This is a genomic window from Stenotrophomonas sp. YJH_SMC_138, from assembly GCF_059369855.1.
Genome location: NZ_JCAFTB010000006.1, coordinates 114,018 through 295,231, shown reverse-complemented (window position 1 = coordinate 295,231; position 181,214 = coordinate 114,018). Strand labels below are relative to the sequence as shown.

The following is a 181,214-nucleotide window of genomic DNA, read 5'->3' as shown; positions in this document are numbered from 1 at the left end:
CGGGTCTCTGGGGCTGCCGGCCAGCGGCCGGCACTACCAACTGTGTTTCATCTGATGCGTGGCCCATGCATGGAGGGGGTAGAGCCGGGCGCTGGCCGGCTGCCGGGTCCCTGGGGCTGCCGGCCAGCGGCCGGCACTACCAACTGCGTATCCCCTGATGCATGGCCCATGCATGGAGGGGTAGCGCCGGCCGCTGGCCGCCTGCCGGGTCTCTGGGGCTGCCGGCCAGCGCCCGGCACTACCAAATGCGCGTCACCTGTTGCGTTGCCCATGCATGGAGGGGTAGAGCCGGCCGCTGGCCGGCTGGCGGGTCCCCGGGGCTGCCGGCCAGCGGCCGGCACTACCGGCGGTTGTGCAGCGCGCGCCGGTTGCCGATGTGCGCGCATGCCAGCAGCACGCCACCACCAGCTGTCGCCACGCCATGCCAGAGCAGTGATTCCTTCAGCGGCAGGTATAGCGAGGCCGACAACAGCAGGAGGGCGCCGACGCAGGCCAGCCTTGCAGGTCGCCAGCGCCCATGCCGGTGAACCCCGGCCAAGGTGCTCGCCAAGGCCAGCGACGAGGCCAGCAGCGCAAACACCCATTCCCAGCGCGACATCATCAGCAGAAACGTCATCGCGCCATGGCCGGGGTGCTGGAACGAGCGCAGCGCCATCATCGCTGCCGGCACGAAGGCCAACAGCAGGGGCAGGGCGATGCAATGGGCGGCGCAGGCCAGGGACAGCCAGGCCCCGGCTAGATCGAAGCGGGGGTGCCAGCGTGCCGAAGCTGGCGGCTGGGCCAGGGCCCTTGCAGGCGTCGTGGGGATGTGGTCCATAATGTTACAGAGTAACAATTGGAGCCTCTCCCATGAAGCGTTCTGCTGCTCTTTTCCTGCTGCTGGCTGCCAGCGCTGCACAGGCCCATGATGTCCGCCAGCTCGGTGCGCACGTACACGGCCAGGCCACCGTTGATCTTGCGCTTGACCAGCAGACGCTGGAATTCGCCCTGCAGGCGCCCGGCATCGGCATCCTTGATTTCGAGCGGCCGTCGGCCAATGCAACCGAGCAGGCCGCGCTGGCGCGTGCGATTGCGCTGCTGCAAAGCGGCAGCTGGGTCACCTTGCCCACCGCCGCGGGCTGCCGCCTTATCGCGAACGATGCCAGGGCCGAGGGCTTCGATGCGATGGCTGCCGCGCCGCCGCCCGGTCAGCATCGCCACGCAGGGTTCAGCGCAACGCTGCGGTACCAGTGCACCAAGCCTGCCGGGTTGCGGGCCATCGTCGTGCGCCTGCCCGCAGTATTCCCGGGCCTGCACGAAGTGATCGTCAACAGCACCACCGCCCATGGCCAGAACCGCAGCGTGTTGACTGCGGACAATCTGCGCGTGGTGCTGGCACCGTGAGCATGCGACCGGTGATCGTGCTGGATGGCGTGCAGTTCGGCTATGGCCGGCGGCTGGTGCTGGACGTGCCGCGGCTATGGATCGAGCAGGGCAGCAGCGTGCTGCTGCGCGGAATCAGTGGCGGTGGCAAGAGCACGCTGCTCGGCCTGCTGGCGGGCGTGCTGCTGCCCGGCAACGGCCGCATCGAGGTCGCCGGCCACGCGCTGCAGGCGATGCGTGGTGCCGCGCGGGATCGCTTCCGCGCCGACCACCTGGGCGTGATCTTCCAGCAGTTCAACCTGCTGCCGTTTCTCAGCGTGCGCGACAACATCGCACTGGGCCTGCGCTTCTCGCGCCTGCGCAGTGCGCGCATCAGCGGGCCGTTGAATGCCGAGATCGCGCGACTGCTGCAGGCCCTGCAGCTGGACCCCGGGCTGATGCAGCGCCGCGCCGGCACGCTCAGCGTCGGCCAGCAACAACGCGTGGCGGCGGCACGCGCGCTGATCGGCCGCCCGGCGTTGCTGCTGGCTGATGAGCCGACCTCGGCGCTCGACCGCGACGCGGCGACCGCGTTCCTGAAGCTGATGTCGGCGCAATGCGAGGCGGCCGGCACCACGGTGCTGGTGGTCAGCCATGACGACAGCCTGCAGCCGTTGTTCGACCGCACGATTGCCCTGTCTCAGATCAACCAGGCAGGTGCCGGCCATGCTTGAGCTTGCCTGGGCCAGCCTGCGCAGCCGCGCGTTGAGCGTGGGCCTGACCGTGCTGGTCATCTCCCTCAGCGTGGTGCTGTTGCTGGGTGTCGAGCGTGTGCGCACGCAGGCGCACGAAGGCTTCGCCAGCACGGTGTCGGGCACGGACCTGATTGTCGGTGCGCGTTCGGGGCCGGTGAACCTGCTGCTGTACGCGGTGTTCCATATCGGTGACCCGACCAACAACGTGTCCTGGCAGTCCTACCAGGCGCTGTCCGCAATGCCGCAGGTGAAGTGGGCGGTGCCGCTGTCGCTGGGCGATTCCTGGCGCGGCTACCGGGTAGTGGGTACCACTGGCGGCTACTTTGAACACTATCGTTATGGTTCCGGTCACGCGCTTGCTTTTGCACAGGGGCGGCCCTTTGATGATCTGTATGACGCGGTGATCGGTGCGGAGGTGGCACGCGCGCAGAAGGTCGGCCTCGGCGACGAGATCGTGCTGGCGCACGGCACCGGCGCGGTCACGCTGGCCACGCATGCCGACAAGCCGTTCCGGGTCTCCGGCATCCTGCAGCGCACCGGCACGCCAGTGGATTCGTCGCTGCTGGTCTCGCTGCCGGCGATCGAGGCCATCCACGTCGACTGGCGCTCGGGTGTGCAGCTGCGCAGCCAGAGCGTCAGTGCCGAGCAGGCGCGCCACCTCGATCTGACCCCGACCAGCATCACCGCTTTCATGCTCGGCCTTAACTCGCGCATCGCCACCTTTTCGGTGCAGCGCAGGATCAACGAGTATCCCGAAGAGGCGATGCTGGCGATCCTGCCCGGGGTGACGCTGCAGCAGCTGTGGCAGTCGCTGGGCACGGCCGAGCGCGCCCTGCAGCTGATCAGCGCGTTGGTGGTGTTGCTGGGCATGGTCTCGCTGGTGGCGTTGCTGGTCTCGACGCTGCAGCAGCGGCGGCGCGAGATGGCGATCCTGCGTGCGACCGGCGCGCGGCCGGGTTACATCGCCGGCCTGCTGGTAGTGGAAGCGGTGGCAACCAGTGCCGTGGCCTGCGTGCTGGCGTTGGGGCTGCTGGTGGCCGCCAGCATGGCCGGACGCGGCTGGGCCCTGGCCACGTTCGGCCTGTCCATCACCCATGTCTGGCCGGATGGCCGCGAGCTGGCCTGGGTGGCGGGTGTGTTGGCGATCAGCGCGGTGGCCGGGCTGGTGCCGGCGTTGCTGGCCTACCGGCGCACCTTGGCCGATGGCCTGTCGCCGGGAGGCTGAGCATGCGCTGGATGCTGTCATTGCCGATGGTACTGGCGCTGGCAGCCTGCGAGCGGCCGGTGGATACCGGTGTGCAGGCGTTGCCACCTCCGCCGGTTGTCGACCACGCTGGCGCTGCGGATGCGGCGGAGCAGGAACTGGACTGGTTGCAGATGATGCCCAAGGACGAGCTGGCCGCGCTGGAGCGCGGAGAGGGCCCGGAGGTGGAGCACAACGGCAACCGGCGCATGCCGCAGTTCGGCACGTTCCGTACCGTGGATACGGTGCTGCAGCGTCCGGTGCGCCTGCCCGGCTACGTGGTGCCGCTGGCCACTGCGCAGGACGGGCGCCTGACCGAATTCCTGTTCGTGCCGTACTACGGCGCCTGCATCCACGTACCACCGCCGCCACCGAACCAGATCGTGCACGTGGTGCTGCCGCGCCCGATCGCCATGCCGGACATGTACTCGCCGTTCTTCCTGGCCGGCACCCTGCGTGCCGAGCGGCTGGATGATGATCTGGCCGGTTCCGCCTACACCATGCGCGATGCCCAGCTGAGGCCCTATGAACCGTAGCGCTGTGTTGCTGCTTGGATGCGTCTGGTTGGCAGGCTGCACGTCACCGGGCGGTGATGCCGTGGTGGCCACGCCGCGCGACAAGCCGTTGCCCTCCGCCGCGCCCGAAACGCCTATCGACCGCTGGGACGCGCTGCGGCCGGACGAAGTGACCTATCAGCGCCCGCCCCCGCAGATCGGCTTGTCACGCAATGGCATGGACGGGGTGGGCGGCCTGATCGACGACACCGGCTCGGGCACGCCACCGGGGCAGGAAATCGACCATTCCAGCCCGGATCGCGCCAAGCAGTTCGGCTCTTCGCGCGTGGTCGACGCTGTCGACGGTCGCGCGGTGGATCTGGATGGCTACGTGGTACCGCTGGGCACCAATGATGCCGGGCTGGTCGATGAGCTGCTGTTCGTGCCGTTCTATGGTGCGTGCATCCACGTGCCGCCGCCGCCACCGAACCAGATCATCCATGTGACCCTGGCCACGCCGATCGCGCTGGGCGATCTTTGGGACCCGTACCGGTTGGCCGGCCGCCTGCAGGTGAAGCGCTTCGATGCGGACATTGCCAGCGCGTCCTACGATGCCGCAGCGGCCACGCTGACGGCGATCCACGACTGATGCGCATGCGCTGGATCCTGGCTGCCGGGGTGCTGGTGAGCGCAGTCGTGCTGCTGGTGTGGTGGCAGCGGCAGCGCGCACCCACCGCGCCGCCGTTGGTCGCGTTTCCAGCACCGGCGTCCGACGCCAGCCAGCGCATCGAACAGCGTTTGGGTGACGACCACGCGTTCCGCAACGACGTGCTGTTCCTGCTTGCGGCAACAGTGCGCGACCGCTGCCAGCCAGCGCAGGCGGGGCTGCTGGCGCGCATGGCCAATCGTGCGTCGCTGCCGGTGCTGGCGGCGGTGAGTGCGGTGACCCAGCAGGATCCATCGCTGGACCGGCCGATCTACCAGTACATCCAGCACCGCGCCGACGCGACGCAGTGCGGCCATCCGCTGCAGATGCCGTTGACCGGTGGGCGCAGCATGGTGTTGGACATCGAACAGTACGCGCGCACCTTCCCGGACAGCTACTTCGACCCGCAGCGCAGCAGTGAACCCCGGGACTTTGGTGGACGGTCGTTGCAGCAGCGCGCTGGCAACGCCTGCAACAGCGTGGTGTATTCGGTGCTGCCGCTGGGTGGCACCGACTGGCGGTGCAGCAGCCTGCGCGCGAATGCCCGCGCGCGGGTGCGCGGCCTGTGCGAGGACGAGCTGCGGCGCCAGCACGGGGCAACGGGCGGGGAGCTGGACATGGCCGTGGGGCAGGGCATGCAGGCGGCGGTGGTAGCGGCGATTGCTGCGCTGCCGGAAGACTGCCGGTGATGATCCCGGACACCAGCCAAGACCGGGCATGAGGGGCGCGGCAACATGAACATTGCCCGGACCGCAATCTGAGCCGCTGTCGCCGCCTTCATAACTATACAGGACATCCTGTATAGTTATCGCCGTAATCCACCCCCACCAGGTTCTCCCATGGCTTCGTCCCAGCCCTTGGCCGGTGCTCCGGCCCTGTCGCGTGCCCGTCGCTGGGCACTGTTGTTCACCGTCGCCGCCGGCCTGCTGCTGGTCACGCTCGACAACTCCGTGCTCTACACCGCCCTGCCCACGCTGACCGAAGAACTCTCGGCCAGTGCCGGCCAGGCGCTGTGGATCATCAACGCCTATCCGCTTGTGATGGCCGGCCTGCTGCTGGGTGCGGGCACGCTGGGCGACCGCATCGGCCACCGCCGCATGTTCCTGATCGGCCTGGTGGTGTTCGGCGTGGCATCGTTGGCAGCGGCGTTCGCCGACACCGCAGGGCTGCTGATTGCCGCGCGCGCCTTCCTGGCGGTCGGCGCGGCCGCGATGATGCCGGCCACGCTGGCGCTGATCGGCCTGAGCTTCCACGAAGCGCGCGAACGCAACATCGCCATCGCGATCTGGGGTTCGGTGGCGATCGTCGGTGCGGCGCTTGGCCCGATCATCGGTGGCTGGCTGCTGCAGCATTTCTGGTGGGGCTCGGTGTTCCTGATCAACGTGCCGGTGGTCGTGGTCGCGTTCGTGGCCACGCTGCTGCTGGCACCGGAAGGCCAGCGCGACCCCTCGCGACCGTGGGACCTGGTTTCGTCGCTGCTGGCTCTGGCTGCACTGTCCGGCCTGGTGCTGGCGATCAAGTCGCTGATCGCTACGCCGCCGTCGTATGCGCTGGGTGCAGGCGCGCTGCTGCTGGCCGCCATCAGTGGTGCGGCGTTCGCGCGCCGCCAGCAGCAGCTGCCGTACCCGCTGCTGGACTTTGCAATCTTCCGCAATCCGGCGTTCCTGGCCGGCACGTTGTCGGCGGTGTTCACCCTGTTTGCGATGGCCGGCCTGCAGCTGGTCACCACCCAGCGCTTCCAGCTGGTGGCGGGCTTTTCGCCGCTGCAGGCGGGCCTGCTGGTGTCGGTGGCCGCGCTGGGCAGCCTGCCCAGTGCGCTGCTGGGCGGCAGCATCCTGCACCGGGTGGGCCTGCGCCCGCTGATCTGCGGCGGCCTGGCCACAGGTGCGCTGGGTGTAGGCGTGGTGGCATTCGGCTTCCCGCACGGCCTCGGCTGGGTGGTCGCCGGCATGGCGATCACCGGCTTCGGCATGGGTTCGGCCATCTCGGTGGCGTCCACCGCCATCCTCAACAACGTACCGGCGCACCGTGCGGGCATGGCCTCGTCGGTGGAAGAGGTGTCCTACGAGTTCGGTGGCCTGCTGGCGCTGGCGATGCTGGGCAGCTTGAGCGAGGCGATGTATGGCGCATTCCTGCCGGTCTCGGCCGACATGCCCGCGCTTGCACGGGAAGGCTTCACCCAGGCGCTGCACGTGGCACGTGAAAGCGGGCAGGGCGAGTGGTTCGCACTGGCCACGGCCGCGTATGACCGCGGCTACCAGATCGTGCTGCTGGTGATCACGGTGGTGCTGGCGCTGGGCGCGTCGATCATCGCGCGTCTGCTGCGCGGGCGCGTCGGCAGCCGCGAGGGTGCGGCCGATCGCGTAAAATGACGCGATGAGAACCAGCAAGCGCGACCGCATTCTCGACGCCGCCGTCAACGTGATCAATCGTGATGGCGTGCGCGCAGTGACCTTCGAGTCGGTGGCGGCCGAGGCCCAGCTGACCCGCGGCGGCCTGCTGTACCACTTCCCGTCGCGCGAGGCGCTGCTGCGCGGCATCGACGAGCACCTGGTGAAGGCCTGGGAGACGTCGATGGAAACGCTGCTGGGCAAGCGTGCAGACGAAGCCTCGGCGCTGGAGCGTTACCAGACCTTCGTGCGCGTCTCGGCGCAGAGCGCTACCCGTGCCGAGCTGATGTTCATGCTCGAATCGGCCGATCCGGACGCCGATGAGCGCCCGTGGGGGCCGGCGGTACGGCGTTGGGCGCCGTTGCCGCCGTCGACCGGGCAGAGCGACCCGGCCGCGCTCGACAATTTCGTGGCACGACTGGCCGCCGACGGCCTGTGGATCTACGAGGCGATGTACGAGGGGCAGCTGGATGAAAGCGTGCGCGCCCAGGTGGCCGAACGGATCGCCGGGCTGCTGGCGAAGCCCGATGGAACGACCAGTTGAGCGGGCAGCCGGCGCGCCGACATCGCCCGTGGTAGAGCCGACCGCTGGTCGGCTGCTCTTCGGTCAGGCCACGGAAATGCCGCTTCGATCGCCCGTGGTAGAGCCGACCGTTGGTCGGCTGCTCTTCGGTCAGGCCACGGAAATGCCGCTTCGATCGTCCGTGGTAGAGCCGACCGCTGGTCGGCTGCTCTTCGGTCAGGCCACGGAAATGCCGCTTCGATCGTCCGTGGTAGAGCCGACCGCTGGTCGGCTGCCCTTCGGTCAGATCACGAAAATGCCGCATCGGTAGAGTCGATCGTTAGTCGACTGCCCTTCGGTCGGACAACGAACCTCCCGCGCGTCGCGCGATAGTCGACCAGCGGTCGACTCTGCCCCCTCGCCTTTACCCAGCCTGCGCGGCGCCCGCGGCCAGCCACGCCCTCGGCGAAGCCCCCAACCGCTTGCGGAACGCCTTCGACAACGATGCGGTATCGGCAAACCCCACCTCGATCGCCACCTGCTTGACCGCCACGCCGGCCCGCAGCTGCGCGCAGGCCAGGCTCAGCCGCCAGTCCAGCAGGTAGCTGGCTGGCGTTGCCTGCATCACGTCCTTGAACACGGCCGCGAACGCGCTGCGCGACATGCCGGCGGTCGCGGCCATGCGCGGCAGCGTCCATTCGTCCTGCGGTGCCTGGTGCATCGCCACCAGCGTGCGTGCCATCCGCGCATCGGACAGCCCCCGCATCAACCCGTGGCTGACGCCGGCTGCATCCGGGTGGTCGACCACCCAGCGCAGGATCTGGATCAGCGCCACCTCGAACAGGCGGTTGGTCAGCAGCCGTGACCCGCAGCGCTGGCGATCGGCTTCGGCGAACAGCAGCTGCAGGGTGTCATCCAGTTCGGTGATCGCGGCCAGCGGCACCACCATCACCGGTGGCAGCGACTGCACGATCGGATTGCGCGCGCCACCATCGAAATCCAGCGTGGCACAGGTGAAATCCGGGCCGTCCAGCGGAGCGTTGAAGAACACATGGTGCAGCGGCTGCGGATACAGCAGGAGGCTGGGTGTATCGATCTTCAACCGGGGCAGCGCGCTATCGCCCCCAGGATGACGGACTTCCATCTCACCCTGGCGCAGGATGTGCAGGAACGCACGACCGGGCTGCGGCTCGAAGACATGCTGCCCGCACAGCGGGCCACTGTGGAACAGCGCCGCCTGCACCCGGAAGCGTTCCAGCAGCGAGGAGAGTCGATCTGGCGCAGGGGTGGCGGCGCGCATGCTCATGGACGTATGGACAACATATGTGGCGAATTGAGGATGTTGCGTCCAGGGAGTCTACCTAGGATGAGCGGGTCGTCCAATCCCGGGCGCTTTCCCAAGGAGATCCACCATGTCCCGTGTCCCCCTGATCGATGCCGCCAACACCACCGCCGACCGCCAGGCCCTGCTGGGCCAGGTCCACGCTGCCTTCGGCGCCACCCCGGCCATGTTCCGCGCCGTGGCCAACTCGCCGGCTGCCCTGCAGAGCATGTGGGGTTCGTTCGGCGCGCTGGGCGGCGGTCGCCTGTCGCCGCTGCTGGGCGAGCAGATCGCCGTGGCCATCGCCAACCGCAACGCCTGCGCGTACTGCCTGGCCGCGCACACGGCATTGGGCCGCAAGGCCGGCGCCAGCGGTGAGCAGATGGCTGCCGCGCAGATCGGCCAGTCCAGCGACCCGGCCACTGCGGCGGCGCTCGACTTCGCGTTGAAGGTGGTCGAGCAGCGTGCGCAGATCGCCGACGGCGACGTGCAGGCGCTGCGCGCGGCCGGCTTCGATGATGAGCAGGTCGTCGAGATCCTCGCGCATGTGGCGCTCAACCTGTTCACCAACTACGTCAACGTGGCGTTCGACGTGCCGGTGGACTTCCCGAAGGTCGCGCTGCGCTGAGGCGTACCGGGCCGGGGGACGCAGTGCTCCCGGCCATCCTCAGCGGGCGTGGCCGTCGTGCGCCTGCAGCCGCTCCGGATGCGTATACACATTGAACCCGCTTTCCCGCGCGAACCCGACCAGGCACAGGCCGGCGCTGCGGGCCAGATCGATCGCCAGCGCGGTCGGCGCGGACACTGCCGCCAGCACGCTGGCGCCGGCGCGCACTGCCTTGCTCACCATCTCGTAGCTGGCCCGGCTGGAAATCACCAGCAGGCCGCCTTCGATGGCGTGTTCGTTGTGGTGCAGGGCGCCGATCAGCTTGTCCAGTGCATTGTGGCGGCCGACGTCCTCGCGTACCCAGCCGATGCGCCCACTGGCGTCGGCCCAGGCCGCGGCATGGATCGAGCCGCTTGCCGCATTCATCGGCTGGTGCTGCGCCAAGCTGGCCAACGCCCGCTGCAGGGCGGTGGCGGAATAGCTGCGGCGCTCGCGGATCTGCGGCAGTGGGCGCAGCACTTCTTCCAGCTGGCGCGTGCCGCACAGGCCACAGCCACCACGGCCGGGCAGCAGGCGTCCCTTGTCGGGGTCGAGGTTTGCGCCGGGCGCAGCCTCGTCCACGGTCATCTGCAGCTCGATGCCTTCCAGCTGTGGGTGGATATCGATCGACAGCAGCTGCGAGGGCGCGCTGATCAGGCCTTCGCTGAGCGAAAATCCGAGTGCGAAGTCCTCCAGATCACAGGGTGTGGCCATCATCACGGCAAAGGCGGCATCGTTGTAGCGCAGCGCCATCGGCACTTCCTCGGCCACCACGTCGACCTGCTGCTGTTGCGTGCCGCCGCGCCAGCGCTGCAACGGGCGTTGGGCGGTGCCGGCAGGCGGGGTGTGCGGCGGGATCGAATCAGGCATGCAGCGCGTCCGGACAAGGGAGAAACGCGGGCGGGCCACCGCCTGCGGTTTCGAGGATAGCGCAGTGGTCGCGCGCAGACGCGGCTGTAACCGTTGCCATGGCAGGTTGTGCTGAAATCAGCCTGTGCCCTCTGGCGAAGCGCCGTGGGCCGTGCTTGACTGTGCGGCTGGTCGTGCCACTGAATGCACCGCCGGACCGCGTTGTGCCGTTCGTTGCTGCGTTCCTTCCGCCAGGTTCCCGAACATGTCCGAGCAGAAACCGCCGCGTTACAAGCCCTACAACCAGCCCGCCGGAGGCTGGGGTGCCGCCGGCGCCACGGCCAAGGTGCTGCTGCAGCAGAGTGTGATCGGCAAGGGATCGAAGGCATTGCTGGCGATGAACCAGCCCGGTGGCTTCAAGTGCCCCAGCTGCGCGTTCCCCGATGCCGACGAACGCAAGAAGCTGGAGTTCTGCGAGAACGGCGCGAAGGCACTGGCCTGGGAAGCCACCCAGTTCCGCGCCGGCCGCGAACTGTTCGCCCGGTACACCGTGACTGAACTGATGGCGCAGACCGACTACTGGCTGGAGATGCAGGGCCGGCTGACCGAGCCGATGCGCTACGACGCAGCCACCGACCACTACGTGCCGTGCAGCTGGGACGATGCCTTCGCGCTGATCGGCCGCCACCTGCAGGCGCTGGACAGCCCGCACCAGGCCGAGTTCTACACCTCCGGCCGCACGCCCAATGAAGCCGCGTTCCTGTATTCGATCTTCGTGCGCGAGTTCGGCACCAATAATTTCCCGGACTGCTCGAACATGTGCCACGAGCCGACCAGCCGTGGCCTGCCGCCGGCCATCGGGGTGGGCAAGGGCACCATCGTGCTGCAGGATTTCGAGCATGCCGAGGCGATCTTCGTGATCGGCCAGAACACCGGTACCAATTCACCGCGGATGATGAGCAACCTGGTCGAGGCGCGTAAACGCGGCATCCCGATCGTGGCGGTCAATCCGATGCCCGAGCGTGCGCTGATCCGCTTCGCCGAGCCGCAGGACGTGGTGCAGATGGCCACGTTCGGTTCGACCGAGATCACCAGCGAGTTCGTGCATATCCGCATCGGCGGCGACCTGGCCCTGATCAAGGGCATGATGAAGGTGATGTTCGAGCGTGAGGCACAGGGCGAGCGCGTGCTCGACCATGATTTCCTGTCGGAACACACGGTGGGCCTGGAGGCGCTGCGCGAAGACGTGATGACGCAGGACTGGGACCAGATCGTGCAGGTGTCCGGCATTTCGCAGGCGCAGATCCGCCGCTGTGCGGAGATCTACATCCGTTCCAAGGCCACCGTGATCTGCTACGGCATGGGGCTGACCCAGCACCAGTATGGCTCGCGCCTGCTGCAGCAGGTCGCCAACCTGCTGTTGCTGCGTGGCAACTTCGGCAAGCCCGGCGCCGGCATCGGACCGATCCGTGGGCATTCCAATGTGCAGGGCGACCGCACCGTCGGCATCGACGAGAAGCCCAAGCCGGCCTATCTGGACCGCGTGCAGCAGGTGTTCGGCTTCGACCCGCCGCGCGAGCATGGCCACCATGTGGTCGAATCCATCGAGGCGATGCTGGACGGCAGCGCCAAGGTGTTCATCGGCCTGGGTGGCAACTTCATCCATGCCGTGCCCGATACCCCGCGTGCGTATGAGGCAATGCGTTGCCTGGAGCTCACCGTGGGCATTGCCACCAAGCTCAACCGCGGGCACCTGGTCCATGGCCGCGATGCACTGATCCTGCCGGTGGTGGCGCGCTCGGAGCGCATCGTTACGCCGGCCGGCGAGCAGTTCGTCACCATCGAAGACGCGATGTCGAATGTAACCGCGTCGCGCGGGGTACTGGAGCCGGTCAGTGCCGAGGTGTTGCCCGAGGTCGAGATCGTCTGCCGGATGGCACTGGCCACGCTGCCGGACAGCAGGGTTGACTGGGCCGGCTGCATGCACGACTACGCGCCCATCCGCGAGCTGATTGCCGCGGTGTATCCGGAGATCTACACCGGCTTCAACGAGCGCATCCAGCAGCCACACGGTTTCCATCTGGACATTCCGCCGCGCCGCCGGGTGTGGCCCACGCCCAATGGCAAGGCCAACATCCTGGTGATGCCTGGCCTGGACGTGGACGATCCGGTGCACGATCCGGACATGCTGCGGTTGGCCACGGTACGCTCGCATGATCAGTACAACACCACCATCTACAGCTACAACGACCGCTATCGCGGCGTGTACAACGATCGCATGGTGCTGTTCATGAACATCGAGGACCGGCTGGCGCGCGGGCTGGAGAAGGAGGCGCTGGTCAGCCTGGAGACGATCAGCGGCGATGGCGTGCAGCGCCGCATCGAGGGCCTGACGGTGCTGGATTACCCGATGCCGCGCGGCGCGCTGGCCGGTTACTACCCGGAACTGAACCCGTTGCTGCCGCTGGACTACTACGACAGGATCAGCGGCACACCCGCAGCGAAGTCGATCCCGGTGCGGATGCGGGCGATGGCGGCGGCGATTGCGTGACGCGCATCGGCTATCATCGGTGGGTGAACCTGCCTGGCCTGCTGCTGCGATGGATGCTGCTCGTTGCCCTGGTGCTGAATGCACCGGCGCTGGCGCTTGCCTCGTCTTCGTACGGCGGGTCGGCCAACCAGGATCACTGCGCTGCACCGCACGCGGCCGCGCTGGCCGCAGCCGGCTGCTGCGATGATGCGGCTCCGTCGGCCTGCCAGAGTGGTGAATGCGAATGCCCGCCGGCCTGCCTTGGCATGCTGGCCACGTTGAGTGGAACGCCCGCCTCGCCGTGGCGTGAGGCGCCTGTAGCTGCCCGTTCCCAGCAACGCGCATCGCCGCCGATGCCGGACCCGTTGCGTCCCCCCATCGTGTGATGTCCTGCAGGCGCTCAAGCGCCTGCCATGACTGTTCGGCTCTTTCTCGCCTCTGCCTGCGCCTTCGATGCGCGGGCGGCGGGCCGCGTTGCCCGCCTCAGCAAAGGAATCACTCAATGAACCGTTCTCTCTCCCTCGGCCTGCTGCTGGGCACCGTGCTGGCCACCACCGCCTGTGCACGTGCCGCCGAAGAATCCGCCGCCGCACCGGTCGCCAGCAAGGCTCCGGTGGCACCGATCCAGGCCAGCCCGGCCAAGGTCGATCCGGCCCTGCCGGTGGCCATCGTGCACAAGACCGCCAGCTGTGGCTGTTGCGGTATCTGGGTCGACCATCTGAAGGCCGCGGGCTTCCAGGTGGACGTGCGCGATACCGATGACATGAATCCGATCAAGGTCCGCCTGGGCGTGCCAGTCGGCAAGGCCTCCTGCCATACCGCCGAGATCGGCGGTTATGTGGTCGAAGGCCACATCCCGGCCGAGGACATCAAGCGCCTGCTGGCCGAACGCCCGACCGCACGCGGGCTGGTGCTGCCCGGCATGCCGGCCGGTTCGCCGGGCATGGAAATGCCGGATGGTTACGTGCAGCCGTACACCGTCGAGCTGGTGCGGACCGACGGCAGCACCGAGCCGTTTGCCCAGCACGGGCAGGGTGGCTGATGGAAGGCGGGTGCCGGTCGTCCTGACCGGCACCCTTCGACGCGTCTTGTGTAGGGCTGAGCCTATGCTCGGCTGTGTTTGGCCGGCAAGCCGAGCATGGGCTCGGCTCTACAGGATCAGCGTGCCGTGGCTGTTTCCTTGGCCAGCTGTGCGTCGAACTTCTTCTCGGCCGCATCCGCGTAGGCCTTGCAGGTCAGGGCGTTGGCTCCGGCCTCTGCACCCTCGGCATAGTTCCAGTTGCTGGCGCCCGGATGCGGCGTCAGCAGCAGGTCGCAGGGCAGGCCGCGCACCGTAGCGAAGCTGCGCCGGTAGTCCTCGACCAGGCGGGGATAACGGGCGTTGCCCTGCAGCTGGTAGCCCGGCGCACTCAGGCTGTCGGCGTAGGCGATGCGCACCGGCTGGCCATCGCGGGTATCGGTCCAGGTCCAGGCGGTGCTGCCTGGGGTGTGCCCCGGCATGAAGTGCGCGGTGAACGCGATGCCGCCTACGGTGACCTCTTCGCCATCCATGATGATGCGGTCGGCGCTGGCCGGCGGAAAGGTGATGCTGTCGCCAAAGTGCAGGTCGTTGCTGCCACCGCGCGCCAGCAGCACGGCCGATTCGGCGTTGGCCGCTACGCTGGCGCCGGTACGGCGCTTCAGCTCCGCCACTGGCCCGGCATGGTCGGCGTGTGCGTGGCTGAGCAGGATCAGCCGTAGATCCTGTGCTGCCACCCCGCGTGCCTTCATGTTGTCCAGCAGGTGACCGGCCATCTGCGGCATGCCGCCGTCGAGCAGTACCGCACCGTCGGCGGTCTGCACCAGCAGCGCGGTCAGGTCCTCGGTGCCGATCTGCCAGGTGCGGTCGGCAATCTGCAGCGGTGCCATCGGCTGCAGCCACGAGGCGTCCACGGTGTAGGCCTGCAGCTGCGGCAGCGGTGCGTCGGCGGCAGTCACATCAAAGGCAAGTGTGGCAGTCAGGGCAAGGGTCGTCAGGCAAAGGCGCATGGCGGAGAGGTGTCTGGGCAGGGTCGAATGAAACTAGCACGCGGGCGGGGCGGACCGTTTCGCGAATAATTCATGGCTGCGATAAGGTGCGCCGCAGCCTGCCCAGGGATTGTTCGCTGGCCATGGATTGTGAATCCACCTCCACGGGCTGGAGCGCAGAATCGGCCGGGGCTAGCCTGCTACCAGGCTCAAGGAGGTGGACCATGCACGTGCTCATGGTGATGCTGGGTGGCGTACTGCTGCTGGGGGTATTCGTGCTGTTTGGCCATCTCTGGAGCACGGGCACCTCGCAGCTGCCCACGGCACTGATCGCCTTCATCGCCACCTGGCTGCTGGTGGCCGTGGCCAACATGTGGGTAGGGGTCAGCAAGGCCGGCTACGCGGTACGCGAGGAGCTGCCGATCCTGTTGCTGGTATTCGCCGTGCCGGCGCTGCTGGCCGGTTTCCTGTACTGGCGCCTGGCGCGCTGAAGGAGTTCCATGAGTACCCGACTGCGCCTGCCCGCGCTCCGCCACCGCGATGGCCATCATGCCCGCGTGACCTACGAAGAACTGTTCTTCGACCTGGTCTATGTGTTCGCGGTCACCCAGCTCAGCCACCATCTGCTGCACCATATGGACCTGGCCGGCGTGCTGCAGACCCTGGTGCTGTGGTTCGCGGTCTGGCTCGGCTGGCAGTACGCGTGCTGGGTCAGCAACTGGTTCGACCCGGAGGCGCCGCGCATCCGGGGCCTGATGTTCGCCACCATGCTGCTGGCGTTGTTGATGTCCTCGTCCATTCCCGAGGCGTTCGCCGATCGTGCGTGGATCTTCGCCGGGGCGTACGCCACGATGCAGGTCGGACGCACCGCGTTCGTGCTGCTGGAAGTCGGCCGCAACCATACGTTGGCGCCGAACTTCCGCCGCATGCTGGCCTGGGTCAGCGTGTCGGCCTGCTTCTGGCTGGCCGGCGCGGCGGCCGAGGGCCACCTGCGGCTGGCACTGTGGGCGATGGCGGCGGCCTGCGAATACATCTCGCCGATGTTCGGCTTCGCGTTCCCGGGCATGGGCCGGTCGCACACCCGCGACTGGACCATCGAGGGCGGTCACCTGGCCGAACGCTGCCAGCTGTTCGTCATCGTCGCACTGGGCGAGACGTTGCTGGCCACCGGGGGCGTGCTAAGCGACGTCGAGCACTGGAGCCTGCAGGTGATCTCGGCGGTGCTGGCCACCTTCGCTGGCACGATTGCCATGTGGTGGCTGTACTTCGGCATCTCCAGCCGCGATGCCACAGAGGCCATCACCCACGCCGAAGACCCGGGCCGGATGGGCGCCAATTTCCATTACGTGCATGCCCTGCTGATCGCCGGCATCATCGCCACCGCGGTGGGCAACGATCTGGTCATGGACCATCCGGCGGCGGCCGTCACCACGGTGTACGCCACGGTGATGGTGGCGGGCCCGCTGATCTATCTGCTGGGCAGTGCCCTGTACAAGCACGTGGTCTATGGGCGCGCGCCGCGCTCGCACCTGCTGGGCGCCGCCGCACTACTGATGCTGGGCCTGGTGTTGCCCTGGATGCACCTGCTGGCCGCCGGATGGCTGACCAGCCTGGTGCTGCTGGGCGTGGGGTTGCTGGATGCGCGGCTGAAGCGGCGCACCCGGCCGTTGCCGGGCTAGAACCCGCCGCCGGTCTTGAAGTCACCGCCGCCGCTGATACCACCGCCGCTGTGGAAGCTGCTGCCGCTGGAACTGGAGCTGGAGCTGGAGCTGGAGCTCGAACTGGAGCTCGAACCCGAGCCGGAACTGCTGGAACCGCCCGAAAGCAGGTCGAACAGGCCGCCAGAGGAGCGGGTGGTGCTTCGGCTGCTGGTGGTGCTGAAGAAGGATGCGGCGACGGTGGCCGGCGCGACGGCCCGGTAGCTCGGCGCCTCGTAGGCCTGGCGCTCGATGTCTGCTGCCGCCTGGTAGCTCCTCCGCGCCGCCTGCAGGCTGTCCAGGCGCTTTTTCAGCACGGCCATTTCGCGGGTGTGCTCGCCTACCATCCCATCGATCTCGCCCAGGCGCAGGCGACTGCGATGGATGCGCTCGAGCACGGCATCGTCCTCGCCGGAGGCGGTGGCGGCCACGCGCCGGTACAGGTCGTCCATGCTCTTGGCCGACAGCGTGCGCGCCAGCGCGGTGAGCAGGGCGCTGCCTTCGGCATCGGTCCAACTGCGGAAGCCGTCGATCTGTGCCTGCTTGGCATCCACGGTCTGACGATGCAGCTGCTCGGCCAGCAGCGCCTGCGCTACTGCGCCCTGTGCCGTCTGCAGCTGCTGGCGCAGCGGGTCGCCACCGGCGCGGGCGAGGGCGGCATCGCGGGCCTGCTGTACCGGTTGGCGGGCCGCCTCCACGTCGTCGCGGGCGCGTCGGGCATGTTCCTGCAGATAGGGCGGAAGCTCGACCAGCGTGGCGTACTCGCGACGGGCACGGTCAAAGCCGCACAGTTCGGCCAGCCAGCCGTCGACGGTGCGCACCAGTGGCCAGCCGCGGTAGGCCGTGCTGCCGTAGCTGCGCCGGTGCAGGTACATGAAGATCGGGTCGGCCTGATAGGCGCCGGCCTTGGCGTCATGCTCCGATTGGGCAGAGGAAGCCATGCGCTCGACCGTGTCGGCACGCGCCACGGCCAGCTGCAGGTCGTCCTGCAGCGCCCTGTAGGTAGGTTCCGCTTCCAGCGTGGTGTCCACCTGGTCCTGCAGGGCCTGCCAGCGTCCGCCGGCGGCGTCGCGTGCGGCAACGGCCTCCTGCGACCGCTGCTGCAACGACTGCTCGATGTCCAGCAGCGCCTGCAGTTCGTCGTCCAGCACCGCCGCTTTGCGGTCACGGCGCTGCAGATCGGCGCCGGACTGCTGCAGCAGGTCCCGGGCCAGCATCGGCGGCGCATCGTTTGCGGCCTCGGCCTGCAGGCGCGCCAGGGCGTTGAAGTCGTCGCGGACCCGCCCGTGCAGCGCTTCCTGTTCCTTGATCAGCTCCCGGCACTGGTCGCCACGCGCGGCCAGTTGTGCCTGCACCTGGCCGATATCGGTTTCGACATCGGCAATCGCGTCGTTCAGGTCTCTCATGTCAGTTCCTTACCCATCACCATTGGGTGATGTAGCCACCGGTGGCGGGCATGCGGAACCGCGGCGACAGGCTGCCGCGCGGCTTGCTGCCGATCTGGTCGTCTTCGATGATGCCGTTGTCCTGCTTGTCGGCGGCAACCCGGTTGTAGGTGGCCTCGGGCACGCGTACGGCAAACACCGAGACCCGTTCCTCCTTGCCGGTTTCCTCGTTGCGGATCGGCAGTTCGGCAGCATTGCCGGCCTCGTCCAGCGCTTCGGTCACCAGATAGTAGTTGCGGCCACCATTGGCCTTCTCGTTGTAGCGCCAGACGCCGGTGCGTTCATCGTCACGGTTGACGATGCGGTAGACCAGGGTCTGCGACAGCAGCCCCACCAGCTGGCTGACCTCGTCCAGGGCCGGCCCGGCTTCGGCCAGCGTCTCGACCCGGATCAGGCGGGCGGCCTGCTCCAGCGCACGTTCGAAGCGCTTGCGGTCTTCGCCGGCGACACCGGTGGCGAGGCCGTCGGCCTTGAGCTGGGCCAACCGCTCGTTGAGCGCGGCCAGCGTGGCGGCGCTGCCGATCAGCTCCTTCAGGGTCGCTACCGCCTGGCCGGCCGCGGCGATGTCGCCCGCGCGCAGTGCCACGTCGCCGCCGGTGTAGGCGCGTGCGCGCGCCTGCTCTGCATCCGGCGCGAGGCGTGCCGCCTTTGCAGCGGCGTTGGTGGTATCCAGCAGCTCGCTGGCCTCGATCGCCTGGCCGAGGATGTTCACCCGCTCGGTCAGCGGCGGCAGCGTTTCCCTGGCATTCGCCAGCAGCTGCGCGGCGGCCTGCCGATGCTGCTCAACCTGCGCGGCGGCCTGCTCGCCGGTGGCACTGCCACCACTGCTGAGCCGGGTGAGCTTGTCCTTGCGCACCAGGGTCGGCTGTGCGGCCAGTGCGGCGGGAACCCCGGCGAAGCGCCGCTGTGCTTCGGCCAGCGCGGCCTGTGCGCCTTCGGCCAGTGGCTGCAGGCGCCCACCGCTGGCCGTGGCACGTGGCAGCAGCCCCTGCAGGGCCTGTTCCTGTGCCGCCAGCAGGGCGCGCGCTGCAGCAGCCTCCTGTTGCTGCGCGGCCACCTTGTCGTTCAGCACCTGCACGTTCTTCTGCACGTTGCTCTCGTGCACGAACGCTCCGAAGCTGCGTGCCATGACCAGCAGCATGCCGAGCACCAGCAGCAGGAAGGCCGCCAGCAGCGCCCACTTCAACAGGCGGGCCCGATCGATCCAGCGCCGCGCCAGCCACGCCTTCCAGCCACGCGGCGCGGTGTAGAGGTAGCGCTGCTCGCGCTGGGCCTGGATGCCGGCCTCGAGGATCTCGTCGGAGACCTCGATGCCCTGCGAGCGGTACAGCTCAAGCAGGCGCTGCTTCAGCGTCGCCTTGTCGTGGCCGCTGTCGGCCAGCGCCTTCATTTCGGCGTTGCGGTAGCGCAGCTGGTCGACCACATCCATGGTCAGCAGCGCAGCCTGCAGCTCGGCAGGGGCCATCGTCGCACTCACCTCAGCGCGACTCCGGGCTCGGCGGCGCCTGCAGCAGAGCGGCGAAGCGCTGCTTGCCCTGTTCGACATACTCGGCGATCTCGGCCGAGTCGCGGGTCGCCTGGCCGCGCAGCTGCTCGATCTCCCGCAGCGAGGTCTCCTGGAAGCGCACCACCGCATCGACCAGCTTGCGCACCGAATCGACGCCGATGGTGGCGCCGTAGCCGGCCTTCAGGCCCTCGTGCAGCACGTCATCGCCAATGTTGGCCACCGCTTCCAGGCCCTTGGAGGTGCCCTCGGTCATCGCATTGAGCGCCTGCGTGGACTCATGCAGGCCCATCTGCGTGGTGAAGGCCAGGTTCAAGGCGGTGAAGCTGGTTTCATTGGTGGAGAAGAACACCACCGAGCGCTCGTTGACGCGGCGCTTGATCTCGTGCGACTGGTGCACGCGCAGCATGATCGCCTCGGAGGTGGCGTAGTTCACCTGCAGGTTCTCGGCCAGGTCCTTGGCCAGCTGGTAGCGCGACTCCTCGGCCTGGTTGTTGCGCAGGGCCTCGTCGCGGGCCATGACCAGGCGGCCGGTGTCGGCGGCATCGGCGGCCGGATCGGCCGACTCCACGCGCTGCTGCGCCTGCTTCAGCGCCTCGCGGGCATCGGCCAGCGCCTGCTCCTGCAGCTTCAAGAGCTCATGGGCCTGGATCTCGGCATCCTTGATCGACAGGCGGAAGTCGCCGTACATCTCCAGCACGCGCGACTCGCGCTGCAGCTGCTCGGCCGAATCGCGGCTGACTTCCAGGAATGTGCGGCGGATCTTCTCGAACCGGCTCGGGATGTCGCCGCGGGTGACCTTCATCCACAGGTTCTGCAGGCGCTCGCCCATGTCGATCCTGCCGTCGCGCACCTGCTCGACCATGGTGCTGGCATCGTCACGGATGCTGTCGAAGGCGCGGATGATCTCGGTATAGCGGTCGGACACCTTGGCCGAGCTGATTTCATCACGCATCACGGCATTGAAATGCCCGGACTGCTGCAGCACGCGGGCAATGGCCACCACGCGGCCCTGGTCAAGGGTGGACAGCTGCGAGACCAGCGCGATGGCCGGTGCGTTGTTGTCCTGGGGAGCGGCCAGGCCCAGGCTGCGCAGCGTGGCCATGGCGCGGTCGAGGTACTTGATCGGCGCGGTAGCGGCCGGCGTGGCAAGGAGGGTGTTCTCGGACATTTCGACGGCTCCGGTCAGGGCAGGCAATGAGGAACCTGCCGCGCGGAACGGGCAGGTTGCTGCGAAACGAAGGGGAAGGGGAGCGGCAGCCGTGCGGCGCACGACAGGCGGGCCCGGTCAAGGGCCGACGGCCCGGTATGGGCGAGGGTGGTGTCCTGTTCAAGCATGGCGCATTCCCTGCAGATCGCCCCCCTGGCGATTCCGTCCCATTGTAGCGGCGGTGATGGGCAGGTGAAGCCCCACCGATGGCAGGGTGGAGTAGCGTTGGCGCACGCTCATCGGTTGCGGCAAGCGAGGGCTTCGTGCAGAACGTACCGCAATGGTTGCTCTGGTCGGGACTGTCCGCCGTGTTCGCAGCGCTGACTGCGCTGTTCGCCAAGGTCGGCGTCAAGGGTGTCGACCCGGACCTGGCCATGGCCATCCGTACCCTGGTGGTGGCGGCGGTGATCCTGCCGCTGGTGATGGTCACCGGCAAATGGTCCAATCCATTGCTGCTGCCGGGGCGGACCCAGCTGTTCCTGGTGCTGTCGGCGCTGGCCACCGGTGCGTCGTGGCTGTTCTACTTCCGCGCACTACAGAGCGGTGAGCTGGCCAAGGTGGCCGTGGTGGACAAGTTCAGCGTGGTGCTGGCGATCGTGCTGGCCTATCTTCTGCTGGGCGAGCGGCCCAGCCTGCGGGAGTGGAGCGGCATCGGCCTGGTGCTGGCCGGGGTGATCGTGCTGGCCACGAAGAAGTAGCAGCGTTGAACCGACCAGAGGGGAGAGCAGGATGCAGGGCGAAGCACACGGTACGTTTGAAGTGGATCTGCGGCCGATCGGTGGCAATGACGGCCCAATTGCGGTGATGTCGATCAACAAGACCTTCGCCGGCGACCTGCACGGCAGCAGCGTCGGCCAGATGCTGGCCTTCCGCACGCCGGTGCAGGGCTCGGCCGGCTACGTGGCGATGGAACGGGTAACGGCCACGCTGGCCGGGCGCCAGGGTGGGTTCACCCTGCAGCACAACGGGTTGATGACCCGTGGCACGCCGCAGCTGAGCGTGGTGGTGGTGCCCGATTCGGGCAGTGAAGGACTGTTCGGCCTGAGCGGCACACTGGAGATCACCATCAGTGAAGGCCGCCACGACTACCGGCTGGTCTACAGCCTGCCGGACGAGATCTAGCGGAGTTCCGCTGCCATCGCCGCGAGCCGGGCGACGGTATTGAGATTGCGCGCCGTGCCCTGTGCCGAGCCGGGAATGCGCAGGCGCGAGTCGGCCATGCCGGCGCCGTAGTGGATGAAGATCTCGCGCGTGCCGAGTGCAAGCTGTTCGTCGCGCCGGCCGGTCACGCCATCAAGCGGGTCGGCAGGCAGGCTGCCGTCGAGGAACAGGGCGACCACACGGTTGCCGGCGGCATCCGGAAACGGATTGCGTGCCACCACGCCTGCGATCTCGCTGGCCGAACGCACCAGTACGCCTACCGGCTTGCCGGCATATTCCTGGAGCCGCTGGCCGAGGGCCTGGCGCACGCCCGCCTCGTCGAGCGAGCTGCGCAACACCACGTTGCCGCTGGCGATGTACGTGCGGACATCGGCGAAGCCTGCGTCCTCGCACATCGCCACCAGTTCGCGCATCGGCAGCCTGCCGGTACCGCCGACGTTGACCGCGCGCAGCAAGGCGACGTGGACGTTCATGGCGTCCCCGCCTGCAGGCGGTCGTACATGCGCACCAGGTCGACCAGGGTGCGCGCGCCCATCTTGCGCATCACCTGTGCGCGGCGCACCTTCACCGTGATCTCACTGACGCCGAGGTCGCCGGCGATCTGCTTGTTGAGGCGGCCACGCACCACGCCATCGACCACCTCGCGCTCACCCGCGTTGAGCGTGTTCCAGCGCTGCTGCAGGGCATCGAGCGCCTCGCCCTCGCGGCGGCGCTGGCGGTCGATCTCGATGCCCTTGTGGATCGCATCCAGCAGTTCCTGGTCGCGAAAGGGCTTGGTCAGGAATTCGATGGCACCGTCCTTGATCGCGTTGACACCCATCGCGATGTCGCCGTGGCCGGTGATGAACACCACGGGGAGCTGCAGGCCATGGCTGCCCATCGTGCGATGGAATTCAAGACCGCTCTGGCCGGGCATGCGCACGTCCAGCACCAGGCAGGCCGGCGCGTCTTCCAGGTCGTGTTCGAGGAAGGCCTGGGTGGAGGCGAAGGCCCGCACCTGCAGGCCCATCGAGGCCAGCAGGTCTTCCAGCGCCGCGCGCACCGACGGATCGTCGTCGACCACATAGACAATGGGCGCCGGATCGGCGATGGGTGCAGTGGGCTTACGCATGGTGGACATCCGTGGCGACGGGCAGGTCGAAGACGAAGCAGGCACCGCCGCCTGCCGGTCGTTCGGCGCGGATCTGGCCGTCGTTCGCCTCGATCATCGAGCGGCTCAGGCTGAGGCCCAGCCCCAACCCGTGCGACTTGGTGGTCCAGAACGCGTCGAACACGCGCTCGGGATGCTCGGCGGGCAGGCCGACGCCACGATCGCGTACGCTGAGGCTGACCCGTTGGCCCTCACGCCGGGTCAGCAGCGACAGACGCCGGTCGCCTGCGGGTACGGCTTCCATTGCATCCACCGCATTGAGGATCAGGTTGCCGATCACCTGCTGCACCTGTACGCGATCGGCCTGCACCGGCGGCAGGTCGGCGTCCAGCAGCAGGGCCACGGCCACGCCATGCTGGTCCAGTTCGCTGCGCGACAACGCCAGCATTTCCTCCACCGCCTGGTTCAGGTCGAAGGCGCGCCGTTCCGGTGCCGCGCCCTGGGTCAGGCCGCGGATGCGGGCGATCACATCGCCGGCACGGTGCGCATCGGCCAGGATGCGGGCCACGGTCTGGCGTGCCTTGTCCACGTTCGGCGGGTCCTGCGCCAGCCAGCGTTGGCAGGCTTCGGCGCTGCTGGCGATGGCCGCCAGCGGCTGGTTCACTTCGTGGGCGATGGAGGTGGTCAGCTCGCCTACGGTGGAGGCGCGCGCTACCCGCAGCAGACGGCCCTGTGCTTCCTGCACGGCGGCCTTGGCCGCTTCCATGTTCAGTGCGAGGTAGGTGGTGATGCCGATCACCAGCATGCCGATCACCGAATTGACCAGGCCGATGCGGTAGGTGCCGAAGCGGGTCAGGAAGAAACTCAGCCCGGTCAGCGCGATGCAGGCGATGGCCAGCGTGATCAGGCCGCGGGCGGCCAGCACGCGCGATGCCGCGAGGATGACCGCTGCGTAGAAGCAGGCAGCAGCAACCGCGTAATCGGTGACGGTGTCGATCAGGAAGATCGCGGCCATCACGACGATCAGGGCCAGCAGCACCAGCGGGCGGCGGGGCGACAGCGATGGCATCGGGACGGCTCCCTGGCGTGGGGTGAAAGGATAGCAAAGCCGCCATCGGCAGATGCCGATCTTGGTCGGCAGGCTCTTTTGCTGTGGGTGCCGACCGTTGGTCGGCACAAGCCAGAACGATGCCTGGTAGTGCCGGCCGCTGGCCGGCAACTGCACGGTGTTGCCGGAGCTCATGAGGTTGCCGGCCAGCGGCCGGCACTACCGCAGGGATGGACACGGTCTCTGAAGGTTCTCTGCCGACCAAGGTCGGCACCTACCAAAGCGGTGCACGGTGTTGCCGGCCAGCGGCCGGCACTACTCCTCCAGGCTGGCGTTCCAGAATCCCTGCAGCACACCGGGCGTGGTCGCCAGCGTCGCAAGTACGGCGTCCAGTTCGCCGGCATCCACCGTGGTGGCATACAGCACCGCTTCGATCTCCACATCGCGCTCGCCGAACGGGCGCTGGTCCACCGCGCGCACCGGGTAATGCGCCTGCTCAAGCAGCAGCAACAGCTGGTCCAGCACCTCGGCCTGCTGCTCGCGCTGGCAGACCACGTTGATCGCATAGGTCGCCTCGCTGAACGCTTCCGGCAGCGGCTGCCGCTGGATGCGGTTCACCACCGGCCGCAGCAGGGTATTGGCGGCCAGCACGAACACCGCTGCGAGCACTGCTTCGGGCAGCAGCTTGATACCCGCGCAGGCTCCCACCGCTGCCGATCCCCACAGGGTGGCGGCGGTGTTCAGGCCGGACACCTGGGCGCCGTCCTTCATGATCGCGCCGGCGCCGAGGAAGCCGACGCCGGAGATCACATAGGCCACCACATGCAGCGGCGAGGGTGGTCCGCCGTACAGGTCATGGAAGCGCACCGCCAGATCGACGAACACTGCCGCACCCACCGCCACCAGCGTATTGGTACGCAGGCCGGCGGTGCGTTGCCGCAGCTGCCGCTCCAGGCCGATGACCGTGCCCAGCACGAATGCCACCGACAGGCTGATCAGCGAGCTGAGCGTGGCGCCGGCGTTGAACGCCGGCAGGTTCGGATTGATGTCCATTGCGTTTCTCCCTGGACAAGCGGCGGGTGCTTACTGCCAGCCGTAACGACGGATGTAGAACTTCTTCAGCGCGGTGGTCAGCACCGCATAGCCGAACAGGATCGCCACCAGGAACGGCCAGTAGCCGGCCGGCAGCGCCTGCAGCTTGAAGTAGCCGGCCAGCGGGCTCATCGGCAGGGCCACGCCGATGGCCATGATCAGGCCGGTCATCAGCAGCAGTGGCGGCGCGGCGATGCTCTGCAGGAACGGCACCTTCGGCGTGCGGATCATGTGCACGATCAGGGTCTGGGTCAGCAGGCCGACCACGAACCAGCCGGACTGGAACAGGCCCTGGTCGGCCGGCGTGCGTGCATCGAACACGTACCACATCAGCGCGAAACAGCTCAGGTCGAAGAGCGAGCTGATCGGCCCGAAGAACACCATGAAGCGGCCGATGTCCGCCGGGTTCCACTTCAGCGGCTTGCGTACCAGTTCCTCATCCACGTTGTCGAACGGAATGGCGATCTGCGAGATGTCATACAGCAGGTTCTGCACCAGCAGCTGCAGCGGCAGCATCGGCAGGAACGGCAGGAAGGCCGAGGCCACCAGCACCGAGAACACATTGCCGAAGTTGGAGCTGGCGGTCATGCGGATGTACTTCAGCATGTTGTTGAACGTACGCCGGCCCTGGATGACGCCTTCTTCCAGCACCATCAGGTTCTTTTCCAGCAGGATGATGTCGGCCGCCTCCTTGGCAATGTCCACCGCGCTGTCCACGCTGATGCCGATATCGGCTGCGCGCAGCGCCGGCGCATCGTTGATGCCGTCACCGAGGAAGCCGACCACCTTGCCCTGCGCCCGCAGCTCGCGTACCAGCCGCTCCTTGTGCAGCGGCGTCAGCCGGGCAAACACGCGATGGTGGTGCAGCGCCCGCGACAGCGCGCCGTCGTCCATGCGCTCGATCTGCGGGCCGGTCAGGATGGTGTCCGCGTCCAGCCCCACCTGTGCGCAGACACGGGCGGTCACCAGTTCGTTGTCGCCAGTGAAGACCTTGACCTCGACACCGTGTGCGGCCAGCGCCTGCAGCGCCTGCGCAGCCGACTCCTTCGGCGGGTCCAGGAAGGCCACGTAGCCGACCAGCGTCAAACCGCACTCGTCCGCTTGCGAGTAGGCGCTCTGACTGGCCGCGGTCTCCTTCATCGCCACCGCCACCACGCGCAGGCCCTGTTCGTTCAGTTCCTCGGTGGTCTGCCGCACCCGCGCCAGGCGGCGCTCGTCCAGTGGCATGTCCTGGCCGTTCTCGCGCACGGTGCTGCACACCGCCAGCATCTCTTCCACCGCGCCCTTGCAGATCAGCTCATGGTGGTCCTCGCGCTCGGACACCACCACCGACATGCGGCGGCGCTCGAAGTCGAACGGGATCTCATCCACCTTGTGGTAGTCCTGCGACAGCCGCAGCGAACTCTGCAGCTCCACGTGCTCCAGCACCGCGCGGTCCAGCAGGTTGATCAGCCCGGTCTGGAAGTGGCTGTTGAGGTAAGCGAACTTCAGCACGTCTTCCGAATCGTGACCGAACACATCGGTGTGGCGCTCCAGCGCGATCCTGTCCTGGGTGAGCGTGCCGGTCTTGTCGGTGCACAGAACTTCCATCGCGCCGAAGTTCTGGATCGCATCCAGGCGCTTGACGATCACCTTGCGCCGCGACAGCAGCACCGCACCCTTGGCCAGGGTGGAGGTGACGATCATCGGCAGCATTTCCGGCGTCAAGCCCACCGCTACCGACAGCGCGAACAGGAACGCCTCGGTCCAGTCACCCTTGGTCCAGCCGTTGATCAGCAGCACGAACGGCACCATCACCAGCGCGAAGCGGATCAGCAGCCAGCTGACACTGTTGACGCCGGCCTGGAACGCGGTGGGCGCACGGTCGGTAGCGGTGCTGCGCTGGGCCAGCGTGCCGAAGTAGGTGCGGTTGCCGGTGGCCAGCACCACGGCGGTGGCGGTGCCTGACACCACGTTGGTGCCCATGAACAGCAGGTTGTGCTGCTCCAGCAGGCCGGCCAGGCCGTCGCCCGGGTGCGCGAACTTCTCTACCGGCAGCGATTCGCCGGTCATCGCGGCCTGGGCGACGAACAGGTCCTTGGCGGTCAGTACGCGGCAATCGGCCGGAATCATGTCGCCGGCCGACAGCACGATGTGGTCACCGGGCACCAGCTCACGGATCGGCAGGTCCAGCAGGCGTGCCGGGCGACGGCTGTGCAGGTGCGCACCGAAGTACTGGTCGGCTACATCGGCGGCCTCGGTGCCCGGATTGCGGCGCAGCACGCGCGCGGTGTTGCCGACCAGTGCCTTCAGACGCTCGGCTGCACGGTTGGAGCGGCCTTCCTGCACGAAGCGGATCAGCGTGGACAGCAGTACCATCGCACCAATCACGATCGTGGCCTTGATGTCCTCGGTCAGCCAGGACACCGCCGCCAGTACGGTCAGCAGCAGGTTGAACGGATTGCGGTAGCACTGCCACAGGTGCCGCCACCACGGCAGCGGCTTTTCGTGATCCACCTCGTTGGGGCCGAGCGTGGCCAGCCGCTCCTCGGCTTCATGCGGGCTCAGGCCATCGGCATGCGAATCCAGCGTGGCCAGCAGCTCGGCTTCCTCCTGCTGGGCAAGGGTGACCAGGCCGGTGGTAAGCGCGAACGGCGCGGTCTCGGCGCTGCCCGGGCCAAAGCCGGCTTCGGGCATCGCGCGGCGGCGGAACAGGTTGCCTGCGCGACGGCTGCGCAGGAAGGCATTGAACCAGGCGTTGAGCAGGCTCATGGGACGCTCCTCGAATGTCAGAGCCGGCCGCAGCCGGAACACGAACGGAATGGGTGAGACAGTTCAGGCGTGGCGCATCGCCAGCACCGCCGGCGACCACGGCTGCATGTGCAGGCGCTGGCTGCCACCAATGCACAGCGGCTTCATCGCATCGCGCAGCGGGTAGGGCAGATGGCGCAGCACGGTGATCCGCTCGCTGATCGGCAGCAGCGACAGCGCGTCGGCCACCACGCGCGGCGAACCGAGCGACAGCGAACGGGCAAACATGACCGGGCCGTGCTGCAGCAGCTGGCTGCGCAGGGCGGCAACATCGCGCTCGCCGATCAGGCGGCGCAGGGTGATGTAGAGGATCTTGTAGGACATGGGGGTGATCTCCAGGCAGGCGGCACCTGGCGGTCCCCCGTCACTCAGGCAGGCAGGGACCGGCGGGCAGGCGCCAGGAACAGGCAACAAGCGGGCATCCGGGGCGCGGTGCGCCCGGCAGGGTCGGGGTCCATCTGCGTCTCCATGAGGGGAGGGGGCTAGCCAGGGTTGCCCTGGCCAGTGGCGCTATTGTCCGCCCCTGAATGGGGCAGGCCTAGAGGCCCGTGGGTTAGCCCGGCTATACCTTGGTATAGCCGGGCGTATGCAGTGCCGATCGAGGGTTCAGTGGTGGGTCAATGCGCGCCGCTGGTCTGCTTGCAGACGTCGTACTCGCCACGGGTCAACGTCTTGTCACGGTCGGTATCGCAGGCATGCAGGCGCTCGGCCCAGTCGGGTGCCACGGCATCCACTTCGGCCAGCGTGACGATGCCGTCCTTGTTCTTGTCCAGCGACTCATACGGCGGTATCAGCTTCACTTCGGTGACGTCCTCGGCGGCGGTGGCCTTGCTCGCCTCCTGGGTCTTGGAACAGGCGCCCAGCAGCAGGCCGATGGTGATGACGAGGACAGCAGGAACGTAGCGAATACCGGTCATGACAGGCTCCAGAAGTGGGGGCGCGGGCCATGGGGGTGGATGGCCACGGCCGGATCTTCGGCCCGGGTCCGTAAGCGAGCTGCGAAGAACCTGCGGGGTCGCCATGCAGCGGTGGGCGCCCGTTCACCCGCACGCCCCATGCGTGTGCCAGCCGCCGATGCTGATCCAGAGCGTGCCGTCGCGATGTGCAACGGGCCAGACCGCCGCGGCCGAGTGCGCGGACAGGATTTCCGGGTTGACCTGTGCGGAGCCACTTTGCGAGGTCGGAAATATCTGACCTTTTTGCAAGTTGTTGCATAGCCTGATTGTAAAGCTGCCGTGAAACTAACCGCTCGCCTCTCCCCCGCGAGTTCGTCATGCAACGCGCACTCATTCTGATCCTGCTGGCCCTGTTCGTCAGCAGCGCCCATGCCACGACACCACAGATCAACGTGGGTCTCCTGTTCGATCATCTTGCGCCCGCGCACAGCAACCTGCTCAAGCGCATACGCAATACCGGTGATGTGACCGCATACGTGCGTGTTGAGGTCACCGAGATGCACTTCGATGCAGACGGCAAGGTTGTCGAAACGCCAGTGGACACCGTGGCGCTGGTACGCAATGCACCTGGCGCGCACGGGGTGATCGCCAGCCCCAGCCGCCTGATCATTGCCGCCAATGGCCAACAGGCGACGCGCCTGGTCTATCGCGGTGACCGCGATGAGGAGCGCTACTACCGACTGCGCTTCATTCCGGTGGTGCCGAGCGCCGAGGAGTTTTCGCTCAGTGATGCGCAGGTGCAGGAGATCACCGGGCTGACTTCGGCAGTTCGCGTGTTCACCGGCTATGGCACCATCCTGTTCGTGGCACCGCGGAACACGCGCTATGACACCCGTGTGCAGGACGGTCACGTGCACAACGGTGGCAACGCCACGGTGGTGCTGGACAACCTGCGTTACTGCGAGCGAAGCAGTCCGGATGCCTGCACGCCCGGCATCATCGTCCATGTCCGGCCCGGGCGAACCTATGCGCTGCAGGCCGACGACAGCCGGTTCGCCCGCTACGACCTGAGGGAGGGCGACGACCGCCGCAGCATCGACTCGCGCCGCTGATCGTCCGCCCATCTCCCCTTTCTGCAACGTCCCCACCGGGTTCGCCAGGCGCCCGGCGGGGAGGCTGTGTCTTCGTCCTGGCGTCGTATCCCATCGTATCCATCCACCGATCCCGGAGCATTTCCATGTCCCTGAAGAAGTACGCCCTGGCTGCAGCCGCTGCAGCCCTCATCGCACCGGCTGTCAGCCTGGCAGCCACCGAATCCAAGTCGATCACCGTCAACGTGACCGCCGACGTCCCGAACACCGCTGGCCTGCAGGTGTCCACGCCTGACGGCTGGGAAGGCCTGCCGCAGAACCTGCCGTGGGACACCGCGCGCGAAACGCTGGGCGAACTGACCGGGCGCGTCATCAACATCAAGTCGCCGGCTGCCATCACCGCCTACCTGACGTCGCCGGCACAGATGGCGTCGGCCGCAGACGTCGTGGACCTGGTGGTGAAGCTGGACAACGTGGAGGTTCCGGCAACCGCCGCCGCCAAGATCACCGTCGCCAACGCGGCCCAGGCCGCCGCCGGCAAGTCGCTTGCCTTCGCCATTGCGCCGACCGCGCCGTCGGGTGGCTACAAGCAGGGCAGCTACGGTGGCCAGTTCCACATGATCTTCGAAAGCGACATCACCCCCTGAGTTCCTTCAGGCACCCCGCCGCATCCGATGATGCGGCGGGGACGCCGGAACAGCGTCCATGCTCTCGTCCTCCAATCACCGTCGATTCCGCCTGGCCCAGCTCGCGACCGCGATCGGTGCCGTGGTCCTTGCCACGTCAACGCAGGCGGCCGGCCTCGCGCCGGGCGAGCTGCCCAGCCTGCAGCAGCAGCGCGAACGCATGCCGGCCGAATTCCGCGAGCACCTGTTTGGCAACCCGCTCACCGTGCGCGTGGAGCTGGATGGGCAGTATCTGGGTGACGCCGAGGTTCTGCTGCACGAAGACAACCGGGTGCAGGTGATCGGCTTTGGCGACAGCCACGAAAGCCGGTTGGCACAGACCGAGCGTGCCCGTTGGGGCGAGCAACTCGCTGAACCGATGGCGCTGGGCGTATGCAGGCATCAGTGCCGGGGCATGGCAGCGCTGCACTACAGTCTGTCCAACTCGCTGCTGAGTGTACTGACGCCTGCCGGCGCGCAGAAGGAGCGGCGCCACATCGCCTTGCCGGACGCGGGCAGCCGGGGGTTGATCGTGCGCAACAGTCTTGCCGTGCACGGCGGCCAGGAACAGCAGGCCACCGTACGCTACAGCGCCGAACTGCGCGGCAGTGCCGGCCACTGGAGCACGGTTGGCAGCTACCAGTACTACGCCCAGCCCGGCAGCAGCGAGCACTACCTCAGTGCCCTGTATGCCCAGCGCGAACTGGGCGATCACTTCGTTCGCGCCGGCTACTTCCTGCCCACCTTCGAGGGCATTGTGCGCCAGCCCCGCGCGCCGGGTACGCAGAACGATACGGCGCTGGGCCTGATGTTCGGATCCTCGGACGTGCTGCTGGCCGATACGCGAAGCCCCAGTGTCTATCCCGTCTATGTCACCGCCAGCGGCGAAGGCGTGGTGGAGATCTATCGCGACGGGAACCTGCTGTCCACGCAGGCCGTCAAGCCCGGCATCCAGGAAATCCATACGCGCCGACTACCCGGCGGCATCTACGATGTGGAACTGCGGGTGGTCCAGGACGGTCGAGAAGCGTCCCGCGAAAGCGCCTCCATCCACAAGCCCAGCCGCTGGCAGGATCCCAGCCGCCGCTGGCGCTACAGCGCATTCGCAGGGCAGCAGCGCGGGCTGCTGGCCAGCGCCGGAAGCACCCGCGAGGGCGGTGCCGCGGCGGGTGCCGTGGTCAATTACCTGTTGCATTCCCGTGCGGTGGCCGGGGCCACCGTGCAGCGGATCGGCGCGCGGCATGCGGCGGGTGTGTCGATGGACTGGCAGGCCAGTGACCGCTTCAGCACGTACACCAATGTCTATACCTCCAGCGACGCCGGGCGCGGCGTGGACCTGCAGGGCCTGTACCGCTATCGTGCCGGCTCGGTGGTGGCCAACCATGCGCGCGGTTGGGTGGAGCAGCGCGAGCGCGTCGTGGCAGACGACAGCGGCGCCCCACGCTGGGAGACCCGCGGCGGCTGGCAGGACACAACGGCCGTCTCGATCACGCATCGTTTCGGGCACCGTGATACTGCCAGCCTGCGCGTGGCCCGCAGTTCGGGCTTCACCCGCGGGACCGGCATCGATGTCTCTTACGGGCGTCGGGAGACGGTGTTCGGCAAGCATGATGTCAACTGGCGCGTTTCCGCCTATGACCGCCCCGGTGCCCGCTACACGGGCTACCGGCGGCAACGCGGCATCGACCTGACGGTCAGTGTCTCGCTGGGCAGCGATCGACGCAGCTACAGCGGCAGCCTGGGCAGCCGCACCGGCGAAGCCGGACGCCGCGACACCTATGTGACCGCTACCGCCACACAGCGCGTGGACGGCGCCGTACTGCAGAGCGTGAATGGCACGGTCACCGCCGAACGGGGCGGGCTGGGCGCAGGCGCGGGTGCCTCGCTGCAGGGCGCGTTTGTGGAAGGTGACATGCAGGTCTACCGCGGCGCGGCGTCGGGCCGCGTCAGCGGCACCGCCAACCTCGACAGCACCGTGGTCATTGGCGGTGGGCGCGCCGCCGTGCTGGGGCAGGGGCGCGGCAGAAGCGCCGACACCGGCCTGATTGTCGATGTCCGCAGCGATTATCCCGATCTTGCCCTGCGTGCGGACGACAGCCACGGCGGCGGCGTTGCGCTGCGCCCGGGCCGCAACTTCGTCCCGGTGGCCGCGTATCGCGCAGGCCACGTGCAGTTCGACTTCCAGGGGCGGCATGCGCCGTCGGCAACGCTGCAGCCCTCGGTCGTCAGCTATCACCTCAACAAGGGGGGCGTGATGCATGCCACGCTGGACGTGCTGCGCACCTTCACCGTCATGGGCCAGGTACTGGATGCAGACGGCAACGGTGTGCGCGGCGTGCAGGTGATCAACCACGCTGGCCGCAGCGTCAGCCAGGAGGACGGCTTCTTTACCCTTGAACTGAGCGCCCGTGCGCCGGTGGTGGAGTTGCGCTACCCCAACCTGGTCAGCTGCACGCTGACGATGGAGGAGGGGCGCTACCCCAGGGAAGGAGATGTGTTGATGGTGGGGGCGACGGGATGCCCGCCGTCGATCGCGAGAACCGAGGAGCATACGAAATGAGAATCCGCTCGCTGATGGCGGCGCTGCGAGGCGCAGGGCTGGTCGTGATTGGGCTTGGCGCGGCCGCAAGTGCATGTGCGGCAGAAGTGCTGGTCACGGCAGAGTTTGCCCCGTCAGCCCTGGACCCGGGCCGGATGGTCTTCCGGAATACAACGCCGCGCGGCAGCTACTGCTCGTGGCGGCCGGAGTTCTGTGCGGATGATGGCGCCTACTCCGTCGATGTTCCACTGCAGTGGAGTAAAACCTACGAGCACAATGGTGATGTTCGTAAGCGCTTTTATCTTGGATTGCCCGCTCCCCGGACCGTCATGCTACGTAACACCGTCACGGGTACTGAAGCTGAAGTGCGAATCACGATAGCCACCGTCAGCGGTCATGTGACGCCCGGAGGTGGAGCCAATCCCGTATTCACACGATCAGTACGTGGAGGGTGCAGCTACGTTCATACGGCCGGCACCGGATCATTTGTAAGGTTTGGATGGATCGTCCGCAATCCAGAGACGCCGGTGCCGTGCAACTCGCAGGGGGATACAGCGCTTCCACAGCCGGCCGATTATGCGATGTCTTGGTTCGGCTTGGGTCTTCTCATAACTGCACCTTCGCCCCTGTCCCTTAGCGATGGTATTTATGAAGGCGCGTTGACCTACACCGCAGGAGACGCGGGCAGCGACATCGACTTTGGTGATGACGTCACGACCGAACCGATCACGTTGAAGTTCCGCTTCACGGTGTCCCACCAGTTCCAGGTACGTTTCCCAAGTGATAATCCGCAGGTGCACTTGGCGCCGGAGGCAGGTTGGGCGCAGTGGACCGATCAGGGCCGTGCCCCGACACGCCTCTATCAGGAGCTGCCATTCCATCTGACCAGCTCGATGGACTTCAGCATGAAGCTGCGCTGTGAGCACGACGCAGGCAATCGCTGCGGCATTCGCAACCACGCGCTTGGGGAGGTTGTACCGGTGGATGTGGACGTCACCCTGCCCGGCATGCGCAATCTGCGCGATGGGCGCCCGGCGCAGGACACACCGCTGTTACCCGACGACGCACAGGCGCCGCGCTTCACGCCGGATGGCTATCTGATGCAGCGGCGGTCGACCTTGCGGTTCACCGCAGGACGGGCCGCCGTAACAGAGATGCTGAAGGCGCCAGGCTCGCATTGGGAAGGCAACATGACCGTGGTGTTTGACGCCAACCCGTAGTCGCACGCGGGAGTGTGTTGCGGCGGTGCCGGCCAGCGGCCGGCACTGCCCCAGGCGTTCAGAAGCCGTCGGCAAAGGCATCCGTCGCACGCACCAGCGCATCGACCGTGGCCGGCTCGTTGGCGCTGTGGCCGGAGGTCACCATCTCCAGGCGCGCTTCCGGCCAGGCCTTCGCCAGGTCCCACGCGCTGCGCGGCGGGCAGATGATGTCGTAGCGCCCCTGCACGATCACGCCGGGCAGGTGGCGGATGCGGTCGATATCGCGCAGCAACTGGTCGTGTCCCAGGAAGATGCCGTTGCGGAAATAGTGCGCTTCAATACGGGCCTTGGCCAGCGTATCCAGCGGATCATCGGCGGATTGCGCATCCACGTCGTGCTGCAGGGTGGCGGCGTTGTCTTCCCAGCCCAGCCAGGCCTGCGCGGCTTCGATACGGGTTGCTTGATCCGGGCCATCCATACGCGTCCAGTAGGCGGCGATCATGTCGCCACGCTCGGCTTCCGGGATATAAGCCTCGTAGCGGTCCCAGCGCTCCGGGAAGATCCAGCGCGCACCGCCATCGGCCTCGGCGAACCAGCGGTTCTCGATCTCACGACCGAGGAACACGCCACGCACGATCAGGCCGGTGGCGCGTTCCGGATGCGCCTGCGCGTAGGCCAGCGACAGCGTGGAGCCCCAGGAGCCGCCATAGACCAGCCAGCGCTCGATGCCCAGGTGCTCACGCACCTTTTCGATGTCCGCCACCAGGTCCTGCGTGGTGTTGTCGCGCAGCTCGCCGAACGGCGTGGAACGGCCGCTGCCGCGCTGGTCGATCAGCACGATGCGGTAGCGCGCCGGGTCGAAGAAGCGCCGATGGGTCGGCGAGATACCGGCGCCCGGGCCACCGTGCAGGTACACCACCGGAATGCCCTCCGGCGTGCCGCACTCTTCGATATGCAGCGTGTGCAGATCGCTCACCGGCAGGGCGAATTCGCGGTAGGGCTCGATGGCCGGGTACAGGGTGCGCATGGCGGGTGTCTCACAAGCAGGGGCGGCCAGCATAGCGCCGCCATCTACGGCTTGCAGTGGCGGGCTCCTGCGCGGCGCTGGAAATGCGCTGGCCGATGCGCATAAGCTTCCGCGATGCAAGCGACCACGACCGGGACGTCCACGTTCAACCTCAGCCTCGGCAGCGGCGCGCGCGAGCTGTTGAAGTGGATCGCGCTGCTGGCCATGACCGGCGACCACGTGGCCAAGGTGGTCTTCGGGGGCTACGTGCCGGTGGTCAGCGAACTGGGGCGTATCGCCTTCCCGCTGTTCGCGCTGGTGATGGCCTGCAACCTGGCCCAGCCGGGCGCCGACCTGCGCAAATCGATGCGCCGGCTCGCGCTATGGGGGCTGATCGCGCAGCCGTTGCACGCACTTGCGTTCGGTTCCTGGCTGCCGCTCAACATCCTGCTCGCCTTCACCCTGGCGGTGGTGGCCGTGCATGCGCTTGCGAACAATCGGCCTGTGCTGCTGTTGCTGGCTGCCGGCGTGCTGCCGATGTTCGTGGACTACCAGTGGGCCGGCGTTGGCGCCGTGCTGCTGGCTTGGATCGCGTTCCGGCATCGGGCGTGGTGGCCGCTGCTGGTCGCGCTTGCGGCGGTGTGCTGGGCCAACCACAACGGCTGGGCGGTGCTGGCCGTTCCGGTGGTGCTGCTGGCCGCGCGGGTGCCGTGGCAGCTGCCGCGCTGGCGCTGGCTGTTCTACGGCTACTACGTGGGGCATCTGGCGGTGCTGGCGTTGATTGCCCATCTGCTTGTGTAATGTCGGAACTGGCGTGTCGCGCGTCTTGAAAGCCGGATGCGGTCAAGGAACGCGTGGTGCCGATGCGGGTGGGGAACGCCGCCGTTGGCGTGGCGCAAGTTGTTGAATCTTCGGCTCGATTGTCGATATGCGACAATGCTGCCACTGCGTGAACGTTGCTGTCTTGGCACTTGGGTTGTTGGCGCCTGCCACCCCGTTGTGCACATGATGGGGTGCCACCGAAAAAGGGTGGCCGGGGCCTGGAAACCCCGTTGAGTAAGTGCTGTTTACGCTTGCCAGCCGGCGTCGCCTTGCGCGGCGTCGGCTGGCATTCCGTTCGCGTTCCATGGCGGGCGGTGCGTGGAGGTGGGCGCAAGCCCACCGCCCGGGTATAGCACTGACTCACGGGATTTCCAGCCACGCACCGTCCGCCGCCTTGATTGTTAAGGTTGGTGGTCCCGCATGCCTTGCACGGAGACCTGCCATGAACGCATCGGAGTTCCCCCATCAGCACGCCCCGGCCAATGCCGATGAAGGCCACGACATCCCGCCCGATCCCAACAACCTGACGGCCCTGCTGCATCGCATCGGGTTGGGCGCGGCTGCCGACGGCCAGCCCTGGCCCGAGCGCCATCAGCTGCCGGGCCGGTGCCTGGCGTTGGCCGACGCCGACGGTGCACTGGCCGGGCTGCGTATCGTGCAGGAGATCCTGCTGGCGGCCGAACGCGCCCGCCAGAATGGCGGCCCGGAACAGTACGTGGGCGATCGCGTAATGGAAGGGCTGAAGCTGGCGGCATTGGCGTTGACCAGCCACGCCATCTATCGCCTGCATCCGGAATGACACGTAGATCCACGCCATGCGTGGATGCCGTTCGCGGATTGCCCGACGTCCTGTAGAGCCGAGCCTATGCTCGGCTCAGCGGACGAAACGGAGCCGAGCATGGCTCGGCTCTACAGGGGTTCCACGCCAGCTTAGAAATCCATCGTTGCCGACACCAGCACCGTCCTCGGTGCACCCAGCGCCAGGCTCGACAACAACGGCATGCCCCAATACGACTTGTTGGTCACGTTGTTCACGCTGGCCCGCAGCGCAAGCGATCGACCCGCCACGGTGGTGCTGTAGCGCGCCCCCACGTCGAACAACGTACGCCCCGGCACCGACAGGCTATTGTCGGCACTGATGTACTGCCTCGACATCGCCGTGGCATTGCCGGTCAGGGTCAGGCCCTGCAAGGTCGGCACATCCCATTCCACGCCCAGCTTGGCCTGCCGCTGCGCCACGGCGGTGGCGATGCGTCCTTCATTCACGCCACCGGCCGTGCGGGTCAGCTTCGGCTGCACATAGGCCGCTCCACCGAGCAGGCGCACGCCGTCCATTGGTGCGCCGAAGAAGCCCCATTCCACGCCCCGGTTACGTTGCTCGCCGCCAAACGAGAAGATATTCGTGACCGGGTCGGTGTAGCTGTTCGGTCGCTTGATCTCGTACACGCTGAAGGTGTGCGCGAAGCTGCCCAGGTCCAGCTTCAGGCCCAGCTCCTTCTGCCTGGTGCGGAACGGTGCGAACACATCGCCGGCATTGGCGGCGGTCATCGGCGCGGTGGCGCCCTGGCTGAGGCCTTCGATGTAGTTGGTGTAGAGGGAGATCGCGTCGGTGGCTTTCACCAGCAGGGCCGCTGCCGGCGTGGTGGCGCTCTCGTCGTAGCGCGAGGTGCGTGCACCCGTGGACACGTTGAAGGTCTCGCTGACCACCTGCTGGCGGCGCACGCCCAGCGTCAGCTGCACGCGGTCATCGGCGAAGGCGAGGGTGTCGGCGAAGCCGAGGCTGTCCAGCGTCAGCTCGGTATGCGAGATGTGCGGTGCCACGAACGGCGCCGCCGGGCCCCACACTGGGTTGTACAGATTGGTGGTCCAGTCCCAGCCGGGTACGCTGCGCCGGCCGTAGTCGTTCTGGGTGTGCTGGTAGTGGGTCACGTTGGCGGCCCACTGGTGGCCGACGTTGCCGGTGTGGAAGGAACCGCGCAGGCCGGCATCTGCGGACTGCTTCCTGATGTCGAAGGCGAGCTGGCCGATCACCGTGGTGAAGTTGCCGGCTGGATTGAGGATCTGCGCGCTGATCGAACCGTTGTAGCGGTAGTCGGTCCTGCTGGTGCCGTACGCGAGGTAGGCCATCAGGCTATCGTTGACATCCAGTTCTCCGCGCACCATCGCGCCCTTGTCCTGGCTGTCCACGTAGGCCCAATCCGGGTTGATCAGCGTATCGCCGCGTGGCGGGCGCGGAATGGCCACGCCCGGTGCCAGGCCGACGCCACGCGCCGGGCCGTCAACGCGGTCGTCGGCGCTGTACAGATCGGCCGACAGCCGCATACGTTCGCCGCGCCAGTCCAGTGCCAGCGAACCGAGCTGTACCTTCTTGCGCTGCTTGCCGACGGCGCCGTCACCATCACGGTAGGCACCGTTGAAGCGGATGCCGAACTTCCTGTCGGCGCCGAGGCGACGGCCCATATCCACGTGAGTGCCGAACTGCGCATCGGAGGCGAAGTTGGCACTGACCCGCAGCAGCGGTTGCTCGCTTGCGCGCTTGGGCACCAGGTTGACGCTGCCACCGACCGAGCCGCCCGGCGGCATGCCGTTGAGCAGCGCAGACGGTCCCTTCAGCACCTCGATGCGCTCGAACATTTCCGGCGAGGTGCGGTAGTAGGGCGCCATGCCGCTGAGGCCATTGAAGGTGGTGTCGCTGGTGTTGGAGGCAAAGCCGCGGATCGCGTAGTTCTCGCTCCAGGCACCGGTGACGCCGTTGCTGAACACCGTGGGGTCGGTGGCGGCAATGACGTCGGTCAGGTCCTTGGCCTGGCGATCGCGGATGAAGGACTCGGTGTAGCTGACCGTATTGAACGGCGTGTCCATGAAATCCTTGTCGCCGAGCAGGCCGACGCGGCTGCCGGCAGCCACTTGCCCGCCCGCATAGTCTGCAGTGACCCGGCGTTGTTCCTGCACCTGTACCGACGGAAGGGTGGACGGCGCGGCGTCGGCCAGCGCGGCGAACGAGGCCAGCAGCCCCAGCGCGAGGGCGGACACCCGGTAGCGCCGGACCATGCCCGGCGAATACATCAGGCCGGAGGATGCGGCGGCAGCGCGATGCTGTGCAGAAGTGAAGTTGAAAACGGTCATGCCAGAGTCCTGTGAATCGCAGGCGCGAGCGCGCCTGGCGCGCTGCCGACGGCAAGCACGGGGAAAGGGCGCAGCGCAGGGTTGTTGGCTGGGTGGGGACCTGGCGGGAGGTGAGCCATGGGCTCGGTTACGGGTGCGCGGCGGACGCATTCCGAATTAGTTGAGTAAAGTAAACTAAATCAATCGAAGCGGACAAGAGGGTCCCTTTGCTGGCACCCTCAGCAGGGTATGGACGCGCACCGTAAGAGCAGGCACCGTATGAGCACGCACCCCGATCCAACGGCGCCGACCCGTGGCCGCCCGCCCACCATCACCCCGGAGCGTCTGGCCGACATCGGCATCCGCTTGGGCCTGCCCAACCTGACCATGGCCAACGTGGCCGCCGAACTGGCGGTGACCCAGGCAGCGCTGTACAAGCGCGTGGCCAACCTGGAGGCGTTGAAGCGCCTGGTGGCGGAGGCGGTGTTCCAGCGCTGGCAGATTCCGCGCGCGTCGGTCGACGCACCGGGTGGGCTGGAGGCCTATCTGATGGGGTTCGTGGAGTCGCTGTGCGAAGTGGTGAAGGCGCATCCCGGGCTACCGCCCTACCTGCTGCGGCGCACGGTGGCGACCGCGCCGATGCTGGAAAAGATCGCCTCGCACCAGGCGCACGTGGCCGAGGTGTTCGGCCTGCCGGTGGACAAGGCGCGCTGGCTGCTGGCCACGATCGCGTTCTACTGCATCGCCGGCGCCGACACCATCTACGCGATTGCGGACGACGAGGAGGGGCAGGTGATCACCGAGTTCAAGCAGGGCATGCGGGCCCTGGTGATCGGTTCGCTGGAGGTATCGCGGCTTCGGTAGATGCACGCCGTGCGTGGATGATCGCGGCCGTTCACCATGACGCCAGCCAGGCGTGGCCTGGCTCTACTGGACGGATCGCGTAGTGTCGAGAATACAATGCGGCCATGCCTGCCACGCCCACTCTCGATGACCTTCGCCGCTACGCGGTGGCGCGCACCCTGTTCAAGCCGACCACGCTGCTGACCGCGATCCGGCGCCTGGGCTTCGTGCAGGCCGACCCGATCCGCGCACCCGCTCGCGCGCAGGACCTGACCCTGCGCCACCGGGTGAAGGACTACCGCGCGGGCGATCTTGAGCGCCGCTACACGCGTCTGCCGGTGGAAGAGGATTGCCTGGTGAACTACGGCTTCCTGCCGCGCGAGCATCTGGCGCTGATGCACCCACGGGTTTCCAAGCGCGAGTGGGATGCCGAGACCCATCGCCGTGCGGCCGACGTGCTGGCCTTTGTGCGCGAGCGTGGCAGCGTGCACCCGCGCGAGGTCGACCAGGCCTTTGCGCATGGGCGGGTGACCAACTACTGGGGCGGCACCAGCAACGCCAGCACGCATCTGCTGGATGGCATGCACTACCGCGGGATGCTGCGGGTGCAACGGCGCGACAGCGGCACGCGCATCTACGCGGTGGCCGATCATGCCGAGCCCGATTCCAGCGAACAGGCGCAGATCGAACGTGCCGCCGCCCTGATCGACCTGGTGGTGCGCAAGTACGCGCCGCTGCCCTCGGCCAGCCTGACCTATCTGGTGCGCCTGCTGGGCTATGGCGCGCCGCACCTGGCCGAGCAGAGCCGCAAGGCATTGGCGCTGGCCAAGCAACAACTGGCCAGCTGCACGCTGGAGGGCACCACCTGGTACTGGCCGGCGGACGAGAATCCGCGCTCGCGCCGCCATGCACCGGATGAGCAGGTGCGCCTGCTGGCGCCGTTCGACCCGGTGGTGTGGGACCGCCGCCGCTTCGAGCTGCTGTGGGATTGGGTCTACAAGTTCGAGGCGTACACGCCTGCACCGAAACGCCAGTACGGCTACTACGCACTGCCGGTGTTGTGGCATGAGCAGGTGGTGGGCTGGGCCAACTTGAGCGTGCGCGAGGGTGAGTTGGTGTCGAGCGTGGGCTATGCCGGCAAGTCGCTGGCCCGCGACAAGGTATTTCGTGGCGCGCTGGACGACGAGCTGCAGCGCATGGCGGAGTTCCTGTAGCGCCAAGCGGCGCATGGGTATCTATCGATCCCGGTAGCCGCCAACCTCGGTTGGCGCTGGCTTCCGTCGGTGCCCACCAAGGTGGGCAGCTACCAGAGCAACACCGCTCAGGCCCGGTAGCCGCCCACCTTGGTTGGCGCGGGCTTCCATCGGTGCCCACCAAGGTGGGCATCTACCAGGGCAGCACCGCTCAGGCCCGGTAGCCGCCAACCGTGGTTGGCGCTGGCTTTCGTCGGTGCCCACCAAGGTGGGCAGCTACCAGAGCAACACTGCTCAGGCCCGGTAGCCGCCAACCTTGGTTGGCGCTGGCTCCCGTCGGTGCGCGCCAAGGTGGGCGCTGGCTTCCATCGGTGCCCACCAAGGTGGGCAGCGACCGGTCAAGCGGCGCCCTTGTGGTCCGCATCGTCCATGCCGGGGCTGACGCGGCGGCCGATATCCTTCAGCCGCGCAAGCTGATCCACCATTGACGGCGCATCGTCCAGGCTGCCGACGAAGGTCCACAGGTAGGTCATCACCGCGTAGACGTGGCCCGGTGTAACGCCTTCACTGGTGGCAAGGCGGCCGATGGTCAGCGCGAACAATGCCGCGGCAGCCAGGCCGATCACCACATAGGCGCCGGCCTCGCGGTCGGACAGCAGGATGCGCAGGCGCGACAGCGTGGTGTAGTGGCGGCGCAGCACCGAGGGGCTGACCCGGTCGACCAGCCGGATTTCGTGTTCCAGGCGGTTGTTCAGTCGGCCGTGCAACTGCTCGTTGCGGCGTGCGAACGAGGGCAGCACCAGCAGGGCGCCGAGCAGGGTGGCCAGGCCAGCGGCACCGACCATCGGCTCGATCGCCAGCAGCATGGCCACTGCACCGAACATCGATGCCAGCGCGGTGGCGATGATCGGCACGTGCTTTTCAAAGAAGTCGACGAACTCGCGGGCCAGCACCACGCGTGCCGCCGAAGTGGACGTCGCCTGGCCCAACCGGCGCTGCGCCTGCACCACGCTCACTGCCAGATCGGCATAGATGCGGGTGAAGGTGCGCGTATCCACCGCCCGACGGGCGGCACCCACCAGCCAGAACAGCAGTACCACTCCGGCATAGGAGATGGCATGGCCGATGTTGCCGCTGATGATCGCGTCTACCGCGAAGCCGGCGAACAACGGATAGGCCAGCAGCAGGGTGTTCTCCAGCGCCACCAGCGAGAACGTGCCGGTCAGCTGCCAGGGGTAGGTGCGCAGGATGGCCTTGAGCGTGGCGGCCGCATTCTGCTGGCCGATGCTGCCGGCGGCGGCCGCCGGATCGTGGGGGAGTTCCATGGGATGCCTGGGGGGTTCGGGGACAGGGCAGGGGACGGATGCCTGCCATCTGCCGGGTCGCGCCCAGTATCTGCAGCCCTTTGGAGCGGGCATGGAGGGATGATGGAGATTGCGTGGAGAAATCGGCGGCGTTCAGCCACGCGCGTGGTGCCCACCAAGGTGGGCCGCTACCAGGGCAGCGTCTACCGCCTCAACGGCGCACGTGCACCGGCCAGCGGATCTCGAACGAACTGCCGCCACGCTCGGTAGCTCGGCACTGCGCCGTTCCGTGATGCGCCACGGCAATCGCACGCACGACCGCCAGGCCGAGACCTGAGCCCCCACTCTGCCGTGAGCGCGACACATCGGTGCGCTGGAAGGCTTCGAAAATGCTGTCGCGCAGGTCGTCCGCCACGCCGGGGCCACCATCTTCCACGGTTACCGCGCAGTGCCCCTCAGCGAGGGTGACGCGCACCCGCAGCGGGCAGGGGATGGCATGGCGACGGGCGTTCTCCAGCAATGCCAGCACCGCCTGGCGGATGCGGGCCGGATCGCAGTCCGCCAGCGACGGCCGCGCGTCCAGGCTCACCGAGAAGCCACTTTCGGTCAGCGCCTCGGACATCGCCTCCACCACCGCCGCCACCTGCACGCTGAAGTCGCTGCGTTGCAGGCGCAGATCCAGGTGGCCACTCTCGGCCAGGCTGACCACGCGCAGGTCCTCGATGATGCGGGTCAGTCCCTCCAGCTGGGTGAGCATGCTGTTGAACTGCTCGGGGCCCGGCTCGAATACACCTTCGGCGATGCCTTGCAGGCGGCCACGCAGGATGGTCATCGGCGTGCGCAGTTCGTGTGCGATGGCCGCGTTCCAGAACACGCGGTTCTCGGACATCCGGCTGAGCCGCTCGGCCATGGAATTGAAGTCGTTGACCAGCGTGGCGGCCTCGGCCATCGAGGTGTCGCCGCCGCGTGCGCGCGCCTCCAGGTCACCGCTGGCCACGCGACGCAGGCTTGCGGCCACCGAATTCAACGGGGTGATGATGCGCCGGGTCAGGCGAGACGCGATCAGGGTGGCCAACGCCACCACCACGGTGGCGGTCAGGCCGATCCACAGCCACTCCAGCCCGGAGGGCATCATGGACTTCGGCTCGTCATACCAGCGCGGATAGAACACCTCCAGCAGGTAGTAGAACAGGTAGAAGCCGCTGATCGACAGCACCGTCGAACACAGCGAGGCCACGGTGATCGACAGGCTGATCTGGCGGCCGATGCTCTTGCCTTTCGCAGTCATCATTCAGTCCAGGAAGCGGTAGCCGACGCCACGGATGGTGGCGGGAATGCCGATCACGCCGACATCCTCGAGCTTGCGCCGCAGCTTGCTGACATGGCTGTCGACGGTGCGCTCCTGCGCATCGCCCTCGGGCAGGCAGGCGTGCAGCAGGTCCACCCGCGCATGCACCTGGCGCGGCGCGCGCGCCATGTGCACCAACAGCCGGAATTCGGTGAGGGTGAAGTTCAGTGCGTGCGCCTGCTCGCCGTTGCGGACCGTCACTTCGTGGCTGCGCAGGTCGATCTCGAACGGGCCCTGGCGGATCAGCCCGGTGGGTTCTTCGGCCACGCTGCGGGCACTGCGGCGCAGCACGGCCTGGATGCGTGCAACGATCTCAGCGGGATTGAATGGTTTGGCCACGTAGTCGTCAGCGCCCACACGCAGGCCGGTCAGCTTGTCCACGTCCTGGTCGAGCGCGGTGAGCATGATCACCGGCGTGTTGCCGCGACGCCGCAGTTCGCTCAGCACCTGCCAGCCATCCACCTTGGGCATCTGCACATCCAGCAGTACCAGGTCCGGGCGCAGCTGGCGGTGGCTGGCAAGCGCCGCCTCACCGTCGGCGGCGCGTGCGCTGCGCAGGCCCGAACGGGCCAGGTAGGCACCGAGGATGTCGGCGATCTCGCCCTCATCTTCGGCAATCAGCACCAAGGGCGGCTGTCGGTTACGGAGTTGGTGTTTCATTGCGAGCGGCAGGTTCGAGGCCAAGGGCGGGCAGGGCGGGACAGGGACGGGGTCATCGTCGGCGTTCCCTGGCCTGCGCCTCTTCGTTGGCCGCCCAGGCCAGCGTGGCCAGCACCAGCGTGCGCTGCAGGCTGGGGTCCACCGAACCCGCGCTGCGCAGCTGCTGCAGCGTCAGGGTAGACACCGCGGCAGGCAGCGCGTTCCAGCGCGAGGCCATGGGGGGGGCGTTCACCCGGGCCTGCAGCCGCGAGGCCATGCCCACGATGGCGCGCAGGCGCACTGCCAGCAGGGCGGCGACCACGGCGGTGGCGGGCGCAAGCAGCAGATGCAGGTTGACGTTGGCGGCCGGAGGTGTTGCCGACCAGAACGCCAGGCCGATCAAGGCCAGCGATGCGAGCGACCCGGAGCGGCGGGTGCGTCCGGGCCCGTCACTGCGGAACCCCAGCAGGGCGGCGGCCCCGAAGCCGGCCAGCAACGGCAGTCGCGGATACGGTGCGACCCACATCCATGTGCTGGTCGATGCCAGCACCAGTGCGATCAACCACGGCGAAGGCGCACACCACGCCAGGTAGGCACGGCGCACATCGAGGGGTGGCAGGTCCGGGTAGGAAAGGGGCACGGCAGGCTGGCAGTCGGCGAGGCCGACGAGGCTAGCGACCGTTGATGGAGACTCGGTCGAGATTGTGTCGAGATTGCGTGGAGCCGCGCCATGGATTCAGCCGCCGACGCGGTGCCTGAACGGCGGTCGCGTCTCCATTCAATCTCCACAGCCGCTCCAAGAAACATCCACCTGGGGCTTCCAGACTGCGGCCCTGGCGGTCGCACCGGGCGACTGCACGCACCCCCGGAAGTTTCGATGAACAACCGCAGGACCTGGATCATTGCCGCAACGCTGGCCGTTCTTGCCGGCGGCGGTTGCTGGTGGGCGTTTGCCGATGGCGAGGATGCCGCGTTGATCACCGCACCGGCAAGGGTCGCCCGTCTGGAAAAGACCGTGCAGGCGGTCGGCCGGGTCAATCCGAAAGAACTGGTGGCCGTGGGCGCGCAGGTCTCCGGGCAGGTCACGCGCCTGCATGTGGTGCTGGGCCAGCACGTGCAGGCTGGCGACCTGATTGCCGAAGTGGATTCACAACCGCAGCGCATTGCCCTGCGCAGTGCCGAAGCCGCCGCCAACGCGCTGCGTGCGCAACATGCGGCCAGCCAGGCGCGCTACCGCCAGGCCCTTCGCACGTACGATCGCCAATCGCAGCTGGTGGCGTCGCGGCTGGTCTCGCAGGAAGGCTTCGAAGCGGCACGTGTGGCGCGCGATGCGGCGCGCGCGGATGCCGCTGCGTTGCAGGCGCAGATCGACCAGGCGGTGACCCAGGTGGAAACCGCCCGCATCAACCTGGGCTACACCCGTATCGTGTCGCCGTCCGAGGGCTACATCGTGGCCATCGTCACCAAGGCGGGGCAGACGCTGAACTCGATGCAGACCACGCCGACCATCGTGATGCTGGCACAGATGGACACGATGACGGTGCGCGCCGAGATCGCCGAGGCTGACGTGGAACTGATCGCACCCGGCCAACCGTTGTGGTTCTCGACGCTGGGGCCGAGCGGGCGCCGCTATGAATCGCACCTGCAGCAGCTTGAGCCAGCGCCGTCGTCGATTGCCGACGCGACCAGCGGCAACAGCGGCGGATCGGCGCAGACGCCGAAAGCGGTGTACTACGCGGGGCTGTTCGACGTGGCCAATCCGGGCTTGATGCTGAAGCCCTCGATGACGGTGAAGGTGACGATCCAGCTGGCACGCGTGGCCAATGCACTGCAGGTGCCGCTGACCGCCCTGAGCGAGTCCGACGACAAGAACGGCAACGGCGCAACCGTGCGGGTAGTCGATGCGAAAGGCCGCGCCCACGAGCGCGCTGTGACTACCGGCCTGCGCACCGCCACCGCCGTGCAGATCCTCTCTGGCCTGGAAGCGGGCGAGAACGTGGTGGTCGGCCAGGCGCCCAGCGGTGGCGATGCCGAACCCACCAGCCTGCTGGGGATGTGAGCATGGCCGACGCACTGCTGGAATTGAAGGGCGTATCGCGCGCCTATCGCTCGGCCGCCGGCGAGGTGGTGGTGCTGAAGGAGGTCTCATTGCGCATCGATGCCGGCGAGTTCATCGCCATCATCGGCCCCTCGGGTTCGGGCAAGTCCACGCTGATGAACATCCTGGGCTGCCTGGATCGGCCGAGTGAAGGCAGCTACCGCGTGGAGGGGGCTGCGACCGAGCAGATGTCGCCTGACCAGCTGGCGCACCTGCGCCGCGAGCACTTCGGCTTCATCTTCCAGCGCTACAACCTGATGGAGAACCTCAGTGCCACCGAGAACGTGGCCTTGCCCGCCGTCTATGCCGGGGTGGAGGCCGATGCGCGCACCACGCGTGCCCGCCTGCTGCTGGAAACGCTCGGCCTGGGCGAGCGGACCGCGAACCGGCCCAGCCAGTTGTCCGGCGGCCAGCAGCAGCGCGTCTCCATCGCACGCTCGCTGATGAACGGCGGCGCGATCGTGCTGGCCGATGAGCCGACCGGCGCGCTGGATCATGCCAGTGGCAGGCAGGTGATGGCCGAGCTCAAGCGCCTGCATGCGCAGGGCCATACCGTGATCCTGGTCACCCACGATGCGGCGATTGCTGCCCACGCGTCACGGGTGATCGAGATCGCCGATGGGCGTGTGGTGGCGGATCGCCAGGAGCGCGGCCCTTCGGTGCGGCAGGGTGCGGACGCACCGGCGCGCACATCCACGGCGGCTACCGAGCGGCGCGCCCGCATCGATGCCGTGCGCGAGGCGACGCGCATGGCGGTGCGTTCGATGCTGGCCCATCGCCTGCGCACCCTGCTGACCATGCTCGGCATCATCATCGGCGTGGCCGCGGTGGTGACCGTGGTTGCGCTGGGCAAAGGCGCGCAGGCGCAGGTCGAGGCGCAGATAAACGCGCTGGGCGCCAGCACGCTGGAGATCTTCCCGGGCGCCGATTTCGGTGACCCGCGCTCGGCGGAGATCGAAACGCTGGTGGTAGGCGATGCCGATCACCTGGCCGCCCTGAGTTACGTGGACAGTGTCAGCCCCAACCTCAGCGGTTCGGTAGCAGCACTGCAGGGCGGCCGACGAGCCAATACGCAGGTGCTGGGCGCCGGTGCCGATCTGCCGCGCGTGCGCGGGCTGCGCCTGAAGGCCGGCCGGTTCTTCACCGATGCCGAGGTGGAGGCGCATCGGGCAGTGGGCGTGGTCGACCAGAAGGCAGCGAAGGCACTGTTCACTGGCAACCCCGTCGGCAGCACGGTGCTGCTGGGCGGCATGCCGGTCGAGGTGATCGGCGTGGTGGGTGCCAATGCATTCGCCGGTGGGGCCACGCCAACCGTGTACGTTCCCTATACGTCGGCTGCCTCCCGGCTGCTGGGCAGCCAGCGCCTGGAGAGCATCACCGTGCGCGTACGCGACAACGTACCCACCAATGCCGCCGAGGCCTCGCTGGGCGCCGAGCTGGAGCGCCTGCATGGTCGTCGCGATTTCTTCATCTACAACTCGGACCAGATCCGCAAGGCGGTGATGAAATCCAGCCAGACCATGGCGGCGCTGGTTTCGGCGATCGCGGCGGTGGCGCTGGTGGTTGGCGGCGTGGGCGTGATGAACATCATGCTGGTGTCGGTGAAGGAGCGCGTGCGCGAGATCGGCGTGCGGCTGGCGGTGGGGGCGAGGCAGGGCGACATCCTGCGCCAGTTCCTGATCGAGGCGGTGCTGATCTGCCTGTCCGGTGGCGTGCTGGGCGTACTGCTGGCCTTCGCCGTGGGTGCGCTGTCCAGCCTGCTGTCGCTGGGGGTGCCCTTCCTGTTCACGCCAGGGCCGGTGCTCGCCGCGCTGGCATGTTCGTCGGCGATCGGGCTCAGTTTCGGCTACTTCCCGGCACGCAATGCCGCACAGTTGGACCCGATCCAGGCATTGGCAGCGGAGTAGGGTCGCCCGCTGTGGCACCTGTTGAGCCGAGCCCACGCTCGGCTGCGCTCCGTTCGGCCGCGACGCACCCTGCGCTGCGCGCAGAAAGCCGAGCATGGGCTCGGCTCTACAGCGACTCAGCGCACCTTGCCCTTTATCGGCAGGCTGCCCGGCAGCTGCGAATAGCCGCTGTCACCCCAGTGCCGGGTGATGCGCTGGAAGAACAACGAGTTCGGCACGCGCAGCAGGCAACCGCGCGCGCCTTCGCCACGGTCACTCAGCGTGGTGTAGATCAGGTTGATGTCCACCACCTGGCCGCACAGGCCCGGCTTGTCCACGCTTTCCAGCACTTCGATCGTGTCGTTGATGCGGAACGGGCGCGTAGCCACGATCAGGAACGAACAGAACAGGTTGGACAACACGCTCCACGCGGCAAAGAACGCCACCGCACCGACCGCCATGAACCCGGTCAGCGCGGTCCACAGCACCGAGCGCGAAACGCCCAGCCGCTCCAGTATCAGCAGCGCGGCCGCCAGATACAGCAGCAATGCACCGCCGCGGCGCAGGCCCACATGAAGCTCTGGAGCCAGCTTGCCGCGCTGCCGGGCCTGCACGAGCAGCCACGCCAGTGCACGCACCATCAGCCAGGCCACCCCGAGAATGACCAGCACCTCGGCCACCGGTACCACCACCAGCAGCCAATCCGCGATCCAGGCAGGCAGTCCGGCCATGGGCGGTCACAGCGTTGCCGCGCCGCCGGAGATGGTCAGCAAGGCACCGGAGGTATAACTGGCGCTGTCCGAAGCCAGCATCACGTAGGCCGAGGCCAGTTCCGCGGGCTGCCCGGGGCGGCCGAACGGCGTCTGCGAGCCGAATTGCTCGACCTCTTCGGCGGCCATGCCTGCCGGAATGAACGGTGTCCAGATCGGGCCGGGCAGCACGGCGTTGACGCGTATCTGATGCTCGGCCAGCAGGCCCGCCAGCCCCAGCGTCAGGTTGGCGACGGCGCCCTTGGTCGCAGAGTACGGAAGGATGTTCGGGGTCGGTCGCTTGGAATTGACCGATGCGGTGTTGATGATCGCGCCGCCACCGCGCAGGTGTGGCACGCACAACCGCGTCAGATTGAACACGGCATGGACATTGGTATCGAACGTCCGCTTCCAGTCATCCAGGGTGATGTCGTCGAAGTGCTCGTAGTAGCGCTGGTAGGCCGCGTTGTTGACCAGGATGTCGAGACCGTCCAGCTCGCTGGCCACGCGGTCGACGAGCGAGCGCGCCTGCGCCGGGTCGCTGATGTCGCAGGGCACCAGCACGGCCTTGCGCCCGGCCTGTTCGATCTGCTGCTGCACATGGCGGGCGTCGTCCTGCTCGCCATCAAGAAAGGCGATGGCGACGTCGGCGCCCTCGCGCGCGAAAGCGATGGCCACCGCTGCGCCGATGCCGCTGTCACCGCCGGTGATCAGTGCCTTCTTGCCCTGCAGCAGGCCATGGCCGCGGTAGCTGTCCTCGCCGTGGTCCGGCCGCGGCTGCATCTGCGCGGTCTTGCCGGGGAAGGATTGCTGCTGCGCCGGGAAGGGCGGACGTGGGTAGTCGGGCAGGGCCATCGTCACTCTCCGAAAGGGAACCTGGCGGCAGTCTCGCTCGGCGCGGGTAAACGGCCGGAGGGCGCGGTGTCGTGGCAGCGTGGACGACTGCGCACGGTGCTTCACAACGGATGGGCGATCGTGGTCATGATGCTGTTGGCCGGCTGCCGTGAATCCAGCCGCGTGTGCTGCACGATGATCGGCTGGTCGGATTCGATGAGGGTGGCGAAGCCGGTGCCGCTTGGTACCGGCGCCGGATCCTGCAGGTCGTTGAAGCGCAGGTGGCAGGTGCGTCGTGCTGGCACGGTGATCCGGTAGGGACCGACAGGATCGCGGTCCTCGAAGTAGAGGGTCAGCGTGACATGCGCGTCCTCGTTGCCCGCATTGAGGACGCAGCAGGTTTCGTGACTCTGCATCTCCGGCGACGGGCCGTTGCTCCAGGCTGGAATGTAGCCTTCGGCGATAGCCCAGCGTCGATGCCCGATGCAGGAAGTGTTCGTTTCCATGACGCCGTTTTAGCTGGAGGGGTGTTGCCATCGTGTCCAGTCCCCGCACGGAATCCGTGATGACCATCGGCTACCACGCATCGCATGAGCAGTTCCCGCCCGCCACCTTGCTGGGCCTGGCGCTGCGCGCCGAACAGGCGGGATTCGAGGCTTTGATGTGCTCGGACCATTTCCACCCGTGGACGACCGCGCAAGGGCAGTCCGGCCACAGCTGGGTATGGGCCGGCGCGCTGGCGGTGCAGAGCGCATTGACCCTGGGCATGGTGACCTGCCCGATGCTGCGCCAGCACCCGGCATTGGTGGCACAGGCAGCGGCGACGCTGGAGCAGTTGGCGCCGGGCCGGATCTGGCTGGCGCTGGGTACCGGCGAGGCCCTGAACGAGCGCATCACCGGCCAGCCGTGGCCAGCCAAGCGCGAGCGGCAGAAGGCTTTACGCGATGCGGCCGAGGTGATGCGGCGGCTGTGGGGCGGCGAGCAGGTCGACCACGACGGTGGCTTCCGGGTGCGCCAGGCACGGCTCTACAGTCGCCCGGCGCTTCCCCTGCCGCTGCTGGGGGCGGCCGTCACCGAGGAAACCGCACGCTGGATGGGGGGCTGGGCCGATGGCCTGATCACCATCAGCCAGCCACTGGCGCAGTTGCGGCGTGTGGTGGCGGCGTTCGAGGACGGCGGCGGCAGGGGCAAGCCGATGTACCTGCAGGCCAAGCTCTCCTACGCGCGCGCCGAACAGGCGGCGCTGGAAGGCGCGATGGAGCAGTGGAGCGCCAACGTGCTGCCGCCGGAACTGGCCGAAGGCCTGGACCAGCCCGAACAGTTCGAAGCACAGGCCCGATCGGTCAGCGCCGAGGTGGTGCGCGAGCACGTGCATGTCTCGGCAGACCTGGGCCAGCATCGGGCCTGGCTGCAGGAGCTGCAGTCCCTGGGGTTCGATCGCATCTACCTGCACAACGTGAACCGCGAGCAGGAACGCTTCATCGACGACTTCGCCGAACACGTACTGCCTGCGCTGCGCACTCAGGCACCCTCGGCAGCCAGCCACGTATAGCCATGGCCCTGCAGGTAGCAGCGGCGACCCTGCAGTTTGGCGCCGTGGCCCACCAGCGTGTGCAGCGGGCCGTGCAGGGGTACGTCCACCTCAACCGGGTTGTCGCCGAAGTTGATCAGTGCCAGTGCCTGATGGGGTGCCTCACCGAAGCGGAGCATCAGCAGCGCGGGTGAGGGTGGGTCGAGCGTGTGTGGCCCCTGCTGCAGCACGGGATGGGCATTGCGTTGCTGCAGCAGCTCGCGCACCCGCAGCAGCAGTGAGCCCGGCGTCGCGCGTTGCGCCTCGACATTCACCGTGCGGTAACCGTAGGGGCCGTCCGCCGGTGGCGCGCGCCAGGCATGCCGCGGTTGGTCGGTGAACCCAGCCCCTGGGCCACCGTGCCAGTGCATCGGCATGCGCACAGCATTGCGTTCGGGCAGCTCCAGGCAATCACCGAGGCCGATCTCTTCGCCATAGCGCACCACAGGCACCTGGCCCAGCGACAGCAGCGCCGCCCACGCCATCGCCTGCCATGCGATGGCGCCGTCCAGCATCGGTGCCAGCCGACGGCGGATGCCACGGCCATAGATGCGCATGCCACGCTCAGGAGCGAAGCGTTCCATCACCGCTTCGCGCTCATCCGGCTCCAGCTGCTCCAGGTCCAGTTCATCATTGTTGCGCAGCCAGGCAATGCGTGTGTCCGGCGGCGCGTGCGGGCCGTATTCGGCCATGACCCGGGCCACTTCGCTGGCATCGCCGCGTGCCAGTGCCAGGAAGAAATGATTGTTGAGGTGGAAATCGAGCAGGTGCGAAAGCCGCCGCCCCTGGCACAGGAAGTCACCGTAGCGGGACGCGCGGACATCCGCTTCGCCGATCAACGGCAGCCCTGGCTGCTGTGCGTCTGCCGTGGCGCGCATCGCCTCCAGCAGCCACAGCCCGTCGTCGCGCGGGTCCGCGTGGCGGGCGCGCTCGACCATGTACGGGACCGCGTCGACGCGGAAGCCGGCCACGCCGCGCTGCAGCCAGAACGTCATTACCTGCAGCAGTTCCTCGCGTACCGGCGCATGGGCCAGGTCGAGGTCTGGCTCGTGCCGGTAGAACATGTGCCGGTTGAACGCGCCGGCCTCGGCATCCCATGTCCAGACAGAGGCCTCGATCGGCGGGAACATCGGCTGCAGGCCGTCGTCAGGCATGTGGTCGCTCCACAGGTACCAGCGGCGCCAGGCCGGGTCACCCTGCTGCGCGGCGACGAACCACGGGTGCGCGCTGGCGGTGTGCTGCATCACCAGTTCGACGATGATGCCGATGCCACGTGCGTTGGCGGCATCGACCAGGCGCTGGAACGCGGCCTGGTCGCCCAGGCGTGGATCGATACGGTAGTGATCGGTGACATCGTAGCCACCATCGCGGCCGGCGTTGCAGTAGAACGGCAGCAGCCAGACATGGCTGATGCCAAGCCACTGCAGGTAGTCCAGCTTTTCCGTGATGCCATCCAGCGTGCCCCAGCCGCGGCCGTCGCTGTCGCGGAACAGGTAGGGGTCGATCTGGTAGATGGCGCGCAGCGGACGCACCGCCATGGGCTTCTCCGGCATTGTTCACGGGTGACCAGCCTGCTGTCGCGTGTGGCAGCGGTTCGTGAAACGAATGGCACCGCATCATGACGTGGCATCCACGGCCCGTGCATGCCCGGGCGCGCACAGTGAATGCTCATTCCCGGCACCGAGGAGGCTTCCTGCATGGCGCGACGCAAGACGCTTCGTATTGCCACGTTCAACGTCAACGGCATCGGCACGCGCCTGCCACAGCTGCTGGACTGGCTGCACAGGGAATCGCCGGACGTGGTTGCCCTGCAGGAACTGAAGGCGACCGACGCCGCGTTTCCGGCTGCGTCATTGGAGGAGGCTGGGTACGGTGCGCTCTGGCAAGGTGAGGCGCGCTGGAACGGCGTGGCGTTGCTGGCTCGGGGGACCACGCCGGTCGAGAGCCGCCGCCGATTGCCCGGCGAGCCCAGCGACACGCAGAGCCGCTACCTGGAGGCGGCGGTGCACGGGGTCATCGTGGGTGCCCTCTACCTGCCCAACGGCAACCCGCAGCCAGGGCCCAGGTTCGACTACAAGCTGCGCTGGATGGAGCGCCTGATCCGGCACGCGCGCAGCCTGGTCGAACTGCCGCACCCGGCGTTGCTGCTGGGTGATTTCAACGTGATTCCTACCGAAGCCGACGTCTACGACCCCAAGGCCTGGCGCCGCGATGCGCTGTTCCAGCCCGAGATTCGCGATGCCTTCGAGCGGCTGCTCGCGCAGGGCTGGACCGATGCGCTGCGGAAGGTGCACGGCGACGCCACGATCTACACCTTCTGGGACTATTTCCGCCGACATGCCGAGCGCGACCGTGGGCTGCGCATCGATCATCTGTTGCTGAATCCCGTACTGGCGGAGCGACTGAAGGACGCTGGCGTCGACCGTTGGGTGCGTCTGCAGGAGAAGGCCAGCGACCACGCGCCGACGTGGGTGACGGTGCGGGCGGCGTGATCAACGCGCGGCAGGGCCTTCGCGCCGCTCGCGGCGCACGCGCGCGCGGGTCCGGTAGAGGCGGCTGTCGGCCTTCTGGATGGTGTCGGCCACGGGCTCACCGGCCGTGTTGATGGCTGCACCCATCGAGAAAGCGCTGGGCGACAGCGCAGCGTGGTCCTGGTACCAGTGCTCCAGTTCGCTCAACCGGCCATCCGCGGGCGCGACCAGTACCACCATGAATTCGTCGCCGCCCAGCCGCACCACCGTCTCCTCCTTGCCCAGCGGCGAGCGCAGGAAGGTGGCGAACTCGACCAGGACGGCGTCGCCGCGGCGGTGGCCCTGGGTGTCGTTGATGTGCTTGAAGTGGTCCAGATCGAACATCACGCAGGCCCAGCGCTCATCAATCAGTTCATCCAGCCGGTGCAGGTAACGCCGGTTGTAGCACTGCGTGAGCGGATCCTTGAAGGACATTTCGCGCAGCTGCTGCTCCTGCATCCTCAGCGCGGTGACGTCCTGTGCATGCCCCAGCACGTAGGGCGGGCTGGCCTCGCTGTCGAGCACGTTGTGGTACGCCCAGTAGTGGCGCGTACCGTCGGCGGCAATCAGCTCGATCACGCCAGCGTCGGTGTGGTTTGCCTGGATCCGAGCGAGGTAGGCCTTGAAGCCCTCGCGTTTTTCCGGTGGCATCAGGTCGCACAGGCTGCGCCCGACCATCTGGCTTTCCTCGAAGCCCAGCGACTGCACCGCCGCGGGATTCACCGAGGTCAATGTCCCGTCCAGCGTGTGGGTGCAGATCAGGCCCAGGCTGTAGTGGAACAGCCGCCGGTAGCGGGTCTCGCTCGCTTCCAGCGCGTCGAGCGCGGCTCGCTCGTCCGTGATGTCCTGGATCGCCCCGACCAGGCGCGGATGGCCGTCGACCTGTTGCCGGCTGCCAACCACCCGGGTCCAGATCGCGCGCCCGTCGGCGGTGGTCATTGGCAGCTGCACCTCCCAGGACGTGCCTTCGTCGATGCAACGCTGCACGGCCGCGCGGATGATGTTGCGGCTGTCTTCGCGGTAGAACGACAGCGCGGTGTCGAGCGTCGGTTCAAAGTTGCTGCGCACGCCGTGCAGCTGCTTGGTCTCGCGGGTCCAGCGCACTTCGTTGGTGACCAGGTCCATCTCCCAGCCGCCCACCCGGGCGGCGCGGTTGGTCCGCTCCAGGAAGTCTTCGCTGCGTTTCAGCTCGCGATGCAGCGCTTTCGCCTGGCCAACCTGCGCCATCAGGGTACTGCGCTGTTCCAGCACCTGGGTGGTGACCCGCGCCAGATGCACCATCAGTTCGCGCTGGGAGGGGGACAGCACGCCGGGCATCGGGTCGAGCAGGCACAGCGTGCCAATGCGTGCACCATGGGCCGAGCCCAGCGGGATGCCGGCGTAATGCCGGATGCGCGGCCCGGCAGTCACCAGGGGATTGGTCGAGAAGCGAGGGTCCTGGCGCGCGTCGGGTATCTCGAACAGCTCGTCGTGGCGGATCGCATGCGTGCAGAAGGAGATCTCGCGGGCCGTTTCGGTGACGCCCTCCAGCCCGATATTGGCCTTGAACCACTGCCGGTCTTCGGCCACCACGGTGATCAGCCCCATGGTCATGCCGGTCGCGGCGCGGGCGGCGGCGACGATGGCATCGAACACCGGCTCAGGGGGCGTATCCAGCAGGTGCAGTCGTTCGATTTCGAGCAGACGTTCGGCTTCGTCCATGGCGCTTTTCAGGGCTGGGTGGCGAGGGCGGTTGCGGCGGCTGGCTGGCGCTACGCTAGTGCGCACGGCGTTATGTATCGCCATGGCGGAGTGATGCCGATGTGAGGTGGCCGCGCCCGCTCAGTGTTGCTGGAGCGATGCCTGCAGGGCGGTGGCCAGTGCGGCATCGCCGGATACCAGGTCCTGCCAGCGTAGCGTGATGCCCTTGCGTCGCCCCTTTTCGACCAGCTTGAGGCCTTCGGGGTCCACGGTGAGGGTATGGGGCCGGCCATCGATGTCCAGTTCGCGTCGCAGAGGTTTGTCGAGCGGGGTCATCATCGTTTCCTCGCAGGGGCGGGAGTACGCCGTGGCTGAATCGATACGTGACGATTGTCACGGATGTGCCAGCGCCAAGGGAAATCGACCGCGCGGGTGATGCCGATGCGTGGACCAATTGCCGGGTCGGACGGAGGCGGGGTCCCATCGCTTGCGATCACGATGCCATGGCTGCCAGTCACCAGGTCGGCGCCGTCGAAACTGCGGTCCAGCCCGAATGCCTGCGAGAGCTTGCCGGGGCCGCTGGCCAGATCGTGATCCCGGCGCGCGGCGGGGCGCAGCTCGTGCATGCGCTCAAGGCCCGCCAGCGGCTCGATGGCCCGCAGCAGCACCGCCACGCCTTCACCGACCTCTCCGCAGACCACGTTGCTGCCCCAGTGCATGCCGTAGGTGAAATAGACATACAGGTGGCCTGCCTCACCGAACATGCTGGCCGTGCGCGGCGTCTGCCCGCGATAGGAGTGCGCCGCCGGATCGACGCTGCCCGCGTACGCTTCGACTTCAACGATGCGACCCGTTCGGCCATCGTCACGGACCAGAAGTTTGTTGAGCAGCTCGGGCGCAACCTCGACGGGCGGGCGCCGGTAGAAGCTGCGCGGGAGGATCTGGAGAGAGGCGGGCAACCAATCCGGCACGGTAGAGGCAGGCTCGGGCAGATGTTGGTGGCACTGTGGCATTGGACTGGTGAAACGGGCGCAGACGCAGCGTCATTCCGGCGCGGACGGTGCCGCCAGCGTGGCGCGCCGGGCGGCGTAGACCTCGGGCGTCTGCGGCTTGATGAACAGTGCCACCAGCTCCGGATACTCGCGCTTTACCGCCGTTTCGATGCGGGTGATGCAGGCTTCAATCTGTGGGGTCTGCCGATCGTCCTCGAACTCGGCGCTGAGCATGGCCACGACCTGTTCCGGTCCCATCTGCATGGTGGTCACGCCGTTCGCGCGACGCAGGTCCGGATCGGTTTCGGCCACCGCCATGATCCGCTCGGCCACCGCAGGGTGGGCAGGCTCTCCAACCAGCAGGCCCTTGGTTTCACGGGCCAGGAGGAAGGCGGTTGCGGCCAGCACGCCGGCGATGCACAGCGACGCCACGCCATCAAGCACCGGCATATCCAGCACCTGCGCGGCCACCAGGCCGACCAACGCGAAGCCCAGCCCGAGCAACGCAGCGCTGTCTTCCAGCAGTACGGTGAAGGTGGAAGGATCCTTGCTGCGGCGGAAGGCTTCGAAGTAGCCAAGTTTGCCTTTGGTACGCCGGAACTCGCGCAGCGCCACCCACCAGGAGGCCCCCTCGAACAGGATGGAAATGCCCAGCACGCTGTAGCTCAACGCGTGGTTGGTAGCCGGCTCCGGCCGGCGGATGTGCTGGATGCCCTCGTACGCCGAGACGCCGGCGCCAGCGGCGAACACCAGCAGGGCGACGATGAAGCTCCAGAAGTACAGCTCGCGGCCATAGCCGAATGGATGTACCGGGTCTGGCGCCTTGCCGGCACGGCGCAGCCCGTACAACAGCAGGAGTTCATTCAATGTGTCGACCAGCGAATGCACGCCCTCGCTGAGCATGGCCGAGCTGCCGGAGATGCCGGCAGCGATGAACTTTGCGATGGCAATGGCCAGGTTGCCCGCGAGGGCGGCATAGATGACCAGACGGGAACCGGTGGGAGCGGACATTTCGGCGGCGGGGCGGGGCGGACGCCTGATCTTCCCGATCAGCGCGTGCCCATTGCGTGCACGGCGCGATCAGTGCCCCTTGGGATTGAGGTACAAACGCGCCCCATCCGATTCACGGTAGCCCGTCCAGCGCCCACCGCCTGACGCGCGGAAGCGCCCGAACACGGTGTTGCTGGTGTCGGTGAGCAGCAGCTGGTTGCCCGACAGTACCCAACGGTTGGCCGAGAAGAAGCCATCCGGGCAGCCGGCGGGCACGTAGGCACTGTAGCCGCCGAACCACTCGATGTTCTTCAGCTCGATGGAGCAGGTGTTGCCGTTCTCCTGGCCCAGCGTCCAGCTGCCGAACAGATCGCTGTCGCGCACATCGCGGCCGCCACGGTGGCGGTCGCGGCCCCAGTCGTCGTTGTCGTCGTGGAAACCGAAGCCCACGTCGATCTCTTTGCTTTCGCTGCGTGACCCGGACTGCGAGCTGCCGCTGGTGGTGGTCTGGGTGGTCACCGCGCCACTGCTCTGGGTCCGGGTGCTGCTGGATTGCGTGGTCTGGTCGGTGTGGGTGGTCTGTTCGCCGAAGCCGAACGAGGCGTCCTGGGCCAGGGCGGGCAGGGCCAGGCAGCACAACGCGGACAGGCAGGTACGGGCGAGCACGGCAGCCATTGCAGCATCCTCGGAGGGGCGGACCGCGCGAGTATCGAACCGGTGGGGCGGGAGACGGTGTGAGGGTGTGCGCTGGGGCAGCCCAGCGAAGGGTAGTGCCGGCCGCTGGCCGGCTCCCTCTTGGCGCCCAGGAACCGAAGGAATGCCGGCCAGCGGCCGGCACTACCCGCAGCCAGGCAGGGCCTGGCGCTACGGGTCGGGCTTTACCCGCACCACCCGTTTCCGGTACTCATACACATTGTCACCGCGGATACGCTTTTCCTCGGTACCGGTAACCCGGCCTACCTGCTGGTCCGAGCCGGTGACCGGCTTGGCCTCGATGGCGGTCTCGTGCTCGAAGGAGTGCGATTTGTCGGTGTTGCGGTAATAGCGGTACAGCGCCCAGTACAGCGCGGTTGCGCCGGCCGGACCTGCCGCCAACAGCCAGAGGCCACTGTCGTCGCTCATGTCGATGCCACCAGGAAGGCAATTGCGAGGGCTTCAATGACGGTGCCGGTGGCCAGTGCCGCCAGCAGCATCTTCCATTGCTGCACGGGCACGCTGCCCATGGTTTCGCCGGTACGGCCGTTCACCGCGATGTAGTGCAGCATGCCGCCGTTCTTGCCGGGCTGGTGGTAGGAGTACAACCACACCGGCAGGTACATCGACACCCAGCGGGTGCCATGCACCTCCAGCTGCTCCTGTTCCCAGCGCACGCCACGGTTGTAGCGCTTCACCGAACCTTCCACCTGTGCGCGGGCGATCGACAGCAGCTGGTCTTCCAGCCGCGGCCGCAGCTTTTCCACATCCAGGTTGCGCTTTTCGGAGGTGAAGCCGGCCAGGTACGAGGCGTTCCATTTCACCGCGTTCTTGGTATCGAACGGCAGGATGGTGTTGATGATGTTGTTCGTATTGGCGCGGGTATCGAGATTCCCGCGCTCGGCCGAGGATTCCAGTGGCAGGTCATCGACCGTGAAGTCGACCTGGCGCTCGACCTGGTAGACGTCTGCATCGTACAGGGTGCGCTTGTTCTTCTCGCTGCCCACGGTGTACTGCCGGGTCTGGATCTCACCCTTGCCGGCCACGGCCGCGCTGACATTGCTGTCGACGATCATGTAGGGCAGGAACACGCCCACCACGTTTTCCGGGGTGAACTGGTCCTTGAATGCCTTCAGCGCGAACATGCGGCGCTTGTCGACGAACTGGCGGATGCGCGCGACCGCATCGTCCTTCCTGATATGGAAGGGCAGCACTGCATCGGGCACCGCGCCATTGGCGATCTGCTCGTTGACGCCGAACACATGGCGGCACCAGTGGCAGCGCGCCGTCATCGTACTCTCGGTATTGACCGTGACTTCAGCGCCGCACCCGGTGCATTTGAACGTCATCAGTGCCGAGGTGTCGGCGTCGATGTCACGTGCGCCAGAGGCAATGACCGTACCGCGCAGCTGGTCGATGGCCTCGCCCAGGCCGAACTCTTCCTCGACGCGTGCGCCATGCCATTCGTGACGGCAGTACAGGCAGACCAGGATGTCGGTGCCGGCCTTGGGCCGGATGTCGGTGGCACCGCACTTCGGGCAGCGGTTGAGGCCGTCCTTCAGCTCGCTGGCCGACGTATCGATGGCCACCGGGTCGGGCGCTTCCACTTCATCACGGATGGCCTGCGGCAGTTTCGAGGTGTCCAGCGGGAAGCTGCCGGGCAGGGGAGGGACGTCCTGCGGCGAACCGGGCCCATCCAACGACGCCGCCGGCAAGGGCGGCGGCATCGCGGGCGCGGATCCGGGCAGCGGCGGCGGGCCGTTTCGGGGATCGGACATGTTCGTTGTGCGTCCTGCTGTTACAGGCCCAGTGCCTTGGCCTTCAGGGCGTCATAGTCGCCCTGGGTGATCAGGCCCAGATCCAGCATTTCCTTGGCCTTCTTCAGCTTGGCCACCGGGTCGTCGGCAGCCGGGGCGACCGGCTGCTGCATGCCGCCGACACCGAACATGCCCGAGGCCATGCCGACACCGACCAGGCCAGCCGCTCCGCCGTTCTCGCCGGCCGACTGGATGCCCTGGGCGACGCTGGCCTGCAGGTTGGAATTGCCGCGCGAACCCGACAGGGCATCGGCGCGCTGCACGGTCTTCAGCAGTTCGCGGGTGTTGGCGTCGTACTCGATCGAGACGATGGCGGTCTTGACGATGGCCAGGCCGCGGTCGGACTTCCACTGGTAGCCCTGCTCGACGGCGGCAGACAGGCTCTGTGCAAAGCCCAGCGAATCCTGCTGCAGCTTGGTGATGCGGTTGCCCTTGCCCGGGTCGTTCGTGTACAGGCTGAAGGCCGGGGCCAGCGAACCGACCACTTCATTGAACAGCTGGCTGGCGGCGGCGTTGTCCAGGTCGGTGAAGTCGAACACCTGACCCGGCTGCAGGTAGCTGGCCGGCACGAAGTTCTTCACGAACAGGATCGGGTCGACGATCTTCAGCGTGTACGAGCCACGCGTGACCGCACCCACCTGGGTGTTGAGGAAGCCGTCGTCCCAGTAGATTTCCGACTGGGTACCGAAGCGGTTGTCCGGCAGCTCCTTCAGCGACACGAAATACGCCGCCTGCTGCGAACCCGGCTGGCCGCCGAACTTGAAGCGCTCCCAGCTCTGCTTGATGAACGTGCTGACCAGGCCGTCGCCGGCGAAGATCGACTGCGAGTTCAGATCGTCCGAACGCCACTCGTAGCCACCCGGTTCGGCGACGAACGCGGTGATCGCGCCGTCCTGGAACAGCAGCAGGCCGTAGCCCTCCGGCACGATGATCTTCGAGCCGTTGGTGATGATGTTGGACGAGCCGCTGGTATTGGAGCCGCGGCCGGCATTGGTGCCGCGCGGTACCGCCGCGAACAGGGCCGCCGTCGAGGGCAGGCCCGTGGGCACGGTGTAGAAGTCCTTCCACTGGTCGGCCAGTACACCACCCACCGCACCCTTCACCGCCTGTACCAGACCCATGTCCAACTCCCTGTGATTCGAGGGCAGGCACCATGCCTGCCGAGCTGGACTGACTATAGAGGAGCGGGATGGGCCGCCGCCACCGCCGCGCGCGCCTGCCATTCATCATGGCGCGACGGCGGCGGCAGGCGATCAGGCCATGCCGCGCGCGATCAGGGCATAGCCGATCATCAGTGCCAGGCACAGTGGCAGGGTGAGGAAGGAGGCGATCATCCAGCGCAGCGCCTTGCGCGAAGCCTCGGTGGCCGCGCCGATCTGGCCGCTGGCGACCAGTGACGTGCTGCGGTTGGCGTAGACGGTGGCGACGATGCCGAACGGCCAGAAGCCGGCGATGATGCTCAGGATGGCCCACATCAGGTAGTTCCTGGGGGGCACGGGTGGCGGGGTGCGGTCCATGCGGTCGATCTCCTTGATCGTGCTGCGGTCGGGAGCGCGAGTATGCCGACAGGCCAGGTGCAGCGGAAGGAATGCCACCCGTGCGTGGTGCGCAATCTTCTGCTGGTCGATGGGTCATTGATCGGGGGCGGCGGCGCGGCAGGCAGGCGCGGTGGCCTGCGGGCCTGGGCGAGCAGGCGGTGCAGCCGTCACGGCGGCGCAATACGTGCCCGTCCCTGGTTCGCTCAGATGCGTTGATCATCAGCGTGGATGGAATCCCGGCGCCTTGCCTTCACCTGCTTTGCGGTGCGCGGTGCACGGAAACGCGGGCGACAAATATCCGGCGCGGATATTCACGTCATTATCATGCTTATTTTCTGGAAACTCGTTTCCCATAATCCAGGGACGCGATGGCCGGAACACAGGGAGCGCCGCGTCACAGGCAGTGCCGCCCTGTGGCGCACGACCCCGGCCTGGACGACGTCCGCCTTGCCGACCTCCAGCAGCGATGGCAGTTCCCGGCACTGCGGGAGCGGACAGCGTGCACGGCACCAGCGGTGCGACCAGCGGGCACGGCATGCGGCGTGGACGTCGCAGCATCCCGCGATGATGCCGGAGGGCCTGCATCGCGAGATCGCCCGTTGCAGATGCATCGGGTCGCCATTCCAAAGGGGAGTTTCGATGCACAGGCAAGTCAGTGAGATGCTGCAGCGCGCTTATCGGCCCTATCCGTCATTGCCCGAGCTGCTGGGCGCGTTCGTGAAGGAGCTGTCCCAGCACAAGGTGATGCGGGGTGGCCAAGTGCGGTTGCGTGGTGCGGTGGCAGGGGCGGCTGCGGGGTTGCCAGCTGCGTCCGGGGAAGAGGTTTCCTTGCAGCGGGTTCCCATCCGCTATGGCGGCGAGGTGTTGGGTGAGCTGCACCTGGAAGGCGAGAAGGGCCGGCTGGATGGCAGTGCCCTGGCGCTGGGGGAGCAGTTTGCCCAGCGTTGCGCGCATCTGATCAAGCGCTACGAAGCCAAGGCCTGGGCCGAACAGGCATTGAGCCGGCCGCTGTTGCTGGTCGGCGCCGGCGAGGCGCTGAAGCAGATGGATGAATTCGTGGAGCGCGCGGCGGCCAGCCCGTTGCCGGTCCTGCTGCGCGGCGAGTTTGGTACCGAGAAGATGGAGCTGGCCGCCGCCCTGCACAGTGGCGGCCCTTCCCGGCAGGGCCCGTTTGTCGAAGTGAACTGTGTTCACCCGCTGGGCGAAGCCAGCGACTGGTTCGCGCGCGCACAGGGCGGGACGCTGTACTTCCACGAAGTCGACGAACTGCCGGTGCCGCTGCAGGGGCAGCTGTCACATCGCATGCGTGGGCTGCCTGCCGCTCAAGCTGACGCGCTGGCGGCCGGCCCGATACGGGTGATCGCGTCGACCAGCGCGGACCTGGAACAACGGGTGAGAGAGAAGCAGTTCTCGCGCGCCCTGCTGGCTGGGCTGGAGTTCCTGACCGTGGATATTCCACCGCTGCGCGAACGGGTGGAGGACATCGGCGCGCTGGCGGCGCGTTCGCTGGAGCTGCATGGATTCAATCCCCGCGTGCTGGGCGACGATGTGCTGGAAGCCCTGTGCGCGCACGACTGGCCCGGCAATCTGCTGGAAATGGAGCGGGTGGTGGTCCGGCTGGCGGTGATGACCGGTGGCCGATGCATCCGTCGTGAGGATCTTGCACGCCACGCGCCGGATCTGGCTGCAGGCCACGTTGCCAGCGATGCCGGGCGCGCCCCGCAACGGCTGCCCGCGGTTGAGCAGACCGTCGGTCCTGCGCCCGCGCAGCCGGATACGCCGCGGGCAGCGCATGAAGGCCTGCACGACGGTCTGAAACGCGCCCTGGCCTACCTGAAGGACCATGCCGCAGAGCCGCTCACGTTGGGCGACCTTGCCCGTCAGGCCCATGTGAGCCAGTCACACCTGGGATTCCTGTTCCGCAGCGAGCTGGGCACGACGTTCAAGCTGCTGCTGCAGCAACTGCGCATCGAGCACGCCAAGCAGCTGCTGCGGGATGGGCAGCGCCTGCGCATTACCGATGTCGCACTGCAGGTCGGCTTCGGTGACCTGAGCCACTTCGAAAAGAGCTTCCGGCGCGCGGTAGGGGTCAGCCCGCGCAGCTACCGGCGAAGCCCGCACCAGTAAAAGCAACGCCCCGGTGCAGGCGCGGGCCTGCCCGGGGCGTTGGGATGGCAGACGCAGCGTCAGCGCGCGTTGGCTTCGGCAGCGCGCTGCACGGCCTGTTCGGCCGCTTCGTCCGCGCATCGCGCGGCCTCGGCGGCGGCCTCGACCGCGCGTTGCGAAACCTTCATCGCGGTGCGGATGCCTTCTTCACTGGCAGCCATTGCGGCGTCCGCCAGTTCCTGGGCGATCTCCATCGGGGTTCTGCCCGCCGGATGGGCGGGAGTGGGCTTGCCGGGAAGCGGGGTCGGGAAGGTCATCGTCGGTGCTCCTGCTGGGGATGAGGGGGGAACACCGTCACTGCGCTCCCCCAGGATGTGGCGCAATGCCGCCTGGGCATCGGCCAGGATCTTCTGCGCCTGTTGCCGGGCCGCCAGGCGTCCGGCAGCAACGGCCGCGCCGGCTGCCGAAGCAAAGGCCTCTGTTGCTGCCCGCACGCCATCGCCATCTGGCGCCGGAGCCGGGTTCACACTGCATCCTTCTGATAATCCACCCGCGCTTCATCGCCCAGGTGGCGGCGGGTTCGGCGGTAATCCTGCAGGGTGATCACATTGTCCTCCACCTGTATCAGCGCCTTCGCTCTGGAACCATCGATCGCGAACTGCACGCTGGCACCGTCCTGGCCGAGCCGGCCACGGGAAACCGGATGTTCGTTGAGGAATTCCTGCGCATCGCGCAGCTGCCACCGCGCGGCCTCGCGCAACCGGCTGTCATCCTGCAGCAGTTCGGGTTCGTCGTCGAAGCAGGCCGCCATCTGCTGGGCGGCCAGCGATATGCGGGCATAGCCGATCTGCCGGTGCGCGGCCAGGCTTGCGTCGATCGCCTCGCGCACCTGCTCTGGCGACGGCAACTGTGGCAGCTGCGGCCCGTCCAGGAAGCCGAACAGGATCGGCAGCACCTGCTGCAACGCACGGGTGGCACGCGTCAGCCGATGCTCGCGGCTGCCACCTCCTGCGCTCACCCGCTGGTAGAAGCGGAAGTAGTCGGCAAACTCGATGGGCCTGCGCGCGTGCAGCAGCGCGAAGCCGGCAGAGTCGGCCAGGTCGTCGCGCCCTGCGGCGGACATGCCCACCTCACCGGCCAGCTGGTGGAGCGCCACCGATTCGCGAAAGTCCAGCTGCTGCAGCAGGGGTGCGTCGGCCGCGCCGATCGAAGCCAGGAACGCGCGCGAGGCGCCGAGCTCGGCGTTGGTCAGCAGCCGGTGTTTTTCCAGCACTCGCTGTGCCTCGATGTGCGACAGGCGTGTCTCGTCATCAAACTCCATGTTGCGCAGGGCACCGAGGTCGCTGGCACCAAGGCTGAGCAGCTTGACCGGGCCGATCTGCAACCCGGTGCGCGGCAACCATGTCATGCGCGAACCGTGCAGGCCCTGTTGCACCCCATCGAGCATCGTGCCCTCGTCGGAGAAGGCGTAGCGGTGCTCGTGCGATTCCATTGCCCACTTCAACCAGTGCTCGCCGCCGTCGATGAACTGAAGGACCTGCCTGCAGGATTGACTGATCAGGTTGGCCTGGGGGATGGAACGACCGGCAATGAAAATGCTCATGCGTGGATCTCCTGGCGGCCTCACTGGGCCGGAAATTCCTTGAGGACGGTCGCAGCGGCATTGCCGACGCGGTTGAAGTCGGCGGTGGCCCCCTGCATCATGTTCTGCGCCTGCGTGAGTACCCTCGCGTACTTTTCGTCCCCCGTCGCCAGGTACTGGGCCATGGCCACGCCGGCCGCGGTGGTCGCGATGGTTGAGACATTGCGCAGGGCGTCGGCGGCATCCTGTACGGCGATCGCCGCAGACTGGGCCACCGACTGGTAGGCCTTGCCGGCACCACTGGTCGTCACGACGGTCGCTGACATGGTGGCCGTCTGCACCTGGTTGATCACATCGATGATCTGGGCGTTGACGTTCCTCGGGTCCATACGGGCTCCTTGATGGGCGGGTGGGGCCGCAGGCGGCCTGCAGTCTGTCAGGCCCCGGCGTCAGCGTCGTCTGCCGGGGAAGGGGAAGGGGAGTCTGGCGCGGGATCCTGGGCGGGACCTGCGTCCGGATCCGGACCGGACGCGGGGTCGGGCGCAGGACCGGGCGCGGGCGCTGCCGCATTGCCTGCAAGCGTTTGGAGTGCATGCAGGCTGCTGGTAGCGGCCGCAGCGTCGGCAGTGGCACCGTGGGTCTGTGCCTGCAGGACGCTGATGGCGGTCTTTCCTTCTGCGGTGGCCGCGGCGATCACCGCCGCAGGCGAAGGGGGCGCCGGCACCGGGCCGGGCAGGGGGATGACCTGCGGTGGTGGCGGCGGAGGGGGTTCCGGAGCGGGTGGCGGCACCGGCCAGGGAGCGTTGATCATCTTCGCGCAGGTGGCGGTGACCGCTGCGTTGCTGACCATGCCTGCACCCTGCTGGCGCGCGACGGCGTTGTGCATGGCGGTGCCCAGCGTCTCCAGCATCACCATGTCCAGCATGCTGAAGGACTGCGCCGGACCCTGGGCCACCAGCAACGTCGAGGCAGCGCTGACGCTGTCGACGATCTGGCTGTTGACGGTGTTCTCACTGCTCATGACGGAACGGCTCCCTTCTGGATGATCAGGGCCAGGACCTGGGCCAGGCTTGCGCCGGCGGTCACCTGGCCGCGTTGCTGGTTGGCCACCGCGTTCTGCATTGCCAGGCCGAGGCTGTCGGCCATCGCCAGGTAGGTGGCGGACATCGCGAACGAGGGGGCAAGGGCGATCGCCACACCGGATCCGGCGCTGGTGGTTGCCAGCAGGTAGCCGGTGGCGGGCGATGCGGCCATCGATCAGGGGCCCGACGTGACGCCGCCCTGAGCGGGGGCGCGGTGGTTGGCGTCACGCCGGGCCGACACGTCAGCGCAGGCCCAGGATTTCGCGGGTGGCCACGCCGTTGGAGGCGGTGTCGATCGCATACAGCGTGGACACCCCCTGGGTGGTCGACGCCTGCATGGTCACGTAGGACTGCTGCTGGTTGTTGGTGGCGTTGTGCGCGGCGTTGGACAGCGCCTGGCTGGTGGCCACGAACAGGTTGCCCATTGCGATGGCCGGCGCATCGCCAAGCACCTTGGTGTTGACCTGCGAGACCGAATCGGTGATCTGGCTGTTGACGGCGGTGGGAAATGCCATGGTGGAAGCTCCTAGGGTGGACAGCACTACAGGAACGGAGATTGCCGGCACTCAATGGAATCAGCCGAGAATCTTCCGGGTGGCGGCGCCGGTGGCGCCGGTATCGACGGCGTAGAGCAGCGCGACGCCCATCGTGGTCGCGGCCTGCGCCGTGACATACATCTGCTGCTGGGCGAGCGTCGCGTTGTGGGCGGCATTGGCCAGCGCCTGCGCGGTGGCCTGGTACAGCGTGCCCATTGCCGTGGCAGGCGCCACGCCCAGCACCTGCAGGTTGGCCTGGCTGACCGAGTCGGTGATCTGGTCGTTGACGGCCGTGGGAAATGCCATGGCTCAGCTCCTTGCCTGCCGGCGCATCACGCGCCGAGGATCTGCTTGGTGGCCACGCCGGTGGTGGCGGTGTCGATCGAGTACAGCGTGGCCACGCCCATGGTGGTGGCCGCCTGCGCCGTCACATAGGACTGCTGCTGCGCATTGGTGGCGTTGTGGGCGGCGTTGGCCAGCGCCTGCGCAGTGGCCTGGTACAGATTGCCCATGGCCACGGCGGGCGCGTCGCCCAGCACCTTGGTGTTGGCCTGGGTGACCGAATCGGTGATCTGGTCGTTTACAGCGGTCGGGAATGCCATGTCGATCTCCTTGAGGTTGGCGGGTCAGCGATGGAACGACAGATCAGGAGCCCAGGCCGCGGACGCGGGTGCTGAGGATTTCCTTGCTCGCTACCGCCGTGGTGGCGGTATCGATCGAGTACAGAGTGGCCACTCCCATGGTGGTGGCCGACTGCGCGGTGACGTAGGACTGCTGCTGCGCGTTGGTGGCGTTGTGGGCGGCATTGGCCAGCGCCTGTGCGGTGGCCTGGTACAGATTGCCCACTGCCACGGCGGGCGCGTCGCCCAGCACCTTGGTGTTGGCCTGGGTGACCGAATCGGTGATCTGGTCGTTTACCGCGGTTGGAAATGCCATGTCCTGCTCCTGCGAAAGGGTGGAAGTGCGTGGTATCCAGTGTCACGGTGCGTTGCCTGCAGCGGCCTGGGCTTCACCGTGGGGCCAGAGTAGGAAATGGCGCCGCCGCCGGATTGGCGGAATCGACGGAGAATGCGGTGGGATCACCGTGAAGGTGCGGCGTGAATACGGCGGAACTGATGATCATCGCCGTCGTCGCCAGCGCTGGCGCGTTGCCCTGGAGCACACACAGGGCCTGCGCGTGGGCAGCGCGATCCGGCGGCGAGGGGCTGTCGGCCACAGCGTCGCCGGATCGGGCGGGTCAGAGCATGTAAGGGATCTTGAACGCCAGCGTGAAGTCCGGTGCATCCGGGGTCAGCCCGATGCCCAGCAGGGTCACCAGCGTGGTGTGCTGGTTGAGCGCATACGTCACACCCAGATTCAGTGACGCCGCGTTGGCGTCGCTGCCAATCACTTTCATCCACTTCCCGCCCTGGAAACGGGTGGAAGCGCGGGCGCTGATGCGGTCGCTGAAGGACAGGCTGAGACTGGTGCGCTCGTTGAACGCAAAGGCCACGCCGGCGCCGAAGTAGACCGAGCCGCCGAGCTTCACGTCACCCGGGTTGACCGTGTCGGGGTTGCTGTCGATGTCACTGAAACCACGCGGGAACGAATGCACGTAGCCGAGGTTGGCGAACAGGATCGCCGGATCGGCTGTCTTGACCATCGACAGCCCGACGTTGGCCTGCCACACGCCATTGCCGGTCGGTTGTTCCTTGGGCACGGCGAAGCGGATGTAGTCATCGTCATCGCGCTCGATCACTTTCCAGTCCAGGCCGTAAGGTGCACGCCCGGTGGGCGCGGTCACTCCGGCGGTGAGTACGGCTTCCGGGCGCCAGCCGCGCTCGCCGAACAAGCGGTAATTCGCACTCAGGCCGATATCGCCCAGGCCGTTGCCATTGGTTTCTTCCTGCGCGATCGCGGCCGCCGCACCGCCGGCACCGCCCTTCTGGTAGACGGTGCGCCGCGCCAGGTATGGCACGTCCAGGTTGAGCGTCAGGTTCGGGCTGACGCCCCAGCGCGCGGCCAGATTGTAGGTGAGCGAATCGGACTCGACGTTCTCGATGGCGATGTTGCCGAGGAAGATCGCATCCAGCGCCAGGAAGCCATTGAGGGTGAGCTGCTTGCGGTCGTAGCGGGCGTAGGTGAGGCTGTTCTCGACGGTGAAGCGGCGCGAGAACAGCGCCGACTGCTGCTGTTTCACATCATCCACGCTGCGCCGCGATTCCTGCTTTGCCTGCTGCGCCTCGGCGGCACTGCTGGCATAGCCTTCGCTGCCCGGTGACGTCTGTAGGGTCGAGCCATGCTCGACGGGCGCAGTCGTAGACGGGGCCATCGGGCCAACCTTCCCACTCAGGCGCGCCTGCATCGCCTGCACCTGCATGTCCAGTTCGCGCAGCCGCCGCACTTCCTGCGCGTAGTTGGATTTGAGCTGCTCCAGCTGGTTGGCCAGCGCCTGCACGTCGGCGCCATCATCCGCCGCGGGTGGCGCGGCGAAGGCGGTGCCCGCCAGCGCCGCCAGCGCCAACGGGGTGATCCTCATCAGGGTGTGCATGTTCGTGTCCTGCGTTGTGGAACGCTTCCCCCAACGCCGTGCCGTGGTACTACCGGCCCGGCCCCATGCCGCGGTTCATCGCAATCGCCTGGGCCACGTTCTGGCTCAACGGCAGGTTGCCGCCCGCGGTATCCCGCACCAGCTCCAGCCGCAGCTGGTTGCTGGCGATCTGGCCGTCACCGGCCAGGGCGATGCCCTGGCCGACGCTGCCGTTGCGTATCCATTGCTGGACCAGGCCCTGGCCATCTACCTGCAACAGCAGGCGTGCCTGGTTGCCGTCGAGCACCGCAGAGGCCGAGACGCCTGCGGCGTGTGCACTGATCGAATGGGCACCGTCATCCGGCAGGGCCGGCACCGCGCCATTGCGTACCACCAGCGTGGTCGCATTGCGGGCGACGTTGCCATCGCCGGCCACCTGCACGCTCTGCACCACGCCGCTGGCGTTGGCCAGGCCGCTGCTGTCGATGTGGCGACCCTGCGTGTCCGGCAGCGGCGCATCTGCGGCGGTGACGTGCACGCTGGGCTGGAAGCTCAGTTTCGGGCTGCCCCCGCCGCGGAAGTCCATGCCCAGGGTCAACGCACCCTGCAACACGCTTCCGTTGCTGGCCTGCCACTGTGAGACCATCGTCACCCCGAACCAGGCGACAGTATTGCCGCCCACGGTGTAACGGCCCCGCATCAGGTTCAGTTCGGGATCCGGGATTTCCTTCAGGCCGCGCCCGGGCGCCGCGTCCGCCGCCTGCAGGGGCAGGGCGGGGCAGGCCAGCAGCAGGACCATCAACAGGCGGTGACGGAACATGGCGGAACCTCCTTCAGAACAGGTCTGCGTGGCTGAAGCCGAAGTCGACCAGTTCGGCATCGGTGATCGGCCCCTGTCGCGCGTAGAGCGCGCGGGCACTGGGCCGTTCGCTGGGTTGCAGCAGAACCGTGTTGCGATCGAAATCGCTGCCGATCACCACGAAGACGGCACGCGATGGCCACGCAGCGAGGAATTCAGGCAGCGCCAGGCTGCGGTTGCCGAGGATGGGATCAGCCACCTCGACCACACCGTCGCGCACCTGCTTGAGCACCACGAAGTGGCGGAAGCCGCGCACGTCCATCAGCACAAGACCGGGAACGCGAAGCGTGCGCAGGCGTGTTTCATCGATACGATAGCCGCGCCCGCGCATGCCCAGCGATTCCACGTAGCGCTTGATGTCGAGCAGCGAGAAACCACGCTCGGCCACCAGCGCTGGATCGGACACCCCCATCATTCCTTCGATCACCGTCGCTTCGTCGGTCTGCAGGTGATAGGCATGGCGCAGGATGGTTGCCAGTGCGGCCGCCCCGCAGCTGTAATCGGTGTGCTGCCGCACCACGTTGCGGTAGCGCCGTTCCTGCATGCTTTCCACCTTCTGCTGCAGCAGTGCGCCATTGGGCAGCACGGCGGCGAAGCCGACGTCGCCCGCCCGCGCCGATGCACCGCCCAGCAACAGCAGGCAGGCCAGCAGGCATATCGAGAGACGGTGGCCGATCATCACGTTCTCCAGCAGCAGGAGGGAGCCCCTGCCCCAAGGGGGAGGAGGAACAGGGGCTCCCGGGAACCCGGCCATTGGCGGACGGCCGGGGTGGTGCACTTACTCGCCGTTGCCGCCACCACCGCCGGTGCTGGGCTGGGCTACGGCCAGGGCCAGGCTGTTGGCCTGCAGGTTGCCGGTGCCCGCCGCCACGTTCACGCCGATGTTGCCGGAGGCGCCGGAGAAGGCACTGCCGGACAAGGCCGACGTGTTGGTGGCGTTGACGTTCACCCAGCGCGTGGTGCTGACCGTGCCGCTCAGGCTGGCGTACAGATCGGCCACGCCCAGTTCGACGAACTGGCTGGTGCCGCTTTCACGCGTATCGAAGCCCAGGCCGCCCACCCCCGGCCGGTTGGGGTTCATCGTGGCGTTCTGGATCTCGTTGTCCAGGTCGATGTGGCCGGTACTGTTGCCACCCGGGTGCGGCAGTGCGCCGTTCCACGTATCCAGGTAATAGTTGGCCATCTGGTAGGCATTGCCGGTGCCGCGGTAGGTGCCGGCGCCATAGCCCCACGTCAGGCCGCTGACGCCGCCATGCAGGCCGACCTGCACGGTATCGGTGTAGGACTGCACGAAGCCGGCATTGCTGACCGTGTTGCCGGTGGAGACCTGGTTGGAGCTGATGCTCGACTGCGCCATCGCCGTGGTTGCGACCGAGGCCGCGAGCGCGTTCTTCTGCTCGTTGTTGTTGCCCGAAGCAATGTTGACACCGATGTTGCCTGACGCACCGCCGAAGGCATTGCCACCGAGACCTGCGGCATTGGTGACGCCGGAGTTCATGGTGGCGTTGCCGAAGCCGGCCTGGTTGACGAACACCTCGGCGTCGGCCATGCCGAAGCTGAAGGACGCATCGGCAGCGGACAATGACGCGGCATTGTCCTGGGCGTTGTTGTCCCCCGATACCACGTTGAAGCCGAGGTTGCCGGAGGCGCCGGCACCCACGCTGTCACCGATGGAGGCACTGTTGGTGACCAGGCTGTTGCTGGTGGCGTTGCTGCTGATCGACTGGCGGTTGTCGATCACCGCAATGGCCGCCGAGTCGAGGTCGATGTCGCCGGTTATGGTGGGGTCGCCGGAGAAATTGACGTCGGTGCTGAGGCGCAGGTCCTTCTCCAGGTTCACGTCGACGCCGTGGTTGTTCTTTTCCTTGCGCTCGTCGGCCTGGATGGTGCTGTGCTTCTGCACATTGACGTTGACGGTGCGGTTGCGTACGTCGTTGTCGGCGTGGTTGTGGGTGTCGTTGCGGGTTTCGCTGACGGTGTGGTTGTGGTTGATGTTCGCGTTGGCGTTCTGGTTGTCCCAGCCATTGGCCGCAGCGGCGGTCGAGGCAGTGGCAATCGCCATGGCGAGCATGGTCCGTTTGACGGTCGCTTTCATGGTGCCCTCTCTCTCATCGGGTGGTGCATCGGTTGGGTGGTTGTCACGGGCGGTCCTGCACGACCAGGCCCAGCACATTGGCCGTGTCGTTGCCGCTGCCCGCGATCTGATTGAGTTGCAGGACCCCGTCGAATCCCCGCAGCGCGGTGCTGGTGACACCGGCGCTGCGGGTGCCGGTCGCGACGCCGCGACCGGCGTCGTCCCGCCCCCCTGCCAACGCGGAACCTTCGGCGGCCAAGGCCGTATCGTCGGATTCGCGTATGCCCTGTCTGGCCAGCGTCGCGCTGACGACGTTGAGCGTCGTGTTGGCGATGCCGCTGGCCTGGTTGATGGATGCGATGCCGCTGGCACCGGCCAGCGCGTTGCCGTCGATGACGGCGGTGGCGTGCGCCGGTGCGCTCAGCACGCGGTTGCCGGCCCGCAGTTGCCGGTTGCCGATCGACACGTCGGCGCGTTCGCCGGTGGCGATGCCATGCAGGTTGGCCTGCAGGTTGAGGTCACCGGCCGCCTGGTTCAACGCGATGGCGCCGTTTGCACCCGCCAGGGCGTGACCGTCGATGCGGGCCACGTCGAGGTAGGCGAGCATGCCGCTGTAGTCGTCGGCCTGCGCCATCAACGGCGTGGCAAACAGGACCAGCAGCCAACGTGCCCGCTTCACTTGCCACCTGCCGGGGCCGGGCCCTGCAACGGGAACTGGGCGAGCGCGCCGCGCACGGTATCGCCGATGCCGCGGGTGCTGTTCCCGACCGCGCCCAGTGGGCCACCCAGTGCGCCACCGAGGCTGCTGCCGAGCATGCCGTCACTGCTGCGTCCCAGCGTGCCGCCCAGGGCCTGCTGGGCGACCCGTTCGACGGTGGTGCCCGTGGGGGTCGCGGTCGCAGCCGTGTGCCCCGCCCCCATGCCGGCATAGTCCTCATCGCTCAGCTCATCCATCGCGTTTGCCGGGGTACCCGCACCGAGCGCCAACGCAATCTCGCGCTGCGGTTTCGGATCGGCGATCAGCGCCATGCCCGGGGGCGCCATGCGATAGGCCGGTCGCGCGGCCACATCCCGCAACAGGACGATTTCGCCCGGTTGTGCCTTCACGCCCTGGCGGGCACCGGAGGCAGAGGCGCCCGCGGCTGCCGACAGCAGGGCCACGGCCAGCATTGCCAGCAGGCCGCGAATGGGGGTGATGCCGTCCATACCGATCTCCCGTGATGGGTGCGGCGGAACCACGCATCATCCGTGCCAACCCTGAAAGGCTTGGCAGCCAGGGGGGCGGGCACTGGCGGGCGTGGGGCGTTGCTGCTGCACTGATACAGCCGTGTGGAAAAAATGTTGGGATTGCGCAGCGCCAAGCGCCGCAGGGCAAGGCAGGCGGCCGACTGTCGCACCGGTGTTACAGGTGCCGCCGCGGACTGTAACGATGCCGCTTCAGCCAGTGCTTTCTTGACGCGCCGCTCATTGCGCCGCCGTTTAGCGCAGCGCTAGGATCCGCGCAACAAAGGCCGCCGCGGTGGCCGTAGAGGTCCCGGCGGAGGGGCGGCACGCCGGTGATTGCCTGACAGTCCGCCGACGGTGTCCGGATGCTGGGGGAAGCATGGCAGCGGTCCCGGAGGCTTCTGCGTCACGATGCGTGCTCTGGTTCGGCGAGCCGCTGGCGAACGAGCGCAGCGCGCTGGCGGCCGCAGGCTGGTACGTGCGTCGCATCCATCCCGACCCGGCGATGGCCATCGGCCTGCGCGGGCGCGACCGGCTGCTCGCCGTGCTGGATCTTCGCCATCTGGATGCGCCGGCCCAGCAATTGCTGGCGCCGTGGATCGAACAGCACGCGCATCTGACCTGGCTGGCGGTGCTGCCGCCTGGCGCAGGGCCCACGCCTGCAGCGTGGCGGCCCTTGTTGCAGCGTTGCATCTCGCGGTTCACGCTTCCTTTCGGCCTGCAGGACCTGGTGGCGGCGATGCGCCAGCAGTTCGACGCGGAGGATACGTCTGCCGACGAAGTGTGCGGCGGGCAGGGGCCGCGCGCATTGATCGGCGAGAGTCCTGCGCTGCATGCGGTGCGCACCGTACTGCACAAGTTCGCGCCGGTCGATCTGCCGGTGCTGGTCACCGGCGAGACCGGCACCGGCAAGGAGTTGGCGGCACATGCACTGCACGCGTTGTCCGGCCGTGCAGGCAAGCCGTTCATCGCGGTCAACTGCGGTGCCATCCCTGCGAACCTGGTGCAGTCGGAGCTGTTCGGCCACGAGCGTGGCTCGTTCACCGGTGCTGACAAGCGCCAGATCGGCGTATTCGAGGCCGCATCCGGCGGAACCGTGTTCCTTGACGAGGTGGGCGACCTGCCGGCCGAAGCGCAGACCAGCCTGTTGCGCGTGCTGCAGGAAGGTACGTTCGAGCGGGTCGGCAGCAGCCAGCCGCTGCGGGCGGACGTGCGTGTACTGGCTGCCACCCATGTGGAACTGGAGCACGCGGTGGCGCAGGTGCGGTTCCGCAGCGATCTCTACTATCGCCTCAACGTGCTGCGCCTGCTGATGCCACCGCTGCGCGAGCGCGGCGCTGATGTGCAGCTGCTGGCGGAACATTTCCTGCGCTGCTTCCGCCTGCGCCACAGCGTGCGTGCACGTGGCTTTGCACCCGCTGCGCTGCAGGCGATGCGGCGTTTCGAATGGCCCGGCAACGTGCGCGAACTGCTGAACCGGGTGCAGCGGGCGGCGATCATGGCCGAAGGCGAGCTGATCAGCGAGCGTGACCTCGAACTGGGAGGGCGCGTGCATGCGCCGCCGGGGGCGATGCTGCACGATGCCCGCGGCCAGGCCGAACGTGATGTGCTGTTGCAGACGCTGCGGCAGACCGGCTACAACGTCTCCGAGTGCGCGCGGCAGATGCAGATCTCGCGGGTGACCGTGTATCGGCTGTGCCGCAAGCATCGGCTGGAGCTGCCGGCGCAGCGCTGATCAGCCGGCCGGCACGTGCTTGAACAGGCGCAGTGGCGTGCCTGGAAGACGCTCGATCACGCCCTTGGCCTCCAGGTCCAGCTGCACGGCTTTCAGCCACCAACCGGCCGTGGCGCCTTGCGGAAACAGCGATGCGGGCAGGTGCGGCAACAGCGCCTGCTTCGCCTGCGCCACCGTCATCCCGGGAGGTTGCCTGGGCAAGGCACGCAGCAGGGCCGCGCGCATGGCCATGTACTTGGCGCGATCCACGCGCTGGATGTGCCCGGGCGTGGTGATGCTCTCGATCTCGATCCGCTCGGGCTCAGGCATGGCTGCCTCCCGTGATCTCGATGCGTGGGCTGCGGAAGCCCATGGAGATCCACGCCTTCAACAGCCGGGCATGGAACCGCAGCGAGTGGGTCTTCAGGTTGGGCACATCGCCGGGAAGGACAGACGCGTCGGGAAGATCGTTGACCATCGTCCGCATCTCCACGGCGGGGCGTATCGCGTCCGGCCACAACAGCCCATACAGGCTCAGCCAATGGCCACCGCTGAACTCCAGGAAGAGCGGCGTATTGCAGCAGCCCGCCACGACGCGGCGGCTGCCGGCCGTGCTGGACAACCGCCACGCGTGCAGCCGGGAATGCCCGGCATCGATGCGGACGCGATCCTTGCGCTGCATTACGAAATGCGTCTGGCCCTGAGGCCCCAGCACCTGCGGTGCGCCGGGCATCGCCTGCATCCGGGCGCCGGCCCTGCGGCAGCTGTCGCAGCAGCATTCGACGCTGGCGATGGGGCTGCCGGTGGTGGTCAGGCGGACCTGGCCGCAGGCGCAGGCAAGGGACTGTTGGGAAGGCATCTGCATTTTCTCCTGGGGTACTCAACCTCTCGACGAACGGGCGCGTGGGAAATCGACACCCACTGCCTTCAGGGCGGCATCATCCGGTAGCGGACGCGGTACAGGTCCAGTCCCTCACCACCGGCGCGTCGCGCCGAGTAGGTCAGCGTGTCGCGGCGCGAGCCATCCAGCATCGCGCCGTAGCTGTCGCCGCTGGGCGCGTTCACGGGCGATGGCAAAGCATGGCCTGCGTCATAGCGGCCTCCACGTTCGTAGGCAATGAACTGGCGCACCGGTGCGCTGCCGAAGTCCTGGGCGCGGGCAAATACCACCGTTCGGCCGTCGCCCAGGAAGGTGGCATCGAACTCCTGCGCTGCGGTATTGAGGTCTCCCGCCAGCGGCCGTGCCGGCTGCGCGACGCCGCCGATCATCGCCGCGCTGTAGAGGTCATGGCCGCCAGCACCGCCCGCACGATCGCTGGAGAACAACAGCGTACGACCGTCGGGCGAGAGCATCGGCGCGAACTCATCGGCCGCGCTGTTCACTGCGGGGCCAAGATTGACTGGCTCCCCGAATCGACCGTCGCTCCCCATGCTGACCCGATACAGATCGTCACCGCCCTGGCCGCCTGCGCGGTCCGAGCAGAAATACACGACGCGCCCATCTGCGGAAAATGCGGGATCGAAGTCGCGCCCCGGCGTGTTGAACGGCACTGGCGTGGCCGGCCGCCAGCGGTCACCTTCGCGGTGCGAGATCCAGATGTCGTAGCCCCCAGGCCCCCCCGGCCGGTTGCGGCTGAACCACAGGGCGGTATTGCCGTCCGGACTCAGGGTCAGCCGGATCTCGTCATGCTGTGTGGAGGCAATGCCGGGGGCGAAGCGCTCGGCGGGACCGATGATCCGCAGCACCACGGGCGGGGAGGGCACGGGCAATGCCGATGCCAGCAGCATCACGGCCAGCAGCGCCTTCATGCCTGTCGCTCGAAGTCGCTGACCCAGTTGGTTTCCCAACTGCGTCCACCATCGGCGGAGGCCGCCTGTTCCCAGCGCGCCGAACGCGGGGTGATGCGTGACCAGATCACCCGCGTCTGGATCGCCCGTCCCTCGTGCTGGTCCTCGCCGAAGAAGCGGCCGACACCGGCCTCGAACGCCCCGCGCAGTGGCGCGCCGATCCGGGTCGGCGCGCGGCCATCCAGCCACCAGCTGAGCCAGTGCCGCTCGGCCGCATTCCAGGCGCGGATGCCCATGCCGCGCAGCGGTGCTCCAGGCACGTCCATCAGGTTGTCGCCCACGTTGCCGAATCCGCCCAGTACCGGCCAGTTGTGCAGGGTGCCGTTGAACGCGTCCCACGCATCGCTGCCTGCCAGCCGAGCGCGCAGGCGGCGATGGCGCACGTTCCAATGGCCCACCAGGAAATCAAAATCGCCCGGTGCATCCGGCAGCTTCGGAAGCGGAGTGGGGATCGCAGCAGTGCGGCGGAACCAGTTGCGCCAGTTCACTTCCCAATGGGCACCGGCATCGTCGGAGAACGCCTGCTCCCACCACGGCTCATCGCCGTGGATGTCATGCCAGCGGAACCAGACCTCGATGGGGCGTCCCTTGAAGTCATCGCGACCACGGAAGCTGCCGCCATCGCCTGCGAAGGCACCGCGCACGGGCGCTTCGATATGGGCAGGGGTGCGCCCATCGATCCACCAGATCGACCAGGTGGAAGACACCGGATCGAAGGCACGCACGCCCAGGCCCCTGTAGGGGCCCGAAGGCAGTGCCATGACGTTGTCATCGATGGTGCCGAGCCCGCCCAGGGTGAGCCAGACCGCGCTGGCGCCGGTGAAGGCGTCCCAGCGGGTATCGCCCACCAGGCGCTCCTTCAGGCGTTGGTGCCGGACCTGCCAGTTGCCCTGCAACCATTTCCAGTCTGCGCTGGGGCTGGCCAGGGCCCACCCGGAGGGCAGGGCGGTGGACGCTGCCGTGGCGGCCAGGGTGGCCAGGAACTGCCGTCGATCCATGTGCGTTATCCCGTGCCGGAGGTGCCTCCATCGTTGCGCGTGCGAGGGGGATTGACCACGTGGATATCGGGGCTCAGGCTAAGCCACACTTATGGTGACCCAACGCCAGCTGCCATCGCTTGTCGCCATCCGCGCCTTCGAGGCGGCGGCACGGCTGGGCAGTTTCGCCCGCGCCGCCGAGGAGCTCGACACCAGTGCGGCATCGGTGAGTTACCACGTGCGCCGGCTGGAGGCCCAGACCGGTACCTGCCTGTTCCTGCGTCACGCCCAGCATGTGGAATTGACCGCCGCCGGTGCGAGCGTCGCAGTGGAGGCCACCCGGGCCTTCGACGCGCTGCGCGCCAGTTTCATGCGCGCCGCTGACATGGATGCGGCACGACTGCGCCTGTCCGTTCTACCGACGCTGGGCACCAGCTGGTTGACGCCGCGCCTGGGCAGTTTCCGCGCGCGCCATCCAAGCATCGTGCTGGAACTGGACCTGTCGGCAGAGCCGCAGGACCTGGCCGCCGGGCGTTTCGATGCCGCCATCCGCAACGGGCATGGTGCGTGGCCCGGGCTGCAGGCCACGCCCCTGTTCCCCAGCATTTTCACTCCGCTGTGCGCGCCAGCGCTGCTGCCGGCGGCAGACGGGCTCGGTCGGCGGGCGTTGGAGGTTCCACTGCTCGGCAGGCCTGACTGGTGGGCGCTGTGGTTTTCCGCACATGGTGCTGTTCCGCCACCGGACCCGGAGAGCTTCGTCACCCCCTTTGCGATGGAGCATCTGGATGTCGGTGCTGCCATTGCCGGGCAGGGCATCGCCATCGGCTCGCCGATCCTGTTCCAGGCCGAACTGGACAGTGGGCGCCTGGTGCAGGCACATCCCGGTGTGGCCAGCGACGGGCGTGGTTTCTGGTTCGTGGCACCGACGGCGCGCAGCCGCAGCACCAAGGTCATCGCATTCGGTGACTGGCTGGGCGAGCAGGCCGCGCAGGCCAGGCGTGCGTCGCGACATCATCTGGCACACGCGGTGACGCCATGAACCAGAGCCCGGAACTGTTGCGGCGCCTGCTGCGTGCCAAGGACCGGATGGACCACGCCAGTCACGAGGACTGGCCGGTGGCCCGCCTGGCCGAGGTCAGTGCGGTATCGCCTGCGCATTTCGCGCGTTCGTTCAAGCAGGCATTCGGCCTGCCGCCGCACCGCTACCTGCTCAGCCGCCGCATCGAACGGGCCGTGGCGATGCTGCGTGACACCGAGCTGCCGGTCACCGAGATCGCCGCGCAGACCGGCTGGAGCAGCCTGGGTACCTTCGGGCGCATCTTTCGTGACATCACCGGCGACAGCCCGGGCAATGTGCGCCAGCGCGAGCGCGCCGGCGAGGCGACGCCGGCCAGCGTGCCGGAATGCCACGCACGTGCCGCGCAGCGACCGGACCTGAACATCGCAGTTTTGGAGAAGCGCCGCCGCGAGGCGGTTGCTAACGTGGATCCCACCTGAGGGAGGTCCCATGACAAACACTGTGAACACGGTCGGCCTGTATGTGCGCGACCAGGATGAGGCGCTCGCGTTCTACGTCGGCACGCTCGGCTTCGAAGTGCATACCGACGTGCGCAATGGCAGCTACCGCTGGCTGACGGTGCGCAGCCCCGGCCAGGACGGATTCCAGCTGGGCCTGTTCGTGCCCGGTCCGCCCACCCACGATGCGGCCACCGCGCAGGCGCTGCAGCAGCTGGTGGCCAAGGGCGCAATGCCGCCGCTGGTGCTGGCCGTGGATGACTGCCAGGCGCGCTACACGCAATGGCTGGCGCAGGGCGTGGAGTTCACCCAGGAGCCGGTCGAACGCTACGGCGCCATCGATGCGGGGTTCCGCGACCCGTCCGGCAATGGCTGGAAGATGATCGAAGCGCGCTCCGAAGCGAGGCGCCGTCAATGAGCCGCGGTGGCTGGGCGCGGCCCGTACATCGCTGGACCTCGATCGTCTTCACCCTGGCGGTGATCGCCAACTTCGTCGTCCGCGGGCTGGGGCAGGGCGAGCCTGCAGCGTGGATCACCTATTCGCCGCTGCCGCCACTGTTCCTGCAGCTGTTCACCGGCCTGTACCTGTTCGTGCTGCATTACGCCGGGAAACGCCGCGGCGCCGCACTGGGCGCTGCGGGCTGAGGCCGCCTCAGGCGGCTGCGTCGGCGGCGTAGGCCGCCAGCACTGCCGGCAGCTGCTCCATGCGCTGGAAGATCACCTTCGCGCCCGCAGCGCGCAGGGCCTCCGGCGTGCTGTGGTGCGGGCCGCCCTCGCTGAAACCAAACACGGTCGCACCTGCCGCGACGCCGGCGGTGGCGCCGGTCACGGTGTCTTCGATCACCGCGCAGCGCTTCGGGTCCACGCCCAGCGCTGCGGCGGCGGCCAGATAGACATCCGGGTGAGGCTTGGTGTTCGGCATGTCCTGGCCACTGAACACATGGGCACCGAAGGCATCAAGGATGCCGACCTTGCCCAGCTGCAGTTTCACCTTGAACAGATCGGCACCGGAGGCGCAGGCAATCCGCCCGCCGGTGGCCGCGGCAATCGCACGCACGGCCTCGGGCGCCCCCTGGATCGCCTCTAGGTCCTGCTCCAGCGCACGGTTGCGCTGCTGGCGGAATTCCTCCAGCCATTGCTCGGTGAACGGCTTGCCGGTGCGCTCTGCGATCAGCCCGGCCAGATGAGCCACGGACTGGCCGAGGAAGACCTCGCCCGCCTGCGCCGGGGTCAGCGGCCAGCCGCGTGCGGTCAGCATTTCCGAGAGCACACGGGCCACCAGCGGCTCGGAATCGACCAGTACGCCGTCGCAGTCGAACAGCACGGCATCGAAGGGGAAACGGGACATCTACTACTCCGGGAACAGCCAAAGGGGCGACGTGCCCGCCATTTTCCCATAGCGGGTCGGGCGGGGCACGCGGGCCACGGGAACGCTAGACTGCCAGGTCAGCCCGCCCAGCGCCTGCACGGGAATACGCCTTGAACCGATTGCGATCATTCTTCAGTGCGTACCCCATCAAGTTCGCGATGGCCGCCAAGCTTTACGTGCTCTGCCTGTATCTGCCCGTAGCCCTCCGCCTGGTCGAATTCGGGCGCCGTCTGGGCCCGCCCGAGGCCTCACGTGAAATCGGCTACGCGCTGGCGGAGCTCGGTTTCAGGCTGAGTCTCTTCGCCGGAGCGGCGGTACTGGTGTCGATGCTGCTGTTCGGGCGTCGCGGCGCGCTGCGGATCCGCCACCCGGTGATCGCTTCGATCGCCTTTTTCGGGTTGCTCGTCGTGCTGGATCGCGCCATGCGCATTCCGATGGCGCAGTTGCCGTTTCCAGTCTACAGCGTCGCAGCCATCAGTCTGATGCCGCTTGCGCATGCACTGGTCCTCACGCTGCTGGCCTTGGTGCCGGCGCTGCTGATGCAGCGGCGCATCCCTGCCGAGGGCGGGCACCATCACCTCATCAGTGCCAGCATCGCCGGCGCGGTGACGCTGGTGGCCGGCAGCTGCCTGCTTCCCATCCTGGTGGCGCAGCTGCCGGTGGGATTCTCGCCCGGCGAGTTCATCATGCCCGTTGCCGACGGCGCCGCGCAGCTGCAGATTGCGAGCCTGATCCTGCTGGTGGCCTGCGCGCTGGCCACGTTTGCCGGCCTATGGGCCGGCGCGCCGTCGCCGGAACCCGCATCGACGGCGCGCACGATGGTGGTGTCGCTGATCCTGCTTGCCACGGCGCTGCTGATCATCCTGGCCAGCATGGCTTATCTTCTGCGAGCGCTGTCCGCTGGGGCGCCGACGACAGGTCGCGGGCTTGTCGTTGCCACCGTCGTCGGCGCCGCAGTGCAGTTCCTGCTGGCCAGAGTGCTGGCGTCACGATGGCTGCGCGCACAGGCATCGTGACGTTCCTCTGCCCCCCGATCAGCCCAGGTCACACCCGGCCGGCTGCGGCCAGGTGGTGGCCGGCAGCATGTTTTTCAGCGAGGCCGGCGCGTTGATCGCCACGTAGCTGGCGCCCAGCAGTTCCTCCAGATCCGCAATCGTCACCAGGTAGTTGTCCAGGCTGCCCAGGTTGGCCTCGTTGGGGATGATCCAGCTGATCGCCTTGGCGGTTCCGGTGTTCGGGTCGCGGGTGATGATCGTCTTCCAGAAGAACTCCGGCGTCGGAATGCCATGGCTGGCCAGGAAATAATCGTTGGCGGCATCGCCGTAGACCACGCCACCGTAGACGTCCACCGGCGCGATGTCGCGGTAGCACTCGGCCACGTTCTCGGCCTTCACCCAGATGCCCTGGTTGAAGCTGGACACCTGCGGCACGATGTTGGTCATGTAGTTGGCGCGACGGATGTAGGTCGCGTCGTAATCCATGTGGTTGGACGTGACCAGATGGCCACGGTCATAGCCGGATTTGATGCTGGCGTAGGACGCGGTGCTGGTCTGGCCCAGGCAACCGGCCGGCAGGTCCGGGTCCTTGTAGAAGCTGGACGGCCGTGCGGCCGAACCGGTATCGGCGGTGAGCGTGTACTCGTAGCGGGTGGCACTGTGGATGCTGCAGTCGTAGGTGAGCACGAAGCCGCCCTTGTTGAGGGTGACTACCTGGGCCTGGGCTGCGCCGGCAAAGGCGCTGAGGACGAAGGCAAAGACGAAGCTTGCAAGGCGCATTGCGATTCTCCAGCAAAGAGTTCAGGACGCAGCTGCCCGCCACGACCAGGCCCGGCCTGTGTCATGTGAAGGCGTTGCGGATACGGGTGATGCGGAGTGCAGTAGAGCGAGGCCGCGATGAGGAGGGCCCGGAAGGCCGCGCGGTGTCGCAAGCGTCACAAGCTGTCGTCTTTTGGTCAACGACGAGAACGCGAAGCTGTGACCGGGTGCAAGCACTGGTGATGTGTCAGATCACGCGGTCCGTGGCTGACATGCGTACGTGCTAAGCACCCTGCAGGTGTGAAGTGCATGCTGGACCGCGCATCCTCCGCGGCCCGGTTCCGCACCGATTGGCTCTACAAGGAAGCCTCTTGCCCAGCATCCGGCGCCAGGCAGGCGGCCCTGCTTTGCTCGCTCGAGTCCGCAATGACCGCCTCGCTGAAACCACTTCGGCTCAAGTACAGGCGATTCCACCGATCCAGGGCATCGCCGTCACGCGCCCAACAGGCGTAGCGTGTAATGGTCTCCAGATTGTCGATGGTCGGGTAGCGCTGTGCGATTTCGTCCAGCCCCTGGCGCATCAGCGGCCAATCGGGTGTCGCCGCGCGGAAGTGATCGGCCGAATACGCGGTGGCTGACCAGTACAGCCGTGCGTAGCGCATGGCCCGCTTTTTCTTCGGGATACTGGCCATCGAGCGCCGTGCGAAGGCTTCCATCTTCTGTGCGCTGCCGCCCCAGGCCGGCGTGAAGTGCTGCAGGGCAATGAAGTGCAGCGGCTCGTAGTCGGGGAAGGCCTTCGCTGCACGGTCGACGAGCGTCAGTAGTTCTTCGTCATCCGCGCCCTCGCGCAGCGCGATCAGCACGCTCATCTCGTGCCAGAACGGGTCGCCGCCGGCAACGCCCTCATGCGATTGCAGGTAGGCCTGCGAAGCCGCGTTGTACTCATGGAACTGAGCCCAGTCTTCGGCATTGACGGTGTTGGCGTAACCATTTCCGCGGTAGCTCCAGGCCAGGTTGAGCGGAATCCGTGCAGTCATCAGGTGGGCTGCCGGCGACTTTGGCGCATGCTGAACCCAGCGCGCCGCCCAGGCCGACCAGCGGTTCCAGGCCTCCACCTCCTGCCGCGCCGTGCCGATTGCACGCGACATGCAGAGGTAGAAACGGCCCAGCCGGGATTCGCCGGCGGCGTTGAGCTCGCCCGTGCGGAGGCGCGCGGCCATCGCGTCCAGTGCCGGAAAGTCGTCGTTGGACATCAACTGCGCGATTTCGCTGCAGTCATCCGTGACGTCGGGGTCCCGGGCCGCCACGGCTGAAGGGGCGAACAGACTGGCCACGCTCAAGAGCGTGCCGACGAAGAGCGTCCTGCGCATCGGGGGGCATCCTTGCATTGATGGGAGCCTGCGGAGGACCGCAGTGCCGCGAAGCATACCAAGGTGCGCTTTGCGCCATGCTGCGTCGCAAGGTGCCAGCCACCATTCGCACTGGTACGGTCCGACCCGTTGCACCACCACCGACGGGGAGAGACGACGATGCGCAAGCTTTTGCTGCTGTTGATCCTGCTGACCGGCCTGGCGCCTACCGCCTGGGCCGCCACGGTCAAGACCACCCATCGCACCATTCCCACTTGGGATGGCACGCCTCTCGGGGCCTTCGTCATCGAGCCGCAGGATGCCGGCAGCGGGCGCTATCCGCTGCTGGTCATGCCCAGCAGCTGGGCGGTGCCCAGCGTTGAGTACGTGGGCGTGGCACAGTCGCTGGCGCAGCGCGGCTATGTGGTCATCAGCTACAGCTCGCGCGGCTTCTGGGAGTCGGGTGGCAGCATCGACATCGCCGGGCCCGCCACGGTCGAGGATGTCAGCGCGCTGATCGACTGGGCGCTGGACAACACCCGTGCCGATCCGGCCAGGATCGGGGTCTCGGGCATCTCCTATGGCGCCGGCACCAGCCTGCTGGCGGCGGCGCGCGACCCCCGCATCAAGGCCGTTGCCGCACTCAGTGGCTGGGCCGACCTGCAGGCGTCGCTGTACAGCCATGACACACCCAGCGCCCAGGGCATCGCCCTGCTGGTGGCGGCGGGCCTGGCCACCGGCCGCCCCGGCGCGGAGCTGGCCACCATCAACCGCAATGTGCTGGTCGGCAATTACCAGGGGGCGGTGGACTCGCTGCTGCCGGTGGCCGCACAGCGCAGCCCGGCCAGCAGCCTTGAAGAGATCAACGCCAACCAGCCGGCGGTATTCCTCGCCAATGCCTTCAATGACAGCCTGTTCCCGCCGGGCCAGCTGGTCGATTTCTTCAACCGCCTGAAGGGGCCCAAGCAGCTGCAGTTGCGCCACGGCGACCATGCCCTCAACGAGGCCTTCGGTGCGTTCGGCATTCCCAATGAGGTCTATGTCGCCGTAGGCGACTGGTTCGACCACTACCTGAAGGGCGTGGACAATGGCATCGATCGCCAGGCAGCGGTGCAGCTGAAGTCGCAGAAGGGCAGCTGGAGCCGCTATCCGGACTGGCAGGCCACCAATGCGGGCGCCGTCAGCTACGGCCTGACCGCACCCTCCGGTTTGCTGCTGCCCACCGGCGGCCTGGCGGAGAACGGTGGCGCTACCGGCTGGAGCTACCGCATCGGCAGCGGGCTGCTGACGGCTGCCAATTCCGGCGTGGTGATGGCCTCCGGTGCACTGCAGATGATCAACCTGCCGCCCGGCGCCTATGTACCGTTCGTCGGCCGCAACGCCGCCGGCGTCTGGCAGGGCCCGATCTACTGGAGCGCAGGTCGCCTGGATGGCGCACCGGAAGTGCGGGTGACGGTGACGCCCAGCCGCGCCAATACCACGCTGTATGCCTACCTGTATGCCGAAGACGTGCTGGGCAACGGCCAGCTGGTCAGCCACAAGCCCTACACCCTGCGCGGGGCCACGCCCGGCCAGCCGAAAACAATCGATCTCCGCCTGGAAGCCAGCAGCTGGAACCTCCCGGCCGGCAGCCGCCTGACCCTGGTGGTCGATACCGTGGACCTGCGCTATGCAGGCATCAGCCAGCTGGGCGGTGCGGTGACCTTCAGCTCACCGGCCAACGCGCCTTCGGTGCTGAAGGTGCCCCTGCATTGACGTGGCGCCGCGCCCGTTGCGGCGGGCGCGGTACGACAGACCTGAAAGTTGCCAGACTGGAGCGCAATCCAGTCGAGAGGTGAATCGATGGCGCTCGCATCGTTGCTGGTCGGCACGGTACTGGCAGCAGGCACCCAAGGCTGTGCCACAGATTGGCCGAGCACGCTGTTGATGGATCTGGAGGCTGCTGACGCGGCCCTGCGCGGCAGCCATCCCGGGGTGGTTGACCCGCACAATCCCGGCTTCGTCTCCCAGATGGACGGCGCCCTGTCACTTGCACGGTCGCGCGCGCGCCAGGTCGACAGTTTCGCCGGCTACTGGTGGGCGATGAAGGGCTATGCGGCCACGTTCAACGATGGCCACGTGAGTCTCAATCCATTGGCGGGCGCCCCCATGCTGCCGGCCCGATGGCCCGGGTTCCTGACGGGCTTCGAAGGTGACGCGCAGGTGGTGATGGTCGTGGATGGACGCCCCGGTCGGCCGCCCATGGGCGCGCGATTGCTGTCCTGTGATGGCGTCGATGCACAGGCACTGGCTGAGTGGCGCGTGGGCGACTTCAACGGGCGCTGGAACCTGCAGGCGAGCCGTATCCACGCTGGCGGCGAGGTGCTGCTTGAACAGGGCAACCCGTTCGTGCCGACGTTGCACAGCTGCGTCTTCTGGGTGGATGGGCGCCAGAGCGCCTACACGCTGCAATGGCTTCCGATTGATACGGCAACACGCGAAGCGCGACTGGCCGATACCCGTCGCAGCTTCCGCCCAGCCAATGGCTGGCACACATTGGCCGGTGGCGGCTACTGGATCACCACCAGCAGCTTCAATGCCGATCCAGCCACGCGCAATGCCCAGCAGCTGACCGAGCTTTTGCAGCAACTCACCCCGGTGGCCGACGCACTGCAGCAGGCACCGCGGGTGGTGCTGGACGTGCGCGGCAATACCGGAGGTGCGTCGCACTGGAGCATCGCGCTGGCCCGTTTGATCTGGGGGCCTGCAGCGGTGGATGCATTGCGTGACGAGAGTTGGGCGGAATGGCGGACGTCGGAGGCCAACATCGCGCAGCTGCGCGGCTTCCTGCAGAAGCTGAAGGCAGCACACGACGCGTCGCCCGAACTGCTGCACATGCTGGAAACGGTCACCGCAGGGATGGCCCGTGCCGGTGCGAACGGTGAGGCGCTGTGGCGCGAACCGGCGGACGCGCCGGTTGGGCCGATGCGTCCGCCCGCTGCAGCCGTTCCGGATCGCAGCGGCACGGTGGTGATCGTGGCGGACGCCTCCTGCGGCTCAGCCTGCCTGGATGCACTGGATCTATGGAAGCGGCTGGGCGCTCTGCAGGTGGGGGTCGAGACGTCCGCCGACAGTGTCTACATGGATATCAGGCCTCAGCCATTGCCCAGTGGGCTGAGCCGGATTTCGGTGCCCATGAAGGTCTACCGCGGTCGCGGGCGCGGTTCGAACGAGCCCTACGTGCCGGATCGCCGCTACGCGGGGGACATGCGGGACACGCAGGCGCTGGAGGCATGGATCCTGGAGGGCAGGGACTGATCGGACCTGATCGGAACCCGCCGCCCGCGCTGCGCTGATGGAGGATCATTCCCCCTGTGGCAACAGCACCCGGATCATCTCGTGCTGCCTGGACAGATTCGCCCGTTGCACGAAACCCTGGACGATCGAGGCTGCCACCTTGCGCTGGTTGTCCATGTCCAGCAACGGTGCGATGGCCTGCCCGGAACCGTCGGGGCTGTCCCGGAACGGGCAACCGACCGGGCCAGCCGTGGTGAATGTCAGGATCGCCTTGGCCACGCGCGCCGACGGCGAACGCGGCGCATCGAAGATCACCAGCGTTCGCTCGTAACTGATACCCGTCGCACGTACGGTCGAGTGCAGGGAATCCTCGATGGTCATGTGCGCGCCGAGATCCTGGGCAAGCGCATTCAAGCAGTTGGCCGCCGTCGCCCTGCGCAGCGTTGCAGGGTCGGTGCGGATGATCATCGCGCAGTCGACGTCGGAGATCGGCACCTGGGTGACATCCAGGTAGGGGTTCTGCGCCAGCGTCCCGACCAACGCCAGATCGTCGCTGTAGCCACAGGATGCGGCAGATGTCTGCAGGCGTTGCAGCAGCGTTGCGACCCGCTGCGCGACCCACTGCCGCCCCTGCCGCAGGCGATGCGTGTGGGTGGCCGACAGGGCGCCGTGATCGAATCCCGAAGATGACGCCTGCATGCGCATTTTGACCTCACGCATGCAGGCATCGACCTGCTGCATGCAGTCCCTGTCATCGGCGAACACCGGCGCCGCCGAGATGCCATCGATCACCCTGCCGAACGTCGCCAGGTCGCCCTGCTGGTCGCGGTACCAGTCGTGGATGCGCTGCACATTGCGGCGACGCTTCTCCAGCTTGTCCGCACCCGGCCAGCCGGGATAGGCGGCGATCTCGCACAGCATGGTCAGGCCTTCCCACAGGTGGTACTCCATGCTGGGCAGGGGCAGCCGCCAGCGCTCTTCCGCGCCGGCATCCTCGGCAATCACCAGATGGTTGCGGATGATGTCCGACCACACTGTCACGGCCTCCACGGTATCGCGGCGCGGCGTGGTCACATCGATCAGTTCCATCAGGATCGGCCGCGGCGTCACCGGGTCGTCGCCGACAGGCGCCTTCGGATCCTTCACCCATCGCGCGTGCCAGGTGTAGCCCATGCGGTACAGCACGAACGGCTTGATGCCGTCGTTGAGGATGATGCCGGGTGGCGGCGGAGGGGCAGGTGGCGGCTGCACGGGCAGTGGCGGCGGCGGCGGTGGCAGCACGGACGGGCTGGCCAAGGCCGTGGAGGTGCCGATGCCCTTCAGCGGTTCGCTGGTGAACAGATGCAGGCCCGCGCGGTCACGCTGGTAGACCTTCCGGAACGCCTGCGGAGTGTCACAGGTCACCAGACACTGCTGGCCGGGCGGCACATGGATGTCCACCGGTGCAAGATCCACCACTTGGCCGGCCAGCGGATTCTGGTTGGGTGGGAAGACACTGATCTCCAATGCGATGTTGAGGCCGGCGCCGAGCATCACCTCGATCACGATGTCCTCCACGCCGCCGTGCAGGGCGTCCTGGGCCGGGATCGGAATCCAGGGATTGATCACCACCTGCGTATCCCAGTCGGACCGGCCGAAATCGAACAGCGTCGGTGGCGGCTGGGCCGGGCGTTCAAGCAGTGCGTCCAGTGCGTTGCCGCCCTTGACGTAGAAGAACATCAGCGGCTCGTCGGGCTTCAGGCTGTAGTCGCGCCGTACCTTGCTGGACAGACTGCGCAGCTGGTCCTTGATGTCCGACAGGGCCTTGACCACGACCGAGCGGACGTCGGGATACGCCTGCGCGTTGTTGATCTGCGCGGTGAGCTGCTTGCTGATGTGGCGCCGGGCCTCGCGCTCGGGCGTGCTCTCTTTCATGGAGGGGCCTCGCTGGGGTTGCAGGGGATCACACGGGTTCGCGCTGGAGGCTCAGGCGGGTGACAGCAGAGCGGCGATCTCCCGGTACCAGTCGATCTCCTGGCTACCGGGCCTGGCGCTGGCCAGGGCCTCGTCAACCTCCAGTGTTCCTTCGCCCGGAACCTCCACACGTGCCCCGAGGACATTGCGCAGATTGGCCACCGGCACCCGTCCGATGCTCGCCACCTCCCAGTCGGTCACCAGGCAGGACTGGGGGCGCGCAGGGCTGCTGGCACTGGCCTGGACGTTGTTCTCGGCCTCCTGCGCCATCCGCAGGAGCTCCTCGGCCGTGGTGCGGAAGCGAACCAGGGAGAAGCTGCCTCCCCCATCCGGAAACAGCCGGGCACGCAGATCGCATGCGGCGCGTCCCTGCCCAAGCCAGATGCCAAGCTCCTCCTCGAACTCGCGGCGCGCGGCGCGCTCCTTGCGTTCGTTGTTCAGGCGGCCGCCGCCGGGCAGGGCCCATTGCCCCGCCTGGTTCACCAGCGCCGGGGGCAGGCCATCCGACCACGCCCCGACTTCCGCCACCAGGCGTTGTGCCAGTATCAACGCAGCGGCCCAGTTCGGCGCACCCCGGGTGGGTGGCGGCAACGCGATGGAGAGCTCCCGCAAGGTTGCACGCGCAGCGCTGAACGTGGGAGGGGTTCTTGCGTCCTCGCGGAACAGGCTCTGCAGAGCGGCCAGCGTCTCCATGGCGATGTCATCGGTTTGCGGATGCGTGCGTTCGGCGCTTTCAAGCGCCCGGTCCAGTGCGTCCATGGTGCGGGGCAGCGTGCGTTCGCCGCGGTAGGCGACTGACCCTGCGGCGCGCCAGGCGCCGGAAAGCAGCTTCTTCACCAGATCCCAGTCCTGCTCTGTGCCACCGCCGGACGCGTTGCGGATGGCCAGCACAGCGGCCATCGCCTCGGCAGAAAGTACGACCACGGAATTGCTGCCCCACCAGCTGTTGAGCACCCGTTTGCGGACGACCAGATAGTGGGCTCCATCCCAGACTGCGACGTAGACCTGGTTCATGGTGCACCCCTCCGTTCAACCTGCGTGGAGGGGGCTGGGCGCATTGCCGCTGTGCCAGCGATAGTCCGGGAAAGGCATGCCATGTCTCGCTCCTGTGGGCTCGGAAAGTGGGGGCGGCGGCGTTGCCATCGGGGGTGCAGGCCGTGCGTCGCCGCGAATCCACTGTAGGAGCGAGGGGCGAGGGAGGATCGGCGCCAGCCACGATGTATGCGGCGGAACCGACGGAACAGGAGCGCGGGTGCATTGATTTCCCCGCATTGGCGCAGAGCCCGTGGCCGCTCAGGGATCAGCGACTGCCGGCGCCTGCCTCCGGGGCGTGCAGCACGCGCAGCTTCTTCTTGTTGATCTTGCCGACGCTGATCACTGGCTGTTCCTGAAGCACTACCTGCGTTGAGTGGCAGCCGCTGCAGCGTCAAGCCTGGCGGTCGAGACACCATGCTAGCCTTGCCCTTGGCAGAGGAGTGCCTGACAGGGGGAAGGCATGGACACACGACGCCGCGTTTCCAGCGTATTGACTGCATCCGGCATGCTCGCACTGGCACTGTCCGCCAATGCGCTCGCGCATCCGGGCGGGCTCGACAAGCAGGGGTGCCACACCAACCGGAAAACGGGTGAGTATCACTGTCATCGAGGCGCTCCAGCGGCACCTCGATACGTCGACACTCCGCGCAGCAGTTTCGCCCCCGCGCCCGCGCGCGGTTCCCGGGTGTTTGCCAACTGCGCGGAGGCCCGCGCCGCCGGGGCGGCGCCGGTACGGCGTGGTGATCCGGGCTATGGCCCGCACCTCGATCGCGACAATGATGGCGTGGGCTGCGAACCCTATCGGGGCCGCAGGTAGGGCATGGCCCGCCTGGCTTCAACTCCCGTTTCCCCGCGTTCGTCGGCCATCGCCGGGGATTGGTCGCACGATCTCCCCGTATGGCAGGGCCATGCCCTAGGCTGTTGGGATTGAACTGCTGGGATGCAAGCAACCATGAACCGCTGGATTTTCCTGGTATTGGCCACGCTCCCGTTCGCCGCCGGCGCCGTGGTCATCCGCGATGATGTTGACGATGCCAGGTACCAGATCGACGCATCGGTGTTCCCGGCACTGGCAGACATGCCGGGCGAGGGGCACGGCGTCCTGATCGCGCCGCGCTGGGTGCTGACCGCCGCGCATGCCGCGCCGATGGAAGGGAGGGGCGCCACCATCACCATCAATGGGAACGGCTACGGCGTCGAGCGCGTCTTCCTGCACCCCGGCTACCGGAAGATGCCCGAGGCGCTGGGCAAGGAAGCGATGGCAACCGGGAGCGCGTCGAAAATCCACGCGTTCCTTGCAGCATCGGATGACATCGCATTGATCAGACTTGCCGCACCGGTGAGCGATGTGCCGCCGGTCGCACTCTACCGGGGCGCCGACGAGGTCACGCAGGTCGCCGCCCTGATAGGGAGAGGCGCCACCGGCAATGGTGCGACTGGCCTGGTGCCCGGCGGGCCGCATCGTACAACGCTGCGGCGGGCCTGCAACGCGATCACCGGCGGCAACACGCGCTATCTCTGGTACCGGTTTGATCCGCCTCCGCAGGGCCTTCCCCTTGAAGGCGTGCTCGGCAACGGCGACAGCGGCGGCCCGCTGGTGATCGAGAAAGATGGGGCCTGGCAGCTGGTGGGCCTCGGTTCCTGGATCACCGCCGTACCCGAGCATGCGCTGGAAGCGGGTTTCTATGGGCAGGTGGTCTACAACGTGCGTGTGTCCCGCTACATCGACTGGATCGAAAGCATCATCGAGCGTGACGCGTCACTTTAGTTCTTGTTCCCGTAGCCCGGCGGTGCGGAGCAGGCGTAGCGGAAGCAAGCGCGCCTTAACGATTCATGGTCTCGAACAAGCGCACGGTGCGGATCTCAGCCGGTGCGACGGGCGCTCGTATCCTTCCCGGCATGAGTTCTCCCTTCGATCTTCCAGAGTTCATGACGGTCACCCGGCCCTCCGGCTGGGTACAGAGCGGCGAGCGCTGGGACCTGTGGTGGAACGGGCGCTCGGTGGCCAACATCGTGCCGCATGCCGAACTTGGCTTCCGGGTCTACCTGGATGCACGCAGGATGTCCCAGACCAAGGTGGTGGCCGCCACGAATGTGCGGCAGGCCAGGCGCTACGCCGAGCGCTGGTGTGCTGCGCGGCTCTGCCCACAGCTGCGGCTGCGCGAGGCAGTGGCACGCCTGGTGGACGTAGCGCCGGAAACAGGCGCTGCGCCGTTGCCCGCGCTTTCGCGGGAACAACGGCAGCAGGCCCGCCGCCTGGCCGAGGCCGGGGCGGGGGAGGTGGTACGGATCAAGCAGGCACTGGCGCCGCGACAGCCCGCGATGAAGACCCGACCGGAAGTGCAGGGGCGGGGTGGAGCCTGGTCGATACCCGGCCAGGCTCCGTCAAACCGACATTCGAACGGCAATTCCTCCCCAGCCAGGGTTATGCCGAGAGTTCTTCGCGAACGATCCTCGCCCCCGCGCTGAGTGCGCGCAGCTTGCCCCTGGCCACGTCGCGCGCCAGTGGCGCCATGCCACAGTTGGTGCTCGGGTAGAGCTTGTCGGCGTCCACGAACTGCAGCGCCCTGCGCAGGGTGTTGGCCACGTCCTCCGGGGTTTCCACCGTGGTGGAGGCCACGTCGATGGCACCGACCATCACCTTCTTGCCGCGCACCAGCTCGATCAGGTCGATCGGCACATGGGAGTTGTGGCATTCCAGCGAGATGATGTCGAGGCTGGAGGTCTGCAGCTTCGGGAACGACTCCTCGTACTGGCGCCATTCCGAACCCAGCGTCTGCTTCCAGTCGGTGTTGGCCTTGATGCCGTAGCCGTAGCAGATGTGCACCGCCGTCTCGCACTTCAGCCCTTCGATCGCACGCTCCAGGGCGGCCACGCCCCAGTCGTTCACCTCGTCGAAGAACACATTGAAGGCCGGCTCATCGAACTGGATGATGTCAACGCCGGCGGCCTCCAGTTCCTTCGCTTCCTCATTGAGGATCTTCGCGAACTCCCAGGCCAGCTTTTCGCGGCTCCTGTAGTGCGCGTCGTACAGCGTGTCGATCATCGTCATCGGGCCCGGCAGCGCCCACTTGATCGGCTGCGTGGTCTGGCGGCGCAGGAACTTCGCATCCTCCACGAACACCGGCTTCGGGCGGCTCACCGCGCCAACCACGGTCGGCACGCTGGCGTCGTAGCGGTTGCGGATGCGCACGGTTTCGCGCTTCTCGAAGTCGACGCCGCTGAGATGCTCGATGAAGGTGGTGACGAAATGCTGCCGGGTCTGCTCGCCGTCGCTGACGATATCAATGCCGGCGTGCTGCTGTTCCTGCAGGGACAGGCGAAGGGCGTCCTGCTTGCCTTCAAGCAGGGCTTCGTCCTGCAGCTTCCAGGGTGACCAGAGTGTTTCGGGCTCTGCCAGCCAGGAGGGTTTGGGCAGGCTGCCTGCGGTGGAGGTGGGGAGCAGCGTCTTCGTCGGCATTGTGTCGTGTGTCCTGGGGCGGTTGGTAAATCGATGGATCAGCGGGCGGCCCACTGCTCAAGCACGGCACGGTACGGCTTGATGAAGTGCTCTTCGGTGAACCTGCCCTGCTTGACCGCCAGCTGGCTGCGCTCTTCGCGGTCGTAGACGATGCGGGTGGAGGAGTAGTCCTGGTGCTTCAGGCTGGGCTGGTAGACCTTGCCGGCCACGGAATTGGCGTTGTAGATCTCCGGGCGGTAGATCTTCTGGAAGGCTTCCATGGTGCTGATGGTGCCGATCAGTTCCAGGTTCGAGTAATCGCCCAGCAGGTCGCCCTGGAAGTAGAACGCCAGCGGCGCGACGCTGCCCGGTGGCATGAAATAGCGCACCTGCAGGCCCATCTTGTCGAAGTACTGGTCGGTGGGGGAGAACTCACCCTGGCGGTATTCCACGCCCAGGATCGGGTGATGGTTCTCGGTGCGGTGGTAGGTCCTGCTGCTGGAAACACTGATGCAGATCACCGGCCCCTTGCTGAAGTTGGCGCGGTAGGCGTCCGAGCGCAGGAAGTGCTGGAACAGCTTGCCGTGCAGGTCGCCAAAGCCCTCCGGAATGCCGAAGGTGTCCTTGCCCTCGTTGCTGGCCGGCAGCACGACGCTGAAGTCGTAGTCGCGCACGTAGGACGAGAAGTTGTTGCCAACGATGCCCTCGCTACGCACGCCGGTCTGCGTATCGACGATGGTCGGCCGCAGCACTTCGATCAACGGGAACGGATCGCTGCCGTCGGCGCCGTCGATGTGCATCTCCACGGTGATGATGTCCAGCTCGACCGCATAGCGGTCCGCATTCGGGTTGTCCCAATGTGCCAGGTCGTTGAATCGGTTGTTGATCATGCTGATCGTGTTGCGCAGGTTCTCCCGCCGCGACGCGCCACGGGCCAGGTTGGCGAAGTTGGTGGTGATGCGCGTGCCCTCGGCCGGCTGGTAATCCTCGTTGAAGGGGATGTGCGTGATGCTGAAGGTGAAGGTATCGGTCGTCATGGCGGCGTTCCGGGTTGCGGGGTGACATCCAGATGCAGGTCGGCGGCGTCTGGCATTCAAAGCGTTGCGGTGGCCTCTGCGGTAGCGGGAGGCGCGGCGCGATGGGACAGCGCCAGCAGGGGCATCGCCCGCTGCACGGCCAGTCGCGCACGCTGGATCAGTGCGTCGTTGTGCACGCGGCCCTCGGCGAAATCGCGGTCGGTGGCGTAGACGCCCAGGGGCAGGGTGCGGGCCTGGAAGAAGCTGAAGAGCGGGCGCAGCTGGTGGTCGATCACAAGGGCGTGGCGCTCGCTGCCGCCGGTGGCGGCCAGCAGGATCGGGGTGTCGACCAGCGCATCCTGGTCGATGAAGTCGAAGAAGTGCTTGAACAGGCCGGTGTAGGAGCCGCGGTAGACCGGCGTGGCCACCACCAGGACGTCGGCCTGTTCAACCGCAACCAGCTGCCGCTCCACGGCCTCGGGCAGCTGCGAGCGCCACAGCGCACCGGCCAGCTGCGGTGCCAGCTCACCGAGTTCGATCAGCTGCTGTTCGCTGTGGATGTCCTCGCCGATCAGGTCCAGCAGATGCTCGGCCAGGGCGGCGGCCTTGGAGGGGCGTTGCAGTCCGCCGGAAACGGCGACGATACGGAGGGGGCGGGTCATCTGTTCGCTATCAGCGGGGGAGGGGAGCGCCTGCGGGCATCTGCAGGTGCGCAGCCCCGCAGGCCGGCTGGGTCAGCAGGCTGGCAGGCAACCGAAGGCATGACCCGATCCTAGCCATGCCCTTCCATGACGTAAAATGGTATTACTTCACCAATCCATGAATGAGATTCATCGTCATGCTGGAACGGATCCACCTCAGCATCGTGCATCAGGTCGAACAGCAGGGCTCGCTCACCGCGGCCGCCGGCGTGCTCAACCTGACCCAGTCGGCGCTCAGCCACAGCATGAAAAAGCTGGAGCAGCAGCTCGGCACCGATGTCTGGCTGCGCGAAGGCCGCAGCCTGCGCCTGACCCAGGCCGGGCAGTACCTGCTGGCGGTCGCCAACCGGGTACTGCCGCAGCTGGACCTGGCCGAGGAGCGGTTGGGCCAGTTCGCGCAGGGCGAGCGCGGCGCGCTGCGCATCGGCATGGAATGCCATCCGTGCTACCAGTGGCTGCTGAAGATCGTCTCTCCCTACCTGGCGGCGTGGCCGGACGTGGATGTGGACGTCAAGCAGAAGTTCCAGTTCGGTGGCATCGGCGCATTGTTCGGTTACGAGATCGACCTGCTGGTCACGCCCGATCCACTGCTGAAGCCGGGCCTGAAGTTCATCCCCGTGTTCGATTACGAGCAGGTGCTGGTGGTGGCCAGCAACCACGCCCTGGCCAAGGTGGACCACGTAAAGCCGCGCCAGCTCGGCCAGGAAGTGCTGATCAGCTACCCGGTGCCGTTCGAGCGCCTGGACATCTACAACCAGTTCCTGCTGCCGGCCGGCATCACCCCGCGGCGCCACAAGGCCATCGAAACCACCGACATCATGATGCAGATGGTGGCCAGCGGCCGCGGCGTGGCTGCCATGCCGCGCTGGCTGGTGGAGGAGTACGCCACGCGCATGGACGTGGTGCCCGTACGGCTGGGCGCCAAGGGCATCCCCAAGCAGATCTACCTGGGTGCGCGCGAGGCCGATACCGGTATCGACTACCTGCAGGCCTTCATCGAACTGGCCCGCAACAGCTCGCCGCTTGCCGGCAATGCACGCGAGGCGCGCTGATGCCGGCCGGTACCTCAGCGCACGCGGAAGCCTTCATCAACGCTTTTTCACTGGAAGTCAGCGCGAAGGCCATGCCTGCGCTGCGCGCCGAGGCGGATCGGATCCCGCGCGGTACGGTCATCTCCATTCCCTGGCTGGCCAGCGAGGATGACGACGCCCGCCTGGCCGCCGTGCGCACCGTGCGCGCGCTCGGATTCGAGCCGATGCCGCATCTCTCTGCCCGCCGCATCCGGTCAGCCGCATCGCTTGCGCGCTTCCTGGAGCGTGCGGCCGGCGACGCCGGGGTCGCGCGTTGCCTGCTGATCGCGGGCGACCTGGCCACGCCCGCTGGGCCGTTTGCCGACAGTGCTTCGATCATCCAGACCGGTCTTCTGGAGCACTCCGGGATCAAGGTCGTTGGTATCGGCGGACACCCGGAAGGGCATCCGGTAATGAGCAGTGACGAACGCTGGCAGGCGCTTGAGCGTAAATGCCAGAGCATCGAAGCGCGCGGCATGGCCCCCTTGATCGTCACCCAGTTCGCCTTCGATGCCGATGCCGTGCTGGCCTGGCTGGATGCACTGCGCGCGCGTGGCATCAGCGTCCCGGTGCTGGTCGGCGTGCCGGGCCCGGCCAGCGTCTCTCGCCTGCTGCGCTACGCCGCGATGTGCGGCGTGGGCGCCAGTGCATCGATGCTGGCCCGGTATGGCATCTCGATCGGCCGGCTGCTCGGCACGGCAGGGCCGGAGGTGTTCGTCGATTGCCTGGTGAAGGGGCTGACCCGCGCCCATGGCCAGGTCAGCCCGCATTTCTTCCCGTTCGGCGGTATTGCGCCGTCGCTGGAGTGGGTGGCGCAGTACCGGCGCCACATTTCCATCAGCCAGCGCCGATGATCTGCGTCATGGCACGGATCGCGTTGTCCGGGTGCCGGGTTGATCCAGCGAAGGCGCCGGCCTGGAAAGCCTCCCATTGCAGCCACGCGTGCCCAGGTCGAGGCGCTCTGCAATGCCCTGCGGGTTGATATCTCCGGCGCGATTGATCAGCACGACGAGCGTTCTTCGATCGGTGGGACGGTGCCGGAGATACCCGGTAAAGCCTGCGGTCCCGCCGCCATGGCCGACTACCTTTCCGCCATCGGAAACTTCCCAGCCGGCCCCCCAGCCCGCCTTGCTACCATTGCCGAGGAGTGTGTCGCACCACATCCGCTTCAGGGCCGACTCGGGCAACAGTCGATGCTGGTCCAGCGCCACAGCAAAGCGCGCCATGTCGTCGATGCTGGCGAGCAGGCCGCCGGCGGCCCATGCCGAGCCCGGAGCAGTGGGGGGCGGTGCGCGCCAGTGGCCATCCTGGAACAGATGCCCCTGGGCAACACGGCGCCGATCGTCGGCACGACGCGGTCCCGCATCGCGCATGCCCAGCGGCGACAGTATCTCCTCCTGCAGAACCCGCCAGTAGTCCATGCCGGTTGCATGCTCGATGGCCAGGCCGAGCAGGATGTAGTTCGTATTGGAATAGGCGTGCCGCGCACCGGGCGCAAACGCCAGCGGCCGCTCGGCCACCTCTGCGAGCAATTCACGGGGGGCTGGATTCGTCGGCATCAACCGCAGGAAGTTGTCTTCATTCAGATAGTTGGGAATGCCTGAGGTATGGCTCAGCAGCTGCAGCAGCGAAGTGGATGCCCATACGGAAGGCAACCCTTCCACGTACTGGCCGATGGGCGCGGTGACGTCGAGCAGATGCCGCTGCTGGAGCCGGAATATCAGCAGGGCCGTGAACAGCTTGGTGATCGACCCCAGTTCGAACACGGTATGGCGATCAATCGGTGCAGGCCGGGTGTCATTGAGCCTCCCGGTCGTGGACAGCGCGGCAATGCGCCCGTGATCGACCAGAACGGCCGCCATGCCAGGCTGCCGTTCGGCCTGCAGCAATGCGGTCAGCGAACCGCATCCCGCCAACGTCGCCCGGCTCGCCAGCGCCGATGGTGCTGACAGGCCGCAGCCGGTAGCCAGCAGCGCCGCACACAGGCGGCGTCGAACAGGGTCGTGGTACATGCACGTGGCTCGCAGCGGCGTCGTGGTGATGGTAGCGCGGACCGAGGGCCGGCCCGCTCAGGGTGAACCGGGTGAATCCACCCCGACAGCTGCCGGGGACGCGCAGCATGCCGGCGGGTCATCCGCGATGGCTGACAGCTGTCACTGGCTGCAACCCGGGCGGAAGCGAATAGTGAGCGCCAAGGCGAGGACACCTCGCCACCACTCAGCCACCACTCACCAGGGGGACCGCTCATGAACATGCTCCAGCAACTCGCCTCGCAGACGCCGATCTGGGTCTGGCTGCTCCTGGCCTTCCTGGTCACCCGTGGCATTGCCGCCATGAAGCCGGCCCAGACCTCGCTGCAGAAGCTGGCGATCGTGCCCGGCCTGTTTGCCGTCTGGGGTGCGTGGTCGATCAGCCATCGTTTCGGCGCGTCGCTGATCGCCTGGAGCGAGTGGCTGGCCGGCATCGCCACGGGGGCCGCGCTTGCCTGGCTGCTGTTGAGTCGATTGAAGCTGACGCTGGACCGCAGCACCGGCAAGCTCTGGCGCAGCGCGGACTTCAGCCTGCTGCCGCTGCTGCTGGTCACCTTCCTGGTGAAGTACGGCTTCGAGGTCGCATTTGCGGTGTCGCCGACGCTGACCACCAGTGCCGGCTTCAGCGCCGCCTACCTGCTGCTGACCGGCGGGTTCACTGGCGTCTTCGTGGGCAAGTACTGTCGCTACCTGGCCTCGCTGCGGATGGATGCGGCGGGGAAGGGGCTGGAAACCGCAGGTTGATTGACCTGGTAGTGCCGGTCGCTGGAGGCTCCGCAGGTCATCGGCAATCGAGTTTGGCGTTACCATCGGAGCGGCTGTACCTCCCGTGAGAGCCCGGGATGGATGGAACCATCTGAGCAGGAATCGATAGTGGAAGCGATATATCCGGTCGGCGTTGCAGGGGGAATGCGGATCATCTGGTTTGCCTGGGTATCAGGTGACCATGATCGGGTGATGTCCAGCAATGGAAGGCCTGTCTGCGATAGCAGCAAGGAAGGGCTGGAGGGTCAGGTTGCCGCGCGCGGCCGAGTCCTGGACTGGGAAGGAGAGTCCGTCATTGACCTCGACTCGCTGATCTCGTCTGTAGATTCAGGGCGGGAGGTCGACCCCGGGGAGGTCGTGGATGCATGGAATTTCATGACGGACCTCTCCAGGGTGATCGACAGCGCCCCCAATCAGCTGTTTCATGCCGAGTTGATGGAGACCTATGACATCTTCTTTTCGCAGTGCGAGGTCGCTCAATCGCTTGGTCTGAGATCGATTTCCATTGCAAGGCGCGATCTGGATCGAGCCCTTGTTGTCCTGCGCGACGGAAGGCGAATGGTGCAGGGCATCCAGTTGAACATTGAAAGTCCTGTGCCGTCGCCAACCGTCGGGCGCACGCATGAGATCCATTGATCTGTGGACAATGAAACGGAACGCCAGGAAGGCTGGGTTGCGGGTGGTTGGCAACTTTCTGATTGTTTCGTACACGCGCGATGTGATCTCCGGGTTTGCCATGGACCCAGCGCCGTCCTCCATCTATGTATGGACCTTCGCACTTCCGGTCTATGACGGCCTGCCACACCTGCATATGTCTCTCGGCCAGAGGGTCGCTTGCCCGGAAGATCCAAAGGACTTTTTCCGCGGCACGCACGAGGCTCACCTCGCAATGCTCGAAGGGGTGAGAACAGCTGCGGACCTTCTGATGTATGTTGAAGAGGCCGGTTTCGAGGGCGATTACTGCCAATGGGTGAAGTACCTGTCCACCATTCGCCTGGGCGATTTCCCGGCCGCAGACGCTGCACTGAAGAATCTGCTCGCACTGCCGGTGTCCAGCGCGATCCGCGGAAGACTGGACAGGATGCTGGAGGCAATCGGGCGAGGTGGCGAATCAGGCGCGCGGCAGCTTCTGCAGGAATGGTCGATGCAGACGGCCCGATTGATAAGTGGCAGCAGCACATTCGCCTGGAGTCAGGACAGCACAAGCGCGTGAACCGCGCGGTTGCTCACGCCTCCCCACGCCACTGGCTCATCAGCATCTGAAGGAATCGCTCTGCGGTGGGCGAGAGCAGGGCACCCCGTCGGCGGACGATGCCGATCGTGCGCGACACCACCGGGTTGCCGATCGCGCGCGTCACCAGGGTGGGGTGATCCCCGTCCGGCGTGGCCATCTTCGGTAGCACCGACACGCCGATGCCGGCCTCGACCATGCCCAGTGACGTCGACAGGTGCGTCACCTCGTAGTGCCAGCTCAACTTGAGGTTCTCGCGCGCCAGCGCGCCGTCCAGCAGCGTGCGGTTACCGCTGGTGCGATGCACGGTGATCAGCTGGTGCTCGGCCAGATCAGCCCATTCCACTTTGCGCTTGCGGGCCAGCGGATGATCGCGCCGGCAGGCGAGGACGAAGGGGTCCTCGGCCAGCACGTCGAAGTCGAGATTCGGATCGTTGGCGCCCATGAAGTTGATGCCGAACTCGACTTCACCACGTTCCACTGCCTGCAGACCCTCCGTGGCCGGGATATCCAGAATGCGGAAGCGCACGTTCGGGTGTGCTTCGTGGAAACGCGCCATCACGCTGGGCAGGAAGTAGAACGCCGCCGTCGGCAGGCACGCGATGGTCACGGTGGCGCCGCGGGTGTCCTCCCGGCCGCGCAGTGAGAACAGCGAGCCATCGAATTCCTCCAGCATGCGGCGCACCAGTGGCAGCAGGTTCTCGCCGACAGCGGTGGTACTGACGCTGCGCGTGGTGCGCTCCAGCAGCGGCGAACCCACGGCCTGCTCCAGCTTCTGTATCCGTCGGCTGAGCGCCGGCTGGGAGACGTGCAGGATTTCAGCGGCGCGATGGAAGCTGCGTGTCTCCGATACCAGCAGGAACGCGCGTAGATCCAGGATTTCGCAATTGATGCTCATTGGGTATCAATCATCCAAAAATCAGCAATTCACAGATCAATTAGGGTCATGCCAGTATCGAATCACAGAGGGGTCATTCATCCCCTATACGCATCAATCTAGCACACGTATGTCCAACGATCTGCTCAGCATTCCCTGCGTGCTCATGCGCGGCGGCACCTCCAAGGGCCCGTTCTTCCTGGCCAGCGACCTGCCGGCGGACACCGCCGAACGGGATCGCCTGCTGCTGGAAGTGATGGGCTCGGGCCATCCGTTGCAGATCGACGGCATCGGCGGTGGCAACGCACTGACCAGCAAGGTGGCGATCATCGACCGCTCGAGCCGGGCGGACGCCGACGTGGACTACCTGTTCGCCCAGGTCCGGGTGGAGCAGCAGGTGGTGGATACCTCGCCCAACTGCGGCAACATGCTGGCGGCCGTGGGCCCGTATGCCATCGAGCGTGGGCTGGTGCAGGCGCAGGATCCGCAGACCGAGGTGCGCATCCACAACGTCAACACCGGCAAGCTGATCATCGCCACGGTGGAAACGCCGGGCGGCAATGTGGCCTACCGCGGTGATACGCGCATTGCCGGCGCGCCGGGCTCAGCCGCGCCGGTCAGGCTCTCCTTCCTTGATGCGGCAGGCGCCCGCACCGGCAAGCTGCTGCCCAGCGGGCATGCGCAGGAAACCATCAATGGCGTGCCGGCCAGCCTGGTGGACTGCGCCATGCCGATGATGCTGGTGCGTGCCGAAGACCTGGGCGTGCGCGGTGATGCCTCGCCCGCCGAACTGAACGCGGACGCGGCGTTCATGCGCCGGCTGGAAGCGCTGCGCATCGAAGCGGGCGCCCGCATGGGCATCGCCGACGCCGGCAACAAGGTCATTCCCAAGCCGGTGCTGCTGTCGGCGCCGCAACAGGGCGGCGATCTGCAGGTGCGCTATTTCATGCCGCACCAATGCCACACCGCACTGGCCATCACCGGTGCGGTCGGCCTGGCCACCGCCGCCGTCACGCCGGGCACGCTGGCCCACACTTTGGTCGGATGCCGGTCCGTTCCCGGCAGCATTACCCTCGAACATCCGAGTGGGGCCCTGGAGGTGGGCCTCAGTCGCAGCTCGGGCGATTCGCCGGTGATTGCCAGCGTGGTCCGCACCGCACGCCGCTTGTTCGAGGGGCGCGTGTACGCGACTTCGCCCGCGCCCGCCACGGCCAGTGCCACCCAAGCCCGCCAATGGACGTCAGCGGCATGATCTGAACCCGGACGGGCCTGCGTAGACGCGCATGCCCGCCATTACAACGTAGATGCTTCACTCCTGGGAGGGATGATGTACAAGCAGTTCTTCTTGGCCGCGCTGTGCGCGGCCGGTCTGGCCGCGGCCGGATGCAGCAACAGCGGGCGCAGCGAAGGCGCATCCGCCGGCGGTGGCGACAATGCCCCGGTACGCATCAGCGTCGGCTCCTACAACCTCAACAACCTGCCGTTCTTCATCGCCGACGCCAAGGGGTACTTCAAGGACGTCGGGCTGCAAGTGAAGACCGAGAACTTCGCCCAGGGCGGCTCCAAGGTATTGCAGGCGCTGGTGGCCAATTCCACCGACGTGGCCGTCGGCTTCTACGACCACACCATCCAGATGCAGGCCAAGGGCAAGGACGTGGTGGCCTTCGTACTGCTCTCGCGCAACTCCGGCCTGGTGATGGCCGGCCGCGAGGATGCCACCTTCGATCCGGCGCGCCCGGAGACCATCAAGGGCCAGAAGGTCGGGATCACCGCGCCGGGCTCCTCGTCCGACTTCTTCGTCCGTCACTTCCTCGCCCAGCACGATATTCCGGCCGACAGCATCTCGTTGATCGGCGTCGGCTCGGGCGCCGCAGCGGTGGCCGCGCTGGAGCAGGGCAAGATCGACCTGCTCGTCAACTATGATCCTGCCGCCACCCTGATCACCGAGCGCAAGGTCGGCAGGATCATCCTCGACGCGCGCAGCGACGACGGCGCCCGCCAGGTCTATGGCGGCCTGTACCCGACCTCGGTGATGTACGCCAACCAGAGCTTCCTGGACACGCGTCCCGAAGCGGCCGAGAAGATCGCCCGCGCCGAGCAGATGGCCTTGAAGTTCATCGCCGACAACAGTGCTGAAGACATCGTGGCCGCGCTGCCGGACAGCTACGTCTCCGGTGACCGCGCCACCTATGCCCGCGCGGTGGAGAACGCGCGCGCGATCTTCACCCTGGACGGTCACTTCACGCCTGCCGATCTGGAAACACCGCTGAAGGTGCTGCGTGAGTTCAACACGGATGTCGCCAAGGCCGATATCGATCTGTCCCGGACCTATACCAATGCCTTCGTCGAGCGTGCCAACGCTGCGGCGCCGGCTGCCCAACCGTAAGCGGAGGTAAACCATGGCCCTCAATGCCACCGTGCGCCAGTTCAATGGCGCGCCGCAGCTGGAGCCTGCACAGACCATGGTCGCCATCAACAAGGTGACCATGTCCTTCGGCGAATTCACCGCCGTACGCGATGTCGACATCCAGGTGGGTGACGGCGAGTTCCTTGCCATCGTCGGACCCACCGGCTGCGGCAAGAGCACCATCCTCAATTCCGTGGCGGGCCTGCTGAAGCCGTCGTCGGGCCAGGTCAGCATCGATGGCCGTGCCGTCAGCGGCGTGCAGGAGTCGGTCGGCTACCTGTTCCAGCAGGACGCGCTGCTGCCGTGGAAGACCGCGTACCAGAATGTTGAACTCGGCCTGCGCTTCCGTGGTGTGCCCGAGGCCGAACGCAAGGCCAAGGCCAACGCGTGGCTGGCCAAGGTCGGCCTGGCCGGCTTCGAGCATCGCTACCCGCACCAGCTGTCCGGTGGCCAGCGCAAGCGCGTGCAGATGGCCCAGGCGTTGATCGTCGAGCCGAAGGTGATCCTGATGGATGAGCCGTTCTCGGCGCTGGACATCCATACCCGCCACCTCATGCAGAACGAGCTGCTGAGGTTGTGGCAGGAAGACCGGCGCTCGGTGATCCTGATCACCCACGATCTGGAAGAAGCGATCGCCCTGGGCGACCGCGTGGTGGTGCTGTCCTCCGGCCCGGCCAGCCGCGTGGTGCGCAGTTTCGATGTGGATCTGGAACGGCCGAGGAACGTGGCCGAAATCAAGCTGGATGACCGTTTCACCGACCTGTACCGCGACATCTGGGCCTGCCTGCGCGGCGAAGTGGAGAAGAGCTATGCACGCCAAGACTGACAAGTTCATCCAGCTCGCGCTGGTGGTCGCCGTGTTCGGTGGCTGGGAAGGCGGCATCGCGCTGGGCGTGATCGATCCGTTCTTCTTCCCATCGCCAACCGCCATCGTGCAGCAGGCCTGGACCTGGCTGTCCGATACGTCGTTCTATCAGCATGTCTACATCACGCTGACCGAAACCGCGCTGGGCTACATCATCGGCACCGGCCTGGGTGTGGCCGGCGGCGTCTGGCTCGGCCTGAGCCGCCGCTCGGCACGCATCCTCGATCCCTTCATCAAGGGCTTCAACGCGATTCCGCGCGTGGTGCTGGCGCCGATTTTCGTGCTGTGGCTGGGCCTGGGGCTGTGGTCGAAGGTGGCGCTGGCGGTCACGCTGGTGTTCTTCACCACGTTCTTCAATGCCATGCAGGGCGTGCGCGAGGTGAATCCGGTGGTGCTGGCCAATGCCCGCATCCTGGGGGCGAGCCGCAGTGACCTGCTGCGCCATGTCTACTTCCCCGCAGCGGCGAGCTGGATCCTGTCTTCGCTGCGTACTTCGGTCGGCTTTGCCGTGGTCGGTGCGATCATCGGCGAATACCTCGGCGCCTCGGCGGGCCTGGGCTACCTGATCGCGCAGGCAGAAGGCAACTTCAACGCTGTGGGCGTGTTCGCCGGCATCATCATCCTGGCCGCCTTCGTGCTGATCATCGACGCGCTGCTGGACGTGGTCGAGAACAAGCTGATCACCTGGCGTCCCAACGCCCAGGCACAGGCCACCAGCTGACCCGGACGGGCTGAGCCCGCCTGCCGCGCCGCCGGGCCGATCCGGCGGCGCGCGCTTCCTTCCCCGATCTTCCCCCGCACCACCGCAACGGGCCAGCGCCAGGCCAGGGGGCCGGCTGGCCGGAGAGAGCCCATGAACCATTCCAACGTGCTGCCGCTGGCAGCGCTGTCGGTCGCGCTCGGCCTGCTGTTGGCCAGTGGCCATGCCGACGCACAGTCCACGTCCTCGCTGCCCGCGCCGCTGAGCCAGGCCGAGCTGTCACGCCTGGTGCAGCAGCAGGCACTGCAGATCCAGCAACTGGAAGCACGCCTCCGCGCCGTCGAGGGCGGGCAGGGCAGTGCGAGGGCACCGTCAACGCCGCTCGCGCCCGCGCTGGAAACGCGGGTGGCCGCCCTGGAAACCAGCCAGTCCAGGCTGCCGAAGGTCTCCTGGGCCAAGGGTGCACCGGAGTTCAGCAGTGCCGACGGCACGACGGTGTTCCGCCCCCGTGGCCGCCTGTTCGTCGATGCCTCGAGCACCGACGGTTCGGCGGTCGCCGACCGCAACGTTTCGGGTACCGAGATCCGTTCGGTGCGCCTGGGGGCCGAGGGGCGCTACGGCACCCTGGGCTGGGTCGTGGAGGGCGACTTCGCCGACAACGCGGTGGCGTGGAAGTCGGTCTACGCCACGCTGGACCACACGCTGTTCGGCCTGCCGGCCGATCTCACGATCGGCAACCGCTTGAACGATCGCGGTATCGATGGCTCAAGCAGCACCTCCAACACGCCGTTCCAGGAACGCAACGTGGTCGGCACGCTGCTGCTGCCGCAGCGCGGCCTGTTTGGTGTCGGGCTCACCGAGCGGGTGTATGGAAGGGGCTGGCATGCCAGCCTGTCGGTGGCCGGCAACGACCTCAACAACGCCGGCACCGACAACGACAGCCAGACCTGGGCCACCCGCGTCCACTGGAATCCGCTGGACACCGCCGACGCCACGGTGCATCTGGGCGCATGGGCCTTCCACGAGAAGATTCCCGCCGGGGCCAGCGGCGTGGTGCGCAGTTCGGCCATCGCGGGGCATTTCAACGATCTGGTCAGGATCACACCGGGCACGCTGGTGGGCGCCGAGCGCAGCACCGCCTACGGCGCGGAACTGGCCGGCTTCTTCGGCCCGGCGTGGGCAACCGGCGAGTGGGGTACGCGAAGCCTGCGCGGGGCCGATGCCAGCGGGCGCTATGATCGCGACCACGAAGCGTGGGCGATCTCGGCCGGCTGGTTCCTGGCGGGCGCGCTGCCGTCCTACTCGGGCAAGGCCGGCACGTGGGGCAAGGTGAAGGTGGCCGATCCGGTGACGCGCGGCGGCAGCGGTGCCTGGGAGCTGAAGGGCCGCTATGAGGACGTGGACTATGCCGAACTGCCCAGTGGTGGTACCGGTCACGCGTGGACACTGGGCGCGAACTGGTACCTCAACGATTTCAGCCGGGTGATGTTCGAAGCCGTGCGTTGGCAGACCCGCCACCGCAGCGGCAGTGCTGCGGGCAGGGATGAAGGCACCACCTTCAATACCCGTCTGCAGCTGGTCTTCTAGGGCCGGGCCGCCGCCTGCATTCTGGTCACAGCAGCAACAACGCAGCGATGAGTGCAGGCGGCATCACCAGCGCGCCGACGCGCAGGAAGTCGAGCGCGCTGACATGCTCGCCCTCGCGGCGCAGCGCCACCAGCCACAGCATCGTGGCCAGCGAGCCGGTCACCGACAGGTTCGGGCCCAGGTCCACGCCGATCAGCAGTGCGGCACGGGTCTGTGCGGGCAGTTCAGCCATCTGGCCCAGCGAACCGGCGGCCAGGCCGACCGGCAGATTGTTGGCTACGTTGCTCAGCAGTGCAGCGGCGCCACCGGCCAGCCAGCTGGCCTGGTGGGGAGAAGCCTGCGCCATGGCCTGCAGCGCGCTTGCCGCGGTCTGGATGACGCCGGTCTGCGCCACCGCCTCCACCAGCACGAACAGACCGGCCACCAGCGGCAGCACGCCCCAGGCGACATGCCGCAGCAGCGGCAGCGGGCTATGGCGCTGGCGTATCACCACGACCGCCACGCTCAGCGCGCCGGCGCAGAACGTGGCCAGGCCCAGCGGTCCGTTCAGCGCGGACGTCACCAGCAGTACGCTGCCGGTGAACAGCACGCCCAATGCACTCAGTCGGCCACCCTCGGTCAACGGGCGATGTTCCGGTGCGGCGACCAGCGGCTGCGCGATTTCGCGCCGGTGTACCCAGCGCAGCACCAGGTAGGTGGCACCGATCGCCGCCGCCGACGGCAGCGCGAACTGCGCCAGCCACTGCAGCAGTGGCGGCATGTGCTGGCCGTACACCACCAGGTTGGCCGGGTTGGAGATGGGCAGCACGAAGCTGGCCGCATTGGCAATGAAGGCGCAGACGAACAGGTAGGGCAGGGGATTGGCGCGCGCCGCCTTGCAGGCCGCGTAGACCGCCGGTGTCAGCACCACGGCCGTTGCATCGTTGGACAGGAACACCGTCACCAGCGTGCCGACCAGGAACACCAGGTCGAACAGGCGTCGCCCCGATCCGCCCGCATGCCGCACCGCGTACAACGCCAGCCAATCGAACAGGCCTTCGCGCCGCGCCAGTTCGGCCAGCACCATCATGCCGACCAGGAACAGGTAGACGTCGCGGCCTTCGGCTACCGCGCCCCATGCGGTCTGCAGCGATACCGCGCCCAGCAGCGGCAACAGGGCGGCAGCACCCAGCGCCCACACATACTCGGGGATGCGGAAGGGACGGAACAGCAGGCCGATGGTGGCAACGGCGACCGCTGCCCAGATCACGAGGGGGGAATGGGGGGCAAGCATGGAGTGGGGGCTTCAGCGGCACCGGCAGCGACCCCGGCGCAGGTGCTCCTGGCGCACGCGATCAGCGGATGGGCGGCCGCTGCAATCATCGCAGGTTCCGGGATCGCCGCATCATACCGTGCGCACTGGCATGGCGACTGCTGGGGGGCCGGGCGCGTTGGTGACGAACCCGGTGTCCGGTGCGGATAGGCAATCAAGCGCGGCATGACTTCAGGCACTGCGGTGTGACTACATGTGTAGTCACACTGCACGCACACTCACTGGAAGAGAACGCAATGCCAACGTCCTGCTGGTTGTCCTGCGCCCTGGCCCTCGTGATCGGCATCGCGGGGCCCACCCATGCGACGCCGCCTGCCGACGCCCTCGCCACGATCGAGCGCAACGCGCGTGCTTCGCATTCCGATGCGTTGCTCGTGACGCATGACCGGGACACGCTGCTTGAGCTGAAGCCCGCCCCCGCGCAGGAATCCGTGCACCTGATGTCGGCAACCAAGTCCGTCGTCGCGCTGGGCATTGCGTTGCTGCTGGACGAAGGCAAGCTGGCTTCGATCGACGTACCGGTCAGCCAGATCTATCCGGAATGGAAACAGGGCAGGAAGAGCCGCATCACCGTGCGCATGCTGCTGGACCACACCTCCGGCCTGCAGAACGTGGCCAACGCGGGCGCCGAACTGGAAGGGGCCCCGGACCTAGTCAAACTGGCACTGGCAGCCGAGCTGAGTGACGACCCGGGCGCCGTGTTTTCCTACAACAACAAGGCCACCAACCTGCTGCCCGGCATTGTCGAGCGCCTGGCGGGCGAGCCGCTGGATGCCTACCTGGATGCGCGCCTGTTCAAGCCGCTGGGCATTGCCCACCACACCTGGATGAAGGATGAGGCAGGCACTCCGCTGGGAATGGCGGGCCTGTCCCTGCGTGCCGCCGATCTTGCCGCCATCGGGCAACTGTTGCTGGATGGAGGCGTGGCGCCGGATGGCAAACGACTGTTGAGTGAACGGTCAGTGGCATTGATCACTGCTGAAAGTGCCCGCTCGCCTGAGGTGGGCCTGTTGTGGTGGCGGATACCAGCGTGGGAACGCTATCAGCTCAAACCCCGGCTGGATGACCTGCTGGCCGGGCACGGCGTTGACGATGACGTGCGCCGCGCCGTGCAGGCCAGCGCGGGGCGCACGTTCGACAGCCGGGGGCAGTTGATCGCATTCCTCACCGAACGGTTGGGCGCAGACGGGCCGCAACGTTACGCCAGCCAGATCACCGCGCGCGGCCTGAAGCTCGCCGATCTCTACGACATCACACGGGGACCGGTCGTCGGCTTTGCCGCCAACGGCTACCTGGGCCAATACCTGATCATCGTTCCGGAACAACGCGTCGTCGCAGTGCGCCTGATCCATCGGCGCGAGAGCCACCGCGCCCCACAGGACGACTACGCGTCCTTCTTCGCCGATGTCCTGCAATTGGCGCGGGCACTGCAGTAGGTGCTGCCATCATCATGTCCACGCGCTCTGAACAACTTCCTGGAGCCTTCTTCACTGTCGTGCCGCCTAAGGTGGGATGACCCCTTGGCCGACGGGATACTGAAGCATGTTTGATTACCAGGACTGGACCTTCCACGCCAATGGGCGCACGGTGGTGGCGCGCGTGGCGCTGGACGGCGACGGGGGCGGCACCATCAACCGATACCAGCTGATGCCCGGGCCGGCGCAGTCGGGGCTGTGCATCAAGGTCGCCTCCCAGGACGAGGCCGCGCAGAAACTGGAGGTCGAAGTGATGAAGCTGCTGGGACCGGAGTGGTAGCCCCTGCGTAGCACCACGGTGAGCGGCTCATCTGCTCCGTCCACGATCACGGCGTTGGCCGCGAAAACGGCGGAGCCGGACGGAACGAGTACGGCGAGCCGACTGCGGCGGCGATGCGCTGGAGAGCGTTCACGGTGCGTTCCTTTCTGGATGACCCGCAGGCGCGGGCATCTTTCCTGCGGCGGGAGAGCGGTGACTGGATGCAGCAGCAGCCCGGTCATCAGTAGCGGGGTGATTCCAGCGCCGCTACGCGCGCTGCCGATTTGCTGCGCTGCATGGTGACAAGCGCGAACCCGGGTGATTACTCTCCGCTGCAACGCGATGGTAGCGCTACCAGTCGGACGGGGATCCAGGGTCCAGGGGCTGCCTTCTTTGCCGCGTGTTTGTCCTGGCAGGCTTGAAAAGCAAGTGTAAGTCGCGGCGTGCTCCAGCAGCCGTGCTGTTCGGTTTGGAATGCGGGCCACGCCCGTGCGTGCCCCTGGGAGGGGGCGGTACATCCATTCGATCGTATGTCAGAGGGGACTTTCATGAGCACTTGCAGTTTCCGTGGCACCCCGGGCCCGAGGTCCGGTTCATGAGCCGCGCGTTGGCGAAGTTCCGGTCCCGGGCCATGTTCACCTTCGTGGGTGGCGCCCTGGTCATCAATCCTGCGTTTGCGCAGGACGCAGCAACGGCAACCGGGCAGCAGCCGCAGAGCCAGTCGCAGCCCACCCAGCTCGATGCAGTGCAGGTCACGGGCATACGCAACAGCCTGAGCCAGGCCATGGACATCAAGCGCGACTCGGCGGGCGTGGTCGACGCGATCAGCGCCGAGGACATCGGCAAGTTCCCCGATACCAATCTTGCCGAGTCGTTGCAGCGCATCACCGGCATCTCCATCGAGCGCCGTGACGGCGAGGGCGCGCAGGTGACCGCGCGTGGCTTTGGGCCGCAGTTCAACATGGTCACGCTCAATGGTCGCCAGATGCCCGGCGCCGATGCATTCGGTGCCTCCGGGCAGGTGGCCATCGGCGGTGTCGACGGCGGCACTCGCGCCTTCAATTTCGCGCAGCTGGCCGCCGAGGCCATCAATGGCATCGAGGTCTACAAGACCAGCCAGGCACAGGTGCCCAGCGGTGGCATCGGCGCGACGATCAACATCCTGACCTCTCGCCCGCTCGACCACGCCGGCATCGTGGCCAATGCCGGGGCAAAGCTGGTCTCCGACCAGAGCCAGCCGTTCGACAACGACCTGACGCCGGAGCTGTCGGGCATCTTCAGTTACAGCAATCCGGAAAAGACCTTTGGCGTCAGCCTCAGCGCGAGCCAGCAGAAGCGCAAGGGCGGCTCGGTGCAGGCCACGGAGAACTACTGGAACGTGCAGCCCTGGACGGGGTCGATGCCGGGCAACCCGACCGTGGTGAACGCCCCGGCCGTCGGCCAGCTCTATGCGCGGCCCAACGACCTGCGCTACGCGTTCTCCGAATTCGAGCGCGAGCGAGTCAATGGGCAGGCCGTGCTGCAGTTCGCACCGACGGACAGCCTGACCCTGACGATGGATTACACCTACTCGACCAACGAGATCACCGAGAATCGTGGCGAGCAGGGCATGTGGCTGCAGAACAGCAACTACACCAATGTCCAGTTCGACACCTCCGGTGCGGTCGCCACCCCGGTCTACATCCGCGAGATCGCCGGCACCAAGGACTTCGGGCTGGAACAGCAGCGCAGCATGCAGGAGTACAAGCTGGGCTCGCTGGGCTTCAACGCGGTCTGGAATGTCAGCGACCGTTTCAAGCTCAGCTTCGATGCGCACAATTCGAAGAATGAAAGCCGCCCCAATGACCCACTGACCGGCGGCGGCTCCATCTTCATGAGCATTGCCGGCACCAACAACTGCACCCGTGGCCCGCATTGCGGTGGCTCCTGGGTACAGGAGTTGAACTTCAACAATGGCCTGCCGGTCGGCACCCAGGTCTGGTATCCCAGTACTGCCGATGCGATCGCCGGGACCAATGGCGTGGTCAACCCGGGCTTCCAGGAAGGCGAGATCGGCACCCAGGTGCTGCGCGTCAACGCGCAGACCCAGATCAGCAAGATCAAGCAGGCGCGTGTCGACGGCGAATGGAACTTCGACCACGGCCGCTTCCAGTTCGGCGTGGATACGAACAAGTCCACCACCCACCGCATCCAGGCCGCCGAGGCCTATTCGACACTGGGCGACTGGGGCGTGGCCAACGTGGACCGGGATACTGCCGCCGGCCTGATGGACCTGCTGCAGCCGGTCAGCATCGTCGGCCTGTTCGATGACTACAGTGCCAACAGCTGGCCGGCCTGGCGCGGCAATGCCGGGCAGCTCGCGCAATGGGCGTCGCGCGAGTACGGCGTCGGCCTGGGCGTGGATCCGCAACGCGCGGCCGACAACTTCGTGGAAGAGAAGACCAAGGCGGCGTACTTCCAGGTGGAGCTGGACGGGGAGCTGGGCGGCATGCGCACCAATACCCGCCTGGGCGTGCGCTATGAAACCACCGACGTGGTGTCGACCTCGGTCATTGCCGTTCCCGAGTCCATCGAGTGGCAGGCCAACAACGATTTCCGCATCGTGCTGTCCGATGAGCAGCAGCCCTTCACCGAGAAGGCCAGGTACAGCTACATCCTGCCCAACCTTGATTTCAGCATTGACCTCACCGAGGAACTGAAGGGCCGCGTTTCGTTCGGCAAGAGCATCGCCCGCGCGCCGTACGGCAACCTGTATGCAGGGCCCGGTGCCCAGCAGCCGTTCGGCTCGGTGCTGATCGATCCGTCGTCGCGCGCCAGCGGCAATTCGCAGAACCCGAGCCTGAAGCCGCTGGAATCGGACAACCTCGACCTGGGGCTGGAGTGGTACTTCGCCGATGCCAGCTATGTGTCATTGACCTACTGGAACAAGTCGGTCAGCAACTTCATCGGCAACACGGTCGTCCAGGAGAGCCTGTACGGCCTCACCGACCCGACCTCCGGGCCGGATGCGCGGGCGGCGTTGGACTTCCTGACCAGCGGCGCCTGCGTGGCCCAGGTCGGGCCGGCCAATGCGGCCGCCTGCTCAGCCAACGACACCTCGCTGTTCACCGCACTGGCGCTGCTGCGCAACAATCCAGCTGGCCTGGGCGCCTACAACGGCACCGATGCGCAGGTACTGGCCACCGAAGCGGCCTACGATCTGTATGGGCAGGCCAACGACCCGCTTTACCAGTTCAACGTCAATCGCCCGATCAACCAGAACAAGTCCAAGCTGCATGGCTGGGAACTGGGCGGCCAGTACTTCTTCGGTGACACCGGCTTCGGCGTGCTGGCCAACTACACCGTGGTCAAAGGTGATGTCGGCTACAACAATGGCGGCGATCCGGGTATCGACCAGTTCTCGCTCACCGGCCTGAGCGACACTGCCAACGCCATGCTGATGTACGAGAAGTACGGGTGGTCGGTGCGCCTGGCATGGAACTGGCGCGACCAGTACCTGATCCTGGCCAACCAGGGCTCCAGCCGCAATCCGTACTACGTGGAGCCGTACGAGCAGTGGGATCTCAGCGTCAACTACGCGCTGGATGACCACTGGTCCTTCAGCCTGGAGGCGATCAACCTGACCGGCGAGGATGTGCGGTGGCGCTCGCGCACCTCGCAGATGATCGTCAAGCTGGCCGACCAGAGCCCGCGCTACATGCTGGGCGTCCGTTACAAGTTCTGAGCCTGGTTGCCGATGCGTCCGGCACGGTACCGCTGCCCGCCAGCGGTGCCGTGCCGGGACGGTGTCGCCGCACCTGCCGCGCCTGCGCTACCCTGCTGGCCGGCCACCCCGCACTGGACTGGATACCTCGATGGCCCGCTATGAAATGCTCAACAACATCGCGCATCGGGACCTGAAGGTCGCCATCGGATTCGGGCCGCAGTTCGGCGATGCGGTGGGCATGGTGCCGGCCTATCCCAGCGAGTTCGCCGAACTGCAGCGCGAGTATCCGATCTTCCTGCGCCGGGAGGCCGGGACCGGGGCGTGGCAGTCCGTGGCCCTGCTGGGTTTCGAGCAGCACGAGAACCTGTACCTGCAGGACGGACGCTGGAATGCCTCCTACCTGCCCGGCGCGGCCGCAAAAGGGCCGTTCCTGATCGGCTTCCAGGAGCACTACGTGGACGGCCTGCTCACCCAGGACGCGGTGATGCACGTCGACCTGGACCATCCGCGTGTCACCTCCGGCGCCGGTGAGCCGGTGTTCCTGCCGCAGGGTGGAAACACGCCTTACCTGGACCACATCGCCGGCGTGCTGCGCGGCATCCACGAGGGCAGTGCCTTCGCGGCCAGTATGTTCACGATGCTCGACGACTGTGGCCTCATCCAGCCGGTCACGCTTGATGTGCAGCTCGCGCCGCATCACCGCGTGGGCGTGAGCGGATTGCACGGCATCGACCGCGAGCGACTGGCGGCGCTGGACAGTTCACGCCTGGCGGCGTTGAACCGCGCCGGTTACCTGGAAGGTGCGTACCTGATGCTTGCCTCGCTGCATAACATGCGCCGCCTGATCGCCGAGAAGCAGCGCCGTCTCCGCGTCCAGGACGGCAACGCGCAGGCGGTCAGGAACTGACCGGTGCAAGCCTGCCTGCCGATACGGAGCCTGGAAGGCATCGATCCTGCTGCCTTGCCATTGGCCGCCCTGGTGGAGGCCGGTGAGCCGGTCGTACTGCGCGGCATCGCCAGCGGTTGGCCACTGGTCCAGGCCGGACTGGGCGGCGTGCGTGACGCGATGGCGTACCTGTGCAGCGTCGATGCGGGTGCGCCCATCCAGTACTCGTTCGGCGGCGCCGAGATCGCGGGCCGCCCGTTCTACAGCGCGGACTTCACCGGGCTGAATTTCGAAGTGCGGCGTGGCGTGCTCGCCCAGATGCTGGAAGAGATCGCCGCGGCGCTGCATGCGCCGCGGCCGCCAACCTATTACGTGGCCTCGCTGCCGATCGCGCGGGCACTGCTGCCGGCATTCGCGCAGGCCAACGACGCCGGGCTGGCGAAGCAGGGCATCGATGCCGCCGCCAGCATCTGGATCGGCAACCGGGTGACGGCCTCGTGCCATTTCGACACACCCGACAACCTCGCCTGCTGTGCGGTGGGGCAGCGCGAGTTCACGCTGTTCCCGCCCGACCAGGTCGACAACCTGTATCCGGGCCCGCTCGATCCCACGCCGGGCGGACAGGTGGTCAGCGTGGTGGACTTCGAGCGCCCCGACTTCGATCGGCATCCACGTTTCCGCGAGGCGCTGGCGCATGCACGCAGCGCGGTACTTGGGCCCGGCGATGCGATCTTCATTCCCAGCATGTGGTGGCACCATGTACGCAGCCTGGAACCGTTCAACGTGCTGGTGAACTACTGGTGGCGAAGCTCACCGGCCTGGCTGGGGTCGCCGCTGGCGGCGCTGCAGCACGCGATGTGGTCCGTGCGCGACCTGCCAGCGCGTGAGAAGCAGGCCTGGGAAGGGCTCTTCCGTTACTACGTATTCGGCCCCGGCGAGCGCGCCGGGCAACACCTGCCTGACACGGCGCGCGGGGATCTGGCACCTTTCGACGAGCAGCGCGCCCGCCGCATGCGCGCGATGCTGCTGGGCAGGCTCAACCGTTGAGAGAGGGCACCGTGTTGGATACCCAGAGCACGCCTGCAGGGCGCATCCGCAAGGTGGTCATTGCCGGTGGCGGTACGGCGGGATGGCTGGCCGGCTGCGCGCTGGCGCATCAGTTCCGTGACCAGCTGCAGATCACGCTGGTCGAGTCCGAGCAGATCGGCACGGTCGGCGTCGGTGAGTCCACCGTGCCGCCGATCCGCACCTTCCATCGCTTCCTGCAGATTGACGAGCAGGAGTTCCTGCGCGCGGTGGCCGGCACCTTCAAGCTGTCGATCTCGTTCGAGAACTGGCGCCTGCCGGGGGATCGCTTCTTCCATCCGTTCGGCACCATCGGCCACGGCACCTGGGCGGCACCCTTCCATCACTTCTGGCTGGACAGCCTGCGCCGCGGCATGCCCTCGGAGCTGGGCGACTTCAGCCTGGAGAGCATCGCATCGCATGGCGACCGCTTCTCGCTGCATACCCAGCCGCAGGCCAGCTATGCGTATCATTTCGATGCCAGCCTGTATGCGCGGTTCCTGCGCCGCATGGCTGAGGCCCACGGCCTGCACCGGATCGAAGGCAGGATCGCCCAGGTCAGGCAGCACGCGCACGACGGTTCGGTGCAGGCGCTGGTACTGGACGACGGCCAGGTGATCGAGGGCGATCTGTTCATCGACTGCACCGGCTTCCGTGGCCTGCTGATCGAGCAGACGCTGGGCACCGGCTACGAGGACTGGCACGAATGGCTGCCGTGCGACCGTGCCGTGGCGGTGCAGACCGAAGCGGTGGCGCCGCCGGTGCCCTATACCCGTGCGATCGCCCACGAAGCGGGGTGGCGCTGGCACATCGCGCTGCAGCACCGCGTTGGCTGCGGGCTGGTGTATGACAGCCGCCACCTGTCCGATGACGAGGCCGCAGCGAAGCTGCTGCGCGATGCCGGGGCTCCACCCTTGCGCGATCCATGGAAGGTGCCGTTCCGCAGCGGGCGCCGGCTGAAGGCCTGGAACAGGAACGTGGTGTCGCTCGGGCTGGCCAGCGGCTTCATCGAACCGCTGGAGTCGACCAGCATCCATCTGACGATCAGCGCGGTAGTGCGCCTGATCCAGCTGTTCCCGTTCGATGGCATCAGTGCGTCGCTGGTGAAGCTGTACAACGATGTCAGCCGCCAGGAAATGGAGCACGTGCGCGACTTCATCATCCTGCACTACCACGCAACGCAGCGCACCGAACCGATGTGGAAGGCGTGTCGCGAAATGCGCGTGCCCGAATCACTGCAGCAGCGGCTGAGCGCGTGGCGCGAGCGTGCACATGCGTGGCAGGACCCCGGCGAGGTTTTCCGCGTGGAATCCTGGACCAGCGTGCTGCTCGGGCAGGGCATCGCGCCCGGTCCCGCCCACCCGCTGGCGCGGGCCGTGAGCGACGCCGATCTGCGCACCCTGTTGAAGGGCATCCAGCAGCCCGTGCAGCAGGCTGCCGCGCAGATGCCGGCGCAGGCGGAGTTCATCGCGCAGTACTGCAGGTCCGGCGTGGACGTGTGGCGTTCGACGGCAGCAAGCGCGTAGCAGGGTTTTGCGTTGCAGCACGCTTTTTCCGCTGCAGCTGGTTACAGTGCGGCAACACCGCTGGCGATGACGCGCGCGGTGGCAACGAGGGGGCCGGACACCACGCCCCCTTTTTGAGTCCACGGAATGTTAGCGCTACCTTTTTTTTGATCGGAGGCGGTTTCGATGGGTCTGGTTGCAGGGATCGATGCAGGGACGCAGAGCCTGAAGGTGCTGGTCTATGACCCGCGGACGCGGGCGGTGGTGGCCTCGGCCAGCGTGCCGCTCGCGCTGGACAGCGGTGCCGACGGCAGCCGTGAACAGGCGCCTGCCGGCTGGGTGTCGGCCCTGCGCGACTGCTTTGCCAGGATCGACCCCTCGCTGCGCGCTCGCATCGTCGCACTGGCGGTATCGGGGCAGCAGCATGGGTTCGTGCCGGTTGATGATGCTGGCGAGGTACTGGCGCCGGCCAAGCTGTGGTGCGACACCAGCACCTCGGCCGAATGCATCCAGATCATGGACGCCGTGGGCGGATTCCAACGGACCATCGCGCTGGCGGGCAACCCGATCCTGGCCGGCTACACAGCGTCCAAGCTGCCCTGGACCCGGATCCACCGTGCCGACGCCTATGCGCGGCTGGCGACCATCCTGCTGCCACACGACTACCTGAATTTCGTGTTGACCGGGCAGCGGTTCTGCGAGCTTGGCGATGCGTCCGGAACCGGCTGGCTGGACGTGCGCACACGCACCTGGTCGCAGGAACTGCTGCGCGCCACCGATCCTGATCGTGATCTTGCCGCCTGCCTGCCGCCGATCGCAGCACCCGATGCCCTGTTCGATATCGCGCCGAAGGCAGCGGCCGAGTTGGGGCTGCCGGCGGCCGTGAAGATTGCCGTAGGTGGCGGCGACAACATGATGGCGGCAATCGGCACCGGCTGCGTCACGGAAGGGCGGCTGGCGATGAGCCTGGGAACCTCCGGAACGCTGTTCGCCTATTCCGGCTCGCCGGTGATCGATCCGGACGGCGCGTGGGCGGCGTTCTGCTCGTCCACGGGGGGCTGGCTGCCGCTGATCTGCACCATGAACTGCACCGTGGCCACCGAACGCGTGGCCAGCGCCTTCGGTTTCAGCACCCGCGACGGCGATGCGCACCTCCACGCGACGCCGCCGGGCGCAGGGGGGCTGGTGATGCTGCCGTTCCTCAATGGCGAACGTACCCCCGACCTGCCGCTCGGCAAGGGCGTGCTGGCAGGCCTGGACATCGCCAATTTCACCCCGGCGCACCTCTACCGCGCCGCCATGGAGGGCGCGACCTACAGCCTGAAGTACGGCTACGACGCCTTCGTCCGCGCGGGCATGCAGTTCGATCGCATCGTGCTCACCGGCGGTGGCAGCAACAGCGCGGCCTGGCGTCAGCTGGTGGCTGATGTGTTCGGCCTGCCGGTGGACGTCCCGGTCCAGGCCGAAGGCGCGGCGTTTGGTGCGGCACTGCAGGCGCTGTGGGCGCTCGCCCGGGCGCAGGGAGACGCCGCCTCGATCAGCGACATCACCGCGCGCCACGTCACCGTCGATCCGGCGCTGTCCGCACGGCCGGATCCGGCCCGCAGCGATGCCTATGCACGGGCCTACGCACGCTTCCTCAGTCATCTCGATGCCATCACGCCGCTGCAGCGCGGCTGATGGCTCCTCCACGACACCCCGTACAACGACAGGAGCACGCACCATGAGCACGCAGCCCTTCATCGGCGCCAAGGAGTACTTCCCCGGCGTCGGCCGCATTCCGTTCGAGGGCAAGGGCTCGGACAATCCGCTTGCCTTCAAGGTCTACGATGCAAACCGGGTCATCGGTGGCAAGACCATGCAGGAGCATCTGCGCTTCGCCGTGTGCTACTGGCACACCTTCTGCAATGCCGGGCACGATCCGTTCGGCCCGGGTACCCGGCAGTTCCCGTGGGAGGCAGCCTCGTCACTGGCCACGGCCGAAGCGAAGGTGGACGCGGCGTTCGAGTTCTTCACCAAGCTGGGCGTGCCGTACTGGTGCTTCCACGATATCGACCTGGCGCCGGATGCCGACGACATCGGCCAGTACCAGAAGAACCTCTCGCACATGGTGGCCCTGGCCAAGGCGCGCCAGGAGGCCACCGGCGTCAAGCTGCTGTGGGGCACGGCCAACCTGTTCTCGCACCCGCGTTACATGAACGGCGCATCGACCAACCCCGACTTCGCGGTGGTCGCGCGCGCAGCGGTGCAGGTCAAGGCCGCGCTGGAGGCCACGGTCGAACTCGGCGGCGAGCACTACGTTTTCTGGGGCGGACGCGAAGGTTATGCGTCGTTGGCCAATACCCAGATGAAGCGCGAGATCGAACATTTCGCGCGCTTCCTCACCATGGCCCGCGACTACGGCCGCAGCATCGGCCTGAAGGGCAACTTCCTGATCGAGCCCAAGCCGATGGAGCCGATGAAGCACCAGTATGACTTCGACAGTGCCACGGTGGTGGGCTTCCTGAAGGAGCATGGGCTGGACAAGGACTTCAAGCTCAACATCGAAGCCAACCACGCCACGTTGTCCGGGCACACCTTCGAGCACGACCTGCAGGTTGCGTCCGACCATGGCCTGCTCGGCAGCATCGATGCCAACCGCGGCAACGCGCAGAACGGCTGGGACACCGACCAGTTCCCCAGCGATCTGTACGACACGGTGGGTGCGATGCTGGTCGTGCTGCGCCAGGGCGGGCTGGAGGGCGGGTTGAACTTCGATGCCAAAGTGCGCCGTGAGTCGACCGACCTTGAGGATCTGTTCATTGCCCATATCGGCGGCATGGATGCGTTCGCACGCGGGCTGGAGGTTGCCCATGCACTGCTGACCGAGTCGCCCTGGGAGCAATGGCGCAAGGAGCGCTACGCGAGTTTCGACAGCGGCGCCGGCCAGGAGTTCGAGCGTGGCACGCTCAGCCTGCCGGACCTGGCGGGCCTGGCCGCCCGCCTCGGCGAACCGCACCAGGCCAGCGGCAAGCAGGAGCGTTACGAAAACCTGCTCAACCAGTACCTGCTGCGCTGAGCGCGGCAACGGTGCACTCAAGGGGACGGGAATGAACCAGGCAGCAGGCAGCGGTGAGAACACCCGGCTGATCGTACTGATCAGCGTGGTAGCGACGATTGGCGGTTTTCTGTTCGGCTTCGACAGCGGCGTGATCAACGGCACCCAGGACGGCCTGCACCTGGCGTTCCGGTCCGGTGAATGGATGCAGGGGTTCGAGATCGCGTCGATGCTGCTGGGCTGTGCGGTGGGCGCGTTCAGTGCCGGCCGCCTGGCCGACCGCCTCGGCCGTCGCAACGTGCTGATCCTGTCGGCGGTGATGTTCCTGCTGTCGGCACTCGGTGCTGGGGCGGCGGCCTCGTCGGGCTGGTTCATTGCGGCGCGGGTGGTGGGTGGGTTCGCGGTAGGCGCGGCGAGCGTGATCTCGCCGGCCTACATTGCCGAGGTCGCTCCGGCCCGCTATCGCGGCCGCCTGGCCACGGTGCAGCAGATCGCGATCATCACCGGGCTCACCGCTGCCTTCCTGTCCAACTACCTGCTGGCGGCCGCAGCGGGCGCGTCGACCGAGCCGCTGTGGGCCGGGCAGGCTGCCTGGCGCTGGATGTTCTGGATGCAGGCCGCGCCATCGCTGGTGTTCCTGCTGCTGTTGCTGACCATTCCTGAGAGCCCGCGCTACCTGGTGGTGAAGCGGCGCAAGGACGACGCGCTGCGCGTGCTGACCCGGCTGCTCGGCAACGACAAGGCCCGCGCCACGCTCGAAGAGATCGATGCCTCGCTGTCCAACGACCACCATCGCCCGCGCCTGTCCGATCTGAAGAGCCGGGCGACCGGGCGGATCCGCCCGATTGTGTGGGTCGGCGTCGGACTGGCCTGCTTCCAGCAGCTGGTCGGCATCAACGTGGTGTTCTATTACGGCGCCGTGCTGTGGCAGGCGGTCGGCTTTTCCGAAAACGACGCGCTGCTGATCAACGTGCTGTCCGGCGCGCTGAGCATCGGCGCCTGCGTGGTCACGGTGCTGCTGATTGACCGGATCGGCCGCAAGCCCCTGCTTTGGTTCGGCTCGGCCGGGATGTCGCTGTCGCTTGCACTGGTGGTGGTCGCGTTTGCAAGTGGTTCACTGGCCGACGGGCATCTGCAGCTACCCGGGCGCATGGGCACGCTGGCGCTGGTGGCGGCCAATGCCTATGTCGTGTTCTTCAACCTGTCGTGGGGGCCGGTGATGTGGGTGATGCTGGGCGAGATGTTCCCGAACCAGATCCGCGGTTCGGCACTGGCGGTCGCCGGCGCAGCGCAATGGACCTCCAACTTCGTGGTCACGGTGACGTTCCCGATGCTGCTGGCCGCGGCAGGGCTGGCGGCCACCTACGGCATCTACCTGGTGGCGGCGATCATCTCGGTGATTTTCGTGGTGCGGCATGTGCACGAGACCAAGGGCAAGGAACTGGAGCAGATGGAAGGATGAGCGCCATGACATCGCAGACCTCCGTATCCCGCAGCGGCGTGCTGGTCGCCGTGCTGACGCTGGCGTTGCTGGGCTGCCACGGCCAGGACCGGCCCGCCGCCACTGCGGGAGCCGCCAGCGACCCGTGGCCGCAGGTCACCTGGCCACTGGCCGCGGATCCTGCGCTGGAGAAGCGGATCACCGACCTGATGGCCGGCATGACGGTGGAGGAAAAGGTCGGCCAGCTCGTGCAGGGCGACATTGCCAGCCTCACCCCCGATGACGTGCGGCGCTACCGCCTTGGTTCGATCCTGGCCGGTGGCAATTCCGACCCCGGTGGCCGCTACGATGCGTCGCCAGCCGAGTGGCTGGCGCTGGCAGACGCCTTCTACGACGCCTCCATGGACACGTCGAAAGGCGGCAAGGCCATTCCGCTGCTGTTCGGCATTGATGCCGTGCACGGGCAGAGCAACATCATTGGCGCCACGTTGTTCCCGCACAACATCGGGCTGGGCGCCACGCGCAATCCGGAGCTGCTGCGGCAGATCGGTGGCATCACCGCGCTGGAAACCCGCGTCACCGGCATGGAGTGGACGTTCGCACCGACCGTTGCGGTACCCCAGGATGATCGCTGGGGCCGCAGCTACGAGGGCTACTCGGAATCGCCCGTGGTGGTGGCCAGCTATGCCGGCGCCATGGTGGAGGGATTGCAGGGCAGGGTGGGAACACCGGAGTTCCTCGATGGCCGCCATGTGATCGCCTCGGTGAAGCACTTTCTCGGTGATGGCGGGACCACCGACGGCAAGGACCAGGGCGACACCCGCATCAGTGAGCCGGACCTGGTGCGCATCCACGCCGCCGGATACCCGCCGGCCATCGCCGCCGGCGCGCAGACCGCGATGGCATCGTTCAACAGCGTCAACGGTGAAAAGATGCACGGGCACCGGCACTACCTCACCGATGTGCTCAAGGGACGCATGAACTTCGGTGGCTTCGTGGTGGGCGACTGGAATGGTCATGGCCAGGTCAAGGGCTGCACCACCACGGACTGCCCGGCCACGATCAACGCTGGCCTGGACATGGCGATGGCCTCGGACAGCTGGAAAGGCTTCTACGAGACGACGCTGGCTGCGGTGAAGGACGGCCGGATAACGCCGCAGCGCCTGGACGATGCGGTGCGCCGGATCCTGCGGGTCAAGTTCCGCCTGGGGTTGTTCGAGGCCGGCAGGCCGTCCACGCGGGCCGTTGGCGGCCAGTTCGCACTGATCGGCGCGCCGGCACATCGCGCGGTGGCCCGGCAGGCCGTGCGCGAATCGCTGGTCCTGCTGAAGAACCAGAACGGCGTCCTGCCGCTGTCGCCGAAGCAGCGGATCCTCGTGGCCGGCGACGGCGCCAACGATGTCGGCAAGCAGGCCGGTGGCTGGACGCTCAACTGGCAGGGCACCGGCACCACGCGCAAGGACTTCCCCAATGCAGACTCCATCTACGAGGGCATCGCGCGCCAGGCCAGGGCGGCCGGTGGTGAAGCCGTGCTTGCCGTTGACGGTCGCTATGCAGTGAAACCCGACGTGGCGGTGGTGGTGTTTGGCGAAGACCCCTATGCCGAGTTCCAGGGGGACCGACCCACCTTGGCCTACAAGCCGGGCAACGAAACGGATCTGGCGCTGCTCAAGCGGCTCAAGGCCGATGGCATACCGGTCGTCGCGGTCTTCCTGAGCGGGCGGCCGCTCTGGGTGAACCGGGAAATCAATGCCGCCGATGCCTTCGTGGCCGCGTGGCTGCCGGGCTCGGAAGGCGCCGGCATTGCCGATGTACTGCTGCGCGGAAGCGATGGCCGGGTGCAGCACGATTTCAAGGGCAAGCTCAGTTTCAGCTGGCCGCGCACCGCCACCCAGTACGCCAACAACGTCGGCCAGAAGGACTACGATCCGTTGTTTGCGTTCGGCTTCGGCCTGACCTACGCCGACAACGGCGACCTGGCCGCGCTGCCGGAGGCATCGGGTGTGACCGGCAACGAGGGTGCGACCGGCGTGTTCTTCGCGCGCGGTGATGCAGGCCCCGGCATGGCGCTGCGCCTTGAGCAGGGCGCAGGCCAGGGCCTGACCGTGACCCGCGTGCCGGACGCATTGCCCGATGATCGGCTGAAGATCACCGGCGTGGATCATCTGGCGCAGGAGGATGGGCGACGCCTGGCCTGGTCGGGCAAGGGCGAGGCCGTTGCTGCACTGCAGTCGCACACGGCGCTGGACCTGCAGCGCGAATCCAACGGTGACCTGATGCTGCTGACCACGCTGCGCGTGGACGCTGCGCCGGAGGGTGAGGCGTGGCTGTCGGTCGGTTGCGGCGTGGGCTGCTCGGCACGCATCGCCATCGGGCCGTCGCTGGCGGCGCTTCCACAAGGCCAGTGGAAGCGCGTTGGCGTGCCGCTGAAGTGCCTGGCCAAGGCGGGTGCAAAGCTGGACGCGATCGACCGACCGTGGTCGGTGGTGACGGCCGATGCGATGACGATCTCCGTGTCACGCGTCGCGCTGGGCGCACTGAACGAAGCCGAGGTCGCCCTTGGATGCGGCGCATGATTGCTGCCGGCCTGACCGGCACCCTGCCGCCTACTGCGCAGGCGCAGGCATGAGGGCGGGGCCTTCGCTACCGGCGCGTGGGCGGTGCGGCTACCGAACCGCGTGCGATCAGCCGATGCGGCATCACATGTTCGCGCAGCACCGTTGCGTCCCCCGCAGGACGGCGGATGGTGCGCAGCAGGATGTCGATGGCCGCGTTGGCCATCGAGGCGATGGGCTGGTGGATCGTGGTCAGTTCCGGCCACACGGTGGTGGCGGCCGAGGTGTCATCGAAACCCACCACCGACAGGTCGCGTGGCACTTCCAGCCCGCGCCGATGCGCCACGGAGATGGCGGCGGCGCCCATGTCGTCGTTGCTGGCGAAAATCGCGGTCGGTGGCCGGCGCTGGGACAGCAGCTTCTCGGCCGCGGCCAGGCCGGACCGGTAGGTGTAGTCACCGTGCTGGACCAGGCCGGGCTCCACCGCCAGCCCGGCCTCGCGCAGGGCGGTGACGAAGCCGTCGTAGCGGAGCGCACTTGCGCTCAGGTCATCGCGCCCACGGATGAAACCGATGCGGGTGTGTCCCTGCCGGAGCAGGTGATCGGTCATTTCCCTGCCCGCACTGAAATCGTCGATGCGGACGCAGGACAAGGCCTCGCTCAGGCGACCCGATGCGATGGCCACCACCGGAATGCCAGCCTTGACCAGTTCGCTTACGGCGGCCTGCGATTCGCACAGCGGCGGCGGCAGGATCACCCCGTCGACGCGTCCGGCGAGCGCACGCGCCGCCCTGCGTTCGGATTCGGCATCCAGGTTGTCCCAGTAGTCGATGACCAGCTGGATGGCGGAACTGGAGGCGACGCGCAGCAGGCCCACCAGCAGTTCGCGCAGGTAGGCGCCGCTGGGGTTGGTGTAGATCAGCGCAATGCGCGTGTGCTGTGCAGCGGCCAGCGAACTGGCGGCAAGATTGGGCGTATAGCCCAGCTCACGCACGGCGCGCAGCACGCGCTCGCGGGTGACGTCGCGCACCTTGCCCTGGTTGATTACCCGCGACACGGTCATCGGCGAAACGCCGGCAAGGGCCGCAACCTCGTCGATCGTCACGCCTGCGGTTCTGCGGCGAACCGATTTCTTCGGCTTGTCCAATGCACGATCCCTTTGTTCTTGGTGGCGCTGCCGTGCGGGTGCGAAGGACGATGATGCGCTGCCCCGGGCCCGGACGTAGTCTACAAAGGCGCATGTTAACGCCGTTGTTGCGCGCTGTCGGCACGCACCTGTGGGCCCTGCTCGTGCTGCTGGCCTGTGTTGGCGGGGCACGGGCGGAGGATGGCTATGCGCTGTGGATGCGCTACCAGCCGGTTGCCGCAACGGTCGCTGCCGATTACCGGCGGCAACTGGCCGAAGTGGTGGCCCCGGATCGCACGCCAATGCAGCGCGCCACCCGCGACGAGCTTGCGCGCAGCCTCCCTGGATTGCTGGGAGCGGCGCCGCCAATGCGAACGGCAATCAATACCGAGCGTGCCCTGGTGCTGGGCACGCCGCAATCTTCGACACTCGTCGCCGCGTACGGCAACGAGATCGCCACGTTGGGCAACGAGGGGTTCCTGATCCGGCGGGTCCGGATCGAGGCGCGCGACGTGCTGCTTGTGGCGGCACGCCAGGATGTCGGCGTGCTGTATGGCATGTTCCATCTGCTGCGGCTGATGCAGCGTGGCACCCCACTGCAGGCGCTGGATGTGCGTGAGTCGCCGCAGGTCGCACTGCGTGTGCTCAACCATTGGGACAACCTGGATCGTTACGTCGAGCGTGGCTATGCAGGCAGCTCGCTGTGGGACTGGCAGACGTTGCCGCAGTGGCGTGAGCCGCGCTACACCGACTACGCCCGTGCCAACGCCTCGCTCGGCATCAACGGCACCGTCCTCAACAACGTCAATGCCAGTGCGCTGAGCCTGTCGCCGGCCTATCTGGCCAAGGCCGCCGCGCTGGCCGACCTGTTCCGGCCCTATGGCATCCGGGTCTACCTGAGCGCGCGCTTCAGTGCGCCCATCGAGCTTGGCGGCCTGGCAACGGCTGATCCGCTGGATCCGGCTGTGCGGCGCTGGTGGCGCGACAAGGTCGATGAGATCCATGCGCGCATTCCGGATTTTGGCGGTTTCCTGGTCAAGGCGAATTCGGAGGGGCAACCCGGCCCGCAGGATTACGGTCGTTCCCATGCCGACGGCGCCAACCTGCTGGCCGAGGCACTGGCGCCCTACAACGGCGTAGTGATGTGGCGCGCCTTCGTGTACTCGCACCAGGTTCCCGAAGATCGCGCCAAGCAGGCGTACAGCGAGTTTGTCGGGCTGGACGGTGCCTTCCGCCCCAACGTGATCGTGCAGGTGAAGAACGGTCCCATCGACTTCCAGCCGCGCGAGCCGTTCCATCCGCTGTTCGGCGCCATGCCACGCACGCCGCTGATGATGGAACTGCAGATCACCAAGGAGTACCTGGGTTTTGCGACGCACCTGGTGTACCTGGGAACGCTTTACGAAGAAGTGCTGCAGGCCGACACCCATGCACGTGGCGAGGGCTCCACGGTCGCCCGCGTGATCGACGGCTCGTTGGAAGGTCATGCACTGACCGGCATCGCCGGCGTTGCGAACATTGGCGTAGACCGCACCTGGAGCGGCTCGCATTTCGACCAGGCCAACTGGTACGCGTTCGGGCGACTGGCATGGAATCCGCAGCAGTCCGCGCGCGGCATTGCCGAGGACTGGGCCGCGCTGACCTTCTCGCCCGACCCGCAGGTGACCGGCCCGATCGTGCGGATGATGATGGACTCGCGCGAGGCGGCAGTGGACTACATGACGCCGCTGGGCCTGCACCACCTGATGGCACGCGGCCATCACTACGGTCCCGGCCCCTGGGTGGACGGCGGCCCGCGTGCGGACTGGACGTCGGTCTACTACCACCGTGCAGACCGCAACGGCATCGGTTTTGACCGCAGCGCAAGCGGAAGCAACGCCGTGGGGCAGTACTTCCCGCCGGTTGCCGGGGTTTATGGCGATCCGGCGCGGGTGCCCGAGTCGCTGCTGCTGTGGTTCCATCACGTGCCGTGGGACCGCCGCATGCGCTCGGGCAGGACGCTGTGGGACGAACTGGTCGGGCGCTATTCGCGGGGTGTGCGCCAGGTGCAGTCGATGCAGGCGACCTGGGCGGGCCTGCGCGATCGGATCGATCCGCAGCGGCACCAGCAGGTGGCGGCGTTCCTGCAGATCCAGCGCGAGGAAGCGCAGTGGTGGCGCGATGCCAGTGTGGCGTACTTCCAGTCAGTCAGCGGCCGACCGCTGCCGGCGGGAGAACGGCCACCGCCACAGCCGTTGTCGTACTACCAGGCGTTGCAGTTTCCTTTCGCACCCGGAGATGGGCGATGAACCGGTTCGGATGGTCCGCGCGCGCGGCGGCGTTGATGGTGCTGGCGTGGCTTGCCGCACCGGTGGCGGCCGGCGAAACGACGGGTTTGCTGCACCCGCTGTTCCAGGACCATGCGGTCCTGCAGCGCGACCGGCCGATCACCGTCTGGGGCCAGGCAAGCCCTGGGCAGGCGGTATCGGCCACCTTCGCGGGCCAGGCGGTGGCCACACAGGCCGATAGGGCAGGCCGCTGGCAGGCCATGTTCCCCGCCATCGCCGCAGGCGGCCCGTACACCCTCGAGGCAACCGCCGGGACCCGGCGTGAGACGGCGCGGGATCTTCTGGTCGGCGACGTCTGGTTGTGCGCGGGGCAGTCGAACATGGAGCTGCCGGTCTGGCGCTCGCTCAACGCAGCCAGCGAGATCGCCTCGGCCACGCTGCCACGGATCCGGCTGTTCAGCGTGCCGAAGGACGCGGCCGTGCAGGCGCAGGAGAGCTTCAAGGGTGACCCTGGATGGACGCGGGCAACGCCCGATTCGGTGCGCGGTTTCTCTGCAGCCTGCTTCTATTTCGCCCGCGAACTGCAGCGCACGGTTACCGTACCGATGGGGCTGATCCAGGCAGCGTGGGGCGGCTCGCGGATCGAGGCCTGGACCAGTACCGATGCCCTGCGCGGGCAAGGTGGCATGGACGAGGCCCTCGATATTCTCGCGCGCTCTGCCCGTGATCCGCTGGAGGCACGCGCAGCCTGGGGCCGCCACTGGCAGCACTGGTGGGAGACGCGCGAAGGGGCGCTGCCGGGCGACGCACCTTGGCGCGCGGATACCGATGACCGCGCATGGTCGCACGCACCGGCCACACTGGGCGCATGGGAGCGGTGGAACGAGCCCGCGCTTGCCGATTACAACGGCATGGTCTGGTATCGCACGCAGGTGGTGCTGAGCGCTGAACAGGCTGCACGCGGCGCGACCCTGGAGCTGGCATCGGCCGACGAGGTGGACGTGACCTGGGTGAACGGGGTCGCCGTCGGCAGCCAGTACGGCGCCGGCCAGAGGCGCTATCCGTTGCCGAGTGGCCTGTTGAAGGCGGGATCCAACAGCATTGCGGTCAACGTGCTGGACACCTACGGCGAAGGCGGCCTGGCCGGCCCCTCAACGGCATACGGCCTGCAGTTCGACAACGGCGAGCGCGTGGCACTGCAGGGCCTGTGGAAATACCGGGTGGCGGCGGGCCAGCAGGCGCCGCCTTTCGCGCCATGGCAGGCCGCCACCGGGCTGTCGACGCTGTACAACGGGATGATCGCACCGCTCGGGGGCTTCGGGCTGCGCGGCATGCTCTGGTATCAAGGTGAATCGAACACCAGCGATGGTGCGGCGTATGCGATGCGGTTGCGTGCGCTGCGCGGGGACTGGCGGCGGCAGTTCGGTGCGCGCACGCCACTGCTGCTGGTGCAGCTGGCCGGCTACGGCCAGCCGCCGGTTGTGCCCGCCGCCAGCGGTTGGGCGCAGGTGCGTGAGGCGCAGCGGCGCGTCGCCGCCGAGGATGCGCGGAGCGGGCTCGCCATTGCCATCGACATCGGCGACGCCTACGACATCCATCCGCCGAACAAGCAGGAGCTCGGGCGCCGCCTGGCGCGCGTGGCGCGCCACGTGGTGTACGGCAAGCAGGACGTGGCGCCGTCGGGTCCGCGAGCGGTAACGGCCGTGCGGACGCCCGCTGGCGTGGCCATTGCGTTCGAGGATGTCGAAGGCGTGCTCACCGCGACCGGCGCGCTGCGTCCGATTGGTTTTGAACTGTGCGGGACCAGGGGTGATACCCGCCACTGCGACTACGGCGACGCCGAACTGGATGGGCGCCGGATCCTGCTGCGCGGCCCGCTGTCGACGCACGCAACGCATGTCCGCTATTGCTGGGCCGATGGCCCGGTGTGCACGCTACGCGACCGCAGCGGGGCACCGGCAGGCCCGTTCGAACTTCCCATTGCCGAAGCCGAGACGCGACGATGATGACGTTGTCCAAGCAGTCCCCTCCGGTCCGCGACAGGGCCGGCCTGAGGTCGATGGCGCGCCACCTGCTGGCGGCGGCACTCCTGCTGTCGGCCGCAACCAGCCCGGCCAGCGCGCCGCCGGACGCACCGCCGGTGTACTTCGACTGGTTCGAATACCGCGGCCACGACGCGGCCTTCGACACGCCGCTGCCGGTCGGCCACTACCGCAATCCGGTGCTGGCCGGCTTCCATGCCGATCCCAGCATCGTGAGCGCGAACGGCCGGTTCTACCTGGTCAATTCCAGCTTCACCTATTTCCCGGGCATTCCGGTGTTCGAGAGTGCCGACCTGGTTCACTGGAAGCAGATCGGCAACGTGATCGACCGCGCCACGCAGCTGGATTTCGACGGGCTGAGCGTCTCGCGCGGCATCTTCGCGCCCACCATCGAATACCACGATGGGGTCTTCTACGTGGTGACCACGGCCACCGACAGTGGTGGCAACTTCATTGCCACCGCGCGCGACCCGGCCGGTCCGTGGTCCGATCCGCACTGGCTGCCCGGCATCGATGGCATCGATCCATCACTGTTCTTCGATGACGACGGCAAGGTGTACCTGGTCAACAACGATGCACCGCCCGGCCCGCCGCGCTACGACGGGCACCGCGCCATCTGGATGCAGCAGATCGATCTGGCTGCCTTCAAGCCGGTCGGGCCGCGCCGGGTGCTGGTCGACGCGGGCGTGGAGCCGGCGAAGAACCCGATCTGGATCGAAGGACCCCACATCTACAAGCGCCAGGGCTGGTATTACCTGTCCGATGCCGAAGGCGGCACCGGGCCGCAGCACTCCCAGGTGGTGCTGCGCAGCCGCACCGTGTGGGGCCCGTATGACCCCTACGCGGGCAATCCGATCCTGACCCAGCGCGAGCTGCCCGACGACCGACCGCTACCGATCACCAATGCCGGCCATGCCGACCTGGTCGAAGGCCCGGACGGTTCGTGGTGGGCGGTGTTCCTGGCCAGCCGCAACTATCAGACGCGGCACTACAACACCGGGCGCGAGACCTATCTGCTGCCGGTGCGCTGGCAGGACGGCTGGCCACGGATCCTGCCGGCCGACCAGCCCATCCCCTACGTGGTCAAGGCGCCGTCGTGGATGCAGGGCGAGGCATCCCAGGCCCCCTCGACCGGCAACTTCGTCGAGCGCGACAACTTCGATGGACCGAGGCTCGATCGCCAGTGGCTGCGCGTGCGGGTGCCCAAGCACGCCTGGGCCGACCTGGCCACGCGCCCGGGAATGCTGGCCGTGCACCCGCTTGCCGAGGATCTGGACACGCTGCGCAATCCCGCGTTCCTTGGCCGACGCCAGCAGCACCTGCGCTTCGAGGCGAGCGCCGCGATGAGCCGGCCGGGGCCTGGCGTGGCGGCCGGCCTGGCGGCGTTCCAGAGCGAGGCGTACTGGTACTTCCTTGGCGTTCGCAGCCTTCCGGACGAGCGACTTTCGCTCTTCCTGGAAGTTCGTGATGGCGGTGGCAGTACGCGCATCGTGGCGACCCGCGAGGTGCGGGCACCGGACGCGTTGCGCCTGAAGATCGCCGGCAACGAGGGCGACTACGCGTTCTCGTTCGATACCGGCGACGGGCAGGGCTGGCAACTGCTTGCAGGCAAGGTGGATGGCACCGTTCTGAGCACGGACCGGGCAGGCGGCTTCGTAGGCGCACTGCTGGGTCCCTTCGCGCGCGATGAGCGCACCGGGAGAAGCAAATGAGGCTGTCGCTGTCGTCCAACGCCCGTCGCCGCACATTGCGCCGCGGGCTCACTGTGTTCGTTCTGACCTGCATCGCGGCGGCCGCATCCGCAGCCGCGCCGCGGCCCTGGCTGGACGTTTCGGCCAGCTTCGAGCAACGGGCTGCCTCACTCGTCGCGCAGATGACGCTGGATGAGAAAGCCGCGCAGATGCAGAACGCCGCGCCGGCAATCGAACGCCTGGGTGTGCCCGCCTACGACTGGTGGAATGAGGGACTGCATGGCGTGGCACGGGCAGGGCAGGCCACGGTCTTTCCGCAGGCGATCGGCCTGGCCGCGACCTTCGATGTGCCGTTGATGGGGCAGGTGGCCACGACGATCAGCGATGAGGCCCGCGCAAAGCACCACCAGTTCCTCCGCCAAGGCGCGCACGGCCGTTACCAGGGGCTGACCTTCTGGTCGCCGAACGTCAACATCTTCCGCGACCCGCGCTGGGGCCGCGGACAGGAAACCTATGGCGAGGACCCGTACCTCACCGCGCGCATGGGCGTGGCCTTCGTACGTGGCCTGCAGGGCGACGACCCCGTCTACCGCAAGCTGGACGCCACCGCCAAGCATCTGGCCGTGCACAGCGGGCCGGAGGCCGACCGCCATCACTTCGATGCACGGCCCAGCCGGCGCGACCTGTATGACACCTACCTGCCGGCATTCGAGGCGCTGGTCAAGGAGGGCGACGTCGATGCTGTGATGGGCGCCTACAACCGCGTGTACGGCGAGTCCGCCAGTGCCAGCCGTTTCCTGCTGCGCGATGTGCTGCGACGCGACTGGGGCTTCAAGGGCTACGTGGTCTCGGACTGCTGGGCCATCGTCGACATCTGGAAGCACCACCATATCGTGACCACGCGCGAAGCCGCTGCGGCGCTGGCGGTCAGGAATGGCACCGAGCTGGAATGCGGCCAGGAGTACGCCACGCTTCCGTCGGCCGTGCGTCAGGGTTTGATCAGCGAAGCGGAGATCGACGATGCGGTGACCCGTCTGTTCACCGCACGGATGCGCCTGGGCATGTTCGACCCGCCGGAGCGGGTGCGCTGGGCGCGCATTCCGGCCTCGGTGAACCAGGCCCCGGCCCATGATGCGCTGGCGCTCAAGGCCGCGCAGGCGTCGCTGGTGCTGCTGAAGAACGACGGCATCCTGCCGCTGTCACGCGACATCAAGCGCATTGCCGTGGTCGGACCCACTGCCGACGACACCATGGCGCTGCTCGGCAACTACTTCGGCACACCGGCCGCGCCGGTCACGATCCTGCAGGGCATACGCGAGGCGGCCAAGGGCGTCGAGGTTCGCTATGCCCGCGGCGTGGACCTGGTGGAGGGCCGCGACGATCCCGGTGCCACGCCGTTGATCGAGCCGACCTTCCTGCGGCCTTCGGCGGACTCGCCCGAGCGTGGCCTGCGTGGCGAGTACTTCCGCACGCCCGACCTGTCCGGTACGCCGTCCCTGGTGCGTACCGACGCGCAGATCGGCTTCCGCTGGGACCGCGGCTCGCCGACCGACAACCTGCTGGCACGCGGCGAAGCGGCACCGGGGCAGGGGATCCCGAACGACCGCTTCAGCATCCGCTGGAGCGGCCAACTGCTGCCACCCGTGTCCGGCCGCTACCGGCTGGAGGTGGCCGGCGATGATGGCTACCGCCTGTACCTGGACGGCAAGCGCGTGATCGATCACTGGGTGAACACAGATCGCCTGCATGCCGAGGGCATCGAACTGGAGCTGCAGGCCGGGCGTGCCTACGCGCTGACGCTGGAGTACTACGACGACGAGCGCGATGCCGGCGTGCGCCTGGGCTGGCGCATGCCCGGCGCCAAGGCGCCGTTCGATGAAGCGCTCGATGCCGCACGCGAAGCCGATGTGGTGGTGTTCGTCGGCGGCCTTACCGGCGATGTCGAAGGCGAGGAAATGACGGTCAACTATCCGGGCTTTGCCGGTGGCGACCGTACCGACCTGCGGTTGCCCGCGCCGCAGCGCACCCTGCTGGAGGCCCTGCACGCTACCGGCAAGCCGGTGGTGATGGTGCTCACCGGCGGCTCGGCCATTGCCGTGGACTGGGCGCAGTCGCATCTGCCGGCGATCCTGATGAGCTGGTACCCCGGGCAGCGCGGCGGCACCGCCGTCGGCCAGGCGCTGTTCGGCGACGTCAATCCCGCCGGCCGGTTGCCAGTGACGTTCTACAAGGCCAGCGAAGCGTTGCCGGCATTCGACGACTACGCCATGGAGGGCCGAACCTATCGCTACTTCCGCGGCACGCCGCTTTATCCGTTCGGTCACGGCCTGTCGTACACGCGGTTCGACTATGGAACGCTCCGCCTCGATGCAGACAGCCTCCGCGCCGATGGCCGCCTGGGCGTGGCGGTCGATGTGACCAACGCAGGCACGCGCAGCGGTGACGAAGTGGTGCAGCTGTACGTGCGGCGCGAGCACGCTGGCAGCGGCGATGCCGTGCAGGAGCTGCGTGGCTTCCAGCGGATCCATCTGGCCCCGGGCGAACACCGCACGGTGACGTTCACCCTGGAGGCAGCGCAGGCCCTGCGCCACTATGACGAAGCGCGCGCCGCGTATGAGGTGCGGCCCGGTGCCTACGAGGTCAGGGTGGGGGCGTCCAGTGCCGATGCACGCGCGCAGGGCAGGTTCACGGTGGTGTCCGCGCATGACTGATCGCTCTCGCCGGCATCGATTTCCCTCCGCCCAGATCCCTTTTCCAGGACGTCCGCTGCATGGCAAGCACTGAACACGCGCTATCGGTACGCGAGAAGCTCGGCTACAGCCTGGGCGATCTCGCCGCCAACCTGATCTTCCAGACCCTGATCACCTACCTGGCGTTCTTCTACACCGACGTCTACCGCCTGCCAGCTGCGACCGCGGCCACGATCATCTTCGTGGTGGGCCTGCTGGGTGCGTTCGTGTTCACGCCGTTGATCGGCATCGCGGCTGACCGGACGACCACCCGTTGGGGCCGCTTCCGGCCGTGGATCCTGTGGACGGCCATTCCTTTTGGCGTACTGTCCCTGCTGGCGTTCAGCACGCCGGACCTGGGCGAGCGCGGAAAGGTGATCTATGCACTGGCCACCTACGCGCTGCTGGTGTGCGTGTACGCAGCGAACAACCTGCCGTACTCGGCGCTGAGCGGCGTGCTGACCGGCAGCATGGCCCAGCGCAACAGCCTTTCGGCCTACCGCTTCGTGGCCGTGATGATCGCGCAGTTCATCATCCAGGTGCTGCTGATGCCGCTGGTGCTGATCCTGGGTGACGGCGACCGGGTGCGCGGCTTCGAGCAGGTCATGACCGCATTCGCCATCATCGGCACGGCGTTCTTCCTGATCACGTTCGCCACCACCCGCGAACGCATCGTGCCGACGCGCGAACAGACCGGCGGCATAGTGCAGGACCTGTCGGACCTGCTGCACAACCGCCCGTGGCAGGTGATGCTGGCCCTGACCGTGCTGGTGTTCATCAACCTGGCATTGAAAGGCGGTACCTACATCTATTACTTCCAGTACTACATGAGTGAAGCGGCGCTGGCCGGCTTCCTTGAAAACTCGGGGTTCAACGGCCTGGTCAGCGCGTTGAATGCTGCGCTGGCCAGCGCCGGCTTCGCGGCGTTCACCTGGCCGAAGGACGCGGCCACCTCGGCGTTCAGCCTGTTCAACGCGTGCGGCATCCTCTGCATGATCCTGGGTATCGGCGCATCGCGACGGTTGGCGGACCGCTTCGGCAAGCGCGACGTCTTCGGTGGCGCCCTGTTTGTCTCGACCCTGTTCCTGCTTGCCTTCTACCTGTTTCCACCCACGGCGGTGGCGGTGGCGTTCGGCGCCTTCATGCTGCATGGCTTCTGCTACGGCATCACCATCCCGTTGCTGTGGGCGATGATCGCCGACGTCGCGGACTACTCGGAGTGGAAGAACCATCGGCGGGCAACCGCGATCATCTTCTCGGCGATGCTGTGCGGGCTGAAGATCGGCCTCAGCGTGGGCGGCGCGCTGGTCGCCGCGATCCTCGCCCACTACGGCTACCAGGCCGGCCTGGCGCAGCAGCCTGAGGCCGTGGTGCAGGGCATCCGCCTGACCGTAAGCGTCTACTGCTCCCTTCCTTTCCTGCTCGCCGTGGCGCTGCTGGTCTTCTACAGGATCGACAAGCGCACCGAAACCCGCATCGAGCAGGACCTCCACCTGCGTCGCCGTTCCGCCGACGCCTCCGTGTAACTCCAAGATGACGACCATGATCGACCTCTCTGCCGGCGAAGACGGCCAGGCCAGCGAAGCCCGTCTTGCGCAGCTCACCGCGCACGCCATTTCGCAACCGCTGGTGACCCACATCTATACCGCCGACCCTTCGGCGCATGTGTTCGAGGGGCGCCTGTACATCTATCCGTCGCACGACATCGACGGCGGCCAGCCATTCGACGACGAAGGTGGCCACTTCGGCATGCAGGATTATCATGTGCTGAAGATGGATACGCCCGACGGCACGGCCGTCGATTGCGGCATGGCGTTGCATGTGCGCGACGTGCCCTGGGCCCGGAAACAGATGTGGGCCCCCGATGCCGCCTGCCGTGATGGCCGCTACTACCTCTACTTCCCGGCCAAGGATGCCGAGGGCCGGTTCCGCATCGGCGTGGCGATCGGTGCGCGGCCGGAGGGCCCGTTCGTGCCCCAGCCGGAGCCGATCAAGGGTGCGTACTCGATCGACCCGGCCGTGTTCGAAGACGAGGATGGCAGCCACTACCTGTACTTCGGCGGCATATGGGGCGGGCAGCTGCAGAAATATCGTGACAACCAGTACAGCGAGGCCCACGAGGAGCCCGAGGGCAGCGCACCGGCGCTGGGCCCGCGCGTGGGCCGCCTGGATGCCGGCATGACCGAGCTGGCCGAACCCATCCGCGAAGTGCAGATCCTGGATGAGCATGGCCAGCCGCTGCGCGCGGACGACCATGCGCGCCGCTTCTTCGAAGGTCCGTGGCTGCACAGGTACCAGGGTCGCTACTACCTGTCGTACTCCACTGGCAACACCCACCAGCTGTGCTACGCCATCGGCGACAGCCCGTATGGACCGTTCACCTACGCTGGCGTGATCCTCACCCCCGTGGTCGGTTGGACCACCCACCACTCCATCTGCCAGTTCGAAGGACAGTGGTACCTGTTCTATCACGATGCACTGATGTCCGGCGGCATCACCCACCTGCGCTCGGCCAAGTGCACGCCGCTGCACATGGAGCCGGACGGAAGCATCCGCACGATCAACCCGTATGGGGCCTGAGCGGATGCTGCCGGTGGATGATGCGCTGGCTCCGCTGCCAGCCGGCGAGCTGCACTGGCTGAGGTGCGGCGAACTGGAGGTTGCGTTCGCCGCAGGGGCGGGCGGGCGCGTGGCGCACCTGCGCTACCAGGGCGTGGAATGGCTGGTGGATGCGCAGCAGGCAGGCCCGGCGGCGATCGCGTGGGGCTGCTACCCGATGGTGCCGTGGGCCGGGCGCATCCGCCGTGGACAGTTCCATTTTGACGGCAGGCCGCATCGGCTGCCGCTCAACTTCGACGGGCACGCCATCCATGGGGTGGGTTTCTCGCGACCCTGGCGGATCGACCGCTTGGACGCGGCGGCAGCCCGGTTGTCGCTGGAGCTGCCGAGCGACGGCTACTGGCCTTTCGGTGGCGCTGCCGTGCTGGACCTGCAGTTGCAGGCTCACAGCCTGCAGATGGACCTCTCGGTCCAGGCCGGCGGCCAGGCGATGCCGGCGGTGCTGGGCTGGCACCCCTGGTTCCGGAAGCCGGAACGACTGCTTTTCAGTCCTCGCTCGATGTATCCGCGGGACAGGGAAGGTATTGCCACGCTGCCCCGCGTGGAGCCCACCACCGGCCCCTGGGATGACTGCTTCATCGCCGACGGTGACGTCACGCTGATACGCGAAGGCCAGCACCTGCGGCTGAGGTCGGACCACGACCACTGGGTGGTCTACGATGGTACGCCGCACGCCACCTGTGTCGAGCCGCAGAGCGGCCCGCCAGATGGCTACACCCTGGCACCGCACCGGCTGGAGCCCGGCCAGCGCCTCGCGTTGACATTCGAACTGGCGTGGGCGGCGGACAGCACCTGAAACCCCGGCCAGGGCAGGCGATCACCCGGGTGCCGGGCGGTCGGTACGCCGCCTGGACCGGCCGTGGACCCGGTGCCTGACACGGGCCGCGCCCCAGGACCACCTGACATTTCCTACAGGTTCCAGTCGATCCGCATGCCCGCGATCAGCGCATCCGGCAGGTCGTGCTGGCGTGCGGGCTCATTGAACTGGTCGGGGTGCACGATGTAGTGCAGGTTCGGTGCAACACGAAGCTGCGGGGTGAGCTGGATGCCGTAGCTCAGCTCCATCATCACCTGGCTCCCGTGCGGGGTGCCGCTGCCACCGGCGGCGGCGCGGGCGAGGTGCAGGTCTTCCAGCGCGATGCTGCTGTACTTCTGCTGGGTCACGACGAAAGCGATGCTGTCCTGCGGCCGCCGGGCGAACGTGCCTTTCTGCACCAGCCCGGCCTGCAGGAAATGATCCTCGATCAACTGGCCGGAGGTGCCCTTGAGCGCCGCACCGAAAAGGGTCAGGCCGCGGCCGGCACCATCACTGGTGAGTTGCTGCTCGAAGCGGGCGAACGCACCGGAGCGACCGTGACGCGTCGCGTACTCCTGGCCACTGAGCAGCGCGGGAATGCCGTTGGCATCGCGCAGCGGATCGCGATAGGTCGAGTTGTCCTGCCAACCACCGAGTTCGTAGCGGGCTTTCAGTCGTGCCGAAGCAGGGCTGCGCCAGCCGATCGTGTAGGGCACGATCCAGCCGGTGGCCTGGTTCGTATTCCACTTCAGGCCATGCTGGCCATCCTCGGCCTGGCTGGGATCAACCTGGTAGGCGCCGACGCGGACATAGACATCGGGCGTCACCCAGGCCGTGGCATCGGCCATCCAGCTCGATACCGGCCACCAGGTGAAACTGCTGGTGCGGAATACGTAGGTCGGGTTGCCACAGGCCGAGTTGCCCTGGAAGTACTGGCACAGGTCCGAACCCAGGTGGTGGATGTTGGCGACGCTGCGCCCTGCTTCCAGCACCAACCGGTCGTTGAACAACTTCTGTTCGAGGGTCAGGTTGGCCAGGCGCGTGCCCTGGCCGCCGTAGATTTCCTGCACCGAGGTGCTGTTGCCTGTACTGCTGTTGGCGAGATTGGTGCCATGGCGGTTGATGCCGTAGGCCTTGACCGTCGCACCTCGCCAGCCAAACGCCGCGTCCAGGTCCACGTCGGCACCGAACATCAGCTGGCCGGCATAGGCCGTGCCGCTGCGCTTGCCACCGTCGAGCGTGGCGGCCGCTTCGCCGGTGTAGGCGAGCTTCGGAGCGAAGACGTCGCTCGCGTCGGCGGCTGCGGCCAGTGATGGCAGGGCCAGCAGGATCACTGTCGGCAGCAGGCGGCGGGAAGGGGAGGTCATGGGCGGGTTCCTTTTACAGGGTGGGAGCCGTGACCGGCTTCTTGAGCACGCGCAGCGCGACCGCAGTGACGGCCACGCCGGCCACGAGTGCCAGCAGGTAGATGCCAAGGTGGGTGACTGCGTTCGGGATCGGCAGCACGAACACGCCGCCATGCGGCACCTTCAGTTCGACGCCTGCGGCCATCGAGATCGCACCGGCCACGGCAGAACCAAGGATCAGCGCCGGAATGGTGCGCAGCGGATCACGCGCGGCATAGGGGATCGCGCCTTCGGTCACGAAACTGAGGCCAAGCACGCCAGCGGCACCGGCCGTGCCACGCTCCTCGGCAGTGAAGCGGCTACTGAACAGCCATGTCGCCAGTGCGATACCCAGCGGCGGCGTCATGCCGCCGATCATCGTCGCCGCCATCGGCGTGTAGACCTGGCTGGAAATCAATGCGGTGGAGAAGGCGTAGGACGCCTTGTTGACGGGTCCGCCCATGTCCACCGCCATCATGCCGCCCAGCAGCAGGCCAAGCAGGATCGCGCTGCTGCCTTGCATGCCGCGCAGCCAGTCGGTCAGCCAGGCCAGCAGCCCAGCCACCGGCGTACCGATTACATACATCATCAACAGGCCGACCAGCAGCGTGCCCAGCACCGGCAGGATCAGCACCGGCTTGAGGCCTTCCAGGCTGCGCGGCAGGCGCAGCGCACGGTTGATCCAATGCACGCCGTAGCCGGCGATGAAACCGGCCAGGATGCCGCCGATGAAGCCCGCATCCATGTTGACTGCCACCAATCCCCCGATCATGCCCGGGGCGATGCCCGGGCGATCGGCGATGGAGTAGGCGATGTAGCCGGCCAGTGCCGGCACCATCAGCATGAAGCCGGACTTGGCGCCGATCTGGAACAGCGACCAGGCCAGCGTGCCCTTGTGTGCATCGTCGAAGGCATAGATGCCGCCGAGCGCGAACGCCAGTGCGATCAGCAGGCCGCCGGCAGTGACGAACGGCAGCATGAACGACACGCCGGTCATCAGGTGCTTGTAGGGGCCGGCGACCCTGGCCTTCTCGGTGGTGCGACCTGAAGCCACCGTGCCGGTCTGCACGCCAGCCTCGGCCAGCGCCTTGCGGATCAGGTTCTGGCCGTCATTGATCGCCGGCTTGGTGCCGCTCTTGAACAGGCGTTTGCCAGCAAAGCGCGACAGATCGACTTCGCGGTCGGCGGCGATCAGCACCAGGTCGGCGGCAGCGATTTCGCCGTCGCTCAACGCATCCTGCGCGCCGACCGAGCCCTGGGTTTCCACCCGGATCGCGTGGCCCAGTGCCTTGGCCGCCTGCTGCAGGCCTTCGGCCGCCATGAACGTGTGGGCGATGCCAGTCGGGCAGGAGGTGACGGCGACGATGCGCTTGCCCGCGTCATCCCTGGAAGGGAGTGCCGATGCTGCGGCGAGCTGCGCCAGCACGGCGAGCGGGTCGTCCAGCACTTCACCGAGGCCGGCGCGCACGATCTGGGCATTGCCGAAGCGGGCGCTGTCCGCCTCGCCGTCACCCACCAGCAGCAGCTGCGTTGCGGCGGCAGCCTGCGCGTCGGACAGTGCCCCGGTCACGCCCTGATTGCTGCGGATTTCGATCGCCAATTCGACCCTTTGCTGGCGTGCGGCGCGGCGCAGCGCTTCGGCGGCAAGAACGGCCTCGATGCTGCGTTCGCCAGCGGCGATGACTACGGTGGAAGCTTGCATGGCAACTCCTGGAATTCTTCGGGTTCGTCCTTGCAGCAGGGGCCATCGGTGGCCCAAGGCCAGCCGCAGCCCCCTCTGCAGGGGTTTCAATCCAACCGCTCGATCAGTACATCGCCGGTCCACGCGCGCACCTGCGCCGGGTCCAGCCGTCGCGCGTCGCCACTCTCCAGCCGGCTCATCGAGAACGCCGTGGCCAGTCGCGCACAACCGGCCAGGTCGGGGGAGGGCTCCAACAAGGCGGCGGCGATGCCGGCGACCATGGCGTCGCCGGCACCGACCGTACTGCCCTGCGCCAGTCGCGCCGGTCGTGCGACCAGGGCGCCGCTGCGATCAATGAACAGCGCGCCGTCGGCGCCCATCGAGATCGCTACGAGTGCAACTCCGCGTTCGACCAGGGCCAGGCCCGCGGCGCGCAGGGCGCTGCGATCCAGCAGCGGCGTGCCGGCCCAGGCCTCCAGTTCATGGCGGTTGGGCTTGACCGCGTAGGGCAGTGCACCCTGTGCACCACTCAACGCCGCGGCAAGCGCGTCGCCACTGGTATCCAGCAGTACGCGCGCGCCGGCGGCGCGTACCTGCGCCTGCAGTTGGGCCCATGCATCGGCTTGCAGCCCGGACGGAAGGCTGCCGGACAGCACCACCGGCAGCTCCGGCTGGAGCAGTGCGTCGAGTCGGCGCGATACCGCGTCCAGATCGGCGTCGCACAGTGACAGGCCGGGCAGGTTGATGTCGGTGGTCTCGCCGTTGGCATCTTCCACCAGCTTGATGTTGGTGCGGGTACGACCCGGAATGCGCAGACACGCGTCTGCGATGCCCCGATCGGAAAACAGTGCGCTGAACACGCCGTCGTTGCCATCGCCGAGCACGCCCAGCGCAGTGGTCGGCACGCCCCAGTCTGCCAGGCAGGCGGCCACGTTGATGCCTTTGCCGCCGGCGTCGTCGCGGGAACTGCGGGCGCGATGCACGTGACCCGGTTGCAGGTTCGCCAGCCGCACGGTCTGGTCGATTGCCGGGTTCAGGGTAATGGTGACGGCGCGGGAACTCATGCGCGCGCTCCATCGAGGGCACGCACCTGCTCAGCGGTTTCGCAGTCCAGCGCCGTCGCAGCCAGCGTTCGCAGATCGGCCAGCGCGCTGCCACGCAGGCGTGCTTTCACGGCCGGGATGTCGTTCGGGGTCATCGACAGTTCGTCCACGCCCAGGCCGGCCAACAGCAGTGCGCCGAACGGATCGCCGGCCAGCCCGCCACAGACGCCCACCCAGCGCCCATGCAGTCGTGCGCCTTCCACCGTGGCGCGGATCGCGCGCAGCACGGCCGGATGCAGGCTGTCGGCCTCGGCGGCCAGTTCCGGATTCTGGCGGTCGATCGCCAGCACGTACTGGGTCAGGTCGTTGGTACCGATCGAGAAGAAGTCGGCGTGGCGGGCCAGCACATCGCTCTGCGCCGCAGCGGCCGGCACTTCGATCATGATGCCGATCGGTACCGCGGGCGCCTGCAGTGCTGCGCGCTGGCGCTCGCAGATGGCGCGCAGTGCGACCAGCTCGCTCACCGAGGTGATCATCGGGAACATGATGGACAGGCGCGCGCCGTCTTTCGCCGCGCGGTACAGCGCACGCAGCTGCGGTTCCAGCAGGTCCGGCCGGCGCAGCAGCAGGCGCGCGCCGCGCACGCCCAGGAACGGGTTTTCTTCATGCGGCAGCTCCAGGTGCGCCACCTGCTTGTCGCCACCGATATCGAGCGCACGCACGATCAGTGGGCGGCCGCCGAGTGCCTTGGCCATCGCCACATACGTGGTGTACTGCTCATCCTCGCTGGGCGTACTGCCACGTTCAAGGAACAGGAATTCGGTGCGCATCAGGCCGACGCCTTCCGCGCCTTGCTCCAGTGCCAGCGGCACCTGCTCGGGCAGGTTGACGTTGGCGCCGATGTCGATGCGGTGGCCGTCCGGCGTCTGTGCCGGCTGCGCGCGTTGCGCCGCTTCACGCTCGCGGATCTGCTGCTGTTCGGCGATCCACGCGCGCGCCGAGGCGAGGTCGGCCTCGGACGGAGACAGGTAGAGCCGCCCGCTGCTGCCGTCGATGATCGCCTCGCGACCGGCGCTGATCGCGAGCAGCTCGCCCCCCCCGGCGACCAGCGCCGGCAGGCCGAGGGTGCGCGAGAGGATGGCGGTGTGCGAGGTCGGCCCGCCCTGCGCGGTGGCCAGGCCAATCACGCGGGTAGTGTCGAGGTTGGCCGTGTCGGACGGCGACAGGTCCGCCGCGATCAGGATGCACGGGTGCGCGGGCAGGTCGGCCAGGCCGCCACCGGCGGCCGACGGATCAAGCTGCGCCAGCACTCGGCGGCCAACGTCACGCAGGTCGGCGGCGCGCCCGGCCAGCACCGAGTTGCCCAGCGCGGCCAGGCCCGAGGCGATGTGTTCGATGGCCTGGTGCCAGGACCATGCGACGCCATGGCCTTCGACCATCAGCTGGCAGGTACGGGTAATCAGGTCGGTGTCGTCCAACAGCGCGGCATGGGCCTTGAAGATGGCGGCGTCCGAGGCGCCAAGCCGGCGCTGGGTGTCATCCTGCAGCGCGGCCAACTGCTGGCGGGTACGTGCGAGCGCGTCCTGCAGACGCGCCCCGCCTTCGCCGAGCGGGGCCGGGTGATCGGCGACCTCGGCCTGCGTGCTGGCCAATACATGCACCGGGCCGATTGCCAGCCCAGGGCTGGCACCGATGCCGACGATGGCAGCCTGTGCCTCGGGCGGATTCCAGCCTGCCACCGGCGTGGCCTTGCGTTGTGCTGCGCGTTCGGCGTCGGCCTTTTCCTGTCCCACCAGGTCCTCCATGACCCTGCGCAGCGCGGTCAGCAGGGCAGGGGCATCCGCCCCATCGGCAGACACGCTGACGGCATCGCCATGACGCAGGCCAAGTTGCAGCAGCGCGACCAGACTCTTGGCGTCCGCTGCCTGGTCGCCGGCACGCACCTGGGCGCGGGCCGCAAAGCGGCGCGCCGTCTCTGCCCAGCGCGTGGCCGGGCGCGCGTGCAGGCCGCTGGGGTAGGCAATGGTCCAGTCAAAGCGCTCGGCCAGATCGGTGGCCGGTACCTGGGTGGTCGTGATCGCAATGTCGCCGGTCAGCGCGTTGACGATCTCACCCGCATCGGTGGTCGCAAACAGGCGCTGCAGCGTTGCCTCATCCTGGATCAGCCGGGTCAGGCGGCGCAGCAGGGTAATGTGGGTATCGGACTGGGCAGCGATGCCAACCACCAGACGGGTGACCTGCCCCGGATTCCATTCCACGCCTTCCGGCAACTGCAGCACGGCAATGCCGTCGCGGCGCACCAGATGGCGGTCGTCGCCAAGCCCGTGCGGGATTGCCACGCCATGGCCAAGGAAGGTGTTGGCCAGCGCTTCGCGCCGTCCCATGCTGGCCTCGTACCCCGGCGCCACGCAGCCGGCCGCGACCAGCATCTGCGCGACCTGGGCGATCGCATCGGTCTTGTCCTGCGCCCGCGCGTCCAGGCGGATCAGTTCCCGGCTGACGGGGGAGGGGAAGGTCTGGGGCGACAAAGGGCGGCTCCGGCAAAAGGATGGCTGGGCATATTGGGAACGTTCCCACCGTCTATTTCAATGTGCACTGCACAAAATGCCAATAGCTCTTTGGCGTTAGCATTGTCCTGAACAGCCGCCGGGCCATGGCAGGCGCACTTTTCCGGGAACGTTTCCAATGAGTATCAGCATCAATGACGTCGCGCGTGTAGCGGGGGTATCCAAGTCCACCGTGTCGCGGGTGCTCGGGGGCGGCCCGGTCAGCGAAGAGGTTCGCGGCCGGGTCGAGGTGGCAATCCGCCAGACCGGCTATCGGCCGAACCTGCAGGCAAGGCGGCTGCGCTCCCGGCACACCGGCATCATCGGGTTGATCGTTGCGGATATCCGCAACCCGTTCTTCACTGCGCTTATCCGTGCGGTGGAGGAGGTCGCCTATCGCGAAGGCCTGCGCGTCACGCTCTGCAACACCGACGAAGACCCCGAGCGCGAGGCGCTGTACCTGCAGTTGATGCACGAGGAGCGCATCAGTGGACTGATCTTTGCGCCCACACGGACCACGGTGGGGCGGCTGGAACGGCTCACGCTGGACTTCCCGACGGTACTGGTGGACCGCGCCGCGGCCAGCGGGTCGATCGACAGCGTGGTGCTGGACAATCCCGCGGCGATGGGCGCGCTGGTCGAGCATCTCGTCGAGCGTGGCTATCGCCGCATCGGCGGCCTGTTCGGCAGCACCAGCACCACGGCGGCCGAGCGCCGCGACGGCTATCTTGCTGCGATGCGCACGCACGGATTGGAGCCGGATTACCGTGAAGTCGAGCCAACGGCCGAGGCCGCCATCGCAACGGTCGACCAATGGCTGGCCGGCCCTTCGCGTCCCGACGCGCTGGTCACCAGCAACAGCCTGCTGCTCATGGGTGCATTGAAGGCGGCACGCAGCGCCGGTCTCGCCATTCCAGGAGAGCTGGCGCTGGCAGGGTTCGACAACGAGCGCTGGACCGAGCTGGTCGAACCTGGCATTACCGTGGTCGAGCAGCCGGTTGAAGACATGGGGCGCGCTGCGATGTCGCTGTTGCTGGAACGCCTGCGCATGCCGGAGCTGCCCGTGCGCAGGCTGGTGATGACGGGAAGGTGCGTGGTGAGAGGGTCGACGGCTGGGCGATAGTCCGGCACCGGCCTGCGGCAGCCGCCAGATGTTGGCGGGTCATGCGTTGTCTGCTACAAGCCAACTGTACGCAGACACAGTGGAGGATCGCCTTGTCAGAGCCCTATTCAGCACTGCTCCGCCTGAAGATTTCCCACCACGATCTTTCCAGATGGCTGGCAGCGCCCGTGCCTTCATCATCCCGTTGGTCCGACTGGCGAGGCATCTCCGGGCAGTGGCGCATGGAAAACGGTCAATACCTTGCCTCGTGCAGCGACGAGGCGTTGGACCACCTGCTCGCGGATTGCCAGGCGCTGTTGGCCCGCTACCCCGACAATCGCGCCGCATTGAAGGCTTTCCTTGCCTCTGCACAGGCCGGGAATATCCAGATTGCCGCCTATGACCGCACTGCTACGCACTTTGTCGCAGGATCGCTGACGTATTCGGAGAGCCTTTACGATCTCATCGCGTTTCTTGCCGTGGCACGAGGCGCCGCCGACTTCCTGAAGGGGGGCGACGAAGGCGTGGCACTGATCCACGACTATCTCTGGGCCGAGGAAGGTGAGCAGGAGACGGTTGCTGCGATTGGGCTGGCCGGCCCCGGGGAATCCGGATTCCTGTCATCCGCAGACCTGGATGCCGCCACCGAGCCCTTCGAAACATTGGTGGAGGCCATGCTGGAAGCCGAGGACGACCCGGAGTTTCGTCCGCGCAACCAGCTTGATCGGCTTTGACCTCTGCCGCGTGGCATCCATGAAAGCAACAGCCAGGGCCCCGAAATGAAAGGACATCACACTCCCAACGCGCGCCACCGCATGCCTCGGCTCCTCGCACTTGGCCTCTGTGCGCTGGCTGGGTCCGCCGTGGCCGGAACAACGCAGCCGGCACGGACCTGGCTTGTCAGCGGCACGGAACTCATTACCCTCCTGCAGGGGAAAGGCGATGACGGGTTCTGCGACGGCGAACAGTGCCGGAGCCTGTCCAGCGCTCGCGCCAGCGGCTATATCCTGGGCGTCGCCGATGCCAGCCGCGGACAGTGGTGCGGGCAGCGCCAGATCCTTCCGCATGAACTGGTCGACCATGTGTCTTCCCATCTCCGGCAACTGCCCCGCGAGCGATTGCAGCAGGATGCGTCGCCACTGGTTGTCGAAGGGCTGCGCACGGCGTTTCCCTGTGGTCGCGGCACACCACGTGGCAACAGTGCCGAGCCCGGCAATGACCAATGAAGCACGCCGCGCCCGCTTGGCGACGATGCGGACGTCCTACACCCTCGCGACACGGTGCATTCACGGCCACCGACGTTCGCGCTTGCCACACTGCATGTTCCTTCCACAGCACGAGGTGCCCCATGGCTACCTGTGATGTCTGCGGCAACAACTACGACAAGAGCTTTACCCTGCAGCAGGGCGGGCGCAGCGGCACGTTCGATTCGTTCGAGTGCGCGATCCACGCATTCGCACCCCGCTGCGCACACTGCAAATGCGCGGTCATTGGGCATGGCGTTGAAGGAAATGGCCAGATCTTCTGCTGTGCACATTGCGCCGGTCATGCCGGCGTACAGGGTATAGCCGACCGGGCCTGAGCTGCCTTCAGCGCCCTCCTGCTTCCTGCCCAGAGACAAGCGAAGAAAGCCGCGCGATCCGGGCTGCACCCGAATCAGCCAGCAGCGCCAGTGCGCGCCGCTTCCGGGATGGCAGCCCCGCCACGACCTCCGATGCCAGCACGACGTCGAACTCTCTGGCGTTGGCATCCAGCGCGGTGGCCAGAACGCACGAATCGGCCGTCATGCCACTCAGGCACAGGCGGCGCACGCCCAGTTTGGCCAGCAGAATCGGCAAGGGACTGGCCAGGAACGCCGAGTGCTTGGGCTTGAGCACGAAGTAATGACCGGGCAAGGGCGAGAGAAGGCTGGCAATTCGTCCCGCCGGACCGCCGTCGCGCCGGCACTGTTCCACCTGCTGGCGGAAATCGCGCTTCCAATCCGAGAAATTGTCATTGGCGTAGATGACCGGCCACCCGCGTTCGTCGAAGTGATCCCTCAGGCGCCGGATCTGCCGGGCCGCCCGCTCTGCCGCGGGCGCCAGCTCCTGCGCGCCCGGGAAATCGAAACGGCTGAACATGTCGATGATCAGCAAGGCCGTCGACGGATCATCTGCCATGGTTCAATCTCCTGTCTGGGTATGCGGCGCCTCGACCGGCTTGGACTGCGGCGAATCTTTCTGGCGCAGGAAGATCGTCAGCACCACCAGAGACAGCACGGCCAGGAACTCGCTTTGCCAGTTCTGCATGGATTCGAACCAGAATGTGCTGCTGGCGAGGTGCTCCACAAAGCCTGGCGGCGGCAATCCCTTCAACTGCTGTTCGGCCTCCTCGGCGCGCCAGCTTCCCAATGCATGCAGCGTAAAGCTGAACAGGAACAACAGCCCGAACGCAATCGCCAACGAATGACCGTAAAGAACCTTCCACAGGCCACCGCGCCTGACCGGCCAGGGCGTGCGTCCGGGTTCGATGCGATTCTGTTCCTGCGCGGGGTCCAGCGGCCGCGATTCGGCCGAACCGCGCTGGCGCAGGCTGACCGTCAGCAGAACGTACATCCCCATCTGCAGGAATTCGCTCTCCCAGTTCTCGAACGTGGCGCTGACGAAGTGCCCAGTAGCCAGGTAGTGCCAGAAATCGATCGGCATGCGTCCGTGCTCGACCAGTTCCTGGTTGTGCACGTGATGCCCCGCAACTGCCTGCCCCACAATGAACGCCAACGTGAGCGCAAGCAGCACCAGTGAGAGACCGTTGCGTTTCCACATGCAAGACCTCGTTCAGGCTGTTCCAAAGATCGTCCATGAAGCTTGCGTGGGCAAAGGGCCATGCCTCGTGATTGCTGCGCATCCGGAATGTGAGGCGGACTCAACGCTTCCCTGTCGGATCGGGATCAGGGCGCTCGTAGTCCTCCGGTACCGCCTTGGGGCCATCGCCGTCGTCGGGCATGTCGTGCTCCTTCCATCTGGCTCGATCATTGCGCCGTTTGTCCGGCGTGTGCGCCTTTGACTGATCGTCCACGTCCGTCGTTGGATTGAAGGGCAGTTTGTCGTTCATGGGCAGCTCCTGCGGCGAGAGAGTGAAGCCTGCACCGCGCCGGGTTAACGCCACGACGCTGCAGAATGAACGCCGCGCACACCGGGATGTCACTGCAGCCGGATGGCGGCCTTGCGATGCTGAAGGCCCGAGCTCCTGGAGCAGCACGATGCAGGCATTGACCTATCACGGCCGCAGGGATGTGCGCGTCGAGACTGTGCCCGACCCGGTACTGGCGGCGGATGACGATCTGATACTGCGGGTGACCGCCACCGCCATCTGCGGTTCAGACCTGCACCTCTACCGCGGCAAGATTCCTGATCTGCACGATGGCGATGTACTGGGCCACGAATTCATGGGCGTGGTGGAAGAGGTCGGCAGCGGCGTGACCCAGGTGAAGCCGGGCGATCGCGTGGTGATTCCCTTCGTGATCGCCTGTGGCGAGTGTTTCCACTGCAGGCTGGCCGAATATGCCGCATGCGAGACCACCAATCCTGGCAAGGGCGCGGCGCTGAACCAGAAAGGGCTGCTGCCGCCAGCTGCTTTGTTCGGATACAGCCATCTGTATGGCGGCGTAGCCGGTGGCCAAGCCGAATTCGTACGCGTGCCGAAGGCCAACGTGGGCCCGTTGCGCATTCCGGAAGGCGTGGCCGATGAGCAGGTGCTGTTCCTGTCTGACATTCTCCCGACCGGCTATCAGGCCGCGCTGAACGCGGGTGTGAAGCCCGGCTCGACGGTGGCCATCTTCGGCGCCGGTCCGGTTGGGCTGATGAGCGCGGCCTGTTGCCGGCTGCTGGGAGCAGAGACCATCTTCATGGTCGACCACCTTCGTTACCGCCTGGACTATGCACGCCGTGCTTACGGCGTCACCCCCATCGACTTCAAGGAGATAGAAGACCCGGCCGATTACATCCTTGCCCAGACCAGTGGGCGGGGCGTAGACGCCTGCATCGAGGCCGTAGGCTTCGAGGCCGAGGGCAGTGCGCTGGAGTCAGCGTTGACCGCTGTAAAGCTGGAAGGCAGCAGTGGCGTGGCGATACGGCAATGCATCGCGGCAGCGCGCCGTGGCGGCGTGGTCAGCATTCCAGGGGTCTATGCCGGCTTCATCCATGGTTTTCTGCTGGGTGATGCGTTCGACAAAGGTCTGACATTCAAGATGGGCCAGACCCATGTTCAGGGACTGATGCCGGAACTGCTCGACGCAATCATGGAAGGAAAGCTGGATCCGGGTGACATCATCTCGCACCGGATGCGCCTGGCCGACGCTGCGCAGGGCTACGCGATGTTCGATGCCAAGGATGACGACTGCCGCAAGATCGTGCTGACACCCTGAGCATGCTGCCATGAGCGCGATTGCCGCCGGTGTCTACGCACTGTGGCTGGCTGCCGGCTGGCTGGACTTCCATTTTCACCGGCGGACCGACCTTCCACACACCTCTGCGATGCGCGAAAGCCTGTTGCATGGGGTGCAGTTGCTGCTGATCGGCAGCGGGGTGCTCGCATGGCTCCTGCTGGAAAACACGCTGTCGCTCGTCACGTTTCTGGCACTTCTGGTCCTCGCGCACGCAATCGCCGGCTACTTCGACACCGTCAGCGCGGACGGCAGACGACGCATCAGCCCGGCAGAGCAGCATGTGCACAGCGTGCTCGACGCCGCGCCGTGGGTCCTGCTGGGCTGGGTGGGCTGGCAGGTCCACCCCCGGTGGTCGCTCGACGTGAAGCCTGCAGCATCGGGCGTCTGGTGGCTGGTCCTGCTGCCGGCGCTGGGCGTGGTCGTGCTGCCATGGTTGTGGGAGTTGCGGCAGTGCCTGCGCGCACGACGGCAGCGCAGGCAAGCGAGCGCGTGAGGATCATCGCGCAGAGAATTCATGCGCCGGCTACGCCTCCCAGACAGCGATGTGACCGCTTGCGGCCTACGTTCGACATGTCTCTCCATTTCAGGCTCCTTCATGCAGCATGTGACGTCGCCATCCCCGCTGGAGGGCCGCGCTCGCGAGTTAGTGGTCCAGCGGCCCGACCTGCCATTGCCCGGAAGCGGCCGCACGCTGCGGCGGTGGCAGGCGCTGGCGGCATGGGGGGCGGAAGACCTGTGCCTGGCCAAAGTGCTTGAGGCGCACTACGACGCCCAGGCGATCATTGCCGAACTGAACGCGCCCGCCCTGGCTGAAGGCCAGCTACTGGCGGTCTGGGCGGCGGAAGGTCCAGCCAACACACTCCGCTTCGATGCCCACGGCCAGCTCCATGGTGACAAGCCTTGGTGTTCCGGCAGCGCGTGGGTGGATGCGGCATTGGTAACCGTCCGCAACGCGCAGGGCGTGTGGCTGTGCCAGGTCGCGGCGAAACACTGGCGCACGCTTGCAGATGAGCCCTGGCCGGCCGTTGGCATGGCCGGCGTTCCGTCCACCACGGTGCGGTTCGACGGCGCACCGATGGCGCTTCTGGGAACGCGCGATGAGTACCTGCAGCGACCGGGTTTCTGGCACGGCGGTGCGGGCATCGCGGCAGTCTGGTTCGGCGCGGCGGCCGCCTTGGCCGAGCGCATGCGGCCAGCCTGCAGCGAGGGGAATCGCGCGCGATTACTGGGTGAAGTGGACCTCGCCTTGGGCCCGGCGGCGGCGCTGCTTCGCGAAGTGGCGGCACGCATCGACGCCGCGCCGGAATTGGCGCATCGCGAAGAGGTCGTGCGCCTGCGCTGCGTGGTCGAGCGCGCGGCGACGCGTGTCCTGGATCTGGCGGGGCGCGCATTGGGCCCGGCGCCGATGTGCCTGGAGGATGCCCACGCCCGTCGCTGCGCGGACCTGACCGTGTTCCTTCGGCAGAACCACGCAGATCGCGATTGGGAATGGCTGGGCGGCCAGCGGGCGAGCCAGGAGGCGACATGGGCGCTGTAGCCAGGACACCCCTGCAGGGGGAAGGAACGCAGGAGCAGGCATGGCTGCGCTGCGATTGGCTGTGGCAGCGGCCGGCAACATCGGCCAATGCCCTGTGCGCCGGCCATGATCGCGTCGTGGTGGTCGCACCCCATCCAGACGACGAGATCCTCGGCTGTGGTGGACTGCTCCGTCACGCTGCGGAGCAGGGCATGGAGGTACGCGTCGTCGCCGTGACCGATGGCGAAGCGTGCTATCCGGACGAGCACTGGTGGACGCCAGAACGCCTGCGCTCGGCGCGACGCGCCGAGCTTGCCGCAGCGCTGGGCGAACTCGGTATCCGGCCTGGATCCGCGTTTCATCTCGGCATCGCCGACGGCGCGGTCAGTGCGCACGAACAGGGCCTGGAAGACTGGCTGCAGCAGCACCTCCAGCCGAGCGACCTGGTCCTGGCACCCTGGCGCTTTGATGGGCATCCCGATCATGAAGCCGCAGGGCGTGCTGCCTGCAGGGCGGTGCGGACAGTGGGCTGCCGACGCCTGGAGTACCCGGTGTGGGGCTGGCACTGGCTTGACCCCGCCTGCGCACACATGGCGTGGGAGGTTCCCAGGCTGATCGACATTTCAGCAGTGGCTGCCGCAAAACGAAACGCCATCGCGCACTTCCGGACCCAGACCGGCGAGGTGCCGGAATTGAACAGCCCGCCGGTGCTGCCCGCACATGTACTGACCCGATTCTTCCGGAACTACGAGGTATTCCTGGCATGAGCGCGCAACCGTACTTCGATGAACTGCATGAGCAGGAGGATCCCTTCGGCTATCGCAGCCGATGGTATGAAGAACGCAAGCGTGCGCTGCTGCTGGCCAGCCTGAGCCAGCGCCAGTTCATTCGGGGCTGGGAGCTGGGATGCTCCAACGGCGTGCTGACCGAGGCCTTGGCCGCCCGCTGCGAGCGCCTGCTGGCCACCGACATCAGCCCACGCGCAGCGTTCCGGGCCCGCCGCAACCTGGCCCACCTGCCGCATGTGCAGGTCCATTGCGCCAGCCATCCCGAGCAATGGCCGCCGGGCCGCTTCGACCTGATCGTCTGCGGGGAAATGGGCTACTACCTGGGTGCAGCAGCGCTGCGCGAGCTGCGCGCCGGCATCGATTCGGCCCTTCGCGACGACGGACTGCTGGTCGCCTGCCATTGGTTGCCTTCGTTCCATGGGCGCGCAAGTCGCACCGACGTCGTGCATCGGTGCCTTGGCCAAGGCCTGCACGAAGCCTTCCACTATCGTGATGCGGACTTCGTGCTGCAGGGCTGGACGCGCAGCGCACTATCGCTGGCCCGCAACGAGGGCCTGCGATGATCGGCATCCTGGTTCCGGCCCATGACGAGGCAGCCAGCGTGGAGCGCTGCCTGCAATCGATCCGAAGGGCAGCCCTGCATCCCGGGCTGCACGGCGAAGCAGTGCAGGTGGTGGTTGCACTGGACAGCTGCTCGGATGCCACCGCGTCCATCTGCCAGCAGCAGCGGGTCGATACGGTGCGCCTGGAAGCACGCTGCGTCGGCGTTGCCAGGGCAGCGGCCGCCGCTGAGCTGCTCGGACGCGGTGCGAGATGGCTGGCGAGCACCGATGCCGACAGCGAGGTACCTCCCGAATGGCTGGTTGCCCAGCTTGAGGGCCGGTGCGACGCCTTCTGCGGACTGGTGGACATAGCAACCACCTCCAGGACGGAGAAGCGCCTGCGACGCGCGTTCCAGAAACGGCAGCAGTGGGGCGACGATCATGGGCGCATCCACGGTGCCAATTTCGGCGTCTCCGCCCAGGCCTATCTGGCGGCAGGGGGATTTGCTCCCCTGCGCTGTGGAGAGGATGTTGCACTGGTGAGGAGGCTGCAACGCCTCGGCGCTGACGTAAGGTGGGCCGGCGCTCCCATCGTCATGACCAGTGCCCGCCTGGTGGGACGCGCGACCGGAGGGTTCTCGGCCTACCTGGCCGGAATGGAGGGTGCGCGCCCCGCCACGGCGGCAGATCGGCGGATGGCGGTACCTGGAAGCGCCTCGGAAACCACGCTGAATTGGGCATGATGTGATGTCTTCCCGGCTGGCGTTTACGGTTTCGCCACGATGCCCGTCCTAGAGTGAAGCGCTGGGAGAGCAGGAGTGGCACCATGCCGAATCGAGCCATCGCCTACGTCAGCGAGGCCGTCAGTGGATTCTCGCCGGAACGTCTGAAAGCGCTGATGGACGATGCCGCGCGCTTCAATCGGGGCGCAGGGGTGACCGGGGTGCTGCTGTTCGACGGCGAACGCTTCCTGCAGTACATGGAGGGCCCTGCCGATGGACTGGATGTGGCCTTCTCCCGTGTCGCCGTCGCCAGCAGTCACATCCACCTGATCGAACTTGCGCGGGGTCGTGTCGGCCAGCGGCGGCTGCCGTTCTGGCCCATGCGTTGCCTGTCCGTCACTGCAGATGAGCTGCGCGAGATCGCCTGTGCCGACTGGACCAGCTTCATCCAGCGGGCAGCGACCGGACAGGCCGATGCCACGGCGATGGACAAGCTGCTGCTGATTGTCGAGCCCTACGCAAAGGCCGCCTGAGCCGGATACCTGTTACTGCAGTGTGCCGCAGGGGAGAGGATGGAGCGAGGCAGGTTGTGAACCGCCTCATTTGGCTCTACGGCAAGGGCAGCATCATGGAAGGGCAGGACACTTCCTGCGTCAGAAGGAATCAACGTGCCCCTCCGCGCAATCGCTTACGCAAGTGAGGCGATACCGGGGCTTTCCATGGACCCTGTGGACGACCTCGCCAGGGCCGCTGCCCGCTTCAACTTCGAAGCAGGCGTGACGGGTGTGCTTCTTTACGATGGGCACCGCTTCCTCCAGTACATCGAGGGACCGGAAGACAGCATCAACGTGGTGTACAGCCGCATCCTCGGTGCCCGCAGCCATTGCGAACTGCTTGAGCTGGGCCGGGGCAGGGTGTCCGGCCGGTTCTTTCCCTATTGGTCGATGCGGCTGCTCTGGACCGACCCTGCCGACATCCGCAGCGTCGCTCGTGGCAATTGGAGCGGGCTCTCCCGCGGTGGTGCGCTGCGCCAGCTGGTAGCCCCACACCTGGCGTAATCCCAGCGTCTGCCGCTCAATGCGTGGCAGGGGGCGCGCAGGCGTCTCCCACGACCTGCTGGACGGCTTCCTGCAACTGGTCGATGTGGAACGGCTTGGCCACAAAGGTTGCGCGGCGGTGGCGCAGCGGCACCAGCTGGTCATAGACCGCAGAGACGAACAGGTAGGGAATGCCGAGTTCCGCCAGTCGATCGGCCACCGGGAACACCACGCCATCGCGGAGCTCCACATCCAGAACCGCGCCATCGAAACGTTGCGTATCCAGCAGCCCCAGCGCATCGAACACGCTGTAGGCGTGGGTCACCCGGCCGCCGCCGTCTTCCAGCGCCTGTTCCATCAGTGCAGCCAGGTCGAGCTGGTCTTCAACCAGCAGCAGGTTGCACCTGCGCTGGTCCATTTCCGATTGCATGCGCGCATGCCTGTGTTGCCTTGGGAACTGCAGTGTGTGCTGTATTGCATCAACGGCGCGCGTGGGCCGTGTCAGCCCAGCGCGAAGCCGCCCCGCGCAGGTGCTCCATGCCGTCGATGCGGCGTGGAAGGCGGTGCGCCTTTTTTGACGGCGCGTTGGCGGCGGCCATGGATACTGCCGCCGTCCCCCAGCACTGGAGCCATGACCATGCCTCGATCCGCCACCGACCCCACCGCCCCCTGCGCATTGCGCGTGGAGTGCATGTCACTGGATTGCGGCGGCGCTGCGATCGTCGTGGAGCTGGATCGCACCCCCGAACGGGCATGGATGAAGTCGCTCAAGCGCGCCCTGCAGGAGGATGACGTGCTGGAGGGTGCCCAGGCCAAGTTCGATGGCCGCTTTGTCTACGTCGTGGGCGTGGAAGGGGGCGCGCACCGTGCGCAGCACCGGGTGATCCAGGCGTTGAAGGCGTCCGCAGGCGCGCGCGCACCCGCAGCAAGCCCCCGTCGCGACGCCGGCAGCGCTGTAGTGTCCGGCGCGATGCCCGCCTGAGTTCGCGGCAGGCGTTGCCACGCAACAGCGGATGTTATGACCGCATCAGCGCCAGGTGCAGCGCGCACGCCCGCCGGCTCACGCCGGCCGACGGGGCAGTGATTGCTGCCTCGCCACCATGGTCCCCGGAGGCGTGTCGCCCCACTACCGGAGACCATGATGGCAGACCAGAACACCGTCCGCAGCGAGCGCCTGCTGAAATGGCTGCAGGATGCCTACGCCATGGAGCAGGAGGCGGAGACCATGATGAAGGCCATGGCTTCGCGCATCCAGAACTATCCCCATCTTGCCGCACGCATCGGCCAGCACGTACTGGAGACGCAGCAGCAGGCCGCCTCCCTGCGCGAGTGCATTGAAGCGCTCGGCGGAAGCGTGCCCACCGCCAAGGGGCTGTTCGCGAGCATGACCGCAGCGATCCACGCTGCCGGCAACACCTTGATGGAGGACGAGGTCGTCAAGAGCATCGGCATCTCCTTTGGCTTCGAGAACACCGAGATCGCCACCTACCGGGCGCTGGTGATCGCGGCCGAGCGGGCCGCTGCGCCGGATATCGCGGCCGTGTGCGGCCAGATCCTGCAGGAAGAGATCGCCATGGCGCGCTGGCTGGAAGAGCACCAGGACAGCCTGGTCGGCGCCTTCCTCAACCGTGACGAAACGCCTGGCGCCCAAGCCAAGCGTTGATCCCGGTCCCGCCTGCCATACACAGGAGACAGTCCCATGTTCTTCCACCACAGGAAGCTGATGTACACCGTGCGCGTGCGCGAATCCAACCCGCAGCTTGCCAGCCTCATGCTGGAACAGTTTGGCGGCCCCCAAGGCGAACTGGCGGCTGCAATGCGTTACTTCACCCAGGGACTCGGTGAATGCGATCCGGGCCGCAAGGACCTGCTGATGGACATTGCCACCGAAGAGATCAGCCACCTGGAGATCATCGGCACCATCATCGCCATGCTCAACCGCGGCCCGAAGGCCATCCAGTCCGAGGGTCTTGCCGAAGCCGAGGACATGCGGCTGCTGGGCCAGAACAGCACCAGCCATACCGAACAGATCCTGTATGGGGGCGGCCCGGCGCTGGTCAATTCCAGCGGGGTGCCGTGGACGGCGGCCTACGTCGATTCGATCGGGGAGCCCACCGCCGACCTGCGCTCGAACATCGCCGCCGAAGCCCGCGCCAAGCTGGTCTACGAACGACTGATCACGGTGACCGATGATCCAGGCATCAAGGACGCACTGCGCTTCCTGATGACGCGCGAAATCGCCCACCAGAAGTCCTTCGAAAAGGCATTGCACAGCATCCAGCCCAACTTCCCGCCGGGCAAGCAGCCGGGTGACCCCGCCTTTACCGACCTGTACATGGACATGTCGCAGGGCGACGGCGCCGACGACCTGCTGGGCAGCTGGAACAGCGGCGAGCTGTGGGAGCGGGTCAGCGACCGCGAGGCCCAGGCCGCTGTGGACGGCGGTGACGGCAGCGCCACGGTGGGCCTGGACCCACGCGAGCAGGCGGCGGTGCAGGCCATGACCCTGCGAACGCTTTCCGATCCCGAAGCACGGCCGACAACCGGTGCCGAACTGGGCGCCGGGCCGGGCGCCGGTGCGCTCGACCTGCCGCCACGGGAGCCTTGACGCGGGACAGGCCGGGGCGGGCCTCCGCCCCACGTTTCGCGTGAAAAAAAGTGGGCGGACACGCTGTCCGCCCACATGGGGTGCAACCGGTCAGTCTCGATCAACGCTGCTGGCCACCGCGGTTGTTGTTGCCGCCACGTTCCTGCTGTTGCTGCCGAGCGCCCTGGTTGCCACCCTGGTTGCCGCCGCCATGGCTGTTCTGGCCGCCTTCGCGGCCGATGTCGGCCATGTGCTGGCGATCCTGGCTCACCGCTTCGCCGCCCTTGCGACCGGCTTCGCGCGCTTCTTCAGAGCTGAATTCATGGGCGTTGCCCGACTCATGCGCGGCGCGGCCGCCCTTGGCGGCGATCTCGCGCTGCTTGTCTTCGTCCATCGAAGCGAAGCCGCGGTTGCTGCTGCCCTGGTTCTGGTTCTGGTTGGCCATGGAAAGTCTCCTTGGAGTGAGCCGCCCGATTGGCGGCAGCGACCATCTTCCAGATCCGCCGCTAGACGGCGGTGGCACCACCGCCAACGTGATGTCATGCGCAGGCACGCGCTTCCTCATGCATTCTCCACGAAAGCAAATCCATCGGAAGAAGACACGGCATGCCGGTCGTGGTGCTCGAGCCGGGTGTCAACGCAGCGCGGCGTTGGCACGTACAGGTTCAACGCCGCCTCCACGCCGGTGTCACCGCGCGTTTGATCCGCACCGCTAAGGTAGAGCCATCTGCAACAACCCGGTGCTGTCATGCCTCTTCGTGCCATTGCATATGTAAGTGAAGCCACCCGAAACCTGACTGCAGAACGGCTGCAGCAGCTTGTCGCGGATGCGATGCTGTTCAACGAGTCGGTTGATGTGACCGGCGTCCTCCTGTTCGACGGCACGCGCTTCCTGCAATATCTCGAAGGCCCGGAGTCCGGTGTCAGCGCGGCGTACACCCGCATCCTGGCCGCCGGCAGCCACAACGGTCTGGTCGAACTCAACCGGGGCAGGGTGGGGCGGCGGCAGTTCCCGCACTGGCGCATGCACAGCGTGCGCGTGGATGAGCTGGCGCTGGGAAAGATCGCGATCTCCGACTGGACCGGCTTCGTGCGCAGCGCCTCCGCGCTCGCTCCTGGCACCAGTGCGCTTGATCGACTGCAATCGGTGGCGCAGGCGCCGCCAGGCGCCGGCGATGGCCGGTTGCTGGAGCCGGACGGACCGGTAGCACGATGAGCGCAGGCGCCGCCCCGGGCACGCCAGGACATGTACGGATCGGCTGCGCAGGCTGGTCGCTGTCGCGCGCGGCGCAGGCGGCGTTCGGCGCAGGCGACAGCGTACTGCAGCGCTATGCCACCCGCCTGCCGATGGTCGAGATCAATTCCTCGTTCTACCGCCCCCACCAGGCGGCGACCTACGCCCGGTGGGCGGCGAGCGTGCCCGCGGGTTTCCGCTTCGCGGTGAAACTGCCGCGCGTGATCAGCCATGAACGCCGGCTGCGCGACGCGATGCAGCCGCTGGCGCTGTTCCTTGATGGCGTGATCGCGCTGGGGGACAGGCTGGGGCCGCTGCTGCTCCAGCTGCCGCCCAGCCTGGCGTATGAGCCGGCAACCGTAAAGGCATTCCTGCACGGACTGCGCGCACGCACCTCGGTTGATGTCGCCTGCGAACCGCGCCACCCCAGTTGGTTCACTGCAGACGTCGATACGCTGCTGAGCGACCATGGCATCGCACGGGTCGCGGCTGACCCGGCCCGGGTACCGGCAGCAGCTGTCCCGGGCGGTGACCGCACGTGGAGCTACTGGCGCTGGCACGGGCAGCCGCAGATCTATCGCAGCCCCTACAGCGAACAGGCGCTGGCGGGGCTGGCCCAGCACCTGCAGCGTGAAGCCGCTGCGCAGCGCCGCGCCTGGTGCGTACTGGACAACACCGCGCTGGGCCACGCGACCGGCAACGCCCTGCACCTGCAGGCACTGCTGCAGGAGAACGCGCATGCCTGAGGGCCCGTCCATTGTCCTGCTGCGCGAAGCCGCCAGCCGCTTCAAGGGTCACGTCGTGCGCGGCGTCTCCGGCAACAGCCGCATCGACCTGTCACCGCTGCAGGGACGCAGGGTCAAGGCGGTTCGCAGCTGGGGCAAGCACTTCCTGCTGGAGTTCAGCCACCACACGCTGCGCATCCATCTGATGATGTTCGGCAGCTGGCGCATCGACGAACGGAAGCCAGCTCCTGCACGGGTGTCGCTGGCATTCGACAACGGGGAACTGAATTTCTACGCGTGTTCCGTCCGACTGATCGACCAGCCGTTGGACGACGTCTACGACTGGCGGGCGGACGTGATGAACGACGCCTGGGATCCAAAACTGGCCCGGCGCAAGCTGAAGGCACTGCCGGACACCCTGGTCTGTGATGCGCTTCTGGACCAGACGATCTTCGCGGGCGTCGGCAATATCATCAAGAATGAGGTGCTGTTCCGCATCCGCGTGCATCCGGCCACGCGACTGGGCGACCTGCCACCGCGCAAGCTCACCGCCCTGATCAACCAGGCCCGTGCCTACAGCTTCGACTTCCTGGAATGGAAACGGCGCTTCGAATTGAAGAAGCACTGGCAGGTGCATACGCGAAAGGTGTGCCCGCTCTGCGGTGGCCCCATCAGCAAGCTGTACATGGGTACGACGCGGCGACGCACGTTCTTCTGCCAAAAGGATCAGGTGCTCTACCCACCCTGAGGCCGCCTTCCATGGCGGCCGAGCGGCATGCGATTCGACTCAGGCGGCCTGCGTGGCCTTGGCATTGCCGCCGCCCTTGGCCAGCAGGGTCAGCTTCTCATCGGTCGCCTTTTCTTCCTCCAGCGTCTCCAGCAGCAACGGCAGGGCGTCCTTGTAGCCCAGCTGCTTGGCCAGCGCGGCGATGGTGCCGTAGGAGGCAATTTCATAATGCTCGACCTTCTGCGCGCCACCGATCAGGGCAGCGTCGCGCACCGGCCCCTTGTCGATGCTGTCGATCACCTCCTTGCCTTCCTCGACCAGGCCTTCCATCGCCGCGCACTTGATGCGCTTCAGGCGGATGCCGAGCACCTCGACCACCTGGTCGATGCGTTCGATCTGCCCCTGGGTTTCTTCCAGGTGCGTTTCGAACGCTGCGGCCAGATCCGGATTCTCGGCCGCACGGGCCAGGCGCGGAAGCGCCTTGGTCAGCTGCTTCTCGGCGCTGTAGATGTCCGAGAGCTCGTGGATGAACAGATCTTCCGCCGTCTTGATAGCCATGCTGGGCTCCGCTGTGAATGGAGTGCCCAGAGTAGGTCCCGTCCGGTTGCGATCAGGCGGGGAAGGAGTGAAGGCGGCATGTGAATTCCCACGCGGACCCTGCGCGCTGCCTTCACGAAGCAGCGTCTTTCGCGCATCGGCAGGACGCCGTGCCGGCGGCCTTCGCCATGGCTTCACAGTGGCATCGCTCAGTGCCCATGGAATGGCCGGTACGGTCAGTTCACCCCCGATCACGCTGGAGACTCCCATGAGCGATGACAAGAACAACGCCGGCAGCCCGGACCGGGACCGCATCAACGTCAATGAGGATTACGAACTGCGGTACTGGACCACGACGCTGGGCGTGTCCGCCGACGAACTTCGCGCGGCCGTCGCGGCAGTCGGGCCCACGGCGGTTGCTGTCCGGAAGCACCTGGGCAAATAGCGCGGAGCTGGCCATGTCCCTGGTCGAGTATCGCCGCAAGCGTCGTTTTGACCAGACCAAGGAGCCCGAGCCGGGCAAGGCGCTGCCGAAAGGCCAGCGCGCCATTTTCGTGGTGCAGCTGCATCATGCCAGCCGCAGGCACTATGACTTCCGCCTGCAGGTTGGCGATGCGCTGAAGAGCTGGGCGGTGCCCAAAGGCCCCAGTTACGACCCGAAGGTCAAGCGCATGGCGGTGGAAGTGGAAGACCACCCGGTGGACTACGCGGCGTTCGAGGGTGAGATTCCCAAGGGCCAGTACGGCGGCGGCCATGTCGCCCAGTTTGACCACGGTGTATGGGCCACGCAGGGCGATCCGGAAGCCCAGCTCGCCAAGGGCCATCTGCGCTTCGAGCTGTTCGGTACCAAGTTGAAAGGCGGCTGGCATCTGGTCCGGTCGGGAAGGCCCGCGCGCCAGCCACAGTGGCTGCTGTTCAAGGACGACGACGAATTTGCCAGCGATATCGAGGCAGACGATCTGCTGGGGGACGTCGCTGAAGCGCCACCGGAGGATCTGAAGCGTGCCGGCGCTGGCAAGGCCGCGAAGAAGCGGCTGACGGCGGTACCTGCCAGACGCGCCCGGAGAAAGAACTGGGCGAAGAAGGCCCTGGCGCTCAGCAAGGCGAAAAGGGCGGCAGCGCCGTCCGGGCCGTTTGAGCCGCAGTTGGCCAAGCTGGGCGAAGCGCCGCCCCAGGGCGGGCAGTGGGTGCATGAGATCAAATGGGACGGGTACCGCATCCTTGCTACGGTGGCTGAGGGCAACGTGCAGCTGTGGTCACGGAACGCGCTGGAATGGACCGCCAAACTTCCCGAAATACGTGATGCGATCGCGGCCCTGGGCCTGAGGTCGGCGGCACTGGACGGCGAGCTGATCGCCGGCGCCGGCACCAAGGAAGACTTCAACCTGCTGCAGGCCACGCTTTCCGGCGAGAAGCAAGGCGTCCTGACGTATGCGCTGTTCGATCTGCTGCATCTTGATGGCGTGGATGTGGCCGATGCGCCCCTGCTGGAGCGCAAGACCCTGCTGCAATCGGTGCTGGAGGGGCAGGGCAGCCCACTGGCCTTCAGTTCGCATGTACAGGGGGATGGCGACCAGGCCTATCGTCTGGCCGGTGAGCAGCACTTCGAGGGCATCATTTCCAAGCGCGCCGATCGCAGCTACCACAGCGGCCGCAGCGAGGACTGGCGCAAGACGAAGCAGCTGGCCAGCGACGAGTTCGCGGTGGTGGGCTACACCGCACCCAAAGGCAGCCGCACCGGCTTTGGTTCGCTGCTGCTGGCCCGGCCAGACGCAACGCATGGCTGGCTCTACGCAGGGCGCGTCGGGTCCGGGTTCTCGGATGAACTGATTGGCGACATCAGCAAGCGCATCAAGGGCGGCGGCGGCCGCAAGCCAACCGCGTACGTGCCCACGCAGGACACCGATCTGCGCGCCGCGACCTGGTTCGAACCGCGTTTCGTGGTGGAGGTCTTCTACCGCGGAATCGGTGGGCAGCAACTGTTGCGCCAGGCGTCGCTGAAGGCGGTGCGGGCGGACAAGGATATCGCCGACCTCGCCGATTCCGATCGCGCCGGAGCGGCCCCGGCCGCTGCGCGGTCGCAAGCGCCCGCGCGGCGTGGGCGCCGGGTGGAAAGGGCGCCGGCAACGGATCGCGCGCCCCCCGTGCTGTCGTCCCCAGGCAAGATCCTGTTTCCCGGCGACGGCTACACCAAGCAGGACGTGTGGGATTACTACGCAGCAGTGATGGAGCACCTCCTGCCCGAGGTGGTGGATCGTCCGCTGTCGATCATCCGCTGCCCCAGTGGCACCGCAAAGCCCTGCTTCTTCCAGAAACACCATACGGCCGGGCTGGCGCTGGTCGATTCGGTAAGGCTGAAGCAGGAAAGCGGCATCAACGCCCATTACCTGGTGGTGCGGGACGCAGCCAGCCTGCTGGAACTGGTGCAGTTCAACGCGTTGGAGTTCCACCCTTGGGGCAGCCACGCCGAGGCGCCCGACAGTGCCGACCGGGTGGTGTTCGATCTGGATCCCGGACCGGATGTGCCCTTTGCCGAAGTCAAGAAAGCGGCAACCGACATCCGGAAACTGCTGGCGCAGCTGGAACTGGAATCGTTCCTGCGAGTCTCCGGCGGCAAGGGCCTGCACGTGGTCGTGCCGCTCAACCCAGGGTGCGATTGGGACCTGACCAAGCGTTTTGCGAAGGGTTTCGCCGATGCAATGGCACAGTCCGAACCGCAGCGGTTCCTGGCAACCGCCACCAAGAGCCTGCGCAACAAGCGGATCTTCGTCGACTATCTGCGCAATGGGCGCGGTGCAACGGCGGTCGCGTCCTATTCGTTGCGCGCCCGGCCGGGCGCGCCGGTGGCACTGCCGATCGCCTGGGGTGATCTGGCGAAACTCAAGCGCGCCGACGCCTTCACGATCAAGGACGTACCCGCAAAGCTCAGACGTCGCCGCAAGGACCCTTGGGCCGGCATCGCGGAAGTGAAGCAGAATCTCGCCCGATGGGCCCGGGCAGACCCGTAGGCCAGGCCCGTGCTGCGTACCGTCCGTCAGCCCGAACCCAACTGATTCGCAGAATACACAGGGCCGGAACATATCGTCGGCGCGGTTGGCCTATGCTTGCGATACGGAATCTGGGGGGATTCGCTACAGGAGCAGCCAATGCCGATCAGGGCAGTCGCATACATAAGTGAGGCGGGCCCGGCCGTTGCGGGTGACCCGTTGGGCCTGCGCAGCGGGAAGCTGGACGACCTGGTCGATGATGCCGCGCGCTTCAACCGGAATGCCGGCGTTACCGGCGTACTGCTGTTCGATGGCGCCCGGTTCCTGCAGTACATGGAGGGGCCCGAAGATGGCTTGAGCGTGGCGTACTCGCGGGTACTCGGTGCTACAAGCCACACGGGACTGATCGAACTGCAGCGCGGCAGGGTAGGCAACCGGCGTCTCCCGTTCTGGCCGATGCGCTGGCTGCCGACGCAACCCGAGCAGTTGAAGAGTCTTGCGCGCGCGGACTGGTCAGGGTTCGCCCAGCGGACCGGTGACGATGCGCCAACCGAGACGGCGATGGACGTCCTGGCCAGGTTGGTGGAACCCTATGCCGTCGCGGCGTGATTGATCGGCCTAGCGTCCCCCATAGCGCGCCGCCCAGGGGATCTCGCCGCTGCACGAATCGAGGTGCCCGGTGCGCATCACGCAGTACAGGCGGGCATCCGGGTCAGCACTGGCAGCGATGTAGTCCAGCGCCTCGGCGAGCATGCGGATGAACTGCGGCTCGGGATAGAACGCCGCCCAGGTGGGCAGCATTTCCTCCAGTTGCGCGATCATCAGGTCGATTTCCAGGTGCGTGCTCACTGCCTGGCCCTCCATGCAGCCACGTTAGCAATCACGCTGCAAGCAGAGGGTCGCGGTTCGCGCAGGCGACGCTGGCATCGTGTCCATGCGGCACTCACCCCGTCTTGATCCTCACCGCGGCAGTGCCACGCACGTGAGCATTTCCTGCACGGACACGCCACCGTCGTTTCACCCGGCAGGGCGTATCAGGGAAGGCTCTCCGATGAACCTGCAAGGATCCTTTTCATGGCCGACCCGTCCCCGCGCGCCAGCTTATGGTCAGCTGATTCCGATCCGCACGGCTTCCGCCCGCTCGCCGGGACCACGCGCGCGGACGTGCTCGTGGTCGGTGCAGGCATGACGGGCCTGTTGACCGCCGCCCGCTTGGCCGACAGCGGCCTGGATGTGGTAGTGGTGGATGCCGGCCCCATCGGCGGACGCAACACGGTGATGTCAACCGGCAATCTTTACGCTCCCGTGTCCCGGCTGGCAGACCTGATCGCGCGTTGGGGCGGTGACACGGCACGTCGTGTCGTGCAGTGGCGGCAACACGCGGTGCGTTCCATCGAAACACTGGTTCACCGCTACGATCTGCACTGTGGCTTCGAGCGCGTGGCCATGCAGTACGGCGTGCAGGAGCGTTCGCGCGAGGCCACGGCGCAGTTCGAACGCGAGCTGCAGGCCTACCAACGCGTTGGCCTGCATTGCGAGCACCGCCAATCCGGGCTGCCGTTCACCTTGGCCCACGCTTTCCGCGTTCCCGACCAGGCGCAGTTGCATCCGGCGGCGTTCTGCAGGGAACTGGCCCGTCATCTGGTGGGCCGCGTGCGCATCCACGACTGGACCCGGATCACCCGCATCGAGGCTTCAGCCGGAGTGGCGACGGCCCCTGGTGCCCGCATCCATGCCAGGCACTTTGTGCTGGCCACCCACTCGCCAGCAGGATTCAACCTGGTGCAGGCCGAGATGGAGGTGTACCGCGAATACGGCGTAGCGGTACCGGTGGCCAATCCGCCAGCGGCAGGCATTCACTGGATCGCCGACCGGCACCGCTCGCTGCGCGGGGTGCATGGCGCTGATGGCCGCGACTGGCTGGTGCTGGTCGGGGAGACACATCGCACTGGCGAAACCCCGGCGATGGATCCGGCCCAGCATCTGGTCGCCGACGCGCGTCGCAACTTCAGCGTGCAGGGCGAGCCGCTGTGCTGGTCCGCGCAGCAGTTCCGGGCCGCGGATCAGCTGCCCTACATCGGCAGCAGCGCGCACGACAATGTATGGGTCGCTACCGGCTATGGGCCGGACGGATTGACCTGGGCGGGCGTGGCCGCGCGCGCGATCACGGAGGGAGTCACGGGAACGACCAGCGAGATCGAGCAGCTGCTCAGCCCCATGCGCTTTACCCCGCTGCGCTCGGCTGCAGGCTGGGCCCGCACCAACGCCACGGTTGCGCGGCACATGGTGGGCGATCGCCTTGGAACCGCGTCGTCGCGCGCTCCCAGCGAGCTGGGCCGCGGGTGCGGTGCGCTGCTGGACGTGGACGGAGAGCGCACCGCGATCTACCGCGATGATGATGGCCAGCTGCACGCAATGTCGGCGCTGTGCCCGCACCTCAAGTGCGTCGTCCAATGGAATGGCCATGAACGCACATGGGACTGCCCGTGCCACGGCAGCCGCTTTTCCGCCACCGGGGCCCTGCTGGAGGGCCCCGCCAGGCAGGGCCTCGCACCGGCATCGCTGTAGGCTGCCGCCGCAAAGGTGACCTCAGGCTTCGGCGGTTGCATCCGCTTCGCAGGGCATGCAGCGCTCCTTCTTGGACTTGATGTCCGCCGCGGTCTTCGCCAGTGCCTCGTAGCGCTGGCGTATCTCTTCAAGATGGGCCGGCTCCATCGATTCCAGGTTCAGCAGCTCCTGGTTGGCGTCCTTGCTGACCCGGATCAGCTCGTCCAGCTTGATGTGCAGCGCAGCGGTGTCAGCGTTCTGGGTATGCTGGATCAGGAATACCATCAGGAACGTCACGATGGTGGTGCCGGTGTTCACCACCAGCTGCCAGGTGTCATTGAAGTGGAAGGCCGGGCCGCTGGCGGCCCAGGCGATGATCACCCCCAGTGCCGCGACGAATGCCCCAAGACTGCCGGACAACCGCGCCGTGGCCGCCGCGACGCGTGCAAAGCCGCGCCGGATCACTGCTCACCTCCGCCGGCCTCCTCATCCGTTCGGCGGTCTGGCAGTTTGACCCGCTCACCCAGGCGCGCGGCCTGCTCGTCGGGCGTCGGGGCTGCGACGAAGGGCGAGATCGGGTCACTGGCCGGGAACGTCTCCTGCAACGCCGCTTCATGATTGCGATGGTTATGCAGCTTGGCCTGAAGCGGGCTGACCGGATCGGTGCGCTGTGCTTCCGGGTCCGGGTGGGGCAGGTCTTTCTGATCGCGTTGCATGGTGAATCTCCAGGTTGGGTCCCACTGCCGTAGTGGCGGGCCCAGCATAGGAGCCGCACTGTGAGCGGCTGCATCAAGGGTGCGGCAACGTGGCGTCAAGCCTTCAGCCAATGCAGGTTAACAATCAGCCGTATAGCGCGGTTGGCGTCGGCCACCTGGTGTTCCGACGCTGCACGCAATCAACATCCCCTCACTCCATTCACCTTGCAGCAGCGACAATAGCCGCCCGTGTGCGCATGCATGTATTCCACTCATTGGCAGCAGGATCGCGAAGATGTCCAACACCCCCTTTGGCGAGTCGTCATGCGCTGCCGCAGCCAGCGGCTGCATCGAGGTCCGCGGCGCACGCGAGCACAACCTGAAGAACGTCGACGTCTCCATTCCGCGCAATGCGCTGGTGGTGTTCTCCGGGGTATCGGGTTCGGGCAAATCCTCGCTGGCGTTCGGCACGGTCTTCGCCGAGGCCCAGCGGCGCTACTTTGAATCCGTCGCACCGTATGCGCGCCGCCTGATCGACCAGGCGGGCGTGCCCGACGTGGATGCCATCGACGGCCTGCCGCCGGCGGTGGCCCTGCAGCAGCAGCGCGGTGCCAGCAACGCACGTTCATCGGTGGGCAGCGTGACCACGCTGTCCAGCCTGGTACGCATGATGTATTCGCGTGCAGGCGCGTACCCGGCCCACCAGCCCATGCTGTACGCCGAGGACTTCTCGCCCAATACGCCGCAGGGGGCCTGCAGCACCTGCCATGGGTTGGGCCACGTCTACGAAGTGACCGAAGCGCTGATGGTGCCGGACCCGTCGCTGAGCATCCGCGAGCGCGCCATCGCCTCCTGGCCGCCGGCCTGGCATGGCCAGAACCTGCGCGACATCCTGGTCACGCTGGGCTACGACATCGACGTGCCGTGGAAGAAGCTGCCGAAGAAGGACCGGGAGTGGATCCTGTTCACCGAGGACACGCCGACCGTGCCCGTCTATGCAGGCTTCACGCCTGCCGAGACGCGTGCCGCACTCAAGCGCAAGCTGGAGCCCAGTTACATGGGCACCTACACCGGCGCCCGCCGCTACGTGCTGCACACCTTCGCCAACACCCAGAGCGCGCTGATGCGCAAGCGTGTCTCGCGCTACATGGAAGGCAAGCTGTGCCCCGCCTGCCAGGGCAAGCGACTGAAGCCCGAAGCGCTTTCGGTCACCTTTGCCGGTGTGGACATCGGCGAGTTCATGCGGCTGCCGCTGGATCAACTGGCCGGGCTGCTCGAGCCCATCGCGCAGGGTGACTTCAGTGCACACAGCCACGGCGCACGCACCCGCAGGAGTGCGACGCCCCGCGATCGCGCCAAGCGGGCAGCCACTGGCCGTGCGACCCACGAGGGCGCGCCCGATGTGCGGCTGACCTCGGCCCTGTCGGAGGAAAAACGCCTGGCCGCGCAGCGACTGGCGGGTGGGGTCATGGCGCGGGTACGGCAGCTGCGCGAGCTGGGCCTGGGGTATCTCTCGCTGGATCGCGCCACGCCCACGCTGTCGGCCGGCGAACTGCAGCGCCTGCGGCTGGCCACACAGCTCAGCTCGTTGCTGTTTGGTGTGCTGTACGTGCTCGATGAGCCCTCGGCCGGCCTGCATCCGGCCGACAGCCAGGCGCTGTACGACGCGCTGGACCGGCTGCGCGATGGCGGCAACTCGGTGTTCGTCGTTGAACACGATCTGGAGCTGATGCGACGTGCACAGTGGCTGGTGGACGTGGGACCGCAAGCGGGCGAGCACGGCGGGCGCGTTCTCTACAGTGGCGAGCCCGACGGCCTGCGCCGCATCGAGGACTCGCGCACCGCGCGGTACCTGTTCGACCAGGTGCCTGCGCCTGCCAGCCGGGAACGCAGCGCCGACCGCTGGCTGGAGCTGAAGGGCATCCACCGCCACAACCTGCAGGGCGTGGACGCGCAGCTGCCGCTGGGAGTGCTGACCGCAGTGACCGGCATTTCCGGATCGGGCAAGTCCAGCCTGATGGCGCAGGCGCTGCCCGAGCTGATGCTGCTGCACCTGGGGCACGAGCCCGTGGACGACAGCGCCGACAGCACGCCCGAGGACGGGCCAACCGTGATCGAAGCGACGCGGGGCCAGCTTGCCGGAGCCGTGGACGCCATCCAGCGCGTGGTGCAGGTGGACCAGAAACCGATCGGCCGCACGCCACGCTCCAACCTGGCCACCTATACCGGCCTGTTCGATCACGTGCGCAAGCTGTTCGCCGAGACCCCCGACGCGCGACGCCGCCGCTTCGATGCAGGTCGCTTCTCGTTCAACGTGGCCAAGGGCCGGTGCGAGACCTGCGAAGGCGAGGGTTTCGTCAGCGTGGAACTGCTGTTCATGCCCAGTGTCTATGCGCCATGCCCCGCCTGCCATGGCGCCCGCTACAACGAGGCCACGCTGAAGGTGTTGTGGAACGGCCGCAACATTGCCGAAGTCCTGCAGATGACGGTCGACCAGGCACAGGCATTTTTCGCCGGTGAAGAAGCCATCGCGCGGCCGCTGCAGCTGCTGCAGGAGATTGGCCTGGGCTATCTCAGGCTCGGCCAGCCGGCCACGGAGCTTTCAGGGGGCGAGGCGCAGCGCATCAAGCTGGCGACCGAGCTGCAGCGCAGCCAACGCGGCCGCACGCTCTATGTACTGGACGAACCCACCACCGGCCTGCATGCATTGGACGCAGACAGGCTGCTGGTGCAGTTGCAGCGGCTGGTGGACACGGGAAACACCGTGGTGATGATCGAGCACGACATGCGGTCTGTCGCACAGGCCGACTGGGTGATTGACGTCGGCCCGGGCGCAGGCGGCGCAGGTGGAACCATCGTGGCGAAGGGTACGCCACGCCAGGTGGCCCGCGCCAAGGGCAGCAGGACGGCGCCGTTCCTTGCCAGGGAACTGGCGCTGTAGCGACGTCATCCCCGGCTATCGCACTCCACCACGCCGGGCATCTGCAAGCCGTTCGCCGATCAGGCGCCGCTCACATAGCGCGGCGCCGGCTGCGCACGCGAAAGGCCCGGTGCCATTGCCTTGCGTGCCTGCTCGAAGGCGTCCCACTCAGCGATGTCCGGAAGCGCGGGAATGGTCACAAGTTCACCCTGCGCCAGCCCGGCCAGGGACGCGTCCACCATGTCTTCGGCGCTCATCACGATGCCCTGTGGCAGGTGCTCCACCGGCAGGCCGGAAAGGTGCCAGAAGTCGGTTGCGGTGGCGCCCGGCAGGACGACCTGGACACGCACGCCCTTGTCGGCCAGCTCATGGTGGAGCGACTGCGAGAACGCCAGCACGAACGCCTTGCTTCCCGCGTAGACCCCGTTGAGCAGCTCCGGTGCCAGCGCGACGATGGAGGCGATGTTGATGATCGTGCCCCGGCCACGTGCCACAAACACCGGCGCTGCAGCATAGGCCAGGCGCATCGCGGCGTTCACGTTGAGCGTGATCATGCGCTCCATCTCGCCGATGTCCGACTGCAGCAGGGGCGCCGTAGCGCCGATACCGGCATTGTTGACCAGCACCTGGATATCCGCTCGGCCTTGAATGACCTTTTCAACTTCGGCACGCCCGTCGGAGGTGGTCAGATCCGCGGCGACGATGTCCACCGTGCGGCCGGTGCTGCGGGCCAGCGCTTCGGCCAGTTGGCGCAGGCGGTCGGCGCGTCGCGCGACCAGGATCAGGTCATGGCCGGCGTGGGCCAGGCGATCGGCATAGATCGCCCCGATGCCGGACGATGCGCCAGTGATGAGTGCGGTGCCGTGATGGGTAGGGTCGTTCACAGAGGTCAGTCCGAACCGGCGAACGTCGCCGGGGTCAGGGGAAATCTAGGCCGGCTTGTACGTGTCGTAAATGTCGTATATACCTCGTTTACGGCCACCCCTGAAAAACCGTCATGCCCAGTGTTGGATTTGTCCTGCCCGCCGGATTCCAGACCATGGCGATCGCCGCGGCGTCCGCCTTCGAACTGGCCAATGCCACCGAAGGCGCGCGCCTTTACGATCTGCACATGCTGTCCGAACAGGGCGGGCTGGTGCCCAGCTCGCTTGGCATGGCCATGCAGACAGCGCCGCTTGCGCAGCAGCCGCTGGATACCATGATCGTGGCCGGCCTGCTGGAGCCAGCCCCGTCCAGCGGCGCGCTGATCGATCCGATCCGCCACGCGGCCGCACGCACGCGCAGGACCGCGTCGGTGTGCACCGGCGCGTTCCTTCTCGGCGAAGCGGGGTTGCTGGACGGGCGCCGCGCCACCACGCACTGGTTCCACGCACGTGCGCTCAGGCAGCGCTTTCCCGCCGCGCAGGTGGAGGAAGACCGCATCTTCATCACCGATGGCCCGATCTGGACCTCCGCCGGCATGAGCGCGGGGCTGGACCTGGCGCTTGGCATGATCGAGCAGGACTTCGGTGCGGATCTGTGCAGGGCGGTGGCCCGGAAGCTGGTGATCTACCATCGGCGCGGAGGCGGGCAGTCCCAGCATTCGGTGCTGCTCGAGCTGGATGCCCGGTCTGATCGCATCCAGAACGCGCTGACCTTTGCACGCCGCAATCTGCGCGCCACCTTGTCGGTTGAAGAACTGGCGCAGGCCGCGCATCTGAGCACCCGCCAGTTCAGTCGCGCGTTCCGCGAGGAAACCGGGCAATCCCCCGCCAAGGCAGTGGAGGGCCTGCGGGTGGAGGCCGCTCGCGTGTTGATCGAGCAGAGCCGCTACACGATGGATGAAGTGGCGACTGAAACGGGCTTCGGTGATACCGAACGCATGCGACGTGCCTTCCTGCGCGCCTTCGGCCAGCCGCCGCAATCGCTGCGGCGCAACGCACGGGGCGGGGCGGACTGAGTGTTCATGGCTGGATTCATGGGATGATGCACCACTGCGCCCGACTGCCACTACATGCACACACTGACCGATCCCCACCTGCTGAATGACATCGCTGAGATCGGCCGTATTGAAGCAGTGCCGCGCATCCTTGAAACCGTCGCCCTTATCACAGGCTCAAGATTCACCGCGATTGCCAGGGTGACAGAAACCACGTGGACCGCCTGCGCCACCCTGGACACCCTGGGGTTCGGGCTCGTTCCGGGCGGGCAGCTGGTCCTCGAAACCACCCTCTGTGACGAGATCAGGCAGTCATCGACCTCGGTGGTGTTCGCGCACGCCAGTGCACATCCGCTGTATTCCAAACACCATACGCCCAGGATCTATGGGCTGGAGAGTTACGCCTCCGTGCCGATCCATCGGCCGGATGGAAGTTTCTTCGGCACCCTGTGTGCCATTGATTCGTCGCCGGGCAACTTTGATGAGGCGCATGTCCAACGATCCATGGAGCTGCTTGCCGACCTCGTTGGCAACTACCTCGACAAAGAGGATCAGCTGCTGGAGGCAGAGACAGCCCTTTCAACGGCACAGCGTGTTTCCGATCTGCGCGATCAGTTCATCGCGGTGCTGGGCCATGACCTCCGCAGCCCGCTGCAGGCCATCAGCGTGGCCGCCGATTCACTGGAACGTGAGGCAACATCCGAGCGCCAGCAGCGGATGCTCGCGCACATCGCCGCCGGCGTCACCCGGATGGATGGCCTCATCGGTGATGTGCTTGATTTCGCCAGGGGGCGGCTGGGAGGAGGCATTCCGGTCTCGCTCCAGGAAAGCCACACCTTGCAGGCGGCGCTTGAACAGGTTGCAGAAGAAGTGGCGATCGCTACCGGTCGGCAGGACATCAACGTCCAGATGCGGATCGAAGGTGGCGTGGTCTGCGACACCGGCAGGCTGTCGCAGCTGCTGGCCAACCTGCTGACCAACGCAGCCCAGCACGGCGAGCGTTCCGCCCCAGTCACGCTGAGGGTTCAGGCCGCATCCCATCGCCTCACGCTGGATGTGCATAACGCCGGCTGCATTGCGCCTGAGCGGCTGGGGACGATTTTCAGCCCGTTTTCGCGTGAGCAGGGCGAGCTGCCCAGGCCAGGGCTTGGCCTGGGCATCTACATTGCATCGGAAATTGCCAAGTCCCACGGCGGCACACTGGACGTGCAGTCGAGTGAGAGCGACGGCACCGTGTTCACATTCCAGATGCCGACCGCGGCGCGTCCATGAAGGTGGGCGCCAGGCAACAGAAGGGCTCCGGCACCGCGCCGGAGCCCTGGCCACTCACTTTTCCTGCAGGAACGTCAGCAGGTCCTGGTTGACCTTGTCCTTGTGGGTGTCGGTCAGGCCATGCGGCGCACCCGGGTAGACAATCAGCCTGGCGCCCTTGATCAGTTTCGCTGACTGGCGGCCAGAGATATCGATCGGCACGATCTGGTCGTCGTCACCGTGGATCACCAGGGTGGGGACATCGAACTTCTTCAGGTCGGCGCGGAAATCGGTGGCCGAGAACGCGGCGATCGAATCGTAGGTGTTCTTGTGGCCGCCCTGCATGCCCTGCGCCCACCACGCATCGATCAGCCCCTGCGACACCTTCGCACCGGGGCGGTTGAAGCCATAGAACGGGCCCGACGGAATGTCCCGGTACAGCTGCGCGCGGTTATCCATCTGTGCCTTGCGGATGCCATCGAACACTTCGATCGGCAGGCCGTTGGGGTTGTCGGCGGTCTTCAGCATGAACGGCGGCACCGAGCTGATCAGCACGGCCTTCTTGACCCGGCCGGTGCCATGCCGGCCGATGTAGCGCGCCACTTCGCCACCACCGGTGGAGAAGCCCACCAGGGTCACATCGTGCAGGTCCAGTGTGTTGATGACCGTGGCCAGGTCATCGGCGTAGTGATCCATGTCGTTGCCGTCCCACGGCTGGCTGGAGCGCCCGTGGCCGCGACGGTCGTGCGCGATGACGCGGTAGCCATGGTTGGCCAGGAAGATCATCTGCGACTCCCAGCTGTCCGAATTCAACGGCCAGCCATGGCTGAAGGTCACGACCGGGCCGTCCTTCGGGCCCCAGTCCTTGTAGTACAGCTGTACGCCGTCGGCGGTGGTGATGTAGCTGGCAGTGCGCGCGATGGCGGTGACCGGAGCCGGCTTGGCTGGTTCGGCGGCCTGCGCGGACAGGCCGGCCTGGACCGAGAGGGCGAGGGCGGCAACGGCCAGGGTACGGGCGAAGGTGTTCATGCGGAAACTCTCATGGGTGGGTGGTGAGACGTACTTTGCGCCTGGAATCAGGCGTCCGGGTGATGAAGTGTCCTGATTTCTTGATAGATCGTCTTGCATGGACGTGCGCACACCAATCGCTCGATCGCCTGTTGACAGAGTAGAACGTTCGTTCTACTTTGCAGCCATGAGCAAGCTCACCACCGACACCCAACAGAAGATCCTGGCCACGGCCGAGGCGCTGATCTACCAGAACGGGATCCACGCCACCGGCATGGATCTGCTGGTGAAGACCTCGGGCGTGGCGCGCAAGAGCATCTACCGCCACTTCGAGAACAAGGACGACGTGGCCGCCGCTGCATTGAAGGCGCGCGACGTGCGCTGGCTCGCCTGGTTCCGGCATGAGTGCGAGAAGGCGGACAGCCCGGAAGCACGCATCCTCGGCATGTTCACCGTGCTCAAGAACTGGTTCCAGTCCGAGGGCTATCGCGGTTGCGCCTTCATCAATACCGCAGGGGAGGTCGGCGACCCTGCCGATCCGATCCGGGAAATCGCGCGGAATCACAAGCAGAAGCTGCTCGATTACACGCGGGAACTTACCGAACAACTGGATGTGGAGCAGCCGGCGGACCTGGCCCGTCAGCTGCTGATCCTGATGGAAGGCGCCATCACCCTGTCGCGTGTGATGGGTGATTACAGCGCCGCAGACACCGCGAAGGATGTCGCGAAGCTGTTGTTGGAACAGGCCAAGCGTTAGCGCCTGGGTACGCCAGATCCTTTGAAGCAACCCGTATATCCATTTCGATTGGAGGTCTCCCCGTGTCCGCAGAACAACCCCGTCCGCCACTTCCTCCGTTCACCCTTGAATCGGCCATGCAGAAGGTGCGCCTTGCCGAGGATGGCTGGAATTCCCGCGATGCCGACAAGGTGTCGCTTGCCTATTCGCTCGACACCCAGTGGCGTAACCGTGCCGAATTCACCAATGGCCGGGAGGAAGCCCGGCAGTTCCTGGCACGCAAATGGAACAAGGAACTCGAGTACCGCCTGATCAAGGAGCTCTGGGCCTTTACCGAAAACCGCATTGCGGTCCGCTACGCGTACGAATGGCACGACGACTCCGGCAACTGGTTCCGTTCCTATGGCAACGAAAACTGGGAATTCGGAGAGGATGGCCTGATGCAGCGCCGCTTCTCGTGCATCAACGACCTGCCGATCAAGGAAAGCGACCGCAAGTTCCATTGGCCGTTGGGGCGTCGCCCGGATGATCACCCGGGGTTGTCTGATCTGGGCATGTGATCGCCCCTGAGGCGCCAGGAGAAGCGCGCTCGGGTACGAACTGTGAGCCATACAGTGATGGCATACGCATGGCTCAAGAGTGCCGCGCTGAAGAGTGAAGGTTGCGGATTCCCAACTTGAGCAAGCGGCTCGCATGGCGTCTTGGTGATGTGCCAGCAAACGATAGGAAGAGAGAAGCCATCTGCCTACGAGGGAAGCGAGCGTGGCGACTCAGTCAAGCTCGCCGTAGTTGGCCTCCAGGCTGGGAATGAGTCCGGGTGTCTTTGAAATGGCTAGATGCAGTCGATTTCTTCGGGCTTACCACATCATGTTGTTCTGGGCACTCAGGCTGGTTGCCAGCCGTACATGTCGCCGACTTCACAGGCCTGTACCCCGCAGATGGGCATAGTGCCCCTTGGGTAGTGTGAGCGCGTCCATCCAGCCACGGGATTTTCCCGAACGCCAGGAGGTCACTGTGCCAAGTTGTGATGAAGGAATGAAGTTGACGCGTCGCCAGGTGATCGCCGGCGGCGTCACGACCGTGGCAATGTCCGCCGCACCGGGGGCGTCATCGCTCGCCGCCGAACTGGCGACGCCCCCGCCGCCCAGGCCGCCGGTCATCAGCACGGTGGCGTTGACCGTCAACGGCAAGCGGCGGGAGCTTGAGCTCGACACGCGGACTACGCTGCTTGATGCCCTGCGCGAACATCTGAAGCTGACCGGGACCAAGAAGGGCTGCGACCACGGTCAATGCGGTGCCTGTACCGTGCTGGTCAACGGTGAGCGCATCAATGCCTGCCTCAGCCTGGCGGTGCAGCACCAGGGCGATGCCATCACCACCATCGAAGGCCTCGGAACCCCCGATGACCTGCATCCGCTGCAGGCCGCCTTCATCAAGCATGACGGCTACCAGTGCGGGTACTGCACGCCGGGGCAGATCTGCTCGGCGGTGGCGGTACTGGACGAGATCAAGCGGGGTGTCCCCAGTCATGTGCAGGCAGACGTCAGCGCACGGCCCCGGGCCACCAACATGGAGATGCGCGAACGCATGAGCGGCAACCTCTGCCGCTGCGGAGCCTATTCCAATATTGCCGAGGCGATGGAAGAGGTTGCAGGCGTGACCCCTGCAGGGAGGCGCGCATGAGGGCCTTCAGTTACGAACGCGCGAAATCCCCGGCCGAGGCCGCCAAGGCCGTCGCCGGTATCGAGGGCGCGAAGTTCCTGGCCGGAGGGACCAACCTGCTCGACCTGATGAAGCTTGAGGTCGAGACGCCAGCGCACCTGGTCGATGTGCAGGACATCGGCCTGGACAGGATCGAACCCACCGACGAGGGCGGCCTGCGCATCGGCACGCTGGTCACCAATACCGCGCTGGCCTCGCATGAGCGCGTGCGCCGCGACTACGCGGTGCTGACCCGCGCGATCGTGGCAGGCGCCTCCGGGCAGCTGCGCAACAAAGCCACCACCGGCGGCAACCTGCTGCAGCGCACGCGCTGCCCGTATTTCTACGATCCCCATCTGCCCTGCAACAAGCGCCTGCCCGGATCAGGGTGCGGCGCACTCGAGGGGTTCTCCCGGCAGATGGGCGTGATCGGCACCTCGGACAGCTGCATCGCGACCTATCCGGGCGACATGGCGGTGGCCCTGCGGGTGCTGGACGCCTCGATCCAGACCGTCACGGGTGACGGCAGTACGCGCAGCATCCCGATTGCCGATTTCCATCGTTCCCCCGGCGACAGGCCGCAGCAGGACAACGTGCTGCAGCGCGGTGAGCTGATCACCCACGTCACGCTGCCGGAGCCCCTGGGCGGTCGGCACGTGTACCACAAGGTACGTGACCGCGCGTCCTATGCGTTCGCACTGGTGTCGGTCGCTGCGGTCGTGCAGCGAGACGGTTCGGCGCGGTTCGCCTTCGGTGGAGTTGCGCCGAAGCCGTGGCGCGTCGAGGCAGCCGAACCGCTGCTGCGCGACGGCGTAAAGGCCGCGACCGGGCAGGTGTTCGCCGGCGCCCGTCCGACGCGGGAGAATGCGTTCAAGATCGCGCTCGCCGAGCGCACCCTCGCGGCCGTGCTGGTGGAAGGAGAGCGCTGATGCCCCTTGAATTCAACGCCCCCGCCGGCGACAACCTGTTCGACAAGGCCAAGGTCGTCGGCAAGTCGACGCCGCGCATCGACGGTCCACGCAAGACCACCGGCACCGCCCCCTATGCGTACGAGCGCCACGACGTGGCGCCGAACCAGGCCTACGGCTACATCGTCGGTGCGGGCATCGGCAAGGGGCGCATCATTTCGATGGATGCCTCCCGCGCACGTGCCGCGCCCGGCGTACTGGCGGTCATCACCGCACCGGAAACCAAGCCGGTCGGCAAATCGAACTGGAACAACGCGCCGTTGTTCGGCGGACCCGAAGTGGCCCACTACCACCAGGCCATCGCCTGCGTGGTGGCAGAGACCTTCGAGCAAGCCCGCGCCGCCGCGGCGCTGATCCGCACCCGCTACGAGCGCAGCAAGGGCCGCTTCGATTTCCCGGCCCTGGCACCGACCGCGCCGCTGGCAAAGGGGCGTGACGGCAAGCCCGACCGGCAGGCGCTGGGCGATTTCGACACCGCCTACGCGAGCGCCGCGGTCAAGCTCGACGAGACTTATCACACCTCCGACGAAAGTCATTCGATGATGGAGCCGCACGCCACCATCGCCGCCTGGGAGGGTGACACGCTCACGCTGTGGACGGCGAACCAGATGATCGACTGGGCCAGGCAGGGCATGGCGGCGATCCTCGGCATCGACCCTGCCAAGGTGCGGGTGGACTCGCCCTATATCGGCGGCGGCTTCGGCGGCAAGCTGTTCATCCGCGCCGACGCGGTGCTGGCCGCGTTGGCGGCCAAGCAGGTCGGGCGACCGGTGAAGATCGCGCTGCAACGCCCGTTGATGCCCAACAACACCACGCACCGGCACGCCACCCTCCAGCGCGTGCGGATCGGCTGCGGAAAGGATGGCCGGATCTCCGCCATCGCCCATGAGAACTGGTCGGGCAACATCAACGGCGAGGATGGCGAAAACGGCACCCTGCAGACGCCCAAGCTCTATGCAGGCGCCAACCGCCTGGTGGCCAACTACATCGCCACGCTCGACATGCCCGAAGGCAATGCGATGCGCGCACCGGGTGAAGCACCGGGCCACATGGCGCTGGAAGTGGCGATGGACGAAATGGCCGAGAAGCTGGGCCTCGATCCGATCGCGTTCCGCATCCTCAACGAGCCCGAGGTCGTGCCCGGCGATCCGTCCAAGAAATTCTCCGACCGCAACCTGGTGCGCTGCCTGCGCGAAGGCGCGGAGCGCTTCAACTGGAACAAGCGCAACGCCCGGCCGGCGCAGGTCAGGGAAGGGCATTGGCTGGTCGGCATGGGCGTGTCCGCAGGCTATCGCGGCGCACCGACGATGAAGTCGGCGGCGCGGGTCCGGCTTGACGGCCAGGGCGGGGTGGTTGTCGAGACCGACATGACCGACATCGGCACCGGCTCCTACACGATCATCGCGCAGACGGCAGCCGAGACCATGGGCGTGCCGCTGGACCAGGTCCAGGTCACCCTCGGTGACTCCCGTCATCCCGCCTCCGCCGGTTCCGGCGGCCAGTGGGGCGCGGCAAGCTCCACCGCGGGCGTGTACGCGGCGTGCGTCAGCCTGCGCCGCAAGGTGGGCGAGAAACTCGGCTTCGACGGCGACACCGCAAACTTCGCCAATGGCCGCATCCAGGCGGGTGGTCGGACCATCAAGCTGGCGGAGGCGGGAACACTGTCGGCGGAGGACGGCATTGCCTTCGGCGACTTCAAACAAGGCTACGACGTCGGCACCTATGCAGGACATTTCTGCGAGGTCGCCGTGCATGCCTACACTGGAGAAACGCGCATTCGCCGCATGCTTGCCGTATGCGATGGCGGCCGGATCCTCAATCCGCTCTCCGCACGCAGCCAGGTCATCGGCGGGATGGTGATGGGTGCGGGCGCGACCCTGATGGAGGAGCTGGTGGTCGACAAACGGCTTGGTTTGTTCATCAACCACGACCTGGCCGGCTACGAGGTTCCCGTGCACGCCGACATCCCGTACCAGGAGGTGGTCTTCCTCGACACGCTGGATCCGGTGATCTCGCCGATGAAGGCCAAGGGTGTGGGTGAACTGGGCATCTGCGGGGTTGGCGCCGCGATCGCCAATGCGATCTACAACGCAACCGGCGTGCGCGTGCGCAACTATCCCATCACCCTGGACAAGCTGTTGCCCGGCTTGCCCGACATAGGCTGACGGTGCGCATGGACCGATCCGCAGCCTCACCCGCGCTGGAGGCTTCAGCGGCAGGCGGAGGGGAGCCCGGCGATCTTGCCGAGGACCTGTCCGCAGCGCCGGGCTTCCTCACCGAGGGCAGCCCGCGCGGCGTACTCGAGACGGCCTTGACGCGCATGCGCGCGGGGGAGCACGCCGTGCTCGCGCTGGTGCTGGAAACCGATGGCTCCACCTACGCCGGTGCCGGCGACATGGTGCTGTTCTGCAACGGCGGCCAGGTCGGCTGGCTGAGCGGCGGATGCCTGGAGCCCGAGCTCGCGCGACGCGCGGAGCAGGTGAGCGCGGCAGGGCGGGTCGACTGGATCGAGATCGACACCCGCAGTGACGACGACCTGTTGAGCGGGTCCGCGCTCGGCTGCCGCGGCCGGCTTCGGATTGCGCTTCTGCCGTTGCGTGCCATGGCCGGCATCGACGACGTCATCGAGGCTTGGCTGCGCGAGGGCGTGTCACTCCAGCGCGACCTTCGCACGTCGGGGCAGGTCGTTTTCCGTGCCGGCCATCGCGAGCAGGCGTGGCAGCTGCATCCGATGGAGGGTACGCAGCCGTTTGGCGAGGGTGCGTGGCGTTTGCCGTTGCCCCGGCTTCCGCGGGCCCTGGTGTTGGGGGGCGGTCCCGAAACGCCCTTCCTGATTCCGCTGCTGCGCGGCCTGGGGTGGCGGGTCAGCGTAGCCGAACGGCGAGCGCGCTGGGCCTCAGCCGGGCAGTGCGCGGATGCGCATCTTCAGACCAGCCCGGCCGAGGCCCTTCATGGCGACTGTTGCGACGCGGCACTGGTGATGCATCACGATTTCGAACTGGACCGGGAGACGCTGGTGGCCCTGGCTGATACCAACGTCGCGTTCATTGGACTGCTGGGTCCGCGGCGAAGGCGCGAGGACCTGTTCAAGCTGCTGACACCGGATCAGCGCCACCGGCTTTCCCCGAGACTTCGATCACCGGTCGGCCTGAACATCGGCGGCCGAGGGCCGGAGGCGATTTCGCTCAGCATCGCCGCGCAGCTGCAGCAATGGCGAGGCGCGCACGGCAGGTGACTGACGCGCATGCGGTCGTCGTGCTTGCTGCCGGCGGGAGCACCCGACTTGGCCAGCCCAAGCAGCTTCTCACCCGGCAGGGCGAGACCCTGGTACACCGCGTGGTGCGGTTGGCGCGGGATCTCGCACCAGCGCAGGTACTGGTCGTGGTGGGCGCGAACGCACAGGCAGTGACATCCAGCGTTGCCGGGCTGGATGCCACGCCGGTAACCAATCCCCACTGGGAACGCGGCCTGGCGAGCAGTCTGCAGGTTGCCGGCGCACACCTGCTGCCCACGGTGACCGCGGTGATGGTCGTGGCATGCGACCAGCCCGCAATCGAGCGCTCGCATCTGCAGGCGCTGCTTTCGGGTGCCCGCGCCGCAGCGTCAACGTGCGCGGGCACCCGCCACGCAAATGCGCTTGGCGTTCCCGCAGTCGTGCCGCGCGCCTGGTTCACCCCTGTCGGTGCAGCCGGTGACCGGGGCTTCGGAGCGCGCCTGCGGCAACTTCCTGTCGATACGGTGCATGTCCTGCAGGCACCGGAACTGGGCCTGGATATCGATACGCCAGAAGATCTTGCGCGTGCGCGCGATGCGGGCTGGATCGATGCCGGGAGGTGACCCGCATGGTCACTGGGCCAATGCCTGGCTCGCAGGTGACGAGCGGCAGGGCTGGAGCCCGAACCCTCGCTGCCCGCAGCCCTGTAGAGTCGAGCCATGCTCGACTACGGCACGCCACATCGCGCCCCATCAGGCACATCACTAGCAAGAATCTGCAGCACACGATCCAACAGAACAGGCTCCGGCACGCCAGCCAGTACCTGCTCCAGGTAATCCAACGGCTCCAGCTGCCATTGAAGCAACGTACCAAGCTGCACAACGG

General features: G+C 67.0%; 179 protein-coding genes (1 of these 179 only partly in view). 99 read left to right on the top strand and 80 right to left on the bottom strand.

The genetic code is table 11. The features are described 5' to 3' along the window. Positions 1-340: 340 nt before the first annotated feature. A complete protein-coding gene (locus AC5P7I_RS14925; RefSeq protein WP_049439539.1) occupies positions 341-817 on the bottom strand; it encodes a MerC domain-containing protein in 477 nt (158 codons plus the stop codon). A 32-nt stretch (positions 818-849) separates the two neighbouring features. Here AC5P7I_RS14925 and AC5P7I_RS14920 point away from each other — a divergent pair, with 32 nt between their 5' ends. From AC5P7I_RS14920 to AC5P7I_RS14885, 8 genes are all read left to right on the top strand, one after another. Then, positions 850-1,383, top strand: a complete 534-nt coding sequence (locus tag AC5P7I_RS14920) for a ZrgA family zinc uptake protein (RefSeq protein WP_046430878.1) — start codon at positions 850-852, stop codon at positions 1,381-1,383. Then, positions 1,380-2,075, top strand: a complete 696-nt coding sequence (locus tag AC5P7I_RS14915) for an ATP-binding cassette domain-containing protein (protein ID WP_197604680.1) — start codon at positions 1,380-1,382, stop codon at positions 2,073-2,075. Before AC5P7I_RS14920 ends, AC5P7I_RS14915 begins: the two co-directional genes overlap by 4 nt. After that, on the top strand, positions 2,068-3,321 hold the full coding sequence (locus AC5P7I_RS14910) for an ABC transporter permease (protein ID WP_262087728.1): 1,254 nt from the start codon (positions 2,068-2,070) through the stop codon (positions 3,319-3,321). The genes AC5P7I_RS14915 and AC5P7I_RS14910 overlap by 8 nt, the downstream gene beginning before the upstream one ends. A 2-nt stretch (positions 3,322-3,323) precedes the next feature. After that, positions 3,324-3,875, top strand: a complete 552-nt coding sequence (locus AC5P7I_RS14905; protein WP_049439548.1) for a DUF3299 domain-containing protein — start codon at positions 3,324-3,326, stop codon at positions 3,873-3,875. Then, entirely contained in the window at positions 3,865-4,482 is a 618-nt protein-coding gene (locus tag AC5P7I_RS14900) for a DUF3299 domain-containing protein (RefSeq protein WP_046430871.1), read from the top strand. Before AC5P7I_RS14905 ends, AC5P7I_RS14900 begins: the two co-directional genes overlap by 11 nt. After that, a complete protein-coding gene (locus AC5P7I_RS14895; RefSeq protein WP_142234810.1) occupies positions 4,482-5,228 on the top strand; it encodes a hypothetical protein in 747 nt (248 codons plus the stop codon). The genes AC5P7I_RS14900 and AC5P7I_RS14895 overlap by 1 nt, the downstream gene beginning before the upstream one ends. Positions 5,229-5,378: 150 nt before the next feature. Next, positions 5,379-6,911, top strand: a complete 1,533-nt coding sequence (locus tag AC5P7I_RS14890; RefSeq protein ID WP_262087727.1) for an MFS transporter — start codon at positions 5,379-5,381, stop codon at positions 6,909-6,911. 4 nt (positions 6,912-6,915) lie between these two features. Further along, positions 6,916-7,473, top strand: a complete 558-nt coding sequence (locus AC5P7I_RS14885; protein ID WP_262087726.1) for a TetR/AcrR family transcriptional regulator — start codon at positions 6,916-6,918, stop codon at positions 7,471-7,473. Positions 7,474-7,855: 382 nt separating this feature from the next. Here the strand turns inward: AC5P7I_RS14885 and AC5P7I_RS14880 are convergent, their stop codons facing one another. Then, the gene (locus AC5P7I_RS14880; RefSeq protein ID WP_262087725.1) at positions 7,856-8,737 is read right to left on the bottom strand and encodes an AraC family transcriptional regulator; all 882 of its coding nucleotides are present in this window, start codon (positions 8,735-8,737) and stop codon (positions 7,856-7,858) included. 106 nt (positions 8,738-8,843) lie between these two features. Here AC5P7I_RS14880 and AC5P7I_RS14875 point away from each other — a divergent pair, with 106 nt between their 5' ends. Continuing rightward, positions 8,844-9,380: a carboxymuconolactone decarboxylase family protein gene (locus AC5P7I_RS14875; protein ID WP_014647309.1), complete on the top strand. Its 537-nt coding sequence runs from the start codon at positions 8,844-8,846 to the stop codon at positions 9,378-9,380. A 39-nt stretch (positions 9,381-9,419) separates the two neighbouring features. Here the strand turns inward: AC5P7I_RS14875 and fdhD are convergent, their stop codons facing one another. Further along, a complete protein-coding gene (fdhD, locus tag AC5P7I_RS14870) occupies positions 9,420-10,268 on the bottom strand; it encodes a formate dehydrogenase accessory sulfurtransferase FdhD (RefSeq protein ID WP_014647308.1) in 849 nt (282 codons plus the stop codon). Between the two features lie 244 nt (positions 10,269-10,512). Between fdhD and AC5P7I_RS14865 the strand changes: the two genes are divergently transcribed. The 3 genes from AC5P7I_RS14865 to AC5P7I_RS14855 all read left to right on the top strand — a co-directional run bounded on the left by AC5P7I_RS14865 (position 10,513) and on the right by AC5P7I_RS14855 (position 13,819). After that, on the top strand, positions 10,513-12,798 hold the full coding sequence (locus AC5P7I_RS14865) for an FdhF/YdeP family oxidoreductase (RefSeq protein WP_262087724.1): 2,286 nt from the start codon (positions 10,513-10,515) through the stop codon (positions 12,796-12,798). A gap of 23 nt (positions 12,799-12,821) precedes the next feature. Beyond that, on the top strand, positions 12,822-13,163 hold the full coding sequence (locus tag AC5P7I_RS14860) for a hypothetical protein (protein WP_134808922.1): 342 nt from the start codon (positions 12,822-12,824) through the stop codon (positions 13,161-13,163). Between the two features lie 116 nt (positions 13,164-13,279). Continuing rightward, positions 13,280-13,819 (top strand): DUF411 domain-containing protein, encoded by a 540-nt coding sequence (locus AC5P7I_RS14855; protein ID WP_262087722.1) that lies wholly within the window; start codon positions 13,280-13,282, stop codon positions 13,817-13,819. Positions 13,820-13,935: 116 nt separating this feature from the next. Here AC5P7I_RS14855 and blaL1 read toward each other — a convergent pair whose 3' ends face one another. Next, entirely contained in the window at positions 13,936-14,805 is an 870-nt protein-coding gene (blaL1, locus tag AC5P7I_RS14850; protein WP_262087721.1) for a L1 family subclass B3 metallo-beta-lactamase, read from the bottom strand. 203 nt (positions 14,806-15,008) lie between these two features. Here blaL1 and AC5P7I_RS14845 point away from each other — a divergent pair, with 203 nt between their 5' ends. Both AC5P7I_RS14845 and AC5P7I_RS14840 read left to right on the top strand, forming a co-directional pair. After that, complete coding sequence (locus AC5P7I_RS14845) at positions 15,009-15,275, top strand: hypothetical protein (RefSeq protein WP_014647303.1); 267 nt, start codon at positions 15,009-15,011, stop codon at positions 15,273-15,275. A gap of 9 nt (positions 15,276-15,284) precedes the next feature. After that, the gene (locus AC5P7I_RS14840) at positions 15,285-16,463 is read left to right on the top strand and encodes a low temperature requirement protein A (protein ID WP_164232916.1); all 1,179 of its coding nucleotides are present in this window, start codon (positions 15,285-15,287) and stop codon (positions 16,461-16,463) included. Here AC5P7I_RS14840 and AC5P7I_RS14835 read toward each other — a convergent pair. From AC5P7I_RS14835 to AC5P7I_RS14825, 3 genes are read right to left on the bottom strand one after another with little or no spacing between them, the layout of a single operon-like run. Then, on the bottom strand, positions 16,460-17,887 hold the full coding sequence (locus AC5P7I_RS14835; protein WP_262087720.1) for a coiled-coil domain-containing protein: 1,428 nt from the start codon (positions 17,885-17,887) through the stop codon (positions 16,460-16,462). The genes AC5P7I_RS14840 and AC5P7I_RS14835 overlap by 4 nt on opposite strands. 16 nt (positions 17,888-17,903) lie before the next feature. After that, the gene (locus tag AC5P7I_RS14830) at positions 17,904-19,391 is read right to left on the bottom strand and encodes a DUF6384 family protein (RefSeq protein ID WP_049439567.1); all 1,488 of its coding nucleotides are present in this window, start codon (positions 19,389-19,391) and stop codon (positions 17,904-17,906) included. Between the two features lie 13 nt (positions 19,392-19,404). After that, complete coding sequence (locus AC5P7I_RS14825; protein WP_046430850.1) at positions 19,405-20,601, bottom strand: hypothetical protein; 1,197 nt, start codon at positions 20,599-20,601, stop codon at positions 19,405-19,407. 302 nt (positions 20,602-20,903) lie between these two features. Between AC5P7I_RS14825 and AC5P7I_RS14820 the strand changes: the two genes are divergently transcribed. Both AC5P7I_RS14820 and AC5P7I_RS14815 read left to right on the top strand, forming a co-directional pair. Further along, positions 20,904-21,338, top strand: coding sequence for an EamA family transporter (locus AC5P7I_RS14820; RefSeq protein WP_014647298.1), 435 nt, complete (start codon positions 20,904-20,906; stop codon positions 21,336-21,338). Positions 21,339-21,369: 31 nt separating this feature from the next. Further along, the gene (locus AC5P7I_RS14815; protein ID WP_014647297.1) at positions 21,370-21,762 is read left to right on the top strand and encodes a DUF3224 domain-containing protein; all 393 of its coding nucleotides are present in this window, start codon (positions 21,370-21,372) and stop codon (positions 21,760-21,762) included. On the opposite strand, the gene AC5P7I_RS14810 is transcribed toward AC5P7I_RS14815, so the two are convergent. The 7 genes from AC5P7I_RS14810 to AC5P7I_RS14780 form a co-directional block, all read right to left on the bottom strand. Then, positions 21,759-22,274 carry a DUF1697 domain-containing protein gene (locus AC5P7I_RS14810; protein ID WP_014647296.1) on the bottom strand — a complete coding sequence of 172 codons (516 nt, stop codon included), beginning with the start codon at positions 22,272-22,274 and terminating at the stop codon, positions 21,759-21,761. The genes AC5P7I_RS14815 and AC5P7I_RS14810 overlap by 4 nt on opposite strands. Beyond that, positions 22,271-22,912, bottom strand: coding sequence for a response regulator transcription factor (locus AC5P7I_RS14805; protein ID WP_014647295.1), 642 nt, complete (start codon positions 22,910-22,912; stop codon positions 22,271-22,273). Before AC5P7I_RS14805 ends, AC5P7I_RS14810 begins: the two co-directional genes overlap by 4 nt. Continuing rightward, positions 22,905-23,960: a sensor histidine kinase gene (locus tag AC5P7I_RS14800; RefSeq protein ID WP_041864198.1), complete on the bottom strand. Its 1,056-nt coding sequence runs from the start codon at positions 23,958-23,960 to the stop codon at positions 22,905-22,907. The genes AC5P7I_RS14805 and AC5P7I_RS14800 overlap by 8 nt, the downstream gene beginning before the upstream one ends. A gap of 294 nt (positions 23,961-24,254) precedes the next feature. After that, positions 24,255-24,992 (bottom strand): MgtC/SapB family protein, encoded by a 738-nt coding sequence (locus AC5P7I_RS14795; protein ID WP_012511185.1) that lies wholly within the window; start codon positions 24,990-24,992, stop codon positions 24,255-24,257. A 30-nt stretch (positions 24,993-25,022) separates the two neighbouring features. After that, the gene (gene mgtA, locus AC5P7I_RS14790) at positions 25,023-27,782 is read right to left on the bottom strand and encodes a magnesium-translocating P-type ATPase (RefSeq protein ID WP_262087719.1); all 2,760 of its coding nucleotides are present in this window, start codon (positions 27,780-27,782) and stop codon (positions 25,023-25,025) included. A 63-nt stretch (positions 27,783-27,845) separates the two neighbouring features. After that, complete coding sequence (locus AC5P7I_RS14785) at positions 27,846-28,145, bottom strand: hypothetical protein (RefSeq protein WP_005413574.1); 300 nt, start codon at positions 28,143-28,145, stop codon at positions 27,846-27,848. Between the two features lie 293 nt (positions 28,146-28,438). After that, positions 28,439-28,738: an EF-hand domain-containing protein gene (locus AC5P7I_RS14780; protein ID WP_169411087.1), complete on the bottom strand. Its 300-nt coding sequence runs from the start codon at positions 28,736-28,738 to the stop codon at positions 28,439-28,441. Positions 28,739-29,094: 356 nt separating this feature from the next. On the opposite strand from AC5P7I_RS14780, the gene AC5P7I_RS14775 reads away from it, so the two are divergent. From AC5P7I_RS14775 to AC5P7I_RS14760, 4 genes are all read left to right on the top strand, one after another. Further along, the gene (locus tag AC5P7I_RS14775; RefSeq protein WP_262087718.1) at positions 29,095-29,829 is read left to right on the top strand and encodes a CS1 fimbrial subunit B flags: Precursor; all 735 of its coding nucleotides are present in this window, start codon (positions 29,095-29,097) and stop codon (positions 29,827-29,829) included. A 125-nt stretch (positions 29,830-29,954) separates the two neighbouring features. Beyond that, positions 29,955-30,455, top strand: coding sequence for a CS1 type fimbrial major subunit (locus tag AC5P7I_RS14770; protein ID WP_046430838.1), 501 nt, complete (start codon positions 29,955-29,957; stop codon positions 30,453-30,455). 58 nt (positions 30,456-30,513) lie between these two features. Continuing rightward, the gene (locus AC5P7I_RS14765; RefSeq protein ID WP_262087717.1) at positions 30,514-33,033 is read left to right on the top strand and encodes a TcfC E-set like domain-containing protein; all 2,520 of its coding nucleotides are present in this window, start codon (positions 30,514-30,516) and stop codon (positions 33,031-33,033) included. After that, positions 33,030-34,232: a hypothetical protein gene (locus AC5P7I_RS14760; protein WP_262087716.1), complete on the top strand. Its 1,203-nt coding sequence runs from the start codon at positions 33,030-33,032 to the stop codon at positions 34,230-34,232. The genes AC5P7I_RS14765 and AC5P7I_RS14760 overlap by 4 nt, the downstream gene beginning before the upstream one ends. A gap of 58 nt (positions 34,233-34,290) precedes the next feature. Here AC5P7I_RS14760 and pip read toward each other — a convergent pair whose 3' ends face one another. Continuing rightward, the gene (pip, locus tag AC5P7I_RS14755) at positions 34,291-35,238 is read right to left on the bottom strand and encodes a prolyl aminopeptidase (protein WP_262087715.1); all 948 of its coding nucleotides are present in this window, start codon (positions 35,236-35,238) and stop codon (positions 34,291-34,293) included. A 114-nt stretch (positions 35,239-35,352) separates the two neighbouring features. Between pip and AC5P7I_RS14750 the strand changes: the two genes are divergently transcribed. Continuing rightward, positions 35,353-36,018: a TraX family protein gene (locus AC5P7I_RS14750; protein ID WP_014647286.1), complete on the top strand. Its 666-nt coding sequence runs from the start codon at positions 35,353-35,355 to the stop codon at positions 36,016-36,018. 463 nt (positions 36,019-36,481) lie between these two features. After that, on the top strand, positions 36,482-36,838 hold the full coding sequence (locus AC5P7I_RS14745; RefSeq protein ID WP_014647285.1) for a hypothetical protein: 357 nt from the start codon (positions 36,482-36,484) through the stop codon (positions 36,836-36,838). Between the two features lie 131 nt (positions 36,839-36,969). Here the strand turns inward: AC5P7I_RS14745 and AC5P7I_RS14740 are convergent, their stop codons facing one another. After that, positions 36,970-39,165: a TonB-dependent receptor gene (locus tag AC5P7I_RS14740; RefSeq protein WP_262087714.1), complete on the bottom strand. Its 2,196-nt coding sequence runs from the start codon at positions 39,163-39,165 to the stop codon at positions 36,970-36,972. 258 nt (positions 39,166-39,423) lie between these two features. Between AC5P7I_RS14740 and AC5P7I_RS14735 the strand changes: the two genes are divergently transcribed. Beyond that, positions 39,424-40,008 carry a TetR/AcrR family transcriptional regulator gene (locus tag AC5P7I_RS14735; protein ID WP_014647283.1) on the top strand — a complete coding sequence of 195 codons (585 nt, stop codon included), beginning with the start codon at positions 39,424-39,426 and terminating at the stop codon, positions 40,006-40,008. A 104-nt stretch (positions 40,009-40,112) separates the two neighbouring features. Then, a complete protein-coding gene (locus tag AC5P7I_RS14730; protein WP_262087713.1) occupies positions 40,113-41,201 on the top strand; it encodes a DNA glycosylase AlkZ-like family protein in 1,089 nt (362 codons plus the stop codon). A 377-nt stretch (positions 41,202-41,578) separates the two neighbouring features. On the opposite strand, the gene AC5P7I_RS14725 is transcribed toward AC5P7I_RS14730, so the two are convergent. The 4 genes from AC5P7I_RS14725 to AC5P7I_RS14710 form a co-directional block, all read right to left on the bottom strand. Further along, complete coding sequence (locus AC5P7I_RS14725) at positions 41,579-42,505, bottom strand: ABC transporter six-transmembrane domain-containing protein (protein WP_014647281.1); 927 nt, start codon at positions 42,503-42,505, stop codon at positions 41,579-41,581. A 190-nt stretch (positions 42,506-42,695) separates the two neighbouring features. After that, positions 42,696-43,772 (bottom strand): ATP-binding protein, encoded by a 1,077-nt coding sequence (locus tag AC5P7I_RS14720; protein WP_262087712.1) that lies wholly within the window; start codon positions 43,770-43,772, stop codon positions 42,696-42,698. A 3-nt stretch (positions 43,773-43,775) separates the two neighbouring features. Beyond that, the gene (locus AC5P7I_RS14715; RefSeq protein WP_262087711.1) at positions 43,776-44,492 is read right to left on the bottom strand and encodes a response regulator; all 717 of its coding nucleotides are present in this window, start codon (positions 44,490-44,492) and stop codon (positions 43,776-43,778) included. 52 nt (positions 44,493-44,544) lie between these two features. Further along, positions 44,545-45,111, bottom strand: a complete 567-nt coding sequence (locus AC5P7I_RS14710) for a hypothetical protein (protein WP_262087710.1) — start codon at positions 45,109-45,111, stop codon at positions 44,545-44,547. A 237-nt stretch (positions 45,112-45,348) separates the two neighbouring features. Here AC5P7I_RS14710 and AC5P7I_RS14705 point away from each other — a divergent pair, with 237 nt between their 5' ends. Together AC5P7I_RS14705 and AC5P7I_RS14700 are read left to right on the top strand one after the other, a co-directional pair. After that, positions 45,349-46,530, top strand: a complete 1,182-nt coding sequence (locus AC5P7I_RS14705; RefSeq protein ID WP_262087709.1) for an efflux RND transporter periplasmic adaptor subunit — start codon at positions 45,349-45,351, stop codon at positions 46,528-46,530. Between the two features lie 2 nt (positions 46,531-46,532). After that, on the top strand, positions 46,533-48,476 hold the full coding sequence (locus tag AC5P7I_RS14700) for a MacB family efflux pump subunit (protein ID WP_262087708.1): 1,944 nt from the start codon (positions 46,533-46,535) through the stop codon (positions 48,474-48,476). Between the two features lie 116 nt (positions 48,477-48,592). Here AC5P7I_RS14700 and AC5P7I_RS14695 read toward each other — a convergent pair whose 3' ends face one another. The 3 genes from AC5P7I_RS14695 to AC5P7I_RS14685 form a co-directional block, all read right to left on the bottom strand. Beyond that, positions 48,593-49,186: a mechanosensitive ion channel family protein gene (locus tag AC5P7I_RS14695; protein ID WP_262087707.1), complete on the bottom strand. Its 594-nt coding sequence runs from the start codon at positions 49,184-49,186 to the stop codon at positions 48,593-48,595. Positions 49,187-49,192: 6 nt separating this feature from the next. Next, positions 49,193-50,059: a glucose 1-dehydrogenase gene (locus AC5P7I_RS14690; RefSeq protein ID WP_012480369.1), complete on the bottom strand. Its 867-nt coding sequence runs from the start codon at positions 50,057-50,059 to the stop codon at positions 49,193-49,195. 101 nt (positions 50,060-50,160) lie between these two features. Further along, a complete protein-coding gene (locus tag AC5P7I_RS14685; RefSeq protein WP_032962701.1) occupies positions 50,161-50,544 on the bottom strand; it encodes a sensory rhodopsin transducer in 384 nt (127 codons plus the stop codon). 59 nt (positions 50,545-50,603) lie between these two features. Between AC5P7I_RS14685 and AC5P7I_RS14680 the strand changes: the two genes are divergently transcribed. Continuing rightward, entirely contained in the window at positions 50,604-51,590 is a 987-nt protein-coding gene (locus AC5P7I_RS14680; RefSeq protein WP_049406852.1) for a TIGR03885 family FMN-dependent LLM class oxidoreductase, read from the top strand. Here AC5P7I_RS14680 and AC5P7I_RS14675 read toward each other — a convergent pair. Further along, complete coding sequence (locus AC5P7I_RS14675) at positions 51,560-53,146, bottom strand: alpha-amylase family glycosyl hydrolase (protein WP_262087706.1); 1,587 nt, start codon at positions 53,144-53,146, stop codon at positions 51,560-51,562. The genes AC5P7I_RS14680 and AC5P7I_RS14675 overlap by 31 nt on opposite strands. Before the next feature lie 159 nt (positions 53,147-53,305). Between AC5P7I_RS14675 and xth the strand changes: the two genes are divergently transcribed. Beyond that, the gene (xth, locus tag AC5P7I_RS14670; protein WP_169412691.1) at positions 53,306-54,100 is read left to right on the top strand and encodes an exodeoxyribonuclease III; all 795 of its coding nucleotides are present in this window, start codon (positions 53,306-53,308) and stop codon (positions 54,098-54,100) included. Here the strand turns inward: xth and AC5P7I_RS14665 are convergent, their stop codons facing one another. The 9 genes from AC5P7I_RS14665 to AC5P7I_RS14625 all read right to left on the bottom strand — a co-directional run bounded on the left by AC5P7I_RS14665 (position 54,101) and on the right by AC5P7I_RS14625 (position 61,807). Further along, complete coding sequence (locus tag AC5P7I_RS14665) at positions 54,101-55,819, bottom strand: sensor domain-containing diguanylate cyclase (protein ID WP_262087705.1); 1,719 nt, start codon at positions 55,817-55,819, stop codon at positions 54,101-54,103. A 120-nt stretch (positions 55,820-55,939) separates the two neighbouring features. Next, on the bottom strand, positions 55,940-56,134 hold the full coding sequence (locus tag AC5P7I_RS14660; protein ID WP_014647268.1) for a hypothetical protein: 195 nt from the start codon (positions 56,132-56,134) through the stop codon (positions 55,940-55,942). Next, positions 56,134-56,769 (bottom strand): DNA-3-methyladenine glycosylase, encoded by a 636-nt coding sequence (locus AC5P7I_RS14655; RefSeq protein WP_134808908.1) that lies wholly within the window; start codon positions 56,767-56,769, stop codon positions 56,134-56,136. The genes AC5P7I_RS14660 and AC5P7I_RS14655 overlap by 1 nt, the downstream gene beginning before the upstream one ends. Before the next feature lie 72 nt (positions 56,770-56,841). Continuing rightward, positions 56,842-57,801: a cation diffusion facilitator family transporter gene (locus AC5P7I_RS14650; protein ID WP_227863733.1), complete on the bottom strand. Its 960-nt coding sequence runs from the start codon at positions 57,799-57,801 to the stop codon at positions 56,842-56,844. Positions 57,802-57,870: 69 nt separating this feature from the next. Beyond that, positions 57,871-58,455, bottom strand: coding sequence for an AprI/Inh family metalloprotease inhibitor (locus AC5P7I_RS14645; protein ID WP_134808907.1), 585 nt, complete (start codon positions 58,453-58,455; stop codon positions 57,871-57,873). 189 nt (positions 58,456-58,644) lie between these two features. Continuing rightward, positions 58,645-58,902, bottom strand: coding sequence for a hypothetical protein (locus AC5P7I_RS14640; protein WP_014647264.1), 258 nt, complete (start codon positions 58,900-58,902; stop codon positions 58,645-58,647). Beyond that, positions 58,899-60,251 (bottom strand): TFIIB-type zinc ribbon-containing protein, encoded by a 1,353-nt coding sequence (locus tag AC5P7I_RS14635; RefSeq protein WP_164165653.1) that lies wholly within the window; start codon positions 60,249-60,251, stop codon positions 58,899-58,901. The genes AC5P7I_RS14640 and AC5P7I_RS14635 overlap by 4 nt, the downstream gene beginning before the upstream one ends. Positions 60,252-60,271: 20 nt before the next feature. Further along, positions 60,272-61,411 (bottom strand): SPFH domain-containing protein, encoded by a 1,140-nt coding sequence (locus tag AC5P7I_RS14630; RefSeq protein ID WP_014647262.1) that lies wholly within the window; start codon positions 61,409-61,411, stop codon positions 60,272-60,274. A gap of 132 nt (positions 61,412-61,543) precedes the next feature. Then, positions 61,544-61,807: a CD225/dispanin family protein gene (locus AC5P7I_RS14625; RefSeq protein WP_041863485.1), complete on the bottom strand. Its 264-nt coding sequence runs from the start codon at positions 61,805-61,807 to the stop codon at positions 61,544-61,546. A 660-nt stretch (positions 61,808-62,467) separates the two neighbouring features. On the opposite strand from AC5P7I_RS14625, the gene AC5P7I_RS14620 reads away from it, so the two are divergent. Beyond that, the gene (locus AC5P7I_RS14620; RefSeq protein ID WP_014647260.1) at positions 62,468-63,955 is read left to right on the top strand and encodes an AraC family transcriptional regulator; all 1,488 of its coding nucleotides are present in this window, start codon (positions 62,468-62,470) and stop codon (positions 63,953-63,955) included. Positions 63,956-64,014: 59 nt separating this feature from the next. On the opposite strand, the gene AC5P7I_RS14615 is transcribed toward AC5P7I_RS14620, so the two are convergent. From AC5P7I_RS14615 to AC5P7I_RS14545, 15 genes are all read right to left on the bottom strand, one after another. Then, positions 64,015-64,461, bottom strand: coding sequence for a hypothetical protein (locus AC5P7I_RS14615; RefSeq protein WP_262087704.1), 447 nt, complete (start codon positions 64,459-64,461; stop codon positions 64,015-64,017). Continuing rightward, positions 64,458-65,537 (bottom strand): hypothetical protein, encoded by a 1,080-nt coding sequence (locus tag AC5P7I_RS14610; RefSeq protein ID WP_262087703.1) that lies wholly within the window; start codon positions 65,535-65,537, stop codon positions 64,458-64,460. Before AC5P7I_RS14610 ends, AC5P7I_RS14615 begins: the two co-directional genes overlap by 4 nt. 20 nt (positions 65,538-65,557) lie before the next feature. Then, positions 65,558-65,905 (bottom strand): hypothetical protein, encoded by a 348-nt coding sequence (locus AC5P7I_RS14605; RefSeq protein WP_014647257.1) that lies wholly within the window; start codon positions 65,903-65,905, stop codon positions 65,558-65,560. A 47-nt stretch (positions 65,906-65,952) separates the two neighbouring features. After that, positions 65,953-66,537, bottom strand: coding sequence for a RebB family R body protein (locus tag AC5P7I_RS14600; protein ID WP_049406879.1), 585 nt, complete (start codon positions 66,535-66,537; stop codon positions 65,953-65,955). After that, positions 66,534-66,770: a RebB family R body protein gene (locus tag AC5P7I_RS14595; protein ID WP_032957589.1), complete on the bottom strand. Its 237-nt coding sequence runs from the start codon at positions 66,768-66,770 to the stop codon at positions 66,534-66,536. The genes AC5P7I_RS14600 and AC5P7I_RS14595 overlap by 4 nt, the downstream gene beginning before the upstream one ends. Before the next feature lie 70 nt (positions 66,771-66,840). Continuing rightward, positions 66,841-67,113 carry a RebB family R body protein gene (locus tag AC5P7I_RS14590; RefSeq protein WP_005416651.1) on the bottom strand — a complete coding sequence of 91 codons (273 nt, stop codon included), beginning with the start codon at positions 67,111-67,113 and terminating at the stop codon, positions 66,841-66,843. A 60-nt stretch (positions 67,114-67,173) separates the two neighbouring features. Continuing rightward, positions 67,174-67,440, bottom strand: coding sequence for a RebB family R body protein (locus AC5P7I_RS14585; protein ID WP_006446865.1), 267 nt, complete (start codon positions 67,438-67,440; stop codon positions 67,174-67,176). A 26-nt stretch (positions 67,441-67,466) separates the two neighbouring features. Then, on the bottom strand, positions 67,467-67,736 hold the full coding sequence (locus tag AC5P7I_RS14580; RefSeq protein ID WP_005416649.1) for a RebB family R body protein: 270 nt from the start codon (positions 67,734-67,736) through the stop codon (positions 67,467-67,469). A gap of 43 nt (positions 67,737-67,779) precedes the next feature. After that, positions 67,780-68,070, bottom strand: coding sequence for a RebB family R body protein (locus tag AC5P7I_RS14575; RefSeq protein ID WP_005416648.1), 291 nt, complete (start codon positions 68,068-68,070; stop codon positions 67,780-67,782). 301 nt (positions 68,071-68,371) lie between these two features. Further along, positions 68,372-69,664 (bottom strand): transporter, encoded by a 1,293-nt coding sequence (locus AC5P7I_RS14570; RefSeq protein WP_046430801.1) that lies wholly within the window; start codon positions 69,662-69,664, stop codon positions 68,372-68,374. Between the two features lie 49 nt (positions 69,665-69,713). Next, a complete protein-coding gene (locus tag AC5P7I_RS14565; protein WP_049439623.1) occupies positions 69,714-70,463 on the bottom strand; it encodes a hypothetical protein in 750 nt (249 codons plus the stop codon). A 13-nt stretch (positions 70,464-70,476) separates the two neighbouring features. Then, a complete protein-coding gene (locus AC5P7I_RS14560) occupies positions 70,477-71,181 on the bottom strand; it encodes a C39 family peptidase (protein ID WP_014647252.1) in 705 nt (234 codons plus the stop codon). A gap of 99 nt (positions 71,182-71,280) precedes the next feature. Continuing rightward, positions 71,281-72,597, bottom strand: a complete 1,317-nt coding sequence (locus AC5P7I_RS14555) for a FapB/FapC family functional amyloid domain-containing protein (RefSeq protein ID WP_262087702.1) — start codon at positions 72,595-72,597, stop codon at positions 71,281-71,283. A 43-nt stretch (positions 72,598-72,640) separates the two neighbouring features. Further along, positions 72,641-73,210: a FapB/FapC family functional amyloid domain-containing protein gene (locus tag AC5P7I_RS14550; RefSeq protein ID WP_051007184.1), complete on the bottom strand. Its 570-nt coding sequence runs from the start codon at positions 73,208-73,210 to the stop codon at positions 72,641-72,643. Between the two features lie 41 nt (positions 73,211-73,251). Beyond that, a complete protein-coding gene (locus AC5P7I_RS14545; protein ID WP_075076950.1) occupies positions 73,252-73,782 on the bottom strand; it encodes a FapA family amyloid fibril periplasmic chaperone in 531 nt (176 codons plus the stop codon). Positions 73,783-74,179: 397 nt separating this feature from the next. On the opposite strand from AC5P7I_RS14545, the gene AC5P7I_RS14540 reads away from it, so the two are divergent. Continuing rightward, positions 74,180-75,535, top strand: a complete 1,356-nt coding sequence (locus AC5P7I_RS14540; RefSeq protein WP_262087701.1) for a sigma-54 interaction domain-containing protein — start codon at positions 74,180-74,182, stop codon at positions 75,533-75,535. Here the strand turns inward: AC5P7I_RS14540 and AC5P7I_RS14535 are convergent, their stop codons facing one another. From AC5P7I_RS14535 to AC5P7I_RS14520, 4 genes are all read right to left on the bottom strand, one after another. Continuing rightward, on the bottom strand, positions 75,536-75,844 hold the full coding sequence (locus tag AC5P7I_RS14535) for a DUF6958 family protein (RefSeq protein WP_014647247.1): 309 nt from the start codon (positions 75,842-75,844) through the stop codon (positions 75,536-75,538). It lies immediately after the preceding gene. After that, complete coding sequence (locus AC5P7I_RS14530) at positions 75,837-76,379, bottom strand: GFA family protein (protein ID WP_262219539.1); 543 nt, start codon at positions 76,377-76,379, stop codon at positions 75,837-75,839. Before AC5P7I_RS14530 ends, AC5P7I_RS14535 begins: the two co-directional genes overlap by 8 nt. A gap of 62 nt (positions 76,380-76,441) precedes the next feature. Continuing rightward, positions 76,442-77,323: a TolB family protein gene (locus AC5P7I_RS14525; RefSeq protein ID WP_046430791.1), complete on the bottom strand. Its 882-nt coding sequence runs from the start codon at positions 77,321-77,323 to the stop codon at positions 76,442-76,444. After that, positions 77,320-78,360, bottom strand: a complete 1,041-nt coding sequence (locus AC5P7I_RS14520; protein WP_262087699.1) for a hypothetical protein — start codon at positions 78,358-78,360, stop codon at positions 77,320-77,322. The genes AC5P7I_RS14525 and AC5P7I_RS14520 overlap by 4 nt, the downstream gene beginning before the upstream one ends. Before the next feature lie 91 nt (positions 78,361-78,451). Here AC5P7I_RS14520 and AC5P7I_RS14515 point away from each other — a divergent pair, with 91 nt between their 5' ends. The 4 genes from AC5P7I_RS14515 to AC5P7I_RS14500 are packed head-to-tail and all read left to right on the top strand — an operon-like array spanning position 78,452 to position 80,499. Continuing rightward, a complete protein-coding gene (locus tag AC5P7I_RS14515) occupies positions 78,452-79,378 on the top strand; it encodes a LysR substrate-binding domain-containing protein (protein WP_014647243.1) in 927 nt (308 codons plus the stop codon). Then, positions 79,375-79,836 carry a helix-turn-helix domain-containing protein gene (locus tag AC5P7I_RS14510; protein ID WP_014647242.1) on the top strand — a complete coding sequence of 154 codons (462 nt, stop codon included), beginning with the start codon at positions 79,375-79,377 and terminating at the stop codon, positions 79,834-79,836. The genes AC5P7I_RS14515 and AC5P7I_RS14510 overlap by 4 nt, the downstream gene beginning before the upstream one ends. Positions 79,837-79,846: 10 nt before the next feature. Then, on the top strand, positions 79,847-80,272 hold the full coding sequence (locus AC5P7I_RS14505; protein ID WP_087922649.1) for a VOC family protein: 426 nt from the start codon (positions 79,847-79,849) through the stop codon (positions 80,270-80,272). Next, a complete protein-coding gene (locus tag AC5P7I_RS14500) occupies positions 80,269-80,499 on the top strand; it encodes a hypothetical protein (protein WP_032957563.1) in 231 nt (76 codons plus the stop codon). The genes AC5P7I_RS14505 and AC5P7I_RS14500 overlap by 4 nt, the downstream gene beginning before the upstream one ends. A 7-nt stretch (positions 80,500-80,506) precedes the next feature. Here AC5P7I_RS14500 and AC5P7I_RS14495 read toward each other — a convergent pair whose 3' ends face one another. Further along, positions 80,507-81,202: an HAD family hydrolase gene (locus AC5P7I_RS14495; RefSeq protein WP_014647239.1), complete on the bottom strand. Its 696-nt coding sequence runs from the start codon at positions 81,200-81,202 to the stop codon at positions 80,507-80,509. Positions 81,203-81,381: 179 nt separating this feature from the next. On the opposite strand from AC5P7I_RS14495, the gene AC5P7I_RS14490 reads away from it, so the two are divergent. Further along, positions 81,382-82,239 carry a hypothetical protein gene (locus AC5P7I_RS14490; RefSeq protein WP_227863743.1) on the top strand — a complete coding sequence of 286 codons (858 nt, stop codon included), beginning with the start codon at positions 81,382-81,384 and terminating at the stop codon, positions 82,237-82,239. Positions 82,240-82,257: 18 nt separating this feature from the next. Here AC5P7I_RS14490 and AC5P7I_RS14485 read toward each other — a convergent pair whose 3' ends face one another. Continuing rightward, complete coding sequence (locus tag AC5P7I_RS14485; RefSeq protein WP_014647237.1) at positions 82,258-82,998, bottom strand: DNA/RNA non-specific endonuclease; 741 nt, start codon at positions 82,996-82,998, stop codon at positions 82,258-82,260. A 335-nt stretch (positions 82,999-83,333) separates the two neighbouring features. Further along, entirely contained in the window at positions 83,334-84,347 is a 1,014-nt protein-coding gene (locus tag AC5P7I_RS14480) for a DUF4034 domain-containing protein (protein ID WP_046430782.1), read from the bottom strand. Positions 84,348-84,506: 159 nt separating this feature from the next. On the opposite strand from AC5P7I_RS14480, the gene AC5P7I_RS14475 reads away from it, so the two are divergent. Continuing rightward, positions 84,507-86,081: a S15 peptidase family protein gene (locus AC5P7I_RS14475; RefSeq protein WP_262087698.1), complete on the top strand. Its 1,575-nt coding sequence runs from the start codon at positions 84,507-84,509 to the stop codon at positions 86,079-86,081. 87 nt (positions 86,082-86,168) lie between these two features. Continuing rightward, positions 86,169-87,623 (top strand): S41 family peptidase, encoded by a 1,455-nt coding sequence (locus AC5P7I_RS14470; RefSeq protein ID WP_262087697.1) that lies wholly within the window; start codon positions 86,169-86,171, stop codon positions 87,621-87,623. Positions 87,624-87,668: 45 nt separating this feature from the next. Here AC5P7I_RS14470 and AC5P7I_RS14465 read toward each other — a convergent pair whose 3' ends face one another. Next, entirely contained in the window at positions 87,669-89,516 is a 1,848-nt protein-coding gene (locus tag AC5P7I_RS14465; protein ID WP_262087696.1) for a hypothetical protein, read from the bottom strand. Positions 89,517-89,567: 51 nt separating this feature from the next. Next, complete coding sequence (locus tag AC5P7I_RS14460) at positions 89,568-90,569, bottom strand: NUDIX domain-containing protein (protein WP_069116705.1); 1,002 nt, start codon at positions 90,567-90,569, stop codon at positions 89,568-89,570. Positions 90,570-91,050: 481 nt separating this feature from the next. On the opposite strand from AC5P7I_RS14460, the gene AC5P7I_RS14455 reads away from it, so the two are divergent. From AC5P7I_RS14455 to AC5P7I_RS14445, 3 genes are all read left to right on the top strand, one after another. Further along, positions 91,051-91,407 carry an excalibur calcium-binding domain-containing protein gene (locus tag AC5P7I_RS14455; RefSeq protein WP_100450097.1) on the top strand — a complete coding sequence of 119 codons (357 nt, stop codon included), beginning with the start codon at positions 91,051-91,053 and terminating at the stop codon, positions 91,405-91,407. 135 nt (positions 91,408-91,542) lie between these two features. Then, complete coding sequence (locus AC5P7I_RS14450) at positions 91,543-92,358, top strand: S1 family peptidase (protein ID WP_262087695.1); 816 nt, start codon at positions 91,543-91,545, stop codon at positions 92,356-92,358. Between the two features lie 65 nt (positions 92,359-92,423). Beyond that, complete coding sequence (locus tag AC5P7I_RS14445) at positions 92,424-93,059, top strand: hypothetical protein (protein WP_262087694.1); 636 nt, start codon at positions 92,424-92,426, stop codon at positions 93,057-93,059. On the opposite strand, the gene AC5P7I_RS14440 is transcribed toward AC5P7I_RS14445, so the two are convergent. The 3 genes from AC5P7I_RS14440 to msuE are packed head-to-tail and all read right to left on the bottom strand — an operon-like array spanning position 93,016 to position 95,707. Next, positions 93,016-94,050 carry a methionine synthase gene (locus AC5P7I_RS14440; protein WP_014647229.1) on the bottom strand — a complete coding sequence of 345 codons (1,035 nt, stop codon included), beginning with the start codon at positions 94,048-94,050 and terminating at the stop codon, positions 93,016-93,018. The genes AC5P7I_RS14445 and AC5P7I_RS14440 overlap by 44 nt on opposite strands. Before the next feature lie 38 nt (positions 94,051-94,088). Continuing rightward, entirely contained in the window at positions 94,089-95,066 is a 978-nt protein-coding gene (locus AC5P7I_RS14435; RefSeq protein WP_014647228.1) for a DUF1852 domain-containing protein, read from the bottom strand. Between the two features lie 56 nt (positions 95,067-95,122). Further along, positions 95,123-95,707, bottom strand: a complete 585-nt coding sequence (msuE, locus tag AC5P7I_RS14430; protein WP_262087693.1) for an FMN reductase — start codon at positions 95,705-95,707, stop codon at positions 95,123-95,125. A 176-nt stretch (positions 95,708-95,883) separates the two neighbouring features. Here msuE and AC5P7I_RS14425 point away from each other — a divergent pair, with 176 nt between their 5' ends. Both AC5P7I_RS14425 and AC5P7I_RS14420 read left to right on the top strand, forming a co-directional pair. Next, complete coding sequence (locus AC5P7I_RS14425; RefSeq protein ID WP_262087734.1) at positions 95,884-96,798, top strand: LysR family transcriptional regulator; 915 nt, start codon at positions 95,884-95,886, stop codon at positions 96,796-96,798. Continuing rightward, positions 96,798-97,670 (top strand): methylenetetrahydrofolate reductase, encoded by an 873-nt coding sequence (locus AC5P7I_RS14420; RefSeq protein WP_262087692.1) that lies wholly within the window; start codon positions 96,798-96,800, stop codon positions 97,668-97,670. Before AC5P7I_RS14425 ends, AC5P7I_RS14420 begins: the two co-directional genes overlap by 1 nt. 6 nt (positions 97,671-97,676) lie before the next feature. Here AC5P7I_RS14420 and AC5P7I_RS14415 read toward each other — a convergent pair whose 3' ends face one another. Next, the gene (locus tag AC5P7I_RS14415) at positions 97,677-98,828 is read right to left on the bottom strand and encodes a serine hydrolase domain-containing protein (protein WP_262087691.1); all 1,152 of its coding nucleotides are present in this window, start codon (positions 98,826-98,828) and stop codon (positions 97,677-97,679) included. Positions 98,829-99,062: 234 nt separating this feature from the next. Between AC5P7I_RS14415 and AC5P7I_RS14410 the strand changes: the two genes are divergently transcribed. From AC5P7I_RS14410 to AC5P7I_RS14400, 3 genes are all read left to right on the top strand, one after another. Further along, complete coding sequence (locus AC5P7I_RS14410) at positions 99,063-99,590, top strand: DUF6622 family protein (RefSeq protein ID WP_014647223.1); 528 nt, start codon at positions 99,063-99,065, stop codon at positions 99,588-99,590. Between the two features lie 129 nt (positions 99,591-99,719). Next, a complete protein-coding gene (locus AC5P7I_RS14405) occupies positions 99,720-100,247 on the top strand; it encodes a hypothetical protein (protein WP_262087690.1) in 528 nt (175 codons plus the stop codon). 10 nt (positions 100,248-100,257) lie between these two features. Further along, a complete protein-coding gene (locus tag AC5P7I_RS14400; RefSeq protein WP_262087689.1) occupies positions 100,258-100,824 on the top strand; it encodes a hypothetical protein in 567 nt (188 codons plus the stop codon). 13 nt (positions 100,825-100,837) lie between these two features. On the opposite strand, the gene AC5P7I_RS14395 is transcribed toward AC5P7I_RS14400, so the two are convergent. Further along, positions 100,838-101,740 carry a LysR family transcriptional regulator gene (locus AC5P7I_RS14395; RefSeq protein ID WP_010485668.1) on the bottom strand — a complete coding sequence of 301 codons (903 nt, stop codon included), beginning with the start codon at positions 101,738-101,740 and terminating at the stop codon, positions 100,838-100,840. A gap of 109 nt (positions 101,741-101,849) precedes the next feature. Between AC5P7I_RS14395 and AC5P7I_RS14390 the strand changes: the two genes are divergently transcribed. From AC5P7I_RS14390 to AC5P7I_RS14370, 5 genes are all read left to right on the top strand, one after another. Next, the gene (locus tag AC5P7I_RS14390) at positions 101,850-102,971 is read left to right on the top strand and encodes a 4-oxalomesaconate tautomerase (RefSeq protein ID WP_111205710.1); all 1,122 of its coding nucleotides are present in this window, start codon (positions 101,850-101,852) and stop codon (positions 102,969-102,971) included. A 75-nt stretch (positions 102,972-103,046) separates the two neighbouring features. Continuing rightward, entirely contained in the window at positions 103,047-104,105 is a 1,059-nt protein-coding gene (locus AC5P7I_RS14385; protein WP_262087688.1) for an ABC transporter substrate-binding protein, read from the top strand. Positions 104,106-104,118: 13 nt separating this feature from the next. Further along, positions 104,119-104,952: an ABC transporter ATP-binding protein gene (locus AC5P7I_RS14380; protein ID WP_014647218.1), complete on the top strand. Its 834-nt coding sequence runs from the start codon at positions 104,119-104,121 to the stop codon at positions 104,950-104,952. After that, positions 104,936-105,712, top strand: coding sequence for an ABC transporter permease (locus AC5P7I_RS14375; protein WP_262087687.1), 777 nt, complete (start codon positions 104,936-104,938; stop codon positions 105,710-105,712). Before AC5P7I_RS14380 ends, AC5P7I_RS14375 begins: the two co-directional genes overlap by 17 nt. A 132-nt stretch (positions 105,713-105,844) precedes the next feature. Beyond that, positions 105,845-107,278, top strand: coding sequence for an OprO/OprP family phosphate-selective porin (locus AC5P7I_RS14370; protein ID WP_262087686.1), 1,434 nt, complete (start codon positions 105,845-105,847; stop codon positions 107,276-107,278). A 25-nt stretch (positions 107,279-107,303) separates the two neighbouring features. Here the strand turns inward: AC5P7I_RS14370 and AC5P7I_RS14365 are convergent, their stop codons facing one another. Then, the gene (locus AC5P7I_RS14365) at positions 107,304-108,551 is read right to left on the bottom strand and encodes an arsenic transporter (protein WP_041863460.1); all 1,248 of its coding nucleotides are present in this window, start codon (positions 108,549-108,551) and stop codon (positions 107,304-107,306) included. A gap of 293 nt (positions 108,552-108,844) precedes the next feature. Here AC5P7I_RS14365 and AC5P7I_RS14360 point away from each other — a divergent pair, with 293 nt between their 5' ends. The 10 genes from AC5P7I_RS14360 (at position 108,845) to AC5P7I_RS14315 (ending at position 124,540) form a co-directional block, all read left to right on the top strand. Continuing rightward, complete coding sequence (locus AC5P7I_RS14360) at positions 108,845-110,026, top strand: serine hydrolase domain-containing protein (RefSeq protein ID WP_262087733.1); 1,182 nt, start codon at positions 108,845-108,847, stop codon at positions 110,024-110,026. A 106-nt stretch (positions 110,027-110,132) separates the two neighbouring features. Then, positions 110,133-110,345, top strand: a complete 213-nt coding sequence (locus AC5P7I_RS14355) for a hypothetical protein (protein ID WP_032957243.1) — start codon at positions 110,133-110,135, stop codon at positions 110,343-110,345. Between the two features lie 574 nt (positions 110,346-110,919). Next, complete coding sequence (locus tag AC5P7I_RS14350; RefSeq protein WP_014647213.1) at positions 110,920-114,048, top strand: TonB-dependent receptor; 3,129 nt, start codon at positions 110,920-110,922, stop codon at positions 114,046-114,048. A gap of 130 nt (positions 114,049-114,178) precedes the next feature. Next, the gene (locus AC5P7I_RS14345; protein WP_134808884.1) at positions 114,179-114,937 is read left to right on the top strand and encodes a SapC family protein; all 759 of its coding nucleotides are present in this window, start codon (positions 114,179-114,181) and stop codon (positions 114,935-114,937) included. 3 nt (positions 114,938-114,940) lie between these two features. After that, positions 114,941-115,963 (top strand): cupin-like domain-containing protein, encoded by a 1,023-nt coding sequence (locus AC5P7I_RS14340; protein ID WP_169412775.1) that lies wholly within the window; start codon positions 114,941-114,943, stop codon positions 115,961-115,963. Positions 115,964-115,974: 11 nt separating this feature from the next. After that, on the top strand, positions 115,975-117,507 hold the full coding sequence (locus AC5P7I_RS14335; RefSeq protein WP_169433054.1) for a tryptophan halogenase family protein: 1,533 nt from the start codon (positions 115,975-115,977) through the stop codon (positions 117,505-117,507). A gap of 165 nt (positions 117,508-117,672) precedes the next feature. Further along, positions 117,673-119,166: a xylulokinase gene (gene xylB, locus AC5P7I_RS14330; protein WP_495222165.1), complete on the top strand. Its 1,494-nt coding sequence runs from the start codon at positions 117,673-117,675 to the stop codon at positions 119,164-119,166. Between the two features lie 43 nt (positions 119,167-119,209). Continuing rightward, positions 119,210-120,544, top strand: a complete 1,335-nt coding sequence (gene xylA, locus AC5P7I_RS14325; RefSeq protein WP_262087684.1) for a xylose isomerase — start codon at positions 119,210-119,212, stop codon at positions 120,542-120,544. A 31-nt stretch (positions 120,545-120,575) separates the two neighbouring features. Beyond that, complete coding sequence (locus AC5P7I_RS14320) at positions 120,576-121,985, top strand: sugar porter family MFS transporter (RefSeq protein ID WP_142234752.1); 1,410 nt, start codon at positions 120,576-120,578, stop codon at positions 121,983-121,985. Then, the gene (locus AC5P7I_RS14315; protein ID WP_087948678.1) at positions 121,982-124,540 is read left to right on the top strand and encodes a glycoside hydrolase family 3 protein; all 2,559 of its coding nucleotides are present in this window, start codon (positions 121,982-121,984) and stop codon (positions 124,538-124,540) included. The genes AC5P7I_RS14320 and AC5P7I_RS14315 overlap by 4 nt, the downstream gene beginning before the upstream one ends. A 67-nt stretch (positions 124,541-124,607) precedes the next feature. On the opposite strand, the gene AC5P7I_RS14310 is transcribed toward AC5P7I_RS14315, so the two are convergent. Next, complete coding sequence (locus tag AC5P7I_RS14310) at positions 124,608-125,666, bottom strand: LacI family DNA-binding transcriptional regulator (protein WP_014647205.1); 1,059 nt, start codon at positions 125,664-125,666, stop codon at positions 124,608-124,610. Positions 125,667-125,758: 92 nt separating this feature from the next. Here AC5P7I_RS14310 and AC5P7I_RS14305 point away from each other — a divergent pair, with 92 nt between their 5' ends. The 7 genes from AC5P7I_RS14305 to AC5P7I_RS14275 are packed head-to-tail and all read left to right on the top strand — an operon-like array spanning position 125,759 to position 137,789. Continuing rightward, positions 125,759-127,933, top strand: a complete 2,175-nt coding sequence (locus AC5P7I_RS14305) for an alpha-glucuronidase family glycosyl hydrolase (RefSeq protein WP_262219533.1) — start codon at positions 125,759-125,761, stop codon at positions 127,931-127,933. Further along, positions 127,930-129,918, top strand: a complete 1,989-nt coding sequence (locus AC5P7I_RS14300) for a sialate O-acetylesterase (protein WP_262087683.1) — start codon at positions 127,930-127,932, stop codon at positions 129,916-129,918. The genes AC5P7I_RS14305 and AC5P7I_RS14300 overlap by 4 nt, the downstream gene beginning before the upstream one ends. Before the next feature lie 53 nt (positions 129,919-129,971). Then, positions 129,972-131,666, top strand: coding sequence for a glycoside hydrolase family 43 protein (locus AC5P7I_RS14295; protein ID WP_014647202.1), 1,695 nt, complete (start codon positions 129,972-129,974; stop codon positions 131,664-131,666). Further along, positions 131,663-134,356 (top strand): glycoside hydrolase family 3 protein, encoded by a 2,694-nt coding sequence (locus tag AC5P7I_RS14290; RefSeq protein WP_249327312.1) that lies wholly within the window; start codon positions 131,663-131,665, stop codon positions 134,354-134,356. The genes AC5P7I_RS14295 and AC5P7I_RS14290 overlap by 4 nt, the downstream gene beginning before the upstream one ends. 59 nt (positions 134,357-134,415) lie before the next feature. Next, positions 134,416-135,900 carry an MFS transporter gene (locus AC5P7I_RS14285; RefSeq protein ID WP_049439691.1) on the top strand — a complete coding sequence of 495 codons (1,485 nt, stop codon included), beginning with the start codon at positions 134,416-134,418 and terminating at the stop codon, positions 135,898-135,900. A 16-nt stretch (positions 135,901-135,916) separates the two neighbouring features. Beyond that, positions 135,917-136,954, top strand: coding sequence for a glycoside hydrolase family 43 protein (locus AC5P7I_RS14280; protein WP_262087671.1), 1,038 nt, complete (start codon positions 135,917-135,919; stop codon positions 136,952-136,954). Next, positions 136,944-137,789 (top strand): aldose epimerase family protein, encoded by an 846-nt coding sequence (locus AC5P7I_RS14275; protein ID WP_041863456.1) that lies wholly within the window; start codon positions 136,944-136,946, stop codon positions 137,787-137,789. Before AC5P7I_RS14280 ends, AC5P7I_RS14275 begins: the two co-directional genes overlap by 11 nt. Positions 137,790-137,902: 113 nt before the next feature. Here AC5P7I_RS14275 and AC5P7I_RS14270 read toward each other — a convergent pair whose 3' ends face one another. The 4 genes from AC5P7I_RS14270 to ptsP form a co-directional block, all read right to left on the bottom strand. Then, positions 137,903-139,156 (bottom strand): carbohydrate porin, encoded by a 1,254-nt coding sequence (locus tag AC5P7I_RS14270; protein ID WP_164076895.1) that lies wholly within the window; start codon positions 139,154-139,156, stop codon positions 137,903-137,905. Positions 139,157-139,169: 13 nt separating this feature from the next. Next, positions 139,170-140,876, bottom strand: a complete 1,707-nt coding sequence (locus AC5P7I_RS14265) for a PTS fructose transporter subunit IIC (protein ID WP_262087670.1) — start codon at positions 140,874-140,876, stop codon at positions 139,170-139,172. Between the two features lie 86 nt (positions 140,877-140,962). After that, positions 140,963-141,919, bottom strand: coding sequence for a 1-phosphofructokinase family hexose kinase (locus AC5P7I_RS14260; RefSeq protein WP_262087669.1), 957 nt, complete (start codon positions 141,917-141,919; stop codon positions 140,963-140,965). Beyond that, a complete protein-coding gene (gene ptsP / locus AC5P7I_RS14255; RefSeq protein ID WP_262087668.1) occupies positions 141,916-144,426 on the bottom strand; it encodes a phosphoenolpyruvate--protein phosphotransferase in 2,511 nt (836 codons plus the stop codon). Before ptsP ends, AC5P7I_RS14260 begins: the two co-directional genes overlap by 4 nt. A 157-nt stretch (positions 144,427-144,583) precedes the next feature. On the opposite strand from ptsP, the gene AC5P7I_RS14250 reads away from it, so the two are divergent. From AC5P7I_RS14250 to AC5P7I_RS14235, 4 genes are all read left to right on the top strand, one after another. Next, positions 144,584-145,567, top strand: coding sequence for a LacI family DNA-binding transcriptional regulator (locus AC5P7I_RS14250; protein ID WP_014647193.1), 984 nt, complete (start codon positions 144,584-144,586; stop codon positions 145,565-145,567). 92 nt (positions 145,568-145,659) lie between these two features. Next, complete coding sequence (locus AC5P7I_RS14245) at positions 145,660-146,280, top strand: hypothetical protein (RefSeq protein WP_227863764.1); 621 nt, start codon at positions 145,660-145,662, stop codon at positions 146,278-146,280. Positions 146,281-146,325: 45 nt separating this feature from the next. Then, complete coding sequence (locus AC5P7I_RS14240; protein ID WP_262087666.1) at positions 146,326-146,772, top strand: Rap1a/Tai family immunity protein; 447 nt, start codon at positions 146,326-146,328, stop codon at positions 146,770-146,772. A 122-nt stretch (positions 146,773-146,894) separates the two neighbouring features. Then, entirely contained in the window at positions 146,895-147,128 is a 234-nt protein-coding gene (locus AC5P7I_RS14235; RefSeq protein WP_014647190.1) for a metallothionein, read from the top strand. Between the two features lie 7 nt (positions 147,129-147,135). Here the strand turns inward: AC5P7I_RS14235 and AC5P7I_RS14230 are convergent, their stop codons facing one another. The 3 genes from AC5P7I_RS14230 to AC5P7I_RS14220 all read right to left on the bottom strand — a co-directional run bounded on the left by AC5P7I_RS14230 (position 147,136) and on the right by AC5P7I_RS14220 (position 148,636). After that, a complete protein-coding gene (locus AC5P7I_RS14230; protein WP_227863765.1) occupies positions 147,136-147,705 on the bottom strand; it encodes a cysteine hydrolase family protein in 570 nt (189 codons plus the stop codon). A gap of 3 nt (positions 147,706-147,708) precedes the next feature. Continuing rightward, complete coding sequence (locus tag AC5P7I_RS14225; RefSeq protein WP_164076890.1) at positions 147,709-148,347, bottom strand: DUF6766 family protein; 639 nt, start codon at positions 148,345-148,347, stop codon at positions 147,709-147,711. A gap of 100 nt (positions 148,348-148,447) precedes the next feature. Next, positions 148,448-148,636, bottom strand: coding sequence for a hypothetical protein (locus tag AC5P7I_RS14220; protein ID WP_014647187.1), 189 nt, complete (start codon positions 148,634-148,636; stop codon positions 148,448-148,450). A gap of 148 nt (positions 148,637-148,784) precedes the next feature. Here AC5P7I_RS14220 and AC5P7I_RS14215 point away from each other — a divergent pair, with 148 nt between their 5' ends. The 8 genes from AC5P7I_RS14215 to AC5P7I_RS14180 all read left to right on the top strand — a co-directional run bounded on the left by AC5P7I_RS14215 (position 148,785) and on the right by AC5P7I_RS14180 (position 154,595). Next, positions 148,785-149,948, top strand: a complete 1,164-nt coding sequence (locus AC5P7I_RS14215; RefSeq protein WP_262087731.1) for a zinc-dependent alcohol dehydrogenase — start codon at positions 148,785-148,787, stop codon at positions 149,946-149,948. Positions 149,949-149,958: 10 nt separating this feature from the next. After that, positions 149,959-150,462 carry a hypothetical protein gene (locus AC5P7I_RS14210; RefSeq protein WP_262087665.1) on the top strand — a complete coding sequence of 168 codons (504 nt, stop codon included), beginning with the start codon at positions 149,959-149,961 and terminating at the stop codon, positions 150,460-150,462. A 102-nt stretch (positions 150,463-150,564) separates the two neighbouring features. Continuing rightward, on the top strand, positions 150,565-151,506 hold the full coding sequence (locus tag AC5P7I_RS14205; RefSeq protein ID WP_088375225.1) for an acyl-CoA dehydrogenase: 942 nt from the start codon (positions 150,565-150,567) through the stop codon (positions 151,504-151,506). Beyond that, the gene (locus AC5P7I_RS14200) at positions 151,494-152,252 is read left to right on the top strand and encodes a PIG-L deacetylase family protein (RefSeq protein WP_032955969.1); all 759 of its coding nucleotides are present in this window, start codon (positions 151,494-151,496) and stop codon (positions 152,250-152,252) included. The genes AC5P7I_RS14205 and AC5P7I_RS14200 overlap by 13 nt, the downstream gene beginning before the upstream one ends. Then, the gene (locus tag AC5P7I_RS14195) at positions 152,249-152,836 is read left to right on the top strand and encodes a class I SAM-dependent DNA methyltransferase (protein WP_262087662.1); all 588 of its coding nucleotides are present in this window, start codon (positions 152,249-152,251) and stop codon (positions 152,834-152,836) included. The genes AC5P7I_RS14200 and AC5P7I_RS14195 overlap by 4 nt, the downstream gene beginning before the upstream one ends. Beyond that, entirely contained in the window at positions 152,833-153,558 is a 726-nt protein-coding gene (locus tag AC5P7I_RS14190) for a glycosyltransferase family 2 protein (protein ID WP_046430710.1), read from the top strand. Before AC5P7I_RS14195 ends, AC5P7I_RS14190 begins: the two co-directional genes overlap by 4 nt. Before the next feature lie 83 nt (positions 153,559-153,641). Then, a complete protein-coding gene (locus tag AC5P7I_RS14185) occupies positions 153,642-154,070 on the top strand; it encodes a BLUF domain-containing protein (protein ID WP_262087659.1) in 429 nt (142 codons plus the stop codon). Between the two features lie 135 nt (positions 154,071-154,205). Then, complete coding sequence (locus AC5P7I_RS14180) at positions 154,206-154,595, top strand: BLUF domain-containing protein (protein WP_262087657.1); 390 nt, start codon at positions 154,206-154,208, stop codon at positions 154,593-154,595. Between the two features lie 16 nt (positions 154,596-154,611). Here the strand turns inward: AC5P7I_RS14180 and AC5P7I_RS14175 are convergent, their stop codons facing one another. Beyond that, positions 154,612-155,004 carry a response regulator gene (locus AC5P7I_RS14175; protein WP_014647178.1) on the bottom strand — a complete coding sequence of 131 codons (393 nt, stop codon included), beginning with the start codon at positions 155,002-155,004 and terminating at the stop codon, positions 154,612-154,614. Positions 155,005-155,211: 207 nt separating this feature from the next. Between AC5P7I_RS14175 and AC5P7I_RS14170 the strand changes: the two genes are divergently transcribed. The 3 genes from AC5P7I_RS14170 (at position 155,212) to AC5P7I_RS14160 (ending at position 157,182) form a co-directional block, all read left to right on the top strand. Continuing rightward, on the top strand, positions 155,212-155,556 hold the full coding sequence (locus AC5P7I_RS14170; protein ID WP_100450505.1) for a hypothetical protein: 345 nt from the start codon (positions 155,212-155,214) through the stop codon (positions 155,554-155,556). A 159-nt stretch (positions 155,557-155,715) separates the two neighbouring features. After that, the gene (locus AC5P7I_RS14165; RefSeq protein WP_046430683.1) at positions 155,716-156,237 is read left to right on the top strand and encodes a ferritin-like domain-containing protein; all 522 of its coding nucleotides are present in this window, start codon (positions 155,716-155,718) and stop codon (positions 156,235-156,237) included. A gap of 36 nt (positions 156,238-156,273) precedes the next feature. After that, the gene (locus tag AC5P7I_RS14160; protein ID WP_046430681.1) at positions 156,274-157,182 is read left to right on the top strand and encodes a manganese catalase family protein; all 909 of its coding nucleotides are present in this window, start codon (positions 156,274-156,276) and stop codon (positions 157,180-157,182) included. A 100-nt stretch (positions 157,183-157,282) separates the two neighbouring features. Here AC5P7I_RS14160 and AC5P7I_RS14155 read toward each other — a convergent pair whose 3' ends face one another. Next, entirely contained in the window at positions 157,283-157,606 is a 324-nt protein-coding gene (locus AC5P7I_RS14155; RefSeq protein WP_014647174.1) for a KGG domain-containing protein, read from the bottom strand. 303 nt (positions 157,607-157,909) lie between these two features. On the opposite strand from AC5P7I_RS14155, the gene AC5P7I_RS14150 reads away from it, so the two are divergent. From AC5P7I_RS14150 to AC5P7I_RS14140, 3 genes are read left to right on the top strand one after another with little or no spacing between them, the layout of a single operon-like run. Continuing rightward, complete coding sequence (locus tag AC5P7I_RS14150) at positions 157,910-158,377, top strand: BLUF domain-containing protein (protein WP_014647173.1); 468 nt, start codon at positions 157,910-157,912, stop codon at positions 158,375-158,377. After that, positions 158,374-159,141, top strand: coding sequence for a DUF72 domain-containing protein (locus AC5P7I_RS14145; RefSeq protein ID WP_046430677.1), 768 nt, complete (start codon positions 158,374-158,376; stop codon positions 159,139-159,141). The genes AC5P7I_RS14150 and AC5P7I_RS14145 overlap by 4 nt, the downstream gene beginning before the upstream one ends. Further along, positions 159,134-159,868 carry a DNA-formamidopyrimidine glycosylase family protein gene (locus tag AC5P7I_RS14140; RefSeq protein WP_262087653.1) on the top strand — a complete coding sequence of 245 codons (735 nt, stop codon included), beginning with the start codon at positions 159,134-159,136 and terminating at the stop codon, positions 159,866-159,868. Before AC5P7I_RS14145 ends, AC5P7I_RS14140 begins: the two co-directional genes overlap by 8 nt. 39 nt (positions 159,869-159,907) lie before the next feature. On the opposite strand, the gene AC5P7I_RS14135 is transcribed toward AC5P7I_RS14140, so the two are convergent. Continuing rightward, the gene (locus AC5P7I_RS14135) at positions 159,908-160,405 is read right to left on the bottom strand and encodes a YciE/YciF ferroxidase family protein (RefSeq protein WP_014647170.1); all 498 of its coding nucleotides are present in this window, start codon (positions 160,403-160,405) and stop codon (positions 159,908-159,910) included. Between the two features lie 247 nt (positions 160,406-160,652). Here AC5P7I_RS14135 and AC5P7I_RS14130 point away from each other — a divergent pair, with 247 nt between their 5' ends. The 3 genes from AC5P7I_RS14130 (at position 160,653) to AC5P7I_RS14120 (ending at position 163,980) form a co-directional block, all read left to right on the top strand. After that, a complete protein-coding gene (locus tag AC5P7I_RS14130) occupies positions 160,653-160,829 on the top strand; it encodes a DUF3606 domain-containing protein (RefSeq protein ID WP_014647169.1) in 177 nt (58 codons plus the stop codon). A 13-nt stretch (positions 160,830-160,842) separates the two neighbouring features. After that, positions 160,843-163,392, top strand: a complete 2,550-nt coding sequence (gene ligD, locus AC5P7I_RS14125; protein WP_262087650.1) for a DNA ligase D — start codon at positions 160,843-160,845, stop codon at positions 163,390-163,392. 138 nt (positions 163,393-163,530) lie between these two features. Beyond that, the gene (locus AC5P7I_RS14120) at positions 163,531-163,980 is read left to right on the top strand and encodes a BLUF domain-containing protein (RefSeq protein WP_014647167.1); all 450 of its coding nucleotides are present in this window, start codon (positions 163,531-163,533) and stop codon (positions 163,978-163,980) included. Positions 163,981-163,989: 9 nt separating this feature from the next. Here the strand turns inward: AC5P7I_RS14120 and AC5P7I_RS14115 are convergent, their stop codons facing one another. Then, positions 163,990-164,220: a hypothetical protein gene (locus AC5P7I_RS14115; protein ID WP_014647166.1), complete on the bottom strand. Its 231-nt coding sequence runs from the start codon at positions 164,218-164,220 to the stop codon at positions 163,990-163,992. Positions 164,221-164,445: 225 nt separating this feature from the next. Here AC5P7I_RS14115 and AC5P7I_RS14110 point away from each other — a divergent pair, with 225 nt between their 5' ends. Further along, complete coding sequence (locus AC5P7I_RS14110; RefSeq protein WP_262087648.1) at positions 164,446-165,939, top strand: FAD-dependent oxidoreductase; 1,494 nt, start codon at positions 164,446-164,448, stop codon at positions 165,937-165,939. 21 nt (positions 165,940-165,960) lie between these two features. Here AC5P7I_RS14110 and AC5P7I_RS14105 read toward each other — a convergent pair whose 3' ends face one another. Both AC5P7I_RS14105 and AC5P7I_RS14100 read right to left on the bottom strand, forming a co-directional pair. Then, a complete protein-coding gene (locus AC5P7I_RS14105; RefSeq protein WP_014647164.1) occupies positions 165,961-166,383 on the bottom strand; it encodes a low affinity iron permease family protein in 423 nt (140 codons plus the stop codon). Then, positions 166,380-166,634, bottom strand: a complete 255-nt coding sequence (locus AC5P7I_RS14100; RefSeq protein WP_262087646.1) for a hypothetical protein — start codon at positions 166,632-166,634, stop codon at positions 166,380-166,382. The genes AC5P7I_RS14105 and AC5P7I_RS14100 overlap by 4 nt, the downstream gene beginning before the upstream one ends. 274 nt (positions 166,635-166,908) lie before the next feature. On the opposite strand from AC5P7I_RS14100, the gene AC5P7I_RS14095 reads away from it, so the two are divergent. Next, a complete protein-coding gene (locus AC5P7I_RS14095) occupies positions 166,909-169,554 on the top strand; it encodes an excinuclease ABC subunit UvrA (RefSeq protein WP_262087644.1) in 2,646 nt (881 codons plus the stop codon). Positions 169,555-169,613: 59 nt separating this feature from the next. Here the strand turns inward: AC5P7I_RS14095 and AC5P7I_RS14090 are convergent, their stop codons facing one another. Then, positions 169,614-170,417 (bottom strand): SDR family NAD(P)-dependent oxidoreductase, encoded by an 804-nt coding sequence (locus AC5P7I_RS14090; protein ID WP_032962419.1) that lies wholly within the window; start codon positions 170,415-170,417, stop codon positions 169,614-169,616. Between the two features lie 155 nt (positions 170,418-170,572). On the opposite strand from AC5P7I_RS14090, the gene AC5P7I_RS14085 reads away from it, so the two are divergent. Both AC5P7I_RS14085 and AC5P7I_RS14080 read left to right on the top strand, forming a co-directional pair. After that, positions 170,573-171,472, top strand: coding sequence for a GlxA family transcriptional regulator (locus tag AC5P7I_RS14085; protein WP_229653766.1), 900 nt, complete (start codon positions 170,573-170,575; stop codon positions 171,470-171,472). A gap of 54 nt (positions 171,473-171,526) precedes the next feature. Beyond that, positions 171,527-172,723, top strand: a complete 1,197-nt coding sequence (locus AC5P7I_RS14080; RefSeq protein WP_262087642.1) for a GAF domain-containing sensor histidine kinase — start codon at positions 171,527-171,529, stop codon at positions 172,721-172,723. A 54-nt stretch (positions 172,724-172,777) separates the two neighbouring features. Here the strand turns inward: AC5P7I_RS14080 and AC5P7I_RS14075 are convergent, their stop codons facing one another. Beyond that, positions 172,778-173,731 carry an alpha/beta fold hydrolase gene (locus tag AC5P7I_RS14075; RefSeq protein ID WP_049407332.1) on the bottom strand — a complete coding sequence of 318 codons (954 nt, stop codon included), beginning with the start codon at positions 173,729-173,731 and terminating at the stop codon, positions 172,778-172,780. Between the two features lie 166 nt (positions 173,732-173,897). Here AC5P7I_RS14075 and AC5P7I_RS14070 point away from each other — a divergent pair, with 166 nt between their 5' ends. The 7 genes from AC5P7I_RS14070 (at position 173,898) to AC5P7I_RS14040 (ending at position 180,952) form a co-directional block, all read left to right on the top strand. Next, complete coding sequence (locus AC5P7I_RS14070; RefSeq protein ID WP_046430658.1) at positions 173,898-174,467, top strand: TetR/AcrR family transcriptional regulator; 570 nt, start codon at positions 173,898-173,900, stop codon at positions 174,465-174,467. 116 nt (positions 174,468-174,583) lie between these two features. Beyond that, positions 174,584-175,006: a nuclear transport factor 2 family protein gene (locus AC5P7I_RS14065; protein WP_153643313.1), complete on the top strand. Its 423-nt coding sequence runs from the start codon at positions 174,584-174,586 to the stop codon at positions 175,004-175,006. Positions 175,007-175,481: 475 nt separating this feature from the next. Continuing rightward, positions 175,482-176,129: an aldehyde dehydrogenase iron-sulfur subunit PaoA gene (gene paoA / locus AC5P7I_RS14060; RefSeq protein ID WP_046430654.1), complete on the top strand. Its 648-nt coding sequence runs from the start codon at positions 175,482-175,484 to the stop codon at positions 176,127-176,129. Continuing rightward, the gene (locus tag AC5P7I_RS14055; RefSeq protein WP_262087639.1) at positions 176,126-177,076 is read left to right on the top strand and encodes an FAD binding domain-containing protein; all 951 of its coding nucleotides are present in this window, start codon (positions 176,126-176,128) and stop codon (positions 177,074-177,076) included. The genes paoA and AC5P7I_RS14055 overlap by 4 nt, the downstream gene beginning before the upstream one ends. Beyond that, positions 177,076-179,280 (top strand): aldehyde oxidoreductase molybdenum-binding subunit PaoC, encoded by a 2,205-nt coding sequence (gene paoC / locus AC5P7I_RS14050; RefSeq protein WP_262087730.1) that lies wholly within the window; start codon positions 177,076-177,078, stop codon positions 179,278-179,280. Before AC5P7I_RS14055 ends, paoC begins: the two co-directional genes overlap by 1 nt. Before the next feature lie 8 nt (positions 179,281-179,288). Continuing rightward, positions 179,289-180,350, top strand: coding sequence for an XdhC family protein (locus tag AC5P7I_RS14045; RefSeq protein WP_169411870.1), 1,062 nt, complete (start codon positions 179,289-179,291; stop codon positions 180,348-180,350). Further along, entirely contained in the window at positions 180,326-180,952 is a 627-nt protein-coding gene (locus AC5P7I_RS14040) for a nucleotidyltransferase family protein (RefSeq protein WP_169411868.1), read from the top strand. The genes AC5P7I_RS14045 and AC5P7I_RS14040 overlap by 25 nt, the downstream gene beginning before the upstream one ends. 104 nt (positions 180,953-181,056) lie before the next feature. Here the strand turns inward: AC5P7I_RS14040 and AC5P7I_RS14035 are convergent, their stop codons facing one another. Beyond that, positions 181,057-181,214 carry the 3' portion of a hypothetical protein gene (locus AC5P7I_RS14035; protein WP_262087634.1) on the bottom strand. The gene runs 313 nt beyond the window's last position, so only the last 158 of its 471 coding nucleotides appear in the window; its start codon lies off the right edge, out of view — the gene reads right to left on this strand; it ends in the stop codon at positions 181,057-181,059.

Excerpts from the sequence above, each read along its gene's own strand:
- AC5P7I_RS14500 (WP_032957563.1), top strand. The coding sequence starts at position 80,269 with ATGAGCCGCGGTGGCTGGGCGCGGCCCGTACATCGCTGGACCTCGATC.
- AC5P7I_RS14620 (WP_014647260.1), top strand. The coding sequence starts at position 62,468 with ATGCACAGGCAAGTCAGTGAGATGCTGCAGCGCGCTTATCGGCCCTAT.
- AC5P7I_RS14280 (WP_262087671.1), top strand. The coding sequence starts at position 135,917 with ATGATCGACCTCTCTGCCGGCGAAGACGGCCAGGCCAGCGAAGCCCGT.
- AC5P7I_RS14765 (WP_262087717.1), top strand. The coding sequence starts at position 30,514 with ATGCTCTCGTCCTCCAATCACCGTCGATTCCGCCTGGCCCAGCTCGCG.
- AC5P7I_RS14055 (WP_262087639.1), top strand. The coding sequence starts at position 176,126 with ATGAGGGCCTTCAGTTACGAACGCGCGAAATCCCCGGCCGAGGCCGCC.
- AC5P7I_RS14770 (WP_046430838.1), top strand. The coding sequence starts at position 29,955 with ATGTCCCTGAAGAAGTACGCCCTGGCTGCAGCCGCTGCAGCCCTCATC.
- pip (WP_262087715.1), bottom strand. The coding sequence starts at position 35,238 with ATGCGCACCCTGTACCCGGCCATCGAGCCCTACCGCGAATTCGCCCTG.
- AC5P7I_RS14570 (WP_046430801.1), bottom strand. The coding sequence starts at position 69,664 with ATGCACACCCTGATGAGGATCACCCCGTTGGCGCTGGCGGCGCTGGCG.
- msuE (WP_262087693.1), bottom strand. The coding sequence starts at position 95,707 with ATGACCCGCCCCCTCCGTATCGTCGCCGTTTCCGGCGGACTGCAACGC.
- AC5P7I_RS14040 (WP_169411868.1), top strand. The coding sequence starts at position 180,326 with ATGGCGAGGCGCGCACGGCAGGTGACTGACGCGCATGCGGTCGTCGTG.
- AC5P7I_RS14650 (WP_227863733.1), bottom strand. The coding sequence starts at position 57,801 with ATGTCCGCTCCCACCGGTTCCCGTCTGGTCATCTATGCCGCCCTCGCG.
- AC5P7I_RS14395 (WP_010485668.1), bottom strand. The coding sequence starts at position 101,740 with ATGAGCATCAATTGCGAAATCCTGGATCTACGCGCGTTCCTGCTGGTA.
- AC5P7I_RS14680 (WP_049406852.1), top strand. The coding sequence starts at position 50,604 with ATGACCATCGGCTACCACGCATCGCATGAGCAGTTCCCGCCCGCCACC.
- AC5P7I_RS14535 (WP_014647247.1), bottom strand. The coding sequence starts at position 75,844 with ATGCCTGAGCCCGAGCGGATCGAGATCGAGAGCATCACCACGCCCGGG.
- xth (WP_169412691.1), top strand. The coding sequence starts at position 53,306 with ATGGCGCGACGCAAGACGCTTCGTATTGCCACGTTCAACGTCAACGGC.
- AC5P7I_RS14045 (WP_169411870.1), top strand. The coding sequence starts at position 179,289 with ATGGACCGATCCGCAGCCTCACCCGCGCTGGAGGCTTCAGCGGCAGGC.
- AC5P7I_RS14560 (WP_014647252.1), bottom strand. The coding sequence starts at position 71,181 with ATGATCGGCCACCGTCTCTCGATATGCCTGCTGGCCTGCCTGCTGTTG.
- AC5P7I_RS14215 (WP_262087731.1), top strand. The coding sequence starts at position 148,785 with ATGCAGGCATTGACCTATCACGGCCGCAGGGATGTGCGCGTCGAGACT.
- AC5P7I_RS14835 (WP_262087720.1), bottom strand. The coding sequence starts at position 17,887 with ATGAGAGACCTGAACGACGCGATTGCCGATGTCGAAACCGATATCGGC.
- AC5P7I_RS14220 (WP_014647187.1), bottom strand. The coding sequence starts at position 148,636 with ATGAACGACAAACTGCCCTTCAATCCAACGACGGACGTGGACGATCAG.
- paoA (WP_046430654.1), top strand. The coding sequence starts at position 175,482 with ATGAAGTTGACGCGTCGCCAGGTGATCGCCGGCGGCGTCACGACCGTG.
- AC5P7I_RS14525 (WP_046430791.1), bottom strand. The coding sequence starts at position 77,323 with ATGAAGGCGCTGCTGGCCGTGATGCTGCTGGCATCGGCATTGCCCGTG.
- AC5P7I_RS14510 (WP_014647242.1), top strand. The coding sequence starts at position 79,375 with ATGAACCAGAGCCCGGAACTGTTGCGGCGCCTGCTGCGTGCCAAGGAC.
- AC5P7I_RS14425 (WP_262087734.1), top strand. The coding sequence starts at position 95,884 with ATGCTGGAACGGATCCACCTCAGCATCGTGCATCAGGTCGAACAGCAG.
- AC5P7I_RS14400 (WP_262087689.1), top strand. The coding sequence starts at position 100,258 with ATGAAACGGAACGCCAGGAAGGCTGGGTTGCGGGTGGTTGGCAACTTT.
- AC5P7I_RS14420 (WP_262087692.1), top strand. The coding sequence starts at position 96,798 with ATGCCGGCCGGTACCTCAGCGCACGCGGAAGCCTTCATCAACGCTTTT.
- AC5P7I_RS14825 (WP_046430850.1), bottom strand. The coding sequence starts at position 20,601 with ATGTCCGAGAACACCCTCCTTGCCACGCCGGCCGCTACCGCGCCGATC.
- AC5P7I_RS14885 (WP_262087726.1), top strand. The coding sequence starts at position 6,916 with ATGAGAACCAGCAAGCGCGACCGCATTCTCGACGCCGCCGTCAACGTG.
- AC5P7I_RS14720 (WP_262087712.1), bottom strand. The coding sequence starts at position 43,772 with ATGACTGCGAAAGGCAAGAGCATCGGCCGCCAGATCAGCCTGTCGATC.
- AC5P7I_RS14760 (WP_262087716.1), top strand. The coding sequence starts at position 33,030 with ATGAGAATCCGCTCGCTGATGGCGGCGCTGCGAGGCGCAGGGCTGGTC.
- AC5P7I_RS14635 (WP_164165653.1), bottom strand. The coding sequence starts at position 60,251 with ATGTCCGATCCCCGAAACGGCCCGCCGCCGCTGCCCGGATCCGCGCCC.
- AC5P7I_RS14495 (WP_014647239.1), bottom strand. The coding sequence starts at position 81,202 with ATGTCCCGTTTCCCCTTCGATGCCGTGCTGTTCGACTGCGACGGCGTA.
- AC5P7I_RS14435 (WP_014647228.1), bottom strand. The coding sequence starts at position 95,066 with ATGACGACCGATACCTTCACCTTCAGCATCACGCACATCCCCTTCAAC.
- AC5P7I_RS14290 (WP_249327312.1), top strand. The coding sequence starts at position 131,663 with ATGAGGCTGTCGCTGTCGTCCAACGCCCGTCGCCGCACATTGCGCCGC.
- AC5P7I_RS14805 (WP_014647295.1), bottom strand. The coding sequence starts at position 22,912 with ATGCGTAAGCCCACTGCACCCATCGCCGATCCGGCGCCCATTGTCTAT.
- AC5P7I_RS14730 (WP_262087713.1), top strand. The coding sequence starts at position 40,113 with ATGCCTGCCACGCCCACTCTCGATGACCTTCGCCGCTACGCGGTGGCG.
- AC5P7I_RS14190 (WP_046430710.1), top strand. The coding sequence starts at position 152,833 with ATGATCGGCATCCTGGTTCCGGCCCATGACGAGGCAGCCAGCGTGGAG.
- AC5P7I_RS14100 (WP_262087646.1), bottom strand. The coding sequence starts at position 166,634 with ATGCAACGCGATCAGAAAGACCTGCCCCACCCGGACCCGGAAGCACAG.
- AC5P7I_RS14470 (WP_262087697.1), top strand. The coding sequence starts at position 86,169 with ATGGCGCTCGCATCGTTGCTGGTCGGCACGGTACTGGCAGCAGGCACC.
- AC5P7I_RS14505 (WP_087922649.1), top strand. The coding sequence starts at position 79,847 with ATGACAAACACTGTGAACACGGTCGGCCTGTATGTGCGCGACCAGGAT.
- AC5P7I_RS14545 (WP_075076950.1), bottom strand. The coding sequence starts at position 73,782 with ATGGACGGCATCACCCCCATTCGCGGCCTGCTGGCAATGCTGGCCGTG.
- AC5P7I_RS14150 (WP_014647173.1), top strand. The coding sequence starts at position 157,910 with ATGCCTCTTCGTGCCATTGCATATGTAAGTGAAGCCACCCGAAACCTG.
- AC5P7I_RS14065 (WP_153643313.1), top strand. The coding sequence starts at position 174,584 with ATGCAGAAGGTGCGCCTTGCCGAGGATGGCTGGAATTCCCGCGATGCC.
- AC5P7I_RS14465 (WP_262087696.1), bottom strand. The coding sequence starts at position 89,516 with ATGAAAGAGAGCACGCCCGAGCGCGAGGCCCGGCGCCACATCAGCAAG.
- AC5P7I_RS14600 (WP_049406879.1), bottom strand. The coding sequence starts at position 66,537 with ATGAGCAGTGAGAACACCGTCAACAGCCAGATCGTCGACAGCGTCAGC.
- AC5P7I_RS14475 (WP_262087698.1), top strand. The coding sequence starts at position 84,507 with ATGCGCAAGCTTTTGCTGCTGTTGATCCTGCTGACCGGCCTGGCGCCT.
- xylA (WP_262087684.1), top strand. The coding sequence starts at position 119,210 with ATGAGCACGCAGCCCTTCATCGGCGCCAAGGAGTACTTCCCCGGCGTC.
- AC5P7I_RS14665 (WP_262087705.1), bottom strand. The coding sequence starts at position 55,819 with ATGGACGAAGCCGAACGTCTGCTCGAAATCGAACGACTGCACCTGCTG.
- AC5P7I_RS14170 (WP_100450505.1), top strand. The coding sequence starts at position 155,212 with ATGCCTCGATCCGCCACCGACCCCACCGCCCCCTGCGCATTGCGCGTG.
- AC5P7I_RS14890 (WP_262087727.1), top strand. The coding sequence starts at position 5,379 with ATGGCTTCGTCCCAGCCCTTGGCCGGTGCTCCGGCCCTGTCGCGTGCC.
- AC5P7I_RS14925 (WP_049439539.1), bottom strand. The coding sequence starts at position 817 with ATGGACCACATCCCCACGACGCCTGCAAGGGCCCTGGCCCAGCCGCCA.
- AC5P7I_RS14385 (WP_262087688.1), top strand. The coding sequence starts at position 103,047 with ATGTACAAGCAGTTCTTCTTGGCCGCGCTGTGCGCGGCCGGTCTGGCC.
- blaL1 (WP_262087721.1), bottom strand. The coding sequence starts at position 14,805 with ATGCGCCTTTGCCTGACGACCCTTGCCCTGACTGCCACACTTGCCTTT.
- AC5P7I_RS14540 (WP_262087701.1), top strand. The coding sequence starts at position 74,180 with ATGGCAGCGGTCCCGGAGGCTTCTGCGTCACGATGCGTGCTCTGGTTC.
- AC5P7I_RS14625 (WP_041863485.1), bottom strand. The coding sequence starts at position 61,807 with ATGGACCGCACCCCGCCACCCGTGCCCCCCAGGAACTACCTGATGTGG.
- AC5P7I_RS14840 (WP_164232916.1), top strand. The coding sequence starts at position 15,285 with ATGAGTACCCGACTGCGCCTGCCCGCGCTCCGCCACCGCGATGGCCAT.
- AC5P7I_RS14160 (WP_046430681.1), top strand. The coding sequence starts at position 156,274 with ATGTTCTTCCACCACAGGAAGCTGATGTACACCGTGCGCGTGCGCGAA.
- xylB (WP_495222165.1), top strand. The coding sequence starts at position 117,673 with ATGGGTCTGGTTGCAGGGATCGATGCAGGGACGCAGAGCCTGAAGGTG.
- AC5P7I_RS14320 (WP_142234752.1), top strand. The coding sequence starts at position 120,576 with ATGAACCAGGCAGCAGGCAGCGGTGAGAACACCCGGCTGATCGTACTG.
- fdhD (WP_014647308.1), bottom strand. The coding sequence starts at position 10,268 with ATGCCTGATTCGATCCCGCCGCACACCCCGCCTGCCGGCACCGCCCAA.
- AC5P7I_RS14595 (WP_032957589.1), bottom strand. The coding sequence starts at position 66,770 with ATGGCCGCATCGCCCGCCACCGGCTACCTGCTGGCAACCACCAGCGCC.
- AC5P7I_RS14380 (WP_014647218.1), top strand. The coding sequence starts at position 104,119 with ATGGCCCTCAATGCCACCGTGCGCCAGTTCAATGGCGCGCCGCAGCTG.
- AC5P7I_RS14905 (WP_049439548.1), top strand. The coding sequence starts at position 3,324 with ATGCGCTGGATGCTGTCATTGCCGATGGTACTGGCGCTGGCAGCCTGC.
- AC5P7I_RS14225 (WP_164076890.1), bottom strand. The coding sequence starts at position 148,347 with ATGTGGAAACGCAACGGTCTCTCACTGGTGCTGCTTGCGCTCACGTTG.
- AC5P7I_RS14315 (WP_087948678.1), top strand. The coding sequence starts at position 121,982 with ATGAGCGCCATGACATCGCAGACCTCCGTATCCCGCAGCGGCGTGCTG.
- AC5P7I_RS14460 (WP_069116705.1), bottom strand. The coding sequence starts at position 90,569 with ATGAACCAGGTCTACGTCGCAGTCTGGGATGGAGCCCACTATCTGGTC.
- AC5P7I_RS14140 (WP_262087653.1), top strand. The coding sequence starts at position 159,134 with ATGCCTGAGGGCCCGTCCATTGTCCTGCTGCGCGAAGCCGCCAGCCGC.
- AC5P7I_RS14155 (WP_014647174.1), bottom strand. The coding sequence starts at position 157,606 with ATGGCCAACCAGAACCAGAACCAGGGCAGCAGCAACCGCGGCTTCGCT.
- AC5P7I_RS14295 (WP_014647202.1), top strand. The coding sequence starts at position 129,972 with ATGGCGCGCCACCTGCTGGCGGCGGCACTCCTGCTGTCGGCCGCAACC.
- AC5P7I_RS14810 (WP_014647296.1), bottom strand. The coding sequence starts at position 22,274 with ATGAACGTCCACGTCGCCTTGCTGCGCGCGGTCAACGTCGGCGGTACC.
- AC5P7I_RS14565 (WP_049439623.1), bottom strand. The coding sequence starts at position 70,463 with ATGTTCCGTCACCGCCTGTTGATGGTCCTGCTGCTGGCCTGCCCCGCC.
- AC5P7I_RS14815 (WP_014647297.1), top strand. The coding sequence starts at position 21,370 with ATGCAGGGCGAAGCACACGGTACGTTTGAAGTGGATCTGCGGCCGATC.
- AC5P7I_RS14165 (WP_046430683.1), top strand. The coding sequence starts at position 155,716 with ATGGCAGACCAGAACACCGTCCGCAGCGAGCGCCTGCTGAAATGGCTG.
- AC5P7I_RS14750 (WP_014647286.1), top strand. The coding sequence starts at position 35,353 with ATGCAAGCGACCACGACCGGGACGTCCACGTTCAACCTCAGCCTCGGC.
- AC5P7I_RS14745 (WP_014647285.1), top strand. The coding sequence starts at position 36,482 with ATGAACGCATCGGAGTTCCCCCATCAGCACGCCCCGGCCAATGCCGAT.
- AC5P7I_RS14230 (WP_227863765.1), bottom strand. The coding sequence starts at position 147,705 with ATGGCAGATGATCCGTCGACGGCCTTGCTGATCATCGACATGTTCAGC.
- AC5P7I_RS14135 (WP_014647170.1), bottom strand. The coding sequence starts at position 160,405 with ATGGCTATCAAGACGGCGGAAGATCTGTTCATCCACGAGCTCTCGGAC.
- AC5P7I_RS14705 (WP_262087709.1), top strand. The coding sequence starts at position 45,349 with ATGAACAACCGCAGGACCTGGATCATTGCCGCAACGCTGGCCGTTCTT.
- AC5P7I_RS14300 (WP_262087683.1), top strand. The coding sequence starts at position 127,930 with ATGAACCGGTTCGGATGGTCCGCGCGCGCGGCGGCGTTGATGGTGCTG.
- paoC (WP_262087730.1), top strand. The coding sequence starts at position 177,076 with ATGCCCCTTGAATTCAACGCCCCCGCCGGCGACAACCTGTTCGACAAG.
- AC5P7I_RS14195 (WP_262087662.1), top strand. The coding sequence starts at position 152,249 with ATGAGCGCGCAACCGTACTTCGATGAACTGCATGAGCAGGAGGATCCC.
- AC5P7I_RS14715 (WP_262087711.1), bottom strand. The coding sequence starts at position 44,492 with ATGAAACACCAACTCCGTAACCGACAGCCGCCCTTGGTGCTGATTGCC.
- AC5P7I_RS14275 (WP_041863456.1), top strand. The coding sequence starts at position 136,944 with ATGGGGCCTGAGCGGATGCTGCCGGTGGATGATGCGCTGGCTCCGCTG.
- AC5P7I_RS14875 (WP_014647309.1), top strand. The coding sequence starts at position 8,844 with ATGTCCCGTGTCCCCCTGATCGATGCCGCCAACACCACCGCCGACCGC.
- AC5P7I_RS14865 (WP_262087724.1), top strand. The coding sequence starts at position 10,513 with ATGTCCGAGCAGAAACCGCCGCGTTACAAGCCCTACAACCAGCCCGCC.
- mgtA (WP_262087719.1), bottom strand. The coding sequence starts at position 27,782 with ATGAGCCTGCTCAACGCCTGGTTCAATGCCTTCCTGCGCAGCCGTCGC.
- AC5P7I_RS14205 (WP_088375225.1), top strand. The coding sequence starts at position 150,565 with ATGCAGCATGTGACGTCGCCATCCCCGCTGGAGGGCCGCGCTCGCGAG.
- AC5P7I_RS14285 (WP_049439691.1), top strand. The coding sequence starts at position 134,416 with ATGGCAAGCACTGAACACGCGCTATCGGTACGCGAGAAGCTCGGCTAC.
- AC5P7I_RS14415 (WP_262087691.1), bottom strand. The coding sequence starts at position 98,828 with ATGTACCACGACCCTGTTCGACGCCGCCTGTGTGCGGCGCTGCTGGCT.
- AC5P7I_RS14095 (WP_262087644.1), top strand. The coding sequence starts at position 166,909 with ATGTCCAACACCCCCTTTGGCGAGTCGTCATGCGCTGCCGCAGCCAGC.
- AC5P7I_RS14725 (WP_014647281.1), bottom strand. The coding sequence starts at position 42,505 with ATGGAACTCCCCCACGATCCGGCGGCCGCCGCCGGCAGCATCGGCCAG.
- AC5P7I_RS14485 (WP_014647237.1), bottom strand. The coding sequence starts at position 82,998 with ATGCGCCTTGCAAGCTTCGTCTTTGCCTTCGTCCTCAGCGCCTTTGCC.
- AC5P7I_RS14110 (WP_262087648.1), top strand. The coding sequence starts at position 164,446 with ATGGCCGACCCGTCCCCGCGCGCCAGCTTATGGTCAGCTGATTCCGAT.
- AC5P7I_RS14900 (WP_046430871.1), top strand. The coding sequence starts at position 3,865 with ATGAACCGTAGCGCTGTGTTGCTGCTTGGATGCGTCTGGTTGGCAGGC.
- AC5P7I_RS14345 (WP_134808884.1), top strand. The coding sequence starts at position 114,179 with ATGGCCCGCTATGAAATGCTCAACAACATCGCGCATCGGGACCTGAAG.
- AC5P7I_RS14910 (WP_262087728.1), top strand. The coding sequence starts at position 2,068 with ATGCTTGAGCTTGCCTGGGCCAGCCTGCGCAGCCGCGCGTTGAGCGTG.
- AC5P7I_RS14530 (WP_262219539.1), bottom strand. The coding sequence starts at position 76,379 with ATGCAGATGCCTTCCCAACAGTCCCTTGCCTGCGCCTGCGGCCAGGTC.
- AC5P7I_RS14240 (WP_262087666.1), top strand. The coding sequence starts at position 146,326 with ATGAAAGGACATCACACTCCCAACGCGCGCCACCGCATGCCTCGGCTC.
- AC5P7I_RS14490 (WP_227863743.1), top strand. The coding sequence starts at position 81,382 with ATGGCCGCCAAGCTTTACGTGCTCTGCCTGTATCTGCCCGTAGCCCTC.
- AC5P7I_RS14145 (WP_046430677.1), top strand. The coding sequence starts at position 158,374 with ATGAGCGCAGGCGCCGCCCCGGGCACGCCAGGACATGTACGGATCGGC.
- AC5P7I_RS14610 (WP_262087703.1), bottom strand. The coding sequence starts at position 65,537 with ATGAGCATTTTCATTGCCGGTCGTTCCATCCCCCAGGCCAACCTGATC.
- AC5P7I_RS14350 (WP_014647213.1), top strand. The coding sequence starts at position 110,920 with ATGAGCCGCGCGTTGGCGAAGTTCCGGTCCCGGGCCATGTTCACCTTC.
- AC5P7I_RS14630 (WP_014647262.1), bottom strand. The coding sequence starts at position 61,411 with ATGGGTCTGGTACAGGCGGTGAAGGGTGCGGTGGGTGGTGTACTGGCC.
- AC5P7I_RS14080 (WP_262087642.1), top strand. The coding sequence starts at position 171,527 with ATGCACACACTGACCGATCCCCACCTGCTGAATGACATCGCTGAGATC.
- AC5P7I_RS14795 (WP_012511185.1), bottom strand. The coding sequence starts at position 24,992 with ATGGACATCAATCCGAACCTGCCGGCGTTCAACGCCGGCGCCACGCTC.
- AC5P7I_RS14695 (WP_262087707.1), bottom strand. The coding sequence starts at position 49,186 with ATGGCCGGACTGCCTGCCTGGATCGCGGATTGGCTGCTGGTGGTGGTA.
- AC5P7I_RS14920 (WP_046430878.1), top strand. The coding sequence starts at position 850 with ATGAAGCGTTCTGCTGCTCTTTTCCTGCTGCTGGCTGCCAGCGCTGCA.
- AC5P7I_RS14265 (WP_262087670.1), bottom strand. The coding sequence starts at position 140,876 with ATGCAAGCTTCCACCGTAGTCATCGCCGCTGGCGAACGCAGCATCGAG.
- AC5P7I_RS14075 (WP_049407332.1), bottom strand. The coding sequence starts at position 173,731 with ATGAACACCTTCGCCCGTACCCTGGCCGTTGCCGCCCTCGCCCTCTCG.
- AC5P7I_RS14780 (WP_169411087.1), bottom strand. The coding sequence starts at position 28,738 with ATGACCGGTATTCGCTACGTTCCTGCTGTCCTCGTCATCACCATCGGC.
- AC5P7I_RS14410 (WP_014647223.1), top strand. The coding sequence starts at position 99,063 with ATGAACATGCTCCAGCAACTCGCCTCGCAGACGCCGATCTGGGTCTGG.
- AC5P7I_RS14575 (WP_005416648.1), bottom strand. The coding sequence starts at position 68,070 with ATGGCATTTCCAACCGCGGTAAACGACCAGATCACCGATTCGGTCACC.
- AC5P7I_RS14645 (WP_134808907.1), bottom strand. The coding sequence starts at position 58,455 with ATGGCTGCCGTGCTCGCCCGTACCTGCCTGTCCGCGTTGTGCTGCCTG.
- AC5P7I_RS14880 (WP_262087725.1), bottom strand. The coding sequence starts at position 8,737 with ATGAGCATGCGCGCCGCCACCCCTGCGCCAGATCGACTCTCCTCGCTG.
- AC5P7I_RS14590 (WP_005416651.1), bottom strand. The coding sequence starts at position 67,113 with ATGGCATTTCCCACCGCCGTCAACAGCCAGATCACCGATTCGGTCTCG.
- AC5P7I_RS14855 (WP_262087722.1), top strand. The coding sequence starts at position 13,280 with ATGAACCGTTCTCTCTCCCTCGGCCTGCTGCTGGGCACCGTGCTGGCC.
- AC5P7I_RS14515 (WP_014647243.1), top strand. The coding sequence starts at position 78,452 with ATGGTGACCCAACGCCAGCTGCCATCGCTTGTCGCCATCCGCGCCTTC.
- AC5P7I_RS14070 (WP_046430658.1), top strand. The coding sequence starts at position 173,898 with ATGAGCAAGCTCACCACCGACACCCAACAGAAGATCCTGGCCACGGCC.
- AC5P7I_RS14700 (WP_262087708.1), top strand. The coding sequence starts at position 46,533 with ATGGCCGACGCACTGCTGGAATTGAAGGGCGTATCGCGCGCCTATCGC.
- AC5P7I_RS14550 (WP_051007184.1), bottom strand. The coding sequence starts at position 73,210 with ATGGCGCAGGCCGACGACTACAGCGGCATGCTCGCCTACCTCGACGTG.
- AC5P7I_RS14450 (WP_262087695.1), top strand. The coding sequence starts at position 91,543 with ATGAACCGCTGGATTTTCCTGGTATTGGCCACGCTCCCGTTCGCCGCC.
- AC5P7I_RS14390 (WP_111205710.1), top strand. The coding sequence starts at position 101,850 with ATGTCCAACGATCTGCTCAGCATTCCCTGCGTGCTCATGCGCGGCGGC.
- AC5P7I_RS14120 (WP_014647167.1), top strand. The coding sequence starts at position 163,531 with ATGCCGATCAGGGCAGTCGCATACATAAGTGAGGCGGGCCCGGCCGTT.
- AC5P7I_RS14895 (WP_142234810.1), top strand. The coding sequence starts at position 4,482 with ATGCGCATGCGCTGGATCCTGGCTGCCGGGGTGCTGGTGAGCGCAGTC.
- ligD (WP_262087650.1), top strand. The coding sequence starts at position 160,843 with ATGTCCCTGGTCGAGTATCGCCGCAAGCGTCGTTTTGACCAGACCAAG.
- AC5P7I_RS14660 (WP_014647268.1), bottom strand. The coding sequence starts at position 56,134 with ATGACCCCGCTCGACAAACCTCTGCGACGCGAACTGGACATCGATGGC.
- AC5P7I_RS14305 (WP_262219533.1), top strand. The coding sequence starts at position 125,759 with ATGTTAACGCCGTTGTTGCGCGCTGTCGGCACGCACCTGTGGGCCCTG.
- AC5P7I_RS14555 (WP_262087702.1), bottom strand. The coding sequence starts at position 72,597 with ATGAAAGCGACCGTCAAACGGACCATGCTCGCCATGGCGATTGCCACT.
- AC5P7I_RS14370 (WP_262087686.1), top strand. The coding sequence starts at position 105,845 with ATGAACCATTCCAACGTGCTGCCGCTGGCAGCGCTGTCGGTCGCGCTC.
- AC5P7I_RS14740 (WP_262087714.1), bottom strand. The coding sequence starts at position 39,165 with ATGACCGTTTTCAACTTCACTTCTGCACAGCATCGCGCTGCCGCCGCA.
- AC5P7I_RS14455 (WP_100450097.1), top strand. The coding sequence starts at position 91,051 with ATGGACACACGACGCCGCGTTTCCAGCGTATTGACTGCATCCGGCATG.
- AC5P7I_RS14365 (WP_041863460.1), bottom strand. The coding sequence starts at position 108,551 with ATGCTTGCCCCCCATTCCCCCCTCGTGATCTGGGCAGCGGTCGCCGTT.
- AC5P7I_RS14210 (WP_262087665.1), top strand. The coding sequence starts at position 149,959 with ATGAGCGCGATTGCCGCCGGTGTCTACGCACTGTGGCTGGCTGCCGGC.
- AC5P7I_RS14605 (WP_014647257.1), bottom strand. The coding sequence starts at position 65,905 with ATGGACCCGAGGAACGTCAACGCCCAGATCATCGATGTGATCAACCAG.
- AC5P7I_RS14830 (WP_049439567.1), bottom strand. The coding sequence starts at position 19,391 with ATGGCCCCTGCCGAGCTGCAGGCTGCGCTGCTGACCATGGATGTGGTC.
- AC5P7I_RS14520 (WP_262087699.1), bottom strand. The coding sequence starts at position 78,360 with ATGGATCGACGGCAGTTCCTGGCCACCCTGGCCGCCACGGCAGCGTCC.
- AC5P7I_RS14640 (WP_014647264.1), bottom strand. The coding sequence starts at position 58,902 with ATGAGCGACGACAGTGGCCTCTGGCTGTTGGCGGCAGGTCCGGCCGGC.
- AC5P7I_RS14200 (WP_032955969.1), top strand. The coding sequence starts at position 151,494 with ATGGGCGCTGTAGCCAGGACACCCCTGCAGGGGGAAGGAACGCAGGAG.
- AC5P7I_RS14175 (WP_014647178.1), bottom strand. The coding sequence starts at position 155,004 with ATGCAATCGGAAATGGACCAGCGCAGGTGCAACCTGCTGCTGGTTGAA.
- AC5P7I_RS14270 (WP_164076895.1), bottom strand. The coding sequence starts at position 139,156 with ATGACCTCCCCTTCCCGCCGCCTGCTGCCGACAGTGATCCTGCTGGCC.
- AC5P7I_RS14735 (WP_014647283.1), top strand. The coding sequence starts at position 39,424 with ATGAGCACGCACCCCGATCCAACGGCGCCGACCCGTGGCCGCCCGCCC.
- AC5P7I_RS14260 (WP_262087669.1), bottom strand. The coding sequence starts at position 141,919 with ATGAGTTCCCGCGCCGTCACCATTACCCTGAACCCGGCAATCGACCAG.
- AC5P7I_RS14580 (WP_005416649.1), bottom strand. The coding sequence starts at position 67,736 with ATGGCATTCCCGACCGCTGTAAACGACCAGATCACCGATTCGGTCACC.
- AC5P7I_RS14675 (WP_262087706.1), bottom strand. The coding sequence starts at position 53,146 with ATGGCGGTGCGTCCGCTGCGCGCCATCTACCAGATCGACCCCTACCTG.
- AC5P7I_RS14480 (WP_046430782.1), bottom strand. The coding sequence starts at position 84,347 with ATGCGCAGGACGCTCTTCGTCGGCACGCTCTTGAGCGTGGCCAGTCTG.
- AC5P7I_RS14440 (WP_014647229.1), bottom strand. The coding sequence starts at position 94,050 with ATGCCGACGAAGACGCTGCTCCCCACCTCCACCGCAGGCAGCCTGCCC.
- AC5P7I_RS14685 (WP_032962701.1), bottom strand. The coding sequence starts at position 50,544 with ATGGAAACGAACACTTCCTGCATCGGGCATCGACGCTGGGCTATCGCC.
- AC5P7I_RS14085 (WP_229653766.1), top strand. The coding sequence starts at position 170,573 with ATGGCGATCGCCGCGGCGTCCGCCTTCGAACTGGCCAATGCCACCGAA.
- AC5P7I_RS14185 (WP_262087659.1), top strand. The coding sequence starts at position 153,642 with ATGCCGAATCGAGCCATCGCCTACGTCAGCGAGGCCGTCAGTGGATTC.
- AC5P7I_RS14375 (WP_262087687.1), top strand. The coding sequence starts at position 104,936 with ATGCACGCCAAGACTGACAAGTTCATCCAGCTCGCGCTGGTGGTCGCC.
- AC5P7I_RS14800 (WP_041864198.1), bottom strand. The coding sequence starts at position 23,960 with ATGCCATCGCTGTCGCCCCGCCGCCCGCTGGTGCTGCTGGCCCTGATC.
- AC5P7I_RS14775 (WP_262087718.1), top strand. The coding sequence starts at position 29,095 with ATGCAACGCGCACTCATTCTGATCCTGCTGGCCCTGTTCGTCAGCAGC.
- AC5P7I_RS14585 (WP_006446865.1), bottom strand. The coding sequence starts at position 67,440 with ATGGCATTTCCCACGGCCGTCAACGACCAGATCACCGACTCGGTCAGC.
- AC5P7I_RS14845 (WP_014647303.1), top strand. The coding sequence starts at position 15,009 with ATGCACGTGCTCATGGTGATGCTGGGTGGCGTACTGCTGCTGGGGGTA.
- AC5P7I_RS14445 (WP_262087694.1), top strand. The coding sequence starts at position 92,424 with ATGGTCTCGAACAAGCGCACGGTGCGGATCTCAGCCGGTGCGACGGGC.
- AC5P7I_RS14130 (WP_014647169.1), top strand. The coding sequence starts at position 160,653 with ATGAGCGATGACAAGAACAACGCCGGCAGCCCGGACCGGGACCGCATC.
- AC5P7I_RS14355 (WP_032957243.1), top strand. The coding sequence starts at position 110,133 with ATGTTTGATTACCAGGACTGGACCTTCCACGCCAATGGGCGCACGGTG.
- AC5P7I_RS14235 (WP_014647190.1), top strand. The coding sequence starts at position 146,895 with ATGGCTACCTGTGATGTCTGCGGCAACAACTACGACAAGAGCTTTACC.
- AC5P7I_RS14785 (WP_005413574.1), bottom strand. The coding sequence starts at position 28,145 with ATGTCCTACAAGATCCTCTACATCACCCTGCGCCGCCTGATCGGCGAG.
- AC5P7I_RS14690 (WP_012480369.1), bottom strand. The coding sequence starts at position 50,059 with ATGGCCCTGCCCGACTACCCACGTCCGCCCTTCCCGGCGCAGCAGCAA.
- AC5P7I_RS14250 (WP_014647193.1), top strand. The coding sequence starts at position 144,584 with ATGAGTATCAGCATCAATGACGTCGCGCGTGTAGCGGGGGTATCCAAG.